Consider the following 227,587-nt stretch of genomic DNA (forward strand, 5'->3'; position numbering starts at 1 on the left):
CGCCCGCGGCAGCACCGCCGACGGGCTCGGCCGTCGAGGCGGGCTCGTCGTCCCCGCCCCCCAGGGTGAGCACTCCCCCCACGACCAGGACCGCTCCGACGAGCAGCGCGGCGACGATGGCCACGACGTTCGGCCGCCTGGCACCGCTCGGTGTGCGCGGCCCGGCCGGCCCGCCATCGGCGAACCCGACGGTCGCGGAGGGCGGCCTCCCCTCGGGCGGCACGGGAATCGGAGAATTGCGCTTCGGGAGATCGCTCGGCGTGGGGAGCATGACCCAGCAGTTCGGGCAGAAGCGGACGGTGGCGTCGGCGACTGCGGCTCCGCAGTTCGTGCACGTACGCATCGCTCACCCCGCCAGTCGGCCGAACGCCTCGCGCATGGCGGCCAGCGCGTCGGAGACGCCGGCGACCTCGGACAGGTTGCCGCTGACCATCGACGCCAGGGTCGTCACCTCGGGCGACCGCGGGTCGTCGTCGAGCGTCTCGAGCAGCCGGCCCAGCTGCGAGCGCGCGGCGAGCGCTCCGGGGTATCGGTCGTACTCCGGGGCCGCCACGAGCCGGGCCAGCTCGCGCGTACGGGCGAGCGCCGCCTCCGTGCCCGGGTCGGCCCCGACGTTGACGCTGGCGCCGTGCCCGACGGCGGCATTGCCCGAGTTGGTGAAGTCGCCGCCGACGTAGACGCCGCTGTTGGCCGCCGGTGCCTGCCGCTCCACCTCAGGCCCGCCGTCCGCTCGCAGCGCCCGCCGGCGCCCCGCCCGCACGAGCGCCGGCGCCCATGCCGAGGTTGCCGCTGTTGTTCACGTTGCCCCCGACCCACACGCCGTTGTTGACCACGTTGCTGACCTGCTGCACCAGCTCGCCGGTGGAGTAGCCGTGGCGCACCAGCGTCTGCTGCACCGCGTCGGTCAGGCGCTCGACGACGACCTGGATGTGGCGGTGGGCGTCCAGCGACTGGAAGAACAGCCGGTCGAGCGAGGCGTTCGCGTAGGACCCGAGCTCGCGAACGCTGCAGGTCGCGCCGTAGTCGTACGCGAGGTGCGAGCCGATGTCGGACGCGGCCCGGGCGGAGGCGAGCTCCCGCCGCAGCGAGCCCACGAGCTCCTCGGTCAGTCGGACCGGCGCCCTGACGATCGTGCGGGCGAGGAGGCGCAGAGCGGTGTAGCCCGCGCGCGCCACTGCCGTGCCGTCGAGGCGGTGGTAGCCGTCGATCGAGCGGTACAGCGGCAGGATCGGCGGGAGGACCGTGGGAACCATCTCGATGTAGAGCGTCTTCCCCTGGATCGCCACGTACGCGAACACGGTCACGGCGACCTGCCCGTCCCAGGAGGTGATGCGGGCGCTCTGGTAGTGCCGGACCGCCCCTCGGACGCCCAGCGACAGCTGTCGGACCTCGGCGGCGTCCCGCTCGGCCTTGGGGCTGTGCGTGCGTCGGTCCAGCGCGGGATGGTCGGGAGGTAGCAGCCCGGCCACGAAGACCCGGTCCTCGACCACGAGGTTGTTCACGCGCTCGTTCGGCGGAAGGCTCGGGTCCCCCAGCGAGAGCAGGGCCGCCTGCATGTCGTCGTAGAGCTGCGCGGCCGTCAGCGGGGCAGGCGCCGGGCGCCCGTTGTTCAGCGACACCTCCGCCGGCACGAGCGGGATCGCGAAGCCCCAGGGTGTGTCGGCGGAGCCCGACCCGACGAACGGGTTGTGCGGCCGCAGCTCCGAGTAGACGGTCACGTTGCCCCACTGGGCGCGGTCGATGTAGTCCAGCCGCGGGGACAGCGCGCCCGGCTCCGGCGGCGCCTGCGTCGGGTCGAACCGCCCGGGGCTCAGCTCCTCGACGATCACCCGGTGCGCGACGACGCGCTCGGCCCAGCAGACGGCCCAGAGCGCCAGCAACAGCAGGGCGAGGCCGCCGAGCGTACCGCGCGAGAGGCTCTCCGACTCGTCGTAGCCGAGGTCCGAGCCGCCGTCGAACAGCTCGAGGCCACCGGAGACGACGCTCACCGTGAGCGGGAGCACGAGGAGGACGGCCGCCAGGGCGACACCCAGCCCGACGAGGGTCTGATGGCCCTGGGCGGCCCGCGTGCCGCGCGCCCAGCTCGTCAGCACCACGGTCGCGACGAGCACGATGAAGAGCGTGATCGTCAGTGTGAAGGCGATGACTGCGCTGACCAGCAGGAGCAGCAGCACGGTCGCGTCCCGGGCCATGAGCCGTTGCCGGGCCGCGAGGCAGTGCCGGAGCACCGGTGTCACGTCGACGCCGTGCGACGGAGCCACCGCGCGGAACGGCTGGTAGACGATCTCGTCGAGGACCCGGCGCGTGAAGCGCTCGTTCAGATGGGCCGCCGCGCAGAGATATCGCGTGGCGGACGTCCTGGCTGCACTCGCATCGACCACGAAGCCCCCCGGAGCAGATCGCTGCGCGAGTGTCGTCACTCGCGTCAGCGGACGTCGACGTCGGGAACGTACCGTCGTCCCAAGATCGAGTCCGGCGAAACCGGCATCTCGGGACGTGAGCGCTGGCCGGGAAAGGCCGCTCACCTCACCCGACGGCGTGCGAGGGCCTGCGAGATACGTGGGCCGAGGGTCAGAAGTACCAGCCGTTCGCGATCCAGGGGCCGGGCGGGCGCTCCATGCCGGAGACGAACAGCGGCCCGGTGGGCGCGACCGACAGCCGCGCGGTGAGCGCGACGCGCACTGCCCAGTCCTGCTGCGCGGTCAAGCAGGAGATGTGGGCCTTGCCCTCTGCCTGCGCGAGCGCACGCCACAGCAGCGCGGTCGCCGTGCGCTCGTCGGTCGCCCCCAGCATCGCGACGCGATCGGAGCGGCTGACGACGTACCCCGAGCCGTCCGGGCTGTCGATCACGTCCAGCCGCGCGCCGGTCGCGAGCATGAACTCCACGTCCTCGCGGCGCGACCCGCGCAGTGAGACGTCGACGCGCTCGACCAGGTCGAGGTCGTCCTCGTCCCCCGCCCGCCCCGGCAGCCCGGCCGGGATCGCGGAGCGGTGGACCACGCCGTCAGCGTTCACCGCCGGATGGATGTCGAGCCCTGCGAGCGAGTACCTGCGCAGGGCGCGCGGGTCCGACGACGTCATGATCATCCGCAGCTCGGCGCCGTCCGCGTACGCCAGCGCCGTCTCCAGCAGCCGGCGCCCCACGCCCTGGCTCTGCGCCGACGGGTGCACGAAGAGCATCGACAGGCCCCAGAACGGCCCGCGGCGGATCGCCTCGGCGATCCCGACGACCTCGCCGTCGCGATCGGCGACCCACGCGCCCGCGGGGTCCCGCTCGATGAAGCGCCGGGTCCCCCGGTCCATGACCCCGCGCTGCTCGTCGCTCGGCGGCCGGTAGTCGTCCCCGGGCCGGCGCTCTGCGGCCCGGTCGGCGGCGTCCACCACGGCGGCCACCGCCTCGACGTCGTGCACGGTCATCGGGCGCAGGTGCACCATCGTCGGCATCTCCGTTCCGCAGGCGAGGTAGTAGTAGAACGCAGGAGTCCGCGCGGACGGCCGGAGGTCAGGTGAAGGCGCTCTACAAGGCTGCGGCCGCGCCGGGGCTAGAGCTCGTCGACCGGCCCGAGCCCGAGCCGGGCGAGCACGAGGCCAAGGTGCGGGTGCTGCGTACCGGCATCTGCGGGACCGACCTGCACATCGAGTCGTGGGACGCCTGGGCCGCCAACGCGGTGGCCGCCCCGCTCGTGCCCGGCCACGAGTTCTGCGGCGAGGTGGTGGCGGTCGGGCCGGGCGTGCAGGACGTGCGCGTCGGCGACCTCGTCTCCGGCGAGGGCCACGTGGTCTGCGGCACCTGCCGCAACTGCCGGGCCGGGCGCCGGCACCTGTGCGTCCGCCCGTCGTGCATCGGGGTCAACCGGGACGGGGCGTTCGCCGAGTACGTCGTGCTGCCGGAGGCCAACACGTGGGCCCACGTGGGCCTGCCTCGCACTGAGCAGGCGCTCGACATCGCCGCCGTCTTCGACCCGTTCGGCAACGCGGTGCACACCGCGCTGTCGTTCCCGCTCGTCGGTGAGGACGTGCTGATCACGGGTGCCGGGCCGATCGGGCTCATGGCTGCGGCGGTCTGCCGCCACGTCGGCGCCCGGTTCGTCGTCATAACCGACGTCAGCGCACCGCGGCTCGAGCTGGCCCGGCGGATGGGCGTGGACCTCGCCGTCGACGTCTCCAGGACGGCCGGGTCGGACGCGATCGCGCGGGCGCAGCGCGAGCTCGGGATGGTGGAGGGCTTCGACGTCGCGCTGGAGATGAGCGGCCATCCCTCGGCGCTGCCGGACATCGTCGCGAACCTCAACCACGGCGGCCGGATCGCGGTGCTCGGGCTGCCGAGCGAACAGGTGAGCGTCGACTGGGCCAAGGTGGTGTCGCACATGCTGACCATCAAGGGCGTCTACGGCAGGGAGATGTTCGAGACCTGGTACGCGATGAGCGCGCTGCTGCGGTCCGGGCTCGACATCTCCGCGGTGGTCACGGACCGCGTGCCGGCGCGCGACTGGGCGGAGGCCTTCGCGACTGCTCGGGGCGGGGCGCACGGCAAGGTCGTGCTGGACTGGACGGAGATCTGATGTACGGGACCGTGCGTGAGCAGCTGCGAGAGACGCTGGACGAGATCCGGGCCGCCGGGCTCTACAAGGATGAACGCCAGCTCGCCTCTCCCCAGTCGTCCCACGTCGTGACAGGCCCCGGGGAGGGCCGCCAGGTATTGAACTTCTGCGCCAACAACTACCTCGGGCTGGCCGACCACCCGTCCGTGATCGCTGCGGCGAAGCAGGCCCTGGACCAGTGGGGCTTCGGGATGGCGAGCGTCCGGTTCATCTGCGGCACGCAGACCCAGCACACGAAGCTGGAGTCACGAATCTCCGAGCTGCTGTCGACCGAGGCCACGATCCTCTACTCCTCCGGCTTCGACGCCAACGGCGGGGTCTTCGAGGTGCTGCTGGACGACCGCGACGCGGTGATCTCCGACGAGCTCAACCACGCGTCGATCATCGACGGGATCCGGCTGTGCAAGGCACGGCGGCTGCGCTACGGCAACCGTGACATGGCCGCCCTGGAGGCCCGGCTCGAGGAGGCAGCCGGAGCCCGCCGGCGGCTCATCGCCACCGACGGCGTCTTCTCGATGGACGGCTACCTCGCGCCGCTGGACGAGATCTGCGACCTGGCGGACCGCTACGACGCGATGGTGCTCGTCGACGACTCGCACGCCGTCGGCTTCGTCGGGGCGACCGGCGGCGGGACGCCGGAGCACTTCGGCGTGCAGGGCCGGGTGGACGTCCTCACCGGCACGCTCGGCAAGGCGCTGGGCGGCGCGTCCGGCGGGTACGTCAGCGGTCGAGCCGAGATCGTCGAGCTGCTCCGCCAACGCTCCCGGCCGTACCTCTTCTCCAACGCGGTCGCCCCGGCGGTCGTCGCCGGATCGCTCGCGGCGATCCAACTGGTCAGCGGGACCACCGAGCAGCGGGAGGCGCTGCGGGACAACACGTCGCTCTTCCGCGCGCTCATGGCCGAGGCCGGCTTCGACGTCCTGCCGGGCGAGCACCCGATCTGCCCGGTGATGTTCGGCGACGCGGTCCTGGCGGGCCGGATCGCGGAGGCCATGCTCGCGGAGGGGGTCTACGTGATCGCGTTCTCGTACCCGGTCGTGCCGCAAGGGCGCGCCCGGATCCGCGTGCAGCTGTCGGCCGCGCACTCCGAGCAGGACGTGCGCGCCTGCGTGGCTGCGTTCATCGCCGCACGGGCAGCGGTGCAGGGGTAGAAAGGCGACGGCGGCGGCCACCGCAGAGGGTGGACGCCGCCGTCGTGTGCGGGCTTCGGGGTCAGCCGTTGATGAGGTGCGTGTCGTCCCGGACGTCGGCGCCCTGAGCCGCCAGCGCGGGGGCGTGGCTGCGGCCGTGGTGGCCGCAGAACAGCAGCTCCGAGCCCGAGGGCATGCGCACGCGGATGTACGCCTGGGCGCCGCACTGGTCGCACCGGTCGGCGACCTTGAGCGGGGCGAGCCCGCTGACAGCCTCGTCCACCGCCGGGACGGTGGCGGTCGTGGTCGCGCTCGTCATGCCGATTCCTCCACGTTGTGCGGGCCGTGCCCGCGTTCGGTGACTCGAGGTGTGCGCCTCGCTGGGGGTGCGACGCGCTCCTCCCCGCTGTCACAGGACACAACGCCCCGGCCGTCGACCGGCTTCCGTGCGATGCATCACGCCGCGAGGAGGTGTGGAGCGCCGTCGGGCGTCATCGGCACGCCACAGCGGGAGCGGCGCCGCCGGGCTACCGCACGCGGAGCACCGGGCTCTGCAGGTCGGTGATCTTGTGCCAGCCGCTGCCACGCTTGATCCAGATCACCGAGCAGTTCCACGAGCAGCCCGAGGGGGCGTACGCCCGCTCCTCCACGGTCCGGTTGGAAGGCACGTAGTAGCCGTCGACGTCGGCACAGCCCTTGCTCCGGCCGCTCTGCCCGGGCGCGACGACGAGGCTCGCGCCCCACTGGTCGTTCCAGTTGCAGGTGAGGGTGAGCGAGTAGTAGCTGCTGCCCGAGTTCGTGACGTTGCCGCAGATGCGGCCGACCGAGCAGAGCGGGCCGGCCGCAGCCGGCTGCGCGGTCAGCGCGACCAGCGCGCCGGAGGCCAGCACCCCCGCGGCCGAGGCGACAGCCGTCGTCCTGCCGAGCTTCTTCCCGAGCGTCGTCCTCATGGCGTTCCCCTCTTCCGGGCGCCGCGTCGTTGCGGCGCCCGGACAACGTCGCACAGGAACGGGGACTGATCCAGAGGCAGATTCCCGCTCACAGGACGCGAGCAGGGGGCGAGCACCGGCCACGGCGCCCGAGAAAGGTCTCGGGCTCCAGCCGATGACTGCGCAGCTTTCCGTCACTAGCGTCGCGAAGCGACGCAGCCGTCCGACTGCCGTCACCCATAGCTCCTGGAGGCCTTCATGCTGGCAATGCTTCCCGGCCGTCGCGCTCTCTCGCTCGGGCTCGGCGCGGTGGCCCTGCTCGCCGCCGCGGGAGTCGGCGCCGACAGCTCGACCGCCGCGGCGCCCGCCGCGAGCCCCACGGCGCTCGGTGGCGGCAAGCACAAGGTGCCGGAGGCGGTCCGGGTGCCCGCCGGCAACCGCGCCGTCGCCACCATGGACGCCAAGGGCGTGCAGGTCTACCAGTGCACGGCCGGGACGTGGACGTTCCTCGAGCCCGCCGCGGTCCTCGGCCACGGCTCCAGGACCGCGATCCACTTCCGCGGCCCGAGCTGGGAGTCGACGCAGGACGGCTCGCTCGTCGAGGGGTCGGCCGTCGCCTCCTCCCCCGTCCCCGGCGCCATCGCGCAGCTGCTGCTGAAGGCGACCCGGACGCGCGGCAGCGGCGTCTTCGGCGCCGTCACTTACATCCAGCGGCTCGAGACGAAGGGCGGGCTCGCGCCCACCGGAGCGTGCCAGGACGGGGAGACCCGCGGCGTGCCGTACGCGGCGGAGTACGTGTTCTTCGCCCGGGCCTGAAGCTACCGGGACGACGAGCGGCGGCCACCAGGCGCTGGTGGCCGCCGTCCGCGTACGCACGACGATGCCCGCCGCACCAAAGCAGGTGCGGCGGGCATCGTGGCGGTCTGTCTGTGGAGGTGGCGGGAATCGAACCCGCGTCCTTCGTCGTGGAACCAGGGCTTCTCCGGGTGCATCTCGTGAGGCGATTTTCTCGGCCCCGACCGGTCCACGAGCAGACCTGTCGACGGGCTCAGTCACTGTTTGATGTCCCGCCGCACCCCGTGACCGGGTGCGACGGTGAAGCCCCCTAGCTGATGCAAGCGACCGGAGCGGGAGCACCCCCGGGCTTGCAGTCGCTCTACGCTACGTCAGGCAGCGAGAGCAACGGTGCGCTGAGAATTGGCACCTATTGGTTCCTGGGCATGGTTAACGAGATCATCCCAGGATCCTCGACCCGCTTCCCCTGGCTCGACATCCGAAGTCGAGACCAATCACCCCCTGTGCAGTTGTCAAGACACCGACCGGAGCCGGAGCCCGGACACGTGGTGCAACGCACAGTCTAGCCCGGCCATTCCCCGCCCGGCCAGCGATCTCCCGTGCTCAGGCGGTCCGCGAGAGCGCGGGGACGGCGACCCGCAGCGTGCGGGTGGCCTTGCCCGCCCCGGAGACGGCCGTGACGACGCAGCGCAGGGTCGCGCCGGCGTCCTGCGGCACCACCTGGTGGACCGGGGCGTCCTCGAGCCGCACCTGGCCGCGGAACCACGCCTGCGTCACCCGGGTCGCGTTCGCGGTCCAGGCCCCGGGGTCGCAGGTGACCGCGCCGCCGACCACCGCGTCGCCTCGAAGGGCGGGCGCGCGCGTCGCGACCGGCAGTGCCCGGTTGGCGGTCGTGGCAAGGCGGCGCAGCGAGCTCGCCGCCGTGGAGAGCCAGTGGGTGTAGTCGCCGACGCTAGTGAAGACCGTCGGCAGGTCCTGGTCGCATCCCTCGGCGCCGAACGACGTCACGCCCACGAGGTAGCGAGTGCTCCCGCGGCCGACCACGAGCGGGCCGCCGCTGTCGCCGTTGCAGCCGCCGGCGTAGCCGCCCGAGGCGAGTGGGCGGCCGGCGGCGATCATCGAGCGCTCGGCAAAGGCGCGGCCGAAGACGTCGACGACAGCGTCGGGAGCGGTGCGCAGCGTCGCCGAGCGGAGCCGGCCGATGCGGTCGCGCTCGTCCAGCCCCCAGCCGTAGAGGCCCAGTGACAGCTGCCGGCCGGCCTTCACGCTGCGCGCGAGCGCGGCGCTGCCCGCGGTGGCGTACGACGGCAGGTCGAGCGGCAGGAGCGGGCGCAGCACCGCGATGTCGTCGCGGAAGCGGCCGGACCGGTAGCCCGGGTGGTCGGTGATGGCCTCGACCGGCACGCGCTCGCCCTGGCCGAGCCGCTTCGCATCGGTCTCGACGTAGAAGAAGCCCTTCTGCTGCACGCAGTGCGCCGCCGTCACGACGACCTGCGGGGCGATGGCGGTCGCCGTGCAGAGGAAGCGGACGGCGCCGGTCGCCTTCGCGCCACGCCAGAGGCTGAGCGCCCACGGTGCGCTCGTCCCGGGCGAGCCCACGACGGTCCCGTAGGTCACGGCCGACGCAGGCGCGGCCGGCCCGAGGACGGGGAGCAGCGCGAGCGCGGTCAGCGGCGCGAGCAGCAGCGCCAGCCCGCGCCGACGAACGGACCGGACGGACGAAGCACGCACGGACACCAAGGCCTCCCATCAGCCCCCACACCGGGACTGAACGCCCAGCCTAGGTGAGGAGTGCCACCCGTCTCGGGCACCTGCGGGCCTTCAGTCCGCCCTTGCTAGCCCGGGCGGGTGATTGCCCGGACGCACGTTCACCGGGACGGCGGATACGCGCCGGTCGAGCCACCCCCGATGCCCAGATCACGACGGTCCGAAACCGCTCGTCGTCGACCTGCTGCCGCATCCGGAAGGCCCATCCTCGTGACTGCCTCGCGCCGCGCCGCCTCCGCCGCCCTCACGGCGGCCGCCGGGATCCTGGCTCTCGCGACCGGTGTCACGGGCCTGTCCGCCGGCCTCGGCTCCCCCGCCGCCGCCGACTCCTCGTACGCCGCGATGAAGGCGCGCTCGGAGGCGGCCGTGAGCGTCAACGCCCACGGCAGGAACAGCGAGGGCTACGAGGGCGACGCCGCGCCCGAGGGCATCGACGTCCACGACGAGGTGCCGACCGAGACGCTCGTCGAGCGCGCGGCCGCCGTCGCCAGCGGCGCGGACAGCGTGAGCTCCGGCCGCGCGGGCATCGGCTGCTCCGACGACGGGCAGTCCGGCAACCGCGTGCAGGTCGTCTACGTCGTCGCGAGCGACCGTCCGGACCGCTTTTCCGCCGTCTCGGGCCTGCTGCGGTCGTACTCCTCCGGCGTCGACTCGGTCATGCTCGCCAGCGCCATGGAGAACGGCGGACGCCGCCAGGTGCGCTGGGTGCACGACTCCTCGTGCGAGCTCGTGCTCGAGCACGTCGTGGTCGGCGCGAAGGACGACGACAGCTTCCCGGCGCTGACCAGCGCGCTCAAGGCGATGGGCTACAACCGCCCGGACCGCAAGTACCTGCTCTACACCGACGCGGCCGTCCTCTGCGGCGTGGCCAACGTCTACGCCGACAACACCCCGCTGTCGAGCAACGCCAACAACGGCCGGTTCCCGCAGTACGCCCGGGTCGACGCCCCCTGCTGGGCGGCGAGCGACCACAGCGTCGAGGCGCACGAGCTGACCCACACGCTCGGGGCGGTGCTGTCCTTTGCGCCGCACAAGTCGGCGGCAGGCCACTGCACGGACGAGTCCGACGTCATGTGCTACGTCGACGGTGCCGGCGTCAAGCTCACGCAGTCCTGCCCCACGACGCACGAGAAGCTGCTCGACTGCAACGGCGACGACTACTTCAACGTGAACCCGAAGCCGGGTTCGGCTCTCGCGCAGAACTGGAACGCCGCCAACAGCTCGTTCCTCTACGACCCGCCCGCCCCGGTGCTCAGTGGCGGCGCGTACGACGGCACGACCGTGAGCGTGAAGCCGCAGGTCCGCTCCGGACAGGGCTGGACGATCTCGTGGGCGGGCGCCGGCTGCACGGTCTCCGCCGCGCGCACGGCCTCCACCTCCCCGAAGGCCGCGACCGTCGGCGCCGCGTGCAAGCCCGGCGGCACGGTGAAGGCCACGCTCAAGCAGGAGGACGGCCGTACGGCCCAGGTGGTCGTCACCGCCGGCGGGGCCGCGGCTCCGGCCGCCCCCTCGACCGGCACCGGGACCGGCACCGGGACCGGCACTGGGCCGGCACCCGCCACGACGGCGACCCTGTCCGCGACCGCGCGGGCCGCGAGCATCGTCGTCGGCAAGCAGGCGGTCGTGCAGGGCACCCTGGCGTCGGGCCAGGCCGGCGTCCCCGGCCTGCGGGTCGACCTGCAGCGCCGCGCCGGGTCGGCGTGGGGCCGGGTGGCGACCGCGTACACGAACAGCCTCGGGAGCGTGTCCTTCTCCCAGCTGCCCAGGGCGACGACGACCTACCGTCTGGTCTTCGCGGGCGGCAGCGGCCTGGACGCGCTGTCCAGCTCCGCGGTCACGGTCAAGGTCGCGCCGAAGGTGACGGCCCAGGCCAAGGGGCTGCGCGTCACCGGCACGGTGAAGCCCGCGAAGCGCGGCACCGTGGTCTCGCTGGTGAAGGCCAGCAAGAAGGTCGCGACGAGCCGCACGGACGCCCTCGGCCGCTTCGTGCTCAAGGCCCCGAAGGGCGGCAAGGGCTACACGGTCGTCGTCCCGGGCAGCAAGGTCGTCCTGCGCAGCGCCCTCTCCGCCCGCTGAGGGCGGACGGAGAGGGCGGGCCAGGCGGCGTCAGCCGCGTGGCAAAGGCACAGAGCGGCGTCAGCCGCCCGGCTGCAGGACCCCGTTGACGCGCAGCTCGTACGGCGCCAGCTGCGTGACCTGCTCGGTCGGCTCGTCGTAGGTCACGATCGCGGCGACCGTGTCGACCGACGGGCCGAAGAGCGAGCGGATCTTCCCGCCGCGCAGCTGCCCGTCGAGCTCGTCGTCGAGCTTCATCTCGACCAGGTCGACCTTGCTCCCGTCCGAGGCGTAGCCGATCACCTGAACCGTGAATCCTGAAACAGGCACCGGGACGAGCTCGGTCTGCGAGGACCACCCCGCGGTCGTCGAGCCGTCGCTGACGAGCGTGCCGCCCACCGTGACGTCGTCGACCCACCAGCCCTCGCCGTTGGTGTTGACGTCGGAGATGTAGCGGAACGACAGCATCACGGTCTGCCCCGCGTACGCCGAGAGGTCGAACGTCTCGGTCTTCCAACCGCCCTCGCCGTTGAAGCCGGGCAGGTTCTCGACCAGCTTGAGGTCGGCAGCGGGATCGAGCTCGGTCACCGTGTCGGCGTTGCCGAGGCTCGTCCAGGTGCGCGCCCCGTCGGTCGAGACCTGCACGAAGCCGGAGTCGTAGCCGGGCTCGGTGCTCCACTTGGTGGCGAAGCTGAGCGTCGGGCTCGAGGCCGGCACGGTCACCTGGCGGATGATCGCGGCGTCGAGGTTGTTGTCGTTGCCGCTCCAGAGCGCCGGGTTGCCCGGGCGGTCCGGCGGGTCGGCGTCCACGGTCCACTGCACCGGCAGCGAGTCGAGGCTGGTGCCGCCGTCGAAGTCGATCGACTGGACGTCCGAGGCCCGCAGGTAGGCGCCGGAGGCGTTGCGCAGCCGGACGTAGTCCGAGCCGTTCGGCGGCGCGCCGGGGGTGTCGTACGCGTCGTTCTCGTCCCAGTTGACGGTCGAGTCGAGCGATGGCGTGGAGTAGCGGCGCTTCAGGGAGCCGTACGCCGTCGGAGAGCGGTCCAGGACGCCGTCGAGCGCGTTGAGGGCCGCCCACTCGTGCACGAGGTCTGCGGGTGTCGCGGACCGCCCTTCGGCCTCGAGCATGTTGGCGACGCTGTCGAAGCCGTTGTCCTCGTCGTTGTGCAGCCGCGAGATCGCGTCGACCCCGTAGCGGTCGTGGACCATCTGGAAGAACGTGAACGCGGCTCCGTAGTCGGCGAGCGTCTCGTCCTCGCCCTGGTCGCCCCAGAGCGTCAGGCTGTTCTCCGGGCCGCACTCGGCCCTCGGGTTCGGGTTGGCCGGGGTGGACGTCCCGAGCCAGCCGAGGAAGCACTGGGTGTGGTTCTCGAAGGCGATGTCGGTGACCGGGACCGCCGGGCGGAAGTAGCCGGTCAGCCAGCCGGCGACGTCGGACAGGCCCTCGTTGACCCAGCTGGACTCGTCGGGGTCGGTATAGCCCATCAGCAGGTGCTGGTACTCATGGGCGAAGACGCCTTCGTACAAGTTCGGCCGGGCCGGAGCGCTCGTGCAGTTGTTGCCGGGCACGGGCTCGTTCGGCGGGTTGGCACCGGTGCGGTGCGCCCAGTCGAACGCGTCGATCGTCATCACGTTGCGGTCGGTCAGTGAGTTGATCGCCGGGGAGAAGAAGCCGGCGATCTGGGTGAGCGCCCGGCTGTTGTCGTAGTCGTAGAAGTGCTCGTCGCGGACGTTGTCGATGAGCGTGACGATGTTGTCCCCGGCACCGCTGGTGTCGCCGATGGCGCTGTCCGCGCCGGCCCGCTCCTCCGGGACGCTGAAGACCTCGGTCTCGAGGGGGTAGATGTTGTTGTCGAACTGGTCGATCAGGTAGTCGACCTGCTCCTGGCCGATCGTGGTCCGGTTGTTGCGGCAGTCGCCCGGCAGGAACTGCGTGTCCGTCGACGGGTCCTCCGCCGGCTGCGAGCCGACCGCGACCCACACCTCGATGTGGTCGCCGACCCCCCGCAGCTGGAACCGCTTGAGGTAGTACCTGCCCTTGTAGTCGTCGAGCGCGACCCAGCTGCGGATCGTCCCGACAGGCGTGTCGTCCGCGGCCGCCGCGGAGGACCGCCCCTGGGCCCGCAGCGCGCCGCGGGCGGCGAGGCCCGCCGCGCTGTCGGCGATCTTGCGGCCGGACTCGTCGTAGACCGGCAGCTTCGAGCTCGGCGACGCCTCGCGGACGGCGACCTGCGCGGCACCACCCGGCGCAGCGGGCGCGGCCGCCGACGTCGACGACGGCAGCCCCAGCACGGCGACCGCCCCCGCGACGGCGAGGGAGACGGTGGCCCGGGATGCCCGGACCGAAGACAAGCGCATACGACCCCCCGAAAGGGACCCGTGCACCGTGGAGGGGCCGGCGGCCCGGCGGGCACGATAGGCGTTTCCTACCGTGTCCGCGCGAGCCGGACAACCCGGGGCAACCAGCTCGTTCGGGTCACACGGTGACGAGGATCTTCCCGTGCACGTGCCCCTCCGCGCTGCGCCGGTGCGCGTCGGCCGCCCGCTCGAGCGGGAACGTCTCGTCGACGACCACGCGCAACGTCCCCGCCTCGAGGTAGCCGACCAGCTCGGCCAGGTCGCCGCTGGACGGGCGGACGAAGACGTACCGGCCGCCTTTGTCCTTGACCGCCGGGTCGATCACGCTCACCACGCGGCCCGGGTCCGACACCAGCTCGGGCGACACCTCGAGCGCCTCCCCGCCGACGAAGTCGAGCGCCACGTCGACCGGCCCGCCGGCGAGCTCCCGGACCCGGTCGGCGAGGCCGTCGCCGTACGCCACCGGCTCGCCGCCGAGGTCGCGGACGAGCTGCGCGCTGGACTCGCCCGCGGTGCCGATGACCCGCGCGCCGAGGATCCGGGCCAGCTGGACGGCGAAGGTCCCGACCCCGCCGGCGGCGGCGTGGACGAGGACCGTGTCGCCCTTCCCGACGCCGGCCGCACGCAGCGACTGCAGCGCGGTGAGCCCGGCGAGCGGCAGCCCCGCTGCCTCGACCAGTCCGGTGCCGGCCGTCGGCGCCTTGGCCAGCGTGCGCACGGGCGCCGGCACCAGCTCGGCGAACGTCCCCCACTGGACGTCGTCGCGCCGGACGTAGCCGACGACCTCGTCCCCCTCGGCGAACTCGGTGACCGCGGCCCCGACGCGCTCGACGACGCCGGACACGTCCCATCCCGGGACGATCGGGAAGTTGTGCGGGAACAGCGCCTGCAGATAGCCCTCCCGCACCTTCCAGTCCACCGGGTTCACGCTGGACGCTCGGGTGCGGACCAGGACGCTGTCGGGGCCGACGGGCGGCTCGGGCAGGTCGACGAGCTGCAGGACCTCGGGGCCGCCGAAGCGGTCGTACGCGATAGCTCTCACGCCGGGTGCCAATCCCCGGGCGGGCTGCGCCTATTCCTGGCCGTCAGCCGACGCGGTTGCGCCGCCGGGCCGCCGACACCGCGCGGTCGGCCTCCCGCTTGGCCTGCTTCTCCATGAGCGTCTGGCGCTTGTCGTACTCCCGCTTGCCGCGGGCGAGGGCGAGCTCGACCTTGGCCCGCCCGTCCTTGAAGTAGAGCGAGAGCGGCACCATCGTGAAGCCGGTCTCCTTGCTCTTGCCGATCAGCTTGAGGATCTCCAGCTTGTGCAGCAGGAGCTTGCGCGGTCGGCGCGGGGTGTGGTTGTTCCACGTGCCCTCGGTGTATTCCGGGATGTGCACGTTGAGCAGCCAGACCTCGCCGTCGCGCACCTCGGCGAAGCCGTCGACCAGCGAGGCCCGTCCCTGGCGCAGCGACTTCACCTCGGTGCCGGTCAGCACCATGCCGGCCTCGTAGGTGTCCACGATCTCGTAGTCGTGGCGCGCTTTGCGGTTCTGGGCGATGTTCTTGCGCCCCTGTTCCTTGACCATCAGGGGGTCGAGGCTAGCGCGCGGCGCGGCTGGACGTCGGCACGGGCGCGGGGGTACGCGCTGCCCGTAGGCCGCGCAGCACCTCGACGGCGCGCCGCTCGGCCACGTCCGGCGCCTGCCGTGGCGACACGGCGATGTCGGGCGTGACGCCGGTCCCGTCGATGTCGCGGCCGCTGGGCGTCCGGTAGTGCCCGACCGTCAGCTCCAGCGCCGAGCCGTCCGGCAGCTCGGCCCCCTCCTGCACCGACCCCTTGCCGAACGTCCGGGCCCCCACGACGACCGCGCGCCCGCGGTCCTGCAGGGCGGCCGCCACGACCTCGGCCGCGCTGGCCGTCCCGGCGTCGACGAGCACCACGAGCGGGGTGGTCGTGTCGCCGTCGCCCACGGCGTCCAGCCAGCGCGGCTGCTCGCCGCGGCGCTCGTAGCTCACGACCGGGCCGCCGTCCAGGAACGCCGAGGCCACCTCGACCGCCTCGTCCAACAGGCCGCCGGGGTTGCCCCGCAGGTCGAGCACGAGCGCGTCGTGGTCCTGCCGGGCCTGCCCCAGCTGGTCGCGGACCTGCCGGCCCACCCCCCGGGTGAACGCGCCGACGCTGACGACCCGGGTCTGCGCGTCGAGGGCCCGCCCGGCCACGTCGCGGGTCTCGAACGTCGTCCGGACCAGCGTGAGCGTCCGCCGGCCGGTGCGCTCGCCGGCCAGCTCGAGGCGTACGGACGAGCCGTCGCGGCCGCGCAGCAGCGACGCGGCGCGCGAGACCGACCCCGGCCCCTCCCCGTCGATCCCGAGCAGCACGTCCCCGACCCTGACCCGCGCGTCGTCCGCCGGCGAGCCCGGGGTGACGCTGCCGACCACCACGCGGCCGGCGCCCTCGTCGGCGTCGCGCAGCCAGAGGCCGACCCCGGTGTAGCGGCCCTCGAGCGCGTCGGCGAACGACGCGTACTCGCTCGGCGGGTAGTAGCTGGCCCAGCGGTCGCCGAGCGCGTCGAGCATCCCCTGGATCGCCGCCTGCTCGAGCGTGGAGCGGTCGACGTCGCGCGCAGCCCCCGTCGCGATCCGGTCGGCGGCGGCGGCCACGGGGTCGGCGCTGCGCGAGGCCGTGGGCGTTCCGGACGAGCCGCCGCCGTCGGTCAGGGCGCCGGTGAGCAGGCCCGCCGCGTACGCGAGCAGCAGCCCGGCGACGATGCCGCCGACCCCTGCCGCTCGGCGCAGAGACCGCATGTGACCGAAGTCTACGGAGCCCGGCCGGGCTCCGTGGCGTTCACCGTGCGTTCTGCGTGCCTTCTCCCGGGCTAGAGCCAGCCCATCGGGTTCGTGACGGCGCCGTTGACGTAGACCATGAAGTGCAGGTGGCAGCCGGTCGAGTAGCCGGTCGAGCCGACGTAGCCGATGACCTGGCCGCGGCTGACGTGCTGGCCGGCCGAGACGGCGAACCGCTCCTGGTGGCTGTAGGACGTCGAGAGCGCGACGCCGTTGACCGTGCCGTGGTCGATGGCGAGCTGGTTGCCGTAGCCGGTCAGGCTCTGCGCCCAGATCACGGTGCCGTCGGCGGCCGCGTGGATCGGGGTGCCGCACCCGACGCCGAAGTCGGTGCCGTCGTGCAGCTTGTAGACCCCGGTGACCGGGTGCACGCGCATGCCGTAGGGCGAGGTGATGGGGCCGCTCACCGGGTGCGACAGGGCGCCGCCGCCGCTGGACCAGCTCCCGCCACTGCTGCCACTGCTGCCGCTGCTGCCGCTGCTCCCGCTCGAGGACGAGCCGCCGCTGCTGGAGCTGCGCTCGCGCTCGCGCTCGCGGGCCGCCGCGGCGGCGGCCGCCCGGCGCGCCTGCTCCGCCCGCTTCTTGATGAGCGCGCCGAGCTGGGCGGACTCGGCCTGCATCTGGGCGAGGCGCCGCTCCTCGTCGGCCTTCTGCGACTCGACCGCGGCCTTCGCCGACGCCGCCGACGCGACGAGCTGCTCGACCTCGCGCTGGGCCGACTCGGCCTCGGCCTCGGCGGCGGCCTTCGCCTTGACGTTCAGCTCGGACTGGGCCTTGAGGTCCGCGATCAGCTCGCGCTTCTGCTGGACCGTCACCTGCCGGGACCGGATGTCCGCCCGGGTCGCCGACAGCTGCTGCAGCGCCTGGCCCTGGCTGCGCAGCGCGTCCTGCATCAGCACGAGCTTCTCGGTGAAGTCGCCCGGCGACTCGGAGCCCATGACGACCGAGAGCGTGCCGATGCGCCCGCTCTTGTACGCCTGCCGCGCGATGCTGTTGACGGTGGTACGCCCCTCGGCCAGCTCGGCCTGGACGTCCTCGAGGTCCTGCTCGGCCTTCGCCTCCTCGTCCTGGGCCAGCGCGAGCTTGGCCGCGATGGCCTCGTCGCGTCGCTCGGCCTGGTCCAGCGCGGTCTGGGCGGCCTCGACGCGCTTGCGCGCGGTGCCGAGCTTGGCCTCGGCGGTGCGCAGCGCCTCGACCGCGGCGCTCAGCTCGCGGGCGGTGTCGGCGAGGTCGTCGTGCAGCGCGTCGATCGACGCGTCGACCTCGCGCTTGCGGTCCTTGTCGTCGGCGCTGGCGATGGGCAGGGAGCCGACCGACACCGCCGCCAGGAGCACAGCGAGCAGGGCGGGACGCAAGCGCACGCGAGGGACTCCGGGTCTGTCCGGGGGCAGAGGCGGAACCCTTGATAGCAACGCCGCGCCGCATGCGCGTGGAGGCGCGCCGTAGTCACAGCGGTCTCACAAGTCACAGCAGTTGCGGCAGCGGGTGCGACGCGGCGGCAGGGGACCGACTGCGCGCCGCCCCGCGCCGGGGTCAGACCCGCAGGTAGCGACGGAGCGTGAAGAGCGAGGCCAGCGACGCGAGCACCAGGCCCAGGCCGAGCACCCAGGGGACGACCGCCCAGACGTCGCTCCACCCGATGAACGGGATCGCCGGCAGCTGCGGGACCGCCTGGTCGACGATGATGAACTGCTGGAACGCGACGATGCTGCCGACGGTCAGCCCCGCGCCGACCAGGCCGGCGAGCGCGCCCTCGATCAGGAACGGCAGCTGGATGTAGAACCGCGACGCCCCGACGAGCCGCATGATGCCGGTCTCGCGGCGGCGGCTGAACGCCATCACCCGGATCGTGTTGGAGATCAGCAGCATCGCGGCGAGCAGGGTGACGCCCGCGACGATGTAGGCGCCGATCTGCAGCCGGCTGACGATCGCGAAGAACTTGTCGAGCAGCTCACGGCTGTCCTCGACCGAGTCGACGCCGGGCTCGCCCTGGAAGCGCGAGGCGATCACGTCGTACTGGGTGGGGTCGACGAGCTTGACGCGGAAGGAGTCCGGGATCGCGTCGGTGCTGACGTTCTCCGCGATCGGCTGGCCCTCGAACATGTCCTTGAAGTTGGAGTACGCCTGGGCCTTGGACTCGTAGTAGACCCGCTCCACCTCGGGCATCCGCTCGAGCTGGGCGCGCAGGTCCTCGCGCTGGGCCTCGGTGGTCTCACCGCCCGCGCAGCCCGTCGAGGCCGACGGCTCGGCGGTGCAGAGGTAGATCGAGACCTCGATCTTGTCGTACCACTCGCCCTTCATCGTGTCGACCTGGTGGCTGAAGAGCAGGCCGGCGGCGAAGAACCCGAGCGCGACCCACGTCGTGATGACCACCGCGAGGGTCATGGTCATGTTGCGTCGCAGGCCGATCCCCACGTCGGCTGCGATGACGCGTGCGCGCACGGATCAGGCCCTTTCTGCGAGACAGGTGGTTCGGGAGAGCTGCGGGTCAGCGGGTGTAGCCGTAGACGCCGCGGGACTGGTCGCGTACGACCCGCCCGCCGTCCAGCTCCACGACGCGCTTGCGCATCTGGTCGACGACGTCGTCGTCGTGGGTGGCCATCACGATCGTGGTGCCGGTGCGGTTGATCCGGTCGAGCAGCCGCATGATGCCGACGCTCGTGGTCGGGTCGAGGTTCCCGGTCGGCTCGTCGGCGAGCAGGATCGCGGGGCGGTTGACGAAGGCGCGGGCGATGGCGACCCGCTGCTGCTCACCGCCGGACAGCTCGTCGGGCATGCGGTTCTCCTTGCCCGACAGGCCGACGAGCTCGAGCACCTCGGGCACGACCTTCTTGACGGTGCTGCGCGGCTTGCCGATGACCTCGAGGGCGAAGGCGACGTTCTGCAGGACGGTCTTGTTGGGCAGCAGCCGGAAGTCCTGGAAGACGACGCCGATCTGCCGGCGCAGCGCCGGGACCTTCCACGAGGAGAGGCGGCCGACGTCGCGCCCGGCCACGAAGACCGAGCCCTTGGACGGAGTCTCCTCCTTGAACACCAGGCGGAGGAAGGTCGACTTGCCGGACCCCGACGGGCCGACGAGGAACACGAACTCGCCCTTGGCGATCTCCACGTCCACGTCCACCAGCGCCGGACGGGCGGTCTTGGAGTAGGCGTGCGTGACGGAGTCGAAACGGATCACGTAGCAGCCAGTCGGTCGAGGGGCGGTTGTGTAACGACTCCACCAGTCTAGGTGCGGGGGCCGCCCATCCCGGGCACGCTGGGCTTCAGCCGCGCGTTGTGCCGGCCGAGCAATACTGGACGGGACGACTTCGCGGAGAGGGGCCTTGTGGTCACCGCCTACGACCGGCGCAGCCCGCGCCCCGTGTGTGCCGCGTGCAACTCGCCGGTGGACGAGGGCAACTGCCCCACGTGCCGGCGCTGGCGCCCGGAGCCGCCCGGCGGGCCGTCGCCCGCGCTGCTCGCGGGCATCGCGGCCGCGCTGTTCGTCGTGTGGATGCTGCTGCTCGCGCTGACCTGAGCCCGGCCTGAGCCCGCTCGACCGCGCTTGGGCGCGCCGGCTCCCGCGATCAGGCGTTGGCGCCGGACTTGCGCCAGCGGATGCCGGCCTCGATGAAGTCGTCGATCTCGCCGTCGAGCACGGCCTGCGGGTTGCCGACCTCGTGCTCGGTGCGCAGGTCCTTGACCATCTGGTACGGGTGCAGCACGTAGGACCGCATCTGGTTGCCCCAGCTGCCGGAGCTGTCGCCCTTGAGGGCGTCCATCTGGGCCTTCTCCTCCTGCCGGCGCCGCTCGAGCAGCTTGGACGCGAGGACCGCCATCGCGCTGGCGCGGTTCTGGATCTGCGAGCGCTCGTTCTGGCAGGAGACGACGATGTTGGTCGGCAGGTGGGTGATGCGGACCGCGGAGTCGGTCGTGTTGACGCCCTGGCCGCCGGGGCCCGAGGAGCGGAAGACGTCGACCCGGATCTCGTCCTCGGGGATGTCGACGTGGTCGTCGGACTCCACGACCGGGAGCACCTCGACGCCGGCGAACGAGGTCTGCCGGCGGCCCTGGTTGTCGAACGGGGAGATGCGCACGAGCCGGTGCGTCCCCTGCTCCACGCTGAGGGTGCCGTACGCGTACGGCGCGTCGACCTTGAAGGTGGCCGACTTGATGCCGGCCTCCTCGGCGTAGGAGGTGTCGTAGACCTCGGTCTTGTAGCCGTGGCGCTCGGCCCAGCGCAGGTACATCCGCATGAGCATCTCGGCGAAGTCGGCCGCGTCGACGCCGCCGGCCTCGGCGCGGACGGTGACGAGAGCCTCGCGGGGGTCGTACTCGCCGTTGAGCAGGGTCGTGACCTCGAGGGCCTCGACGTCCTTGCCCAGCCGCTCGAGCTCGGCCTCGGCCTCCTCGCGGGTGCCGGCGTCGTCCTCGGCCTCGGCCAGCTCCCACAGCACGGAGAGGTCGTCCACGCGGCGCCGGATGTCGTCGATCTTGCGCAGGTTGCCCTGCAGGTGGGCGAGCTTGCTCGTCACCTTCTGGGCGGCCTCCGGGTCGTTCCAGAGGTCGGGCGCAGCCGACTGCTCCTCGAGCTCTGCGGCCTGCTGGCGCAGTGCCGGAAGGTCGAGCACCTTCTCGACGCTGACCAGGGTCGCGTCGAGGGACTTGAGCTGTTCGGAGAAGTCGGGGCCTGCCACGAGGGACAAGGGTACGGCCGGGGCGCGCTTTGTCGATCCGCCTACGCTGGGTGACGTGGTGGGGTGGCCCGAGGAGGACGTGGACCCGGACGAGGGCGGCCGCTGCGCGCACGAGTTCACCCGCTTCCGCCCGTGGCCGGTCACGCTGCGCTGGCGCTGCCGCCGCTGCGGGCTCGTGACCCGCTACTACGACGGGATGGACGTCGGCATGGGCCGGCCGATGACCCGGCACATGGACGTCGCCCTGCGCGGGGTCAACACGGTCAAGGACGAGGACGGCCTGGTGGAGCGGCTGCGCTCCCGGGTCGAGGCGGCCCGCGGGGTGCGCCGGCTGCGCGAGTAGCCGGCGCACCCCGTCCCCCTGGGCCTCAGCAGTCGAGGTACGTGCACCCGCCCGCCGCGTTGCCGGCGGCCCGGTTGCCGCCGAGGTCGACGGTGCCCTCCGGGGCGGAGAAGCCGAGCGCGGAGTTCCCCGTGGCGCGGTTGCGCACGAGCCGGTTGCCCGGCTCGTCGATGCGGAACCCGTGCTCGCCGTTGCCGACCGCCTCGTTGCGGTCGAGCAGGGCGCCTTCCGTCCAGAAGTCCAGGGCGAACCCGTCGTACCGGTTGTCGGCGGCGAGGTTGCGCTCGGCGACCGCGTCCTCGGCCTGGTAGAGCAGCAGCCCGTAGAACACATTGCGGTTGAGCTCGTTCCGCTCATAGGTGTTGCCGGTCGAGTAGCGGTCGATGACGCCGCCGTGGCCGTTGTCGTTGACCGTGGACCGCCGCACGGTCGTGTCCTCGCTCGACATCACCTCGATGCCGGCGAACTCGTTGCCGCTGGCGTCGACGCGCTCCAGGACGACGCCCTCGCCGTGTCCGATGGCGATGCCGATCGCGTTGTCGGTGGTCGTGACCCTGTCGATCCGGCCGCCGGCAGCCCGCTCGAAGTAGACGCCATGCGTGAAGCCGCGGACGGTGCCGCGGCGTACGACCACGCCGTCGTGCTCGCCGTAGTTGTCGATCCCGACCCCGCGGCCCGGCCCGGAGACGGTGTGGCCGGCCAGGTCGATCGTGATGCCGGGGGCGCCGACGAACAGGCCGGTGCCGCTGCACTCGAGGTCAGTCGTGAGCCGCACGCTGGTGGTCAGGACTGCACCGCACTCCACGGCGGGGGCGACCCGGGCAGGCGTGGCCGCCGCGGCCGGGGCGGCGGCGGGTGGCGGCGGCGGCGAGCGCGGTGGGGAGGGCGAGACGGCGGGACAGCATGGGAGGCCTCCGGGAGGGTGGGCCGAGCGCGGGTGGCTCCGGCTCGGGGCGCCGGCCCGGTCGGCCGGACGCCTGCCGAGCGTCGCCCGGCGGCCTGTCATCCGGCTGTCAGTGGGCTGTCGCAGACTCGGGCGGCGCGGCCCGGGCTCGCCGGGCGGGATGACGGGGCGAAGTCGGGCTGTTGGACACGCGGGTGGCCGAGCGCAAAGAGCGCGCGGTCAGGCCACGGGCCGGTGACAATGTGGGGCGGCGTCGACGCCGTGGACCAGGACGACAGGAGCTCCTTGAACGGCGTACAGGCGGACCCGGTGCCGGCACCCCGGCTGGACGATGAGCTCGACGAGGTGCAGGCCGAGGAGCAGGACGAGGCGCACCCCGCGGCGGAGCTGGTCGCCCGCGAGACGGCAGCCGAGCAGGCGCACCTGGACGAGGTCTACGCGCACCTCGACCGGCGCCGCGCCGAGGTGTCCGCACAGCTGGCCAAGGCCGAGCGCGCCCCCACGGCGGGGACCCCGGCGGCCCGGGTCGAGCGCGACGCCCTCGTCCGGATGTACTCCGAGCGCGCCGCCACGCTGCGCGGCGTCGAGGAGCGGCTGCTGTTCGGCCGGCTCGACATGGTCGACGGCGCGAGCCACTACGTCGGCCGGGTGGGGCTGTCGACCGACGACCGCGTCCAGCTCCTGCTCGACTGGCGCGCGCCGGCCGCCGCCGCGTTCTACCAGGCCACCGCTGCGACCCCGCTCGGCGTCGCGCGCCGCCGCCACCTGTCCACCGAGCAGCGCCGGGTCACGGGCATCGAGGACGAGCTGCTCGACACGAGTGCCGGCGGCCATCCCGCGGTCGCCGGGCAGGGCGCGCTGCTCGCCGCGCTCAACGCGCGCCGCAGCGGCCGCATGCGCGACATCGTGACGACCATCCAGGCCGAGCAGGACCGCATCATCCGCGCGCCGCTGCCCGGCGTGCTCGTCGTCCAGGGCGGGCCCGGCACGGGCAAGACGGCCGTGGCGCTGCACCGGGCGGCGTACCTCCTCTTCACCCACCGCGAGCGCATCGCCTCCTCCGGCGTGCTGGTGGTCGGGCCGAACCGCGCGTTCCTGCGCTACATCGAGCAGGTCCTGCCGAGCCTCGGCGAGACCGGCGCCGTGCTCTCGACGCCGGGCCAGCTCTTCCCCGGCGTGGACGCCACCGCCCTCGAGTCGGCGGACGCCGCGGCGGTCAAGGGCGGTCTGCGCATGGCGGACGTCGTCGCGCAGGCGGTGCGCAACCGGCAGCGGGTCCCGGGCAAGCCGCTGCGCCTCTCGGTCGACGGCGCCCAGGTGACGCTGCGCCCCGCCGACGTCGTCTTCGCCCGCGACCGGGCGCGGGCGAGCCGCAAGCCGCACAACGCGGCGCGCGTCGTCTTCGTCAAGGCGGTGCTGGAGCGGCTGGCCCGCCAGCTCGCGGCGGCCCAGCGCGTGGAGCTGAACGAGGACACCCGGCCCGGCCTGCTCGCCGAGCTGCGCGAGTCGCGCGACGTGCGGCGCGAGGTCAACCTCTGCTGGATGCCGCTGACCCCGCAGAAGCTGCTGACCGAGCTGTACGCCGACCCGGCCAAGCTCGCGGCCGCCGCGGACGGGCGGCTGAGCCGCGCCGAGCGCCGGCTGCTGCGCCGGGACCCGGGGTCGGCGTGGACGCCGGCGGACGTGCCGCTGCTGGACGAGGCGGCCGAGCTGCTGGGCAGCGACGACACCGCGGCCCAGCTGGACGCCGCGCGCGCCGCCGCCGAGCGCAAGGCCGAGCGGGACTACGCCCAGCAGGCGCTGGCCATGTCGGGCGCGGCCGGGATGCTGACCGCCGACGACCTGCTCGACCGCTACGCCAGCGACGCGGCCAGCCTGTCGGTCGCGGAGCGGGCGTCCGAGGACCGCGAGTGGGCGTTCGGGCACGTGATCGTCGACGAGGCGCAGGAGCTCTCGCCGATGCAGTGGCGGCTGCTCATGCGGCGCTGCCCCACCCGGTCCATGACGGTCGTCGGCGACATCGCGCAGACCGGCGCGCTGGCGGGGGCGTCGTCGTGGGGCGAGATGCTCGACCCCTACGTCGAGGGCCGGTGGCACCAGGAGCAGCTGACGGTGAACTACCGAACTCCGCGTCGGGTGATGGAGGTCGCGAACGACGTGCTCGAGGCGGCGGGGATCCCTGCTGCCGCGGCGAAGTCGGTGCGCGACGTGCACTGGGACCCGACGTCGCACTCGGTCGCGCCACGCGACGCGGCTGCGTTGCTCGATGTCGTACGCGACGAGCTCGGCCACCTCGACGGCGGCCGGCTCGCGGTGCTGACGTCGCGGGCGGACCAGGAGTGGGCGGTGGGGGTGCTGCGCGACGCGCTGCCCGCGGGCAGCGTGGGCGACGGCCCGACCACCCTCGACTCCGCGGTGTCCGTGATGACGGCGACCGAGGCGAAGGGGCTCGAGTTCGACGCGGTCGTGCTCGTCGAGCCCGCGGCCCTGCTGGCGGAGTCGGCGCGCGGGGTCAACGACCTGTTCGTCGCCATGACGCGGCCGACGCAGCGGCTGCGGGTGCTGCACTCCTCCGCGCTGCCGGCGGGGCTCGGGGGGCTGCGGGCGGCGTGACCCGCGGTCGGCCGGGCAGCTGGGTTGCCCGATGCGGCAAGTCGCTGACGATGTCCGCCCCTGACGCGTCCCCGTCCCCGACCCGGCGGCGCCCGGGCCGCCGCTACCCGAGCGGCGAGCGTGCGCTGGCAGCCGCGGTGAGGCGCACGCTGCCGCGCCCGAAGCCGAGGATGCCGGTGAACGGCAGCCGCGCGGTGGCGGCCAGCTGCACGGTGACGGTGGTCCGGCTTTCGTCGAGCGCGACCCGCGCGACGCGCGCGTCGGGAAACTTCGCCCGCAGCTGCGTACGCGTGAGCTGGCGGTCGGCCCGGGCGCGCGCCGCCGAGGCGCTGAGCGGCAGGCTCGTGAGCGAGCCGTCGTAGAGCCGGTCGCGGTCCACTCCCCCGGCGGCCGCGAGGGCGGTCGAGTCCGCGGCGCCGGCCAGGGTGCGACGGGCGAGGTAGGCCGACGAGACGTCGGTGACCACGGCGATCAGGGCCATGACGACGACGGCGAAGCCGAGGATCAGTGGCGTGATGGTGCCCGTGTCACCGCGGGGACGTCGACTAGTCATCGGTACTGGCCGGGACATCGCTACTGCCTCGACATCGCAGGTGGCCCGGGGCCTCGGCACAGGTCCCAAGGGCGGCACTGGTCCGGACGTCCGTACCGGCGCGGTCATCGGTACTGGTCCACGAGCTCGACGTGCCGACCATGGACCCGCACGGACGAGCCGCCGAGCCACTGCGGCACGAAGGGGAGCGGCACGCTGGCAGTGAGCTCGACCGTGACGGCCGACCCCGGGCGCAGGCTGCCGGTGATGTCGAGCTCGCGCCGGTCCAGCTCGGCGCCGAAGTCGCGGAGGGCGACCGACGCGGCGGCAACAGCCCGCGCCTCCGCCCGCGCCTGCGCCGCCGTGCCGCTGCCCGAGGTGCTGACGTACGCACGGCCGGCCTCGCGCGTCGCGGCCGTGACCGCGTACGCCGTGCCCTGCGCGCGGAAGACGGCGAGCAGCACCCAGGTCAACGGGATCAGGAGCAGCACGCCGAGCCAGCAGAACTCGACCAGCGCGCTGCCCTCCTCACAGGCCGCGTCCCGGTGCAGGCGGCGGGCAGCGCAACGCGCGCGTCTCACGGCGTGATCGCCTCCTCGTCGAGGGCGTGAGCGGTGACGGTGAGACCGTCCGGGACGCCGGCCAGCCAGCCGACGAGCGGCAGGTCGGCCGTCACGCGTACCTCGACGACCGGGAGGCCGCGCTGCATGACGCGGCGCGCCGTGACTGTCGGGCCGAGCCGGTCGCCGAACGTCTGCCGCACGAGCTGCCGGGTGTGGGCCGCGCCGTCCTGCGGCCGGCGGTCCGCGTTCGCGGCGTAGCGCGCGCCCTCGGCCGCGTCGGCCGTGAGCGTGTTGCGCACGTGCAGGACGACACCGAGCTGGAGCAGCGCGACGAAGATCGGCACGATCATTGCGGTGACGAGGACGAACTCGACCAGCGCCGCACCCGAGTCGTCGCGCACCCCGAGCCGAGCCTCGGCAGCCGACCTGGCTCCCACGCCCAGTCCTGCCCCGGCGACCGGCCGAGCGCCGGGGACCGGCCCAGGCCTCACGAACCCGCGCCCGGTCCCGTCACCGAGTCCATCGCCGAGTTGAACATCTGCTGGAGCTGCTCGCTCGCGACGCCCCAGATGATGACGACGAGGCCGGCGGTCATGACGGTGATGAGGACCCAGGCCGGGACGTCCCCGCGGTCACGGCGGCCGAGCCGGCCGGTCATCGCGTCGGAGGCGCGCATGAACGCTGCGGTGGCAAGAATGGCGAGCTGCATTTCGGGAGTGTCTTTCTCGTGGAGGAAAGGAAGGAGCGGTCAGCCCGCGACGTCGAGGGTGACCAGTCCGGGAAAGAGCGCGAAGGCGACGGTGATGGGCATGACGAGGAAGACGACCGGCACCATCATTGCGACCTCTTTGCGCCCGCCGGCCTCGAGCAGGGCGCGCTTGCCGAGCTCGCGGACGTCGGCGGCCTGGGCGCGTAGCACATCGGCGAGGGGTGTGCCGCGTTCGACGGCCACCGCGACGCCGTCGACGAAGCGGGACAACGGGGCGAGGCTGGTGCGGGCGGCCACGCCTTGCAGGGCGGTGACCAGGCTCGCCCCGGAGCGCGCCTCGGCGAGCGCGCGGCCGAGCTCTCGCGTCAGCTCACCACTGCTGATCGACGTGACCCGCTCGAGCGCTCCGACTGCCCCTTCGCCCGCACTGACCGAGAGTGCGAGCAGCTCGGCGATGGTCGGGAACTCCTGCAGCATCCGGCGCTCGCGGCGGGTGACCTCCTGGCCGAGCTGGTAGTCACGGGCGAGGACGCCGCCGGCGGCCGCGAGCAGGCAGAAGACGAGAAGCACCACCGGTTGCGTGGACCGCCCGCTGGCGAGCAGCAGCAGGCTGACGAGCAGCGCGAGCGCGAGCGCGACGGCACCCCAGAGCACCTGCTCGACGCGGAACTGGTCGAGCGTCTTCTCCGAGCCCGACTGCTCGAGCTTGCGCCGGATCGACGCGCTGCCGCCGAGGACCCGCTCCAGGAGCCGCCCGGCGTCGGCGACGGACGGCCCGACGATGCGCTCGAGCGTGGGGAAGGGCGTGACGGCGCGCGAGGTGCGCAGCAGTCGTGACTGACGCGGCGTGTCCCGCAGGTAGGGCGCGAGCCGGTCGTCCAGCGTGGGACGGCGGAACACGGGTAGCCGCCAGAGCGCCGTGACGAGGCCGAAGCCGGCCACCAGCCCGAGCAGTGCGCCGGGGAGCAGGCCGTTCACCGCAGTACCCGCTCTTCCTCGGGCAGCCGGGCGATGCGCAGCATCAGCCGGTACGCCACGAGGCAGAGCCCGCCCCCGCCCGCGAGCAGGAGCGCACCGGCCGCGCTGTTGTAGGCGTCGACGCCGTCGGGGTTCAGCGAGAGCATCGCGAGCACGAGCCACGGCGACGCCACCGCGAGCCGGGCGCCGTTGACCGTCCAGGACTGGCGGGCCTGCAGCTCGGCGCGGGCACGCGCCTCCTCGCGGAGGAAGCCGGAGAGCGTCCGCAGCAGCCGGCCGAGGTCGGACCCGCCGACCTCGCGGGCCATCCGCAGCGACTCGACGATCCGGTCCCCCACCGGGTCGGCGAGCGAGGCCTTCAGCCGATCGAGGCTCTGCGTGAAGCGGCCGGTGGCGCGGTAGTCCTCGCCGAAGCGGACGAAGTGCGCACGCACCTGCTCGGGGCCGCGTACGCCCACCTGGGCCAGCGCCTCGGGCAGCGAGAGCCCAGCGCGTACGCCCGACGCGAGGTTGTCCACGACCTCGGGCCAGACCTCACGCAGGTCGGACTGGCGCTTGCGCTGCCGGTAGCGCACGAGCACCAGCGGCGCGTACGCCGCCATCAGCGCGAACGCGAGCGCCACGACCGGGGAGCGCGACACGACCAGCATCGCCAGCAGGACGACGAGCCCGGTCCCGAGGCAGGAGCCGATCAGTGCCAGCGGTGTCACCGACTCGATGCCGGCCTGCGCGAGCATGTCCGCGAGCCGCTCGCGCAGCGCGGGCTTCGTGCGGACGCGCGGGGGACGGGGCGGACCGAACGCGGACCAGACGAGGAAGAGGCCGATCCCGAGGGTCAGGCCGAGGAACGCGCCCACGTCACGCCGCGCTCTCGCCGGACAGCAGCGCCGGCAGGCTGTAGCCCGCGCGCTCGAACCGGTCCTGGTGCGGAGGCCAGCCGTCCGCGCGGACGAGCTCGCCCCGCCGGGTGGTGAAGATGTCCGCCGTCTCGATCACGTCGCCCTCGACCCGGCCCGGCACCGCGACGATCTCGCGCACGCGTCGCCGGCCGTCTGCCTCGGTCGCGGCGTGCACGACGAGGTCGATGCAGGACGCGACGGTCGGGACGACGAAAGAGTGGCTGACGTTCTCCCCGGCCAGCAAGGGAAGAGTGCAGAGCTTCGTGACCGCCTCGCGGGCGCTGTTGGCGTGGATCGTGCACATGCCCGGCAGGCCTGAGTTCAGCGCGATGAGCAGGTCGAGGCTCTCCTCCTGCCGGACCTCGCCCACCACGATGCGCGAAGGACGCATCCGCAATGCTTCCTTCACCAGACGCCGGAGCTTGATCTCGCCGGTGCCCTCCAGGCTCGGCTGCCGGCACTGCATCGCGACGACGTCGGGCAGCGGCACCTTGAGCTCGAAGACCTCTTCGCACGTGATGACCCGCTCGCGAGCGGGCACCGCCGCTGTCAGGCAGTTGAGCAGCGTCGTCTTGCCCGCCTGCGTGCCGCCGGCGACGAGGACGTTCAGCCCCGCCGCCACCGCCGCGTCCAGGAACCGCGCGGCCGCAGCGGTCAACGACCCGAGCGCGACCAGGTCCTCCAGATGCGTCGCCTTCACCACGAACTTGCGGATATTGACCGACCAGTGCGCCCGCGTCACGTCCGGGATCGCCACGTGCACGCGCGACCCGTCCGGCAGCGACGCGTCCACGAACGGCGTCGACAGGTCCACCCGTCGCCCGGACGCCTTCAGCATCCGCTCGACCAGGTCGCGCACGTCGTCCGCGGTCAGCACCGTCGTCGTCAGCTCCGACACCCCCTGCCGGGCGACGAACACCTTCGACGGCTCGTTGATCCAGATCTCCTCGACGGCAGGGTCGTCGAGGTAGCGCTGCAACGGCCCCAGCCCGGCGACCGCGTCGAACACGTCCCGCGCCGCCTCGCGCGGGTCCGCCAGCGCGGGCAGACGCCCGTCCAGCGACCGCTCGTCGTACTCCGCGATCACCTCGTCGACGAGCCGGCGCACCACGGCCGGGTCCGCGACCGGGTCGATCCCCCGCCGCCGGACGAGCTCACGGACCTCGTCCTCGACCACACCCACAGCACGCACTTCGACCGCTCCCCGTCGCGCCAACCCGACAACGGGAATAGTGCACAGACACCGGAGCGCGTGGTTCCGTCGTCCACAGGCGATTCGCTCGAACGTGCGGAGGCCAAAGTCCCGATCGGTGGAAGCGTCGACGGAGGAAGATCGCCGCATCCGGGCAAAGCGCGCGCGCATCACCGAGCGCCGTCGGGTTCGCCCCATCTCGGTCGAGATCAGTGCCGACCGGACGTTCTCGTCGAGGCCGTCCAGCCTTCAGCGATGTCAACAGAGAGCGAGGGCGTGAGCGCCGTCCTGGCTCAGCCGAGAGCGCGCGCAACGGGCGAACCAGAGTTCGCCAGATGCGGCGTGCGGCCGTTTCCACGATCATGCGCGTCGCTCAAAGCGCTCTCCGAGGACACCGTGATGGCCTGCTCCGGGCTGAGGGCCTGCTGGCAGCGCCGGACCGTGTCGCCGCCCAGATCCCGCGCCCCCTCGACGTCACCCACCGCAGCTCGCGCCCGGATGAGCGCCGCCGCCACGAGCAGGGCGATCGGGTGATCGGGGCCCAGCCGCCGCGTACACCGTTGAAGTGCCTCCTCGCCCACGTCGTGCGCGGCCTCGAAGTCCCCCTCGCCATTGAGGGCATGGGCCACCGCTCCCGCGGCGAGCAGGGTCCGCGGATGGTCCGGCCCGAGGACGCGGCGGCAGCGCGCGAGGGTGTCCTCCCCGAGTGCGCGCGCCGACGCCGTGTCGCGCAGTTCGACCCGCGCGAGCGTCAGGGCAGCCGCTGTCCAGAGCGTCGTCGCGTGGTCGGGGCCGAACACCCGACGGCAGCGGTGCAGCGTGTCCTCGCCGAGCACGCGCGACGCGCCGGCCTCGCCGACCTGGACCCGGGCCGTCGTGAGCGCCGCCGCGGCCCACAGGGTGGTCGCATGGTCCGCCCCCAGCACCCGGCGGCAGCGGCCGAGCGTGTCCTCCCCCAGGGCGCGCGCCTGCTCGGCGTCTCCCGTCGCGGCCAGCGCCCCGGTGAGGGCCGCCGCGGACAGCAGGGTGACCGCCGCGTCCGCGCCGAGCACGCGGCTGCATCGGCGCCACGTGTCCTCCGCGAGGGCGCGCGCGGCGACGACGTCGCCGGAGAGCCCCAACGCCTGGATGAGCGCCGCCGCCGTCCACAGGGTCGTGGGGTGGTCGGATCCGAGCACCCGCCGGGCTCGGTCCAACGTGTCCTCGCCGACGCCGCGCGCCTGCGCGACCTCGCCCAGCTGGACCAGCACGCGCGTGAGGCTGCTCGCCGCCGTCAGGGTGTCGGGGTGGTCCGGGCCGAGAGCCGTCCGCCGGCGCTCGACCAGGGGCTCGCAGACCGCCCGGCTCGCCACGCTGTCGCCCCGGGCCTGCAGGTAGCGGTCGATGTCCAGCACGAGGCGCCGGCCGGCCGGTGAAGCCTCCGCGTCGGCGGCGGCCGCGAGCACGTGCGGCGCGAGCTCGGCGTACGCGTCCCACCGGGCCGGGTCCTCGGGAGTCCCCGGCAGTGCGGCGGCCAGCAGCGCTACGGCCTGCTCCGCGGCTGCCTGCCGTCGCCCGGGCTCGAGCCGCTCGCGGACCGCGGCCTGCACCAGCCGGTGGACCTGGAACCCGCTGCGGTGGCGCCGGGCGAGCGAGTAGCTGACCAGTGAGCCGACGGTGTCGCCCAGCGCGTCCTCGTCAGCCGCAGCCGTGCGCAGCGGCTCGTCGAGCGGGTCGGGCCGGCGGGCGAGCAGGGACAGCGGCACAGGCTCCGGCGCGAGGAACGCGGCCAGCTCCAGGAGCTGCACCGCGGCCGGGTCCTGGTCGCGCAGCCGCTCCACGGACAGCGCCCAGGCGGTGTCGACCCGCCCGGCGTACCCGGGCACCTCACCGCGGGCCAGCAGCGTGGCGCGGCGCGTGCGGTAGCGGCGCAGGTAGTCGCCCGGCGGGAGGTCGGTCTGCTCGAGATATGCGGCAGCCTGAGCGGCCGCCAGCGGCAGGTCCCCCAGCTCCGCGGCCAGGTCGTCCCCCTGCGACTGGCTCAGCGCGGGGATCCGCGCCCGCAGCAGGGCGATCGTCTCGGCCCGCGGCAGCACGTCCACCTCCAGCCGGCCGCCCAGCGCGCCCCAGCCCGGGAACCGGGACGTGACGACCACGTGCCCACCGCCGCCGGGCAGCTCATCGACGATGTCGGACGGGCGGACGGCATTGTCGAAGACGAGCAGCCAGCGGTCCCGCCCGCGCAGCTCGACGAGCAGCCGGTCGATGGTCTCCGCGTGGGTACGCCCGGGCGGCAGGCCGAGGCGGGCGGCCAGCGCCGTGAGCTGCTCGCCGATGAGGACCGGTCGCTCGGCGTCTATCCACCACACGACGTCGTAGTCCGCGGCGAACCGGTGTGCGTACTCGATCGCCAGCTGGGTCTTGCCGACGCCGCCCATCCCGTGCAGCGTCTGCACCGCTGCCGAGCAGTCCCCCGACGCCAGCCGCGAATGCAGCTGCTCGATCAGGCCGCCGCGACCGGTGAAGTGCGCGTTGCGCGACGGCAGCTTCTGCACCCGGGCCACCGGAGGATCGACACGCACCGGGGGCGTCCAGTCCAGGCGCGGGTCCTGGGCGAGGACGGCGGCCTCCAGGTCGCGCAGACGGCGGCCGGCATCGATGCCGAGCTCGTCGGCGAGCCCGGCGCGGACCCGTCGGTAGGCGCTCAAGGCGTCGGCCTGCCGGCCGCAGCGGTAGAGGCTGAGGATCAGCTGGCGGTGCAGCTCCTCGACCAGGGGATGCGCCCGCACCAGTGCCTCGAACTCGCCGACGAGCTGCGCGTGCCGCCCGAGCCCGAGATCGGCCTCCACCCGCGCCGTCAGGCAGGCCAGCCGCTGCTCCTGCAGCCACGGCCTCTCCGCCTGCGCGAAGGGCTCGTCGACGAACTCCGCGAGCGGCTCCCCCCGCCAGAGCTGCAGGGCCTCGGCCAGCCGGTCCGCGGCCGTCTCCGGGCCAGTTGTCGCCGCCTCGGCCCCCTCGCGGGCCAGCCGCTCGAACCGATGCAGGTCGAGTGCCTCCGGGCCCAGCTCCAGCACGTAGCCGGGCCCGTGCCGACGGAGCGTGCAACCGGGCCCGTCCGCCAGCACCTTCCGCAGCCGGGAGACGTAGACCTGCACGATGTTGACTGCGCTGGCCGGGGGCTCGGTCGCCCACAGCCCCTCGACCAGCTGCTCGACCGGAGCCACCCGGTTGGCCCGCAGGGCGAGCATCGCCAGCACGGCGCGCTGCTTCACGCCCCCGAGCGGGAGCGGGCGCCCCTGGTCCCACGCCTCGAGCGGCCCGAGCATCCGTATGTCCACGGGTGGGCCTCCGATCCCGGCCGGCCCAGGGCGAGGAATCGCCCTGTGAACGGCCGCTCGTCCGACGGTCCCCCCGCTGACAGAGGAAGGAGCTCGGGCGAGGCGCAGGAGATACCCGAACGCCGCTTCGGGACTGTGACGGCGGCGTTCAGCCGCCGTTCAGCCCCGCTACAGCCACGTCCCCCAACGTCATGGCGGTAGGCACCCCGCCTGCAGCACCGGCCCGGAGAGCCCGGCGCCGGAGACGAGAAGGAGATCGACATGCCCAACGTCAAGGTCAAGTTCGACCGCATCCAGGTCGACCGCAAGGGTGAGCCGCTCCAGAAGGGCAAGCTCTACTGGAAGCTCAGCGTCAACGGCGCCGTCGTCGAGGAGCGGAACAAGGCCAACCCCCAGCTCGTGCAGAACGGCAGCAACGTCGACCTGGCCAGCTCCCGGTCGGTCGAGCTCAAGCCCGACGAGGACCTCCGGGTCAGCGGCTTCATCGCCGAGTCCGACAGCCTGACCTCGGGCAAGGACGAGATGCTCGTCATCGACCGCACCTTCGACCGCTCCGAGAACTGGGGCTCGGGCCACCAGCGCGTCAACCGGGTGGACCGGGGCCTGGACTGCACGCTGCACTACGACGTCACCGTCGAGTAGCACGGCTCGATGCCCTGTCGAGGGTGGTGGGGCGGGTGGCGGAGCTGGCATACGGCACCGCCACCCGGTCCTCGCGCCCACAGCAACGCAGAGGCTCGCCGCGCCGCACCGGCCGTGCGTCGATACACGCCACCGCCCCGCTGGCGCCGCATCGCCAGCGGCCGCGCTAGGTCGAGCACCGACAGGACGCCCCCATTCCCGCCGACACATCGGTGGGCATCGTCCACCACGGAGCCGACAGGGCGTACAGCACACACCGTGCAGCCGGCTCAGCGCAGGCCGACCGCAGGGCCTGCAGGGCGGCGAGGTGGCGGCCACGCGCCTCGACGGCCTCGGCGTCGTCCCGCGGCTGCTCCCGGGGGCGGTCGGCGGCGCCCGGCCCGCGGTCGCGACGCCGGAACATCTCGTCACCCCCTCGCTCCTGGCAGCTTCAGGAGCCGAGCCCCCCGGATGTATGGGCGAGCTCAAGCCGGCGCGCAGCCGCTCGCGTTGCCAGACTGCCGCACCTTCTCCTTCAACCACCCGGGGAGCGACTCCTCGTCGCGCGGGAACATCTCCAGGTCCTCGACGTACGTCTCCGGCACGACGTCGAACCGCCACTGAGGCTCGTGGTCGTAGTCCAGGTCGATAGACAGTCGCCCGTCCGGCGTGACTCCGACGCGTGCGGTGTACCAGGCGCCCTTCCCCTGCTGGTACAGCTGCTCTCGAAGAGCCCTCAACGCCTTGCCGAAGTCCCAGGAGACGTTGTCGAGGTCCACCTCCCTGCCGTCCTGCATCCGCGCAACGGCCCGCCACTCCGCTGTCTTGCCCGCGCGGGCATAGGTTCCTTCCAGCTCGCCCCATCCGGCCGGCGCCGCATCCACGAGTGCGCGCGCGATGCGGGCGTACAGCTCACCGACGGGATCAGATGCGTTCATCGCTCACATTCCCTTCGCATCGACGGCTCCCCCTTGGAGGACCCGGCCTGCAGGGTTCATCAGGACCGCAACGGGTCGAGCAGAAGCGCCACAACGCCGCCCTTATCGCCTCGCGCGCCGCGGGGCCGGACGTCTTGTTCGCCATGGTCCGCACGCGCACCACCTACCAACCACGGGCGCCCACGCCCGCCCCGGAGAAATCCCTCGCGGCTTGACGCCACAGGACCACCCGAATCGGGGAGGGTACGTGCGCTCGGGACGCCGTCAGGCGGCATAGTTCGTGCGGTCAGGGAAGGCTGAACCGGAGTTCAAGATATTCGAGAGGCGCTTGCGCGCATTGGAGAAGTCGACGCCCGGCGGGTCGCTGTCCGGCGACTCCAGCTGCGTCACCTCGCCCGACTCCTTGTCCAGCTCGAGCAGGCCGAGGTTGTCCTCCGTGGGACCGAACCTGTATCGCACCCGCGCCTCGTCCTCCTCCACCTTGCAGAGCATCGTGAACGGCGCCATCTCAACGGTTCCTTTCGTGAACGTCAGCTCCGGGATGCCACTTCGGTGCTGCCGAAGTGCACCCCTGATCAGTCTCGCGCCAGCTCCTGTGTCGTACCGCCGACGTCCGTCAGCTCCGCCCGGGGCGCGGTCACCTCGAACACACCCGGCTCGACCTCCTCGCCGGCCAGCGCCGCGATGAGCCCCGGGTCGTCCTCGAGCAGCAGGAGCCGTGCCTGCCCCGCACTGTGCAGCACGATCCGGGCCCTCGCCCCGTGCCATCGGCATGCCAGCACCAGCTCGAAGACCTCGTCCACGTCAGCCAGGGGCGCCACCGCACGCCAGACCTGCGGGCGGACCGGCTCGAAGCCAGGCAGCGGCGCCGCCTCACCCACGGACACCAGCTCCAGCGTCGAGGAGCCCGGCACCAGCGCCGCCGGCAGGTCCAACCCCCGCCACGTGGCCCTCGGCCCCACCAGGTGCAACGGCGGGAAGTAGCCCGCCGCCCCGCGCCACCCAACCGCCAGACCGTGAAACACCGCGAGCAGCTGGTCGGACCCGTCCGCACCCAGCCGACGCAGCTCCGTCCCGATCGGCACCCGCGTCCGCTCGAGCATCCACACCGGCACGGCCGAAGGCCCGTACAGGAAACCGCTCTCGTACGTCGGCCACGGCCGCACCCCCGCGTCACCGGACGCTCCAGCCGCATCAACGGGTCGACCTCGAACCGCACCACGAACACCTCGTCCGGCACGCCGCCGAACGGCCCCGTCGGCCCACCCGGGCGTACGCCGTCACGAGCTCGTGCGGCCCCATCCCGGCCACGTCGACCGCGCGCACCACCGGGCCACCAACCGAGAGTAGCCCTGCTCCAGCACGCCCCGGCCAAGCCACGGCACCAACAGCTTCTGCAGCAGCTCTGGCGACAGCCGCGCCCCGCCCGACGTCACCCGTCCCTCCGCACCGGCAAGTCCTTCTCCTCCACCCGGACGTGGGTCAGCTCCGCCAGGGGGGTGCTGCCCCGCCATCCGTCGTGCTGGCTTCCCTTCGCGCCGTTGGCGGCAGCCCATGCAGGCCCCGCGTTCGTGTAGTACCAGACGTGCTCGGCGTCGGCGAGCCCCTCGAGATAGACCTCGGCACCCCGCCAAGTCGCGGAGACTTCCCTCGCCAGCAATCGCTCGAGTGCCGACTCCTTGATCTTGACCCGGTCGTCGCGAGCCCCTGCGGTCTGGCCGAGGAGATCCTCGTCGGCGAACGCACCGCGACCTACCCCGCTCAGATCGAGGAGGACGTAGCCACGGCCGGAGGCACGCACCGCGTACTCCGCGCCGTGGTAGACGGCGTAGGTGCCGGACGCCGTCACCGCAGGACCGCCGTTCACCCGGCCCTGACCCACCTCTCATCGAGCTTGTCCCGAGACGTGTCCGCCGCCCGCCCGGTCCACCCGTCCGTCGTGACCTTGGCCAGCGCCTCCCCGACCTGCCGGAACGACGCCCCCTTCTGCCGCGCCACGCCGGCCTTGGGATCACCCGAGGGGCATACGGCGCCAGCCTCTCAACGCACCCGTGCCGCCGGGACCTGATCCGCCAACTGTCGGAGGACGCCTTCATCGAGGGTGATGAGGTCGACGGTAGGCAGGCCAGGAGTAGCGCCCAGATACTCCGCAATGCGCTGCGCCGACGAAGAGGTCACGCTTGCACCACCCAGCGCGACGGTGAGTAGCGGCCGACCGTGTGCCGCCCGCTCGAAGACCCACAGCTCGGCTCCGGGTGGCAACGGGCACGCCAATAGCGCGTCGAGAAGACGAGGGGGAACGTCATCTGCGGCGCGTGCCCGCAACGGCTCCGACGTTCTGGTCACACCGTCCGGTCCGGTTGCCAGCCCGTCGAGCGCGAGCGACAACTCCTGCAACCCGACCTCCACGGGGTTCGGCCCGGCCGGGTCGAAGAGCACGCCGACGACGCCCTGTGCCGCCGCCAAGTCGACCAGGTCCTTGCCTGGCACCGAGCCCGCCCGATCGGCGGCTCCCCACGCTTGCAGCGCGTCCGGGCCGGAGAACGCCGGCAGCAGTCGGCGACCGCCCGCATCGGTGGCGACCAGCGGAGCTATGAGCCCTTGCTTTGCGGTCGTGGGCACGAGCACCTGGCCGCGGTGCAGCGCCGCAGCAACCCCTCCTGCGTCGACCACTGCCAGCGCAGCACGAAGCGGCTCGTTCACCTGCACCCTCACCGTTTCCCTGCCGCTCATGCCCCAGCCTTTCGCTGGCGGAATCTTCCCGTCGCCACGTCCTGCGCGTCCGCTGCCGTCCTCGTCACACTGCACCACGCTGTGGGCCGGGAGGTCGGCGGGTGAGCACGACCGTTCGCCCACACTGACGACGGATCGCTCACCTCCCACAACAGGACATGCACAGCCTCACCCAGCTTCGGCTCGTGCCACGGCCCACCGTCACGTCGCGTCACGAGCAGCACCATCGGGCCGTCAGGCTCGGTGTCGGGCACGTCGAGCCGAACGTAATCCGACGAAAGCTCCGGGCCCGGCACGGGCTCGTGCACCTGGACCCGGCGGGGAATGTTCCAGAAGTATTGATCCCCGCTCGTGAGCCAGGCCTCCCGATGGGTGTTGGCCGCGGTCACCGTGGCAGCCAGTCGCCAGGGCGGCGTGTCCACGGCTCGTTGACACCCTCGATGCGGACCGTATCGACGGCGTCGCCCGCGCCCTCAATGTGGTACTCCGGCCACCCACCGGGATTCCCGTCCAGCGGCAGCGCAGGGCGCACCTCGGTGACGGCACCCGGATCGACGAGACGGCCCTCGATCAGGAAACGGCCCGGGTTCTCGTCGGGAAGGCCTGCGTCAACACGGAAGCCCGAGCTGAGCGAGGGATCCTTCGGCGTCCATGACATCCCACTCGGCAGCGAGCCTCGCTGCAGTCCGCCGATTCCGTCCTGTGCCTCGCCGTAGACCCGCCACACCGTCATTCCCTCCTGGGGAACGGCGATCGGGTCCTCGAAGCCGTCGAGCAACGTCCCATCGGATGTCCCGCCTGCATGGGCCGGCACCTCGGACAGGCTGTGGTCGGAGACCTCACCCGGCCTTCGGGGCTCATCAGGACGGCAACGGGTCGAGAAGAAGCGCCACAACACCGCCCTTTTCGCCTCGCGCGCCGCCGCGCCGGACGTCCCCGTTCGCCTTGGTTCGCCATCGACGGCCCGAGTCCCGGTCGCGGCGACGGCACGGGCTCGGCGGAGCGCCTCATGCGCTCAAGACACATTCAGGCGGCATAACTCGTGCGGTCGGGAAAGGCTGAACCAGAGTTCAGGATCTTCGCGAGGCGCTTGCGTGCGTTGGAGAAGTCGACGCCCGGCGGGTCGCTGTCCGGCGACTGCAGCTGCGTCACCTCGCCCGACTCCTTGTCCAGCTCGAGGAGTCCGAGGTTGTCCTCGGTGGGACCGAACCTGTATCGCACCCGCGCCTCGTCCTCCTCCACCTTGAGAAGCATCGTGAAAAGCGCCATCTCAACGGTTCCTTTCGTGAACGTCAGCTCCGGGATGCCACTCCGGTTGCTGCCAAGTGAACCCCTGAGCCTTGACGGCCTCGTGGGCCTCCGGGTAGGGCACGCCGTGCTGGCGCATGTAGTTCGACTCAGCGAGCTCGTGGCGGAGCAGGTCGAGGTCGTTCGGCAACGGCTTCCCGGCCGAGAGGCGGCGCCAGGCATCGGCGATGTCGGGGTCGGAGTCGAAGACATCAATGCGACCGTCGCCGAGGTCGTGCTGTTCGTGGAACAGATGCCTCTCGATCTGCTCGATCTGCCTGCGGGCCATCCCCGAGGACCGGGCGATCTCGTCAAGCGACCCTTCCCCGCCCGACCGCACCGCCTCGTAGTAGTCCTGCGAATAGCGGTCACGGAGGCGATAGGCGCTCAGCGAGTCCGGGTCCGAGATCCGCGACAGTACGTCGTCCCACTCCTGAGGGCTCCTGATCCCCGAGCTCCGCACGAGGTCGCTCAGGCCGTCGAGGCCGTCTGCGGCGTGGCGGGCGTCGTTCAGGCCGTCGAGCCCGTCCGCGCCCCGCCCCAGCGCGGCGAGGTCGGCCAGCGCGTCCGCGCCCTTCAGCCCGCGGGTGACCGCAGCGGCCGTGCCACCGGTGAACACCGCCGCCACCAGGTCCGGCACCAGATGCCCCAGGGCGCGGGAGGGGTCGTCGGCCCACGTGTCCCAGTCCAACAGCCCCTTGCCCAGCTGCTTGCCGAACTCGACCGGGTCGTCCTTGAGCGCCTGCAGCAACGCCCCGGCCTGCTCGAGCGTGAGCCGGTTGCGCATGGCCAGCTCCTCGAGGGTCAGGTCGCCCGAGAGCACGGCCTGCAGGTCCGCGATCGGCCGCCACAATGGCGTCGTGACCAGCTTGCCCAGGTCCCAGAGCGCCTCCCCCGCGCCTACGAACACCCCGCCCACCGCCGCCGCGGCCGACTCCAGCCAGTTGCGCTTGTCCGGCGCGTCCGCGCACCCGGCCCGCACCTCGCCCGCGCACTCGTGCGCCGCCGCGTCCAGCGCTGCCCGCGCCGAGGCCAGCTCCGCCAGCGCTCCGTCGCGCACCCCTTGCCCGGGGTCGGAGAACGGGATGATGGTGAGCGTCAACGTCGTGCCCTGCGCCGCCGCGTCCGCGACCTCACGCCGCGCCCGCGCCACGTCCGCGTCATAGGCGGCCCGCGCGTCCCGCGTCACCTGCTCCCCGCGCGCGTACTCCCCCTCGGCCCACTCGGCCCGCGCCTGCGCGTCCGCGAGCGCGTCGGCCCACCCCTCCAGCGCCGCGGCCGCCCGCTCGAACCCGGCCCCCGCCTTGTGCCAGCGCTCGGGCTCGGCGTCGAACTTGTCCCGGAACGTGTCCGCCGCCCGCCCGGTCCACCCGTCCGTGGTGACCTTGGCCAGCGACTCCCCGACCTGCCGGAACGACGCGCCCTTCTGCCGCGCCACGCCGGCCTTGGCCCGGACCGCCCCGGGATCACCCTTGATCGAGAAGTCCGGCACCGCTCAGCGCCCCATCACGCGCACCGCGCGGACGTCACCGGCCACCGCCGTCATCCGCTCGTTGCCCTGCGCGTCGAACTCGGCGTAGTTCGTCGCGACCTGCCCGAGGCGGCCGCCCATCTCCTCCACGTCCCCGACCAGGTTGTTCATCCCGCGCTCCCAGCGGTCCTTGAACTCCTCGACCGCGGACCACACCACGTCCGAGCCCAACGCCGCCTCGCCCGGCACCAGGTCCTCGACGTCCTTGTCCTTGAACAGCTGCACCGTCTCCGCGACCCCCTGCGCCGCAGCAGCCAGCGACTGCAGGTCCACCTCGAAGTCGTACGACGGCACCCCACACCCCCAGAACCACGGACAACCGGCGGCAGGCTACCTACCGCGAGCACACCCGGGCAGAACATCCCCGCCGGCCGCCCGGGCCGCGCGCCGCCCGACACCACCCGATCGGGCGGCGCTCTCCGAGTGCCCCCGTGGGCCCGATGGGACAGTAGATCGACGGACGGAGGAGGACGATGGCCGACACCCAGCTCGAGCTCGGCGCCCAGGCGCGCGCGGCGCAGACCGTGCAGCAGGCGCTCGACCCTATCCAGACCACGCTGAGCAGCCTCGCCGACGCGCTGCAGAGCTCCGGCTCGGGCTTCGCCGGCGGGGCCGCGGCCGGGTTCGCCGAGGCGGCGACAGCGTGGTTCGAGGCGGCGCAGGACCTGCTCCCCGCGCTGCAGGAGTACGCCGGCAACCTCGTCGCGACCGACGTGACCGCCGCGACCACCGACGCCGAGCAGCAGGCCGCGTACGCCGCCCGGCTCGCCGGCCGTCTCGGAGGCCCGCAGTGAGCGGGCGCGGCCTGGTCGTGCACGTCGCCGACCTCGAGGCCATGGAGCACGCGATGACGCTCGCCCACGAGCAGATCCTCGAGCAGGTCAAAGCCGTGCTCGACGACGTCAACACCCATATCACCGGATGGTCGGCGGCCACCGCCTCCCGCGCCGCGGAGATGGACCACCAGCGCCGGCTGCGCGACGGGGTCGAGAGCCTGTGCAGCGCGCTCGAGCGCGTACGCGCCGCCCTCGCCGAGGTCCGCGCCGACGCCCACGACACCGAGGTCCGCAACGTCGCCCTGCTGAGCTGACCCGTCCCGGTTGAGCGCCCTCTCCCGGGGCACAGTCCGGCCGTCTGACGGGGCAGGGCGAGGGTGAAGGGCGACAGCCATGCGCGCGATGGTCTACCGCGGGCCCTACCGGGTCCGCGTCGAGGAGAAGGACATCCCGCCGATCGAGCATCCGAATGATGCGATCGTGCGGGTCACGATGGCCGCCATCTGCGGCTCCGACCTGCACCTCTACCACGGGATGATGCCCGACACCCGGGTCGGCATGACGTTCGGACACGAGTTCATCGGCGTGGTCGAGCAGGTCGGGTCGTCCGTCCAGAACCTCAAGGTCGGCGACCGGGTGATGGTCCCGTTCAACATCTACTGCGGGTCCTGCTTCTTCTGCGCGCGCGGCCTCTACTCCAACTGCCACAACGTCAACCCGAACGCGACCGCGGTGGGCGGCATCTACGGCTACTCGCACACCTGCGGTGGCTACGACGGCGGCCAGTCCGAGTACGTCCGGGTCCCCTTCGCCGACGTCGGCCCGAGCCTCATCCCCGACTGGATGGACGACGAGGACGCGCTGCTCTGCACGGACGCGCTGTCGACGGGCTACTTCGGCGCCCAGCTCGCGGACATCGTCGAGGGCGACGTCGTGGTCGTCCTCGGCGCCGGCCCGGTGGGGCTCTACGCGGCGAAGTCGGCATGGTTCATGGGCGCCGGCCGCGTGATCGTGATCGACCACCTCGACTACCGGCTGGAGAAGGCGCGCACGTTCGCGCACGCCGAGACCTACAACTTCACCGAGTACGACGACATCGTCGTGCACCTGAAGAAGATCACCGACTACATCGGCGCGGACCGGGTCATCGACGCGGTCGGCGCCGAGGCCGACGGCAACTTCCTCCAGCACGTCACCTCGACGAAGCTCAAGCTGCAGGGCGGCTCGCCGATCGCGCTCAACTGGGCCATCGACGGTGTGCGCAAGGGCGGCACGATCAGCGTCATGGGCGCGTACGGGCCGCTCTTCAGCGCGGTGAAGTTCGGCGACGCGATGAACAAGGGGCTGACGCTCCGGATGAACCAGGCGCCGGTGAAGCGCCAGTGGCCACGGCTCTTCGAGCACATCCGCAACGGCTACCTGAAGCCGAACGACATCGTGACCCACCGCATCCCGCTCGAGCACATCGCCGAGGGATACCACATCTTCTCGGCGAAGCTGGACGGCTGCATCAAGCCGATCATCCTCCCGAACGCCTCCTGACGAAGGGCAGCAGACGATGGCCTACACGCCGGAGAAGCCGCCGCTTCCCGAGACGACGGAGCAGTTGCGCGCCCGCATCCCCGGGTGGGGGGTCGACCTCGACCCCGAGGACCGGCCGGCGGTGCCGCGCGAGCGCTTCGACCCCGCGGCGAGCGGGGCGCGGTGGGAGTTCCCCGAGCGCCAGCCGGAGAAGTGGCCGCGCGAGCGCTCGATCGAGCACAAGTTCCTGACACCCGTCTTCGGCACGTCCACCCCTCCGAAGGGCCTGTCGGGGGTCATCCGCCGCCACGCCTACGCGAAGTACAGCGAGGGGCGCGCCGCCCACTGGCTGCTGCTCGTTGCCGCCGACCGGGTCGACCGGACCGAGCACGTGCTCGCGTCCTTCCTGACTCCGCGGCCGGACAACCCGGTCACCGAGACCGGCGTGCTCAGCGAGCCGAAGAGCCACCCGGTGTCCAGCCGGTTCGGCCAGAAGCGCGCCGACGTCAACCACCAGTGGCTGGACCCGATCCTCGTCGGCGGGCCGTGGGTGCTCAGCGGCATCGTCGCCTACCGGACCGTGCGCGGGGCCGTGCGCCGCATCCGCCGCTGAGGGCGGCCGCAGCCGGCACCAACGAGCCGCGGACGCGATCGCCCGTCGCCGTCACCGTGCGGGCTCGGCCAGCTTCCAGCCGTCCCCCGCGGCCTCGACCTCCGGGCCGCCGATGTTTGCCTGCGGTCGGCCGTTCCCGTCCGCTGCCTGCACCCGCACCCGCCCCGTCGCGCCCTGCTGCACGGTGATGGTGAAGGGCAGCACACCGCTTCCGGAAGCAGAGTTCTGCTGACTCTGCGGTGTCACGGTCACGCCCGCAGGGGGCTCGAAGGTGATGGACCCGCCGAGCCGGGGGTCGACGCAGAACCACAGGGTCGTCGAGGCCCCGTAGGCGTGCGTCTCCCCTGTCCAGTGGAACCCCACCGCCGCCGCCGCGTCCTTGCCCTGCAGCGACACGTGGTTGCAGTCGGCGGGCCGGGCGGGCGCCCCGGACGTGCCTGCGTCGGAGCCGCACGCCGCGAGCACGAGCACGGCGGCGAGCGGGAGGGCGGCAGTGGCGGGTCGCACGGCCTCATTGTCGGTCCCGGCCCCGCCCCTTCGCAGGGACGGGGCCGGAAGGCTTCACGGCACGACGCGGTAGCTCAGCTGGGCACTGAACCCGACCGGGCCGTCGACGCGGCCGTGGAACGGGTGCCACTTGCCGTCCTGGTTGCGCGTCGGGGCCGTCGCCCAGGCGGTCGCCCAGTCGGCCTCGCTGTCACTGCCCTGGCCCCAACTGGGCCCGAGGCCGTGCACGCACAGCTCGAAGAAGTCGCAGTCGTCGTCGTACATCTCGACCGCGGCCGTGATGGTGGGCGCGGTGTTGGGCACGGTCAGCACGAGCCCGTGCAGCGACGTGCCGACGCCGTTCAGTCCGTCCCCGTCGATCTGCCGGCTCTCGTCGATCGTCACCTGCGCGTCGCCCGCCCGGCCGTACACGCTCATGTCGCCCGCCGACCAGAAGTCGCTGTCGTCCCAGACGTCGGCGGTGTCGAAGCGCACCTGCACCCGGCCGCGCTGCGTGCTGACCGTGCTCTGCCGGGCGACGGCGGCCCCGGAGGCGTCGATCACGGTCGCCCACCACGTGTAGTCGTTGGCGGGGCTCAGCCCGTCGACGCTGAGGACGTGCGTGGTCGACGGGACGCTGACCACCTTGGCGCCCGCCACGCCTCCGGTGGAGTCGAAGAGGTAGTAGTAGGCGGTCGTCGGCACGTTGGTCTGCAGCGTCGTCGTCACGTTGCTCAGGCCGGCGCCCGTCTGCGCCGCGGTGATGCACACTCCGTCCTTGCACGTGTCGGCGTGCGCTACGCCGGTCGAGGCGAGCGAGGCCGACAGCGTCGCGAGCACGAGGGCGATCGCGGAGAGGATGCTGGTGAGAGGCCGCTTGGCGGCGGGTCGGTTCGTCATGCCCACAGGACACTCCGCTCCGCCCCCTTCCCGGCAGAGCATCGATTGCTCAGCTCAGGCAGTGGCACGGGCGACGTGAGCAAGAAATGCTCAGGCCCGGCCCGCGCGCCCGTGGTGCAATCGCTGTGACGGCGGGAGACCCCGCGCAGAGCGAGGAGGCGGACCGCATGGCGACGACGGAGGCGCGAGAGCAGGACGGCCCCGAGCCGGCGGACGACCCGCTGCACGCGGAGGCCATGGCGACGGGGAGCCTCTACGACCAGCTGGGCGGTGGCGCTGGGCTGCGGACGGCGGTGGCCGTGTTCTACGCCCGCGTGGTGCAGGACCCGCTGCTCGCGCCGTGGTTCGCCGGAATCGACCTCAAGCGGCTCAAGAGCCACCAGCACGCCTTCCTCAGCACGGCGGTCGGCGGCCCGGACGTGTTCACCGGCCGGACGATGGCCGCGGCCCACGCCGGGCTCGCCGTCACCGACCCCGCGTTCGACGCGATCGTCGAGCACCTCGCGGCCACGCTGCGCGACCTCGACCTCGAGCCCGGTGCGGTCGCCGAGGTCGTCGAGCGGGTCGAGGCGCTGCGCGCCGACGTCGTCGAGCACGACTGACAAAGCCCTTCGGCGCGCAGAATTCGGCTGCACGGCACGGACAACTACGGCAAAGTGTGCCCGTGTCGTCGGAGAGCGCGGCTGCGGGGGCGGGCGTCCGCTGCCACCCCAGAGCCGACGCGTACGCCACCGGCTCCCCCGGCGACGGCGGCACCAGGCCCGCGGCCTCCCCGGGCACCCAGCACCGGTGGCCCCTCGTCGGCCGTGAGAGCCTGCTCGAGCAGGTCGAGGCCGCGCTGCACCGCCCAGGGCTCCGCGCCGTGCTGCTGCACGGCCCGGCCGGCGTGGGCAAGACCCGCCTGGCCCAGGAGTGCGCCGCGCGGCTGGAGCGGACGTACCCCGTCTTCCGGATCAACGCGACCCGCACGCTCGCCGCCGTGCCGCTCGGGCCGCTTGCCGGGCTGCTCACCCTCGGCGAGGTGGACCTCGACCCGCTGACGACCGACGCCGTGCGCCTCTTCGCGCACGCCCGGCGGGTGGTCGCGGACCTCGCCGGAGGGTCGCGGCTGCTCCTGCTCGTCGACGACCTGCCGTCGCTGGACCCGCTGTCGACGGGCGTCCTTGCCCAGCTGCTCGAGGAGGACCTCGCCGTCCTGCTCGCGACCGCGCGGGCCGGCGAGGCGCTGCCCGACGCGGTGCTCGCGATGTGGAGCGCGGACCGAGCGCTGCGGCTGGACGTCCCGCTCCTGACCACCCGGGAGTGCGGCGACCTGCTCGCCGCGACGCTCGGCGGGCCGGTCGCCCCGCAAGTGGTGGAGGCGTTCGCCCGCGAGAGCGGAGGCAACGCCCTCCACCTGCGCGAGCTCCTGTCCGAGACGTCGCGGCGCGGCGGCTTCACCTCCGTCTCCGGGGTCTGGCAGCTGACCGGCCCGGTGACCGGCAGCCCCGCGCTGCTCGAGCTGCTCCGGCTGCGGCTGGACGGCATCGACGCCGCCGGGCGCGCGGTCCTCGAGCGCCTCGCGCTGTGCCAGGTGCTCGGCGTCGACGAGCTCGTCGAGCCGTCGGCGCGCGACGCGCTGGCGGCCCTCGAGGAGGCCGGCTTGGTCACGGTCGAGCCCGGGCCGAACGACGCATCCGGGCAGCTGCTCGCGCGGCTGGCGCACCCGCAGTACGAGGCGGTGGTCCGGGCCGGCATCTCGCGGCTGCGGGCCGCGGACCTGCTGCTCCAGCAGGTCGCCGTCATCGAGGCCCGCCCGCAGCGGCGCGGCGACCCGCTGCGGGTCGCGCTGTGGAGGCTGGAGGCCACCGGCACCGCCGACCCGGACCTGCTGCTGCGCGCCGCCCGGCTGGCGCGCCTCGCCCACGACTTCGTGGCCGTGGAGCGGCTGGCGCGCGCCGCCGCCCGGTCCTGGCCGGAGCATGGCCCGGGGCTCGCCGAGTCGCTCCTGCACCTCGGCGAGGCCGAGTGCGAGCTCGGCCGGCCCGACGACGCCGCGCAGACGCTGCGCGACGCCGGCCGCATGTCGGCGACCGAGGAGGTACGGGCCCGGGTCGCCGCCCTGCGGGCCGGCCTGCTCGCCGACGACGGGCCGGCGGGGGTCGACGCGGCGATCGCCCTGCTCGACAAGGCTCAGGCGGCCCTGCCGGGACAGGCGACGCCCCTCGCGGCCGCGCGCGCGGAGATCCTGCGGGCCGCCTACCGCATGCACGAGGCGCTGGCGGCGGTCACCGCGGTGCCCGCGCCCACCCGGCCCGGCGACCGGCTCGAGTGGTCCGTGGCGGCCTCGGTCGCCCTTGCCTGGACCGGCCGCGCCCGTGAGGGCGTCGAGCTCGCGGAGGAGAGCACGAGCGCGATGTCACGGCTGCGCGGGGCCGCGCTGCTGCACAGCTCGGCGCCCGAGCTCGCGCGCACCGCCGCGCTCATCCAGGACGGGCGCGTCGAGGACGCGACGAAGGCCGCGCACCGAGCGCTGGCCTACGCCGTGCAGGACGGGCTCGACCGCGCGGTCACCGTGGCCGAGTGGACGCTGACGATGGCGCTGCTGCACGCGGGCCGGCCCCGCAGCGCCTCCCGCTGGGCCCGGGACGTCGTCAGTGGGGGCCAGGCGCACGGGCCCCGGCGACACGTCTGCCTGGGCCTCGCCGGGCTCGCGCTCGCGCACGCGTGGCTCGGGGAGCCCGGCCCGGCCCGCGAGGCGCTGGCGCGCATCCCGGGCACGGGCGACCCCGACGAGCCGTGGCGGGTGCTGGCCGGCTGCTGGGTGCGTGCCCTCGAGGGCGACCTGGACGGCGCCACCTCGGGCCTGCGCGACCGCGCGGACCGGGCGCTGGCGGCCGGGCACCCGACGCTCGGCGCGGCGCTGCTGCACGGGGTCGTACGCCTCGGCCGGCCGCAGCTCGTCGTCGATCAGCTGGAGCGCCTCGAGGCCTCGACCGAGGGCGTCCTCACGGCCGCCTTCGCCCGGCACGCCACGGCGGCCGCACGCCGTGACGTCGGCGGCCTCACCGAGTCGGCGGACGAGTTCGAGCGCATCGGGTCGCGGATGAGCGCCGCCGAGGCGGCCGCCCAGGCCGTGCAGGCAGCCACCGGGAAGCGCTCGCAGCGCGAGATCGCGGCGCTCACGGCGCGCGCCCGGCAGCTCGCCGGACGCTGCGAGGGCGGCGTGCTGCACGCCCTGCTCGTGGAGTCCGTGTCCCCGCTCACCGAGCGGGAGCAGGAGATCTCCCGGCTGGCCGCACGGGGCCTGTCGAGCAAGGAGATCGCCGAACGGCTCTTCCTGTCCGTGCGCACGGTCAACAATCACCTGCAGGCGGCGTACACCAAGCTCGGGATCGGCAGCCGCCGCGAGCTCGCGGCGGCGCTCTCGGCGTGACGCGCCGGGCGCGGGGAGCACGGCGCGGGCCGCGAGCATCTCGCTCGCGGCCCGCGACAGGCATCCCTCGGTCAGAGCACGTGGTCCGCGTGGAGGACGGTGTCCAGGCTCGAGCCGAGGCCGCGGTCGTTCCACGCCTTGCGGAAGGTCATGATCGTGGGGTTGCCGACGCCGGCGGCTGCGTCGAGCTCCTTGTCGAAGATCTGGAAGATCGAGCGGTCCCGGGCCGCGAAGCGGTCCCAGGGCTCGACGTTCGTGTCGTCGTCGGTCAGGTCCCAGAGGCTGGCGGCGAGGAAGAGCTCGACCTCGTCCCCGGTGACGGACGCCGGGAGCGGGCCGCAGTTGCCCTTCTCGAGCCGAGCCTCGTCGAACGTCCCCTCGCCCGCCGCGTTCACGTTGCCCTCCAGGTGCTCGCCCCGGAACGCACGCGACACCGCGTGCGGGAACCAGTCGGCGAAGGCCTCCATCCAGGAGTGGTCGGCAGTGTTCACCGGGTTGTGGAAGACGTCCTCGGTGATGCAGCCGTCGTGGGCCGCCGGCAGCCACGGGAACGACCCGATCTTGTCCTGCAGGAAGTGCGTGTACTCGTGCAGGATCGCGAAGTCCGTGAACGCGTTGCCGCTGTTGATGACGACCGTGCTGTTCACCGGGTTGTAGTAGCTACCGGTGACGGACGTCGGCTGCACGTCCGCACGCGGCAGGGGGTCGCTGTCCCCGCGGTTGGCGGCCGCGTAGTCGCGCCCGAGCCTGATGGTCTCGGCGATGTTGAAGTGCTGCGGCGTCCAGTCGTCCGCGAAGTGCCAGTTGAACGTGAGCTGGGTGTTCGGCCGGGTCGAGGTGAGGTGGACCGGCTGGCTGCCGTGCCCCGGCTCGGCCCAGAACGGCTGCGCGTGCAGGAAGTCGTTGGGCCACACCTGCGCTGCGCTGTTCGTCGCGAAGACCCGCAGCGCGAAGATCGCGTCCTTCACGAAGGGGAAGCTCGTGTTGATGCGCCCCTTGTCGTCGGTGAAGACGGTGCGTTCGTTCGCCCATGTCCATATCCCGAACGTGCGGGGGGCGAAGCGCCACACCTCGACCTTGCTGAACTTGATCGGGCCGGTCTTGTTGGAGTCCTCGTAGGACAGGTTGGAGGTGATGGTGGTGACGTCCTGCGCGGAAGCCGGGGCGGCGCCGGCCGCGGGCACGACGAGAGCGGCGGCGGCGAGGACGAGCGCGGACGCGGCGCGCCACGGGCGGCGCGAGAAGCTGATGTGCACGGGAGGCACCTTCCTCTGACGGTCGGCCGGCGGGGTGCCGGCACGACGTCGACTCTTCCGCCGCAGCGGTCGCTGCACCTGAGCAGGCGTTGCTCAACCGCGCCCGCTCCCGCTGCTCACCCGGCGGGGGCACGAGCAGGCCGGCGAGTGAGCAATCGTTGCTCTGTCTGCGCCCGAAGGGCCGGGCGAGGCTGCGTGCATGACACACCGCCTCCGCCGCAGCGCGGCCTTGCTGGCCGCCCTCGCCGCTGCACCGCTGTCCGCCACGACGACCGCGTCCGCGGCTCCCGCCGAGGAAGCCCGGGTCCTCACCGGGGCCCTCGCCGACGGTGCCGCCTACCGCCTGGAGGTGCCGCCGGCATGGAACGGCACCGTCGTCCTCTACAGCCACGGCCTGCGCTTCCCCGGCGAGGACAACCCGCCCGAGACCGCGGCCAGCGACGCGTCACGGCAGTGGATGCTGGACAACGGGTACGCCCTGGCTGGCTCCTCGTACGCCGGCACTGGGTGGGCGGTCGAGGAGGCCGTCGACGACCAGCTCGGGACGCTCGACGCGTTCACGGCCCGGGTGGGGGCGCCCACCCGCACAATCGCGCTCGGCGAGTCGCTCGGCGGGCTCGTCACCACCGCCCTGGTCGAGCGGCACCCCGAGCGCTTCGACGGCGGGCTCTCTCTGTGCGGGCTGCACGCAGGCGGCCCTGCGCTGTGGGACAGCTACCTGGACGGCGCGTACGTCCTGCGAACGTTGCTTCCGGAGTCAGGCGCGGTGCGCATCACGGGGGTCGACGACCCGCTCGGCAACCTCGACGCCGCGCAGAGGATCCTGTCCGACGCGGCTGCCACTGCCGCAGGACGCGCCCGCATCGCGCTCGCCGCGGCCGTCATGCAGGTGCCGGGGGCGGTCGACCCGCTGGCGCCGTTCCCCGCGGACGCCGCCGGGCGCGCGGCGGCCCGCCTGGCCTGGATGACCGAGTCCTTCCCCGTCTTCGCCTTCGCCGAGCGCGGGGAGCTCGAGGCGCGCGCGGGTGGCAACCCCTCGACCAACGTCGGGGTGGACTACGAGCGGATGCTGCGCGACTCCGAGCAGCGCTCGGACGTGCGAGCTCTCTACCGGGCGGCGGGGCTGGACCTGGACGACGACCTCGCGACGCTCGCCGCAGCCCCCCGAGTGGCGGCCGACCCAGTGGCCAGGACGTACCTCTCCGCCCACGGCGGGCTGACGAACGCTCCCGCCAAGCCGCTGCTCACGCTGCACGGGACCGCGGACGGGCTCGTGCCCAGCTCGCACGAGCGGGCGTACGCCGAACGAGCCGGGCGGCCCGAGCTGCTCCGGCAGGCCTTCGTGGACCGCCCCGGGCACTGCACGTTCACCTCTGCCGAGATCGTGTCGGCGTTCGGGGCACTGCAGGAGCGGCTGGACAGCGGGGTGTGGCACGTGAAGCCGGCATTCCTGAATCAGCGTGCAGCAGAGCTGGGCCCGGAGCTGAACACGGGCGCGGGCATACCCGTCGCGCCGGCTTTTGTCCGGCACCACCCGCTGGCATTTCCGCGAGCCTGAGACGTCCCGCCTCACGCGACAGGTTCCGCGAACGCGTCCTCCAGCCGCGCCTGCGCGGCGCCTCCCACCTCCTCGACACGACGGCCGGGCAGCCTGACCACCAGCTGCCCGGCCGGGTCGGCCTCGACGTCGTAGACGAGCAGCGCGCCGGCCCCGCTCCGGGCGCAGCCGTCCGCCAGCTCGTACGCGTAGCCGTGGAGCGGGCAGACCACGACCTCGGCGTCGACGAGCCCGTCGGCGAGCGGGCCGCCGCGGTGCGGGCACTGCGCCTGCACGGCACGCAGCGCCCCGCCGCGCAGCCGGAACACCGCGACCTGCTCGCCCCCGACGACGAAGGCACGCCCCTCCCCCTCCGGGATGGCCTCGGCCGGGCCGAGCACGTGCGTGCTCACGGGGCCGGCCGGACTGGGACCTGCGGCAGCTCGACGAGCGGCAACGAGGTGCGGAACTGCCCCGGGGTCGCCGGCTGCCCGGCCTCGAGCCAGGGGTCCTTGTAGGCGTCCACGGACTCCTGCATGCGCCGGTCGAGGTCGGCTGCTATGCCTTCACTGTCGTCGACGATCACGGCCCGCAGGTGCTCGATGCCGACCCGGGGGACGAACGAGTAGGTGCGCTCGAGCCAGTCGGCGTTCTCCCGGTAGTACTGCATGAACCGCCCGGTGAGCGTCACGACCTCCTCCGGGGTGTCGACGGTCGCGAGCAGGTCGCCCTTGCGCACGTGAGCGCCTGCAGCGCCCCCGACGTAGACCTCCCACCGCCCACCCTCCACGGCGACGGCCCCGACGTCCTTGACGAGCGCCTCCGAGCAGTTGCGCGGGCACCCGGCCACGGCGAGCTTCATCTTCGCCGGGCTGTCGAGCCCCTTGTAGCGGTCCTCGATGGCGATGCCCAGCGCAGTGGAGTCCCCCACGCCGAAGCGGCAGAAGTCCGAGCCCACACAGGTCTTCACCGTGCGGAAGCTCTTGCCGTACGCGTAGCCCGAGGGCATGCCGAGGTCGGCCCAGACCTTGGGCAGGTCCTCCTTGCGCACACCGAGCAGGTCGATGCGCTGCCCACCAGTCACCTTGACCAGCGGGACGGCGTACTTGTCGGCGACGTCGGCGATCGTGCGCAGCTGCTCGGGCGTGGTGACCCCGCCCTTCATCTGCGGCACCACCGAGAACGTCCCGTCGCGCTGGATGTTGGCGTGGACGCGGTCGTTGACGAAGCGCGCGTCGCGCTCGTCGACGTACTCGTCGTTCCACATGGTGCGCAGCAGCGAGGCGAGGGCCATCTTGCTGCCCGCGTCCTCCTTGCCCTCGGGGGCGAGCGCGGCGAAGACGGCAGAGACGCTCTTCAGCTCCCGCTCGCGGATCGCCGCCATCAGCTCGGCCTTCTCCAGCGGCACCCCGGGGACGTACCACCGCTCCGACGGGTCCTGCTCGACCGCGCCGCCCGCGGCCCACTCGCAGACGTCCTTGACCAGGCTCTTGCACGAGCCGCAGCCCTTGCCCGCCCGCGTGGCGTTCATGACCCCGGACACCGTGTGCTCGCCGCCGCGGACGCACGCGACGAGCTGCCCCTTCGTCACCCCGTTGCAGTTGCAGACCTGGGCGTCGTCCGCGAGCTCGGCGGCTCCGACCTCCGGCGAGGGGCCGCCGATGTCGAAGAGCAGCTTGATGCGCTCCTCGGGCAACGGCAGGCCACGGTCGAACGCCTGGGTCAGGAACGCGACCTTGCTGACGTCCCCGAGCAGGGTGGCGCCCACGAGCTTGCCGCCACGCACGATGACCGTCTTGTACACCCCGCGGCGCGGCTCGGAGAACTGGACGAACTCGTCGTCCTCGTGCTCGGGCTCCTTGAGCCCCATCGCGGCGACGTCCACGCCGGCGACCTTGAGCTTGGTGGCGACCCGCGAGCCGTGGTAGGACGCGCGCGGGTTCACGCCGGTCAGATGGTCGGCGAGCACGCCCGCCTGCTCCCAGAGCGGCGCGACCAGGCCGTAGACCTGCCCGCGGTGCTGCGCGCACTCGCCCACCACGTAGACGTCGTCGTCGTCGACCGAGCGCAGCTGGTCGTCGACGACGATGGCGCGCTCCACCGTGAGCCCCGCGCGGCGGGCCAGCTCGACGTTGGGACGGATCCCGGCGGTCATGACGACCATGTCGCAGTCGAGCGCCGACCCGTCGCCGAACCGCACCCCGGTCACCTTCTCCTCGCCCAGGACCGCGGTGGTGCGGACGTTGCAGTGCACGGTGATGCCGAGCTTCTCGACCGAGCGTTGCAGGATGCGGCCGGCCTGCGCGTCGAGCTGCTGGTTCATGAGGGTCGGTGCGGCGTGCACGACGTGCGTCGTCATGCCGTAGTTCTGCAGGCCGCGGGCGGCCTCGAGCCCGAGCAGCCCGCCGCCGATGACTACCGCGACGTCATGGTCGGGCGCGTGGCGCATCATCTCGGCCGTGTCGTCGAGACCGCGGAAGCCGAACACCCCCGGCGTGAGGGTCTTGAGGTCCTGCCACATCCCCTCGAGCGGCGGGAAGAACGAGCGGCTACCCGTGGCGATGACGAGCTTGTCGTAGCGGACGATCGAGCCGTCGTTGCCGTAGACCAGCTTTGCGAAGCGGTCGACCCGCACCACGCGCACCCCGCAGTGGAAGGTGACGCCGTGCTCGGCGTACCACTCCACCGGGTTGAGGTAGATCTCCTCGGTCGCCGCGTTGCCGGCCAGCACCTCCGAGAGCAGGATGCGGTTGTAGTTCCCGTACGGCTCTTCACCGAAGACCTCTACAGCGAAGAGGTCGCCGCCACCGCGGGCGAGGACCTCCTCGACAGCGCGGGCGCCGGCCATGCCGTTGCCGATGACGACGAGCCGGGAGCGCGTGTCGGGCCGAGTGGGCTCCGGAGCGGTCAGGGTCATGGTCATGTGCGTGCCTCCGGTCAGACCTCGACGAGGCCGAGGTCGACGACGACGGTGCCAGCCACGCCCTCCGGCGCGGCGACGTGCAGCTCCAGCCGGGTGTCGCTCAGCAGGTCCTCGACCACTCGCAGCGCGACGTGCGTGGCGCCCTTCGCGCCGATCGGGAACCAGCGCATCGGGCTGCCGTCGCGCAGCAGGACGATGCTCACCATCTCGTCGGTGCCGTTGCCGCCGCGGAAGTAGACCGGCTGCGCCGTGACACCTGCGGGGACCACGTAGGCCGGCGCGGCGGGGATGGCGACCGGCTTGTCCAGGCCGGCTCCCTCGAAGGCGTACGCGCCCTGCAGGAAGCGTGGAGTGCTCGCGTTCATGGGGTCTCCAGAGGGTCGAGCCGGGTGAGGGCCACCGCGCACGCCTTGAACTCGGGCATGCGGGAGTAGGGGTCCAGGGCCGGGTTGGTCAGCGCGTTCGCCGCTGCCCGCCCGCCCCAGTGGAAGGGCACGAAGACGGTGTCGGGACGGATCGAGTCCGTGACGCGCGCCCGCAGCACGGCCTCGCCCCGCCGCGAGCGCAGCCGCACGACGTCCCCCTCGTCCACACCCGCTTCCGCCGCGACGTACGGGTGCACCTCGACGAAGGCCTCCGGCTCTGCGGCGGCGAGGGCGGCGACGCGCCGGGTCTGCGTGCCGGACTGGTACTGCCGCAGCACGCGCCCGGTCGTCAGGACGAGCGGGAACTCTGCGTCCGGCCTCTCGGCTGGCTCCTGCGCGTGGACCGCGTGGAACCGCGCACGCCCGTCGGGCGTCGGGAACCGCTCGGCGAAGAGCCGCGGGCTGCCGGGGTGCGCGTCGTCCGGGCACGGCCAGAAGACGCCCTGCTCGGAAGCGACCCGCTGCCGGCTGATGCCCGCGTAGTCCGCCGTTCCCCCCGCACTGGCCCGGCGCAGCTCGTCGAAGACGTCCGCGGGGTCGGAGGAGAAGTACTTGCCCCGGCCGAGCCGCTCCGCCAGCTCCGTCAGGACCTCGAGGTCGGAGCGCACTCCCGGCGGAGGCTCGACCGCCTTCCGGCGCAGCAGCACGCGGCCTTCGAGGTTCGTGAGCGTGCCCTCCTCCTCGGCCCACTGCGTGATGGGCAGGACGACGTCCGCCCGCTCGGCGGTCTCGGACAGGAACATGTCGCAGACCGCGAGGAAGTCCAGCGCCCCCAGCCGGTCGACCATGCGGTCGCGGTTCGGGGCCGAGACCGCGATGTTCGACGCCAGCACCAGCAAGGTGCGCACGCCGCCGGGCGTCCCGAGCCGGTCGAGCATCTCGTACGCCGACAGCCCGGGCCCGGGTAGCTCGTCCGCCTCGACCCCCCACACCGCGGCGACGTGGGCTCGCGCGGCGGGGTCGTCGATGCGCCGCGCACCAGGCAGCTGGTCGGCCTTCTGCCCGTGCTCGCGGCCGCCCTGCCCGTTGCCCTGCCCGGTGATGGTCCCCCAGCCGGAGAAGGCCCGGCCGGGCAGTCCGAGGGCCAGCGCGAGATTCAGGAATCCCAGTGCGGTGTCCGTGCCGTGCGCGTGCTGCTCGGCCCCGCGCGCGGTGAGGATCATCGCCGAGTGGGCCTCACCCAGCATGCGGACGGCGGCCACCATGTCCTGCACCGCGACGCCCGTCATCCGCTCTACCCGGTCCGGCCAGTACGCCCGGACCGCCCGTCGCACCACGTCGAAGCCGTTCGTGCGCTCGCCGATGTAGTCCTCGTCGATGTAGCCCTCGCGGATCGCGAGGTGCAGCAGGCCGTTGGCCAGGGCGAGGTCGCTGCCGGGGACGGGCTGTAGGTGCAGGTGGGCGGCGCGGGCGGTCGCGGTGGCGCGGGGGTCGATGACGATGTGCCGCGCGCCTCGCTCGCGCCCGGCCTCGAACCACCGCATGGCCGGAGGCAGCGTGTCTGCGGGGTTGCTGCCCACGAGCATGACGACGTCCGCCCCGGCGACGTCGGACAGCGGGAACGGCAGCCCCCGGTCGATGCCGAAGGCCTTCGTACCGGCGGCGGCGGCCGAGGACATGCAGAAGCGGCCGTTGTAGTCGACCGCCGAGGAGCCGAGCGCCACGCGGACGAACTTGCCGACCTGGTAGGCCTTCTCGTTGGTGAGTCCGCCGCCGCTGAAGCATCCGACGCTGTCGGGGCCGTACGCCGCCCGGCTGCGCTCCATGGCACCGGCCACGCGCTCCAGCGCCTCGTCCCACGTCGCGGGCCGCAACGGCTCGTCCCGGCTGTCGCGCACGAGCGGGGTGGTGAGCCGCTCGGGCGACGTCAACAGCTCCGCGGCGGTCCAGCCCTTCTGGCAGAGACCGCCCCGGTTCGTGGGCCAGTCCTGCTGGGCGGCGAGCTCCACCCGCCCGTCCTGGACCGCAAGCGTGATCCCGCATTGCAGCGCGCAGTATGGGCAGTGGGTCGCGGTGGGAGAGGTCCCGCGCATGGGTCCAGAGGCTGCACGGGTGCCGTTGCCCCACGATGGACGCCGCGTTACGGCCACGTTCCGAGGCGCTGGCCCGCCATCGCCCGGCATCGTGATTCGGCCCCTCGCGTGCGTCGGGCCGTTGTGAGGCGGATGTAGCACCGACGACAAGCCGGCCGAACTCTTCGGAAATTCCGCACTCCTACGTTCGCCCTCGACGGACCGCTGCACGCCTCGGAGGGCTCCATGTCGATCACCGCAACACCGGTTGCCACTCATGACGAAGGCCCTGGCCGCACGCAGAGCCGCTGGATCAAAGACTGGCGGCCGGAGGACCCGCAGTTCTGGGCGAGCACCGGCGAGCGGGTGGCCCGTCGCAACCTCGTCTTCTCGATCCTGTCCGAGCACATCGGCTTCTCCGTGTGGAGCATGTGGTCGGTCCTCGTGCTCTTCCTCGGCCCGGGCTACGGCTTCGACGCCGCCGACAAGTTCCTGCTGACCTGCGTCCCCACGCTGGTGGGAGCCGTTCTCCGGCTGCCCTACACGTTCGCCGTCGCGAAGTTCGGCGGGCGCAACTGGACGGTCTTCAGCGCGGCCCTCCTGCTCGTGCCGGTCGCGCTCGGCGCGGTCGTGCTGGAGCCCGGTGTCTCGCTCGGGACGCTGCTCGTCGTCGCCGCGGTCGCCGGTGTCGGAGGCGGCAACTTCGCCTCCTCCATGGCCAACATCAACGCCTTCTATCCCGAGCGCCGCAAGGGCTGGGCGCTGGGGCTCAACGCGGGCGGCGGCAACCTGGGCGTCGCCGCGGTGCAGCTCGTGGGGCTGCTCGTGCTCGCCACCGCGGGCAGGGAGCACCCGAGGGTGGTGCTCGCGATCTACGTGCCGCTGATCGTCCTCGCCGCGCTCGGTGCCTGGTGGAAGATGGACAACCTGGCCCACGCGAAGAACGACAAGCGGGCGATGCGCGCGGTCTGCCGCGACCCGCACACGTGGATCATGTCGCTGCTCTACATCGGCACGTTCGGCTCGTTCATCGGGTTCGGCTTCGCGTTCGGCCAGGTGCTCCAGGTGCAGTTCAAGGCCGACTTCGACACTCCCATCAAGGCGGCGTACCTGACCTTCCTCGGGCCGCTGCTGGGATCGCTGATCCGACCGGTCGGCGGACTGCTCGCCGACCGGATCGGAGGAGCCAAGGTCACGTTCCTCAATTTCGTGGCGATGGCCGCGAGTGCGGGAGTGGTGCTCCTCGCGTCCACCCAGAAGTCCCTCCCGCTCTTCCTCGCCGGCTTCATCGCGCTCTTCGTCTTCTCCGGCGTGGGCAACGGGTCGACCTACAAGATGATCCCGGCGATCTTCCGGGCGAAGGCCGCGGCCAAGGTGATGCACGGCGACGACCTCGAGCGGGCGGGCAACGAGGCGCGCAAGCTGTCCTCGGCGCTGATCGGCGTCGCGGGCGCGATCGGGGCCTTCGGCGGGGTGCTGGTCAACCTCGCGTTCCGCCAGTCGTTCCTCGACACCGGCACCGGAAACCGGGCCTACGTCGCGTTCATCGCGTTCTACGCCGTGTGCTTCGCGGTGACGTGGGCCGTCTATCTGCGGCCGTCGGCGCGCAAGCTGTCGGCGGTCTAAGCGGCCTCGTCGCGAAGCGCCCGTGGGCTGCGGCCTCACGGGCGTCTTCGCGTGGGCGGCGCCCTCGGCGTGCATGAGGGAGTCCGCGGGTCGCCGCCCGCACGCAGTAGCCGACCTTGTGTGCACCAGGAGGCGTCATCACGCACCCAGACGTACACAAGGTCCGCCGCAGGCAGAAACAGGCGCGGGGCCGTGCACCCGCTCCGAGCGGCGCGGTCAGCGCTCCTCTTCGTCCTCGCACGCGTCGCGCAGGTGCGGCGGGTCGTAGGCCAGCCGGTAGCCGCGCTTCACGACGGTCTGGATGCAGCGCGGGTCACCGAGGGCCGACCGCAGCCGGGTCACCGCCGACTCGACCGCGTGCTCGTCGATGCCGACGGCGGGGCCGCCGGTGCTGCGGGCGATGGCGCGCAGCAGGTCGGCGCGCGACAGGACCCGTCCCGGGTAGCGGGCGAGGGCGCGCAGCAGCGCCATGGGGACCGGCGGCAGCGGCACGACGCGGCCGTCCACGACGACGGCGTGGCCGCGTACGTCAAGCTCGTGGCCGGCGGCCTCGAGGCGCGCGCCACGGGCGGGGAGCTCGTCGACGACGGTACGCGCCAGCGCGCCGAGCCGGGCCCGCGCCGGCTGCGCCGTGGGCACGTCGCGGCGCTCCAGCGGCCCGGCGGTCACCGGCCCGACGCAGGCGACGAGCACGTCCTTGCGCAGGACGTCGAGCAGCTTGTCCTCGTCGCCCCGGCTCTCGGCGAGACGGAGCAGGCTGACGGCCGCGGGCGCGCTGGTGAACGTGATCGCGTCGACCTGCCGGGCGAGCACCTGGTCCAGCAGCCGCTCCATCGGCGCGGTGTCCTCCGGGCTGACCCAGCGGTAGACCGGGACCTGCACCACGTCGGCCCCCGCGCCCTCGAGCGCGTCGATGAAGTCCGGCAGCGGCTCGCCATGCAGCTGGACGACGACGCGCTTGCCCTCGAGGTCGTCCTCCAGCAGGTGCTCGAGGACCTCGGAGGACGACTCCGACGCCGGGGACCAGGCGTCCACGAGGCCCGCCGCGCGGACGGCGCCGCGGGCCTTGGGGCCACGGGCCAGCACCCGGGCGTGCGACAGCTGCTCGCGCAGCTCGTCCCCGAGCCCCCAGCCCTCGGCGGCCTCGATCCACCCGCGGAAGCCGATGCCCGTGGTGGCGACCGCGAGGTCCACCGGCGCGGCCAGGCAGGCCTTCGTGGCGGCCAGCAGCTCGGTGTCGTCCGGCAGCGGCACGATGCGGATCGCAGGGCCGTGCACGACACGGCCGCCCCGACGCTCGAGCAGCGCGATGAGCTCGTCCGCCCTGCGGGCCGCGGTCACGGCCACGGTCCAGCCGGCCAACGGCGCGACGGCAGGCTCGGTCGGCTGCACCGCGGGCTCGGGCCCGGGCGCTGCCTCCGAAGGCGGCTCGACCTGCAGGACCGTCTCTCCTGGCATGGCGGAAGGGTTGCCGGGGAGCGTTGCGGTCACGGGTCCCCGGTGTTTCGGCACGGCTACGTGTCGTGGGCAGCCTACGACCGGCGGCTGTGAGTACGCCGTCGTGGCCGCCCGCGGGGCCTAGCCGGCCGCCGCGCACCGGAGCACTGGGAGAATCCGCCCGTGCCCCTGCCGACCCGTCCCGCCTCCCTGCCCGCCGACGCGGTCCCCCGCGCTGCGGCCGGCGGCGCGCTGCTCCTCGCCGCCGTCGTGCTGACCGCAGTCAACCTGCGCACCGCGGTCACGAGCGTCGGCCCTGTCCTGGAGGAGCTGCGCGCGGGCGTCGGCATGTCGGGCGCGGTCGCCGGGCTGCTGACGAGCATCCCCGTGCTGTGCTTCGCGGCCGTCGGGTCGCTGGCGCCGGCTGCGGCCCGCCGGCTCGGGCCGCACGCGGCGCTCGCCGTCGCGCTCGCGCTCATGGCCGCCGGCGTCGTGCTCCGCGCGCTGTCGACGGCCCCGCTCGCCGTCCTCGCCTGCACGATGCTCGCCCTGGTCGGCGGCGGGGTCGGCAACGTGCTGCTCCCGATGCTGGTCAAGCTGCACTTCCCCGGCCGGGTCGGGCTGCTCACCGCGGTCTACACCACGGCGCTCGCGGTGGGCGCGACGACAGCCGCCGCCTGCACGGTGCCGATCGCGGAGCTCGCCGGGGACGGGGATGCGTCGGAGGGCTGGCGCGTGGGCCTCGGCGTCTGGGCCGTGCCCGCGGTGGCCGCGGCGGCCGTGTGGGCGGGAGTCGTCCTTCGCCGCCGCTCGACCGAGGCGACGGCCCCGGCCCCTGCGGGCGGTAGCCGGCCGCTGCACCCCTCGCGCACGACCGCCGGCCGGGCGCTCGCGGTCTACTTCGGCTCCCAGGCCCTGCTGGCGTACGTCACGATGGGCTGGCTGGCCCAGTTCTTCCGCGACGCCGGGGCCTCCGCGCCCACGGCCGGCTACCTGCTCGCGTTCACGTCCGCGCTGTCGGTCCCGGTGTCGATGGTGGTGCCGTCGCTCGCGGCGCGGATGCCGTCCCAGCGCGGCCTGGTCGTCGCGCTCGCGCTGGCCTACCTGCTCGGCTACGTCGGGCTGATCGTCGCGCCGCTGGGCGGGGCCTGGCTCTGGGCGCTGCTCATCGGGCTCGGCGCGGGGTCGTTCCCGCTGGCGCTGACCTTCATCGGGCTGCGCTCCGCGAGCCCGGCCGAGACGGCGTCGCTGTCCGCCTTCGCGCAGAGCACGGGCTATCTGCTCGCGGCGCCCGGCCCGCTGCTGATCGGCTGGCTGCACGGCACCGGCGGGTGGACCGGGCCCTTCGTCGTGCTCTTCGTCGCGCTCGCCGTGCAGGTCGTCGCCGGTGTCTACGTCGCCCGGCCCGTACGTGCGTCGAGCCACTCCAGCAGCGCCGGGCCCAGCTCGCCGAGCCCCTTGTAGTCGCGCATCCCGGCCGGCATCCCGCGCAGCCAGGCCGCCAGCCCGGCGCACGCCGCCGAGTCGTCGGCGATCGAGGTGAGCGGGTCGACGTAGGTCCGGATCGTGAAGACGACCGCTCCCGTCGCGGGCAGCCGGCGCAGCGTCTGCCGCTCGACACGCAGGAAGACCGATTCCGGAACTGCAGCCGGGGCGACGCGCGGGACGGCGACCGGCTGGAAGAGCGCCGGGTCGTCCAGCACGCTGCCGTTGAGGCGCCACAGCCCGCGCTCCGGCGTCAGCTTGCGCAGGACCAGGTCGACCGGTGTCCCGATCTGGGCCGCGTAGCCGGGCACGGGTGCGTGGATCGCGTCGACCGGCTGCCCCAGCTTGTCGGCCAGCAGCCACCGGGACGGGAACGCGACGCTCGCGGCGACGAGCCGGAGGACGCCGTCGGCGTCGTGCAGGTGCAGGCAGAGGTCCTCGGGCACGAGCCGGCCGGCGAGGTCGACCGGGTGCAGCCGGGCGCGCAGGGCGGGGTCGACGTTCGCCTCTCCGGTGCGCGGGTCGACCAGGCCGTCGGCGCCGCGCGCGTAGCGCTCGGGGAACCGCTCGAGCAGGTGGGCCTGCAGCACCGCGAGCAGCTCGGCGGACGCCTCGCGCACCGCCGCCGCGCCGGGGCCGGGCGGCCCGTCCAGCACGCCCACGACGCTGGCGGCGTAGCCGGAGAGGACCCGGCGCTTCTCCGCGAGCTGGGCGTCGGCGTCGTCCCCCAGCTCGATCCAGCCGGCGGGGTCCAGCGTGCGCGTGCCCACCCGGTGACGGTCGCTCCCGGCGTCGAAGGGCAGGTAGCGGGGCGCCGGCACTCCCGAACGCTAACCGGGGTCCCGACGCGGCGACGCCGGACGTCACCGGTGGCGGCGACTGAGCCGCCCGCCGGACCTCGGGCTCTGGACGGGAGGGCCCTTCCGGCCCTATACCCCTGTCATGGGACGACGAGGTCCCGGGCCTGCGGACGGGAGGTACGCGGTGCTGCATCCAGGTGTGGGCGCCTGCGACCCGCTGCGCGGAGCGCGCGCATGAGCGGGCTCACGGTGGCGGTGGCCGAGGAGCCGCCCGGGGAACGACGGGTGGCCCTGGTCCCGGAGAGCGTCCGCCGGCTCACCGGATCAGGGCTTCAGGTGATCGTCCCGCCGGGCGCGGGGGCCGGGGCCTGGATATCCGACGCGGCCTTCAGCGAAGCCGGAGCCAGGATCCTGGCTGCGCCCGAGGCGTACGCCGCGGCCGACGTCGTGCTCGCCGTCGCGCCCCCGGCGCCGTCCCTCGTGGCAGCGCTCCGCGCGGGGCAGGCGCTCGTCGGGATGCTGCAGCCGCTGACCTCTCCGGACCTCGTGCGCCAGCTCGCGCAGCGTGGGATCACGGCAGTGAGCCTGGACGGCCTGCCGCGCACGCTCAGCCGCGCGCAGGCCATGGACGCCCTCACCTCGCAGGCGAGCGTGGCCGGCTACCGCGCGGTCATCGAGGCCGCTCACGCCTACGGCAGGTACTTCCCGCTGCTCATCACGGCGGCAGGGACCGCGAAGCCGGCCGAGACGCTGGTGCTCGGCGCGGGCGTCGCGGGGCTGCAGGCGATGGCGACCGCTCGCCGGCTGGGCGCGGTCGTCCGTGGCTACGACATCCGGCCGGAGACTCGGCAGGAGGTCGCCTCGCTCGGGGCCGAGTTCCTGGAGCTGCAGTCGGTGCGCTCCGGCAGCGGCGAGGGTGGGTACGCCCGGATGCTCGACGAGAGCGAGCTCGCCGCGCAGCAGGCCGAGCTCGACGGACACATCGCCCGCCACGACGTCGTCATCACCACCGCCCAGGTCCCCGGCCGCCGTCCGCCGCTGCTGGTCCGCAGGACGGCCGTGGAGCGCATGCGCGCCGGGTCCGTGATCGTCGACATGGCGGCCAGCGCGCACGGCGGGAACGTCGAGGGCTCGGTCGCCGGGCAGACCGTGGTCACCGGCAACGGGGTCACGGTCATCGGAGCGGACGACCTGGCCTCGCGCACGGCGGGGTCGGCCTCGGCGGCGTACTCGCGCAACGTGACCGCGCTCCTGCTCCACCTGCTGCGCGACGGCGCGCTGGCCGTCGACCTCACGGACGAGGTGCAGGCTGGCGTCGTGGTCACCCACGGCGGCGAGGTCGTCCATCCCGCGGCCGCCGCCCGGCTGGCCGGGCAGAGCACCGAGGGAGCCGCACGATGAGCGAGCAGCTGCTGTCCGACGTCACGGTCTTCGTGCTCGCCGTGCTCGTCGGCTTCGAGGTCATCGGCAAGGTGCCGTCGACGCTGCACACCCCGCTGATGTCGGGGACGAACGCGATCCACGGCGTCGTGCTCGTCGGCGCGGTCCTCATCGCCTCCACCGCCGACGACGCGCTGTCCTATGTCCTCGCCTTCGTCGCCGTCGCCTTCGCCGCGATGAACGTGACCGGCGGCTACGTCGTGACCGACCGGATGCTCGGGATGTTCCGCCGGCGGCGCGATCCCGTCCCCGTCAAGGAGCAGCGGCCGTGAGCGACTTCGACGCGGGCGTCCGGCTCGTCTACCTCGCCGCCGCGGTCTGCTTCGTCGTGGGCCTGCACCTCATGGGCTCGCCCACCTCGGCCCGGCGGGGCAACCTGCTCTCGGCCGCGGGCATGGCCGCCGCCGTGCTCGCGACCTTCGCCGTCGTGGCCCACGAGGGCACGATCACGAACACTGGAACCATCGTTCTGGTGCTCGCGCTCCTCGTGGGCGGCGCGGCGGGGTTGGTGACCGCCCGCCGCGTGCAGATGACGGCCATGCCGCAGCTCGTCAGCCTCTTCAACGCGGTCGGCGGCGGCGCCGCAGCGCTCGTCGCGCTGGACGACTTCCTCCGGCTCTCCGACGGCCCCGGCGTCCCGACGCGCACGGGGGTCGCGACCGCGCTGGACGTCGGCATCGGCGCGCTGACCTTCGCCGGCTCCCTCGTCGCGACGGGCAAGCTGCAGGGCGTCGTCACCGGCCGCCCGGTGGTCTTCCCCGGCGCCCGGGCGCTCAACGCGGCGCTGCTGCTCGTCGCCGTCGCCGCCGGCGTGGTCGTCGTCGCCGACGACAACGTCCCGCTGCTCCTGCTGCTGCTCGCCGTCGGCCTCGTGCTCGGCGTGACGCTCGTGCTGCCGATCGGCGGCGCCGACATGCCGGTCGTCATCTCGCTGCTGAACGCCTGCACCGGCACCGTCGTCGCCATGGCCGGCTTCGTGCTCGAGAACCCCGTCCTCATCATCGCGGGGGCGCTGGTCGGCGCATCGGGCGCGATCCTCACCGTCCTCATGGCGCAGGCGATGAACCGCCCCATCCGCAACATCGTGCTGGGCGGCTTCGGCGGGGGCGGCAGCGTCGAGGTGGTCGCGAGCTCGAGCGGGCTGCCGGTGCGCGAGGTGACGGCCGACGACGTCGCGATGCAGCTGGCGTACGCGGAGAAGGTGCTGATCGTGCCGGGCTACGGGCTGGCCGCCGCCCAGGCCCAGCACGAGGTGAGCGAGCTGGCCGAGCTGCTCGAGGCGCGCGGGACCGACGTCGCGTACGCCATCCACCCCGTCGCCGGCCGCATGCCCGGCCACATGAACGTGCTGCTGGCCGAGGCCGACGTGCCCTATCCGCAGCTCAAGGAGATGGACGAGGTCAACCCGGAGTTCGCCCGGACCGACGTCGCGCTGGTCGTCGGGGCGAACGACGTCACGAACCCGGCCGCCCGCCGGGCCGGCACCGCGATCTCCGGCATGCCGATCCTCGACGTCGACCAGGCCCGCAGCGTGATCGTGATCAAGCGGTCGATGGGGCACGGCTACGCCGACATCGAGAACGAGCTCTACACCGACCCGCGCACCGGGATGTTCTTCACCGACGCCAAGGCGGGCCTCGCCACGCTCGTGCAGTCGGTCAAGACGCTCGTGGGGTGAGCAGGCGGCGCCGCGTCCCGGCGGCGCGGCTCGCGCCCCCGTCCCGAGGTCGCCATACGGCGCCCGGCGCCGTCCCGACGGCGCCTGGCGCCGCCTGGCGACGCGCCTCCGGTCAGACCGCCATGGCCCCCTCGGCGGGCACGTCCTCGCGCTTGGCGTTGACGAACAGCGCGGCCGCGACGAGCCCGGCCAGCAGCAGCATGCCGCCCCAGAAGAACGCGACGTGGTAGCCGCGGACCAGCGCGTCGGCCTGCACTCGGGCCGCGTCCTGCGGGTTGGTCAGGTTGTCGGTGATGTAGGCGGTCACCGCCGAGGCGTAGAGCGTGTTGAGCAGCGCCGTGCCCAAGGACCCGCCGATCTGCTGGGACGTGTTGAGCACCGCCGACGCGATGCCCGCGTCGTGGCCGCCCACGCCGACCAGCGCGACGCTCGAGGCCGGGATGAAGACCAGCGCCATGCCGACGCTCATCACGATCTCCGAGGGCAGGACGTGCGTCCAGTACGACGTGTCCTGCGTGATCTGGGTCAGCCACAGCATGCCGGCGATCGCCAGGACGAGCCCGACCAGCAGCAGCGGGCGCGGGCCGACCCGGGGCAGCAGCTGGGCCGCCACGCCGGCCGTGGCGATGATGCCGAGGCTGAACGGCAGGAACGCGAAGCCGGACTTCAGCGGGCTGTAGCCGAGCGTCTGCTGCAGGTAGAACGTCAGGAAGAGGAACATCGCGAACAGGCCCGCGCCGACGAACAAGAAGATCAGGTATGCACCACCGCGGTTGCGGTCCAGCACGATGCGCAGCGGCAGCAGCGGGTTCTTCGCGCGCGCCTCGTAGGCCACGAACGCGGCGAGCAGCACGACGGCGACCACGAGGAACGTGATGGTCGAGCCCGCGGTCCAGCCGACGTCCTCCTTGGCCGCCTCGGTGAAGCCGTAGACCAGCGTGACCAGGCCCAGCGTGGCGAGGACGGTGCCGGGGATGTCGTAGCTCCGGTCGCCGGGGGCACGGCTCTCGTGCACGACCGGGATCGCGGCGAGCGCGGTCAGCACGGCGATCGGCACGTTCACGCCGAGGCACCAGCGCCAGGAGGCGTACTCGGTGAGCACGCCGCCGAGGATCAGGCCGATCGCCGCACCACCGCCGGAGATCGCGCCGAACACGCCGAACGCCTTCGCCCGCTCCTTCGGCTCGGTGAAGGTCACGGTGATGATCGACAGCGCGGCAGGAGCGAGCAGCGCGCCGAACGCGCCCTGCAGCGCACGGGCCGCGAAGAGCAGCTCCTGGTTGGGCGCGATGCCGCCGAGGCCGGACGCGAACGCGAAGCCCAGCAGGCCGACGAGGAAGGTGCGCTTGCGGCCCGTGAAGTCCGCGATGCGCCCGCCCAGCAGCAGCAGGCCGCCGAAGGCGAGCGTGTAGGCCGTGACGATCCACTGGACGTTGGCGTTGCTGATGCCCAGGTCGTCACGGGCGGACGGGATCGCGATGTTCACGATCGACGCGTCCAGCACCACCATCAGCTGAGCCACCGCGATGACCGCGAGCGCCCTCCACCGGGTGGGGTCCGGGGCACCGCCCGACCCCTCGTGCTCGTGGCGCGCGACGCCTTCGGCTGCCGACATCGTTCCGTCTCCTCCGCTCGCGGCCGAAGGCGGCCGGGATGGCGTCTGCTGTGCCCTCCCGGCCGCTCGCGTCGTCGCGGTGCAGCTCGAGGAGTCGGAAGTACGTTAGGACTACCGCGCGGTCAGCCACCACTCGGCGGCGGGATGACCTCGGACACAGCAGCCGCACTCAACCGCATCCCGGCCCCGCGACGAAAGCTCATTTCACGGTGAGCCGAATGCGCGCGCTGGACTCCGGGCCACCCGTGGCGGAGATACCGAGGCCCTCCAGCGCCTTCCACTCCTCGAGCTCGGCCGCGTCCCCGCCCTGCGCCTCGGCCACCGAGAACGCCTTGGCGAGATCGACGAAGAGGACGAAGCCCTGCCCCTCGGCGTCCGGGACGGCCCGCCGGAAGGCGTCGGAGTCGCGGACCTGGCCACTGGCGCCGGCCTTGCCGAGCGTGAGCCGCAGCCCGTCCCCCTCGCGCTGCACCTCGACGTCCGCACCGGCCTGGGCGGCGTCGAGCAGCCGGCGCAGCACCTGCTCCCCGCGGGCCGGGTCCTCGGACCGCGTCCGGACCGTGAGCCCGAGCCCCTCGACCGGGCTCGCCGGGTCGTCCCCGAGCGCGACCGCCGTGTCCGTGCCGAGCAGGGCGCGCAGGTCGTCGCCGTCCTCGATGCCGATCTGGGCGGCCTGCTCGCGGACCTCCTCCGGGTACGCCTCGAAGAGGGTCGCCGCGTAGTCGCCGAGGCCGGTGAGGGCGAGCGCGGCGATCGAGCCGCTGGTCGCCTCGTCGAGCAGCCCGGTCGGCGTGGAGGCGTAGGCACCTCCGGACGCGTCGGCGCTCAGCTCACGCCCCTTGGCCTGGACCTCGAGATAGTCCTCGTCCACGTGCAGGCCCATCGCCACGCGGCCCGACGCGTCCGCCCCGAGGCCGCCCAGGCCGAACGGGGTGAAGCTGCCGACCGCTGCGCCGTCCATGCCCTCCACGCCCGCGAACATGGACCTGAACGTCTCGTTCAGCCCGCCGAGGTCGGCCCACGCGACGGCCACCTGGTCACCCTCCAGGGCGTCGAGGTCACCCGACAGCGCGTCGTCCTCGGACAGCGGGGAGTCCTCCCCCTCCGCGATCAGGTCGTCCACGGTCTGCTGGCTGTCGGAGAGGATCGCGAAGCCGTCGTGCAGGGTGTAGGCGAACGACCCGTCACCCGAGTCCAGCTCGGCCCGGTCCAGCGCGGCGCGCGCCGCGTCCTCGTCGGTGTAGGCGAGGGCCACCGCGAAGCGGAACGGCATCCCCGGGATGCCGGACGCCTCCTCCGCGGCTCCTGGTGGGATCTCGCCGTCCGGGACGGGGGTGTACGGCCCGCCGGTCGCCAGCGGCTCGGGCGCCGCCCCGGCCCCGCCCCCGTCCCCGGCGTACAACGCGACCGCCGCCCGGTCCCCGAGCCACGGGCGGACGTCCTCGTCGTAGGACCAGCCGTCGCCGGCCTCCTCGAGCAGCGGGCGCACGAGCGTGTCCTTGAGGCTTCCCGACTCCGCCCCTTCGGACAGCCCCGGAAGCTTGCGCGAGAGCCGCAGCGCCGCGACCTTCTGGCCCGCCGGCGGGTCGAGGTCCACCTTGGCGAACGCCAGCGCGGACCCCGGGAGCACGTCCTCCGGCTGCGCCCCGCCGCCGGACAACGCGCCGTAGGCGACGGCCGCGCCCGACGCCGCGAGGACCGCGGCGACGGTGCCACCGATCAAGGCGGCCCGCTTGCCCCGGCCGGCGGGCCGGCCGCCGTCGCTTCCGTCCGCCCCCTCGGCACCGGCGGCCGCCCACGTCGTGTGCTCCAGGTAGTCCGGACGCCCGTGCGGCTGGTCCGGCCACACCGGGCTGCCCGCACCGTCACCCTGCGTGGCAGCTTCGCGTGTCGGGCCGTCCTGCGTCGGGCCGTCCTGCGTCCGACGGTCATGCGCGTCGCCGGAATTCCCAATAGGCTCTTTGTCGGACATGGAGTCCCCCTCCGTAGACCGGCTTCCCGGCACAGTCGTCGCTGTGGTGCCGGGCCCCCGCGTGCAGGCCCTCGTCACAGGCGATTCCCCTGGCTCCTTCGACGCAATCGTGAAGATCAATTGGCGAAGCCGCATTCACCGAAGAGCAAGGGCCCAAGCTTGCGGTGCCCGACGGGCCGGCTCGACGGCCCGCCCGCGACCGTGCCACGCAGTGCCGCCGGGTGACGCCGTGACGACGCGTTCGGGGCTCCGGCTTCCCCTGCGCGCCGCCGTGAGCGACGATGGCACGCCGCGGCGGGCAGTGGAGCCCGCCACCGTCCCCCGGAGCCGTGCATGTCCTCCCCCGCCCTCGAGCGCGTCGTCCTCCTCGACTCGTCGGGTCGTCCGGCCGGCGAGGCCCTCAAGAGCGAGGTCCACACCGGTGAGACGCCGCTGCACCTGGCGTTCTCCTGCTACGCGTTCGACGCCGACGGCCGCGTCCTCTTCACCCGGCGCGCCCTCGGCAAGCGGACCTGGCCCGGGGTGTGGACCGGCAGCGTCTGCGGGCACCCGGCGCCCGGTGAGGACTCCCAGGAGGCCGTCGTGCGCCGGCTCGACCAGGAGCTCGGCCTGACCGCGAACGCGATCACCATGGCGCTGCCCGAGTTCGCCTACCGGGCCGTCGACGCGTCCGGCGTGGTCGAGAACGAGGTGTGCCCCGTCTACCTCGCCCGCGTGGACCGGGACCCGACGCCGGACCCGGACGAGGTCGCCGAGTGGCAGTGGGCGCAGTGGGACGACCTGGTCCGGGTCGCCGCCACCACGCCGTGGCTGATCAGCCCGTGGGCCGTGCTGCAGATCGCCGAGCTGGCGCCGGTCCTGCCCGACCTGCTGCCGGAGTTCGTCACGATCTGCCCCTGACCGCTCCGCCCGCGGGAACCCCGGCGGCGGCGTTGCGCGTCGGGCAGCGCGTACGCCGCGCAGCTCCCCCGGCACGCCTGCCTGGGAGACTGCCGGGCAGGAGCCGCCGCGCGCGCTGCGCGGCCAGGAAGGGGACGACACCGTGACGCTCGACGTGACTCTGGTGGGCACGACGACGAAGATCGCCGTGCTCAACCTGCGCCCCGGGCAGGTGGTCTACAGCGAGGCCGGCAAGTTCCTGTTCGCCTCCGACGACGTCGTCATGGAGACCAAGCTCTCGGCTCCCAGCGCCCCTGCCGGCCAGCCCCAGCCGGCCCCGGCGGGCCAGCCGGGGCCGCAGGGCGGGGGCATGGGCGGCGGGACGGGCGGTGGCCTGGGCGGGCTGCTCGGCGGGCGCGGTGGGGCCGCCGGGGGCGGTGGCGGAGGGCTCGGCGGGATGCTCGGCGGACTGGGCGGCGCAGCGCCCGGGGGCGCAGGCGCCGGAGGGACCGGAGGGGCCGCGGGCGGGCTCGGCGGCATGCTGCGCACCGCGGCCCAGGCGGGCAAGCGGATGCTGGCGGGCGAGTCGTTCGCCTTCACCCACTTCCACACCCAGGGCGGCGACGGCCTTCTCGGGCTGGCCGGCGTCATCCCGGGCGAGATGCGCGCGATCGAGCTCGACGGGCGCACGACGTGGTTCGCGGAGAAGGACGCCTTCGTCGCGGCGGAGGCGGGGGTCGACTTCGACATCGCCTTCTCCGGGCTGCGGCAGGGCATGTCCGGGGGCGAGGGCTTCATCCTCGAGAAGTTCACCGGGGTCGGCACCCTCCTGATCGCCGGCGCCGGGGACTTCATCGACATCAACCCCGCCGACTACGGCGGCCGTATTCGCGTGGACACCGGCTGCATCGTCGCCTGGGACTCCAACATCCGCTATGGCGTGCAGCGCCTCGGGGCGCTCAACAAGCAGGGGATGATGAACGCGATGTTCGGCGGGGAGGGCATGTCGCTCGCCACGGTCGAGGGCAACGGCCAGGTCATCCTGCAGTCGGTGACGATGGACGGGCTGTCGAAGGCGCTGGCGAAGAACGCGGGCGCCGGCGACCGCTGATCCGGGAGGCCCCTTCTCGGCGGGCAGCCGCTGCGGGATCATGAGGGCCACGCCCGACCGTGGCGTACGGATGGAGGGGACGTGGCGCTCATCTCGCGCGGGTTCTCCGGGCGGCCGCGCTCGGACGAGCCCGACCTGCCCCCGGGGCAGTACCTCACCTCCGACTTCCCGGTGCTGTCGGCCGGGCCCACCCCGCGGGTGCCGTTGGACACATGGGCCTTCACGATCGTCACGGAGGCCGGGGAGCGGCACAGCTGGGACTGGAAGGCCTTCCGCCAGCTCCCCGCCGAGGACCTGACCGTCGACCTGCACTGCGTGACCCGGTGGTCCAAGCTCGGCACGAGCTGGCGCGGGGTCTCGCTCGACACCCTTCTCGAGGACGTCGAGACCGCGGCGGAGTACGCCCACGTCCGGTCCTACGGCGGCTACACGACCAACCTCCCGCTGGAGGACCTGCTCGACGGGCAGGCGTGGATCGCGTTCGAGTACGACGGCGAGGACCTCGCGCCGGAGCACGGCGGCCCCGCGCGGCTGCTCGTCCCGCACCTCTACCTCTGGAAGAGCGCGAAGTGGGTGCAGGGCCTGATCCTCACGCCTGAGGACGAGCCGGGCTTCTGGGAGACGGCCGGCTACCACATCTACGGGGACCCGTGGCGCGAGCAGCGCTACGCAGGCGACTGACGCCGGTGCGGTGGCAGCCGGCCGAGGTGTCCGCCGTTCACGCGGAGACGCAGTCGGCCCGCACGCTGACGCTCCGCGTCGAGGGCTGGGCGGGCCACTTGCCGGGCCAGCACGTCGACGTCCGGCTCACCGCCGCCGACGGCTACACCGCGACGAGGTCCTACTCGATCTCCTCCGCGCCGGCCGAGGGCGAGCTCGAGATCACGGTCGATGAGGTACGCGGCGGCGAGGTCTCGCCCTACCTCGTGCGGGACGCCGCGCCCGGGGACGCCGTCGAGGTGCGCGGGCCGCTCGGAGGATGGTTCGTGTGGTCCCCCGACAGCATTCGGCCGCTGCAGCTGGTCGCGGGCGGGTCGGGCATCGCGCCGCTGATGTCGATGCTGCGCGCCCGGGCCGCCGCGGGGAGCACCGCCCCGGCCCGCCTGCTCTACTCGGTACGCCGTCCCGGGGCGGCGATCTTCGCCGCCGAGCTGGAGCGGCTGGCCGCCCCCGGCAGCGGGCTCGAGGTGACGTACGCCTACACCCGCGCGGTGCCGCCCGGCTGGCCGCGCCCCGCCGGCCGCGTCGACGCGCGCCTGCTCGCAGAGGCGGCATGGCCGGCCGACCGGTCCCCGGACGTCTACGTGTGCGGGCCCACGGGCTTCGTCGAGACCGCCGCAGACCTGCTCGTGGCCGCCGGCCACAGCGCCACCGACGTCCGGACCGAGCGGTTCGGACCGACCGGGAGCACGTCATGACCGATTCCTTCTCCACGAGCCTGCCCGCACCCGACGGCAGCGCGCCCGACGGCACCGCCACCGTGCCCGAGCCGGCCTTCCTCGACGGGAACGCGGCCGCCGGCCCGCTGCGCGAGCTCTTCACCGTCGACCTCACCGCCGCGGTCGGCACGTGCGCCTCCTGCGGCGACGCCGGCCCGCTCGGCGGCGTCCGCCTCTTCACCCAGGCGCCCGGGCTCGTCGGTCGATGCCCGGGCTGCGAGGACGTGCTGTTCACGCTCGTGCGCAGCGAGCGCGACACCTACCTGAGCATGAAGGGCTTCACGACGCTGAGGTTCCCGACCGCCGGCTGACCCGCCCGCTCAGCGCGCCTGGTAGGCCGCGACGAGCGCAGTGGGCGCGCACGCGGCCCATCCGTCCTCGAGCGCGGCCTGCAGCGCCTCCCGCGACACCCGGTCGAGCTGGACGAGCACGGCCGCGTACCCGTCGAAGTGCGGGATGGTGAAGAACGCGTCATCGCCCGCCGCGAGCACGGCCTCCTTCTCGCCGAGGTCGGCGACGGCGACCGCGAGGATGGGCCCGGTCGGCGGGACTTCGTCGCCGTAGCGCTTGAGGTCGGCCTTGCTGAACGGGCGCTCCCAGGCGAAGGCCTTCTTCCCGACGACCCACGTGCGGTGGCCGTAGCGCGTCCCCTCGGCCACCTCGGGCAGGGCGGAGGCGAGGGCCGCGGCGTCGTCGAGGGAGGCCATGGGCGAACGCTAGTGCGCGGGCCGCTCCCGGTCACGCTCTCGGCGTACCGGCCGGGGGTCGCTGGACAGCGCGCCGCCGCGCTGATGGACTACCCCCGCCCTGATCAAGGGGCGGCAAGGCGAGGAAGGCGGGACCCATGACGCTGACGGCTCCTGAGACCGGACGCGAGTCTCACGAGCGGCCGGTGCTCCTCAGCGTCGAGGACGACCCCGGGGTGGCGCGAGCGATCGCCCGCGACCTGCGCCGGCGCTACGGCGACACCCACCGGGTGGTGCGGGCCGAGTCCGGGCCGGAGGGCCTGGACGCGCTGCGCGAGCTGACCGTGCGCGGCGACCGCGTCGCGCTGCTGCTCGCCGACCACCGCATGCCCGCGATGACCGGCATCGAGTTCCTCGAGCAGGCCATGGACCTGGTGCCCGACGCCAAGCGCGTGCTGCTGACGGCCTACGCGGACACCGACGCCGCGATCCGGGCCATCAACGAGGTCGACCTGGACCGCTACCTGCTCAAACCGTGGGACCCGCCGGAGGAGCGGCTCTACCCCCCGCTCGACGAGCTGCTCAAGGAATGGGCGGCGACGTCGAAGGCGCCGACCGAGGGGCTCACCCTCGTCGGGCACCAGTGGAGCGCGCAGACCCAGCTGGCCAAGGAGTTCCTCGCCCGCAACGGCATTCCCTACCGCCACCTCGACGTTCGCGGCGAGGAGGCCCGTCGGCTGCTCGCGGTCGCCCGGCTGGACGACACGCCGGACGAGCTGCCCGTCGCCTTCATGCCCGACGGGACCGTGCTGGCGCGGTGCACGCCGCGCGACCTCGCCGAGCGGGTCGGGCTGTCGACGGCAGCCGGCAGCCCGTTCTACGACGTGGTCGTCGTCGGCGGCGGCCCGGCGGGGCTCGGGTCCGCGGTCTACGCGGCCAGCGAGGGGCTGCGCACCCTGCTCGTGGAGCGCGCCGCGACCGGCGGCCAGGCGGGCCAGAGCAGCCGCATCGAGAACTACCTCGGCTTCCCCCGCGGCGTCTCCGGGGCCGACCTCGCCCAGCGGGCGCGCGACCAGGCGCTCCGCTTCGGCGTGGAGATCGTGACGACGGTGGAGGTGACGTCGCTGGAGTCCTCCGGCGAGGGGCGCAAGGCGCACTTCGCCGACGGCTCGGAGGTCGCGTGCCATGCGGTCGTGCTCGCGACGGGCGTCTCCTACACGACGCTCCCGGCGCCCGGCGTCGCCGAGTTCACCGGGCGCGGCGTCTATCAGGGAGCGGCCGCCCACGAGGCGCACAACTGCGAGGGGCAGGACGTCTACATCGTCGGAGCCGCCAACTCCGCCGGGCAGGCCGCACTGTTCTTCGCAAAATACGCTTCACGTGTCGTGATCGTGGCGCGCGGTGCGGACCTGCGCCGCAGCATGAGCGAATACCTCGTGGCCCGCATCGAGGCGTCCGACAACATCGTGGTCCGCACGTGCACGGAGATCGAGGCGGCCGAGGGCGGCGAGCACCTCGAGCGGCTGCGGCTGCGCGACAACCGCAACGACACCGTGGAGACCGTCGACGCCGAGTGGCTCTTCATCTTCATCGGCGCGAAGCCGCGCACGTCCTGGCTCGGCGAGGGGGTCGTACGCGACGAGAAGGGCTTCCTGGTCACCGGCCCGGACCTGCTCGACGCCCAGCGGCGGCCGCCCGCGGGCTGGCCGCTCGACCGCGACCCCTACCTGCTGGAGACGAGCGTCCCGGGGGTCTTCGCCGCCGGCGACGTCCGCGCGACCTCGATCAAGCGCGTGGCCTCCGCCGTCGGCGAGGGCGCCCTCGCCGTCAGCCTCGTGCACCGCTACCTGGAGGGGCTGTGACCGACCTGAGCACCAGCACCGCCCGCGTCAGCCCGGACGAGCTGCGCAAGCTCTTCCTGTTCGAGGCGCTGCCCGAGTCCAAGCTGGAGTGGCTCTCCGAGCGCGGGGAGCGCCGGACATACGAAGCGGGCTCCGTGGTCTACCGCGAGGGCGAGCCGGCGAGCTGCTTCTACTCCATGCTCGAGGGGCGCATCCGCCTGCTGCGCACGGTCAACGGCGAGGACGTCCTCATCAACGAGACGGACCACGTCGGGACCTACGCGGGAGCGATGAAGTCGTTCATCCCCGGGGCGGAGGAGGCCTACTTCAACTCCCTCGTGACGGTGGAGGCGAGCAGCTTCTATCAGCTGGACGCCTCGCTGTTCTCCGAGTTCATGCACGTGCACATGCCGATGGCCGTGCACCTGCTCGAGGGGCTCTACGTCGGCGTCCGCAACAGCGAGTCGGTCGTACGCCAGCGCGAGCACCTGGCCAAGCTCGGCACGCTGTCGGCGAGCCTTGCGCACGAGCTCAACAACCCCGCGGCCGCCGCCGGCCGGGCCACCGCGCAGCTGCGCGAGCGCGTCGACGGCCTGCGCCGGGGGCTGGCGATCCTCGCCGGGCCGCAGGTCGACCCCGGCGCCCTGCAGCGAGTGTTCGCCGCCCAGGAGTCGGCGGTGCGCCTGGCAAAGGAGGCGCCCCCGCTGAGCCCGCTGCAGCGCGCCGACCTCGAGGACGAGCTCGGCGAGCGCATCGAGGACGCCGGTGTCGACGGGGCCTACGACCTGGCCGCCGTCTTCGTCGGCGCCGGCCTGGGCACCGAGTGGCTCGAGGACGCGCTGGACGGCATGACCGGCAAGCTCGCGCAGAAGTGCCTGCGCTGGGTGGCGGACGCCCTCGAGACCGAGGCGCTCATGGACGAGATCGGCCGCTCGACCAGCGCGATCTCCGAGCTCGTCGCAGCAGTGAAGCAGTATTCGTACATGGACAGCTCGGCCGTCCAGGACGTCGACGTGCACGCCGGCCTGGAGAGCACGGTCATCATGCTCGGCCACAAGCTGCGCGCCGTGGAGGTGCTGCGCGACTACGCCGATGGCCTGCCGCACATCCCGGCCTACGGCGCCGAGCTCAACCAGGTGTGGACGAACCTCATCGACAACGCGGCGCAGGCGATGAACGGCCACGGGACCCTGACGTTGCACACCGAGCTCGACGGGGACGTCGTGCACGTCGACGTCGCCGACACGGGGCCGGGGATCCCGGAGCAGGTGCAGCCGCGGGTCTTCGATGCCTTCTTCACCACCAAGCCGCAGGGGCAGGGCAGCGGGCTCGGCCTGGACAACGCGCGGCGCATCGTGGAGCGCCGGCACAACGGCTCCATCGGCTTCACGACCGGGGACAGCGGCACGACGTTCCGGGTCACGCTCCCCGTGGCCCAGCGGCTTTCCTGAATCCCTCGACCCGCCCGCCCCTCCCGGCCCCGCTCCGCGGCCGAGAGCCCCGTCCGACAAGGAGAGCACCATGGCCGACCCGTCGAACTGCAGCCACCTCGACACCATCGACGCGTCCGTCGCGCCCAGTGCCGACGGGTGCGAGGACTGCCTGAAGCAGGACGGCTGGTGGGTCCACCTGCGGCTCTGCCGGTCGTGCGGGCACGTCGGGTGCTGCGACTCCTCCCCCTCCAAGCACGCCACCGCGCACAGCCGCAGCAGCTCGCACCCGGTGGTGCAGTCGTTCGAGCCGGGCGAGGACTGGCTCTGGTGCTACTCCGACGAAGTCGGCTTCACCCTTCCGGAGCTCACCCCGAGCCCGTCGCACAGCTGACCACCGGACAACCTAGGGCGGGGCGGCCGGCAGCGGCTCAGATGCGGCGCACCTCGCGCCCCGGCTCGCCCAGCTCGTGGAACTCGACCTCGAGGACGTCGGCCACCCTGTCCGCCGTCACCTCGGGCGGGATGACGACGTCGGGGTCCGGGCGGCGCACCCCGTCACCGAGCCGGTAGACCCGCCACTGCCCGCCGTCGCGGACGACCTCCAGCCGCAGCCGCCCGTAGACGTCGAACCGCAGGCGCTGCATGGGTTCATTGTGGGAGCGCGCGGACCGCAGTCAAGGGCCGGGCGGCCGATCTGCCCGATGGCGACGGGACCCGTGTGTGCGCGGTCGCAGGCCGTGACCCCCCGGTCGTGACGATGGGCCGGTCGTGACGATGGGCCGGTCGTGACGATGGCCCGGTCGTGACGATGGCCCGGGTGGCGAGTGACCCGGTCCCCGCGAGGGACCCGGGCCGCAGCGGGTGGCCGCGCCCGTCAGTCGGCGCTCCCGATGCGGGTGCGCGAGCTGTAGACGAGGTCGGCGTACTCCTGATGCTTGGCGATGTAGCTCTTGACGAACGGGCACAGCGGAAGCACCCTTCGCCCGTCGCGGCGCACGTCGTCGAGCGCGTCGTGGACCAGGCGCGAGGCCACACCCTGCCCCTCGTATCCGTGGAAGACCTCGGTGTGGGTGAAGACGACGAGGCCGTCGGTGAGGAGGTACTCGGCGACGGCCGCGAGCGGGCCGGACGCGTCCTCGACGCGGCCCTCGTAGCGCTTGTGCTCGGGCGAGTTCGAGACGGCGAGACGCATGACATCCCTTCGGACGGAGCGGGTTCCTCGACCGCAAAGCTCTCATGCCATACGGTCCGGACGACAGGCCCGCAGCCGGAGAGGAAGATCTCGTGGACGAGCAGTCGATCCTGCAGCAGGTGCACCAGCTCGTGGAGCAGGAGCACACGCTGCGCGCCCAGGTCGAGGACGGCACGATCAGCGCGGACGACGAGCGCGCGCGGCTCCAGCGGCTGGAGGAGGCGCTGGACCAGTGCTGGGACCTGCTGCGCCAGCGCCGGGCGCGCCGGGACGCCGGCCAGGACGCGGACGGCGCGGCGGTCCGGCCCGTCGGCGAGGTCGAGGGCTACCTGCAGTAGGCCCGTCCACTCGGACCGCGACGAGAACGGCCGATAGGGGCCGCAGGACGGCGTACCGGCGGGACGAGCCGCGCCACGACAGGAGGAGGAGCGGTCCTGCTCGGCCGATCTACCCGCGTCGCGCTGCTCGCCCTCGCGCTGACGGGCTGCTCCCTGCCCGACTACACGGCACCCGCTCCGGCGGCGCCCGCGCCGGCCGCGCCCACGTCCGGCGGGAGCGGGCCCGGCGGGAACGCGCTCGCGGCGCTCGACGCCCTGGTCGTGAAGGGCCGAGCTCCCCGGGCCGGCTACGACCGCGAGGAGTTCGGCCCGGCCTGGGCCGACGTCGACCGCAACGGCTGCGACACCCGCAACGACGTGCTCCGCCGCGACCTCGCCGAGGTGGCGACGAAGCCGGGCACCCGGGGCTGCGTCGTCGCCACGGGCACGCTCGTCGACCCCTACTCCGGCGCCACCATCGAGTTCGTCCGTGGCATGGGCACCAGCCAGGCCGTCCAGATCGACCACGTGGTCGCGCTCTCGGACGCCTGGCAGAAGGGCGCCCAGCAGTGGGACGAGGCGCTCCGCGAGGAGTTCGCGAACGACCCCCTGGAGCTGCTCGCCGTGGACGGCCGGCTCAACTCGGCCAAGCGCGACGGGGACGCCGCGACCTGGCTGCCGCCGGCCCGGCCGGCCCGGTGCGCGTACGTCGCCCGCCAGGTGGCCGTGAAGGCGAAGTACCGGCTGTGGGTCACCGCCGCCGAGAAGGCCGCGATCGGGCGCGTGCTCGCCGGGTGCCCGGACGAGCCGCTGCCCCCGTCGACAGTGGCCGCCCGCAGGTAGGCCCGAGCGTTGAACCGACCCCGCCCGGTGCCCTACGTTGCGCCGGGACGGGGAGGATCGGGTGAAGGACACCGGGCCGGACGAGGAGCCTGCGGGCTTCTGGAGCTACGCGCACGCCGACGACGACGGCGAGGACGGGCGCCTGACCCGGCTCGCCGGGCGCGTCCGGGCCGAGTTCGCGGCGACCACCGGCAGCGACCTCGTCCTCTTCCTCGACCGGGACGCGCTGTCCTGGGGCTCCCAGTGGCGCGCCCGCATCGACGCCGCCCTGCGCGCCACGACGTTCTTCGTCCCGCTCGTCACCCCGAGGTACTTCCGGAGCCCGGAGTGCCGGCGGGAGCTGCTCGGCTTCGCGGGCCACGCCGAGAGCCTGGGGCTGCGCGAACTACTACTTCCGGTGTACTACATCGATGTCCCGGGCCTGTCCGAGGACTCCGCGGACGAGGCCGTCGCGCTGGTCGCCGGGGTGCAGTGGGAGGACTGGCGCGGGCTCCGTCTCGAGGACGAGCACTCGTCGGCATATCGCAAAGGGGTGGCGCGCATCGCCGCGCGGCTGGCGGCCCTCGCCGCTGCGCGGGCGCAGGAGCCGCGCGGACACGTACGCCGGCTCCCCCGGCCGGCCGACGACCGGCGGCACGAGCGGCTGGCCCGCTGGCACGCCACGGCGAGCGGCTGGGCCTCGGCCCTCGCCGAGCTTGCCGCCGCGGCAGCCCAGGTCGCGTCGGTCGTCGATCGGTCCGCACCACGCCTGACCACGGCCACGACGGCCACGGAGCGCGAGGCCGAGGCCCGACGCCTGGCCCGCGAGCTGGTGCAGCCGGCGGAGCGGGTCTTCGCGTTGGGCAGCGGCCTCGCCGCTCGATCGGTCGAGCTCGCACCCGGCGTGCTGTCGACGGTGCGCGCGGCCGCCGACCAGCGCGACGACGAGGGGACCGGCTTCTTCTCGACGGTGCTCGGCCTCGCGGACGCGCTCGCGGAGCTCGCCGGAGAGGCCGCGTCCACCCGGCTCGTGCTGGGAAGGGCCCGGACGCTGAGCGATGAGCTGCACGGGCCGGTCGACCGCATCGCTGCGGGCATCCGCGGCATGGAGGACGCCCACACGGTGGTCGGGGAGTGGGCCCGGCTGGTCCGGCGGCTCCCGCGCTGACCCCGATCCCTGCGACGGGGGCTGCGTCAGGAAGCGAACGCGGCCAGCGTCACGCGCGGAACGGTGCCCGTCATCCGGTTCGCGCAGAGTTCTCGGTGTCAGGCCGCGGACAGGCCGCAGCCGACCACCCGGAAGCGAGCAGAGCCCATGAACCGCACGATCGCCCTCGTCGCCGCCGTCGCCGCCTCCACCGTCACCGTCCTCGGTGGCGGAGCCACCGCCGCCTTCGCGGCCCCCACCGCCGCCGTCAACCCGTTCCCCGGCCTGGGCAAGGTGCCCGCCGGTGCCGACAAGGCCCTCTTCGGCGAGCAGCTCGCCGACCGCCTCGGCGAACGCTCGGCCGGGTCGTACGTCGACGAGAAGGGCGCACTCGTCGTGACGGTCCTCGACTCCGCGGCGGGCGCCCAGGTGGAGGCAACGGGAGCTGAAGCGAAGCTCGTGAAGCTGAGTTCGGGTGACCTGGAGGAGGTGACAGAGTCGCTCAACGAGAGCGGCCAGGCGGTGGGCACCGCGTGGAGCACCGACGTCGCGACGAACCAGGTCGTCGTCACGGTCACGCCGGACGCGAAGGGCCCGGCCCTCGACGCCCTGCTCGAGGAGGCCCGTGAGCAGGGCGAGGCCGTCCGCGTCGAGCACGCCGCCGAGGCGTACGACACCTTCGTCGGCGGCGGGGACGCCATCTATTCGAACACCAGCCGCTGCTCGCTCGGGTTCAACGTGCGGCAGAGCAACGGCACGGACGCCTTCCTCACGGCCGGGCACTGCGGCCCGGTCGGCACGCCCTGGTACGCCTCCTCCTCGCGGACGCCATTGCTCGGCACGACAGCCACGTCGGTGTTCCCCGGCCCCGGCGACTACGCCGTCGTCCCGTACGCCGCGGGGGCGCCTGCCCGTCCCAGCGCGGCCGGCCCGCAGACCATCACCCGGGTGCTGGACGCCGCCGTGGGCCAGTCCGCCTGCCGGCGTGGCAGCACGACCGGGACGCACTGCGGCTCGGTCACCGGCCTCAACGCCACGGTGAACTACCCCCAGGGCACGGTCACCGGGCTCGTGCGCACCAACATCTGCGCCGAGCCGGGCGACAGCGGCGGCGCGCTCTACGCGGGGACGGCCGCGCTCGGCCTGACCTCCGGCGGCAACGGCAACTGCACCACCGGTGGCACGACCTTCTTCCAGCCCGTCAAGCCGCTGATGGCGCAGTTCGGGCTGAGCATCCCGGTGGCGAACCTCGTGCTCAACGGCAGCTTCGAGAACCCCGACGTCCCGACCGGCCTCGCCTACGGCTACTACTCGATCCCGGGCTGGAGCACCCCGTCCGGCCGCCCGATGGAGATCCAGGACCACGCCCCCGGCGGCGGTGACGCGGCCGACGGCCGGCAGCTGCTCGAGCTGGACGCCAACATCTCCACGACCGTCACACAGCTCGTCCCGACCACTGCGGGCCGGACGTACGAGCTGACCCTGTCCTACTCCCCCCGCCCGGGCGTCAGCCCGGTGGACAACACCATGCGGGTCTCCTGGAACGGCGGCAGCGTCAAGGACGTCTCGGCCGACGGGGCCGGCCTGACCGCTCCGAGCTGGCGGACGCTCACGACCACGTTCACCGCCACGAGCGCGCTGAGCACGCTGTCCATCGCCGACCTCGGCCCGGGCAACGGCCTCGGGATGTACGTCGACAAGGTCGTCCTCGCGGCGGTCTGAGCCCGCCCGTCCAGCACCATCGAGCACCAGCGACAGCTGGCGGGTGCCGCAGCCTCCGGGCTGCGGCACCCGTTCGGCGTGACCGGCGGATGTATCACCCGGCCCCCGCCCGCCTCCTCGACGTTGCTGTCCTGCTGGGGCAGACTGCGAGACCGCGCCCGCGAGGGCAGCGGCGGAGGAGGGAAACGAGTGGCGCAGTTCCGGATGAACGGTGCACGCGTGCTCGAGGCCCATCTGGCCGGGGACGCGGTCCGCGCGCTCACCGGCTCGATGGTGGCCTACGAGGGCAACGTGCAGTTCAAGAACGCCGGCATGGGCGGGGGCGGCGGCTTCAAGGCCGCGCTGAAGCGCAAGATGACCGGCGAGTCTCTCGAGCTGATGGAGATGGCCGGGCACGGCGTCGTCTACCTCGCGAGCGAAGGCATGGAGGTCGAGCTCGTCCAGCTCACCGGGGACACGCTCTCGGTCGAGTCGAGCGCGCTGCTCGCCATCGGCCCCAACCTGCGCACCGACGTGGCCTTCGCCGGGCTGCGCGGCGCAGCGTCCGGGCAAGGGCTCTTCACGACGACGGTGTCCGGCCACGGCGAGCTCGCCGTGCTGTCCGACGGGCCGATGATCGCGCTCGAGGTCTCTCCCGCGTACCCCCTCGTCGTGGACCCCGACGCCTTCATCGCGCACCGCGGGCAGCTCAACCAGACCTTCGTCACCGACGTGTCGTGGAAGTCCCTGATCGGCGAGGGCGGCGGCGAGGCCTACAGCCTGCGCTTCGACGGCTCCGGCGTCGTCTACATCCAGCCCGCGGAGCGTTGACGTGTCCAGGTTCGAGAAGGTCAACAGCAAGGTCGTCAAGGTCCAGCTCGGCGCGCCCGTCGTGGCGCGTCGCGGCTCGATGCTCGCCTACTCCGGGCAGATCGGCTTCACGCCGCACGGCGTGCCCGGCGGTATGGGCGGCGGCATGGGCGGCTTCGGCGGGCTCGCCGGCGGCCTGATGCAGCGCGCCGCGGGCGAGCACGTGTCGATGATGGAGGCGCACGGGCAGGGCGAGGTGCACTACGGCTTCCGTGGAGCGCACATCACGCTGCTCGACGTGGCCCCCGGCCAGCAGCTGCAGGTCGAGGCCGAGCGCCTCCTCGCGCACGACTCCTCGCTGCAGACGTCGACGGTCTTCCTCGGCTCCGGCGGCATCCGGCAGGCCATCAGCGGCGCGGTGACGGGCCAGGGCCTGTTCACCACGCAGCTGTCGGGCTCGGGGTCGGTGGCGATCCTCAGCCACGGTGGCACGATCGCGCTGCCCGTGACGCCACAGAGCCAGGTCGCGGTCGACCCGCAGGCCTACGTCGCCGCGCTCGGCCAGCTCAGCGTGGAGGTCGCGGCGAAGGTCGGCTGGCGCGACGCCGTCGGCAAGGGGTCCGGCGAGGCCATCCAGCTCAAGGTGACCGGGCAGGGCACGGTCTACGTCCAGGCGAGCGAGCGCAAGCTCTGATGTCGAACGCGCGGAAGCTCTAGGAGACCGACGATGGCACCCACGATCCTGAACCCGTCCACGCTGCCGAGCGACGACAACGTCAACCCCTACGCGTTCTGCATCGAGCTGCGCCAGCCGTGGTTCCTGCGCAAGGGCGCGATGATCGCCTACTACGGCCAGGCCAGCTTCGAGGGCCTGGCGCAGACCTCCCTCTCGGCGATGGTCGCCGCCCGCTTCTCCAGCCCGCTCTACGCCCAGCAGTGGGTCGTCGCCCAGGGCGTGGGCAAGGTGGTCATCGGCGACCGCGGCTACGACATCAACTCCTACGACCTCGACGCCGGCAACCTCACCATCCGGGCGGCGAACCTGCTCGGGTTCGAGACCGGCCTCGAGCTCAAGCAGTCGATCGTGCCGGGCTTCCTCACCCTCGTCGGCACCGGCAAGTTCCTCGCCTCCTCCAACGGCCCGGTGATCTTCGCCGAGCCGCCCATGCGGGTGGACCCGGAGGCACTGCTCGGCTGGGCCGACTGCCCGTCCCCGTCGCACCACTACGACACCGGCTGGATGCAGGGCTTCCTCGGCTCCATGGCCCACGCCGTGCTCGGCGTGCAGTCCGGCGAGGAGCGCCAGTTCGACTTCACGGGCGCGGGGACGATCCTGTTCCAGTCGACCGAGGTGCCGCGGCCCGACCCGGCCTACCTCGCCCAGCTCGAGAGCCAGGTCACGGGCCTCGGGGTGCCCGGGCTGCAACGGCTGCAGACCGTGATCGGACAGCGCCTCGCGGCCGAGCAGCAGCACTGAGGCGAGCGCGGGACGGGCGCGACCACGCCGTCACCGGCGGTCCAGCCCGTCCCGCGAGTCCGCTCCGAACAGCGGCGTGAGCACAGCGAGCAGGACGAGGAATCCCAGCACTACCAGCATTTCTACGGCCCTCCCGGCCTCTTCGACACCGTCCCGGCCGGGCGGCGTCCGCGTGCTTCCACGCTCCTCGCAGTGGCCTCGAACGACAAGCAATGAGTTCTGCACGACCTTTCAGCTGTGCTGCACGATCGAAGTGCTGCACCATGGGGACGTGCTGGACGTCCGCCGCCTCCGGGTGCTCAAGACCGTCGTCGAGTGCGGGTCGGTCACCGCTGCCGCGCACGCACTGAGCTACACGCCCTCCGCCGTCAGCCAGCAGCTCTCGGCCTTGGAGCGGGAGGCCGGGACCCCGCTGTTCGAGAAGGCCGGGCGGGGGCTGCGGCCGACCGCCGCCGGGACGCTGCTCGCCGAGCACGCCGGCGGGGTGCTCGCCCGCCTCGAGGAGGCCGAGCAGGCGCTGGTGTCGCTGCGCGCCGGGCAGGCCGGCCAGCTCAGCATGGTCGTGCTGCCCTCGGCGCTGTCCGGCCTGCTGCCCGCAGCGGTGGGCGAGTTCCGTCGCCGCTGCCCGCAGGTCAGCCTCGACCTGCGTCCGGGAGAGGCGGACGACGCCTTCGCCGCGCTGCGCTCGGGAGTTGCGGACCTCATCGTCGCGGTGCAGCCCGGCTCGGCCCGCGAGGTGCCCGACGACGGCCTGACCTACGTCCACGTCGTCGACGACTGCTACAAGGTCGTCCTGCCCAAGGCGCACCGGCTCGCGAACCGTCGGCTGATCGACGTGGCCGACCTGGCCGAGGAGGACTGGGTGACGACCTCCTCCTGCCCGGGCTACTGCCAGCTGCCGGTCTACGAGACGTGGGAGGCCGCGGGCTTCACGCCGCGCACCGGCATGGACGCCGACGACTTCCCGGCGGCGCAGGGCTACGTCGCCGCCGGCCTCGGCGTCGCGCTCATCCCGCGCATCGCGCTCACGAGCGTGCGCGACGACGTCGTCGTGCGCCGGCTGCGCGGCGACGAGCCGTTCCGCCGGATCTTCGCCGTCACGCGGCCGGCCTTGGCCGGCGACACCCGGGTCCGGCACATGGTCGAGTCGCTGCAGTCCGTCGTGGCGCCGCGGCTGGCGACGGCCTAGCGCGATGGCGGTCGACTTCCCCCGATGGCTGGCGGTCCCCGTGGCGTCGGCTGCCTTCCTCGGCGCTGCCCTCGTCAGCGCGCCGGGCGCGGCGGCGGACGTGGTCCAGTGGCCGGACGAGGCGGGCGACGGCGGCGTCGCCCAGGCGGACGTCACGGCGTACTCGCTCGGCGTCTTCGCCGACTTCACCGGCGGCAGCGTGCGGCTGGCGGCGTACGACGCCACCGCGGTGACCCGCCTCGTCATCAGCGTCTCGCTGGACGTGGACGCGGACGGCTCGGCCGACTACGTGATCTGGAAGTACGCCCGCCCCGGCCCGGTCGAGGTCATCCGCGAGTCCGACGCCGAGACCGTCTGCACCAACGGCTTCGCCGCCTACGACCCCGCAGCCTCGACGGTCTCGGTGTACGCCCCGAGCAGCTGTGTGGGCAGCCCCGCCTCGGCGCGCGCCCAGGTCTACGTCGGCGGCTACGCCCTGGCCACCGGGGCCGCGGACTTCGCCCCCGACGCCGACAGCTTCTCCCCCGCCGTGCGCGTGAGCCCGGCCTCGCCGCTGCAGCCGCCCGCGGCGACGCCCGCGCCCACGCCGGCTCCGCCCGCGCCCCCTGCGCCCACACCGACCCCGACCCCGACCCCGACAACGTCCCCCGTGCCGCCCGTCGCCCCGGAGCCCGGGACGGCCGCGCGGACGGCGCCGCGGGCCCGGGCGAGCGTGTCCTACAGCCGTGGCGTCGCGACGGTGTGCGTGGTGGCGCGCTCGGGCTCGGCCCCGCTGCGCGCGGAGCGGGTGCAACTGCTGACGAAGCCGCCCCGGGCCGCCGCCTGGCGCGCGGGGCCGGCGTACACGCTCAACCGCGTGGGGCGGGCGTGCGTCACGCAGCCGGCGGTGCGGGTCTGGCAGTACCGCTGGCGGGTGCTCGGCAGCCCGGCCGTCACCCCGGTGACGACCGGCACGGTGCGAGTGGAGCCGCGGCCCGTCCGGGAGCGCTGACGCGCCGCGACCGCGACGACCACGCCGGGGCGTACGAGCTGGCGTCCCTCGTGTGCCGCTCGTAGGCCAATGATCGACGGCTGGCCCGGCCGGCCCTTATGCACGCGACGCATGAGGACGTCGAGTGGGAGGATCAGGGCATGGAGGTCCTGCAATCTGCCAAGCTCGCCGATGTCCTCTACGACGTCCGCGGCCCCGCACTGACCCGGGCGAAGGAGCTGGAGAGCGCAGGGCACCGGGTCCTCAAGCTCAACATCGGCAACCCCGCGCCGTTCGGCTTCGAGGCGCCGCACGAGCTGCTCGAGGACATGATCGCGAACCTGCCGATCGCGCAGGGCTACAGCGACAGCAAGGGCATCCTCTCGGCCCGCCGCGCGGTGATGCAGTACGCGCAGAACAAGGGCTTCCCCAGCGTGGACGTCGAGGACATCTACCTCGGCAACGGCGTCAGCGAGCTGATCGTCATGGCGCTTCAGGGCCTGTTGGACAACGGGGACGAGGTGCTCGTCCCGGCGCCGGACTACCCGCTGTGGACCGCGTCGACAAGCCTGGCCGGCGGGCGCGCGGTGCACTACCGGTGCGACGAGTCCAACGGCTGGCAGCCCGACATCGAGGACCTCGAGTCCAAGGTCACCGACCGCACCAAGGCGATCGTCGTGATCAACCCGAACAACCCCACCGGCGCGGTCTACGACCGGCCGGTCCTCGAGGCCATCACCGAGGTCGCGCGGCGGCACGGGCTGCTGATCATGGCCGACGAGATCTACGACAAGATCCTCTACGACGACACGGTGCACACGTCGATCGCGTCGATCGCCCCCGACCTGCTCTGCCTGACCTTCAACGGGCTGTCGAAGGCGTACCGCGTCGCCGGCTTCCGGTCCGGCTGGATGATCGTCTCCGGCCCGAAGAAGCACGCGGCCAGCTACATCGAGGGGCTGGACCTGCTGGCCAACATGCGGCTGTGCCCGAACGTCCCGGCGCAGCACGTGATCCAGGCCGCGCTCGGCGGCTACCAGAGCATTCACGACCTCCTGCTGCCCGGCGGCCGGCTCCTCGAGCAGCGCGACCTCACGTGGAAGCTGCTCAACGAGATCCCCGGCGTCAGCTGCGTCAAGCCCCGCGGCGCGCTCTATTGCTTCCCGCGTCTCGACCCCGAGGTCTACCCCGTGCAGGACGACCGCCGGCTCATCCTCGACCTGCTCGAGGAGCAGCACGTGCTCGTGGTGCAGGGGACGGGCTTCAACTGGTTCGCCCCCGACCACTTCCGCATCGTGACCCTCCCCCGGGTCGAGCAGCTCGAGGACGCGCTCGGGCGCATCCGCAGCTTCCTCGAGGACCGCGACTGGAGCGCGCGCCGCTGACCGCAGCGTCCGGGTCCTGGGGTCGTTCCCACGACCCCAGGACCCGGATGCCGGGCGGTCAGTGGACGGGGCCCTCCACCCGTCGCCGACGTTGCCCGGGAAGTGCAGCTAGCTCCGCAGCCAGGGAGCAAGGGCGTCCAGCAGCGCGCCCCGCGCGGCCGCACTGATCTTGGCCGGTCGAGCGGCCGCGACCACGTCGCGCAGCCGCCTCAGGATGTCGATCGCCTCGTTCTCGTCGCCGTCGGCCTGTGCCGCACCGGCCGCGTCCAGCAGCGCGCGCAGGTCCCGCGCGAAGCTGCTCTGCACGCCTCCCGACGCCACGTGGGTGTCGAGGATGGCGTAGACGGGGTCCAGGCTGAGCCCGTGGGTGAGGTCCATCATCCCCTTCGACGCGGTCAGCGTGTAGTTCTCGCCGAACACGTTGAGCTGCAGGATGCCCACCTTGACGTTCTCGGTCGTGCCGAGGATGCGCACCCGGATCGCGTGCGTGAAGACACGGTCGAACGGCAGGTAGTCGACCGCGAGGGCGGTGGTGTTCTGGCTCTTGTCGACCAGCGGTGCCCACGCGTTGGCGTTGATGTCGAAGAACTCGACGGTGTACTTCACCGCGTTCCTCGCCGTGAAGGTCTGCCCGAGCTCCTTCCAGTTGATCTGGATCGCCGAGACGTGGAACGCGTTGCTCAACCCGACGACGAACGTCGGGGACGGGTCACCGTCGCGCGGCTCCCACCACGTGCTGAACGTCCGGTCCGTCGCGTAGTACGGCGTGCGGCCGGGCGCGTAGCTGCTGGCCCAGTACGCGTACGAGTTCGTGGCGAGGTTGTAGAGGCCGGCGTCACGGCTGGTGTTGCCGGCCGGCGGCGTCGCGGCGGGAGAGAGCTGCGGCGTGTTCGTGATGCGGCAGGAGATGTTGCCCCGGTCGTCCACCTCGCAGATGTCGATCCCCATCCGCCGCTCGAAGATCTCCTCGTACGCGATGACGTACGTGTAGAAGAAGACGAGGTTGCCGTCGGCGTCCTGGACGAAGCTGCCGTGGCCGGCGTCGGGATAGAGCGAGCTCGGGAAGTTGCCGCCGATGTCGTGGCCGATCGGGTTGTTCGCCTGCGGGACGAAGGGCCCGAGCGGGCCGCCCGTGGACTTGTAGACGCCGGTCGAGTACGTGGTGTGCTCGGTGCCGCCGGAGGCGACCTGGATGTAGTACTGCTGGCCGATCTTGAAGAGCTGCGAGCCCTCGACGTAGCCCAGGTTGTACATCTGCTTGCTGTCGCCGAGGTGCATCCACTCCTCGTGCGGGTCGAAGTCGACGACCACGACCGGCTCGGTCAGGAGGCGCGTCGGGTTGTTCGGGTCGAGCTCGACGCCCATGATCGGGGCGCCGATGTTGTAGGAGAGGTAGAGCCGGTTGGTGTCCTCGTCGAGGAAGAACTGCACGTCGCCGGGGCTGATCGTCTGGCCGCCGGGACGGGTGAAGCGGCCCAGCTGCGTCCAAGGGCCCGTGGGGCTGTCGGCGACGTAGACGGGCGAGTTGTTGCCCGCGAGGTAGTACTTGCCGTTCACCCGGACCGCCGTGGGGGCGGTCGGCCCGATGTTCATCTCATGCATCTGCCAGTTGATGTAGTCGGTGGTGGAGAACACCCACCGGTTGCTGTTCTGCATGCTGCCGGAGAGGTAGAGCCAGATCGTGCCGTCCCAGTTGACGGCCGAGAAGTCGGCCACGGTCCGGAACGCGTTCTCGCTGAGCACCCGGAACCCGGTCCTGGCCCGGCCCACGAGGTTGCGGCCGTCCGCCTCGACCCACTGCTCCTTCGCGAGGATCGGCAGCATCTGCGTGGAGTTGATGCCCGCGTCCGTGGCAGGCAGCGTGCTCGGGGTTCGGCGCACCTCCATCCACGGCAGGTTGATGGGGTTCACGTACGTCTTGCTCATGTCGACGGGAGCCGTCGCGTACTTGGGCTGCAGACGCGTGCCGACGGTCGTGTGCAGCGGTGCGGCGTGCGCGGTCTCGGCTACGAGCGGGACCGTGGCCGCGGCCGCCCCGAGGGCGGAGGCGCGCAGGAACGCGCGCCGCCCCATGCCTTCGCGGGTGTGGTCTTCCATGATCGTCCTCCAACGTCGTCGTTGTCGTGGGGGGTCGGAACGCCGGCCCCGCGCCCGGCCGGGTGGGCGCATGGTGTGCCACCGGAGCCAGCAGCCGCGGGGCGGTGATGCGACGGGGCCGGCGCAACGGCCAGGTGGGCGTAGCCGTCCTGGTTATCGAGTTAGCGTTCACATAGGAACGTCGGTCGCTCTCGCCGTTGCGATGTCGGCGACAGCCAATGCGCCGCGGCACGAATCACCGCGGAGTCTGCAGCATTGCGGTGTGGTAGGACCGCGGTGCCTTCTGGCCGTTTTGTCGTGCCGCCGAACATACTGAGGGGGCCCGGCAGCGTCAAGAGGCGCGTTCCGGCGCAGCCGGCCGCACCGCGGCCGGGCCCCGCTTCCACGTGCCCCGCCGATGGCTCCCGTGCCCGGCGGCCGTCCGTCCTCCTGACACCGACCTCCGGGAGGGCCGATGGCTCGCAAGCTGCTCGTCAACACGTTCGTCTCGCTCGACGGCGTCATGCAGGCGCCGGGTGGCCCGCAGGAGGACCCGACGGGCGGCTTCGACGTGGGCGGCTGGAGCGCACCGCACTGGGACGAGGTGATGGGCAGCGCCATGGCGGAGGCGTTCGGTCGGCCGCTGGACCTGGTCCTCGGGCGGCGGACGTACGAGATCTTCGCCGCGCACTGGCCCTTCGTGCACGACGAGACCGCCGACTGGCTGAACGCGATGACCAAGCACGTCGCGTCTCGGACGCTCTCGGCGGTGAGCTGGCAGGGGGCCCGGCTGCTCCCGGGCGACGCCGGCGACGCGATCACCGAGCTCAAGCGGCAGGACGGCCCTGACCTGATGGTGCAGGGCAGCGCCGACCTGCTGCAGACGCTCCTGCGGCGCGAGCTCGTCGACGAGCTGTCGGTCTGGACGTTCCCGGTGCTGCTCGGGCACGGCAAGCGCCTCTTCGGGGAAGGCACGCAGCCCGGCGCGCTCCGGCTGCTGCGCTGCGTTCCGTCGACGACCGGCGTGGTCATCAGCACGTACGCCGCGGACGGCGCCGTCCGGCGGGGCGACTTCCAGCTTTCTCAGCCCGGTGAAGCGGAGCTCGCGCGCCGGGAGGCGTTGCGCGCGGAGTCGGCGGCCTGACGCCCGCCTATGCAGCGCGCATCGGTGAAGCGCCGTTTGCCGATGTGCTCTGCATGGGTCGTCAATCGGCCTCGAGCTGTGCCAGTGCCTGCGCCGCGGCGGCCTCCCACCGCGCAGACCCGGCGCGCCGGGCGACCTCGACAGCCTGTCGGAAGTGCGCGGCGGCGTCATCCCGACGCCCGAGGGCCGCCGCCGACCGGCCGAGGAACTCCGCCACCGGGCCGAGGGTGACCAGCCCGCTCCCCGCCCCGGCCAGCTCGTCGGCGGCCGGCAGCAGCGCGGCGTACGACCGCTCCACCGCCGCGAGCTCGCCGAGCTTGACGGCGGCGAGCAGGTGCAGGCAGCTGCGGGCCTCGAAGAGCAGGTCCCGCGGCGACGTGGGTACCTCGTCCAGCGCCGCGCGCGCCGCCTGCCGGTCCCCGCGCGCGAGCAGGGCCACCGGGCGCACCCACTCCGCATAGGGGCCGCACTCCTCCGGCTCCCCGTCGCCGCCGTGCAGCGTCGCGAGCGCCAGGCCGAGGATGCCGTGCTCGACCCCGGCCATCCCGGCGCCGGTGAGCCTCGCCGCGGCGCGTCGGTAGGCAGCCTCCGCGGGCGCGCGCTCCCCGGTCACCGCGAGGCGGAGCGCGGCGTACCAGGCCGTGAACGTCCCTGCCGCGGGAAGGTCGTAGCGTTCAGCGATCCGGTCGACCGCGGCGGCATGCTCGTCGGCGGCGTCGAGATCGCCGAGCGCGCAGGCCGACTGCAGCAGGACCAGGTGCCCGAGCACCGCGAAGGGCGCGAGGCCGTCGTCCTCGCCGGCGACCTGCAGCAGCTGAGCGCCGATCGCCGCGCGCTCGGGCGCGAGGCCCGCCCGGGCGTACGCCTGCAGGAACCGCGCGTTGAGCGCGAGCGCCAGCAGCAGCGGGTCGTCGAGCCGTCGGGCCAGCTGCTCCGCCTCGTCGGCCGCGGCGCGGCCCCGCGGGGTCTCGTCGGCCCGCCGCTCCATCGCGACCGTGACGAGCAGCCGCACGCGCTCGGCGTCGGAGCCGGCGGGAAGCCGGACGAGGGCACGCTCGGCGACGTCGACGATCCGCGCGGACAGCTCGTCGTCGTCGTTGACCGGCCAGACCGCGGGCACGTCGAACGACCCGAGCACCGCGGCCACGAGGACCGGGTCGTCCAGCGACTCGACGGCGTCGAGAGCGGCGGCCCGGTGCCGGCGGGCCTCGGCGAGCCGCCCGGTGACCGCGAGCGCGCGCACCCGCCCCATCAGCGCCTCGAGCTGCCGGCGCGGCCCGCCCGACCCCCAGCGGTCGAGCGCAGCCAGCGCCTCGCCCCAGAGCCGGGCTGCCTCGTGCACAGCCGTGCGTCGCTCGGCGGAACGGGCGGCGGCCGCCGCGTAGTGCGCGACGTCCTCCGGCGCCGCCCGGCTACCCGCCCGCACCAGGTGGAACGCGACGGCCTCGACCTCGTCCGGCCGCTCACGCACGAGGTAGGCCCCCGCCGCCGCGTGCCACTGCGCGCGCCGGGCCTGCGGCAGCTCGTCGTAGAGGGTCTCCTGCACGAGCGCGTGCGCGAAGCGCAGCCGCTCGGCGTCCGACTCGACGAGGAACCCGGCGAGCAGCGCGGCCTCCACGGACTCCAGCACCAGCTCCTCGTCGCCGGCCAGTGCGGCCAGGACGTCGAGGTCGGGATCAACGCCGAGGACGGCGGCCTGGCGCAGATGCGTGCGGGCCGCCGCCGGCAGCCCGGCGAGGCGGTGACGCAGGACGTCGCGCACGCCGGGAGGCACCGACTGCAACGCTCCTTCGCCCTCCGCGTCCCACACGGCGAGCAGCTCGCGGACGAAGAACGGGTTCCCACCACTACGGACGTGCATCTGCCGTAGTGCTTCCGGCGAGAGTGGGCGCGCCCCGACCGCCGTCGCGAGCTGCGCGACCTGCTCGAGGCCGAGGCCCCCCAGGTAGACCCGCGTCGGCTCGTGGCGGGCCAGCCGGCCCAGCGCTTCGGTCAGCGTGGGCGAGAGCTCGGTCGACCGGTACGTCCCCAGCACGAGCAGGCGACCGGCGGCGGGCGCGGCGGACAGGGCCACGAGCAGCGCGAGCGCGTCGTCGTCGGCCCATTGCAGGTCGTCGAGGACGACGAGCAGCGGCCGGTCCGCCGTCGCGCGCGCGACCAGGCCCACCGCGGCCCGGGCGCGCGCGAACCGGGTGGGCAGTGGGACCGCGTCCTCCGGCCAGTCGACGCCCGCCTCGCGCAGCGCCTGCGCCCACGGCCACGCGGCCGGCGCTCCGGCCAGCTCCGGGCACTCTCCCCAGGCCACCGCCCAGCCCGCTGCCGCGAGCCGCCCTGCAGCCGCCCGCGCCAACGCGGTCTTGCCGGCTCCCGCGACGCCGGAGACCAGCGCCACGTGCGGACGCCCGTAGGCGAGCACCGCGGCGGCGGCGCGCTCCAGCTGCGCCAACTCGTCCGCCCGTCCCACGAAGACGGCGTTGTCGGGGCCGTTCAGGCCGCCCGGTGCGGCCGGCGCTGGGGCTTGGAGCAGCTCGACTGCCGGCGGCCGGGCGGCACCCGGCGGCGGCGCCACGAGGGCGAGCCGCGGTGACTGGGCCAGGATGTCGGCCTGCAGCTGCTGCAGCGCCGGGCCGAGGTCGGCCCCGACCTCGGCGCGCAGGACGTCGTGTGCCCGCCGCACGGCCGCCAGGGCGTCGGCCTGCCGGCCGCTGCGGTAGAGCGCGAGCGCCAGCAGGCGCCAGGCCTCCTCCCGCAGCGGATGGGCGGCGGCGTGCGCCTCCAGCCCCGGCACCGCCGCCGCCTCCCGCCCGAGCGCCAGGGCCGCCGCCGCGCGGCGCTCGACCGCCAGCAGCCGCAACTCGTCCAGCCGAGCGGCCTCGGCGCGCGCCCACGGCAGGTCCGCGAACTCCGCGTACGCCCCGCCGCTCCAGCTGCCCAGCGCCGCGTCGAGCACCGCGTGCGCCTCGGCCGCCTGCCCTCCGTCGAGCAGCGCGCCGGACCGCGCGACCTCGTCCTCGAACCGCCACGCGTCCACCGCGTCGGCGGCCGGCCGCAGCGCATAGCCGGGCGCCGCCGTGACGAGCAGGTGCGAGGGCGTACGCGGCGGCCGGGTCGGCTCGAGGGCCTTGCGCAACGCTCCGACGAAGGTCTGCACCGCGCCGAGCGCAGCCTCCGGCGGGTCCTCCCACAGATCGTCGATCAGCCGCCGGACGGGGACGACGCGGCGGCGCGCGACGAGCAGCCGGGCGAGCACGGCCCGGTGGCGCGGTCCCTTGAGGTCGAGCGGCCGGCCACCGTCGTACGCCTCGAGCGGCCCCAGCACGCGAAACGTCACCATCTCGGCCCGACCGTACTGCACCGGCAGCCGCTGCCCGCCGGCTCGGTTGACGCTGACCGCTGCCTCAGCGGACGCTGACCGGCTGCTGATCGGGCTGACGGATCGTGGTCCCACGGACGGCGAGCGCCGACGGCGAGCGGACAGGAGAAGGCAGATGGCACGGACGATCCCCGGGTTCCAGCAGCAGCGCGTCGAGGTCGCGGAGGGGGTCGCGCTCTCGGTCGCTGTGGCCGGGGCCGGCAGCCCGGTCGTGCTGCTGCACGGCTTCCCGCAGACCCACCTGATGTGGCGGCACGTCGCCGCCGACCTCGCGGCCGACCACACGGTGATCTGCCCGGACCTGCGCGGCTACGGCGCGAGCGACAAGCCGGCCGACACGGACGGGCAGGCGTACTCGAAGCGGACGATGGCCGCCGACGTCGTCGCGGTCGCGCGGGCGCTCGGCCACGACCGGTTCGCGCTCGTCGGCCACGACCGTGGCGGCCTCGTGGCGATCCGCGCGGGCCTCGACTTCCCCGACGTCGTCACGCACCTGGGCGCTCTCGACATCCTTCCGATGCTGGACTCGTGGGAGGTCCTGCACGGGACGTCGGCGGCCGTGGCGTTCCACCTCTACCTGATGGCACAGCCGCCCGGCCTGCCCGAAGCCATGATCTCCGCTTCAGCAGATGCGTTCTTCGGGTACTTCCTCGACATCTGGGCCAACGACCCTGACGCCATCCCCGCCGACGTGCGGGCGGAGTACCTCGACGCCTGCCGCGCCGCCGTGCCCTCGATCGTCGCCGACTACCGCGCCTCCGCCACTGTCGACCTCGAGCACGACGCCGCCGACCGGGACGCCGGCAGGAAGCTGGGCATGCCGGTGGCCGTGCTGCAGCAGGACTGGGGCCCCGGCTTCAGCGAGGCGGCCGTGGCGCGCTGGAGCGCGTGGGCGTCGGACCTCGACCACACCTTCGTCTCCGCCGGCCACTTCATGGCCGAGGAGGCGCCGGCGGAGGTGCTCAAGGCGGTCCGGGGGCTGCTGGCCCGCTGACGCAGCTCAGGACCACGTCCGGCGGGCGTGCACGAGCGCCCGCTCGGACGCGCCGTCACCGGCGAACGCGCCGCCGACCTCTCCGGTGGACGCGTTGACGACGAGGCTCGCGAGGGACGGCTCGCCCCGCCGGCGGCAGTCCTCGGACAGCAGGTCGAGAAAACGCCCCATGCCCTGCACCAGGTAGGGAAGGCCGAGCTCCTCGCGCAGCTCGCCGTACGTGAGGGTCTCGCCGGCGAGGGCGACCTCGACGAGGTGGGCGCGGGCCCGCGGGAGCCAGGCGAGGGCCGTCGGCGTGACGGTGGCGACCCGGCCGCCCACCACGACCTTCTCGCCGAGTCGCAACGGGACGTGCACGCGCACCATCCTGGCAGCGGGCGAGCGCGACCGCGCACCCGCTCTACCGGGCTTGCCCGAGCGGGTCGCCGCGTGCCTCAGGCTCCGGTGCCCTCGAGCGTCAGCGCACCAGGTCCAGCAGCCAGCCGGCGATCTCCTCGCCGGCCATCACGCCGGAGCTCTGGGTGACGCCGACGTGCGGGGCGTTCCAGCCCTGGTCGTGCAGCTCGCCGTGCGCCGGGCGGACGCCGGCGTCCGCCAGCTCGAGCAGCTCGGCGTCGAGCAGCGAGTCACCGGCGGCGAGCACCCGGCCCGCACCCACCCGCTGCACGACCTCCACGATGGCGGCGGACTTCGTCAGCGGCCGCGGGACGAGGTAGAGCTTGCGGCCCTGCAGCGAGACGGTCCATCCCTGCGTCTCGGCCCACATCGACAGCTCGGCGACGAGGCCCACCGGCATCTCGTCGCGCTGCACAACCGCATAGCAGAAGAGGTCTTCAGCGATGCGCAGCTTGCGCGTCCAGCGCGGGTCGCACACCTTGCGCAGGTGCTCGGTGATGACCGGCAGCGGGGCGCACGCCGCCGCGAGCGCCGCGTCGACCTGCCGCCGCCAGTCCTCGTCCGGCTGGCCGTCGACGAGCAGGTGCCCGCCGTTGGCGCAGACGGCGTAGCGGGGCGGCGGCCCGGGCAGGTGCACCCGGGCGTACTGGTCGCGGGTGCGCGTGGTGGTCGGCACGAGCACCGCCGCAGCCGCGAGCTCCTGGAGCAGGCGGCCGGCCTCCGCGGTCAGGAAGGAGAGCGGCTCGCCGTGGTAGACCTCCGCGACGAGCATCTGCGGCGCCTGCGCGTCGGGGACGCGGAGCCCGAGGGCGCGCGCGGAGAAGATCAGGGTCCGGTCCAGGTCGCACGCCGCGACCGCGGGCGTGGGCCCGGGCACCGTCCGCTGCGTGTCCCCCGGGCTCGTCGTCTCGCTCGTCATGCTGTTGCTCCTTGCTCTGCGCCTGCCGCCACGCGGCCGTCCGCTCCCGTCGCCCCGCGCGTGTAGCGGGGGTGGATCAGCCCCACGCAGCTGTAGGGCAGGCCGTCCACGACCTCGACGGGCACACCTCGCTGCTCCGCGAGCAGCAGCACGTGGGCGAGCCCGGCCTCGGCGTCCCGGCGCACGAGGACCCGCCAGGGGACGCGGCGCAGCAGGACCCGTGTCGTCTCGCCGACGCCGGGCTTCACCAGGTTGACGTCGTGGATGCCGTAGTCCGCGCTGACCCGCTCCACCGCCGCCCAGCCCTCCCAGGTCGGGGCCCGGTCCGCGGCCGCGAGGCGTGGCCAGTCGCGCTCGACCTGCGCCCGGACCTCGTCGAACCGGGCGGACACCGCGTCGACGAAGCGCGCGCTGACGTCGGCGCCGGCCAGCTCCGCGTAGAACTTGGCGCCGTGGAAGTCGTCCGGGCCGATCAGCGCCGTGTTGAGCACCGTGCGGCTGACCAGCCCGGAGACCGTCGAGTTGAGGCAGGCCGACGGGATGAGGAAGTCGTCTCGGGTGCCGAAGACCTCGACGCAGCGCCCGGGGTCCGCCAGCACCGCCAGGCCCGGGTCGAAGCGGACGCCAGTGCGCTCGGCATGGCCGTCGAGCGCCGCCTGCAGCTCGCGGGCGATGGCGCCCTTGCCCGTCCAGCCGTCGACGAACACGACGTCCTCCGGGCGGTGGGACGCGGCCAGCCAGCGCAGGGCCACCTCGTCGATGCCGCGCCCGCGCACGATGCTGGCCGAGTAGTGCGGCAGGTCCACGCCGCGGGCGAGCGCCCAGCGTCGCATGAGCACGCCGACGGGGGTGCCGGCCCGGGCCAGGCTCACGAGCACCGCGCCGCGCCCACGCTCGGCGAGCACGGTCTCGGTGACCACGCCGACGGCGTGGGCGAGCCGGCCGGCGGACGCGTCGAGCGCCGCGGCGAAGAGCTGCTGATAGGCGGCGGTCGGCTGGTACTCGACCGGCAGGGACTCGGCGTAGTGCGCCCCGCCGGACTGGATCGCCTCCTCGCGCTCCTCGACGGGCGCCTCGAGCGGGACGCCGGACAGGTCGGTCAGCAGCCAGCCGACCTCGTCGGCGGCGTAGGAGCCGAACTGCGGGCCGCGCAGCGGCGACGGGAGCCGCCGTGACCGCGCACGGGGCAGGCCCGGCTGCCCGCCGGAGGAGCCGGCCTGCGGCTGTGTGCGAGCCCGGCCCGGGGTGCTCGTGGGCAGCACGAGGAGCACGGCCTGCGCGGCGACGGGCGCGACAGCGGCGAGCAGCCCGTCCGGGGCGTGCAGCGCAGGGGTGTCCGCCGCCTCGTCGACGACGAGCACGACCGCGTCCACGTCCGGCTGCCCGGCGCCCGGGACGACGTTGTAGGCGTAGCGCGGGCCGGGGCCGTCGGCGGGGTCGTCGGACGACGGGAAGGTGAGCGCCGTACGGATGGCGTAGCCCGGGTCGTCGACCGCCAGGACGGGCGACCGCGTCGTCGAGGAGAAGCGCACCTGCGCTGCGGGTATGCGCTCGGCGAGCGCCGCGGCGATGCGCAGCGGCGCGTAGAGCAGCTCCTCGCTGCCGAGGACCAGCACCCGGCCGCCGTCCGTCAGCACGGGCCCGAGGGCGTCCTGCAGCGCCTTCGCCGTCTGCGCGACCGCCGCGTCGAAGGCCGGCCGGTCCCCGGGGCCGAACCCGTGCCGGCCGCCCTCGGGCAGCCCGGCAGGCCAGGGCGCGTGCAGCCGGTGCGGCTTCGGGGCGGGCGCCGCCTCCGCCGAGGGCGCACGGGCCCCGGAGCGCGCCTCACCCAGCTGCGCGAGGAGCTCGGCCGCCCGGCCGTGGAGGCCGGCCGGAAGCTCCGCCTCACCGACCGCGAGCGCGACGACCTCGACACTCGCGCCGAGCTCGGCCGCGAACCGTTGCAGCCGCTCCCGGTCCTCGTCGGTGCGCAGGTCGACGAGCGCGGCGACGACGTAGCGGTCGCGCGGGTGCTCGCGGTGCAGGGCCGCGAGCGTGTTGAGCGCCGTCTGGCCGGTGCTGAGCTCGTCGTCGACCAGCACCAGCGGCCCGGGCCCGGCGAGCAGGCCGGGGTCGGCCGGCAGCAGCGCATGGCTGGTCGCGTGGCTGTGCTCCTCCTCGAAGCCGGCGGCGGGCGCGAGCCCCGGCACGGACCGGCGGGTGGAGTGGAGGTACGCGGCGCCCAGCGCGTCGGCGACGCAGTGCCCGAGTGCGGTGGCCGTCTCGGCGAACCCCAGCACGACGGGCGCGGCCGCGCCGAATGAGGGGGCTTCTGCCGCGCCGGCCTCGGGCGGGGCGTCGCTGCGCAGCCGTCGCCAGAGCTCGGCCGTCTGCTCCTGCCCGCCGGAGAGCGCCGCGGCGAGCAGGGGGCGCACCCGAGGGGCCGGGGACACGTCGCTGTCGGCGGGCGCAGCGTCGGCGGATGGAGCATCGCTGGCCGGAGCTTCAGTGGCCGCAACGCCCGTGGCTCCCGCGCCGTGGGCACTGGGCGGGACGGCGAGCGTCCGGGCGACGAGCCGGCCGAGCAGCAGGCCGCAGGCGTCGACGAGCCGGGGGTCCGTCGGCACGTGCTTGCCCAGCACCCGGGAGACGAGCAGGTGCGCCCGACGCGGGTTGCGCCGCAGGGCGAGCCCGAGCAGGTCCTCCAGCCGCAGCCCGAGCGCCGAGCCGGTGGTGCGCAGCCCGATGCCGAGCTCCCGGCTCGCCCACTCCCCCGTCCACGGCACGGAGCCGCCGAGGCTGTCGCTCACCCGCCCACGCTCGCGGCCAGCAGGTCCACGTGCGTGACGTCCTGGGCGGCGACCCCGAAGACCTCGGCCCGGCGCATGGTGCGCTGCGCCCAGGAGGTGTGCGGCTTGCTCTCGTTCATCTTGTTGCCGTAGCCCGAACGGCTGACCCCGCCTCGGCTGGCGCTCTCCAGCACGTCCCGCGCGTCGCTCCACTCCTCGTGGCTCACGACGGACATCGCGTGCACCACGCCGACGTGGTTGGGGTGGATCACCGTCTTGCCGGTCAGGCCGCTGGCCCGGTCGAGCTGGACCTCGCGCAGCAGGCCGTCCATGCCGCGGTCCACCAGGTCGTGGCGCAGGTTGCGCGCGTCGTTCTCCTCGAACGGCGTCGTGCGCAGCAGCGGCCGGAAGACGCGCTCCTGGGTGGAGAAGTACTCCCACACCGGGCCGGTCACCACGAAGCCGGACTCGTCGCTGCGGCCGAGCACGTTGACGATGTCGCCGATCGCGCTGGCCACCGGGTGGACGTCGTAGATCGTGAGCTCCCTGTCGCGACGGATGCCGTAGGCGCTGCACAGGTCGGTGGCGCCGATGCGCACGGCCAGGACCATGTCGCGGTGCTTGCCGAGCAGGCGCGCGACGCCGACGAGGACGTCCGTACGCGTCTCACGGTAGACGATCTCCGGCGACTCCAGCACCGGCATGAGGAACAGCCGCAGCCCCGTGGCCGCCCGCAGCTCGGCCAGCTCGTCGAGGTAGGCCACCCCCGACAGGTCCGTGAACTTGGGCACGACGAACCCGCTGAGGATCGAGGCGGAGGCCCCCAGCGCGTGCACGATCTGGCTCATCTGCTCGGGCCGACGCACCCGGACGAAGAGCAGCGGGGCGTCGTCGGGCGCTCCGGCGGCGAGGGCGCGCAACTGCTCCACCGCGTGGGACTGGGCCGCGTCGACCTCCTCGTCCGGGACGGCGTCCTCCAGGCACACGACCAGGCTCCGCACGCCGGCCCGCGCCTGGCGGGCGATGTCGTCCGCGAGGCGCGGCCGGTTGGCCGGCGAGTACAGCGTCGCGCCGAGCGCCACCGCGAGCGTCGCCGGGTCGCTGGACCGGTCGAACCAGGAGGGCTGCACGTGGAAGAGGTGCTCGCGCACCTGCGCAGGCACGTGGTCGAAGTGGCGCATTGCCTCTCCCTCCCTCTGCTTGCTCAAAGGGCCGGCTGGTCGTCCCGGCTAGCTCGCGCCGGTCCCCAGGCTCCGGCCGGCGCGCGTCGCCGTCCAGCGAACGGTAGCCGGACCCGGCCCGCGCGCGGAGCCGGACGACGTGAGGCTGTGGACACACGACCCGTCGGTGCGGCGACGATCGGCGAGCCCTGTGCGTTCCCCAGACGACGCATGATCCGACGTGAGGCAGGATTCGACGATGACGACTCTCGCCAAGGGGGCAAACGTCCCGCTCCCGGCCACCCGTGTCACGGCCGTCCTGGGCTGGCAGGCCGGCCCCGGCGTCCCGGACGTGGACGCGTCGGCACTCCTGCTGACCGCGGACGGACGCGTGCGCTCCGACACCGACTTCGTCTTCTACAACCAGCCCCAGCACCCTTCCGGCGCCGTACGCCACACGGGCAAGCAGGCCGGCTCGGGCCCCGCGTCCGACGGCATCTCGGTGGACACGGGCGTGGTCGAGCCGGTCATCGAGCGGGTCGTGATCGGCGCGTCCTCGGACGGCGGCCCCTTCGGCAGCGTCCCCGGCCTGCACCTGCGGGTGCTCGACGCCGACAGCGGGGCCGAGCTCGTGCGGTTCGACATCGGCGACGCGAGCACCGAGACCGCCTTCGTGTTCGGCGAGCTCTACCGGCGCGGCGGGCAGTGGAAGTTCCGCGCGGTCGGGCAGGGGTACGCCTCGGGCCTGGCCGGGCTGGCCACCGACTTCGGCATCAGCGTCGACGACGAGCCGGCCGCCGCGGCGCCCGCACCGGCCCCCGCCGCCGCTGCCGCCCCTGCCATCTCGCTGAAGAAGCAGCAGCTGGTCAACCTGGAGAAGAAGCTGGAGCAGCGCGGCGACCGCAAGCTGCTCGACCTGACCAAGCGGGCGGCGGTGTCCCTGGAGAAGAAGGGCCTCGGCGAGCACACGGCGCGCGTGGCCATCTGCCTGGACATCTCCGGCTCGATGCACCGGCTCTACTCCAGCGGCAAGATCCAGGCCCTGGCCGAGCGCGTGCTGGCGCTCGGCATGCGCTTCGACGACGACGCCAGCATCGACTGCTTCGTGTTCGGCGAGAAGGCCTACACGGCCGGCTCGATGAGCCCGGACAACTACAGCGCCTACGTCCGCGAGATCCTCAGCTCCCACAAGCTGGAGGCGGGGACCTACTACGGCAAGGCCATGGGCATCGTCCGCAAGCACTACTTCGGCTCGGACGCGCCCCGTTCGTCACCGCTGTCCGACGTCCCGGTCTACGTCATGTTCATCACCGACGGCGCGACCTTCGACGAGGACGTCACGCGCGGTCACGTGATGTCGAGTTCGTACGAACCGCTCTTCTGGCAGTTCATGGCCATCGGACGGAGCAGCAAGTCCGTCGACGCCCGGCCCTCGCGATTCAGCCTCGGGGGCGGCCGCAGCGAGTTCGCGTTCCTCGAGGGCCTGGACGACATGTCGGGCCGCTACCTCGACAACGCCGACTTCTTCGCGGTCGAGGACCCGGCGAACATCTCCGACGACGCGCTGTTCGACCTGCTCATGACCGAGTACCCGGAGTGGCTCAAGCAGGCCCGCCAGCGCGGGCTGGTGCGCTGAGCCTGCTCGGACCTCCCTCCGGACGACGACGCGCCTGCGGCCGAGCGGCCGCAGGCGCGTCGTCGTTCGCGCTCGGGGGTCAGACCCGCGGGATCGCGGTCTCGTGCTCCTCGATGTGCCCGTCGAGCGTCACGACCTCGCCGTGGCCGACCTTCTTGTTGTGCTGCAGAGAGCTCAGCAGCGCGGCCCCGATGAAGGCGACGCCGATGAGGCCGGTGACGACCTCGGGCACCTCGTGGCCGATCGAGACAAGCATGATGACCGCGAGCGCGCCGATGGCCCAGTGGGCACCGTGCTCGAGGTAGATGTACTGCGAGAGCGTGCCCTTGCGGACCAGGTAGACGGTCAGCGAACGGATGTACATCGCGCCGATGCCGAGGCCTGCGGCGATGATGTAGATGTTGTTCGAGATCGCGAACGCGCCGATGACGCCGTCGAACGAGAACGAAGCGTCGAGGACCTCGAGGTAGAGGAAGAGGAAGAAGCCGGCCTTGCCGGTCGCCTTCGCCACCTGCGACGGGCCGCTGCGTCGGGCCGGAGCGGCGTCCTCCTCGTCGTCCCCGAGGGCGCCCTGGCTCTCGAAGAGGCTGCCGAGGCCATTGACCAGCAGGTAGGTCATCACGCCGAGGACACCGGAGAGCAGCACCTCCCCGGGCTCCTCCGCGAGCGTCTCGGCCGCGACCGCGAGCGCACCGAGGCCCAGCACGACGGCGAGCGCGTCGAGCTGGCCGAGGCGGGCGAGCGGGCGCTCCAGGAAGCCGAGCCAGTGGTGCTCGCGCTCCTCGTCGAAGAGCCAGTCCAGGAAGAGCATCAGCAGGAAGAGCCCGCCGAACGCGGCGATGTCCGGGTGCGCCTCGTGCAGGAGGTAGGCGTAGCTCCCCTCCTCCTCGGCGCTGCCGCCCTCGTTCGCGAGCCGGATCGCCTCGATCGGCGACAGCTGCGCCGTGATGCCGACGATCAGCAGCGGGAAGACGAGCCGCATGCCGAACACCGCGATCGCGATGCCGATGGTGAGGAAGATCTTCTGCCAGAAGTCCGACATCCGGACGAGGATCTTGGCGTTGACGACAGCGTTGTCGAACGACAGCGAGATCTCGAGGATCGACAGGATGGCGACCAGGACCAGGGCTTCGGGGCCGCCGAGCAGCAGGGCGGCCACCAGGCCGACGGCAGTGATGCCGAACGACCATCCGAAGGTGCGCAGGATCACGACTCTCCTCGAGTGCGACTGTCGCTCCGGAGCGGAGCAGCGGACATTCCGGCGAAGCGTATCCGCGCCGGCGGGCTGATCGGGCGCATGCAGCGGCCCGGCGCCCCTACGGGAACGCCGGGCCGTGCGATCGGCGGCTGCGCCGCCGAGGGAGAGCGGGAGGTCAGACCCCGACGCCGAAGTCGGAGGCGATGCCGCGCAGGCCGGAGGCGTAGCCCTGGCCGACGGCGCGGAACTTCCACTCGGCGCCGCTGCGGTAGACCTCGCCGAAGACCATGGCCGTCTCGGTGGAGGCGTCCTCGGAGAGGTCGTAGCGGGCCAGCTCCTCGTTGTTGTCGCCGTTCACGACGCGGATGAACGCGTTGCGCACCTGGCCGAAGTTCTGCGACCGGGTCTCGGCGTCGTAGATGGAGACGGCGAAGACGACCTTGTCGGCCTCGGCCGGCATCGCGGGCAGCGTGAGCTTGATCTGCTCGTCGTCGCCCTCGCCCTCACCGGTCAGGTTGTCGCCGGTGTGCTCGACCGCGCCCTCCGGGCTCTTCAGGTTGTTGAAGAAGATGAAGTGCTGGTCGGAGAGCACCTTGCCGTCGGCCTTGACGAGGATGGCCGAGGCGTCGAGGTCGAAGTCCGTGCCCGTCGTCGTGCGGACGTCCCAGCCCAGGCCGACGACGGCGTTGCTGAGGCCGGACGGCCCTGCCTGCTTGGTGAGCGAGACATTCCCGCCCTTGGAAAGGCTGACTCCCACGAGGGACCTCCGATGGTGATCGTGGGCGAACGTACGCCCAACAGCTTCGAGGCGTAGAACGCCGTGGATGTGGCGGCTGGTTCCGCGAGCCTACTGCGATCACGCGTGACGCAGCTCGCACGCCCGCGGCGCCCCTCGCAGCTCAGCGGGCGCGTGCGGACCGGATCTCGCCCACGACGGAGGCCGCGCCGGCGGCCACCGCGTCCAGCTCGCGCAGGTAGGCCCACCAGTCCGGGTGCGGGCGTTCATGGACGGACTCGGCCGCCCGGTCCAGGCGCAGCGCGAGCGAGTCCAGCGCGGCGACCCAGCGCGGCGTCGGGGGCTCCGCGCCGGCCAGCGCGAGCCGCTGCGCGTCCCGCACGGCGAAGCGCGCCGCCTTGAGGGCCGCGGACGGGTCGGCGGCGACGGCCTCCAGCCGCTCGCGCCGGCGGCCCACCTCCGACACCGCGTCGTCAGCGTCGTCGAGCGCCGAAGCGGCCGCCTGCACCGCCCGCTCCGCCCCGGCGCGGTCACCGCGGCGGGCCAGCCCGTCCGCCTCGCCCAGGAGCTCGCGTGCCCGTGCGACCTGCTCGCGCGCCCCGGGCAGCGCCGCCTCGACGTCCTGCCAGGACGCCTGCACGAATCCCCGGCGCAGGGCCGACAGCGCCGGCCCGAGCCCGTCGAGCCGGTGCGCGAGCGCGTCGGCCCGGGTCCGCAGCGACGCCAGCCGGCGGCGTACGGCCTCCCACTGTCGCGGGAGGTCCTCCGCCTGGGCCCGCGCGCGCTCGGCCTGCTCGGTGACGCGGGCGGCGAGCTGCAGCGCGCCGGCGATGCCGAGCCGCGCCGCCCCCGCCTCCAGCTGGGCCGCGTCCTGCTCGGCAGCAGCCAGCAGCCGCCCCGCCTCCGCCGGCTCCAGCCCGGCCCGCTCCAGCCCGGACACGGCCCCGCGGGCCGCGGCGAGAGCCGTACGCGCCGACTGCACCCGGGGCGGGAGCTCGGCGAGGGCGGCGTCCACGGCTGCGAGCGCGCCCGCCGAGCGGGCCGCGAACGCGTCGAGCTCGGCCGAGCAGCGCCGCATCCGCTCGAGCACGGCGTCGAAGGCGGCCGCCGCCGCGCCGGGCGACTGCGGGGCGCCCTCGTCGTCGAGCGGATGGGCGTCGATCGCCGCGATGTAGGCCGCGCCCAGCATGTCCGCGGCCTTGTCCAGGGGCGCGAACTGCGCGGTCAGGCGGCCGCCCGGCCCGTGCGGGTCGAGGGTGGCAGCCGCCGATACCCGCGCCCGCAGGTCGCGCTGCCCCCGGTCGACGGAGTAGAACGCCTCGATCAGCGCGTCGCGCGCGGCCAGCGCGCGCGCCACCTGCTCGCTCTGGCCGCGACGGCCTCGCACCCGACTGACTCCCCTTGCCCCGTCCCGCCCGCGACTCCGGCCCCGATGCAGCTCCGGCCCCGGCCTTCCCTCGTCACGGCGCGCCGCGACGTTCCCGCTCCGTCACGCTACCGCCGGGGCCGTACCGTGGCTCCGAACGTTTCCACACCGCTAACCCGGCGGCCACCTGCTCGGAGGGGAAGTGGCGGACGAGCGGGAGACCATCGAGGCCATGCGCACCCTCGCCGCAGCCACCACCGTTGCAGCGCCTCAGGTCGTCGCCCACCGCGGAGCCTCGGCCGACGTCGCCGAGCACACGCTGGCGGCCTACGAGAAGGCCATCGCGGACGGCGCGGACGCCCTCGAGTGCGACGTCCGGCTCACCCGCGACGGGCACCTGGTCTGTGTGCACGACCGCCGGGTGGACCGCACGTCCGACGGCCGCGGCGTGGTGTCGACGCTCGAGCTGGCCGACCTGGCCCAGCTGGACTTCGAGTCCTGGGCGGGCGCGGGCCGGTGGCAGGCCGAGGGCGTCGACCGCGACGAGCGCGGCGTCCTGACCCTGGACCGCCTGCTGGACCTGGTGCGCAGCGCGGACCGCCCGGTGCAGCTCGCGATCGAGACCAAGCACCCGACGCGCTGGGCGGGGCGTGTCGAGCGCAGCCTCATCGAGCTGCTCGACCGTCACGGGCTGGCCCGGCCGCGCCCGGGCGAGGCGAGCACGGTCCGGGTCATGAGCTTCAGCAGCACGGCCCTGCGCCGGGTCGGCGAGATCGCGCCCGGCCTGCCGCTGGTGTGGCTGACCAGCCGGCACCGGCTCGGGATGAGCGCCGGGCGCGCGACGGGCGTGCGGATGCCGGCGATGGGCGGCCTGGTGGCCGGGCTGCCCGCCGGCATCGGCGGCTTCGGGCCCAGCATCGGGCTGCTGCGCGAGCGCCCGGACCTGGTGGAGGCGGCGCACCGGCGCGGCCGAGCCGTCCACGTGTGGACCGTCGACGAGCCCGCCGACCTCCGGCTCTGCCTGGACCTCGGCGTGGACGTCGTCATCACCAACCGCCCGGCGGCGCTCCGCTCCCAGCTGCTGCGCCTCGGCGCCTGAGCTGCCCTCAGGCCGCGGCGGCGACGCGGCGGACGAGCTCGGTCCGCAGCTCGTGCGCGCCGTCGGCGCGAGTGGCCTCGTAGTAGGCCCGCCACCCCTCGGCGACGGGCACGACGGTGACGTAGCGCAGGCCGCCGGGGGCGTGCGGCGACACGAGGACGGGCTCCTCGCCCAGCGCGGTGAACGTCCCGGCCGGCAGCGAGCCCACCGCGACCCCGGTCTGCTCCTCCCAGTTCTGCCCGGGCGTCGCACGACCGTCGTAGTAGGCCAGCAGCCGGTCGCCGTCGACGAGCACCGCGCTGAGCCGCACGCCCCGTGCGTCCCACAGCCCGGGACGGCCGGCGAGGGCGGTGCCCTGCCACTGCCAGTCGACGCCGTCGAGGCTCGTCGCGTGCTCGGTCGTCATGCGGTCCGTGGCAGAGGGGTCGTCGAGGGGGTGCACCGACGCCCACAGGTGCCAGCGCCCGTCGTGGTGCACGATCACCGGGTCCTTGGGCGCCGCCTGCCCGGTGCACGGGAGCACGGTCCGCGGGGCCGCGGTGGCGAGGCCCTCCGGCGTCGCCGCCTCGAGCAGGTCCACCCGCCAGCCGCGGGTGCCCGGGATGGCCGCGCTGACGTACATCCGCCACCGGCCCTCGGGTGTGACCACGACGGCGGGGCGCTCCAGCGACTCGGCGCCGAAGGCGTCCTTCTCGACCACCGCGACCGTCTCGAAGCGCACGCCGTCCGCCGAGCGGGCCAGGACGTTCGCGTAGCCGCGCCCCTCCCCCACGGGCCGGCGCATCCGGTAGGCCAGGTAGTGGACGCCGTCCACGACCAACGCGCTCGGGCCGCCCGCCCACGCGCCCGGCCGGCCCTCGGGCGGCTCCACCACGACCGTGCCCGCGTCCCAGTCCAGCAGAGGCAGCCCCTCGGGCAGGTCCGTCACGATGCTGTTCCTCCAGACCGGGGCCGTCATGGTCGCCAAAGGATCGTCCACCGCTCGCACGGTCGGCAAACGCGCGCGGCGACGGTGCCCGAGGGGCGGACGACCGGCGTACGCGAAGCTGGGGCCCATGAGCGCGGTGCCGAGCAGCGAGGTCTCCGTCCGGGTGGACGACGCGACCGCCGACGACGTCGAGCTGGCCCTGTCCGGTGCGTACGCCCCCGGCCCCCGGCTTTTGACGGCCCCGGAGCGGGCGGCGGTCGCCGCTGACGGCACGCTGCCCGACGGAACCGGGTGGGAGCTCCCGCTCGCCCTGGCCCTGCCCGCCGGGACGGAGCAGGTCACCTCGGGCGACCGCGTCGTGCTCGTGGACTCCGAGGCGGTGCCGTTCGCGGCGCTGACGGTCGCCGAGGCGGCCGAGGAGGACGGGCACACGCTGCTGGCCGGCCCGCTGGAGCGGCTGCGCCCGCGCAGCCCCGGCATCTTCGCTTCGCTGCGCCTGGCCCCGCAGGAGGTACGCGGCGAGCAGGGCGGCCCGGTGCTCGCCGTCCCGTGCGCCCGGCCGCTGCACCGGCACGACGTCGACGCGATCCTGGCCGCCGCCGCCCGCGACGGCGCGCAGGTGCTGCTGCTCGGCCTCGTCGGCGCCGGGCGCGAGGTGCCCGCCGAGCAGCTGGTGCGCGCGCTGCGCCCGCTGGGCCTGCGAACCCGGCTCGTGCCGCTCCCCGCCCACCCCGGCCTGCAGCCCGTGGCCGCGGCCCGGCTCGCGGTGCGCGTGGCGGCCGCGTACGGCGCGGACCGGGTGCTGCTGCCCCACGCGGACGGGCTGTCGCAGGGCGTCGGGGACGGCCTGCCCGTGCCGGTCGAGGTCGGGCCGGAGGGGCCGCTGCCGGCGCCGGCCCTCGCACAGCTGCTGGACCGCGGGGAGCCGCTGCCCGAGGGCTTCACCTTCCCCGAGGCCGAGCGCGCCCTGCGCCACGCCCACCCGGCCACCACCGAGCGCGGGCTCGTCATGCTCTTCACCGGCCTGTCGGGGTCGGGCAAGTCGACCGTCGCCCGCGCGGTGGTCGAGGCCGTGGTCGAGCGCAGCGACCGCACCGTCACGCTGCTGGACGGCGACGTCGTGCGCACGATGCTCTCCTCGGGGCTCGGGTTCTCCCGGCCCGACCGGGAGCTCAACGTCCGCCGCATCGGCTGGGTCGCCGCCGAGATCGCGCGGCACGGGGGCACCGCCGTGTGCGCGCCGATCGCGCCCTACGCCTCCGTCCGCGCCGACGTCCGCGCGATGGCCGAGCGGGCCGGGGCGTACGTCCTCGTCCACGTCTCCACGCCCTTGCAGGTGTGCGAGGCGCGCGACCGCAAGGGCCTCTACGCGAAGGCGCGGGCCGGCCTCATCCCCGAGTTCACCGGCATCTCGGACCCCTACGAGGCGCCGGACGACGCCGACCTGGTGCTCGACACGTCCGTCGTCACGCTCGAGGAGTGCGTCGAGCGGGTGTGGCGGCTGCTCGTCGACCGGCGCCTGGTGGGGTGAGCCCGTCGCCAAAGCCGCACGTCGGGCCGCTGCGCGTCGCTACTGTGCGATCAGACGGTGCCGGTAGTCGGGTGGGGCGGGGCGGGATGAGCGACGAGCACGGCACGCCGGCGCGCCGGCGTACCTCCATGGCCGAGATCGCCGCCGTCCCCTCGGACCGGCCGAGCGTCGCCTCGCTCGTGGGCGGCGCCCGCGGCTTCCTCGAGGCCGTGGTGCCCGGCGCCCTGCTCGTCGCGCTCTACCCCGCGACGCACCGGCTCGGGCTGTCCCTCGGCATCGCCGTCACGGCGAGCGCGGCGGTCGCCGTCATCCGGGTCTCCCGGCGCGAACGGCTCGGCCCCGCCGTCGGCAGCGTCCTCGTGACCGGGGCGGGCGCGCTGCTCGCGCTGCGCTCGGGCAAGGCGGAGGACGCCTACCTGCCCGGCCTGGTCGGGACGCTCTTCCTCGTCGTGGTGTGCCTGGGCTCCGCCGCGGTGCGCTGGCCGCTGGTCGGCCTGCTGCTGACGCTGTTCGGCGGCCAGCCGGTGGCGTCGTGGCGCGAGAGCCCGCGGCGGCTGCGCAACTACCGCGTCGTCACCACGGTCTTCGGGCTCGGCTACCTCGTGCGCGCCTGCATCCAGTGGCCGCTCTACCTCGCCGGCTCGTTCACCGGCATGGGGATCGCCAAGCTGGTCCTCGGCATGCCGCTGTACGCCGTGTGCGGGCTGCTCTCGTGGGCCTGGCTGCGCCGGCTCGACCGGACCGGGGCTGGAGCGGTCGTCCCGCGGCAGACACGCCGCACGCAGGCTGCGGACGCCACCGGCGCCGCACGAGCCGCTGACCCGGACGTCCGCGCCGCCACCTAGGCCCGGACCGAGGGCCGCAGGAGCTCTCCGGCCCGTGGACCGTGACCGGTCCCGGAGCAGCAGTGATACGGGCGCAGCACCCGACGAGCCGTCACCGCCGGACGCCTGCCCGTTGAGGCTCGATGCCCGCGCTGGGCATTGACGCGGGCCGCGCCGACCAAGACTCTCGAGTCCGACCGGCACGCCCGGTCGGGCGCGGTCGGGGCACCGGTCGACAGGCACGGGAGGGGGACCCGGGCAGCGGCCGCCGGCCCGCATGACGCGCTCGCCCTGCGCGATCTCCCCTACGGCACAAGCCGTCCACGCGCTTCCTCACGTTCACGCGGCTCCGGCTGCTCTGACGTCAACGGAAGGGAAGAACATGCATTCTCGTGCGCGCATTCGTTGCGCCGCCACCCTCACGGCCGTCCTCGTGGCGGCCCCGCTCGTCGGCGTCGCGTCGGCACCAGCGGGGGCGGCAGCTCCACCGCCGACGGCAACGGCGCCGATCAGCGCCCTCGCCGTCGACCCACGGATCCTCTCGTCATTCGACGCGATCGAGCAGGCGATGGCCGGCTACCGCACGGCCGGACGGCTCGCCGGCCATGTCGCCGACAGCCTGGCCGACCGGCTCACCCGCGCGCGGGCCCTCGCCGAGCAGGGCGCAGAGACGCGCACGATCGCCTACGTCGAGCAGTTCGCAGCCCGTGCCCGCAACCAGGTCAAGGGCGACGCCGACGACCTGGCGGTCCGGGCGGACCTGGTGTCCCGCGCCGAGCAGCTGATCGTGCTGCTGCGCGAGGCGGAGGAGGCCGAGAACGCCGGAGGCACCACCATCGGGACCGTGCCGGCCGCCGGCGGGACCGTCGCCCTGGCCGGCATCGCGTCCGTGGCCTTCCCCGCCGACGCGTTCGAGCAGGACACGAGCGTGCGCATCACGGCGGCCAGCGACGCCGCGGTCGTCGCCGCGTACGCCGAGACGGGCTTCCTCTTCGACGCCGGCCCGAGCGCCCCGCTGCAGGTCGTGCTGCGGACGGGCGCCGCCCAGCCACGCGGCGGCGCGCAGGTCACGCTCGACGTGCCCGCGCAGCTGCGGTCCGCGCTGCCGGCCGAGGCGGAGATCCGGGTCTTCGCCCGCAACGTCTACGCGGACGAGGACGAGCGGCACGAGACCTACGAGCCGCTCGACGAGCGCTTCGCCCGGGACTCGACGAGCGTGACGGTCGCCGTCCCGGCGCACTTCTTCGGCCCGGACACGAGCGGGGCCGGGCGCTCCCTGACGCTGGTGCTCGGCAGCACACCGACGGCGGACCCGCAGGCGCCGGCGGCAGCTCGCGGGGCGGCAGCTCGCTCGGCGGGCGGCGTCGCGACGGCGGCGGCCGACTGCCAGGGCTCGTCGCTCGAGCCGCCGCTCGCGACGATGAACGTCAGCAGCCCGTTCGGCCCGCGCTCGAACCCGTTCAACGGCACGCAGGACTACCACTACGGCGTGGACTTCGACGTTCCCACCGGGACGAACGTCATGGCCGTGGCCGATGGCGTGGCCGAGCGCGTCACCACCCAGACCGCCAACGGCCAGGTGACCGGGTGGGGCAACTACGTCGTCGTCCGGCACGCCGACGGCTCCAAGTCGCTCTACGCGCACCTGCTGCCCGACGGCAGGGTCGCCCAGGGCGCGACCGTGACCGCGGGCCAGGTCATCGCGCAGTCGGACAACTCCGGGTCGTCGACGGGGCCGCACCTGCACCTGGAGTACGCCCCCAACGGGCAGATCTACGACAAGGCCGCGAAGGTCGACCCCCAGCCCTGCATCGGGCAGAACGTCGAGGGGAGCATCACCGTGCGCGACAACGGCACCCTGGCCGACGACGCGTTCACGGTGCGGGTGGAGGGGCTCGTCGTCTGCCGCACCACGATCGGCGCCTCCAACACCTGCGCGGTGGGCAGCCTGCGGCCGGGCCAGCGGACGCTCAGCCTCACCGCGGACATCGCCCCGGACGACGTCGGCACCTACGAGATCACGCTCGGGCGCGGGCTGACGTTCAGCACCGGCGGCACCAGTGCGAGCGGCGTCGTGGGGCAGGGGGACACCGCGACGTACACGATCGTCGTCCCCTCCGGCTGACACGGGCCCCGGCCGGGCCTGACCGGTCGCGGTCGAAGCGAGGAGGGCGCTCCGCGCGGGCGCCCTCCTCGGCATGCCCGCCCGCTGATCCGTCCCGGCACCCGCGCCTCGCCCGACGGCCACCTTCCGGTCACAGGCCCAAAGCCCGGGCGCAACCCGGCAGCTCTACCTTTCGCCCCATGCCGACCCTGTCCTTGCGCGCCGTCTCGCGCCGCGCGGCCGCACCCGCCGCGCTCACCGTCTCGCTGCTCGGGCTGGCGGCCCTGCCCGGGCCGCTCCCCGCGGGCATGGCCGAGGCCGCGCCGCCCCAGCTGCCCCTGGAGCTCCCGCTCGGGCCCGCCGGCCTGGCCGAGACGCACTCCACCCAGACGCTGCAGCCGGGCGTGTCACTCACGTCGATCACGCGCGGCACCGCCGACCCCGCCACCGTGTGGACCGTCGAGGTGCAGGTGCCCGCCGGTGGCAGGCCGACCGGCGCGCGCACCGCGATCGGCACCGAGGCCGACGCGCAGGCGCTCGCCGCCCGGCTGGCCGCGGCCGGGTTCGGCCCCCGCGTCGAGCCCGTGGACACCCCCGCCACGGCCGACTTCGCCGGCGGTGTCATCGGCTACCGGGTCCGCATCGGCCAGTTTCCCGCGCAAGCCCAGGCCACGGCCGAGCAGGCGCGGGTCGGCGCGGCCGGCTTCCCCGGCGCGTCCACCGTCTTCAGCGGCTGGGACGGCGCCGCCTCCGACCGCGGCCCGTGGAAGCTGCAGGTGCTGACGATCGACCCGCGCGCCTTCACCGGCTCGCTCGTCGCGTCGTACGGCCCCAGCCTGCGCGACCGCGAGACCACCAGCGCGCTCGGGCGGGCCGCCGGCGCCACGGCGGCGGTCAACGCCGGGTACTTCGTGCTCGACAGCGCGTCCGGCGCCCCTGGCGACCCCGCCGGGGCCGGGATGTACGACGGCGAGCTCCTCAGCGAGCCGGTGGGCGACCGTCCCGTCCTGCTGCTCGACGACGACGCTCGCGGCACCCGCGTCGAGCGCGTCACGTGGACCGGCTCGGTGCTGGCGCCGAAGGGCGCCCGGCTCCCACTCGACGGGGTCAACCGCGTCCCCGGCCTCATCCGCAACTGCGGCGGTACCCCGGACGACGCCGCCTTCGGCAGCGCGCCCCGCCACGACACGACCTGCACAGACCCGGACGAGCTGGTCGCCTTCACGACCGCCTACGGCCCCACGACGCCGTCGGGCGCGGGTGTCGAGGCCGTCCTCGACGCGCACGAGCGTGTCGTCGCCGTCCGCTCGCCGCGCGGTGGCGCGCTGCCGGCGGGCGGGCGCTCGGTCCAGGCGACCGGTACGCAGGCCGCGCGGCTCTCCGCGGTGGCCGCCGTGGGCAAGCGGCTGCGCCTGCAGGCCACACTGGTCGACGAGGGCGGGCGTGTCGTGCGGCACTCGGCCGGCACCTCGCTCGTCAACGGCGGCCCCGAGCTCGTGCGCGACGGGGTCGAGCACGTGACCGTCGCCCGCGACGGCATGGTCCGCCCCGGCGACCCGTCGTTCTACTACGGCTGGGCCGCCAAGCGGAACCCGCGCACGATCGCCGGGGTGGACGCGTACGGCCGGACCGTCCTCGTCACCGCCGACGGTCGCAGCACGGCGAGCCTCGGCCTCTCGATCCCGGAGGCGGCCCGGGTCGCCAAGTCGCTCGGGCTGCGCGACGCGCTCAACCTCGACGGCGGCGGCTCGACGACGATGGTCGCGCGCGGCGCGGTCGTGAACACTCCGTCCGACGCCGGCGGCGCCGAGCGCCCGGTCGGCGACGCGCTGCTGGTGCTCCCGTCTGCGTCCTCGCAGCGCCGCCTGCCCTGACCCGTTCGCCAGAATGCGTCATCGTGCCAGTACGCGATTGGCACGATGACGCATTCTGGCGATAGAGCCGCGACAATGCGGCATTCTGCCAAGCCGGGGTGGGCGTGGCGTGGGTGCGCCGGGTGGCCCTGCCGTCAGTCCTGGCCGGTGGTGTTGAGCATGCCCGCGCCGACCGTGCGGTTGGTGGCCTCGTCGACGAGGATGAAGCCGCCGGTCGCGCGGTTGCGGCCGTACGGGTCGGCGAACAGCGGCACGGTGGTGCGCAGCCGGACCCGGCCGATGTCGTTGAGGCCGAGCTGCTCGACGCCCTCCTCGCGGTGCAGGGTGTTGACGTCGAGGCGGTACTGCAGCTCCTTGACCATCGCCCGCGCCGAGCGTGTCGTGTGCTTGACGGCGAGCTTCTGGCGAGGGCGGAGCGGCTCGTCGGTCATCCAGCACACCATCGCGTCGACGTCCTGGGTGACGTGCGGGGTGTTGTGCGGCCGGCAGATCATGTCGCCGCGGGAGATGTCGATCTCGTCCTCGAGGCGGATGGTCACCGACATCGGGGAGAACGCCTCGGCCACCGGGCCGCTCGGGCCGTCGATGCCGGCGATGCGGGAGGTGAAGCCACTGGGCAGCACCATGACCTCGTCACCGGGCTTGAAGACACCGCCGGCGACGGTGCCTGCGTAGCCGCGGTAGTCGGGGAACTCGCGCGACTGCGGACGGATGACGTATTGAACAGGGAAGCGCGCATCCACGAAGTTGCGGTCGCTCGCGATGTGCACGTGCTCGAGGTGGTGCAGCAGCGACGGGCCTTCGTACCACGGCATGTTCTTCGACCGGTGGACGATGTTGTCGCCCTCGAGCGCGGAGATCGGGATGATCTGCACGTCGGGGAAGTCGAGCTTGGACGCGAACCCGGTGAACTCGGAGGCGATCTGCTCGAAGACCTCCTGTGAGTAGTCGACGAGGTCCATCTTGTTGACCGCGACGACGAGGTGCGGGACGCGCAGCAGCGAGACCAGGAACGAGTGCCGGCGGCTCTGCTCCAGGATCCCCTTGCGGGCGTCGACGAGCACGATCGCCAGGTCGGCCGTGGAGGCGCCGGTGACCATGTTGCGGGTGTACTGGATGTGCCCGGGGGTGTCCGCGATGATGAACTTGCGCCGCGGGGTGGCGAAGTAGCGGTAGGCCACGTCGATCGTGATGCCCTGCTCGCGCTCGGCGCGCAGGCCGTCCGTGAGCAGCGCGAGGTTGACGTAGTCGTTGCCCGCGCTGGCGCGCTCGACGGCTTCGTACTGGTCCTCGAAGATCGACTTGCTGTCGTAGAGCAGCCGGCCGATGAGCGTGCTCTTGCCGTCGTCTACCGAGCCGGCGGTCGCGAACCGCAGGATGTCCATGTCAGAAGTAGCCTTCCCGCTTACGGTCCTCCATGGCGGCCTCGCTCACCTTGTCGTCGCCGCGGGTGGCCCCGCGCTCGGTGAGCCGGGTCGCCGCGACCTCGGCAACGATCTTCTCGAGCGTGTCCGCCTCCGAGCGGACGGCCGCGGTCAGGTTGGCGTCGCCGACCGTGCGGTAGCGCACCGTCTCCACCGTCGACGTCTCACCCTCGCGCAGCGCGATGAACTCGTTGACCGCGTAGAGCATCCCCTGCCGGTCCACCACCTCGCGCTGGTGCGCGAGGTAGAGCGACGGGATCTCGATGCTCTCCTCGAGGATGTAGTTCCAGATGTCGAGCTCGGTCCAGTTCGACAGCGGGAAGACGCGGATGGACTCGCCCATGTGGATGCGCCCGTTGTAGAGGCTCCAGAGCTCGGGGCGCTGGTTCTTCGGGTCCCACTGGCCGAACTCGTCCCGGAAGGAGAAGACCCGCTCCTTGGCCCGCGCCTTCTCCTCGTCGCGCCGGGCGCCGCCGAAGGCCGCGGTGAAGCCGTGCTTCTCGATGGCCTCGAGCAGGACCGGCGTCTGGATGCGGTTGCGCGAGCCGTTGGGCTCCTCGCGCACGAGGCCGCGCTCGATCGCGTCGGGCACCGAGGCGACCAGCAGCTGGACCCCCAGCTCGGCCGCCCGCTTGTCGCGGAAGGCGAGCACCTCGGGGAAGTTGAGCCCCGTGTCCACGTGCAGGACCGGGAACGGGATGCGCGCCGGCCAGAACGCCTTCTCGGCGAGCCGGAGCATCACGATCGAGTCCTTGCCGCCGGAGAACAGCAGCACCGGCCGCTCGAGCTCGGCCACGACCTCGCGGAAGATGTGGATCGACTCGGCCTCGAGCGTCTTCAGCTGGGTGAGGCGGTAGTCGGGGTTGCCCTTGGGGGTGGTCATCGCGCGCCCTCGTCCTTCCGGCCCGTTGCCGTCCCAGCACTGCCTGCCGCGCCGTCGGCGGAGCCCGCACCGCCCGAGAGCGACGCGATCGCCGCGAGCACGGCGTCCGCGAGCTCGGGGCGGCACACGACCAGGTCCGGCAGCGACGGGTCGGGCCGATTGTAGGCAAGCGGCGAGCCGTCGACCCGGCTCGTGTGCAGGCCGGCCGCGCGGGCGACGGCGACGGGGGCGGCGGAGTCCCACTCGTACTGCCCGCCGGTGTGGACGTAGGCGTCGGCCTCGCCGCGCAGCACGGACATGGCCTTGTAGCCGGCCGAGCCCATCGGCACCAGCTCGGCGCCGATCTCCCGCGCGACGCCCTTCACCAGCTCGGTCGCCCGGCTCCGGCTGACCGCGAGCCGGGGCGCGGCGCCCGCGGGGCGCGCGGGCGGGGCGGCCGCGTCGTCGGTCGCGAGGACGATGCCGCTCGCGCCGACCGCCGGCAGGGCGACGGCCCCGTCGGTCAGCTCGCCGTCCTGCCAGAGCGCCACGTGCACGGCCCAGTCGTGGCGGCCGGCCTCGCCGTACTCCCGCGTGCCGTCCAGCGGGTCCACGATCCACACCCGGCGGGCGGTGAGCCGGACGGGGTCGTCCAGCGCCTCCTCGGACAGGACCGCGTCGTCCGGGCGCAGCCGCGCGAGCAGGTCGGCGATGACGGCCTGGGCGGCGGCGTCGGCGCGGGCCCGCAGGTCCGGGGCGCCGGCCGCGGTGGCGCGCAGCGCGAGGAGGGTGTCACCGGCCTCGGCGGCGACGGTGCGGGCGACGGAGACGTCGGAGAGAGCGGACACGCGGGCCTTCCGTCGACTACTGGTGGGTCTGGCGGCGCAGGATGCGGGCCGCGGTGCCCGCCGCCGAGGGTCGTGCGTCGCTCGCCACGGCCCAGCCGGTCGACGTGCGAGTGTACTGAGCGCGCGGCCCCGCCTGGGTGAGCGCGCGCAAGCCCCCGACCAGGGCGTCGACGTCGGCCTCGGTCGTGGCCACGCCGATGCTCGCCCGCAGCGCGGTCCCGGACGCGGCGTCCCCGCACCCGTCCACCGGCCGCTCGCAGTCGAGCAACGCGTCGACGAGCGGGTGGGCGCAGAACCGCCCGTGCCGCACGCCCACGCCGTGCTCGGCCGAGAGCGCGGTGGCCAGCAGGGCCGGGTCCCACCCCTCGACGGTGAACGTCGCGACGCCGATGCGCTCCACGGCCTCGCCCCACAGCCGGTGCACCCGCAGGCCGGGGACCGACGCGAGCCCGGCCTCGAGCCGGGCGAGCAGCGCGTGCTCGCGCCGCTCCAGCGCCGCCCGGCCGGCGGCCTCCAGCTGCGCGCACGCCACCGCGATCGCGACGGCGCCGAGCACGTTCGGCGTCCCGCCCTCGTGGCGCGCCGGGCCGGCCGCCCAGGCCTGCCCCGCGGTCGTCACCGCGGTCGTCGCCCCGCCCCCGGGCAGGTAGGGCCCGGCCGCGTCCAGCCAGTCGGCACGGCCGGCGAGCACGCCGGCACCGTAGGGCGCGTAGAGCTTGTGCCCGGACAGCGCCACCCAGTCAGCGCCGAGCGCCCGCAGGTCGACGACGCGGTGCGGGGCGAGCTGCGCGGCGTCGACCGCCACCCGGGCGCCGTAGCGGCGCGCGAGGGCGACGACCTGCTCGACCGGCCAGACCTCCCCCGTCACGTTGCTCGCCCCGGTGACGGCCACGAGCACGGGCCCGTGAAGCCCACGCAGCGCGCCCTCCAGCGCATCGAGCGCCGCCTGCGGCGAGGCCGGCACCGCCAGCAGCACGTGCCGGCCGCCGCGCTCCGCGTGCCCGCGCCACGGCAGGAGGTTCGCGTGGTGCTCGGAGGCGTACGACACGACCGTGGTGCCGGCTGGCAGGCAGTGCGCCAGCAGCGCGAACGCGTCGGTGGTGTTGCGGGTGAAGACGACCTGGTCGCCGGGGCGGCACCCGAGGAAGCCGGCGACGCCCGCACGGGCCTGCTCGAGGAGCTCGGTGCTGACCTGCGAGGCGTAGCCCGCGCCGCGGTGGACGCTCGCGTACCACGGCAGGGCCTCGGCGACCGCGTCGGCGACGGCCTGCAGGCACGGCGCCGAGGCGGCCACGTCGAGGTCGGCGTACGCCGTGGTGCCGCCGGTCGCGAGCGGGGCCCGGCGCCCGGCGCCGACCACGGGCAGGGGGCGCCCGGGCACGGGCAGGAAGGCGGTGGCGACCGGGCGCTCGTCCAGCAGCGTCATGAGTGCTCCTCGAGGTCAGGGACCTGCGAGGCTGCTCTCACGGGTCCGCGCTTGCCGGGCGCACGGCGCGCTCGGCCAGGTCGTCACCCGGAGCACCCCACCGCGGAGGAGGGTTGCCGGCCAGCAAGCCGGGGCTGAACGCTGGCACTCGTGACCTGCGCACAGCATGGCACACCCGTCCCCTGCGGGGCCATGCGCCGTCCGGGTGGCGAGACAGGGCGGTCACGACCGGACGCCGGGGCTCTGCTCACGCAATGAGCGCGAATGCCGTAAGCGAAAGGTAAGGAATTCCCGCGGCTTCGTGACTGGCGTCGGCGGCAATATCTCGGGCGAACGTACCGGACTCGCGGCCGACCGGGCTGCGGGTCATGGCCATTGCCGGGGGAAGGCGCCCGTCAGCCGTCCCGCAGGTCCAAGCCACGGCAGCGCGGGCCTGCTCGGCCCGCTCGGCCCAGTCGGGCTCGGCCGGCCGGGACCGGGCCACCGACGGGGGCCGGACGTCGAGCGGGCAGCTCTTCCACTTTGGAGACTTCGGATTCATCAACAGCGCTTCGCCGATGAGCAGGGCGCCCGACGAGGGGGACCTTCCTGATGCCACGACGTACGCCTTGGCCGCGCAGAGCGTGGCTGACCGTGGGGCTCGCGCTGACGGCGCTGCTGCCCGTGCAGGCCACGCCGGCCGGGGCGGCCACTGCCGAGGACGTCCGCACGTCCACGGCGGCGGTGGAGCCGGCCGGGTCGACGTACTCGCCGCTCGACACGGTGCGGGTGCTCGACACGCGCGAGGGCACGGGCGCCCGGCCGGGCCTGGTGGGCGCCGGCGAGGCCGTCACCCTCAAGGTGACCGGGCCGGCCGAGAGCGGCATGGCCCCGGCGGGGGCCACCGCCGTCGTGCTCAACGTCATTGCCGTCGGCCCGACACAGGCCACGTACGTCTCGGTGTTCCCCACGGGCCAGGCCGACGGGCCGCGGACGTCGAGCCTGAACGTCTCCACGGGCCAGACGCGGGCCAACCTCGTCACGGTGAAGGTCGCGGCCGACGGGACCGTCCAGCTGTACAACGACCGGGGCGCGGTGCACCTCGTCGCGGACCTGCAGGGCTACTACAGCACCAGCTCGACCGGCGCCTTCCTGCCCACCGACCCCAAGCGCGTGGTCGACACCCGCGCTGGCATCGGGCTCGACGTCCCGGTGGCGAAGATCGGTCCCGGCGGCACGCTCCGCGTCCGGCTCGGCGCTCCGCAGGCAATCGTGCTCAACGTGACCGTGACCAACGTGACCGAGCAGACGTACGTCTCGGTGTACTCCTCGATGTCACCGGGCCGAGCCCAGGACGGCCGGGCGCCGGAGTTCTCCAACATCAACGTCGGCCCGGGCGGGACGGTCGCCAACCAGGTCATCGCGAAGGTCGACGCCGACGGCTACCTCACGTTCTACAACGCGGCCGGCACCGTCGACATCGTCGCCGACATGGTCGGCTCCTACACGCAGTTCGAGGACGGCGTGTACGTCCCCGGCGCCCCACGGCGGGTCCTCGACACCCGGGACGGCACGGGGTCGTCCGCAGCCCGGGTCGGCCCCGGCGGGACGCTCCGGCTGCAGGTGACCGGCCCGGCCGGCAGCGGCCTCGCCCCCGTCGGCACGAAGGCCGTCGTGCTCAACCTGACGGCCACCAACGTGAGCGCCCTCACGTACGTCTCGGCCTATCCCAGCGGCTCCGCGAACGGGCCGGGCACGTCGAGCCTCAACGTGGACGCCGGGGAGACCGCGCCGAACCATGTCACGGTCAAGGTGGCCGCCGACGGCAGCATCACGCTCTACAACTCCGCCGGCAGCGTCGACCTCGTGGCCGACCTCCAGGGCGCGTACGTCCCGGCCGACACCTCCGCGAGCCCGCCCGGCCTGACCATCGCGTCGAGCTACTTCGAGAAGGACACCATCACGGCCGGCGACCTCGTCCACCAGGTCGTGACCCTCACCGGCCCGGCGCCCAAGGGCGGCTTCTTCATCTTCACGAGCGGCGTCAGCGACCGCGGCTACCGCTACACCGGCGGGTCCAACTACCGCGTACCCGCAGGGCAGACCACATTGCGCTTCCCGGTCCACTTCGGCCCGGTCCTCACCCGCGTCACCTGGTCGATCGAGCAGGTCTGCAACGGCTGCACGACAGCCGTGTCGCCCTCGATCACGGTGCTGCCGCTGGACCCCGCGGAGATCGCGATCAAGCGCGTGACCCCATCGAAGCCGGTCGCCGCGCGACGCGAGCGACTGTCGTTGACGATCGAGCTGACCGCGCCGGCACGTCCCGGGGGCACGACGGTCGACCTGGACTTCGGCGACGTCTGCTGCACGTCGGTCACCCTGGACATCCCTCTCGTGGCGACGGTGCCCGGCGGGCGCACCTCGGTGACCATCCCGTTCCAGGTCATCGACGCCCCCGCGGAGCCGAGCCTCCAACTGCTCGGCGCGACGACACGGCTGTCCCGCTTCCGCACCCTGCTGCTGGTCGCCTCGCCCGGCTTCCTCCTCCACGGCAACCTCGTGGACCCCGCCACCAGCCGCGCGACGTCATGGGTCGGGCTGGGCTCGCCCCGGTCCGTCGACACGGTGGTCGCGTTGTCGTCCGAGGCGCCGTGGATCACGGTCCCCCCGTCGGTGACCGTCCCCGCGGGCGCCGAGGGAGCGTTCTTCCCCTCCACCGTCGACGTCGGCGCCAGCGGCGGGGCGCCTTCCGGCCGGATCTTCGCGACTCTCGACGGGACGACCGTGTCCTCGCGGGTCTTCCTGCGCTGACGCGTGGCGGTCGTTCCGACGACCGTAATCACACGGTAAGCCCTCAAGGGAAGCGGAACTCCTGAACATTCCGCGAGCATCGGGCGGCACGACGGCGCGGAGGAGCCGCGCCGTCGTAGCCGTCCGATCACTGGAGGGTGCCGTGGGCACGTACGCCACACCATCGACGGGTGACGGTCAAGGGCCAGCTGCTCGTCAATGGCGCCCTGACAGCGCTGCGCACGAGGGCGGCGGCTACCCCTTCCGGTAGCCGCCGTCCTCCAGCCCCGCCTCGACCTCGAACCGGTTCGTGGACGCCTCCGAGCCCGCGCGCAGGTAGAGCCAGGCGAACCGGAGGCCGTAGCGCCGCCACTGGTCGGCGTGGACGCGCTCGTGCCGGATGCGCGCCGGGCTGCGCGCCCACTCCTGGCTGCCCGTGAGGTAGGTGTCGCCCCACGTCACGCCGCCGCGCGGATAGGCCCGCTTCGGCAAGCCCCAGCAGACGTGCAGCCCGTCGTGCCGCTCGTGGCGGGCGCCGAGCATCCGGGCGTACGCGCGCGCGAGCCGCCCGACGAGCTCGGCCTGGCGCCGGGTGCGCGCGTTCTCCACGCCGGGACGCTAGCGCGGCCGGGCCGTTGCGACAATCGCTGCATGAGCACCGATGCCGTACGCCCCGCCCGCCCCGAGGACGTCGCCGCGATCCTCGGCCTGATCCGCGAGCTCGCGGAGTACGAGCGCGCCCTGCACGAAGTGCTCGCCACCGAAGAGCAGATCACCGAAGCGCTCTTTGGCGAAGCGCCTCGCGTGCATGCACACGTCGCCGAGCACGAAGGCGCCGTGGCCGGCTTCGCCCTGTGGTTCCTCAACTTCTCCACGTGGCAGGGCCGGCACGGGATCTACCTCGAGGACCTGTACGTCCGGCCCGAGGTGCGCGGGCACGGCTACGGCAAGGCGCTGCTCAGCACGCTCGCCGCGCTGTGCATCGAGCGCGGCTACGCGCGGCTCGAGTGGTCGTGCCTGGACTGGAACGAGCCGGCGCGGGGGTTCTACCGGTCCATGGGGGCCGAGCCGATGGAGGAGTGGACCGTGCACCGGCTGACCGGCGAGGCGCTGGCCCTCGCGGGGAAGGCCTAGTAGAAGGCCGAGCTGGTCAGAAGGCCGAGCCCAGCGCCCAGCCGGCGCCGACGGCGGCGAGGCCCGCTCCCGCGCTCGCCACGACGTACAGCAGAGCGGGCAGCGGGCGGCCGTCCTCGGTGAGCCGGAGCGCCTCGAGGGTGAAGGTGCTGTAGGTGCTCAGCGCGCCGCAGAACCCGGGGCCGACCACCGCGACGACGCGCGAGCCCGCGTGCCCGTCCGCCGCCAGCGCGGTCAGCGTCCCGAGGACGAGGCAGGCGGCCACGTTGACGAGCAGCGTCCCCCAGGGGAACGCCGCCCCGAGCCGGCGCTGCACCGCCCTGTCCGTGAGGAAGCGGAGCGGGGCACCGACGGCCGCGCCCAGCGCGATCAGCAGCGGGGTCACCGCAGGGCCCGCCGGGTGAGCGCCGTCCCGGCCCAGACCGCGGCCAGCGCCGCGGCGAGGGCGCCGACGGCGTACGTCAGCGCGACCGCGAGCCGGCCGGCGGCCGCGAGCTGGTGGGCCTCGAGGGCGTAGGTGGAGAAGGTCGTGTAGCCGCCGAGCACTCCGACGCCGAGGAACGGGCGGGCCACGCGCGGAGGCCTCGCGCGCCGCGACAGCACCGCGAGCACGGCCATCAGCACGCCGATCAGGAAGCAGCCCGAGACGTTGACGACCACGGTCGACCAGGGGACCTCGCCAGCCGCATGGGGCAGCAGCTCCCCGACCGCGTAGCGCGCCTCGGCGCCGACGACGCCGCCCGCCGAGACCGCGGCCACATCCGTCCAGCCGCCCGCGCGCACCGGCGAATGCTAGGGCTTGCGACACCGCCGCGCCCGCCAGCGACCTACGGTTCGTACCGTGCGCGGGCCGCGGGGTAGCGTGGGCCTCTTGGGGCGGACGCCCCATTCCGCACGCGAGGGAGTCCGGTTGAGCGAGAGCGCCCTGTCCACGGTGAACAGGCCCGAGAGCCCCGCCGGGGACATCGTCGAGGTCACGCTGCCGGCTTCGAGCGCGTACCTCTCCGTCCTGCGTACCGCCACCGCCGGCCTGGCCGCGCGGCTCGACTTCACCCTCGACGAGATCGAGGACCTGCGCATCGCGGTCGACGAGGCCTGCGCGATGCTCCTGCCCCAGGCTGCCCCGGACGCCGAGCTCGTCTGCCGCTTCGCCCTCGAGGACGACGCGATCGAGGTCACGGTCCGGGCGCCCACGACACGCGGCGTCCAGCCCGAGCGCGAGACGTTCTCCTGGACCGTCCTCACTGCGCTGGCGGGCGAGGTGGACGCCGGGATCGACGAAGGCCTCACCGTATGGATCTCCTTGCACAAGCGCCGCGGCCTGCCCACGGGCGCGGCGTCGTGACCACGTCCGGCCCGATGACCGACCCCCAGGCCTCCTCTGCGGACGAGGCCCCTGCCCCCGCTGCCGAGCCGACCGTCCCCGCGCCGGCGACCTCCGGGTCGAGCGGCATGGGCGTCGACCGTGAGCGCACGCGCGCGCTGTTCGCCCAGCTCACCACGCTCGAGGAGGGCAGCCCGCAGCGCAAGCGCGTCCGCGACGCGCTCGTCGAGCAGCACCTTCCGCTGGTCGAGCACCTCGCCCGCCGCTTCCGCAACCGCGGCGAGCCGTACGACGACCTGGTCCAGGTCGCCACGATCGGCCTCATCAAGTCCGTCGACCGCTTCGACCCGGGCCGCGGGGTCGAGTTCTCGACCTACGCCACCCCGACGATCGTCGGCGAGATCAAGCGCCACTTCCGCGACAAGGGCTGGGCGGTCCGCGTGCCGCGGCGCCTGCAGGAGCTGCGCCTCACCCTCACCCAGGCGACCAGCGAGCTCTCCCAGCGCAACGGCCGCGCTCCGACCGTCGCGGAGCTCGCGACCCAGCTCGGCATCAGCGAGGAAGAGGTCCTCGAGGGGCTGGAGTCGGCGAACGCCTACAGCACCCTCTCGCTCGACGCCAGCGACCAGGGCGACGAGGACTCGGTCGCCGTCGTCGACACCCTCGGCGTGGACGACGAGGCGCTCGAGGGCGTGGAGTACCGCGAGTCGCTCAAGCCGATGCTGGAGAAGCTGCCGCCGCGCGAGCAGAAGATCCTGCTGCTGCGCTTCTTCCGCGGCATGACCCAGTCCGAGATCGCCGCCGAGGTCGGCATCTCGCAGATGCACGTCTCCCGACTGCTGGCGCGCACGCTCGCGCAGCTGCGCGAGGGGCTGCTGACCGAGGACTAGCACGCCGGTCGGTCCGGCACGGGGCGGGTTGCGTACGCGCAGCCCGCCCCGTCGCGCGTCCGGCCCGGAGCTCAGCTGGGGGGCGTCCCGCCCGGGTCGGCTTGTGGCACGCCGCGCTCACCCGTGAGCAGCCCGCCGACACCGGGGGCGAGTGCCAGCACCAGGCCGAGCACGCCGAGGACGAGGACGGGCACGCCCAGCCACGCCTCGTCCTGGCCCATCGCGTCCCAGCCGACGGGCAGGGCGAGCAGCGACGAGAGCACGGCCGGCGCCCGCGCCCAGCGGCGGCGGCGCAGCACGGCGCGGGCTGCGGCGAGCAGCACCCCGCCGTACAGCAGGAACAGGGCGATGAGGAAGGCCCAGAAGAGCGGGTTGCCCGCGCCGTCGGCGATGGCGTCGACGAGCACGACGGCGCCCACGCCCACGAGGGCGAGGCCCTCCAGGGCGACGCACGCGGCGAGCGCGAGCAGCCCCCGGGTGGGCCGGGGCAGGCCCGTCGACGACGAACCCGTTCCCGCCGGGCGGGACGAGCCGCCAGGGGACGGCGGGGGCACGACCGCGTCGCCTGACGGCACGGTCTTCGACGCCTTGGACCGGGGCTTCACGGCTCCCGACGATAACGGTCCTATCCTGATCAGGATGCGCGCCCTGCTCGTCGCCAACCCGGCCGCCACCACGACCACGCTGCGAGCGCGGGAGGTCATCGCGCGGGCGCTGGCCAGCGACCTCAAGATCGAGACGGCCGCCACCGAGGGGCGGGGCCACGCGGTCGAGCTCGCGCGGCAGGCGCGAGCCGACGGCGTCGACGTGGTGATCGTCCTCGGCGGCGACGGCACCGTCAACGAAGCCGTCAACGGGCTGCTGGCCGACGGCCCGATCGGAACCGGCCCGGCGCTGGCCATCGTCCCCGGCGGGAGCACCAACGTCTTCGCGCGCGCGCTCGGGCTGCCGGCCGAGCCGGTCGAGGCGACCGGCCAGCTGCTCGAGGCCCTGCGCGAGGGCCGCCGCCGTCGGGTGGCGCTGGGGCGGGTCGACGGGCGCTGGTTCACGTTCACGGCGGGCATCGGGCTGGACGCGGCCGTCGTGGAGCGTGTCGAGGCCGCGCGCGCGGCCGGCAAGCTCTCCACGCCCGCGCTCTACCTGCGGCTGGCCGCGCGCCAGCTGTCCGGGCGCGAAAGGACGCCGATCACGCTCGAGCAGCCCGGCCAGGAGCCGGTCGACGGGCTGCGGCTGGCGGTCGTCGCCAACACCCGGCCATGGACCTACCTCGGGCGGCGCCCCATCGACCCCTATCCCCCGGCAGCGCTCGATGCCGGGCTCGCGGTCTTCGGGCTGCGCAGCCTGCGCCCGCTCCCCGTGGCGCGCACCTCCGCGCAGCTGCTCCACGGGCGTCGGCCGCCGCAGGGTAGGCATGTCGTAACAGTGGGTAATGTCCGCTCTGTGACATTCACCGCAGCACGCGAGGTGCCCCTTCAGGTGGACGGCGACTTCGTCGGGCGCTCCAAACGCTTCGTCGTCGAATCCGTCCTGGCCGCTTTGCCGGTGTTGACCTGAGGAATCAGTTACGGGACGGTTAGACCCTCGGCGAAGGGGATAGACCGTCACGGCAAGGGCCTCAGCGATGGGGTTCCGTGATCTGGCTGTGATGTAGTCGACAGCGCACGCAGTGCGGTAACAGGCCGGAAACCCTTGTGAACCCCACGAGGCGGTGGAAGGCTGACTGCAGGCGCCCGCGATCCGGGCGCCGACCTGTGCGCGCCGACCGCTTGGCTAGGCAACGTCCTGCTGTGCGAACGACGACCACGGGGCGGCCCGAGAATCCATCGGGCCGCTGCTCGACGACGAGGGGGCTTCTCGCCCCCCCGCATGACCTGCGAGGAGTGGAAACGCATGGACTGGCGCCACGAGGCTGCCTGCCGTGACGAGGACCCCGAGCTGTTCTTCCCGATCGGCAACACAGGCCCTGCGCTGCTGCAGATCGAGGAAGCCAAGGCGGTCTGCCGTCAGTGCCCTGTCACCGAGTCGTGCCTCACGTGGGCGCTCGAGTCGGGTCAGGACGCCGGTGTCTGGGGCGGGCTGAGCGAGGACGAGCGCCGCGCGCTCAAGCGCCGTGCTGCCCGCAGCCGGGTCCGGACGGCCTAGTTCTCCGCTACGGCGGCAGCTGCACCCCCTTCCCCCGAACGAGCCCGCAACGACCGGTGCCAGCCTGACTGGCTTCGCACGTCGCGGACGGTTGCGTCCCGAGAGCCTCGGCGGTAGCCCGCCGGGGCTCTCGCCGTGCTCGACATAGTGGCACTCGTCGGCCTCGGCCGCTGCACCGGGGGGTCACTCGATAGGACGACGTCTCCTCCACGTCACCCATCCGGACTCCGCTCCTGTCGTCCTCGCGCTCGCCGCGCTCGCCGCGCTCGCCCGCGCTCGCCTGCGCGCGCCCTGCCCGCACGGTGCCCCCGGGGCGCGCCGCACCCGAGGGGTGCGCGCGCCCGTCACGGGGTAGAGCCGTCGACCCCCGCCGGTGATACGGGCACGGACACATCGACCGTGGCGACGGTGCCCCCGCCCTCCCCCGGCGCCATCGTGAGCGTCCCGCCGAGCTCGGTCCTGACCAGCCCGGTCACGATCCGCAGCCCGAGGTTGGCCGAGGCGTCGAGCGAGAACCCCTCCGGCAGCCCGGGCCCGTTGTCCTGGACGGTAACCCGCAGGGACGCCCCGCGCCGGCGGGCGGCCATCTCCACGTCGCCGCCGCCTCGCGGCCCGCAGCCGTGCTCGACCGCGTTCGCGAGCAGCTCGGTCAGCACCAGCGCCAGCGGCGTCGCGACCTCGGCGGGCAGCACGCCGAACTCCCCGGTGCGGCGCAGTCGCACGGGTGCGCCCGCCGTCGCGACCTCCACGACCCCGGACGCGAGCCGTCCGGCGACCTCGTCGAAGGCCACCTGCCCGTCGGCCGAGCGCGACAGCGTCTCGTGCACGACCGCGATCGACCCGACCCGGGAGACCGCCTCGTTCAGCGCAGCACGGGCCTCCTCGGCCTGCACCCGGCGCGCCTGCAGCCGCAGCAGCGCCGCGACGGTCTGCAGGTTGTTCTTCACCCGGTGGTGGATCTCGCGGATGGTCGCGTCCTTGGAGAGCAGCTCCTGCTCGCGGCGGCGCAGCTCGGACACCTCCCGGACGAGGACGAGCGCGCCCACCCGGGTGCCGCGCGCCAGCAGCGGGATCGCCCGCAGCAGCACGACCGTCCCGTTGACCGCCACCTCGCCCCACCGGTGCGACCGTCCGCCGACCACGCTCTCCAGCGCCTCGTCGACCGGCTCCTGGTGCGGGGCCAGCGCGGCGGTGGCCCGGCCGAGGTGGGCACCGACCAGGTCCGCGGTGACGCCGAGCCTGCGGTAGGCCGACAGCGCGTTGGGGCTCGCGTAGGTCACGTAGCCGTCGGGGTCGAGCCGGAGCAGCCCGTCGCCGACCCGCGGCGAGGACGCGCCGTCGCCCTCCCCGCCGAGCGGGAAGCACCCCTCCGCGATCATCCGCGCGAGGTCGTTCGCGCAGCGCAGGTAGGTCAGCTCCAGCCGGCTCGGCGTCCTGGCCGTGGCCAGGTTGGTGTGCCGGGTGATCACGCCGATCACACGGCCGCCGCGCATCACCGGCACGGTCTCCTCGCGCACCGGCACGTCGGCCCGCCATTCGGGGTCGCGCTCGCGGCAGATCCGCCCCTCGTCGTACGCGGTGTCCACCTGGGTGCGGCAGCCGCGCGGCAGCACGTCCCCGACCACGTCGTCGACGAGCAGCGTCGGCCCCGTCGTCGGGCGCATCTGGGCGACCGCGACGTACGCACTGGCGTCGGAGTAGGGCACCCACAGCACCAGGTCGGCGAACGAGAGGTCGGCGAGCAGCTGCCAGTCCGCGATGAGCGCCTGCAGGTGGTCGAGGTCGGCCTCGTCGAGCGCCGTCCGCTCGCGGGCCAGGTCCGTCAACGTCGGCACGGGAAGGAGATTACGTGCTCGACGCGCGCCCGCCGCCGCCCAGCGGTGTGGCTGTGGACGGCGCCAGGGCTGTGGACGAGCGCGCTGCCCGGGGCCGCCGTCGGCGGCGTGACCGCGGCGGGTCAGGCGGCCGGCGGTGCGAAGACGCAGAACTCGTTGCCCTCGGGGTCCGCGAGCACCACCCAGTCCTCCTCCGGGACCGCGCCCTCCTCGCGCAGCACGGTGGCGCCGTGGGCGACGATCTCGCGCCAGTCGCCCTCGACGTCCAGGTGGACCCTGTCCTTCACGGTCTTCGGCTCCGGGACCTGGTTGAACCACAACCCCGGTCCCGCGGCGCCCGTCGGCGGCACCAGCGGCACCGCCTTCCACCCCGGGCGCGCGTCCTCGCGGACGTGGTAGCCCAGCAACGGAGCCCACCACTGCGCCAGGGCATACGCGTCCCCGGCGTCGATGCAGACGTCCAGCAGTCTCCCTCGCACCGTGTCCCCCCTCGTCGCTCTCGGCCTACGTGCCCAGCAGGCCGCCGATCAGCCCCTCGACCTCCTGGGTGGCATACCAGAGCAGCTCGTGGCCCTCCACCTGCTCGACCGTGAAGGCGGCGTCCCCGTCACCGGCCCGCGCGGCCGGCAGGGCCTGCAGGGCCGCCCGCACGTCCGGCTCGGCCTCCGCGTCGTCCACGTGGACGCTGGCGATCCTGGCCAGCGGGACCGCCGCGCCCAGCCGCACCCCGCCGCGGCCGAGCGCCGCGTCCGGCTGCACGCTCGCGTCCGGCACGTCCGCGGCGACGACCACGCGGCGCGCGGCCGAGGCGGCGCCGGCGGACGTCTCGGCCTGCAGCCGCTCGAGCGAGGCCGCCGCCGCGAGGTCCGAGGCCGCGTACTCCAGCTCCTCCTCGTCGCCCTCGGCGTACCACTCGCGCAGCGCCGGTGTCACCGCGAAGGCCACGAGCGGCGGCGGGCCGACCTCGCGCTGCTCGAGGAGCGCGGCGAGGCCACGCGGGGTCGAGGGCAGGTAGACCCGCACCTACGCCACCTCCTGGGTCGCCGGCAGGCACTGGCGGCGCAGCGCGGCCGCGGTCGTGCGGAGACTGGTCTCGAGCACCCGGACGCGCCGGGCCGGGTCCATGAGGTTCGCGCCCATGGCCTGCAGGTCCTGCGGGCCGGGCGTGACCAGGACGACCCGGGTGCCCCCGGCGGCCACGGCCCGCGCCTCGGCGAGCACGCGGCGCGTCACCCGGCGGCGCCAGAGCCGCTCGGCCTTCTCCAGCCGGCCCGTCGGCCGGTCCGGCTGGGTCGAGGCGAGCGGCGCCACGACGTACAGCTCGTCGAGGCCGAGGCCGGCGAACAGGTCCACGCTCACCGCCGAGCGCAGCCCGCCGTCGACGTAGTCGCGCCCGTCGATCCGCACCGGCGCGAACCACAGCGGCGCCGTGCACGACGCCTCGACCGCGCGCCCGAGCGACACCTGTGGAGCGCCCTCGCGGCCGAACACGACCCGCTCCCCGGTGGCGAAGTCCACCGCGGGGATCCAGACCGGCCTCGGCGCCCACGCACCCTTCCCGACCATGGCGTCGACGGCGCCCCGCAGCGCGGCGAGGCTCCCGCGCCCGCGCGGCGCCGCCGCCCACAGCGCCGTCACCCAGGGCACCTCGCCGCGGTGGCGTACGGCCCGCGCGAGCAGGGCGGGGGATGCGGGCATGCGCCCGGGGCGGGCCGGGCGGGCGCCCCCGGTGCCGGTCTCGTGGTCCCAGACGACCGTCAGCCCCTCCGGCAGCGGGAGGCCGAGGTGGAAGTCGCGCAACTGCTCCGCGCTCACCCCGGCGGCCAGCGTCGCCGCGACGACCGAGCCCGCGGAGGTCCCGACGAGCACCTCCGCCTCGCGCGCGTCCACGCCCAGCACCTCGGACAGGGCGCAGAGCGCGCCGACCTCCCACGCAGCGCCGAGCACGCCTCCGGCGCCCAGCGCGATGCCCCGGCGCACGCCCAACTCCGCCTCCTGCGTCCCCACGGTCCCGACCTCCGCCCCCGACCCGACGGCCGCTGCGGGCACGGACTCGCTGCGCTGCTCGTCGAGCACTCGTCGAGCACCTTCCGGGGCGGCTGCGTCATGCTGCCACGCCAGGTGCGCCCAGGCCGCATAGCCTTGGCCCCGCCGAGCCGATCGAAGGAGAACGTCCCGTGCGAGTGCGAGCACGCCTGTCCGCCGTCCTGGTCGCCCCCGCGTGCGCGCTCGCGCTAGCGGCCTGCGGCGGCGGGTCCGACGGCGAGCAGCCGCTCGCCGACACGGCGCCCTCCCCGACCGCGCCGACGGCCTCCGCCCCGACGCTCAGCCCCTCGCCCGTCCCCTCGCCCTCGGCGCCCGCGGCCGGCACCTCCGCCCCCGCGGCGACCTCCGGCTCGACGACCCCGCGCAGCACCCCCACGTACGCCACCCCCTCGGCGCCGGTCACCGTCTCGCCGACGCCCTCGGGCGACGCCGCCGCCGCGGACGACCTGGTGCGCGAGGTCAAGGTCACGGTCGCCGGCGGCAAGGTCACGCCGCCGCCGAGCCACGTCGACGTCACCAAGGGCACCGTCGTCCGCATCATCGTGACGAGCGACGTGGCCGACGAGATGCACGTCCACGGCTACGACCTCGAGGGCGAGCTGCCCGCCGGCCAGCCCGGGAGCGTGGAGTTCACCGCGAACCGGACCGGCAGCTTCGAGGTCGAGACCCACGAGTCGGGCCTGCTGCTGTTCCAGCTGCTCGTCAAGTGACGGGGCCGGCTGCGGGCACCGCGCTGCTGCCTCCGGGTGCGGACGCCGTGCTGGCGCACGGCATCGGCGGCCGGCAGGACCTGCCCATCCCGTTCTCGTACGCCCTCACCGGCGCCGCGCTCGCGCTCGTCCTGTCCTTCGTGCTGCTCGGCGTCCTCTGGCGCAACCCCAAGCTGACCGGTGAGCGCGCCGGCCGGCCGCTGCCCGACGGCCTCGCCCGCGTGCTCGACTCGCCGGCTTTCGCCTGGACGCTGCGCATCGTCGGGCTCGTGGTCAGCGGGTGGTTCGCAACGTCGCTGCTGTTCGGCAAGGACATCGCGACCAACCCGGCGCCCTACGCGATCTTCATCCTGCTCTGGGTCGGCATCGTCCCGCTGTCGGTGCTGTTCGGCCCGGTCTGGCGCTACCTCAACCCATTGCGCACGCTGCACGCGCTGCTCGCCGCGGCCATGCGGACCAGGCCCGAGGACGGGCTCTACCCGCTCTCCCCGCGCGTCGCGTACTGGCCGGCGGCCGTCGGGCTGTTCGCGTTCGTCTGGCTCGAGCTGGTCGCGCCCGACCGCGCCACGCTCCCCGTGCTGCGCGCTTGGGTGGCGGCGTACGCCGGCGTGCACCTGATCTGCGCGGCGGTCTTCGGCTCGCGGTGGTTCGACCGCGGCGACGCGTTCGAGGTCTACTCCGCGTTCTTCGGCAAGCTCAGCCCGCTCGGGCGGCGCGACGACGGCCGGCTGGTGCTGCGCAACCCGCTCGACGGCATGGCATCGCTGCGCCCGGCTCCCGGTCTGGTCGCCGTCGTCGCCGTGATGCTCGGCTCGACCGCGTGGGACTCCTACTCCGGATCCACCCGCTGGGTGTCCTACGCCCAGCAGGCCGAGCACCGAACGCTCGTCGGCACGCTCGGACTGCTCGCCGCCGTCGTCCTCGTCGGGCTCGTGCTCGTCGCCGCGGCGCTGCTCGCCGGCAGGCTCGGCCACGTGGCCGGCTCCGGCCGCGAGCGCGTGCCGCTGTGGCAGATGCCCGGCGAGTTCGCGCACACGATCGTGCCGATCGCGCTGGGCTACGTCGTCGCGCACTACTACTCGCTCTTCGTCCTCGAGGGCCAGCGCGCCGTCATCCTGGCCACCGACCCGCTGCAGACCGGGGCGGACTACCTCGGCCTGCGCGACGCCAGCATCCAGGCCTCGTTCATCACCCCGACGAGCGTCTCGGTGCTGCAGGTCGTCGCGGTCGTCACCGGCCACATCCTCGGCGTCGTGCTGGCCCACGACCGCGGCGTACGCCTCTTCCCGCACGCGCGCGCGGTCGCCGGTCAGCTGCCGCTGCTCGTCGTCATGGTCGGCTACACCTGCGCCGGCCTGGCGCTGCTGCTCGAGTAGTCGCCCCGCGGCCCCGGGTCAGGCCGGCCGGCGCCTGCGCAGCCGCCGTCGCTCCGGCTCGGCCTTCCCGACCAGCTGCGCCGCCAGCCGCTTCAGCGGGGCGCGCGCGGGCGAGCCCGGCGCCATGTCGGCGAGGACGCGGCCGGTGAGCAGCGCGCTGTCGAACGCCGACCGGTCCTCGGGGACGAAGACGCAGTCGCGAAGCCCGGCGTAGCGCTCGAGCGCCTCGGCCAGCTGGCGCTCGGGGTCCGGGCCGACCGGGGCACGGCGCACGCGGTTGACGACGACGCGAAGCTCGGCGCCGGGCACGAGGTCGCGCAGGTCCGCCAGAGCGCGGACGAACCGCTGCACGCCGATCGCGTCCGCCGAGCAGACGGCGACGACGACGTCGGCGAGCTCGAGCGTCGTGAGGGTGGCGCCGTTGCGGCGGGGCGCCGCGGTGTCGAAGGAGAGCTCCTCGTCCTGCTCGAGGCAGAACCCGCAGTCGACCACCACCAGCCCGGCCAGCTGGCGCGCGAGCGCGTAGACCTGCTCGAGCCCGGCCGGGCGCAGCTCCGGCCAGCGGTGCGCGCGCGGGATGCCGGTGAGCACCCGGAGCCGTGGGTCCACCAGCGGGGCGACGCGGGCCAGGCCCTCGGCGTCCAGGCTGCCCGCCCCGGCCATGCGCGCTGCGGCCGCGAGGCCGGGCGACTCGTCGAGCAGGCCGAGGCACTGCGCGACCACCCCGCCGTAGACGTCGGCGTCCGCGAGCAGCGTCGTCGTGCCCGACCGGGCGGCCTCGCTCGCGAGCGTCACCGCCACGCTCGTCCGCCCGGGCGCTCCGGCCGGTCCCCACACTGCGACCAGCCGCCCGGGCCCCTCCGCCGGCTCCTCCGGAGCGTCGGTGCCCTCGTCGTCGCCGTCGGCGGGTGTCGCCGGCAGCGACCGCAGCGGCTCGGAGTACGCGAGGGCCGGGCGCGCCACGGCTCCCTCCCCCGCCGCGAGCTGCTGCACCGCGCGGGCGACAGCGGCCGTGACGGCAGCGGGGCCGGCGTCCACCGCGACCAGCACGTCGACGCCGAGGGCGCGCAGCCGCCGCTCCGCCTCCGCGTCTCCCGCGGGGACGACGCCGACAGCCGCGACCCCGGCGACCGCGAGCCGCGCCACCGCGTCGCGATCGAGCCGGCGCAGCTGGGCCGAGAGCAGCACGGCGGCACCCACGCCCGACGCGGCCGTGGCCAACAGGTCGGCGAGGTCCACGCAGCGCCGCACGACCGTGACGCCGGGCGCGTCGTCCAGCTGCGCCACGAGGCCGGCCTCCCAGGCCGCGCCGGGCAGCGCGGTCAGGACCTCGATCACGACCCGGCCCCGTCCTCGGCCGGCCCGGGCACCCGGACCAGCTGCACCGGCCCGGCCGCCGCCGCGCGCAGCAGCCGTCCCACGTCGGCCGCGGGGACCTGCAGCTGGACCGTCGCGCTGCCGCCGCCGCCGAACGTGCTCCCGTCACCGCCGAGGCCCAGCACGGGGACGCCCTGCAGCACCGGAGCGAGGGGCACCGGACGGGCAGCAGCGCGGGCAGCCGGCACGTCCCGCGCCTGCGCCGAGCCCTCGTCCGGGACCTCTGCGGCCTGCGCCGCGGCGCCGTCGGCGTCCTCCTCCGACACGACGTAGACGTCGACCAGCGAGTGCTCGTCCAGCCCGACCACCGAGGCGGGCGTGACCGCCACCGGCACGGCCCGGTAGTCGCGCGCAGTGCCGCGCACGACGGCGGCGACGGGGAGCAGCTCGCCCTCGGCGACCGGCCGCGTCGCGAGCAGGCCCTCGGGGTCCACGCTCGCCGGGACGTACCGGTCGAGGCGGCCCTCGATGCGCACGCGTCGCGGCTCGAGGTCCGCCGCTGCGAGCGCGGCGTTCGCGGCGACGTCGTGCCGGACCGCCCACACGGCCACCGTGTCGTCGGCCGCTGCGACGACGCGGGCGCCGGCCACCACCGAGCCGAGGACGAGCAGGACGCCGACCACGAAGCGGGCGTCGAGCCACCGGGCGCGCGGCAGTCGGGCTGCGGAGGGAGCGGGCAGGTCCGCCACGGAGGGGCTCCTCGGGTACGTGGTTGGTCGGGCTGTCGAGCACGGCTCACAGGGAGCGGCTCGGGAGGCGCTTCGTCCGCAAGGAGGCACCCGTCGAGGCCTCCTCGGCATGGTGCAGCAGCACCAGCCGGTGGCGTGCGCGCTGTCCACTGCCGGGTGACGCCCGGGAGGGTGACCGGGGACGCGGAACCACCCGCGAGGGAACGCCAGGGTGTGGACAGCGCGGATCCCGGCCCGATCGCTGCCACACTGGACCGGCCATGGCCGTGCAACGTCGCTTCCTGCAGCTCGCCGACGTCGCGGAGATCCTCAACATCTCCGCGTCGCAGGCCTACGCCCTCGTCCGCAACGGGGAGCTGCCCGCGATCAAGATCGGCGGCCGCGGGCAGTGGCGCGTGGAGGCGACCGTCCTCGAGTCCTACATCCAGCGGCTCTACGACGAGACCCGCGCGTTCGTCGACGCGCACCCGTTCGGCAACGGCGTCGAGGACGCGGTCGACGGGGCCGACGTCCGGGACTGAACCCTCGCCGGGCCGTAGGGCCGCTCAGCGCGCGCGGATGACGGCGAGCGCGGCGAACGGCACCGAGCGCACCCCGCGTGCCCGGGCGTCCCGCCCCTCGTCGACCGGGCCCTCGCTGCTGTCGACGAAGTCCGCCCCGACGCGGTCCAGCGTCCCCGTCCAGTCGGCGCCGTCCACGGTCGTCACCCGCACCGTCGCCCGGTCGCGCACCAGCCCGCGCAGCGCCGTGCCCAGCGTCAAGCGCGCGGCCACGGACGCCGGCCGCGGCGGCCCCGCTGCTCGCCCACCGAGGCCCAGAACCGTGGTCACGGCCGACACCGGCACCAGGGCGTCCCGCCCGTCCTCCTGAAGCAGCAGCCAGTCCGGCCCCACGTCGACGAGCCGGCCGCGGACGCGCCCGGCCGCGCCGACGACGACCGTGAGGGACGACCCCACCGCAGCGCGCAGGCGGTCGACGAGGCGAACGCGGGCGAGCTCACGCCGTGTCCGGTCGGCCACCTCGGCCTGGTGCTCGGCGCGCTCGGCCTCCTCGAGCTGGGCCTCCAGGTCCGCGAAGAGCTCCTCCCATCGCACGCGCGCGTTCCTACCCGCACTTCCCGATCCCAAGCAAGCCTTCGTTCGAGCGATTGAACTGCAGCAGCAGGAGGACTACACAAGCAAACGCAAGCAAACGAAGGGAGTACCTGTGTATCGCGCCGTCCGGCCGCTCACCGCCGCCTTCGCCACTCTGATCGGCGCCGGCGCCGTGGTGGTGTCCGTCGACCTGCTCCTGCGCGCCACGTCCGCGACGACGCGCGAGCTCCAGCAGCCGTCCGTCGCTGCGTTCGACACGCTGGTCACGCTGGCCGCCCTCGCCGGGGTCTGGCTGTGCCTCGGCTGGCTCCTGCTCGCCGTCGTGCTCAGCGCCGCGGCGGCGCTGCCGGCGCTCGCAGGCAGCGCGGCCGACCGCGCGGCCTGCCTCGTCGCGCCCGTCGTGCTGCGTCGCGTCGTCGCCGGGGTCGTCGGGGCGTTCGTCGTCGTCGGCGTCGCGGTGCCGGCCGGCGCCGCTGAGCTCACGGGCGCCACGACGGTCGCGCGCACGGTGGCGGACACCGGGACCGCGGAGCTCGCGGGTGCGGCGAAGGCCGCCGGCGGCGCGTCGCTCCCGGCAGGCCCGGCCTCCGGCGCCGTCGTCACCGGCCTCGTCACCGGCCTCGTCACCGGCCTCGTCGCCGAGCGTCCCGCCGCGGGGTCCGTCCGCGCGACCGTGTCGTCGGCCGTCCCGTCAGCCGACCGCCCGGCAGCAACAAGCGACGGCAACGAGCGTGCCGCCGTCGTCGTGCGTGGCGGCGACACGCTCTGGTCGATCGTGGAGCGTGCGCTCGGCCCGACGGCGGGCGCCGCAGACGTAGCGGCGGCCTGGCCGGCGTGGTGGGACGCGAACCGCGACGTGATCGGGCCCGACCCCGGCCTGCTCCGCCCCGGCCAAGTGCTCCATCCGCCGGCGCCCTGACCCCTCCCCTCAGCCCGCCCCGGCTTCCCCCGTTCCCGCTTCCCCCGTTCCCGCTTCCCCCGTTCCCGCTTCCCCGGAGACCGCCATGCCCCGCACCACACCCGCGCTTCGCGCCACCCCGCCGCGACGACTGCCCGCGCCGCGCTGGGAGCCGCCGTACGACGACGAGGTGGCCCCGCTCCCGCCCACCGCACGCTCCGGCCAGGCACAGCTCGCCCTGTCGTTCCCGCTGCCCACGGGCCTGCCCGCGACCCCCGACCTCCCCCGGCTACGGCTAGTGGGCGAGGAGGACGACGGCTTCGGACGACGGCCGACGGGCCGGGACGAGCTCCCCGAGCCGCGCGCCTGGGCCGCCCGGCTCGTGCAGGCCGTCGTCGAGGTGCTCAGCGGGGAGCGGCCGCCCGCCCAGCTGCTGCGCTGGACGAGTGAGGAGGTGTACGCCCGGGTGCGCACGACCGCCGCGCCGCCGCGCAGGGCCATGACGACGCGAGCGCGGGCGCACGTCCGCTCGGTGCACGTGTGCGAGCCCGACGACGGCGTCGCCGAGGTCGCCGCGGTGATCGTCCGCAACGGCCGCGCGCAGGCGTTGGCGCTGCGTATGGAAGGGCTCGACGGGCGGTGGCAGTGCACGACGCTCGACGTCCTGCTGCCGACCGCGGCCGCCCGCGGCACGGACGAGCCGGTTCCGGCGGGGGCGGCGCCGAGCGCAGCGTCGGCGTCCGTGGCGCGGGCCGCGGGGTGAGGCACCGCTCGTTCGGCACCTGCTCGCGCACGTGAGCCATAAGAGACCGGCGAAGACGGCGCCCGACGTCGGCGCCCGACGTCGGCGCACGAACTCGACGCACAAACTCGACGCACGACCTCGGCGCTCGACCAGGAGGCGCACCGGCCGTCGGCGCACGAAGGCCGACGGCCCGGCACCGGAAAGCCGGTGCCGGGCCGTCAGGCCGCGATGTGCGAGGTCAGAGCGTCTCGCGGACCTTGGGGTCGCCGTGGCAGCGCTTGTACTTCTTGCCCGAGCCGCAGGGGCACGGGGCGTTGCGCGAGGTCTCGGAGTACTCCCCGTCGACAGCGCCGGCGCCACCGTCGGTCGAGCGCGTCGGCTCGCCGCGTCCGGCCTCGCCGTCGACACCGGGAGCGGTGTACTCCAGCCGCGCCGGGCGCTGCGGGGCCTCCAGGCCCTTGGCCTTGAGGTGCACGTGCTCGTGCTGGGCGGGGACGGCCGGCGGCTCGTCCGCGGCCTTCTCCAGCGAGGGGGCCACCGGGGCGGCCTCCTGGTCGGCCGCCTCGGCCTGCGCGGCGGCATCCGTGGAGTTGGCAGAGTTGGTGAAGAGCATCCCCGCCGGCTGCGCCTCGGGGGCGGGCTGCTCGACCTGGACCTCGAGGTTGAAGAGGAAGCCGACCGACTCCTCCTTGATGCCGTCCATCATGGCGGTGAACAGCTGGAAGCCCTCGCGCTGGTACTCGACGAGCGGGTCGCGCTGGGCCATCGCCCGCAGGCCGATGCCCTCCTGCAGGTAGTCCATCTCGTAGAGGTGCTCGCGCCACTTGCGGTCGAGCACGGAGAGGACGACGCGCCGCTCCAGCTCGCGCGTGACCTCCTCGCCGAGGGTGGCCTCGCGGGCGTCGTAGGCGTCCTGGGCGTCCTGCTTGAGCCGCTCGACGAGGAACTCCTGGCTGAGCCCGGAGCGGTCGCCGCCGGCCTCCTCCTCGAGCTCCTCGATGCTCATGCTGACCGGGTAGAGCGTCTTCAGCGCGGTCCAGAGCTGGTCGAGGTCCCACTCCTCGGCGAAGCCGTCGCTGGTCGCGCCGACGATGTAGGCCTCGATGGTGTCGTCGATCATGTGCCGGACCTGCTCGTGCAGGTCCTCGCCCTCGAGGACGCGGCGGCGCTCGGCGTAGATCACCTCGCGCTGGCGGGAGAGCACGTCGTCGTACTTCAGGACGTTCTTGCGGATCTCAAAGTTCTGCGCCTCGCGCTGGCTCTGGGCCGAGCGGATCGCGTTCGTCACCATCTTCGACTCGATGGGCACGTCCTCGGGGATGTTGAACCGCGTGAGGAACGACTCGACGATCGCGGAGTTGAACAGCCGCATCAGGTCGTCCTCGAGCGAGAGGTAGAACCGCGACTCGCCCGGGTCGCCCTGTCGGCCGGAACGGCCGCGCAGCTGGTTGTCGATGCGGCGGGACTCGTGGCGCTCGGTGCCGAGGACGTAGAGGCCGCCGAGCTCGATGACCTCCTCGTGCTCGGCCTTCGTCGCCTCCTTGGCCCGCTCGACCGCGTCCGCCCACGCCGCCTCGTAGTCCTCGGGTGTGTCGACCGGGTCCAGCCCCTGCCGGCGCAGGTCGAGGTCGGCCTGGAACTCGGCGTTCCCGCCGAGCACGATGTCGGTGCCGCGGCCGGCCATGTTGGTCGCGACGGTGACGGCGCCCTTGCGTCCGGCCTGGGCCACGATCGCGGCCTCACGCTCGTGGTTCTTGGCGTTGAGGACCTCGTGCGGGACGCCCCGCTTCTTGAGCAGGTTGGAGAGGTACTCGGACTTCTCCACGCTCGTCGTGCCGACCAGGACCGGCTGGCCCTTGTCGTGGCGCTGGACCAGGTCGTCGGCCACGGCCTCGAACTTGGCTTCCTCGGTCTTGTAGATCAGGTCCGACTGGTCGGCGCGCTGAGCGGGCCGGTTGGTCGGGATCGGGACCACGCCGAGCTTGTAGATCTGGGAGAACTCGGCCGCCTCGGTCATGGCCGTGCCGGTCATGCCGCTGAGCTTGTTGTAGAGGCGGAAGAAGTTCTGCAGCGTGATCGTGGCGAGCGTCTGGTTCTCGTCCTTGATCGGCACGCCCTCCTTGGCCTCGATGGCCTGGTGCATGCCCTCGTTGTAGCGCCGGCCGGCCAGGATGCGGCCCGTGTGCTCGTCGACGATGAGGACCTCGTTGTCGATGACGACGTAGTCCTTGTCGCGCTTGTAGAGCTCCTTGGCCTTGATCGCGTTGTTGAGGTAGCCCACGAGCGGCGTGTTGGCCGACTCGTAGAGGTTGTCCATGCCGAGCCAGTCCTCGACCTTCTCCACCCCGGACTCGAGGACGCCGACCGTGCGCTTCTTCTCGTCGACCTCGTAGTCGCCGGAGATGCCCTTCTCGGTGTCGCCCCGCTTGAGCCGGCGCACGAGGGTCGCGAACTCGGCGTACCACTTGGTCGCCTGGTCCGCCGGGCCGCTGATGATGAGCGGCGTGCGGGCCTCGTCGATGAGGATCGAGTCGACCTCGTCGACCACGGCGAAGTTGTGGCCGCGCTGGACGAGCTCGTCGCGCGACCAAGCCATGTTGTCGCGCAGGTAGTCGAAGCCGAACTCGTTGTTCGTGCCGTAGGTGATGTCGCAGTTGTACGCGGCCCGCCGCTCGACCGGCGTCATCGACGAGAGGATGGTGCCGACCGTCAGGCCGAGGAAGCGGTGGACGCGGCCCATCCACTCGGAGTCACGCTCGGCAAGGTAGTCGTTCACCGTGACGACGTGGACGCCCTTGCCCTCGAGCGCGTTGAGGTAGGCGGGCAGCGTCGACACCAGGGTCTTGCCCTCACCGGTGCGCATCTCGGCGATGTTGCCCAGGTGGAGCGCCGCGCCGCCCATCAGCTGGACGTCGTAGTGGCGCTGGCCCAGGGTCCGGCGGGCGGCCTCGCGCACCGTCGCGAACGCCTCGGGCAGCAGGTCGTCCAGCGTCTCGCCCTCGGCCAGCCGCTTTCGGAACTCGTCGGTCTGCGCGCGGAGCTCCTCGTCGGACATGGCGACGAACTCGTCCTCGATGGCATTGACCTGCTTGACGATCCCCTGCAGCTTGCGCAGCGTCTTGCCCTCGCCAGCGCGGAGGATCTTGTCGAGGATCGCGGGCACGCGGTCGGCTCCTAGCACTCGGTGCCGCCCGGCTCGCCCGCCGCTCCCAGGAGCTGGGCTCGGCGACGTGCGCGACGACGGCCGGCGCCGCGGTGGCGCCTCACGTCGTCATGCTATGCCGCAAGCGGGGTACATGGTCGACGTGCCGGCATACCCGCCCAGCTACGCTTCGCGATGACGGCGGCAGCAAGCGGCGCCGCCGGCACGCACGTGCGCTCCACCTCGACGGAAGGACCTCGATGGCTCAGGCGAGCAGCCGCGGACGCCCCATCTCCTGGGTGTGGGTGTTCATCATGCTGGCCTTCTTCACCGTCGGCGGCATCGGTCTGGCGGCCGGCTCCTGGGTCGTCTTCTGGATCGGCAGCGCGGGCTTCCTGATCGCGGGCCTGCTGTCGCTCTTCACGGGGATCCTGCGCGACGTCCACTGACGATCGCCGCCGGCGATCGAGCACCGTCCGGACTGACCGACGCCACGGGCTGGCAGCCTGCGCCGGCTGTCAGCCCGTGCCGGCGGTGCCTCCGGCGGCGACCCCCGGCTAGCCGGTCGCGCCCGGTCAGCCCGGCGTGGCGCGGGCCAGCGCGGTCGCGAGGGAGGCGGCAAGGTCCCCTCGGGGAGCGGCGACGACGTCGTCCAGCCCGAGCCATCCGGCCAGCGTGCCGAGCTCGGCGGCCAACTGCTCGGCGGTGTCGTCCGGCGCGCTCGGCTCCGCGTACGCGGCCTGCACCCGCAGCACGCCAACCTGCCGGTCGGCCTTGAGGTCGACGCGCGCGACCAGCCGGTCGCCCAGCAGGAACGGCAGCACGTAGTAGCCGTGGACGCGCTTGTCCGCCGGGACGTAGATCTCTATGCGGTAGCGGAAGCCGAAGAGCTCCTCGGTCCGCGAGCGCTCCCAGACCAGCGGGTCGAACGGCGCCAGCAGCGCCCGGGCGGAGACGGCCCGCGGCACGCGGGCGTCACGGTGCAGCCACGCCTGCCGTGCCCACCCCGCGACCTCGACGGGCAGCAGCTCGCCGCTCTCCACCAGCAGCTCGATGCCCGTCCTGGCGTCGGGCGGGGCGAGCCGGAAGTAGTCGCGCAGGTGCCGCTCGGTGGCCACGCCCGTGGCCCGCGCCGCGATCGACACCAGCGTGGCGAAGGCCTCCGGCTCCTGCGGCGTCGGCGCCTCGACGACGGCCCGCGGCAGCGCGCGGGCGGGGGTGGCGTAGCGGCGCTCGAACTGCGCCGTGCGGCCGGCCGAGGTGATCTGCCCGGAGAAGAACAGGTGCTCCAGCGCCTGCTTCGTCCAGCTCCAGTTCCAGCCCCAGTTCTCCTTCGCCCGGGGGGCGTCCGTCTCCAGGGCCCGCTCGACCTGCGCGGCCGTGAGCGGCCCGCGGCGGCGTACCTCGTCCAGGACGGCCGCCACGAGCTCGGGATGCTCGACCGCGACCCGGCGCATGCCGCCCCAGGCCTCGGTCGCCCAACGGTCCATGCGCCAGCGCAGGGACGGCAGCGTCGTGGCCGGGACGAGGCTCGCCTCGTGCGCCCAGTACTCCGTCAGCCGCCGCGGCGCCACCGAGCTCGCGCGGTCGAGCAGCGCCCGGTCGTAGGGCCCGAGCCTGCTGAACAGCGGCATGTAGTGGGCGCGCACCAGGACGTTGACGCTGTCGATCTGCAGCAGCCCGATGCGCTCGACCATCGCCAGCAGCTGCCGCGTGCCCGGGGCGCCGGACGGGCGGCTCCCGCCGAACCCCTGCGCCGCGAGGGCGACGCGGCGCGCCTGCGCGAGGGACAGGCGCTCGATCCGGCGGGGCACGTCGGCGATCGTGCCATCCGGCACCGACGGCCGCAGGACCGATCAGGTGATCTCGAGCAGCTTCTCGCGCACCGCGTAGACGACGGCTTCCATGCGCGAGTGCAGCTGCAGCTTCTCCAGGATGTTGCGCACGTGGTTCTTGACGGTGTTCTCGCTGATGTAGAGCTCTTTGGCGATGTCACGGTTGTTGAGGCCGCGCGCCACGAGCTTGAGCACCTGCAGCTCGCGCTCGGTCAGGCGCGGCGCCGGCACCTGCTCGCGCTCGTCGCTGCGCTTGATCATGCTGGCGAACTCGGTGAGCAGCTTGGACGCCATCGCGGGGCTGATGAGCGACTGGCCGCTGTGCACCTTGCGGATCGAGGAGGCGACCTCCTCGATCGAGACGTCCTTGAGCAGGTAGCCCTTGGCGCCGGCCTTGATCGCCTCGTAGAGGTCGGCCTCCTCGTCGGAGATCGTCAACATGATGATCTCCGCGCTCGGCACCACGTCGCGGATCGCGGTGCAGGCGTCGATCCCGCCACGCCGCGGCATCCGCACGTCCATCAGCACGATGTCGGGCGCGAGCTCCGCAGCCAGCTTGACCGCCTCGCCGCCGTCACCCGCCTCGCCGACGACCTCGATGTCGTCCTCCTGGGCGAGGACCATCTCCAGACCGCGCCGGAACAACGCGTGATCATCGACTACGAGGACCCTGATCGCGTCGCCGCTGAGCGGCGAGCCGTCAGCCGCCCCGTCGTCGGCAGTGCCCGTCGTCCCAGCGTGTGCCACATGCAGCCTTTCGATCGCCTCGCGTCATGATGACACGCGGTCGGGAGACCGACCGCGTAGTCCGGCAAACGCTCCCACGCCACCACCCGTCCGGGCACCGCGGACGAGCCGAGCCTGCCGGCGGGGGCCGCCGCGGTCGCACCGGACGGCCCCAGCCGGATGGGCTACGCCTGCTGCTCCAGGTCGAGGCCGATGACCCCGTAGTCCCAGCCCTTGCGCCGGTAGACCACGCTCGGGCGCCCGGTCTTGGCCTCCACGAAGAGGAAGAAGTCGTGCCCGACCAGCTCCATCTCGTAGAGCGCCTGCTCCAACGTCATCGGTGAGGCGTTGTGCACCTTCTCCCTGATGACGACGGGGCTCTCGCCCAGCTCGCCGGGCACTCCGGCCGCGACGCCGTCCGGCGACGCGGGCTCGTCGACGTCGGGGAGGGCCTCCTCGGTCGCCACGAGCAGGGAGCCCGCGTCGGCTGCGTCCCACGAGGCCGACGCGGCGGCGACGGACACCGGGGTCTTGCCTCCGTGGTGGACGCGTCGCCGGTCCGCGGCGCGGCGCAGGCGCCCCTCGAGCTTGGCCAGCGCCAGGTCCAGGGCCGTGGCCCGGTCGTCGGCGCACGCCTCGGCACGCACGACCGGCCCTCGGGACCGGACCGTGATCTCGACTCGCTCGCACTCGTTGGACAACCGCGGGTTGTGCTCCTGGGACACTTCGACGTCGATGCGCATCACCTTCGCGTCGAAGCGCTCCACCTTGGAGAGTTTCTCCACGGCGTGCCGCCGGAAGCGGTCAGAGACCTCTGTGTGCCGGCCCTTGACGACGACGTCCACGGAACCTCCTGGACTAGACGACGGAGTCTGGTGCTGCTACCCGGCGAAGGTGCGGCTCCACCCCCTTCCACCCAGGAAAAAGCCGGGGACCAGCCGTTCAGGGACAAGACGGGGCGGCACCCACCCGGCCGACCTGGTCTTCGACCCCACATCCGCCTGCTGAGGGGCTCGCAGCCTCATGGCCACTACTGCCCTTCTCCCGGGACGGGAGCCATCTGGACTCCCGGCGAGGCAGGACTTACTTCTAAGCCGCACCGTGATCAGTCGACGAGAAGTCGCCTTACGTGGACCGTTTTGCCTGCGGCTGGCATCGGCTAGCCGGAGGCGGGACCGGACGGGCGGATGCCCGTACGCGGCCACTGCCCCGGCGCAACCACGGGCCCGGGTGGGTGCCATGGACGAACGCTAGTCGTTTCTGCGCCGGCGTGCGTCGCGCCCCGTGAGCGGAGGCGAGCGCATGGTGGCTCCCAGCGCGTCGGGGGCCACCGGAGCGCGCCGCTGGCTGGCGGCGACGGCCGCGACGGCCAGCACGTCGGCGCCCGCGGCGCGCAGGGCACGGCTGGCCTCCGCGAGCGTGGCTCCGGTCGTGAGCACGTCGTCGACGACCACGACACGGGCCGCGACGACCAGCCCCGCGAGCCGGGCGGGGACCTCGTGAGCGCCGTCAAGGTTGCGGGCGCGAGCGCCGGCGTCCAGGCCCGCGGAGTCGGCCACCCGGCGCCGCAGCCGCAGCACCGGCGCGAGGCGTACGGGGTGGCCGGCGCGGCGCGCCTCCTGCGTCGCGCGGCGGGCCAGGACGCGTACCGGGTCCCGGCCGCGCCGCCGCACCGCCGCCGGGGCCGAGGGCACGGGCACCAGCAGGACGGGCGCAGCCGGTTGCACCGCAGGGTGAGCGCCGAGGGCCTGGACGACCGACCGCCCGAGAGCGGCGCCGAGCGGACGAGCCAGTGCGGCCCTGCCGTCCTCCTTGTACGCCGCGAGCACCGATCGGGCGGCCCCTGCGTAGGCCGCCGTCGCCCAGGACGGAGGCAGCCCCGGCGGGGGCGGGCAGGGAACGGCCGGGCGTGCCGGGGCGGCCAGGGCCCGGGCGCAGCCGTCGCAGAGCAGCGGGATGTCGGGCAGGCCGCAGCCTGCGCACCCGTCGTCGAGGACGAGCCCGACGAGCGCGCGGGCCGCCCGCCGGAGCAGGTGCGGGCCGGTCGGAGTCGTCATGGCCCCACCGTGCGCTGCGCAGCCGCCTGCTCGGGGGCGGCGTCCCGCATCTGTGGACGGGCGCGGCGCTTGTGGACGGCGTGGTCTGCCGGCTGGCCGCCGGGGCCCGCGGTCAGCCGGCGTAGGCGGGGTCGCGAAGCCCTCGCTGCAGCGCGTTGGACAGCCCGTCGGACTCGTCGAGGGCGAACACCGCCGGGCGCCCGCTCGAGGAGGCGACGAGCAGCGTCCCGCCCGTGCGGGTGGGCGGGGCGGTGATCTCGTCCACCCCGCTCGTCACGGTCGGCCCCGTCGCCACACCGACGGTGCCCGGCGTGAGGAAGAGCGCCCGCGAGTTGTCCCCGTCCACGACCAGCATCGCCAGCGAGGTCGGCGACCTCCAGTCCAGGTCGTGGACCTGCTGCCACGATCCCTGCAGGGGCAGGACCGCGCCGCCCAGCCGGTAGCCGGTGCCGCCCGCGGGCGGCAGCACTGCGGCGACGACCACCCGGTCATCGGCCGGCTGCCGCGTCGAGCGCAGCACCAGGACGACACGGGCGCCGTCGTGGGCCGGCTCGACCTGCCAGGGCCGGTAGCCCTCGAGGAGGGCCGTGGGGACCTGCACCGGGGCGGCTGCGTCCTCCCCCGAGGCGGTCACGAGCACGTCGCCGGTGGCCCGGTCGACGGTCCACACGTTGCCGTGCGCGTCGAACGCGGGCGGGGCGAGCGGCCCGGTCCGTGCAAGGTGCACGCGGTGCAGCGTGCCGTCCGGCTCCTGCACCTGCAGGCCGCGCTCGCCGTCGCTGAGCGCGGCGATGCGCTGGGGCGTGGCCGGCAGGGACCGGGCCGGGTGACGGAGCGGGCGCGCGAAGGCCCCGAGCGCGCCGGGCATCACCCCCAGCTGGGCGTCGCCGGGGTTGAACGTCTGCAGCTTGCCGTTGCGGTCGATGACGAGGACGTTGGGGCCGGGGACCAGCGTCTCCTGCAACGGGTCGAACGCGTTGTCCGCCCCTGTCGCGTCAAAGGTCTCCGTGCCGAGCGTGACCTGCACCGGGCCGTCGACGCCAGGGACGGCGGCCAGGCTCCGCCCGAGCTGGGCGAGAGCGAGCTGGCGCCGCTCGGCGGGGAGCCGCGTCACCGGCCCGGCCAGCTCGACGAACGCCTCGCCGCTCACGACGCGCGCGTCGACCAGCCGCGTGCCGGACGGGATCGCGGTTTCGACCGCGCCCTGCAGCCCCGGCCCCGGCCCGGCGAGGAGCCGGCGGGTGAGGGCCGCCGGCACCTCGTCGTCACCCTTGGGCAGGTAGACCTGGTCGGGCACGAGGGCGCGCCCGGACGGGTCGGCGAACCACACCGGCAGCGCGAGCATGGCGCGCTCGACGGCAGCCCGGGACAGCAGCAGCCCCTGCCCGAGGCTGGTGTAGCCCCCGGCGGTGCCGGAGGCGTCGACGGCGTCGAGCTGCCACTGGGCGTCCTGCCCGTCCGCGCTGTCGTCCCCCGCACCGTCGTCGGCCGCGCCGTCGTCGGCCGCACCATCGTCCGACGACCCCGGCGTGGGCGCGGCGGCGTCGACGAGCTGGAAGGTCACCTGGATCTCGGTGCGTGGGATCGGCCGGTAGCGGCCGTCGGCGTCGATGCGTCCGACGACGGAGGTCGTCATCGTCTGGGTCGAGCTGGTGGGCTGCGCGGGAAAGGTCGCCCTGCCCTCGTAGACGAGGATGCCCGCCGTCGGCTGCCAGCGCTGGCGCGCGTTCTGGGTGAGGAACCGCCGAGCGGTCGCGAAGTCCTCGTCGAACCCCGACGACGCGGCGAGGAAGCGGGCGACGACGTCGAGCGGGGTGAGCCCGGGCTCGGGGCCGGGCGCCTGCTGGTGGACGAACGGCTGCTCCTGGCCGGCGCCGCGCTCCTCCCCGGAGCTGCGGACACGGGTGTCGGTGGGGATGCCCGAGCAGGCCGTGGCGAGGACGAGCACCGCCAGGAGCGCCACGGCCCGGGCGAGCGCACGCGGCGCGCGATCAGCCACGGGCCACCTCCGTCCGCTGGTAGGGCGCGCCGACGGCGAGGAAGCGCGGGCGGTCCGGCCCCAGCGGGATCGGCGAGCCGCCCAGCTCCTGCCCGGCCCGGCGCGGCAGCGTGAGGCGGAACTGGGCGCCCCGGCCCGGCTCGCCGTACGCCTCGAGCTCCCCGCCGTGCAGGTGGGCGTCCTCGAGCGCGATGGACAGCCCCAGCCCGGTCCCACCGGTCTGCCGTGCCCGGGACGGGTCCGCCCGCCAGAACCGGTCGAAGACGCGTCCGGCCTCCTCCGGGCTCAGCCCGACCCCCGAGTCCTGCACGGACAGGGCGACGGCCTCGTCGTCGGCGGCGACCGTGACGACGACCGGCTTGCCCTCGCCGTGCTCGATCGCGTTGACGACGAGGTTGCGCACGATGCGCTCGATCCGGCGCCCGTCGACGTCCGCGGTGCACGCCTGCTCCGGGGCGACCAGCTCCAGCGTGCTGCCGCGGCGCTCGGCCAGCGGCTCGGTGGCGTCGAGGACCCGCCGGGCGATGGCGCGCAGGTCGCACGGCTCGGGGTCGAGGACGGCGGCCCCCGCGTCGAAGCGGCTGATCTCGAGCAGGTCGGCCAAGAGGTCCTCGAACCGGTCCAGCTGGGCCTGGAGCAGCTCGCTGGAGCGGGCCACGTCCGGCGGGAAGCTCGAGACGTAGCTGTGCAGGACGTCCGCGGCCATGCGGACGGTCGTCAGCGGCGTACGCAGCTCGTGGGAGACGTCGGAGACGAAGCGCCGCTGCAGCCGGGACAGGTCCTCGAGCCGGCGGATCTGGCTCTGCAGGCTGCGGGCCATGCGGTTGAACGACGCCGCCAGCCGGGCCAGGTCGTCCTCGCCGCGGATGTGCATGCGCTCCTCGAGCCGCCCCGCGGCCAGCCGCTCGGCGATGCGGGCGGCCATACGGACCGGGGTCACGACCGTCCGGGCGACGACGTAGGCGATGAGGCCGACCAGCACGACGAGCGCGAGCCCGGCGACGGCCAGGGTGCGGCGTACGAGCCCGAGGGTCTGGGCCTCCTGGTCCAGCGGGAAGACGTAGTAGAGCTCGTAGGGCTTGGCCCCCACCTCGAGCGCGGCGCCCACGATGAGCGCCGGGACGCGGGTGCCGTCCCGGTCGTCGGCCATCGCGTACGCCCAGTAGGTCCGCCCCTGCCCCTCCTGCTGGCCCTGCACCTCCCTGCGCAGGGTCGGCGGGATCGACTGGGGCGTGTTCACGCCAGAGGCGTAGCTGGAGTAGACGTCTCCCGGCGGGTCGCTGTCCTCGTGCGGCCCGGGCAGCAGCAGCACCTCGCGGCGGCCCGCCTCCCCACCGCCGCTCGCCAGCCGGCCGACGATCGTGCTGGCCCGGCTGTTGACGAGCCCGGGAGTCCACTCCTGGGTCTGCTCCACCGTCGCCTGCGCGAACTGGTAGCCCGACCGCGTCTCGGCGAGCGCGCTGTCGACCTTCGCGCCCAGCACGCCGTCCCGCACCTGGGCGAACAGGAACGTCCCGAGCAGGGCGACGACGAGCAGGGAGAGCACGACCGTCGTGGTCACGACCCGCATGCGCAGGCCGCGACGCCAGGCGGCGACGACGCGGCGCCAGGGCCGCGCAGGAAGGACGCGGTTCAAGAAGCGCGGGAGACGCAGGCGCACGTGGCCGCCGGCTACGCCGGCCCCGCCTTGTAGCCCACGCCGCGGACGGTCACGACGACCTCCGGGTGCTCGGGGTCGCGCTCGACCTTCGCGCGCAGGCGCTGCACGTGGACGTTGACCAGCCGGGTGTCGGCCGCGTGGCGGTAGCCCCACACCTGCTCGAGCAGGACCTCGCGGCTGAACACCTGCCAGGGCTTGCGGGCCAGCGCCGCGAGCAGGTCGAACTCCAACGGCGTGAGGTTGATCGTCTGCCCGTCCCGGCGCACGCTGTGCCCGGCGAGGTCGATCGTCAGGTCACCGATCTGCAGGCCCTCGGACTGCGGCTCGTCGGTCCGGCGCAGCCGGGCACGGAGCCGCGCGACCAGCTCCTTGGGCTTGAAGGGCTTCACGACGTAGTCGTCGGCACCCGCCTCCAGTCCGACGACGACGTCCACCGTGTCGCCGCGCGCGGTGAGCATCACGACCGGCACGCCGGACTCCGCGCGGATCTGGCGGCAGACGTCGATGCCGTCGCGTCCCGGGAGCATCAGGTCGAGCAGGACGAGGTCCGGCCGCGACGCGCGGAACGTCGCGAGCGCCTCGTCCCCGTCAGCGCAGAACACCGGCTCAAGACCCTCGGCTCGCAGCACGATGCCGAGCATCTCCGCGAGCGCGGGGTCGTCGTCGACAACCAGCACACGTCCCTTCACCCCTCCATCGTGCACGCCCGCGCGCCGGATCGCCGCTGATCCACACCGCCGCGCGTCCGCCCAGGGGGAAATCCGCCGCCTGTGGACAGCGCAGATGGCCGTGCACAGCCTGGTCGCGGCCGGGCTGCAGCCGTGCCCCCGCATGCGAGGATCGGTCCGGTCAGCAGGCATCGGCCGGGCGCGCCCGGCCTCGACGCAGAGTCAGGACGGTGGCCCGGCGCATGGCCGAAGGCAGGGACACGAGCCCCGGCGGGCAGGACGAGGCGCCCGGCGGGAGCACGCCGCCCGAGGGCTGGGCCCCGCCGGCTGACGGTGCGACCGCCCCACTGCCCGACGCGCCGCCCGGCTACGGCCCGCCGCCCGGCTACGGCCCGCCTCCCGGCTACCCCCCGCCTCCCGGCTACGGCCCCCCGCCCGGCTATGGCGCCCCGTCGGGGTACGGGGGCGCACCGCCCGGGCAGCCCGGGCAGCCCGGGCCGCCCGGGCCGCCTTCAGGAGGCGGCTGGGGAGCCTCCCCGTACGGCCCCCAGGGCTACGGGGCCTATCCGGTACGTGAGGCTCCGCGCCCGGGGGTCGTGCCACTCCGCCCGCTCGGCGTCATCGAGATGCTCGACGGCGCCATCCAGACCGTGCGCCGCCACCCGCTGCCCACCCTCGGGCTCGCCGCCGCAGTGTCGGCGGTCGTCACCCTGCTCAACGTCCTCGTCACGGTGTGGCTCCTGCCCGACGAGTCGACGCTGTCCGACGAGCCGACCACCGATGAGGTCGTGGACTTTCTCGGCGGGGCCGCGTCCACCCTCGGCGTGACCCTGGTGTTCTCGCTGATCGCGCAGGTCGTGCTCACCGGCATGCTGACCGTCGTCGTCGGTCGTGCCGTGCTCGGCCGCAGCGTCGACATCGGCACGGCCTGGCGCGAGGCCCGCGGCCGGCTGCCCGCGCTGCTCGGGATCGCGCTCGCGGTCCCGGTGGCGTCCTTCCTGCTCTTCGTGCTGGCCGTCGGGGTGGGGCTGCTCGTCGGCTGGGCCACGGTGGGCGCGCTCGGCGTCCTGCTCGGGGTGCTGCTGGGTATCGGCGCGGTCGTCGCGGTCTTCTGGCTGCTCGCCGTGACCGCGGTGGCCGGCCCGGCCGCGGTGCTCGAGCGCGACGGCATCGTCACCGCGTTCCGCCGCTCCTACCGTCTCGTCAGCGGCACCTTCTGGCGCGTCCTCGGCATCTGGCTGCTCATCCAACTGCTCGCCTCGATCGTCGCCGGCGTCTTCGCGGTGCCCGGCGTGGTCACCGGCGAGGTCGTCTCGTCGGCGCTCGACGACGACGGGACGGGGCTCGTGCCCCAGCTGATCGTGGGCGTGTGGGACGTGCTCGGCAGCACGGTGGCCTACCCGGTCGTCGCCGCCGCCACCGCGCTGCTCTACATGGACCTGCGCATGCGCAAGGAAGGGCTCGATATCGAGCTCACCCGCGCCGCAGGTCTCGGCCCGACGGGCACATCGGCCACGCCAGGAACCCCGGGAATGCCGGGTACGCCAGGGGCCCCCGCCGGACCGGGCTCTGCAGGAGGCCCCGGCCCCGGCGGGCCTGCCGGGACGTCCGCAGGGCCTGGCGCGCCGCCGCAGTGGTGACCTTCCGCTGCGGCCTGGCCGCCTGATGGCCCCGCTGGTCTCCGGGCTCGAGGTCCCGGTCGTGCCCGATCGCGACACCGCCCGCGAGCTGGCCCGCGACGAGCTCGCGCGCCGCGAGTACTCCGAGAACGAGCCGGGGCTGGTCAGCCGTGTGCTCGGATGGGTCTTCGACCGGATCGGCGAGCTGCTGGACCGGGCGTCGAGCCCGGGCGGCGGCACCGTGCTCGCGATCCTGCTGCTGGTGCTGCCGGCGTCCGCCGTGCTGGTGGCCATCCGCTGGCGGCTCGGGCCGGTGGCCCGCACGGTCCGCGCCGAGCCGCTGCTCGCGGGCCACGACCGCAGCGCGGCCGACCACCGAGCCGAGGCCGACCGGCACGCCGCCGCCGGCGAGTGGCAGCTCGCCGTCCGCGCGCGGCTGCGCGCCGTGATCCGCGGGCTCGAGGAGCGCGGCCTGCTCGACCCCCGGCCCGGGCGCACCGCGCACGAGGCCGCGTACGAGGCGGGGCTCGTGCTGCCGGGGCAGGCCGACGCCCTGCGCCGGGGCGCCGAGGTGTTCGACGGCATCGCCTACGGCGGGCGGCGGGCGGACCAGCAGGCGCACGACCTGCTGCGCCGGGTCGACGACGACGTCCGCGCCGCACGCCCGGCTGCCGCGGCCGGCGCCCGGTCGCCCGGCAGCTGGGCGCTGCCAGGGGCGGGCCAATGACGGCCGGCACCCCCGCGACCGACAGCGCGTCCCTTGCGGCGGGCGCGCATCCCGCAGACGTACCGGCAGACGCGCCCGCAGCCGTGACCGCTGCACCGCCAGGCTCGGGGTCCGCGAACCACCTCCCCCGCCCGCCCCACGGCACGCTGCTGCAGCGGGCCCGGCGGTTCCGGGCGCCCGCCGCCCTCGCCGTGCTCGTCCTCGTCGCCGGGCTGGCGCTCGCGCTGGCGGCGAACGGCAGGACGGGCAGCCTCGACCCGCGGGCGGCCAGCCCGGAGGGGAGCAAGGCCGTCGCGACGCTGCTCGGGCGCGAAGGGGTCGATGTCCGGCTCGTCCGCACCCTCGACGAGGCCGTCGCGTCCGCCGCGGCCGGAGACACGCTGCTGGTCGCACAACCCGACCTGCTCGTCGAGGAGCAGGCCCGCCGGATGGCCGAGGTCCCCGCGAGCCTCGTCCTCGTCGAGCCCGGCCAGGGCTTCCTCGACGTGGTGGCCCCGTCCGTCCTCGAGGCCGGGCAGTCCTTCGACTCGGCGCGCGACCCGGCCTGCCCGTTTCCGACGGCCGAGCGCGCCGGGCGCGCGGAGCTGCCCGGCCGGGTCTACTCGGTACGCCCGGACTCCGCCACGGCTGCGACGGGCTGCTACCCCGACGCGTCCGCAGCGGGGGACGCCGTCGCCCTGGTCCGGCTGGAGCCGGCGTCGGGAGCCCGGTCCACCACCGTCCTCGGCTCGAGCCGACCGCTGACCAACGCCGGCCTCGACGAGGAGGGGAACGCCGCGCTCGCGCTGGGCCTGCTCGGGGAGCACGAGCGGCTGGTCTGGTACCTCCCCTCCCCGGACGACGTACCCCCGGGCGCCCGCCGGGCCCTGCGCGACCTGCTGCCCGACGGGGTCGAGTTCGGCGCCGTCCAGATCGCGCTCGCCGTCGTGCTGGCCGCCCTGTGGCGAGGGCGTCGGCTCGGCCCGGTCGTCCCCGAACCGCTCCCGGTCGTCGTGCCCGCGGCCGAGACCGTCGAAGGCCGGGCCCGGCTCTACCGCCGCGCGCACGCGGCCGACCGCGCCGCGGACGCGCTGCGCACGGCCGCGGCCGGAAGGCTGGCGAGCGGCCTCGGTTTGCCCCGTCGGGCGGCGCCGCCCGACGTGGTCGAGGCGGTGGCCCGCGCGACGGGCCGGAGCCCGGCCGAGGTGGGCGCGCTCCTGTACGGTCCCCCTCCTGGGGACGACGCGGCGCTCGTACGCCTGGCGAGCGACCTGGACCGGCTCGAGACGGAGGCCCGCCGCACGTGACCACCCCTGAGGACAGCACCCCCCGTCCCCCGCAGACGCCCGGCCCCGACGAGCGCGCCGGCGCGCACGCCACTAGCGGCCGCGCCATGGACGAGTCCGAAGCCGCCCGCATCGCCCTGGCCGCCGTGCGCGGCGAGGTCGGCAAGGCGGTGGTGGGCCAGGACGGTGCGGTGACCGGGCTCATCCTGGCGCTGCTCTGCCAAGGGCACGTCCTGCTCGAAGGCGTGCCCGGGGTGGCCAAGACGTTGCTCGTCCGCTCGCTCGCCGCGGCGCTCTCCCTCACGTCCAAGCGGGTGCAGTTCACCCCGGACCTCATGCCGGGCGACATCACCGGCTCCCTCGTCTACGACGCGCGGACCGCGGAGTTCTCCTTCCGCGAGGGCCCGGTGTTCACGAACCTGCTGCTCGCCGACGAGGTCAACCGGACACCGGCCAAGACCCAGGCCGCGCTGCTGGAGGCGATGGAGGAGCGCCAGGTGAGCGTCGACGGGACGCCGCGCCCGCTGCCCGCTCCGTTCGTCGTGGTGGCCACGCAGAACCCGGTCGAGTACGAGGGCACCTACCCGCTGCCCGAGGCCCAGCTCGACCGCTTCCTGCTCAAGCTGACGCTCCCGCTGCCCTCCCGCGAGGACGAGGTCTCCGTGCTGGCCCGGCACGCGGCCGGGTTCGACCCGCGCGACCTGCGCGGGGCGGGCATCCGGCCGGTCGCGGGCGTCGAGGCATTGGCGGCCGGGCGCCGGGCCGTCCGCCAGGTCCAGGTGGCGCCCGAGGTGCTCGGCTACGTCGTCGACCTGTGCCGCGCGACGCGCACCTCGCCCTCGCTCCGGCTGGGCGTCTCGCCGCGCGGGGCGACGGCCCTGCTCGCCTCGGCCCGCGCGTGGGCCTGGCTCTCGGGTCGCGGCTACGTCACCCCGGACGACGTCAAGGCGCTCGCCCGCCCCGCGCTGCGGCACCGGGTCGGCCTGCGGCCGGAGGCCGAGCTCGAGGGCGTCACCGCCGACGCCGTCCTCGACACGGTCCTCGGCTCCGTGCCCGTCCCGCGCTGAGCGGCCGGCGATGGCCCTGACCGGTCGTACGCCGCTGCTCGCGCTGCTCGGGGCGCTGGTCGTCGGCCTGGCGGCGCCGTCGTGGGCGGGCGTGCTGCTCGTGACGCTCGCCGTCCTCGTCCTCGCCGCGGTCGACGCCGCGCTCGCCGGCGCCGTACGCCCGCTCGAGCTGCACCGGGCCGGCGACACGTCCGTCCGGCTCGGGGAGCAGGCCCGCGTCGACGTGCTCGTCACCAACCCGGGCCGACGCCGGGTCCACGGCCTGCTTCGCGACGCCTGGCCGCCGTCGGCGGGCGCGGCCTCGCAGCGCCACCGGCTGCAGGTGGCGGCCGGCGACCGGGCCAGGGTGTCGACGCTGCTGCGGCCGACGCGGCGCGGGGACCGGCACGCGTACCGGGTGACAGTCCGCAGCGTCGGCCCGCTCGGGCTCGCGGCCCGCCAGCGCTCGCGTCAGCTGCCGTGGACACTGCGCGCGCTGCCGCCGTTCGCCTCGCGCCGCCACCTGCCGGCCAAGCTCGCCCAGCTGCGCGAGATCGAGGGCCGGGCGGCCGTCATGGTGCGCGGGCAGGGGACGGAGTTCGACTCGCTGCGGGAGTACGTCCCCGGCGACGACGTGCGCTCCATCGACTGGCGCGCGACCGCCCGGCGGTCCGAGGTCACGGTCCGCACCTGGCGGCCGGAGCGCGACCGCCGGGTGCTGCTCGTGCTCGACACCGGGCGCACCTCGGCCGGCCGGGTGGGCGACGCGCCACGGCTCGACGCGTGCATGGACGCGGCCCTCCTGCTCGCGGCGCTCGCGGCGCGCGGCGGCGACCGCGTCGACCTGCTCGCGTACGACCGCCGCGTCCGCGCCCGGGTCGAGGGCGCTCCCGCACCGGCCCTGCTCGCCTCCCTCGTCGACGCGATGGCGCCGCTCGAAGCCGAGCTGGTCGAGACCGACCTGGCCGGGATGGCGGCGACCGTGCTGGCCCGCGGCGGGCGGCGCAGCCTCGTCGTGCTCCTGACCGGGCTCGAGGCCACGCCGGTGGAGGAGGGGCTGCTCCCGGTGCTCGGCCGGCTGCTGCACCGCCACACCGTGCTCGTCGCGGCGGTGTCGGACCCGCGCGTCGCGGAGCTCGCCGACGCCAGGGGCGACGCGGCCACGGTCTACGCGGCGGCCTCCGCCGAGCGGGCCCGGGCCGAACGCGCGCGGCTGGTCGAGCTGCTCCGCCGGCGGGGCGTCGAGGTCGTCGACGCGCTGCCCGACGAGCTCGCCCCGGCGCTGGCGGACCGGTACCTGGCGTTGAAGGCGGCCGGGCGGTTGTAGGCGGCCGGGCGGTCGTCAGTGGGTGATTCGGGCCTTCGCACCGCCAGGCGCAGCGCCCGGCGGGAGAGGCTCAAGCCCCGGGCGAGTAGGGGCAGCCGACGGCCTGCTCGCCCGCGCCGCCCCGCCCGCCTGCCGAGCCCGGCGCCTCCTGCTCAGCCCGCGCAGCCTCGGCCTCCAGCTCCGCCAGCTGCGCCTCCAGCGCCTCCTTGCGCATCCGGTAGTACGTCGTGGAGTCCTTGGTCACCGTCGGGTCGTCGCGGTAGACCGGCTGCTTGCCCTCGCCGGCGAACTTGCGCTCCTGATAGTCGACGAAGAACTTGAAGACCTTCTCCCCCTCCGGCGTCGACCGGTCGAGCGTGCGCTCCTGCAGGGACCAGCGCTCGTCGTACGCCTCGCGGCGCACCGGCAGCAGCTGCGCAAGCGGCGGCCAGCTTTCACGGCGCAGCTGGACAGGCACGTCCTTCTCGTGGAAGACGACGTTGAGCCAGATGTCGGTGTGCAGCCAGTCGGTCTCGAGGACGGCCTCCATCACGGAGTACGGCTGGCGGTCCGTGTTGACCGGGCTGCGCACCTGCAGGCCCCACCCCGGCGGCGTCGAGAAGATGCAGCCGGTCCATATCTGCACGACGCCGGCCTCGACCATGCCCCAGGAGAACTTCGAGCGCGGCAGCCAGCGCCCCGGGTGGACGTCCTGCTCGCCGAGCATGAGGAAGCGCAGCAGCTGGTTCTCGGTGTCGGGGTAGTCCCCGTGCAGCGTCCACTCGAAGTCGCTGCCGCCACGCCACGTAATGTCGAGGTCGACGGGGGACGACACCCACCAGCCGGACTTGTTGGCGTTGGTGAAGGGGCCGCAGAACTTCATGCCGCCGCGGTGGGCCGTGCCCGCGAGCGAGCGCTCGGCCGGGCGCACGGCGCTTCCCCCCGAGTGCAGGCGCCACACGGTCAGGCCCAGTTCGTCCTGCTCCATCTGTCCTCCCCTCCCCGCGGTCGAGGGTAGCCGCGGCGCAGGACGCCGGAAGCCGGAAGCGGCAAGCGCCCCCGCCTACCGGTCCGCGCCGCCGGCGCCGGACGCGACAAGCTCGTCGGCCCGCTCGCGCGCGTCCAGCACGTCGCCCGTGTGCACGGCGGCCCAGCGCCGGACGGCGTCGATCGGCTCGAGCAGCGTGCGCCCGAGGTCGGTGAGCCGGTACTCCACCCGCGGCGGGACCTCGGCGTACGCCTGCCGGGACACCAGCCCGTCGCGCACGAGCGCCTGCAGGGTCTGGCTGAGCACCTTGGGCGCCGGGCTGCCGATCTTGGTGCGCAGCTCGGAGAAGCGCAGCACCTCGTGGCGCAGCGCCAGGATCACCAGCACGGTCCACCGGTCGCCGATGCGGCTGAGGATCAACCGGCTCGGGCAGTTCGGCTGGAACGGGTCGTAGCACTCCTCGGTTTCCACGGCTCACCTTAGTAACGTTGAAGTACTCGGTATCCGATCGTTACTGTCCTCGTCATCCGGCAATTCCGCAACCGGCATCGACCAGGAAGAGGCTCCTCATGCACGTGCTCCTCACCGGTGGCACCGGCTACATCGGCTCGGCCGTCCTGCGCGCGCTCCTCGCGGGCGGGTCCGAGGTCACCGCGCTCGTCCGCAGCGACGCGTCCGCCCAGTCCGTGGCCGCCGCCGGCGCGAAGCCGCTGGTCGGCGACATCACGGACGGCGCCTGGGTCGCGGAGGCCCTGCGCGGGGTCGACGCGGCGGTCCACGCCGCGAGCCCGGGCAACGCCGACAGTGCGGCCGTGGACCGGGCGATCGTCGCCGCCGTCACCAGCGCGTTCGCCGGCACGGACAAGCCCTACCTGCACACCGGCGGCGTCTGGGTCTACGGCTCGAACCCCGAGATCAGCGAGGACAGCCCGCTCGACCCGCCCGCCCTCACCGCCTGGCGCGTCGAGGTCGAGCGCTCGCTGCTGGCTGCCGAGGGCGTGCGCGCCGGCGTGATCGCGCCGGGCATCGTGTACGGCCACGGCGCGGGCATCGCTGCCCTGCTCGCCAACGCCCCGCGCAGCGAGTCCGGCGTGCTCACCGCGATCGGCAGCGGGGCCCAGCACTGGACGACGGTGCACGTCGAGGACCTCGCCGACCTGTACGTCCGGGCGCTCGCCGCGCTCCGGCCCGGCGCGTACTACCTCGGCGTCAGCGGGCAGAGCCCGACCGTCAACGAGATGCTCGCCGCCGTCGCGCGGGGCGCGGGGCTCCCCGGGACGGTCGCGCCGGAGGACGTCGAGGCGACCCGTGCCCGCCTCGGTGCGGCCTTCGCCGACGCGCTGCTGCTGGACCAGCAGGCCTCCGGCGCGAAGGCCCGCGCGGAGCTGGGCTGGTCCCCGCAGCGTCCGTCGCTGCTGGAGGAGCTGGAGACCGGGAGCTACCGCCCGCAGGCGTGACCCTGCCGGAGCTCAGGCCGCCGTCGGGACACGGGCGGCGGCCAGCTCCGGGGCGAGGTCGCCGACCTCCCCGGCCTGCACGCCGCGACGGCCGAGGACGGCGACGTAGCCGAGGAAGCCGACCAGTGCGAGCGCCCCGATGGCCAGCCGGACCGGGGCCGGCAGCGGCGACGGCGTGACGAAGCCCTCGATGCAGCCGGCGACGGCGAAGACGGCCACGAGGCCGAGGGCGATGGCGCCCATCGCCCGCCCCTCCTCGCCGAGCGCGCGGGCCCGGGTCCGCGGCCCGGGGTCGATCAGTGCCCAGCCGAGCCGCATCCCGGCGCCGGCGGCCACGAAGATCGCCGTGAGCTCGAGCAGGCCGTGCGGGAGGATGTAGACGAAGAAGGTGTCGAGCTCGCCCTCGGCGCCCAGCACGCCGCCCGCGGCACCCACGTTGAGCGCGTTGGTGAAGAGCAGGTACGCCGGGAACAGCAGCGACGGCCCGGTCAGCAGGCACTGGGCGGCCACCCAGGCGTTGTTGGTCCACACCTGCAAGGCGAAGGACCCCTGCGGGTTCTCCGAGTAGTAGTCCACGAACTGCTCGCGGTAGGCCGCGACCTCGTCCGGTGGCATCACGAGCGCTCGGACCGCGGCGTCGTCGGAGACCCACCAGCCCGCGGCGAGCGCGACGAGGACCGACAGCAGGGCAGCGCCGCCGATCCACCGGCGGGCCCGGTAGACCGCCGTCGGGAACACGACCTGGAAGAAGCGCGCCACCTCGCGCCACGCGGGGGTGTGCGCGCCGGTGACGGCAGAACGGGCCTGAGCGACCAGCTGCGACAGCCGCCCGACGAGAGCGGGGTCCGGCGAGGCGGAGCGGACGACGGACAGGTGCGTGGCCGCGCGGGAGTACAGCGTGACGAGCTCGTCGACCTCGGGGCCGCGCAGCCGGCGGCGCCGCCGGGTCAGCTCCTCGAGCCGCGCCCACTCCCCGCTGTGGGCCACGACGTACGCGTCGACGTCCATCGCGGCAGACTAGCCGCGCACCCGGCTCCGCCCGGCCGCCATCGGGGCGGGCTGTGGACGGGAGTCGGGGTGTGGACGACCGAGGATCGAGGAGAGGAGAGCGCGTGCCGGACGACCTCGTCACCGGCGAGGCCGTCGTGCTCGAGCTGCGGCCGGCCACGTTCGCCTCGCGCGCGCTGGCGCTGCTGATCGACTTCGCGGTGCAGTTCGCCCTGCTGTCGGTGACCTTCTTCGCGCTGGGCCTCGCCCTCGCCGTGCTGGACCCGGCGCTCGGCGTCACCCTGGTCCTGCTGACGGTGGTCGCCCTGCTGGTGGGCTATCCGGTGGCGTTCGAGACGCTCACCCGCGGGCGCAGCCTGGGCAAGATGGCGCTCGGCCTGCGCGTGGTCCGCGACGACGGCGGCCCGGAGCAGTTCCGGCAGGCGCTCGTGCGCGGCCTGGTCGGGTTCGGCGAGTTCTTCCTCACCTCCGGGGCGGCCGCGCTCATCAGCTCGCTCGCCTCGGCGAACGGCAAGCGGATCGGCGACCACCTCGCCGGCACCCTGGTCATCCGGGAGCGGGTGCCGCAGTCCGGCGCTCCGGTGGCCGCGCTGCCGCCGGCCCTGGCGGGCTGGGCCGCCGGCCTGGAGCTCTCGGCCCTGCCCGACGCGCTCGCGCTGGAGGCGCGCGCCTTCCTCGGCCGGGCGCGCCAACTGCACCCGGCCGCCCGCCGCACGCTCGGCGTACGCCTCGCCGACGAGGTGCGCGCCCGCATCACGCCGGGGCCGCCGCCCGGCATCGACCCCGAGTCCTACCTCTCGGCCGTGCTCGCCGAGCGCCGGCGCCGCGAGCTCGCCCGCATGCAGCTCCCCGGGCACGCCCGCCCCGGCGCGTACGCCCACCCGACGCCGTACGCCCAGCCCGGCGCGTACGCGCAGCCGCAGCCCCAGCCCGGCCCGTACGGCCAGCCCCTCCCGTCCCCACCCGCACCCACCGCCCCGCCGGCCCGGCCGACGCCCCCACCGGACGCCCCTTTCGCCCCGCCCGGCTGACGGCCCCGGAGCCACCGGCCCCACAGCTCTCAGCGGCAGCCCGTCCGGCCCGGTGTGCAGCGACTGGGTTTTGGTGGACGTTCTGCGCGACGACGCCGTAGCCGGAGTCGAGTGGCATTCCGCCTGATGCACCCGGGGCGTACGACGAGCCGCTCCGCGCGCCGTACGCTCGATCCGGCGGCACCCGAGCGGAGACAGTCATCGTGAGGACCATGGAGATCGAGGAGACCCGGCTTCCGGGCGTCGGGCTCAAGCACGACCTGACGACGCGGAGCGGCCAGCGGGTCGGCGTGGTGTCCCAGCGCAGCGGCGAGCGCGAGATCGTGCTGTACGACCGCGACGACCCCGACGCCTGCCGCGCGGTGCTGCACCTGACGTCGCAGGAGAGCGAGGCGCTGGCCGAGCTGCTCGGCGCGCCGCGGGTGATCGAGCGGCTCGCCCGGCTCCGCGAGCAGGTCGAGGGCATCGCCACCGAGGGCATCGTCCTGGCGGAGGGGACGCCGTACGTCGGCCGGACGCTCGCGGACGCCCAGGTCCGCACCCGCACCGGCGCCTCGGTGGTCGCCGTCGTCCGCCAGGGCGAGGTCACGCCGCAGCCGGCCCCGACGTTCCGCTTCGCGGCGGGCGACAAGGTCATCGTGGTGGGGACTGACGAAGGAGTACGCGCCGTAGCCGCGCTGCTCATGCTGGGCTGACGCCCGGGTGCACACCGCACAACTGCTGCTGGAGCTCGGCGCCGTCATCTTCGGCCTCGGCGTGGTGGGCCGGCTCGCGGGGCGGATCGGCCTGTCCCCCATCCCGCTCTACCTGCTGGCCGGGCTCGCGTTCGGCGCGGGCGGGCTGCTGCCGCTGGACGCGCCGGAGGGCTTCTTCCAGGCCGGCTCCGAGATCGGCGTCGTGCTGCTCCTGCTGCTGCTCGGGCTGGAGTACTCCGCGTCCGAGCTCGTCGGCCAGCTGCGCCAGCAGGCGCCGGTCGGCGTCCTGGACCTGCTGCTCAACGGTGCCCCGGGTGCGTTGCTCGCGCTGCTGCTCGGGTGGGGCCCGCTCGCGGCGCTGGCGATGTTCGGCATCACGGCCGTGAGCTCGTCCGGGATCATCGCGAAGGTCCTCACCGACCTGGAGCGGCTGGCGAACCGCGAGACGCCGAGCGTGCTGTCGATCCTCGTGCTCGAGGACCTCGCGATGGCCGTCTACCTGCCGGTCCTGACCGCGCTGCTGGCGGCGTCCGGGACGGCGAGCGCGCTGCGCTCGGTCGCCATCGCGCTGGCCGTGCTCGCGGTCGTGCTGGTCATCGCGCTGCGCTACGGGCGCCAGGTCACCCGCGTCGTCGCGGCCGACAGCAGCGAGATCCTGCTGCTGCGCGTGTTCGGCCTCGCCCTGCTCGTGGCGGGCGCCGCCGAGCAGGTCCACGTGTCGGCGGCCGTCGGGGCGTTCCTGCTGGGTATCGCGCTGTCGGGCGAGGTGGCCGAGCTGGCCCGCCCGTTGCTCGAGCCCCTGCGCGACCTGTTCGCCGCCGTGTTCTTCGTGTTCTTCGGGCTGACGACCGACCCGTCGCAGCTGCCCGCGGCCGTGGTCCCCGCGCTGGTCCTCGTCGTCGCGGGCATCGCGACCAAGGCCGTCACGGGCTGGGTCGCCGCCCGCCGGGCGGGGGTCGGCCCGGGTGGCCGGATCCGCGCCGGCGCCGCGTTGATCCCGCGCGGCGAGTTCTCGATCGTCATCGCCGGCCTCGCCGGCAGCACGGTGGACCCGCGGCTGGCGCCGACGGCCGCGGCGTACGTCCTCATCCTGGCCGTGCTCGGGCCGGTCGCGCCCCGGCTGGCGGACCCGCTTGCCCGGCGCGCGACGGCACGGGCGCGCGCCCGGACCGCCGTGGCATGAACGTCCCGGGAGGAAGATCGCGCGGAGCGGGTATTGCCACCCCCATGAGCGCCCCCGGCGACAGCCTGACCCGCCCCGAGCGGCTCGACCGGCTTCCCTTCACCAGCCAGCACCGCAAGCTCCTCACCGGCTCGGGCGTCGGCTGGGCGCTGGACGCGATGGACGTCGGGCTGATCTCGTTCATCATGGCCGCGCTGGCCGTCCAGTGGGACCTGTCCTCGCACACCCTGTCGTGGGTCGCGTCGATCGGCTTCCTCGGGATGGCCGTGGGCGCGACGCTCGGCGGGCTGCTCGCGGACCGCGTGGGGCGCCGCCAGGTGTTCGCCATGACCTTGCTCGTCTACGGCATCGCGACAGGGCTCTCCGCGCTCGTCTGGTCGGTCGGCGCGCTGATCGTGCTGCGCTTCGTCATCGGGCTGGGCCTCGGGGCCGAGCTGCCCGTCGCGTCGACGCTGGTCAGCGAGTACGCCCCGGCCCGCATTCGCGGCCGCGTGGTCGTGGCGCTCGAGGCGTTCTGGGCGGTGGGGTGGCTGGCCGCCGCCGTCATCGGCTACTACGTCGTGGGGCGCAGCGACGACGGCTGGCGCTGGGCCTTCCTGGTGGGGGTCGTGCCGGCCCTGTACTCCGTCGTCGTACGCCGCGGGCTGCCCGAGTCCGTCCGCTTCCTCGAGCGGGCGGGCCGGACGGAGGAGGCCGAGGCGGCCGTACGCCGCTACGAGGAGGCGGCGGGCGTGGCCCCGGTGCCGTCCCCGCCCGCGCCCCCGGAGCCGAGGCCCTCCCCCGCGCAGCTGTGGCACCCCCGGATGCGGCGCCGCACCGCGGTGCTGTGGGTGGTGTGGTTCGGGATCAACTTCTCCTACTACGGAGCCTTCACCTGGATCCCGACGCTGCTGGTCGCGGACGGCTTCCCGCTGGTGAAGTCGTTCGGCTACACCCTCGTCATCACCCTGGCCCAGCTGCCCGGGTACGCCGCCGCGGCGTACCTCGTCGAGCGCTGGGGGCGGCGCAGGACACTGGTCACCTTCCTCGCCGGCTCGGGCGTCGCGGCGGCGCTGTTCGGCGCGGCCGGCGGCGCGGACCAGATCGTGGCCGCGGGCATGCTGCTGTCCTTCTTCAACCTCGGCGCGTGGGGCGCCCTCTACGCCGTGACGCCGGAGGCCTACCCCACCGGCCTGCGCGCGACAGGGGCCGGGGCGGCCGCCGGGTTCGGGCGCATCGCCTCGATCCTGGCCCCGCTGTCCGTGCCACCGCTGCGCGAGGCCGGCGGCAACGGCCTGGTGTTCGCGGTGTTCGCCGTGTTCTTCGTCGTCGCGGCAGTGGCCTCGGGCCTGCTGCCTGAGCGGCGCGGCGAGCGGCTGGAGGGCTTCGACGGCTCTTTCGCGCCACTGGCCGCGGTTCGGCGCTGACCCGGCGCCCCGGGGCAGTTAGCCGGATGCGGCGGCAGCGGCCCCGGCCGCGGTGGCCGCTGCGGCCACGGCGACCTGGACGTCCTGGATCACGGCCTTGACCACGGGGGCGACCGGCGTCTGCGCGGTGGCCGCGTCGATGCGCGTCCGGGCGTGCTTGCGGGTCGACCGGTCCGGGGCGACGACCTCGAGCAGCCGGCACGGCCCGGACAGCGCCAGGAGCACCGCCGTCCGCGGGTCGAGCTCGCGGTCGGACGCGGCAGCGGCGCGCACGCGGTCGAGCACCTCCGCGCGGGCCGCCAGGTCGCGCACGGGGTAGCGCTCGCTGCGCAAGAGCGAGCGCGGCTCACGCCGGACGACGCCGCCGTCGGCCAGCCGGGCGACCACGCGGTCCCAGACCCCGCCCGCGGCCTTGTCCAGCCGCCGCACCTGGTCCTTGGAGCGGCGGCCCTTGGGCTGCGCGAGCGCGGCGAGCACGTCGCGCAGCAACGGGTCGTCGGGCTGCCCCCCTATGGGCACGAACCGCCGGTCGCGCAGCTCGACCTGGCCGGCCAGCGCCAGCTCGGCGACGAGCGCGCCGGACAGGCCCACCTTGACGTACTGGCGGGCAGAGTTGACGACCGTCCCCTTGGCGGGGTCCAGCCCGAGCAGGAGCAGCTCTTCAGCCAGAAGCATGGTTCCAGAGTAGGAATTCTGTCGCGGGGACGGAACCGGCCCCGCGGAGGCTGCGTCAGAGGAGGGTGAACAATCGAGTAGCCCGCTTGTCGATGCTGACCGCCCTGCTGGTGCCGCTGCTGGCCGCCTGCGGACAGGCCGGAGAGGAGGCCGCCGTGACGGACGACGCCTCGACGCCGGACGTCGTCGACTCCTCGCTCGTGCTCCGTGTCGACCACACCGGCGGCTTCGTCACGCCGCAGATGCTCGCGACCAGGCTGCCGCTGGTGTCCGTCTACGCCGACGGCCGGGTGATCACCACCGGGCCGCAGACGGCGATCTATCCCGGCCCCGCCCTGCCCAACCTCCAGCAGCGGGCGATCGCCCGCGAGGACGTCGACAAGCTGGTCGAGCTGGCGCTGTCCAAGGGCGTGGCGAGGACGACGGACCTGGGGCGCCCTGCGGTGTCGGACATGGCGAACACCCGCTTCATGGTGGTGTCCGGCGGCCAGCAGCACGTCCTGGAGGCGTACGCGCTGGTGCAGGACGACATGGCAAGCGAGCAGCTGACCGCGGCGCAGAAGCAGGCCCGCGGGGAGCTGCTCGAGCTGGTCGACGCGCTGACCGACCTGTCGGCGACGCTTGGCGCGGAGGCGGTGGCCCCCGAGCAGGCGTACGCGCCGGCCGCCGTGGCCGCCGTGGCGGGGCCGTGGACGGGCCCGGGTGACGGGCTGCCAGCCCAGCAGGCCAAGGAGTGGCCCGGGCCGGCCCTGCCCGGCGAGCCGCTCATGGCCGGCGACGTGCTCGGCTGCGTGACGGCCACGGGCGACCAGGCCGCCGCCGTGCTCGCCACCGCCCGGGACGCGAACGCGGCGACCCCGTGGTCGTCCGGCGAGCAGAAGTGGAGCGTGACGCTGCGCCCGCTGCTGCCGGACGAGGACGACTGCTCGGCCCTCAAGTCGAAGTCCTGATCTGCCGTTCCCCGAAGACAAGTGCCGGGCTGATTCGGGCAGCCCGGCACTCGTCGTCGGTGGCTACGGCAGGAGGCGCGGCGGGCAGAGGATGATCTGGCGGGGCGGGTAGACGGTCGTCGTCGCCAGCGGGCAGAGGATGACCGGCGGCTTGGGGCACTTCGGCGGCAGCGGGATGAGGCCGTCGACCGGCGCAACGGCCGCGCTGACCGGGGTCGGGTCGATCGGGGTGACGTACATCGGGCACACGATCGGCGTGATCCGGATGGGCGAGGTGGCGGCCTCGGCCGCAGACGCGTTCTGCGTCGGGAAGGCCAGGGCGGCCACCGCGGCAGCGGCTCCGACTGCGGCGGCACTACGGCGTACACGCGAGATGTTCATGACTTCTCCTTCTGGTTTTGAGGTGTGGTCGGAGCGGTCGGTCCGCATCCGTTCCCTGAAGCGCGCTTCGCGGGAATAGCATTTCGCCACTCCCGCACGAGGTCCAGGCTTTCGGCCTGGCAGCAAGTGACGTGGCAACGACTAGCCAGGCAGCGGCACAATCGGAGCCATGTCCCGGCGTGCTCCCGTCCAGCTCCCCCACGACGCCCCCTGCCCCTGCGGGCTCGGCCTCCGCTACGCCGAGTGCTGCGGCCGCCTGCACCGCGGGGAAGCGCAGGCGGCGACCGCCGAGCTGCTGATGCGCTCGCGCTACTCCGCGTTCGCGGTGCGGGACGAGGCGTACCTCCTGGCCAGCTGGCACCCGAGCACGCGCCCGCGCAGCGTCGACCTGCCGCCGGGGCTGGAGTGGACGGGGCTGGAGGTGCTCGAGCGGGAGGCGGGCGGGCCGTTCGACACCGAGGGGGTCGTGTCCTTCGAGGCGTCGTACCGGGAGGACGGGCACCCCGGGCGGCTCGCCGAGCGGAGCCGCTTCCGCCGCGAGAACGGGGCCTGGTTGTATCTTGCCGCGCTTCCTTCCTTGGATCGGGGCTCTTCGCGCCGATGACGAGGGGGTGCCGCTCCTAGCCCCGCACCGGCCCCAGGGGTCCCTCCTGGCCGGAGCACCGCTGCGACTCGCCGCCGCCATGGCCGCGAGCGGAGCGGCGTACGCGGGAAGCGCCCTGACGGCCGGCCGCACCGGCTCGGCGGGCCTGGACGTGCTCGCGGGCGCGCTCGCCCTCGTCACGGTCGTCACCGCGTGCACCGTCCTCTGGTGGCGCGCCTCCCGGGTCCGCGAGGAACGGGACGTGTGGCACCGCCTCGCGCTCGCGTTCACCGCAGCCGGTGCCGGCGTCGTCGTCGCCCGCCTGCTCGGGGCGCTGGGGCTGGGTGACGGGACGCTGGTCGAGCCCATGACCGCTGGCTCGGTCGTCGCGTGCGTGCTGATCTACCAGGGGCTCATCCGCTGGAACCGGCACCGGACCGCGATCGCCGACCCCGGCGACTGGCTGAACGGCGTGAGCGCGGCCTTCGCCCTGATCGCCATCGGGAACCTCGTCCTCGCGCGCCTGGACGGCCCGTTCGACGGGTGGACGGGCTGGGAGACGCAGCCCTGGCTGGTGCGCGGCGCCGTCGGCTTCGTGGCCGTCGGGACCGCCGCGTCGCTGAGCGCGCTCGGCGGCCTGCTGCGTGACCGGCGGCTCTGGCTCGTGACGGCCGGGCTGGCGGCCGCGTTCGCCGGCGACCTCTCGGCCGGCCTGCTGGCCGCGTCGGAGGCGGGGCCGCGCAGCGCCGGCTCGGAAGCTGGATGGGTGCTGGCCGCCGTGCTCGTCGCAGCCTGCGCTCTCCGCCGCCCGATCATGGTCGACGCGCGGCCGACCACGCCGGGCGAGCCGACGGTGGGCGCGCTCGTGGTGCTGCTGGCCGGCACGCTGACGCTCGGGGTCATGGCCGACCAGCCTCTGACCGACCCTGCCGTCTGGTTCGCGATGCTGGCCGTCCTCGGCGTCAGCGTGCGTGTCCTGGGCGACGTGCGCTCGCTCACCGAGCTGGCCCAGACGCGGATGGAGGCGCGTACCGATGACGTCACCGGCACGGCCAACCGGCGCGCGCTCGTGCGCCGGCTGGACGGCCTGACCGCCGCCGGCGAGAAGGTGAGCCTCGTCCTGCTCGACCTCGACCGGTTCAAGGAGGTCAACGAGGCGCTGGGGCACGACACCGGGGACGACCTGCTCAAGGCCGCCGCCTCGCGGATGGCGGACGCGCTCCCCGAGGGGTGCATCCTCGGCCGGCTGAGCAGCGACGAGTTCCTGATCGTGGTCCCCGGGGCGCACGACCGGGCCCAGCAGCTGGCCCAGCAGGTCCAGGCCGCGGCCAGCGGGACGTACGAGCTGCACGGGACGCTCGTCGACGTCCACGTCACCGGCGGGCTCGCCAGCTTCCCGCTGCACGCCAGCACCTCGTCGGGCCTGCTGCGCTGCGCGGACTCCGCGGTGCGCGAGGCGAAGCAGCGCGGATGGGGCCTCGCGGTGTTCGACGAGGACCACGACCGGGACGTCAACGAGCGCGCCCGCACGCTCGAGCAGCTGCGCGCGCTGCTTCCCGTCGACGGGTCGCGGCCGGCGCAGCCGCGCTACTGCGGAGAGCTGGTCCTGCACTACCAGCCGCAGCTCGACGTCACCGACTCCACCATCGTCGGGGTCGAGGCCCTGGCCCGGTGGCAGCACCCCGAGCGTGGCCTCGTCGCGCCTCTGGACTTCCTCGGCCTGGTGGAGAGGTACGGCCTCGTCCGACCCCTGACCCTGCGTGTGCTGGACATGGCGCTCGCCCAGGCCCGGGCCTGGCGCGAGGGCGGGCGCCCGCTGCGCGTGGCGGTCAACCTGTCCGCGACGAGCCTGCTCGACAGCGCCCTGCCGGACGAGGTCGGCCGGCTGCTGGCCGAGCACGGGGTGCCCGCGTCCGACCTGCAGCTCGAGATCACCGAGACCGCGGTCATGTCGGACTCGGTACGCGCCCGCGCCGTCGTGGCCGCCCTCGCCGGGATGGGGGTCTCGCTGAGCATCGACGACTACGGGACGGGCTACTCCTCGCTCGCGTACCTGCGCGACCTCGATGTCGATGAGCTGAAGCTCGACCGCAGCTTCGTGTCCGACATCGTGTCCGACCCGCGCTCGCTCGCGATCGTGTCCAGCACGGTCGCGCTCGCGCACAGCCTCGGCCTCCGCCTCGTCGCCGAGGGCGTCGAGGACGCAGCGACGCTCGACATGCTCGCCGGCCTGGGCTGCGACGTCAGCCAGGGCTTCTTCCACAGCCGGCCGATCCCCGCGTGCGAGCTCGAGTCGTGGCTCGGTCGGCACGCGCGGGAGGCCGCACGCGCCGAGGAGCCAGTGCCGAGCTGAGGGCGGGCGCCGAGCTGAGGGCGGGTGCGTGCACGACTGAAGCGCGCTCGCGACGGGCAGAGTCGCCGCGTGCCCGAGACCTGGCCGGCGAGCCCCTTCCGCGTGGGCATCTCTGGCTGGACCTACAAGCCCTGGCGGGGCGTGTTCTACCCGCCGAAGCTCGCCCAGCGACGGGAGCTGGAGCACGCCTCGCGGCAGCTCAACTCCATCGAGATCAACGGCTCGTTCTACTCCTTGCAGCGGCCCGAGTCCTACGCCAAGTGGCACGCGGAGTCGCCCCCCGGCTTCGTGTTCTCCGTCAAGGGGCCGCGCTTCATCACGCACATGAAGAAGCTGGCGGGCGTCGAGACGCCGCTAGCGAACTTCTTCGCCTCCGGGGTGCTGGCCCTGCGCGAGAAGCTCGGCCCGGTGCTCTGGCAGCTGCCACCGACCCTCGGCTACGACCCCGACCGGCTCGCGGCGTTCTTCGCCCAGCTGCCGAGGTCGACGTACGCCGCGGCCGAGGTCGCCGCCCGGCACGACGAGGAGCGGATGAAGGACCGTGCCCTGACCGTCGCCGACGCCGACCGGCCGCTGCGGCACGCACTCGAGGTGCGGCACTCCTCGTTCGAGGTGCCCGGCTTCGTCGAGCTGCTACGCGAGCACGACGTCGCGCTCGTCTGCGCCGACACCGCCGGCAAGTGGCCCATGCTCGACGACGTCTCCAGCGACTTCGTCTACGTGCGGCTGCACGGTGCCGAGGAGCTCTACGTCAGCGGGTACGACGACCCCGCGCTCGAGGCGTGGGCGCGCAAGATCCGCACCTGGCAGGCGGGCGGCACGCCGACCGACGGCCGGGTCCTCTCCCCTCCCGCTGCGTCGCGCGAGCGGGACGTCTTCGTCTACTTCGACAACGACGTCAAGGTACGCGCGCCGTTCGACGCGATGGCGCTCGCCGGCAAGCTGCGCGGCGAGGACCTGCCCGCTGGGCCCGGGCCCGGTGTGGACGCGGCGGGCGAGCCGGCAGTCGCCAGCCGGTAGTCGCCAGCCGATGGTCGCGAGCCGGTAGTCGTACGACCTCTGTCCACTGTCGGCGTCGACGCCGCGCGGGGACAGTGGAGCCATGAAGCCTTCGACGACGCGACGACTCACCCTCCTGCTCGTGACGACCGCCGCCGCGGCCCTGCCGCTCGGCGCGCCCACGGCCGCGCAGGCCTCCGGCAAGGGAGACGACGAGATCCGGAAGTCCGGTTCCTGTTCGTCCGGCGGACGGTGGGAGCTCAAGGCCAAGACCGACGACGGCGGCCTCGAGGTCGAGTTCGAGGTGGACACCAACCGGGCCGGGCAGACATGGTCCGTGCGGGTCACCGACAACGGCGCGCAGGTCTTCCGCGGCTCGCGGACCACCCGCCCGCCGAGCGGGTCGTTCTCCGTGGAGCGGCACATCACCGACCGGTCGGGCACCGACACCATCGTGGCCACCGCGACCCGGTCGGGCACGAGCCAGCGGTGCACGGGGCGGTTGAGCATCTGACGCTGGGCCGGGGTGGCGGGGCTGGTGCCGGGCAGGGCGGTACCCGGCGCCAGCCCACGCGTCAGGGCCCCTAGTCGAGCAGGTAGGCGATCGCCGCCCGGCTCAGCGGGGAGACGTAGAGCGCGGCACCGGCGAGAGCCACGGCCACGGCCGCGGCGTACAGCACCCGCGCCACGACGTCGCTCGCTCGGCCCATCGAGGCGATGCCGAGCGCGGCACGCACAGCCACGACGAGGCACACCAGGGGCAGCGCGAAGACCGAGGCGAAGACGGCCATCGTGAGCAGCACGTCGATGAAAGGGATCCCCGGGGCTTCCCAGACGGTCTCGTCGCGGTACGGCTGGACGACACCCACGACGAACACGAGGTCGGCCGCGGCGGCTGCGGCGAGCGCCCGGCCAGCGCTCCACCTGCGCGCGGCGGTCTCGTGCGGCCGGACACGTCCAGCGGCTGCTGCCGCCCCGACCGGGGGCGTCCCGTAGCCACGCGTCGTCATGGAGCCCCCTGTCATCGACACGGTAGGCACGGTCGCATTCCCCGAGCCTGAGAAGCAACCGCTTCCCCCCGGTCAGCGGCATCGGTACGCACCAGTGACCCGCACACGAGCACGACAGCGCACCGCCGGCGCGTCGCGACTCGGCCCGCGAACGGCGACGCACGCCCGCCCACTTCCCGAGCCGGCCGCACGCGCACGACCGACCGCACGACCGGCCGCCGAGCCAGCCCCGCGCACGCTCGCCAGCTGACCGTCGCCCCGGGTCCAGGCACCGGCTGAACATCGTCCGAGCCAGGATTCACCAGCTGAACATCATCCGGGGTCCAGGCTCTCCGGCGGCACCGAGTAGCGCCGTCCGAGCGGCGTCCTCCAGTGGGTCGTCCCGTCGGGAGCCCGGGTCGCTTCCCATCCGCCGTGCGTCTTGGCGTTGTGCCATCGTCGCCGGAGCGGCTGCAGGTTGTCCCGTTTGGTGTTCGCGCCGTCGTACGGCTCGATGTGGTCCAGGTCCGACTGGTCGGCGGGCTGGCCGCTGCCCGGGCCTCGACAGGTGCGGTCGCGCGCCGTCACGAACGCGGCGAGGCGTGCACTCGGCCGGTACGTCGTCGCTCCGACGTCGAGCAGCTCCCCCGTCTGCGGCTCGACCAGCCAGCGCTTCCACGCCCCGTCCGACGCCAGCTCCCGGACGACCGGCGCGGGGATCGGGCCGTACCCCGCCAGCTCGCCGGGCCGCTCGGAGAGCCCGAGCAGGGTGTCGAGCGGAGCGGTGACCCGGACGGCGGGCACCGGGACGGCCGCGCGCGCGAGGCCAGGCAGCACCGTCGGGTCGCCCAGGAGGGCGCCGCAGAGGGCGACCAGGCCGTCGACCCGGCGTGCGGACAGGGGGACGTGCTCACCCGTCTCCGGATCGTTCTTGGGCAGCGTGGCCGCGACCGCGTCGAGCGCAGCGAAGATCGTCGCGACCCCGGCCGCGTCGGTGCGCACCTCGAGGGCGGCCATCCCGTCCGGCTCGGCATAGCGCTGCACGCCGCGCCCGGCACGCGCCCGCTCGTGGCGCTCGGCCGCGGACGCGGGGTCGACCGCGAGGACGGCGCGGCGCAGGGAGCGCCGGGTCTGCGCCACCGTCTGCTCCGGCGCCCGCGGCAGGAGCCGCTCCTGCACCTGCGCGACGGCGTCGGCGTCCTGGAGCTGGGCGACGGCGTCGACGACGGCGCTCGCCTGCCGGGGCTCGATCCGCCCGCGCTCCAGCTCCACCAGTGTGGGGGCGCACCGCCCCGTGAGGGCGGCCGCTTGCCGCAGCCGGGTCGTCACGGTCGGCAGCGACCACCGCAGCGCGGCGCCGATCTCGGCCTCGGCCGCGTCCTGGCCCGACCAGTGCTCGGCCGCCGCGCTCTCCGGCGCGGGGGCCAGCTCGGACGCGATCGCGTCGCGTGCCGCTGCGAGCGCTCGGGCCTGCTGCGCAGCCAGCCACGACGCCATCCGCTCCCAGCCGCGCACGACCTCGAGCCGGTCGTCCGCGGACAGCTCGCGGGTCGCGGCCTGCTGCAGCACCGCCCCGAGCGCCGGGCCGGGGCGCATGCTCGCGAGGAACTCGGCCACGGGCTCGCCCGGACCGGGCAGCACGGCCAGGACAGCTTCCGGGGAGACGATCCCGCGGCGTACGACATCGCCCCGGATCACTCCGCCCAGCGCGGCTTCCAGGCCGGTGCGGGCCTCGCGCTCGCTGCGGGCGAGGAGCAGTCCGGGAGGGGCAGCCGCGTGCCGGCTCCCGAGCTCGCACACCGGATGGCCAACCTCGCCAAGGGCCGAGAGCACCAGGCGGCGGCTGGTGACGCGGCTGCGCGCTACCCCGCCCTCGGAGGCGCGCTCCCACCCCGGCTTCGGATCCATGCCGGCGAAGCTAGCTGCCACCACTGACAGAGCCCCCGAGCAGCGCGGCGCCGCGTCCCGCGGCACGTCGACGGAGGCAGCGGGACCTGGCATGCGGGCCAGAGGCACCAGGCAGCCCAGGCGGATCGCTCAGGCGACGGCTTCAGGCGGACGACCTGGGCGCACGACCAGGCAGACGGCTCAGCCGGAAGGCCGAGCGCGCGACACGCTACGGCCCCGGACGCAGCCCGCCGTCAGGTCGGGCACCGTTGTGCTCGGAACCCTCTCCGCGCGACGCCCGCCGCTACGACCCCGCCCGCCACGAGCGCAGGTACGCCTCCTGCGCCGGCGTGAGCACGTCCAGCGCCAGCCCCAGGGACTCCAGGGCCAGCCCCGCGACGGTGCGGTCGATCCCGGCCGGCACCGGGTGCACCCCGCGCGGCAGCCCGGCGTCGAGCAGCCACTCGGCGGTGAGGGCCTGGAGCGCGAACGCGACGTCCATGACGGCGGGCGGGCTGCCCTCGGCGGCGGCGAGCCCGGCGACGCGCCCCTCGGCGACGAGCAGGACGCGGCGGCCGTGGGGCAGGACGTACTCGTCGACGCCGGGCCGCACCGCCACGTTGCGCTCGACGGCGAGCGAGACCAGCCCGCGCACGTCGATCTCCACGTCGAAGTGGCCGGCGTTGGCGAGCACCGCGCCATCGGGCAGCAGGCCGAGGTGGGCGGCAGTGACGACGTCGCGCGCGCCGGTGGCGGTCACGACGACGGAGGCGAGCGGCGCCGCGTCGGCCATGGGCAGGACGCGGTAGCCGTCAAGCGCGGCGTCCAGCGCGGCGGTGGGGTCGACCTCGGTGACGATGACCGAGGCCCCGAGCCCGCGCAGCCGCGAGGCGACGCCCCGGCCCACGTCGCCGTAGCCCGCCACGACGGCGGTGCGCCCGGCCAGCAGCATCCCGGTCGCGCGCAGCAGCGCGTCGACGGTCGACTGCCCACTGCCCCACCGGTTGTCGACGACGCGCTTGGTGGGCGTGTCGTTGACGGCGACGACGGGCAGCGCGAGCGCCTTGTCCCGCGCCATCTGCTGCAGCCGCAGCACGCCGGTCGCGGTCTGCTCGCACGCCCCGGCGACGACGCCGGACCTCAGCAGCGCCGGCCGCTCGGTGTGCAGGGCGCTGAGCAGGTCGCACCCGTCGTCGAGCAGCAGCGCGCGGCGTGCGCCGGTGAGCGTGTCGAGCGCCTGGCGCACGTCGGCGTAGTAGCCGGCCCGGTCCACCCCACGGCGCGCGGCGACGGTCATGCCGTCGGCCCGCAGGGCTGCGGCGACGTCGTCCTGCGTCGACAGCGGGTTCGACGAGCACAGCGCGACCTCGGCGCCTCCGGACGCGAGCAGCCGGGCCAGCACCGCGGTCTCCGCCGTGAGCGGCAGGCAGGCGACGACCCGTACGTCGGAGAGCGGCCGCGCGGCCGCGAACCGCTCACGCAGCCGGGCGAGCACGGGCATCGCCCGCTCGGAGTGCGAGATGCGGCGAGCCCCCGCCGGGACGGGCACCGGGCGTACGGCGCCGTTCGACGGGGGCTCGACCATTCAGACGTCCTTCAGCAGGCGACCGAGCTGCAGCGAAGCCCACTGCAGCGAACTGGGCTGCAGCGAAGCACGCTGCAGGGAATCAGTAGCGGTAGTGATCCGGCTTGTACGGGCCCTCGACGTGGACTCCGATGTAGTCCGCCTGGTCCTTCGACAGCTCGGTGAGCCGCACGCCGAGCGCGTCGAGGTGCAGGCGCGCGACCTTCTCGTCGAGGTGCTTCGGCAGGACGTAGACCTGCTTCTCGTACTCGTCGGTCTTCGTGAACAGCTCGATCTGCGCGATCGTCTGGTTCGAGAACGAGTTCGACATGACGAAGCTCGGGTGGCCCGTCGCGTTGCCGAGGTTCAGCAGCCGGCCCTCGGACAGCACGATGATCGTGTGGCCGTCGGGGAAGATCCACTCGTCGACCTGCGGCTTGATCGTGTTGCGCTTGATGCCGTCGACCTTCGCCAGGCCGGCCATGTCGATCTCGTTGTCGAAGTGGCCGATGTTGCCGACGATCGCCTGGTGCTTCATCTTGGCCATGTCGGCGGCCATGATGATGTCCTTGTTGCCGGTGGCGGTGATGAAGATGTCGGCGGTCTCGACGACGTCCTCGAGGCGGGCCACCTGGTAGCCGTCCATCGCCGCCTGCAGCGCGCAGATCGGGTCGACCTCGGTGACGATCACGCGGGCGCCCTGGCCGCGCAGCGACTCGGCGCAGCCCTTGCCGACGTCGCCGTAGCCGAAGATGACGGCGACCTTGCCGGCGATGAGCACGTCGACGGCGCGGTTGATGCCGTCGACGAGCGAGTGGCGGCAGCCGTACTTGTTGTCGAACTTGCTCTTGGTGACCGAGTCGTTGACGTTGATCGCCGGGAAGAGCAGGTCGCCGGTCTTGGCCAGCTCGTAGAGCCGGTGGACGCCGGTCGTGGTCTCCTCGGTGACGCCCTTGATGCCCTCGCCCATGCGGGTGTACTTCGTCGAGTCCTTCGCGAGGGACGCGCGGAGCAGGTCGAGGATGACGCCGTACTCCTCCGAGTCGTTGGGGTCCGTGCTGGGCACGGCGCCGGCCTTCTCGAACTCGGTGCCCTTGTGGATGAGCAGCGTGGCGTCGCCACCGTCGTCGAGCAGCATGTTCGGGCCCGAGCCGTCCGGCCAGGTCAGCATCTGCTCGGTGCACCACCAGTACTCCGGCAGCGTCTCGCCCTTCCAGGCGAAGACCGGCACGCCGGTGGGGGCGTCGACGGTGCCGTTCGGGCCGACGACGACCGCGGCCGCGGCATGGTCCTGGGTGGAGAAGATGTTGCAGGACACCCAGCGGACGTCGGCGCCGAGCGCGGTGAGGGTCTCGATGAGGACGGCCGTCTGCACCGTCATGTGCAGCGAGCCGGCGATCTTGGCGCCGCGCAGCGGCTGGGAGTCGGCGTACTCGGCGCGCAGCGCCATCAGGCCGGGCATCTCGTGCTCGGCGAGACGCAGCTCGTTGCGGCCGAACTCCGCGAGCGTGAGGTCGGCGACCTTGAAGTCGAGCCCGTTGCGGCTGTCTGCCGTGAGCTCGGTGGTCGTGGCGGTCATGCTGGCTCCTTGACAGTGCCGTGTGAGGGTGAGGTGGACGACGGGGACGCACCGCCCGAAGGCAGCGGCTCGACCGGGGGCAGCAGGCGCAGCTGCTTCTCCTGCTCCCAGCGCAGCGCCTCGACGGCGCTCGCGGTCGGAGCCTCGTCGAGCCAGGTGTGGACGGCCTCGCGCAGCGTCGGCTCGTTGCGGAGCCGGAGCGCGACCGCGACGTCGCCGATCTCCAGGCCCGTCTCGTCGAGCAGCGTGCGCAGACTGCGCAGCCGCTCCAGCTCGGCGCCGCCGTAGAGGCGGTAGCCGGCCGCCGACCGCTGCGGCACCACGAGGCCGCGCTGCTCGACATACCGGAGCATGCGCGGCGACCACCCGGTGGCCTCCGCCGCTTCCTGCACCGTGAGCAGCTGCACAAGCGCTACGTTAGCAGGACCGTGTCAAGGTCCGCCAGCTCAGACTGCGAGGTGACCCGCCGTGACGTACGCCGACGACGAGTTCGTGCAGCGGCTCCCCAAGGTGGAGCTCCACGTCCACCTCGAGGGCTCGATGCAGCCCTCGACCCTGCTCCAGCTGCTCGCCAAGCACCGCGGCCTCTCCGCGCTGGAGGCGATCCCGAACTCCCCGGACGCCCTGCGCGAGTGGTACGCCTTCCGCGACTTCGCCCACTTCATCGAGGTCTACCTCGCCTCCGTCGAGGTCCTGCGCGACCCCGAGGACTTCGAGCTGCTCTCCCGCACCACGGCCCTCGGGCTGGCCGCCCAGCAGGTCCGGTACGCCGAGGTGACGTGGTCGCCACAGCTGCACCTCGGCCGGGGCCTCCCCCTCGCCGAGGTCTTCGCCGGGCTCGAGCAGGGGCGTCGGGCCGCCGAGGCGGAGTCCGGCGTGGTCCTGCGCTGGGTCACCGACGTGAGCGGCCACCTGGGGCCGGACGAGGCCGAGCGCGCGCTCGACGCGGTCCTGGAGCTGGAGGCCCCGTCGGTCATCGGCTTCGGCCTCGGCGGTCCGGAGGTCGACCGCGCGGACTACGCGCACGTGTTCGCCCGGGCGCGTGCTGCCGGCCTGCGCAGCCTGCCCCACGCCGGCGAGGTCACCGGGCCGGAGTCGGTCTGGTCCGCGCTCGACGACCTCGGGGCCGAGCGCATCGGGCACGGGATCGCGGCCGCCCGCGACCCCCGCCTGCTCGCGCGGCTCGCCGCCGAGCAGGTGGCGCTCGAGGTCTGCCCGACGAGCAACGTCCGCACCCGGGTGGTCCCGTCGCTGGCCGAGCACCCGCTGCGCCGGCTGCTCGACGCCGGGGTGCCGGTCACGATCGCGAGCGACGACCCGCCGATGTTCGGCACGACGCTTCACCAGGAGCACCTGGCCTGCCTGCAGCAGCTCGGCCTCCGCCGGGCCGAGCTGATGGAGACGGTCGCGGTGGGCGTACGCGCCTCCTCCGCCCCCGAGCCCCTGCGCCAGCGGGTGCTGGAAGAGCTGGCGGCCGTGCCGCTGGACTAGCGGCCAGGCGGCTCACACCAGCCCGGGCAGCCCGTCGAGGCTCTCGGCGTTGGCCTCCGCGCGATAGGCGACGAGCCCGGCGGGGCCGCTCTTCTCCGCGCCGAGCCGGATCAGGTCCCGCTCCCCCGCGAAGTCCATGATGGGCACGCCCCAGCCGCAGGAGTCGCTGACGCGCTCGACGTCCACGACGACGACCGCGCGCGTGCTGGGGTGCGGCGGGTGCTGCGCGACGACCTCGTCGAAGGCCGGGCTGCCCGGCAGCTCGACTCGCCCGCGGCCGTGCAGCCGCACGATGCGCGGGCGCTTGTCGAAGGAGCAGAACATCAGGCAGATGCGGCCGTTCTCGCGCAGGTGCGCGATGGTCTCGACCCCGCTGCCGGTGTAGTCGACCCAGCCGACGCGGTGCGGCCCGAGGACGGAGAAGGTGTCGTGCCCGCGCGGGGAGACGTTGACGTGGCCGTCCCCCGACAGCGGCGCGGTCGCCACGAAGAACATGCGCTGTGCGTCGATCCAGCGCTGCAGCGACTCGTCGATCCCGTCGAACACCTTGCCCATGGCACCCGAGTCTAGGAAGCCGCGGCGGCGGGTCCCGCGGAGATTGCCCTGGCGGCACCCGGAGGAGTCCGGGATGCTGCGGCCATGGAAGACGCCCGGCGCCCCGTGACCGTCGTGACCGGCGCGAGCCGGGGCATCGGCGCGGCGATCGCGCTGCGCCTCGCGGCCGCGGGCCACGACGTCGCCGTGAACTACCGCTCGGACCGTGACGCCGCCGGGGACGTCGTCGCGGCGGTGACGGCCACCGGGGCACGTGCCGTCGCCGTGCGCGGCGACGTCACCGACGAGGCCGCGGTCGAGGAGCTGTTCGCGACCGCGCAGGACCGCCTCGGCCCCGTCACCGGCCTGGTCAACAACGCCGGCGCCACCCTGCACGTGGGCGACCTGGCCGACACCCCGGCCTCTGTCGTGCGCGAGGTGGTCGAGCTCAACCTGGTCGCCGTCCTGCTCTGCGCGCGTCGGGCGGCCCAGCTGATGTCCGTACGCAGGGGTGGCCCGGGCGGCGTCATCGTGAGCCTCTCCTCGGCCGCCGCGACCCTCGGCTCACCGCACGAGTACGTCCACTACGCCGCGGCCAAGGCCGGGGTCGACGCCATGACGGTGGGGCTGGCCAAGGAGCTCGCCGAGGACGGCATCCGCGTCAACGCGGTGGCCGCGGGCACGGTGCGCACGCGCATCCACGCCGACGCCGGCGACCCCGGCCGCCCGGACCGCGTCGCGCCCCGGATCCCGCTGCGAAGGCCCGGGACCGCCGACGAGATCGCGGCGGCGGTCGCATGGCTCATGGGGGCGGAGGCGACGTACGCGACCGGGGCCGTGCTGCGGGTGGCCGGCGGGCTGTGACGCCGCCGGGCACCGCGCGCACCGTCGTCCTCGTCGAGGGGGTCAGTGACGCGCAGGCCGTGGAGGCGGCCGCCGAGGGCCGCGGGCTCGACCTGTCCGCGTGCCGGACCGCGGTCGTCCCGGTCGGCGGGGCCACGAACCTGCCGCGCGCCGTGGAGGCGTACGGGCCGCACGGGCGCAAGCTGCGGCTCGCGGGGCTGTGCGACGAGCGGGAGGAGCCGTGGGCCGTGCAGGCGCTGGAGCGCGGCGGGCTCGGGCGGGAGCTGGACCGAGCGGGCCTGGAGCGGCTCGGCTTCTTCGTCTGCGTCGACGACCTCGAGGACGAGCTCGTGCGTGCTCTCGGGCCGGACGCCGTCCAGCGCGTGATCGCGGCGCAGGGTGAGCTGGGCTCCTTCCGCACGCTGCAGAAGCAGGCAGCGCAGCGGGACCGGCCGGTCGAGCGGCAGCTGTGCCGCTTCTTCGGCAGCGGCTCGGGCCGCAAGACTCGCTACGCCCGCCTGCTCGTGGAGGCCCTGCCCCCCGACGCGCTGCCCCGGCCGCTCGCCCGGCTGGTCGACGTCCTCGACGGCACGGCAGAGCGCCCCGCCTGACGGCCGCAGCCCTCAACAACGCGCCCGCCCATCTCGTCTAATGAGCGAGGACGGGAGACCCGACGTGGACTTCGACGAGTACGTGGCGGCGCGCGGGCAGGCGCTGGAGCGGTTCGCGTACGTCCTCACCGGCGACGCGCACCGCGCGCAGGACCTGACGCAGACGGCGCTGCTCAAGGCGTACCGGCACTGGCGGCGCGTCACCGCCGCCGAGCACCCCGACGCGTACGTGCGACGGATCGTGACGAGGTCCTACGTCGACTGGCGGCGCCGCGGCAGCAGCCGGGAGGAGCCGGTCGACGTGGTGCCGGACCTGCCGGAGGAGGGCGCGTCGGCCGACCCGGCGGAGCGCGTCGCGGCGCGTGACGAGCTGCGGCGGGCGCTGGTCACGCTGAGCCCGAAGCAGCGCGCGGTGCTCGTGCTGCGCGACTACGAGGGCTACGACGACGCGGCCATCGCCGCCACGCTGGACTGCGCGGAGGCGTCGGTGCGCTCGCATGCCAGCCGCGGCCTCGCCCGGCTGCGCGCCGTCCTGTCCGAGCCGACCGTCCCCGAGGAGCTGCGGTGAACGACGTCGAGGACCTCCTGCCCGAGACGCTGACGGCGGTCGGCCACGACGCGCCGCACATCCCAGGGCTGGCCGAGGTGGTGCGGCGACGGGCCCGCCGGCAGCGCGCAACCGGCGTGGCCGGGCTCGCCGCAGCGGTCGCCACGGCTGCGGTGACCGCGAGCTGGGCCCGCGCCGGGACGGGGGACGACGACCTGCCGGCTGCCGCCCGCGGCTGCACGTCGGCGGTGGAGAACGCCGTCCTGCCCGCGTGGGCCCGCTTCGGCTTCTCCGAGCCGGAGCCACGCGCAAGCTTCGTGCGCGGCTCGCTGGGCCGCATCCTCGCGATCCTCGGCACTGCGCTGAACAGCCCGCCCGCCCCGGACCAGCACAACAAGGTGGTCTGGGTGGCCAGCCCCGACGCGCCCTCAGACCGCAGCCCGCTGCGCATCACCGCGACGCTCGCCGGCACCGGACAGGTCGTGCGGCGCGAGGTGCCGAACGGCCCCGGCCCGTCGATCGTGGACCTGCCCGCGCCCGGGTGCTGGCACCTCGACCTCGCCTGGGGACCGCACACCGACTCCCTCGACCTCGTCTACGTCCCGCCGAGGTGACGCGGCCGACCGGACCTGGTCCGGGAGCCGCAGCGGACACCGGGCACGCTGAGCGCCATGAGCCGATGGGACGACATGACCGGGCGCCGCACGGGCGCCGACTACGCCGCCCGCTTCGACGCCCTGGCCGCGTCCGGCGCCGACGTGCACGGCGAGGCGTCGTTCTGCACGGCCCTCGCGCCGCCGCCGGCGCGCATCCTCGACGCGGGCTGCGGCACCGGCCGGGTCGCGATCCGGCTCGCCGAGCTCGGCCACGACGTCGTCGGCGTCGACCTGGACCCGTCGATGCTGGCGGTCGCGCGCGAGCGCGCGCCGCAGGTCCCATGGCTGGAGGCGGACCTGGCCCGACTGGACCTCGCGGCCGCCGGGCTTTCCGCGGCGTTCGACCTCGTCGTCGCGGCCGGCAACGTGGTCCCGCTCGTCGCCCCCGGGACCGAGCCGCAGGTCGTCTCCGCGCTCGCCCGCCACCTGCGCCCCGACGGCCTGCTGGTCACCGGCTTCGGGCTCGACGCCGCGCACCTCCCGCTCGACGAGCCGACGGTCACCCTGGCTGACTTCGACGCCTGGTGCGGTGACGCGGGCCTGCAACTGCACGCCCGCTTCGCCACCTGGGACGGCACGCCGTACGCGGGGGGCGGCTACGCCGTCAGCGTCCACCGCCGAACCCGCTGAAAAAAACTCTGGAGCGGGTGGAACCTCCCGCGCAGCCAGTGTCTTCGAGCAGGTGGGGACGGCCGACCGGCCGCCCCGACCGACGACTCCCGGAGACATCGATGCAGAACTCCACCCTCCCCCGCCGCTCCCTGCGCACCACGCGCGGTCTCACCACGACCGTGCTCGCCGTGGCCGCGCTCCTCCCCGCGACCGCTGCGCAGGCGGCCGAGCCCGCGCTCCCCACGGCGAAGCAGATCGTCACGCACTTCGCCAAGGACGACAGACTCCGGCCCTACGTCCAGCACGCCCGCGACGAGGGGCCGCGGACGGTCGTGCGCGGCGGCGTCTGCTCGCAGCGGTTCGCGAGCCTCGGCTGCCGCCAGATGGTCTCGAGCAAGGACGCCTCGGTGATGGTGTTCGGCACCGCCCAGCAGGCGAAGGACTGGACGGGGCACGCCGACGACGTCGCGACCGCCGTCGGCCGTGTCGTCCTGTCCTACGGCAGCCCGGCCCGGGTCGCGCCGGCGCGGCGCCCCGCCTACGAGAAGGCGTTGCGGGCGTACCTGCGCGAGCACCCCGCGGCCGCCCCGGAGGCGGTTCGCATCGCCATGCACCTCGCGTCGCAGGGGCTGCTGATGCGCGACGCACGGGACGAGGGCCGCGGCGCCGAGCGGCTCGGCCTCGCCGCCGAGATCGAGGGCGCGACGCAGATGGTCGCGACCGACGGCGCTGCGGTGCTCGAGTTCGCGGACGCGGCCGCAGCCACGGCGTACGCGTCCAACGCTGACGACACGACCTCGCGCGTCGACAACGTGGTCGTGTCCTACGGCAGCCCGGCCCGCGTCCCCGCCGCGGTCCGCCCGGCCTTCGAGAAGGCGTTGCGCAGCTACCTGCGCTGACGCGATGCTGGCGGCGCCGCCTCCGCGGCGCCGCCGGCCCAGCCGTCTCGAGCACGAAGCGTGCTACAGGAAGAGTGAATCCATGAAGGAGCCGGAGGGCTTCCGCGGCTTCGTCGAGTCGCGCTACGCCGCGCTGGTCCGCTTCGGCACCCTGCTCTGCGGCGACCCGGGGCGCGGCGAGGACGCCGTCCAGGACGCGCTGCTGAAGACGCTGCGCGCGTGGGACCGGCTGGACGTGCACGGCGAGGGCGAGACGGGCGCCGAGGCGTACACCCGGACCGTGATGACGCACGCGGCGTGGCGGTCTGCGCGGCGCCGCTGGTGGGGCGAGCGGCCGACGGCAGAGCTGCCCGAGCACGCCGGCGCGGACGAGTACGCGGCCGCCGACACCGCCGACGCGGTCCGCCGTGCGCTCGCCGCCCTTCCGGCGCAGCAGCGCGTCGTGCTCGTGCTGCGCTACTGGGGCGGGTTGAGCGAAGCAGAGATCGCTGAACAGCTGAGCTGCTCGCTCGGCACCGTCAAGAGCCGGGCGAGCCGCGCCATCGCGGCCCTGCGGGCCGGCGGCCTGCTGGACGAGACCTTCGAGGGAGGCGCGCGATGAGCCGTACCGACGACGACGCGCGGATGCTAGAGCTGCTCGAGCGGGCGGTCTCCGACGTCACCCCGCGGTCCGTCCACCCCACCGACGACGTGCTCGCGCGGGCCGCACGCTCGCCACTGGCCCGGCTGAGCGGAAGGCTGCGCGCGCTGCTCGGCGCCGTCGTCGCCTTCGCGGCGATCGGAGGGGGCGCGTACGCGTTCAGCACGGCCGGCGACCCCGACGAGCCCGCACCGTCCCCGCCCGTGACGCTCGATGCGACGCTCCCGGCGGGCTGGACGTACGACGACAGCGGCATCACGGTGCGGTGCGGCACCGTGCTCGCGCCGCGCACGGTCTACCGCGGCGCGACCGTCGAGGACGTCACGCAGTGCGGGCAGGACGAGCTCCCCGGCGTCACCGGCCCGGTGCTGGTGGTCGGGACGGTGTCCGCCGACGCCCGCGAGGCGCTCGCCGTCCTCGGCACGCCGGCGCTCGTCAACGGCCGGGCGGCGCGCGTGCTCACCATCGGCGACAGCCCGGTCGACGTGGCGGTGTACGCCCTGGCCGGCGACGCCTCCGCGGGCTACCTCGTGGCCGCGCCCGCCGGGGCGGACGTCGAGCCGGTCGGCCCGTCGCTGCAGGACGGCGCCGACCTCACGGTCGCGGCCGAGGCCCTCGCGCTGACCGGGCAGGTCCGCGCGTCCGGCGGCGCCGAGCCCGAGCTCGTCCTGCCCGCGCAGGTGTCGAGCGTCTACCTCGCCCCGGGCGTGACCGGCGAGGGCGACGACGCGCCGGCGTACGTCCGCGACCCGGCGGCGGTCGAGCGCGTGCTCGCGGCGCTGCGGCCGCCGGACGCGTTCCGCGAGGGCTGCCCCACCCCGGAGACCGGGCGCAGCCTGTGGCTGCAGGACGCCTCGAGCGGGCGCTGGTCGCGGGTCGTCGTGACGACGGCGCAGGGGCTCTGTCGCACGGCCTGGTCCGAGCTCGGCGGCCGCGGGCCGGTCGGCGACCCGTTGCGGGTGGTGCGCGAGCTCGACGAGGGCGTTGCCGTGCCCGCGGTGGGGCCGGCAGCCGAGACCGTCGCAGCGGCCGGCCTCTCGGCCGTGGTCCCCGCCGGCTGGGACGTCGCGCGCGGCCCCGAGTTCGATCCCTGCACGGCGCTCCGGCCGACCGTCGTGCTCGGCGCCCGCGTCCTGCCCAGCTGCGACGTGCGGCACGGCGCCCGGCCGCACCAGCCGTACCTCTGGCTGGCGCCGGAGCCGCTGGAGCGCGGCCGGATGCGCACCGACAGCGGCATGGTCCTCGCCGGCGACCCGACGGCCCGGCCGGCGCGCGAGGGCGGGACGGTCTCGTGGAGCGACGAGGAGCTGCTCGACGTCGGCGGCGTGACGCTGGACGGCCGGCTCGGCGTCCCGGAGCGGGGTGACGGGCGGTTCCTGCTCGTCGGGCTGCCGGACGAGCGGGCCGTCGCGGCGGTGGAGCGGCTGGTAGGCGTCAGCCCTTGAGCGGGTCGTGCCCCCAGTTGCGCAGGCTGGCCCGCCAGCGCGAGTGCTCGACGTCCTCCTTCGTCGGGCGCTGCGCGAGATGGCGGTGCACGTAGCCCGTCACCTTGCGCATGTGGGCGAGGTCGTCGTCGGTGAGGTCGGCCTTCGACGTCCGCAGCAGCTCGACGATGCGCCGGCCCGACTCGTGCCCGACGGACTCGCCGCCGTCCGGGGAGTCCTTGCGCTCGCCCCCGGACCACCCCACCGACTGCGACTCCTCGGTCTCGAGCCACTCCTCGAGCTGCTTCGGCGTCATGTTCACGGCGTCCTCGAACGCCTTCACGGTCTCTGCCTTGTCGTCGGCCACCCCGGGGGACTACCCCGCCGGGGATCGGCCCACCCGCGACGCGGAGCGCTCGCACGGGCGTACGAGCATGTGCCAGCGTGTGCCCGGCGAAGGCAGGGCCGGTGGAAGGAGAGCGGTGCTCGGACTCGAAGTGGTGGTCGCACTCGGGCTGACGGTGCTCGTCGGGTCCGTCGTCGGCGGCCGGCTGCGCGTCGCCCCTCCCCTGGTGCTCCTCGCGCTGGGCGGGCTGCTGGGCCTGGTGCCCCGCTTCGACGGGGTCCTCGTGCCTCCCGACGTCGTGCTGCTGGTCTTCCTGCCGGCGCTGCTCTACTGGGAGAGCCTCAGCACCTCGCTGCGCGAGATCCGCGCGAACCTGCGCGTCATCGTCCTGGCCAGCGTGGTCCTCGTGCTCGCGACGGCCGCCGCCGTCGCCACCGCCCTGCACGCGCTCGGTATGGCGTGGGGCCCGGCGTGGGTGCTCGGCGCGGTGCTCGCCCCGACCGACGCGACCGCGGTCGCGGCGGTCGCGCGCGGCATGCCGCGGCGCACGCTGACGACGCTGCGCGCCGAGAGCCTGATCAACGACGGTACGGCGCTGGTGCTCTACGCCGTCGCCGTGCACGCCGTCGTGCAGGCGGAGAGCGTCACCGCGGCCGAGGTCGGCGAGCGCTTCGCCGTCTCGTACGCCGGCGGCGCCCTCGCGGGCATCGTGACCTGGCGGCTGGCGGTTTGGGCGCGGACGCACCTGCACGACCCGCTGCAGGAGAACGTCGTCAGCCTGCTCACGCCGTTCGCCGCCTTCCTCGCGGCCGAGCAGCTCGAGGCGTCCGGCGTGCTCGCCGTCGTCGTGGCCGGCCTGCTGATGAGCCAGAGCGGGCCGCGCATCATCGCGGCCCGAACCCGACTTCAGGCGAACGCGTTCTGGTCGCTGTCGACCTTCCTGCTGAACGGCGCGCTCTTCGTGCTCGTGGGCATGCAGCTGCACTCGGCGGTCGAGGGACTGGACTCGACGTCCGTCGGCGAGGCGCTGCAGTTCACGGCGCTGGGCTTCGTCGCCGTCGTCGGTACCCGCTTGCTCTGGTCCAACACGATGCCCTACGTCATCCGCGCGATCGATCGGCGGCCGCAGCAGCGGCTCCGCCGCGTGAGTGCCCGCCACCGCCTGCCCAACGCGTGGGCCGGCTTCCGCGGGGGGGGTGTCGCTCGCCGCCGTGCTCGCCATCCCCACCACCGTCGAGGACGGGTCGCCGTTCCCCGACCGCGACCTGCTCGTCTTCGTCACCTGCGGAGTCATCGTCGGCACCCTGCTGCTGCAGGGGCTCACGCTCCCCGCGGTGGTCCGGTGGGCACGGCTGCCGGCGGACGAGGCGCGCGCGGTCGAGCGGCGCAAGGCCGAGAAGGCCGCGACGCATGCGGGCCTCGCTGCGATGGACGAGGAGGCCCGGCGGCTGGGGACCGACCCCGAGCTGGTGCGCCGGCTGCGCGCGGAGTACGAGGAGCACGCCGCCGCGCTCGCGTCGCTGGACGGCACCGCGGCGTCGAGCGAGGCGGCCTACGACGCGCTGCGGCTCGCCCTGCTGGCGCACAAGCGGGCCGCCGTCGTGCAGCTGCGCGACGAGCGCCACATCGACGACATCGTGCTGCGCGAGGTCCAGGCCCAGCTCGACGCCGAGGAGGTACGCCTCCTGCGGCCCGCCGCTGAGGAATGACCGAAGCGCGGGTCAGGCGTGGAACTCCGCCAGCCGCTCGGCCTCGGCCTGCACCTCGGCGCGGTCCCGCTCGGGCAGCGGCTCGAGCTCGTGCAGCTCGATCCGGCCGCCCACCGGCTTCCACGTCCCGGCGACCGCGCCGTCGACGAGGAAGGTGCCGACCGACTGCGGCGTCCTGGTCGAGAACACGAGCGGCCGGTACGCCTCCGGCAGCACCTGCGTCCGGCGCGCGTGGGCGAGCAGCACGGCGTCCCACGTCGGCAGGAAGCGGACCGGCGCGGGCACGTCGGGGTCGGGCAGGGGCAGCCCGGGCAGGTCGACCAGCTCGACGCCGTCCTCGGCCACGAACCGCCGCAGCCGCAGGCGTTCGAGCACCTCGTCCAGCGCACGCACCGGGAGGCCCGCCCAGTCCGCGACCGCCGCCCGCGGCGCCGGGCCGAAGCCGGTCAGGTAGCGGCGGACGAGCAGCTCCACCCCGCGGGCGGCCGCGTCGGCAGGCGGAGGGCCGAGCCAGGACTCGGCGGTGGCGAACGTGTCGGCGCGGCGGCGCTCCCAGGTGCCGGAAGGCGGCACCCGGACCATGTCGAGCCAGAGCCCGGCACCCGTCGCCTTTACCGGCCGGGTGGCCTCCTCGAGCTGCGCGCGTTTGAGGGGGCCGGCGACGAGGGCCGCGCTCGCGCGCTCGGCCGCCGCGGCGTACTCCTCCTCGGGGGTCTCGCGGACGGCGCGCAGCTGCCAGCGTCTGCGCTCGTCCCGGACGGCCAGGGCCATCGGCCAGTAGTCCGCAGCGGAGACGAGGTGGATGGTGGCGCGAAGCAGTGTTCCCTGAACTACTTCGCGTGCTTCGAGCGCCCGGGTGAGGTCGGCCCGTGCGAAGCCGCGCATCCGCGACCAGAGCCCGACGTACATCGACGGGGCGTACTGCGCCTGGATGCCGCCGACCCGCTCCAGCACCTGCGGCAGCGGACCCGCGTGCCGGTCGAGCAGGCCCTGCCGGGCGAGCAGCGCACGGTTCAGCTGACGTGCCGTGAGGGCGCGCCCCACGTCGCGCCTCAGCCGGTGAAGCGGTCGACCGGGATCCCGCACTCGCCCGCCGCCCGGCGCGCGGCGGCCACCGCCTGCTCGCGCGCCTTCTGCAGCGCGGACGTGTCGCCCTGCGCGGCGGCGTCGGCGGCCCGCTGCAGCGACGCGCGCAGGGACTCCGCCGCCGACTTCAGGTCGGTGTCCTGGATCTGGTCGATGCGGTCGGCCAGCCGCTGCGCGGCCTGCTCGACCTCCTGCTGGTCGACCTGCTGCGCGTCGGCGATCCGGCTCTGCAGCGTGTCGCTGGCCAGCTGGGCGCAGTCGCGCGCCTTCACCGCCCCGGTCGTGGCGTCGTTGACGGCGTCCTGGGCGTCGCTGCAGCCGGCGAGCACGAAGAGCAGGGCGAGGGCGGCGGCGGGGCCGAGACGTACGCGCATGTGCCCATTGTCCCGCATCCTGCGGCCTGCCCCTGGGCTCGGCGCGGCGCGCACCCGGATTCGTCTGCGCGGCAAGCCCCCGCCGGTGCAGGATGCGGAGGCATGACGCTCCTGGGGGACCTGGTCACGGCTCTGCGCTCGGGCGCCGTCGAGGTGCTCGACCTCACCGCGCCACTGGTCGACACCACGCCGATCCTGCTGCTGCCCGAGCCCTTCGGCAACACGCTGCCGTTCCGCCTGCAGGAGATCAGCCGCTACGACGACCGCGGCCCCGGGTGGTACTGGAACAACATCTCCACCGGCGAGCACACCGGCACCCACTTCGACGCCCCGATCCACTGGGTCACCGGGCGCGACAAGGCCGACGTCTCCCAGGTCCCCGCCCGCGAGCTGCTCGCCCCCGCGGCGGTGCTCGACTTCACCGCCCAGTCCGCGGCCGATCCCGACTTCCTGCTCGAGGTCGACCACGTGAAGACGTGGGAGGCCGAGCACGGCCCGCTGCCGGAGCAGGGCTGGCTGCTCTACCGGACCGGGTGGGACGCCCGCTCCCACGACCAGGAGGCCTTCCTCAACGCCGACGAGAAGGGCCCGCACACGCCCGGCATCTCCGTCGAGTGCGCGCGCTGGCTCGCCGAGGAGGCGCCGGTCATCGGGGTCGGCGTCGAGACGGCCGGCACCGACGCCGGCGGCGCGCACTCGTTCGACCCGCCGTTCCCGTGCCACTCGTTCCTGCTCGGCGCGGGCAAGTACGGCCTCACCCAGCTGCAGAACCTCGCGCTGCTGCCCCCGACCGGCGCGGTCGTGCTCGCCGCCCCGCTGCCGATCACCGGCGGCTCGGGCAGCCCGGCCCGCGTCCTGGCCCTCGTCGAGCGCTGACGGGCGCTCCGGTGCTCGTCGCGGAGGCGGTCGGACGGACCCTGGCCCTGCTCGGCTGCGACACGGTCTTCGGCGTCGTCGGCAGCGGCAACTTCCACGCCACCAACGCGATGGTGGCCGAGGGGGCGCGCTTCGTCGCCGCCCGGCACGAGGGCGGGGCCGCGACGATGGCCGACGCGTACGCCCGCACCAGCGGCAAGGTCGGCGTCCTCAGCGTGCACCAGGGGTGCGGCCTCACCAACGCGATGACGGGCATCACGGAGGCCGCCAAGAGCCGCACGCCGCTCGTCGTGCTCGCCGCCGAGTCGACGGCGGCCCGGTCGAACTTCGCGGTGGACCAGGAGGCGCTCGCGCGCGCCGTCGGGGCGGTGGCCGAGCGGGTGACGTCGGGCGCGACGGCCGTGCAGGACGCGACGCGGGCCGTGCGCCGGGCCCGCGACGAGCGGCGGACCGTGGTGCTGAACCTCCCGCTCGACGTCCAGGCCCAGCTGTCCGGGCGGCTGCCCGAGGCGGCCCTCGCGGACCTGCCGCCTCCCCCGCCGCCGGTGCAGCCGCGCCCCCAGGACGTCGCCCGCCTCACCGACGCGCTCGTCGCCTCCCGGCGGCCGGTGCTCGTGGCCGGCCGCGGTGCCCGCTCGCCGCAGGCGCGGGACCGGCTGCTCGAGCTGGCCGAGGCGACGGGCGCCCTGCTCGCCACGTCGGCCGTCGCCAAGGGGCTCTTCGGCGCCAGCCCCTGGTCGCTCGACGTCTCCGGCGGCTTCGCGTCGCCGCTCGCGGCCGAGCTGATCACAGCTTCCGACCTGGTCGTCGGCTGGGGGTGCGCGCTCAACATGTGGACGATGCGCCACGGCCGGCTGATAGGCCCCGGCGCGACCGTCGCGCAGGTCGACGTCGACCCGGCGGCGCTCGGCGCGGCCCTCCCCGTGCGGGTCGGCGTGGTCGGCGACGTCGCGGCGACGGCGGCCGCCGTCACCGCCGCGTTGCGCGGGCGGTTCCGGCCCGAGCCGGGCTGGCGCAGCCCACAGCTGAAGGACCGCATCGCCCGCGAGGCCCGCTGGCGGGACGTGGCGTACGACGACGCCGGCGGGGACGGGCGCATCGACCCGCGCACCTTCTCCATCGCGCTCGACGACCTGCTGCCGACCGAGCGCGTCGTCGGCGTCGACTCGGGCAACTTCATGGGCTACCCGAGCATGTTCCTGTCGGTGCCGGACGAGCAGGGCTTCTGCTTCACGCAAGCTTTCCAGTCGGTCGGCCTCGGCCTCGCCACCGCCATCGGCGCCGCCCTCGCCCGGCCCGACCGGCTCCCGGTCGCCGCGCTGGGCGACGGCGGCGCGCTCATGGGCGTCTCGGAGCTGGAGACCGCCGTCCGCCTCGCGCTGCCCCTCGTCGTGGTCGTCTACAACGACGACGCCTACGGCGCGGAGGTGCACCACTTCGGCCCGGACGGCCACCCGCTCGACACCGTGCTCTTCCCGGAGACCGACATCGCCGCCATCGGGCGCGGGTTCGGCTGCGACGCGGTGACCGTGCGCACCCAGGACGACCTCGACGGCGTACGCACATGGCTGGCCGGGCCGCGCGACCGCCCGCTGCTCGTCGACGCGAAGGTGACCCGCGGCATGCCGTCGTGGTGGCTGGAAGAGGCGTTCCGGGGGCACTGACCTCTTGACCGGCTGCACCCGCCCGACCGGCCTGTACCGTCGAAGGACAGGCCCAGTCACGGGCAGCGCGACACACGAGGACGACAGGAGCCGCGGGGATGAGGACGGGCATCGACACCGACCACCTGGTGCCATCGGTCCGGCCGCAGGACGACCTCTTCCGCCACGTCAACGGCAAGTGGCTGGACGAGGCGGAGATCCCTGCCGACCGCGCCTTCGACGGCGTGTTCTACCACCTGCGCGACGCCGCCGAGGAGAGCCTGCGGGCCATCCTCGAGGCCGCCGCCGCGTCCGACGCGCCTGCGGGCAGCGAAGAGCGCAAGATCGGCGACCTCTACGCCAGCTTCCTCGACGAGGCGCGCGCCGAGTCCCTGGGCGCGGAGCCGATCGCGGCCGACCTCGGCCGGGTGCTCGCGCTGCCCGACAGAGCTGCCTTCGTCCGCACCCTCGGCGAGCTCGCACGCGGCGGCGTGATGGGCCCGTTCGTCATGTGGGTCAACACCGACGCCCGCCAGTCCGACCGCTACGTGCTCTACGTCGGCCAGGCCGGGCTGGGCCTGCCGGACGAGTCGTACTACCGCGAGGACAAGTTCGCCGAGATCCGCGAGGCCTACGTCCTGCACGTGACCCGCATGCTGGAGCTCGCCGGGGTGCCGGACCCGAAGGCCGCGGCCCAGCGCGTCGTCGAGCTGGAGACACGGCTGGCCGGGGCGCACTGGGACCGGGTCAGCAACCGCGACGCCGAGAAGACCTACAACAAGGTCGACCGCGCCGCACTGGCCGCGCTGACGCCGGGCTTCGACTGGGAGGCCTGGGCCGACGCGCTCGGCGCCCCCGCGTCGCTGCTCGACGAGGTCATCGTCCGCCAGCCGGACTACCTCACCGCGCTCGCTGCCGCCCTCGACGAGGTGCCGCTCGACGTCTGGCGCGAGTGGCTCGCCTGGCGCGTCGTCCGGGCTGCCGCGCCCTACCTCAGCAGTGCGTTCAGCGAAGAGAGCTTCGCGTTCTACGGCACCACGCTCACCGGCGCCCCCGAGGAGCGCGCGCGATGGAAGCGCGCAGTCTCCTTCGTCGAGGGCGCGATGGGCGAGGCGGTCGGCAAGCTCTACGTCGCCGAGCACTTCCCGCCCGCGGCCAAGACCGTGATGCAGGGGCTCGTCGCGAACCTCGTCGAGGCGTACCGCCAGGACATCGTCACCCTCGACTGGATGAGCCCCGAGACCAAGGCGCGGGCGCTGGAGAAGCTCGAGCGCTTCACGCCCAAGATCGGCTACCCCGACAAGTGGCGCGACTACTCCACCCTCGAGGTGGACCGCGGCGACCTCGTCGGCAACCTGCGCCGGGCCGAAGCCTACGAGCTCGAGCGCGACCTGGCGAAGGTCGGGTCGCCCATCGACCGCACCGAGTGGTTCATGACGCCGCAGACGGTCAACGCCTACTACAACCCGGGGATGAACGAGATCGTCTTCCCCGCGGCGATCCTGCAGCCGCCGTTCTTCGACCTCGAGGCCGACGACGCCGTCAACTACGGAGCCATCGGCGCCGTCATCGGCCACGAGATCGGCCACGGCTTCGACGACCAGGGCTCGAAGTACGACGGGGACGGCAACCTCAACGACTGGTGGACCGACGCCGACCGCGCGGCTTTCGAGGAGCGCACGGCCAAGCTCGTCGCGCAGTACGACGAGTTCGAGCCGGCCCAGACCCCCGGCCACAAGGTCAACGGCAGCCTCACCGTCGGCGAGAACATCGGCGACCTCGGCGGCGTCACCATCGCCTACAAGGCCTACCTGCTCTCCCTCGGCGGCCAGGAGCCTCCCGTGCTCGAGGGTATGACGGGGCACCAGCGCTTCTTCTGCAGCTGGGCGCAGGCCTGGCGGAGCAAGGGGCGCGACGCCGAGGTGCTGCGCCGGCTCGCGATCGACCCGCACTCGCCCGGAGAGTTCCGGTGCAACGGCGTCGTCCGCAACCTCGAGGAGTTCCACACCGCCTTCGACGTCGCCCCCGGCGACGGGCTCTGGCTCGAGCCGGAGGACCGCGTACGCATCTGGTGACCGTCGCGTCGCCGCTGTCGCGTGCCGCAGGGCCGCTCGCCGTCGCAGTTCGTGACGGCGGGCGGCCCTTCGCCATTCGTGGGTGAGGCGTCCCGCTCCACGCTCGTCGGGCGCGCGGCCCAGTCACTGCGGGCACTTGCGTACCCCGTATGGGCGCCACCGACTCGCCATGCGCCCCGCCTCGCGCCCATACGACCTCCTGAGTCGGGCGACGTCGGGTGCCGCGCGCTCCCGCGACGTACCCGCACCGAGCGTTCACCCCCCGGAACCCTCGCGCCTGCGCCCCGCGACCACGGCCGACCTGGAACTCCTCCGGCCGCGCTGCAGCCCCGCCTCCGTGCGCACGACGCCGCCCAAGTGCCCGGGGCGGGCCTCAAGCCCCCGCACCGAGGCAACACGACACCGTCGCCAGGTTTAGGACCACCGCCGCCCGAATGGTCGCCCCCCGAAGAGCACTTCCTGAGATTTCTGCGATCCGGACCCAACCGCGCCCCGAGGCCGCTCCGAAGGAAGGGTGAGCGGCGGGAACGATCACCGCCCCGGACGACCGGAAGGAGGAGCAGACAGCACGCCCCACGGCACCCCAGACCGGCGGTTCATCCGATCCGGCATGGCGACCGGGCCGTGGCTTCACGCAGCAACTTCCGGGGAGAACTCCCCACGCTTCTCCACAGCACTGCACTTCGCCGAAGTGCACTACCGCTGTTGATGACCTGCAGAAGCGTCGCACCATCACTCCCAGTGCAGAATGGGGTTTCGCATGTTCGGAAAGTCCCTCGTCGTCGACATGGTCAACAGGAGCGCCGAGAACGCGACCGACCGTCGCGCCTTCCTGCGCAGCGCCGGGTTCGCCGGCCTCGGGGTGGCCGGCGCCGGCGCGCTCGCCGCGATGGGCGCGACCGAGGCGCACGCGGACGAGGCCAGTGACGGGGCCGTCCTCAACTTCGCGCTGAACCTGGAGTACCTCGAGGCGGAGTTCTACTCGCACGCCGCCTACGGGAAGGGCCTGGACGAGGCGCTCACCACGGGCACGGGCACCCGGGGCGGGGTCGTCGGCGGCCGCCGCGTGCCGTTCAAGACCAAGTCGATCGCCCAGTTCGCGACCGAGATCGCGGCGGACGAGATCCACCACGTGAAGTTCCTGCGCAAGGCGCTCGGCTCGGCGGCCGTGTCCCGTCCCGCGATCGACCTGAAGACCAGCTTCACCGCCGCGGCCCGTGCGGCCAAGCTGATCGGCCCGAAGCAGACGTTCGACCCGTTCGCGAACGAGAACAACTTCATGCTCGCCGCGTTCATCTTCGAGGACGTCGGCGTCACGGCCTACAAGGGCGCCGCCCCGCTCATCACCAACAAGGCCTACCTCGAGGCCGCCGCCGGGATCCTGGCCGTGGAGGCCTACCACGCCGCGACGATCCGCACGTCGCTGTGGAACCGCGGCCTCGTCAAGGAGACCGTCGCGATCTCCGACGCACGTGACTCGCTGCACGGCGGCGCCGACTCCGACCAGGGCATCGGCTACCCGCGCGGCGACAAGGACTGGTTCGCCAACATCGTGCCGGCCGACAACAACGGCATCGCGTTCAGCCGTACGCCGGGCGAGGTGCTCAACGTCGTCTACCTCTCCCCCGGCAAGGTCACCAAGGGCGGGTTCTTCCCGGCCGGTGTCAACGGCGCGGTCAACGCCAGCGGCAGCTGACGTAGCAATCAGCAAAGCCAGCTTCACCCCTTTGTAGTTCAGGTGAGGGAGGCCGGGCGGCAGCCCGGCCTCCCTGGGCATCGAAGGAGCCGCCCCGTGTTCGAGCCGACAGCGTTCGTACGACCCACCGTCGCCCTGTACGCCGTGGCGGCCGCCACCGCCACCGCCACCGCGCAGTGGGCTCCCGCCGTGGTGATCGTGGCCGGCGCCGGCGCCCAGGCCGTGCACCGCCGCACCACGCGGGACGGCAGCGCCCGGCCGGCAGCCACCGCCGGCTGATGTTCGACCCCGCGCTCTACGACCGCCAGGTCCTCCTGCGCGGCCGCCGCCGGATCCCCCTCGTGGACCGGCGGCTGCGGCTGCGCACGCTGATGGGCACGGCCGGCCCCTGCCTCGTGGTCGCCGTCGCGTACGTCGACCCCGGCAACTTCGCGACCAACGTGCAGGCCGGGGCCCTCCTCGGCAACCGGCTGCTCTGGGTGGTCCTGGCCGCGAGCGCGGCGGCGATGCTCGTGCAGTACCTCGCAGCGAAGGCGGGCGCGGTGACCGGCCGCAGCCTGCCCGAGCTCTGCCGCGACACCTACTCGCGGCCCGTCACGCTCGGGCTGTGGGGAAGCGCGGAGGTCGTCGCCATGGCGACCGACTTCGTCGAGATCGTGGGCGGGGCGATCGCGCTGCACCTGCTCCTCGGCGTGCCGCTGCCCGTCGGGGGCGCCGTCGTGGGCCTCGCCGGGACGCTGCTGCTCCTGCTGCGCAGCCGGCGCGCCCGCTTCCAGGGCGCGGTCGCCGCCCTGCTGGCCGTCGTGGTCGGCTGCTTCCTCTTCGCCGTCTGGCGCCTCGGCGTCGGCGGCCCCGCCGAGCTGTCGCGCGGGCTCGTGCCGAGCTTCGGTGGCAGCGAGGGCCTGCTGCTCGCCACCGGGATCGTGGGCGCGACGATCATGCCGCACGCGGTCTACGTCCACTCCGCCCTGACCGCGGAGCAGCGCTCGGCGCGGCTGCGCCGCTGCAGCACCAACACCCTGCGGGCGCACCGCATCGACATCATGGCCGCCCTCGGGGTCGCCACCGTCACCAACGCGGCGATCCTGCTCGTGGCCGCCTCCGCCCTCCACGTCCCGGGCGCGACGGCCGTCGTCGACACGCTCGAGGGCGCGTATGCCGGGCTGAAGGCCGCGAGCCCCGCGGTCGGCCTCGCCTTCGTCGTGGCGCTGCTCGTCTCCGGCCTCGCCGCATCCTGCGTGGGCACCTACGCCGGCGACGTCGTGATGCAGGGCTTCCTGCGCCGGCGCATCCCGGTGCTCGTCCGCCGGACCGTCACGCTGGCCCCCGCGCTCGCCCTGCTCTGCACCGGCGTGGAGCCGACCACGCTGCTCCTGCTCAGCCAGGTCGTGCTCTCGCTCGGGCTGCCCGCGGCCCTGCTGCCGCTGCTGCACCTGACGGCGAAGCGCTCGGTGATGGGCGAGCACGTCAACAAGCGCGCCACGACCGTCGCCGCGGGGCTCGCTTGCGGGGCCGTGGTCACGCTCAACGGCGTCGTGCTTGCCACCGCGCTGGGCTGACCAGGGCCGCGAGAGCTGTGCACGCTGCCGGGTAGGGTCGGCCCACATGTCCACGACCGGAGCCGCGCCCGGACGGCACCGCAGCCCGGACCAGCCGCGCCCGCGCGGTGGCGGGAACGGCGACGGCAGCGCGGGTGACGCCGTACGCCTGCGCGACCTGCTGCGGATGAAGCGCCGGGCGACGGGCCTGCTCGCGGCGACCGCCGGGGTCTTCCTGCTGACGTTCGCGCTGCCCGACACGACGGCGGTGGGCTTCCTGCGCTCGGCCGCCGAGGCCGGGATGGTCGGCGGGCTCGCGGACTGGTTCGCGGTCACGGCGCTCTTCCGAAGGCCGCTCGGGCTGCCGATCCCCCACACGGCGCTCGTCCCGACCCGCAAGGACGCGCTGGCCGAGAACCTCGGCCAGTTCGTGACGGGGCACTTCCTCACGCGCGAGACACTGCACGCGCGGCTCACCGAGGCCCGGCTCCCCGCCCGGCTGGGCACGGCCTTGGCGACCCCCGCGGTGGCCGAGCGGCTGGGCAGGGAGGCGATGACGGCCGCGGTCGCCGCGCTGTCGTCCGTACGCCCGGAGGACCTCACCGACGCCGCGCTGGAGCTGGCGCGCCGCGACGTGGCCGCCCGGTCGTACTCCTCGCTGCTCGGCCGGTTCCTCGCCGACCGGGTCGAGGGCGGCGCCCACCGGCCCGTCGTCGACCTCGTGCTGCCCTACCTGCGCACGTCCCTGACCGAGAACCGAGCGACGCTGCGCGTGCACCTGAAGGACCTCGGCGAGGGCATGGGCGTGCTCGCGTCGATGTTCGTCACCGCCAAGCGCGTCGACCGCCTGCTCGACGGCGTCGTCGACCTGCTGCGGGCGATGGAGCGCGACCCGGAGCACCAGCTGCGCGGCGTGCTGGAGCGCTTCCTGCGCAGCCTGGCGACGGACCTGCAGCAGGACGCCGACCTCGCCGAGCGGGTCGACGGGATGCTGCGCGACGTCCTCGACGACCCGCAGACCAGGAACTGGGTTTCCGGAATCCTCAACGGTGCGTTGGAGACCGCGCGGTCGGCGCTGGCCGACCCCGACGGCGCGATGCGCCAGCGGCTGACCCGCGCGCTGATCGACCTGGGCAACCGGGCCGTCGAGGACGCGGAGTTCCAGGCGCGGCTGCAGCGCTGGTCCGAGCAGGCGGTGATGTACCTCGTGGACAACTACGCCGAGGAGTTCACGCGGCTGATCCGCGACACGGTCGCGAGCTGGGACGGCCCCGCGACCGCACACCGCATCGAGCTCGCCGCCGGCCGCGACCTGCAGTTCATCCGCGTCAACGGCACGGTCGTCGGCGCGCTCGCCGGCCTCGTCATCCACGCCGTCGCGGTCCTGCTGGGCTGAGAGTCCTCCAGGAAGCCCGCCCGACGGGCCGGGGTCAGGAGAACGGCGTGACCGGACGCTCCTGCAGCTCGCCGTCGAGGAAGACGTCGACCTTCTCGTCGTAGAACGCGATGAGCCCCGCGATCTTCTGGCTCTCCGGCAGTGGGGACCGGTAGCACCAGGCAAGGTCCTCGTGCTCGCGCGGCACCCCGCCGTCCGCAGCGGGGAGGACGACCGACCACCAGTCCGCGACGCCTTTGTAGGGGCAGCGCGAGACGCTGTCCGTGCGGCGCAGCAGCTCGAGGCGTACGTCGCCCATCGGCAGGTAGTAGCGCGGCGGCAGCCCGGTCTCGAACAGGACCCGCGGCTGCGTCGACTCGGCCAGCACCACGCCGTCGAGCTCGATCCGGACGTGCCGGGAGCTGGCCAGGACGTCGACCCGGCTGTAGGGGTCGCGCGGGTGGACGTAGACCGGCTCGTCCTCCTCGAGCCACTCGTCCATCGACTCCCAGTCCAGCCGCACCAGCTCGCGCAGCTCGGGCATCGGCGAGTCGGGGTAGGCGAGGGCGGCGTCCGGGACCGTGCGGCCGGCGACGGTGACGTCGAGGACGTGCCCGTCCCCCCGGCTCGGCGAGCGCTCGACCCGGCCCGTGTCGGCCAGCTCGGCGCGCACGTCCGCGCGCGGCACGTAGTAGGTCGGGTAGTAGGGCTTCTCCCACACCAGGAGCGCGGACCGGGTGTCGGCCACGGCGACGCCGTCGACCAGCGCGCGCACCCGCTTCGGCGAGGGCTCGACCCTCACGCGCCCGCGGGCCCGGCCGCCGGCCCGGCGGGCGGGCGGTGCCGCGGCTGGCTGCCGATTCTCGGTACCGATCGTCGCCTCGTCCATGATGGGATTCCCTTCCGCCTGCCGGCCCCGGCCGCCGGCCCCCGTGCCGTCCTCGTGCGATTCTCGCCGAGCCGCGGCCCGGTGGCGGCACGGGTTTCGACAGTTCGCCGGGGCGTGCACGGACGGAGACGGAGCGTTGCGAGGCACGGGGTTGGCCGGGGCCGGGCTGGTCCTGCTCTCGGCGGCGGGGTTCGGCGCCATGGCGGTGTTCGCGAAGCTGGCGTACGACGCCGGCGCCGACGTGCACGGCGTGCTGCTGAGCCGCTTCGTGCTCGCTGCGGTGCTGCTGCGCGCGCTCATGGCGGTCACCGGGGCGACGTGGCCGCGGGGGCGCGACCTGCGCCTGCTGCTGGCGATGGGCGGGGTCGGCTACGTGATCCAGTCGATGACGTATTTCGCGGCCCTCACCCGGCTGCCCGCCGGGACGGTCGCGGTCGTCTTCTACAGCTACCCGGTGCTGGTGACGGCCGCGGTCGCCGTGACCGCCCGGCGCGCGCCCCGCCTCGCCGCGGCCCTGGGCTGCGTCCTGGCCACGGTCGGGGTGGGGGTCGTCGCCGGCCCGTCGCTGTCCGGGGACGCGCTCGGTTTGCTGCTCGCCGCGACGGCCGCCGTGACCTACACCGGCTACATCCTGGCCGGCAGCCGCATCTCCTCCGACGTCAGCCCGATCTCCTCCACGGCGGTCGTCTGCGCCGCGGCCGCGGTCGTGTACGCCGTGGGCTGGCTCGTGGAGACCCCCTCGTTCCCCACCACCGCCGGCGGGTGGGGCGCGACCGCGGCGACGGCCGCCGTCTCGACGGTGCTGGCGATCCCGACCTTCTTCGCCGGCATCAAGCTGCTCGGCCCGGCCGCCGCGGCCGCCATCAGCAGCGCCGAGCCGATCTTCACGGCGCTGTCGGCGTTCCTCGTCTTCGACGAGCGGCTCTCGCCCTGGCAGGCCGCGGGCGCCGGGCTGGTGTGCGTCTCGGTGGCTCTCGTCAGCCTCACGAGCGCGCCGACGGAGCGGGCCGAGACCTCGCCGGTGGCGGTGGAGCGGTGAGCGCCGGCCTCGACATCGAGGTGCGCCGCGCCGTCCCGGACGAGTGGCAGGCGGTCAGAGCGGCCAGGCTGCGCGCGCTGGCGGACGCGCCGGAGGCGTTCGGCGCGTCCCTGGCCGACGAGGAGCGCCTCGACGAGCCCGGCTGGCGGCGCCGGGTCACCGAAACCCCGTGGGTCCTCGCGCGGGCCGCGGGCGTACCGGTCGGTGTCGTCGCCGCCGTGCCCGAGGACCTGCACCCGGGGCAGCAACGGCTCATCGCGATGTGGGTCGACCCCGGCCACCGCGGCGGCCCGGTCGCGGGGCTGCTCGTGGAGGTGCTGTGCGACTGGGCGCGCACGGCATCGGCCACCGGAGTCAGCCTCTGGGTCACGCAGGACAACGCGCGGGCGCGTGGGCTCTACGAGCGGCTGGGCTTCGTCGCCACGGGCGAGCGCGAGCCGATGGTCGGGGCGCCCGACGTCACCGTAGAGCGGATGCAGCGGCCGCTCTGAGGCGACGTCGGGCGCCCCCCGGGCGCGACGTCAGGCGATGGGGCCCGCCGTCGCGTACATCGCCGAGCTGATGAACTCCAGCGACAGCTTCAGCCGGTCACGGCTCACGTTGAGCGCGACCGTGTCCTCGGGCGTGTGGTACGGCGGCTCGAGCAGCGCGGGGCTGCCCTGGGCGCGCCAGGTGAAGTTGCCGCTCGCGATGCCGACGTCCTGGAACGACTGGTGGTCGCTGGACCCGCGCAGCGTCACCGGCGAGAGCATCGAGGAGTAGCCGAGCCGGTTCGCGGCGGCGATCACCGCAGCCGTCGCCGCGTTGGGCTGGCCGTTGGCCGACAGCACCCAGTACATCGTCGCCTGGTCCCAGCTGGTCGCGACCATGTCGTTGTTGAAGACGGCGAGATAGCGCGCCCGCTCGGCCGGCGAGAGCGACGCGACGTAGTAGCGCGACCCGATGAGCCCCTGCTCCTCCGAGCCCCACAGGCCGAACTGGATCGTCGCCTCGGTCGGCAGCTTGCGCAGCGTCTGCGCGAGCTCCAGCGTGAGGGCGGTGCCGGACCCGTCGTCGTTGGCGCCCTTGGCGCCGATCACGGAGTCGTAGTGGGCGCAGACCATGACGACGGGGGCTGCCGGGTCGCCCGCGCGCTCGGCGAGCACGTTGCGCGACGTCAGCCCCCGGTGGGCCGCGGTCCGGACCCGCAGGTCCAGCGGCCCGGCCGCGACGAGCGCGCGCAGCCGCTCCTTCTGCACCTGGGCGGCGCCGAGCACTGGGATGGCGACCGGGCCGCTGATGGCGGGGGTGAAGGCGCCGGCCCGGCGGGGGAACACCTGGTCGGCCGCGAGGAAGACGATCGCGGCGGCGCCGCGCGCGACCGCGGTCGCGACGGCCGCGTTCCGGGCCGCGGCCGTGCCCGGGTAGTCGACGAGGACGACCTTGCCCGTCACGTCCGCGGGGTAGCCCGCGGCGCCGCCCGCCCCGACGTCGACCGCTTCACCGCGCACCACTGTGTCGAGCGCCCCCTGGGACGAGGCGCCGACCTGCCAGCAGATGTCCTGCGGCAGCGGCGTGCCGCCCCGGCGCTCGAGCTCGCCCAGGAACTTGTCGGCCACGGGGAACGGCTGCAGCCGCGTCGCGAACCCCCACCGGTCGAGCCGCTCGGCGAGGTACTCCGCGGCCTCCGCCTCGGACTCGGTGCCGCCGATGCGCGGGCCGATGCTCTCGCTGAGCTTCTCGATGTGCTGGAGCGCGCGGTCGGCGTTCAGCAGCTTGAACAGGCGCTGCTCGTCGGCGGGCAGCGCCGCGGCCGCCTGCAGGGCCCGGGCCGGCGCGGCCCACGCGGTGCCGGGCAGCAGGGTGGCCGCCGCAGCACCGGCGAGCAGCCCGATGGCCCGCCGTCGGTCCAGCCCACGCCCGCTGGGCGCCTCGCAGTCGCAGCTGGAGGGGTCGCTCGACATTCTGATCACTCCCCGAGAGCGGTGAGCGCACGGACATGGCGCCGGCGCGAACCGGACGCTAGAGCCAACAAAGCCCATTAATCAAGACTCCCGGCGCAACTATCACGACGGTCGATCAACCGGCTCATGTCGGTTGCAGCGGTCGGCACGCGGACGAAACCTGCCCGCAACGGAAGCCGAACTGGAATTCAGGAACGCAGCGGGCGGGAAGCGAGCCCGGCCCGCCCCGGTCAGGACGCGAACGTCTTGCGGTACGCCGCCGGCGACGTCTGCAGCACGCGTCGGAAGTGCTGCCGGAAGGTCACCACGCTCTCGAAGCCCGTCGCGCCCGCGACCGCCTCCACGCTCATCGTGCCGGCCTCGAGCAGCGGCAGGCTCGCCTGCACCCGCTGCGCGACGAGCCACCGCATCGGCGAGGTGCCCAGCTGCCGGAGGAAATGGCGGGAGTAGCTCCGGGGGGACATCGCGGCGCGGGCGGCGAGGTCGGCAAGCGAGATCGGCGAAGCGAGGTTCTGCAGTGCCCATTCGACGCTGCGCGCGACGGCGCCGTCCTCGGGGCTCGCGGTCACGGGGGCCTCGATGAACTGCGCCTGCCCGCCCTCCCGGTGGGCCGGGACGACGAGCCGGCGGGCCACGGCGTTCGCGACCGTCGCGCCGTGGTCGAGGCGGATGAGGTGCAGGCAGAGATCGATGCCGGCCGCACTCCCAGCGCTGGTGAAGACGTTCGCGTCCTCGGTGTAGAGCACGTCGGCGTCCACCAGCACGCGCGGGAAGCGCTCGCGCAGCAGGCCGGCGTAGCGCCAGTGCGTCGTCGCCCGCCGGCCGTCGAGCAGGCCGGCCTGCGCCAAGGCGAAGGCGCCCGAGCAGATCGACACCACCCGTGCGCCGCGCGCATGGGCCGCCCGCAGGACGGCCGACAGCTCGTCCGGTACGTCGTCATGCACGTCCGCCACGCCCGGGACGATCACGGTGCCGGCCCGCGCGACGGCCTCGAGGCCGTACGGCGCCTCGACCCGGAGCCCACCTACGGTCCGGACGGCTTCGCCCCGAGGCACACAGACGCTCAGCGAGTACCAGGGGACGTCGAGCTCGGGCCGCGGCAGCCCGAACGCCTCGATCACGATGGCGCTCTCGAAGGGCGACATGCCGTCGAAGAGGACCAGCGCGACCTCGTGCGGCGGTGGCAGGACCCGGAGGGGCATGGCTCGAGCGTAGTGGCGAGAACCCATCGGTACGTGGCGTTCGCGCCACTCGCCGGCGTGGCCGCCGTGCCGCAGCCTGAAGTGGACACAGAACCGAGCATCGGAGGGCCGATGAACGCGACCGAGCAGGCGATCGAGCACTTCACCCGGCGGCTGCAGCACGAGACCGACGTCTCCGACGTCGCGGAGCGCCTGGCTTCCGGTGATCCAGGCCTGGTCCTCGTCGACGTCCGTGACGACGCCTCGTGGGCGCAGGGCCGGATCGCCGGCGCGCTCCACCTGCCGCGGCGCGAGATCGCGGCCCGCGCCCGGGCGCTCGTCCCCGGGGGCGCGGAGGTCGTGACGTACTGCTGGGGGCCCGGCTGCAACGGTGCAACGAAAGGCGCACTGGCGTTCGCCGAACTCGGCTACCGGGTCAAGGAGATGCTCGGCGGCTACGAGTACTGGGTGCGCGAAGGGCTCGAGACCGAGTCGGCCGCAGGGCCTCGCCGGCTCGAGCCCGACGCGCTGACGGTCGCTATCGGGTCGCCGGCGTGCGCCTGCTGACCCCGGGCGCGCCAGCGGTGAGCGCCGGCTCGGGCCGCACGAGCACGACGGTGCACTCCGCCTCCCGGCTCAGCGTCGCCGTCGCACTGCCCTCCGCGAGCACGCCGAGGCCAGAGTGCGACGGGGCGCCGACCGCCACCGCACGGGCCGCCCGCCGGTTGGCGTGCTCGGCGATGGTGTGCCCGACGGCGGCGTGGCCGCCGACGCTACGCAGCACGAACCCCCGGGCCGGGACGCGCTCCTCGCCCAGCCGGGCGAGCAGGGCGCTCACCGTCGTGCGGGCCTGCTCCAGCGTCTCGCGCTCGGTCGCCACGTCCTCGACCACGGCGGTCTCGTGCACGTGCAGCACCTCGAGCGGGCGGTCCACGGCCTTGGCGATGCGCACCGCCGCGTCGAGGACGGCGCCCGCGTCGGGACGGTCGTCGAGCGCGACCACCACCGGCCCGGCGGCGTCGGCCCACCCGGCGCCCTGACCCACCCCCTGGCCGACCTGGACCAGGCTGGGCGCGACGTCCGGCCGCGGCTGCGCCACCGGCGCCTCTGCGCCGCGCTCGGCCTCCTCGAGCAGCCGGTGCCCGGTGGCCAGCGCTCCGATCGCGACGAGGAAGGCGCCGGCCCCGACGTAGAACGGCACGTGCAGCGACCAGTGGTCCGCGAGCTTGCCCGCGGCGTACGGGGCGAGGCCGCCGCCGATGAAGCGCAGGAAGCCGTACGACGAGGAGGCGATCGGGCGCTCGACGGGCGAGACCTCCATGACCGCCTGGGTCATGAGGGTGTTGTTGATGCCGATGAACGCGCCGGACACGACGGTCGCGATGATGACCGTGCGCGGGGACTCGACGTCGGCGGCGATGACGGCCAGCACGACCGCGAGGGCGGTGAAGACGGCGTACATGCTGCGGGCGGTGCCGAAACGGGCCTGCATCCGCGGCGCGACGACGACGCTGAAGAGCGCGACGAGCAGGCCCCAGCCGAAGAACACCAGGCCGAGCTTGTGGGCGTCGAGCTCCATCGGGTAGGGCGCATAGCCCAGCAGCGTGAAGAAGCCCCAGTTGTAGCAGAGCGCGGCGAGTCCCATCGTGAGCAGGCCGCGGTGGCGCAGCGCCTTGACCGGCGCGAGGACCGACGTCGGCCGGGCCGGGCGCGGTGTGGTCGGGACCAGCACGGCGGTCGCGACCAGCGCGAGCAGCATCAGCACCGAGACGCCGAAGAACGGGCCGCGCCAGGAGACGTCGCCGAGCAGGCCGCCGAGGAGCGGTCCGACCGCGATGCCCAGCCCGAGCGCGGCCTCGTACAGGATGATCGCGCCGGCGAAGCCGCCGCTCGCGGACGCCACGATCACCGCGAGGGACGTCGCGATGAAGAGCGCGTTGCCGAGGCCCCAACCGGCCCGGAAGCCCACGATCCCGTCGACGCTGCCGGACGCGCCGGCGAGGGCCGCGAAGACGACGATGACGGCCAGCCCGGCGATCAGCGTCTTCTTGGCGCCGATGCGGCTGGACACCGCGCCGACGAACAGCATCGCGACGGCGGTCACCACGAGGTAGCTCGTGAAGAGCAGCGACACCTGGCTCGGCGTCGCGTCCAGCTCCTCGCTGATGGCCGGCAGGATCGGGTCGACCAGGCCGATGCCCATGAACGAGATGACGCAGGCGAAGGCCACGGCCCACACGGCGCGCGGCTGCCTGAAGGTGTTCGCAGAGACTGCGCTCACGAGAACTCCACTACTCCTGATTCAATCTTCACCTATTGGGAGACGGCCAGCAGCCGGCGCAGCGCAGGCAGCGCGGCGGCGACGGCGCGGCGGTCGTCGTCGTCGAGCCGGTCCAAGAGCGCGGACAGGGCGCGTACGCGCTCCTCGCGCCGGGCGGCGAGCACCTCGGCGCCGGCCGGGGTCAGCGCGGTCAGGACGGACCGCCCGTCCTCCGGGCTCGGGTGGCGGTCGACGAAGCCGTCGCGCTCGAGCCGGCCGACCAGCTGGCTCATGGCCGGCTGGGTCACGCCTTCGGCGGCGGCCAGGTCGGACACCCGGCTCGGGCCCTCGCGGGACAGCCGGGCGAGGGTCGCCGCGGCGGTCAGGCTCAGCCCGGACTGCGGGACGAGCCGGCGGGCCACCGCGAGCAGCCGCTCCAGCACGTCCCCCGCTTGCATATCAACCGTTGCCTCAAGCACCTGTCTAGGTTACATCATGTCCTTATGCAACTCAGGAGCGTCTCGGGATGCGAAAAAGGCGCCGCACCTCCCATCAGGAGGTGCGGCGCCCGGTCGTGCGGTCAGGCGGGCGCGGCCGTGCTCAACGCGCCGCGTCGCCGATGCGGGCCTTCAGCTCGACGATCGCCGGGATGGGCGAGGGGTCGACGCCAGTCGCCAGGGCGAGGTAGGTGCTCGCGAAGTCACCCAGGCCCACCAGGGAGGCGAGCCGCTCGACGACCGTGGCCCCTTCGGCCCGCAGGACCGTCGTCGCGACGCCCCGCCCCTGCGCGATCGCCTCGACGGCGTCGGCGCGGGCGGCGGTGCGCGGGTGCTCCTCGGAGTCGCGCAGGAGGACCGCCCGCAGCCGCAGCGACGGCGGCTCCTCGAACGGGTCGCGGAACAGGTCGTCGGCGCCGTCGGCCGAGGAGGAGGCGAGCGGCCCGTCGAGGGCGACCACCTGGTTGTGGCCGGCCTCGGGCAGCGCGCCGGAGACCGCCGGGAGCTTGGCGTTCTCGGCGAGCTGGGAGGCCATGCGGTACGCCGCGGCCCCTGCGACCCCGCTGCTGCCCCAGATCATGGGCAGGGTCCCGGCGAGCGACAGCGCGAGGTCCTTGGCCGGGTTCTCCCCCACCGGCTGCCGCGGGCCGCAGCGCTCGGCGAGGCTGTCCAGCAGAGCCGCGGTGGCCTCCAGCGACTCCTCGGGGACCGCGGCCAGCCCGAGCACGTCGGCGAGGACGAGCAGCGGGACAGACAGCGACCAGAAGCTCGCCCGCGGCAGGCGCCCGCCCGCGTCGACGGGCAGGTGCACCCCGCGGGCGCGCTCGCCGGCCGCCGCGAGCCGGCTGCCCGCCGCCCCGACGGTGACGACGCGCGACCCGCGCCGCGCCGCCTCCTCGACCACGAGGAGCGTCTCCTCCGTCGACCCGCTGCACGACACGCCGACCACGAGGTCGAGCGGCCCCACCCAGCCGGGCAGCACCAGGTCGTGGACCGGCAGCACCTGCACCGGGCAGCTCGGGCCGCTGACGGCCGCGAGGACGTCGGCGGCGATGCCGGAGCCGCCGACCCCCACGGCGACCACCGAGCGCGGGCGGCCGTCCTCGGCAACGGCCGCGACCCCGGCCTCGCGGGCGGCGCGGGCCGCGGCGCGTACCTGGGCGCCGGAGCTGGCGCAGGCCTGCAGCATCCCGCCCGAGTCCGCGCCGGCCAGCCCTTCGGGGTCGCTCAGCAGGGCGTCGTCGGCGACCAGCGCTCCCGTCACTTGGGGGCTCCCCTCAGGCAGGGTCCGGGCCCGGGGCCGGGCCGTCCGTCCCGATTGTGTCGGTCGCGCCGCCCGGGCCGCCCGCGGGCCGCGCTTCGTCGAGCAGCAGCACCGGGATGCCGTCGCGCACCGGGAACGCGAGGCCGCAGGAGGCCCCGGTGCAGACCAGCTCCGACCGCTCGGCGTCCACGCGCAGCGGCGAGCGGTCCTGCGGGCAGGCGAGGACCTCGAGGAGCCAGCCGTCGAGCCCGAGCGCCTCGGCGCCGGCCGCGTCCGGGCCGGCGGTCACGACTGCGCCCGCACGATGGCGAGGACCTCGTCGCGCAGCGCCTCCATGGCCGGCCGGTCCGCCGCCTCGACATTGAGCCGGAGCAGCGGCTCGGTGTTGGACTTGCGCAGGTTGAACCACCAGTCCGCGTGCGTGAACGTCAGCCCGTCGAGCCGGTCGACCTCGACGCCCTCGCGCGAGCCGAACTCCTTCTCGACGGCCGCGCTGCGCTCGTCGGCGTCGGCGACCGTGCTGTTGACCTCGCCGGAGGCGCTGTAGCGGGTGTAGGCCGCCAGCAGCTGCGACAGCGTCGAGCCGGCGGGTGTCTCGCCGAGCGCGGCAAGCGTGTGCAGGGCCGCGAGCATGCCGGAGTCGGCGCGCCAGAACTCGCGGAAGTAGAAGTGGCCCGAGTGCTCCCCGCCGAAGACGGCGCCGGTCTCGGCCATGTCCGCCTTGATGAACGAGTGGCCGACGCGCGACCGGAACGGCGTGCCGCCGTTCTCGCGGACGATCTCCGGGACCGAGCGCGAGGTGATCAGGTTGTGGATGACCGTCGCGCCCGGCTCCTTGGCCAGCTCGCGGACCGCCACCAGCGAGGTGATCGTCGACGGCGAGACGAGCTCGCCGCGCTCGTCGACGACGAAGCAGCGGTCGGCGTCGCCGTCGAACGCGAGGCCGATGTCCGCCCCGTGCTCGCGGACCGCGGCCTGCAGGTCGACGAGGTTCTCCGGCTCGATCGGGTTGGCCTCGTGGTTCGGGAAGTTGCCGTCGAGCTCGAAGTACATCGGCACGACCTCGAACGGCAGCCCCTCGAACACCACCGGCGCGGTGTGGCCGGCCATGCCGTTGCCGGCGTCGACCACGACCTTGAGCGGGCGGGCGCCCGACAGGTCGACGAGCTTCTTGAGGTGGTCGGCGTAGTCCTGCAGCACGTCGCGCTTCTCGACGGTGCCGCGCGTCGCGACGGGCTCCGGCAGCCCGTTGTCGAGGTAGTCGCTCACGAGCTCGGCGATGTCGCGCAGGCCCGACTCCTGGCCCACCGGCGTCGCGCCCGCACGGCACATCTTGATGCCGTTGTACTTGGCCGGGTTGTGCGAGGCGGTGAACATCGCTCCCGCCCGGTCCAACGAGCCCGAGGCGAAGTAGAGCTGGTCGGTCGACGCGAGGCCGATGTCGATGACCGACGCGCCCTGGCTCGTCATTCCGTCGGCGAACGCTGCCGCCAGCCCCGGCGACGACGGCCGCATGTCCCGCCCGATCACGGCCCGGTCCACGCCGAGCACCTTGACGAACGCCACCCCCACCGCGCGGGCCAGCTCCTCGGTGACGTCGGTGCCCACCAGCCCGCGGACGTCGTATGCCTTGATGATCTTCGACAGGTCTGCCACAGGCGGGAGCCTATCTGCGCGCGGGACGGCGCCGACCGAGCGCGGGCGCTCCTGCACGCGGCAGGGTCAGCTGTCCGGGCTGCGCAGCACGCGCAGGTGGCCGCGGCGCCCCTGCGTCGGCGGGGCGGCGAACGTCCCCGTGCGCTGGTCCTGGTCGTGGGGCAGCGGGCGGGCGGCCTCGCGCACGGCGTCCGCGAGCGCCTCGATGTCGTCGCTCGTTGGCTCCGGGTCGGCCGCGCCGACGGCGAGCCGGACGACCTCCCAGCCGCGCGGAGCGGTCAGCCGCTCGGCGTGCTCGGCGCAGAGGTCGTAGCAGTGCGGCTCGGCGTAGGTCGCCAAGGGGCCGAGGACCGCGGTGGAGTCGGCGTAGACGTAGGTCAACGTCGCCACGGCAGGACGCCCGCAGGCAGTGCGGGTGCAACGGCGGGCGGGTCTCACAGCCGCTCACCTTAAAGCCCGGCACCGACGAACCCGCCGATCCGCGCCGCCTGCGACGTCGTGTCGCGCCCGGACGGCGCAACGCTGCAGGAACCCGGCGCCCCGCTCGCGCGTTCTGGCCCGTCCTGCGCGCCCTGCCCACGCCGGTCGGGGATACTGCCGGGCATGCTGAGCTCGCGCCGCCGTGACCGCCACGGGCGCGGGATCCGCGGCCCGCTCGGGCCGCCCTCCGTACCTCTCAGCCGGTCCCGCGCCGAGGTCTTTGACGGCCTCGTCCTCGACGCCGTCGAGCACCTCGAGCGGCGCTGGGAGGACCGGATGCGCGACATCGAGATCGGGGTGGAGAACGTCCCGCCGGTCGAGGCCCCGCCGGACAGCCCCGACCCCGTCCCGCTCGGGCGCGCGTTCCCGCGCGTGGGCGACCTGCCGCCGCGGATCGTGGTCTACCGCCGCCCGCTCGAGACGCGGGCGCTGGACCGGCGCGACCTGGCCGACCTCGTGCAGGACGTCGTCACCGAGCAGGTGGCCGAGCTGCTCGGCGTCGACCCCGCGACCCTCGACCCGGGCTACGGCGGCCCGGCCGAGGACGACTGACCCACCCCCACCCCCTCGCGCTGATCATGCGAAGTTGGCGAGTTGTCCCCAGGCACGCCGGCTGTGGACAACTCGCCACATGTGCATGATCAGCAAGTTGTGGGGTGGTGGGCCGCAGGCGGGTCGGCGCGGGCTAGTCGCGGCCGAGCGTCGGGTCGGCGTGCACCGCCGGGACCGGCACGGCGACCGGGGCCGGGCGCAGCGGCAGGGCGGTGAGCATCGGCCCGCGCTCCTCCGCCTCGCGCAAGGTGGCCCCGGCGGAGACCGCCCCCGAGCCGCCCTCCACCACGAGCAGCACGGAGTACGCCGCGGCGACGTCGGTGTCCAGCGGCACCAGGACCGAGCTGCCCGCCCCGACGAGGACCGTCCGCGCGGGCGGGGCCTCCTGGCCGGGCTGCGCGAGCGGCACGACGCGCACGGTCGCCCCGCCCTCCGCGGCGGTGAGCAGCAGCTCCGCGAGCCGGCCCTCCCCCACCGCGACGTAGGGCAGGGTCGCCGACTCGCCGCTGCGCAGGGGCTCGACGGCCGCGGTGTAGGCGAGCTCGCCGGGGGTCGTGCCCTCGCCCTGCGCGGTGCCCTGGCGCATGAGGACGCCGGCGGTGACCGGGACGTCGGACGACAGCTCCAGCGCGACCGCCTGCCGCCCCAGCAGGTCGCCCAGGTCGACCTCGGCCACCGAGCCGGCCGGCACGCTCACGGCGGCCAGCGAGTCCGGCTCGACCTCGCCGTCCACGCCGAGCGCGCGCACCGAGACGACGGCCCCGGCCGTGCCGGGCGCCAGGATCTGGAGCAGCCGGCTGCCGCTGCCCTGCAGGACGGCCGGGACCACGACGCGAGATGCCGGCGCGGCGGCAGCAGGCACCCAGTCGGTGCCGAGCGGCTGCAGGCCGTCGTACTGGTCGTCGCGCAGCGCGGCCGACACCCGCCCCTCGCGCGCCACCACGTGCACGCCGTAGCGGTCGGCGGGCGCCGCGGCGTCGAGCCGGAGGACCTGCTGGGAGCGCGGGCCGACCCCTACCGAGCGCAGCGTCGGCGCGTCGAGCGGGCCGTCCGGCCCCCACAGCTCCACGTCGACGACCGCCGCGGCCTCGTCGGGGTTGGTCAGGAACAGCGTCGCGCTGCGCCCCACCTCGGCCCCGCCGCCGACGAGCCAGGTCTCGGTGCCGGCTCGGTCGCACCCGCCGAGGGCGATACCGCGCCCGAGCCCGGTTCCCGTGCGCGAGAACTGCGCCGCGGCGAGGCCGGGGGCGACCGCTCCCGTGCCGCGGGTGAGGACCGGCCCGGTCTGCGGGACCACGGGGGCGACGACGGCCCGCCCCCGCGTACGCGACAGCTCGGCGCCGCCCGCCTGCTCCAGCCGCCCGCGGCCGGCGAGCCGGTCGACGGTGAGCTGGCCGCGGACGTCCTCGGCCCGCTCGGCCGGGGCGGCCGCCGCGATGACCGACGAGGTCACGCCGGTCGCCGAAGGGGCAGGGCAGGCGAGCGCGGCGGCGGCGACGGGCACCGAGCGCGCGCCCGCCGGTGACGAGGAGACGGGCTCGGGCTTGATCGCGCGGGCCGTGCCGACGCCCGCGGCGAGCACGAGCAGGACGGCGGCGAGCGCGAGCCCCGGCCCGGGCCGGCGTGAGGTGCGGGTCATGCGCGGACAGCCTCCGGGACGGCTTCCGCGGCGCCGGTCCGGCGGCGGGCGGACGGCAGCGTGAGCAGCAGCGCGACGGCGGCCAGCCCGATCCGGCCGGCGTCGCCGCGGCTGCGGGCGTCGTCCTCGTGGGTCACCGACAGCGCGCCGCCACCCGCGGGCAGCGCGAAGGCCTGCGCCCACGTGGCGCCGGCCGGGCCGGGAGCGGCCTGCAGCGCCTGCCCGTCGAGCGTGGCCCGCCAGCCGGCGTCCCGCGGCTCGGTCAGCACGAGCACCCGGCCCGGCTCGCCGGCGGGCAGCGTGGCCGTCGCACCGGCCCCGCGCGGGGTCGAAGGCAGCGGCTCGGCGCCGCGGCGGCCGACGAGGCGCAGCGGCGTGGCGGGCGCGGTGGCGACCTCGACCTCCCACAGGGCGTTGGGCTGCTGCTCGCCGGTCCGCCGCAGCCCCGGCACCGTGTCCAGCGCCCGCGCCAGCGCGGGGTCGACCGGCGCCTGCAGCAGGACGTAGCGGGCCCCGAAGGCGGGAAGCGCGGCGGCGGCCGTCCCGCCGCGGCCGGACGCGACGTCGGCGACCGCGGCCGACAGGGCGGCCTGCGCCTGCGCCGAGGCCGGTGTCTCGGCGTCCCCGAGCCGGGCGCCCGTGCCCCGGTCGAGCAGGTAGCTCACGGACGACAGGCCCCCGGAGAGCACCAGGGTGCGCGCCCGCTCCGGCCCGGCGGCCTCGGCTGCGACGAAGGCGGGCACCACGGAGGCCGTGCGCTCCACCGGCTTCGGCACGCCCACGGAGACCCAGCGCGCGGCGACGACGAGCGGGGCGAGCGCGGCGACGGCGGCGAGCACGACGGCCGTCGGCTGCCGCCAGCCGAAGCTGCGCTCGCGCAGCCGGATCGACGCCCCCTCCGCCCCCGCGGCCGCGGCCAGCACGAGCCCGGCGCCGGCGACGAGCGTGGCCGGGCCCGGCCAGCCCGCCACCGTCCCCGCCGGGCCGGAGCCCGTCGGCAGGGGCGTACGCGCGACCAGGACGCCGGCGGCCATGCCGGCCAGGGCGACGGCCCAGCCCGCGGCGACCAGGCCGGGGCGCGGGCTCCAGCGGGCCACGAGGACGGCTCCGAGGGCCGCCAGCAGGAGCGGCAGGGTGAACGCGAGCGGGTAGGACCCCGGGCCGCCCGGGTGCAGCAGCACCACCGCGAGCGGGTCGAGGCCCGGCACGCTCAGCCCGGGCGCGGTCAGCCCCGTCTCGGCCGCCAGCCGGCGCGGCTCGTCCACGAGCCGGGCGGCCTCCGGCGCGAGCAGCGCGGCGGGCAGCCCGAGCAGCACCAGGGCCCGGGCCGCGGTCGCCAGGGCGGGGCGTACGCCGTGGCGGGCGGCCGCCCCGACCCCGCCGACGGCGAGGACCGCGGCGAGCGGCCAGAGCACGGGGACGAACGCGCTGGCGACGGCGAGCAGGAGGCCGGCCGCCCAGCAGGCGCGCCAGGCGGTGCGCCCGCGGCCGAGGGCGGCCGCACCCGCCCGGGCGAGCAGCGGCAACAGGACGAGCGTGGCGGCGGTGCCGACCCGGCCCGTAGCGACGGCGCCGGGTGCCGCGGGCAGCAGCGCGTACGCCGCGACGGCCCAGCAGCGCACCGCGCGCGAGCTGACGACGGGGCGCAGCGCGACGTACGCCGTCAGGGCCGCGAGCGGCACGGCGCCGAGCAGCAGCACGTCGACGGCGAGCGGGGCGCGCCCGCCGAGCAGGCCGGCGAGCAGGCCGAGCGGGACGAGGTACGCCGGCGCCTGCGCGCCGCTGCCGACGCCCACCGCGTGCCACCCGGCTCCGGCGGCCGACAGCAGGTCGCTCGCGCCCTCCGGCGCGGGCAGCAGCGCCCCGCCGGCCAGGCTGCCGGAGCCCACCAGCCGGCGGGTGGCGAGCAGGGTCAGCAGGCCGAGGGCCAGCACGAGCAGCGTCGAGGGGCGCACCAGCAGCCGGTGCAGCAGCGACGGCCGGCCGACGGGCAGCTCCTCGACCGCCTCGGCCACGGGGCCGGTCTCGAGCGAGTCCGTGGGGTCGGGGGCGCCGGGGCTCGCCGGGCCCAGGGCCGCGGCGGCGGCGTCGCGCAGGTGTCGCAGGGCCGATCCGGGGCGGGCGAGGAAGGGGCGTACGGAACGGCTGCCCACGCGCCGGGTGCGGCGCCGCCGGGACCGCCCGCGCAGCAGCGCGCCGGGCGCGGCCAGGGCGGCCGGCAGCGCGAGCGCCTCCGCGGCGGCCCCGCGCGGGTCGCGCCCGAGCAGCAGCGTGCAGACCCGGAGCAGGGTGCCGGCCCCGAGGCGGAGCAGCAGCAGGGGCAGCGCCCAGCCCGCGCCGTTGAGCAGCAGCACCCGCAGCGCCGCCCGCCGGTCCGCCCGCGGCGCGGAGCCGCGTACGGCAGCGGGACGGCGCCACCCGCGTCGGGCGGCGGCGGCGTGGACGAGCACGGAGTCGGTGGCGCAGACCACGCGGTGGCCGGCGGCGCGGGCGCGCCAGCCGAAGTCGACGTCGTCGCGGAAGAGCGGCAGGGAGGGCTCGAGGCCGCCGAGCTCCTGCCACACGTCGGCGCGGACGAGCATTCCGGCGGTGTTGACCGCGAGCACGTCGCGCAAGCCGTCGCGCTGGCCCTGGTCGACCTCGGCGCGGTCCAGCCCGGTCTCGAGCCGGCCGCTGCCGGCGATCGTCACGCCCACCTCGAGCAGCCGGCGCGGGCTCCGCCAGTCCAGCAGCTTCGGGCCGAGAACGGGTGCGTCGGGGGCGGCCGCGGCGGCGGCCAGCAGCGCGCGCAGCGCGTCCGGGCGCGGGGCGGCGTCGTCGTGCAGGAGCCACACCCATCCGGGCGCGTCGTCCCCCGACACCGCCGGGCCGAGGGCCGCGAGCCCGGCGGCGACGGACGCACCGAAGCCGGAGGTACGCGGCGCGTCGACCACGCGGTCCAGCTCGCCGCGCGCCACGGCCGCGTCGAGCAGGGCACGGGTGCCGTCCGCGCTGCCGGCGTCGACGACGACGAGGCGGTCGGGCCGGAGCCGCAGGCGGCGCAGCGCGGCCAGCGTGGTCGGCAGCCAGGACTCGCCGTCGTGGCAGACCAGGACCGCTGTCACGGCGCCGGGCGCGAGCGGGGCGAGCGCGGGGTCGGCCGCGGGCTCGTCGTCGTCGGGAAGGAACGGCGTCAGCGTGACGGCCCCGGCCTGCCCCGCCGCGGGCGTGTCGAGGGCGGCGCGGCTTCCGGGACGGCCAGCGCCGGTCGGCTCGGCCTTCCCCGCCGGCCGCAGCCGGGCGACGGTCGCAGACGCGGAACGCACTCGCAGAGCCTGCCCCAGCGGGTGCGCCGTTCTGCGGAGGCTCGCCGGGCACGGCCGGGTGACCCGAGCCACGCCGCGGCGAGTGGTCCCCACCTGCGGCCGGGCCGCTAGGGCCGGCGCGCCCCGGGGGCCCAGCCGGCGTACCGCGCCACATCGTCGCGCTCGGGCATCGCCGGCTGGGCTCCGCGCCGCGTGGTCGCCAGGCCGGCGACCGCCACCGCCCAGTCGACCGCGGAGCGCAGCGCCTCCCCGCGCGCGAGCGCGTCGGCCAGGCCGGCGCAGAACGCGTCGCCCGCCCCGATCGCGTCATGGGCCTCGACGGGCGCCGCGGCGACGTGCTCGGCCGGGCCGTCCCGCGGCACGAGCAGCGCCCCGTCGGCCCCGAGGGTCACCACGACGTCGACCCCGGCCAGCAGCCGGGCCGCTCCCTCGGCATCGGCGAGCGAGCCCGGCGCGGGGCGCCCGGTCAGCAGGCCGAGCTCGGTGCGGTTCGGGACGAGGACGTCGACCGCCTCCAACAACCCGGCGTCGAGCGGGGCCGCCGGCGCCGGGTTGAGCACGACCCGCGCCCGGCCCGACGCCCGGGCCAGCTCGGCCGCCCGGAGCACGCACTCGAGGGGCACCTCGAGCTGGCAGAGCACGACGTCCGCGGCCGCGAGCACGGACGCGGCCGCGGTGACGTCCGCCGGTGTGAGCCGTGCGTTCGCCCCCGGGCTGACGACGATGAGGTTCTCCCCCTCCTCGTCGACGGCGATGAACGCGGCGCCGCTGGGAGCGCCGGCGGTCGTCCCGACGTGCTCGATGCCGACACCCTCGCTGGCCAGGGTCGCGAGCAGCGACCGCCCGGCCTCGTCGTCGCCCACCCGGGCGACCAGGGACACGTCGCACTCGAGACGGGCCGCGGCGACGGCCTGGTTCGCGCCCTTCCCGCCCGGGAAGCTCATGCGGTCGCCCCCGAGCACGGTCTGCCCGGGCGCGGGAAGCCGTTGCACCGGGACGATGACGTCCTCGTTGCAGCTCCCCACCACGACGACGCTGGGGTCTCTCACCAGGCCACTCCCGTCGACGGCGTCCGGGCGACGGACGGACCTTGGCACACGCCCGCGCCGGTGCGCACGTCCACGCGCGCACCGAAGCGCGAACGGACAGGGAGAACGCTCTTGCCCGCGCCACCTCGATCGGCGATCGTCAGAAGCGGCGATATCTGCCTCAGCAGCTTCAACGACGAAGTCCCTGCGTTGGAGGTCCGCATGTCGGCTCGTTGCGCCGTCTCCCGCCCGCCCACCCGCTCCGGCCGCCGGCTGCTGGCGCTCGCCGCGGCCGTGCCCCTCGTCCTCGTCGTCGACGCGGCGACGCTCCCGCCGCCGGCCGGGGCGGCTGCGTACACCGTCAACAGCCTGGGTGACGGCGGTGACGCGGTCCCGGGCAACGGCGTCTGCGAGACCGGCCCCGGCAACGGCGTCTGCACCCTGCGGGCGGCTCTCGACGAGGCGAACGCCGGCGCCGGCGCGGACGTCGTCACCGTGCCGGCCGGGACGATCGCCGTGGGCGACGTCCTCGAGATCGACGCGAGCGTCGAGGTGGTCGGCGCCGGCGCGACGACGGTCCTCGACGGCGGCGGCAGCGCCGGGGTCCTGCGCATCAGCGCGGGGGCCGTGACCGTCCGCGGCCTCGTCGTGGAGGACGGCGACGACAGCTCGGCGGGCGGCGGCGTGCGGGTCGGCGGCGGCACCGTCGAGCTGCGCGACATCGTGCTGCGGGACAACTCCGGCTTCACCGGTGGTGGCGGCCTCTACGTCGGGCCGGCCGCGACGGTGACCGTGCGCCGGGCCTCCATCGTCGACAACCACGCCACCGGCGCCTTCGGCGGCGGGCTGTGGAACCAGGGCTCGGCCTGGGTCTACGACACGTTGATCGCCGGCAACGACTCGAACCGCGCGGGCGGCGTGCGCAACGACGGCGACCTCAACCTGCGCAACGTGACGGTCAGCGGCAACACGGTCCACTCCCCCGACGCGGGCGTCGGGGGCATCTCGCAGAACGGGTTCGCCTTCCTCAACAACGTGACCGTGACCCTGAACACCGGTTCGGGCAACATCGCGGGCAGCTTCCGCGGCGGTGGCATCCAGACCAGCAGCGGCAGGACGACGGTGATGAAGAACAGCATCGTCTCCGGCAACAACGGCGCAGGCGGGCCCGCCGACTGCGACGGGGCGTTCACCGCGGACAGCCGCTACAACCTGCTCGGCGACACCACGGGGTGCACGCTGCCGGCGTCGACGGCCACGTGGAAGCTCGGCGCCAACCCTCAACTCGGCCCGCTGGCGAACAACGGCGGCCCGACGCGCACACACCTGCCGGCCGCTGCGAGCCCCGTCGTCAACGCGGGCGCGCCGGTGACGCCGGGCGGCCCGGCGGCCGACGCCTGCGAGGCGGCCGACCAGCGCGGGATCCCCCGCCTCATCTGCGACATGGGCGCGGTCGAGCGCGAGGTCGCGGTGCCCGGCACGTTGACCGTCAACACCACGGCCGACGCCGTCGACACCCTGCCCGGCAACGGCACGTGTGCCACGGGCGGCGGCCTCTGCTCACTGCGTGCCGCGGTGCAGGAGTCGAACGGCCTGCCGGGACGGCAGACGATCGAGGTGCCCACGGGGACGTACAACCTCACCATCCCCTCCGCGGGCGAGGGCGGCATCGACCCGGCCGCCGCCGGCGACCTCGACCTCACCGACGACGTCACGATCCTGGGCGCTGACCGGGCCGGGACGATCGTCGACGCCAACGACCACAGCCGGGTGTTCGAGGTCGCCCCGCTGCAGGACGCGGACATCAGCCACCTGACGGTCCGGGACGGCACGGACAGCAGCGGCGGCGGCATCAGCGTCGTGACCGCGGACCTCACTCTCGACGACGTAGCCGTGGCGGACAACGTGTCCACCGGCGCCGGGGGCGGCATCGGCACCAGCGGCATCGACGAGGTGCTCACGATCACGGGCTCGATCGTGCGCGACAACACGGCGAGCTTCGGCGACGGAGGCGGGATCGACGCGTCGGGAACCGTCCAGATCAGCGACAGCCTGGTGCACGACAACACCGCGAGCTTCGCCGGCGGCGGGATGCGGCTGACGGGCTCGTCGGTCGTACGCCGCGTCACGGTCCGCGACAACACGACCCTCGCCGGGCCGCTGTCCAACGGGGGCGGGATCAGCGCGAGCGGGGCCACGATCGAGGACTCGACCGTGTCCGGCAACGACAGCGGCGGCCACGGCGGGGGCGTCTTCGGCAGCGGCACGACGCTGCGCAACTCGACGGTCTCGGGGAACACGGCGGCCACCTCGGGCGGCGGCGTCTCGACGAGCGGCACACTCACCCTCGTCCACGCCACCGTCACGGCGAACACCGCAGTGGACAACGGTGAAGGAGCGTTCGCCTTCGGGTCCTCGGCGTCCATCTCGCTGCGCAACACCATCCTGTACGACCCCGGCGACGACGCCGAGTGCAGCGGGGTCGTCCCGGCTTCCGCGGGCGGCAACATCGCGCGCGACGGCTCCTGCGGGCTCACCGGAGCGGCGGACCAGCCCGCCACCAACCCGCAGCTCAACGCGCTCCTGGACAACGGCGGGCCCACGCGGACCCACCTGCCGTCGGTCGGGAGCCCCGCCGTGGACGCGGCCTCGTCGGCGGGCGTGGCCGCCGACCAGCGCGGGGTCGCGCGGCCGCAGGGCGCGTCGTTCGACATCGGCGCGGTCGAGGGCAGCGGCGCCCCGGCCCTGCCGCTAAGCGTCGCCGGGCAGACGGTCCCGGTCGGCCCGAACCGCCCGTTCGCCGCGGCCGTCGCGGTCGTGTCCGCTCCGGGCGTGCCGGTCTCGGCGCTCTCCGCGCTCATCGCCTGGGGCGACGGGACGACGAGCCCGGGCGCGGTGGCCGGCCCGGCCGGCGCCCCTGCGGTGTTCGGCTCGCACGCGTACGCCGCCCCCGGGTCCTACATGGTGACCGTGACCGTCACCGGGCCGACCGGCAGCGTCATGACGACGTCGACGGTGACGGTGACCTGAGTCCCCCGCGCGCGAAGGGGCGGTGCAGGGCGGGAGGCTCCGCCGCCCGGCCTGCGGACCACGAGCCGGCGGATGAGCCCGGGCCGGTGGTGGATACGTGGGGCGTGCGGATTGAGTACCTGCACCGGAGCACCGAGTAGGAGCGCGGGAACGGACGAGTAGCGCCTACCCATGCGCGCGGGCGTTGCGGCCCCGATGCTCGAAGGGCCGCTCCGACCGGGACGGCGACGTCCCCTGCCACACCTGCAGGGCCGAGCCGAAGGGCACCCCAATGCCGCGCAAGATCGAGCACACCAACGACTCCGTCCGCCGCGTCCTCTCCCTCGTCGGCGCAGGCGCCATGGCGGTGAGCGTCTTCGGCGGAGCCTCCGGCACCGCCGACGCCGCGACCGGGCTGCGGACGCTGGACTTCACCTACGGGAACCTCACGGTGTTCGAGGACGACGAGCCCTACAGCTGGTGGGACACCCGCGAGACCTTCAACTACGCCAACTGGCCGGACCTCCATCTCGCCCAGGGCGGCCCCGCCGCGACGCTCGTCGATCACCGTTGCGTGGGCGGGGAGGTGCGCAGCGAGCTGACGATGTCCGCGAGCCGGCCCACGTCGCTGCCGTCGGGCACGATCCGCGCGACCGTCACGCTGAAACTGTACGAAGGCACCAGCTGCAGCACGCAGGACCTCGAGGACCAGCGGACCGTCGTCGTCGACGTGGCCCCCGGACAGTCCCGCAATGTCTCCATCTCCCTGGAGAACGACGAGTGGGGCGGCGGGGACTGGGCCTACCTGGACCGGCTGACGTTCCAGAACGACGCCGGCTGACCCGCGCTCCCGCGGCCGGCACGACCGGTGCCGGCCGCGGAGGCCCGCTCCAACGACCCGCCACTCGGCATTCGCGGAATCTTGGGAGCTCGTTCACTCGCACGCGGGTTTCCCGTCGGGCGCAGGCTGCAGCGTCGGCACGTCCCAGACCCTGCCCCCGGAGACCTGATGACCAGTTCGGCCGACACCTCGTCCACGACCGGCCTCTCCCGCCGCTCGCTCCTGGGCGCCGCGCTGGCGGCCCCCGCCGTCGCGACGCTCCCCGCGATCGTCGCCCCCGGCACCGCGTCCGCGGACAGCGCGCCGTACGGCCGCATCGATGCCGAGAGCCCGCGCTTCACGCTGGCCGTGCTGCCCGACACGCAGTACCTCTTCGACTCCGACGCCTCCGATCCCACGCCGCTCGCCGAGACGTTCCACTACCTGCTCAAGCAGCGCAAGGACGACAACATCGTCTTCATGACCCACCTCGGTGACGTCACCGAGCACGGGACCCAGGACGAGATCAGCCTCGCCGCGCAGACGTTCGACGCCGGGCTGTCCAACCAGATGCCCTACAGCGTCCTCGGCGGCAACCACGACGTCTCCGGGGACGACCAGCGCGGCAGCACGCCGTACCTGCGGGCCTTCGGCCCCCAGCGCTTCGCGGGCATGCCGACCTTCCGCGGCGCCTCGCCCGACGGCTACAACAGCTACCACGTGGTCCGCGCGGGCAACCGCGACTGGCTGATCCTGGCGCTGGACTGGCGGCTCTCGGCCAAGGGCGTCGCGTGGGCGCAGGGCGTCATCGACGCCAACAAGAGCCTGCCGGTCATCCTCACCACGCACGACCTGGTGGGACCGACGACCGGCGGCCAGGCCGCGCTGTCGTCGAACGGGCAGTACCTCTGGGAGAACCTGATCCGCAAGAACGACCAGGTCTTCCTCACCCTCAACGGCCACTACTGGCCGCCCGCGCGCACGGTCCTCACGAACAACGCCGGGCACCCGGTCCACGCCCACATCACGAACTACCAGGACCGCTACTACGGCGGCGCCGGCATGATCCGGCTCTACCACTTCGACCTCGTGCGCAACGTGGTCGACGTCGAGACGATCGCCCCGTGGTTCCTCAACCGCGACCCGCAGAAGCGCACGCCGCTCGAGGCCGAGACGATCGAGCTCACCGGCGACGACGACCGCTTCAGCATCGAGATCGACTTCGCCGAGCGCTTCAGCGGCTTCGCCCCGGTGGTCGCGCCCGGGCCGCGCCCGGCGAGCGCGGTCATGCCGCGCGGCACCCTGGCGTACTGGCGCTTCGACGCAGCGGGCATGGCGGGCGCGGGCACCGCGGGCGCCACGGTCGCGGCGGGCGTCACTGTCAAGGACCTCACGGGCAACGGCAACGACCTCGTCAGCAAGTACATCGGCCAGGTGGGGACGCCCTTCGGCATCCCGGGCAGCATCGCGTCGCGGGTCGTCGAGATCACCGCGAGCGGTGAGAACCCGCCGAGCGAGACCTCGGTCAACCTCAACGACGTCAACGGCGGCAGCAAGTGGCTGGTCCGCGCGACCACCGGCTGGGTCCGCTACCGCCTCGACGCGGCCGTCCGGGTCGTCGGCTACGCCCTCACGAGCGGCAACGACGCCCCCGGCCGCGACCCGCGCGACTGGAGGCTGGAGGGCTCGAACGACGGCAGCGCCTGGACGACCGTCGACACCCAGTCCGGTCAGACGTTCTCCGGCCGCGGCCTGACGAAGCAGTATCAGGTGGCCACGCCCGGGGCGTACTCGTACTACCGGCTCAGCATCACCGCCAACAACGGCGACCCGCTGATCCAGCTGGCCGAGCTCCAGCTGTCGAACGACCCCAACGGCCCGGTCCCGCCCGGCTCGTCGGTCCTCAGCTGGTCCGACGACCACATGGAGGGCCAGCCCGCGCACGCCAGCCTGCGCTTCAACGGCGGGCAGGGGCCCAACCGGGGCGCGATCCTGGAGTCGGTGCAGAACGCGAAGATCAACAGCGAGAAGTTCCTGTCCGGCTTCACGATCGAGGCGTTCGTCAAGCTGCCCCAGCCGTTCGTGGGAAGCCACGCGTGGATGGGCATCCTGAGCTGGGAGGGCAACAACGGCCGCACCAGCGGCTACACGCCCAACGAGCCGCCGTGCAGCCTCAACCTCTCCGGCGAGCGGTTCCTGCAGTTCGTGCTCTACCCGGAGCTCGACGTGGCCAACAACCCGACGCACTGGAGCCACGCGCTCCCGACCGGCGAGTGGCAGCACGTCGCGATCGTGAACGACGGCAAGCGCTCGACCGTCTACGTCAACGGCTCGAAGATCGCCCGCAACCCCGCGGCGTCCGCCCGCGGCATTCACACCCTCGGCAAGCCGTTCGTCATCGGCGCGACCCAGTCGAACGAGACGTTCGGCCAGGGGTTCTACGGCTGGATCGGCGACGTGCGCGTCTGCACCCGCGCCCTTCAGCTCAAGGAGTTCCTCAAGCCGTACGACCGCTGACGACAGTGCTGGACAGGGCCGCTTCCGCACCGCGGGGCGGCCCTGTCCCCTCTCGCCCGGCTGCTGTGGTTCAGCGCGGCTTGACCCCTTCAGCGCCGAGCGTTCACGTGCGGTTCATCCGCCCGTCCCTTGCTGACCCGGGAACCGCAGCGTCGCGGGAGCACTGTTCAGGGGCAACGACCTCCGGCGGCCATACAAGGAGCAGTCCCCGACATGGGCCACAGCCACGGGCACGACCACCACCACGACCACGACCACGACCACGACCACGGGCACGGGTCCGCGCACCCGACGCCCGAGGCCGTCGACACATCGATCCCGGACTCCGAGCTCAGCCCGCGGGACCTGTCCCGCCGCACGCTGCTCCGCAACGCCGGGCTGCTCGGCGCGGGCGCCGGCGCGATGAGCGTCTTCGGCACGGGCGTCGGCACCGCCGCCGCGGCCTCCGGGGGCAAGGCCAAGGCCGTCGAGGACGACGAGCTGACGTACGTCGCCGGCGACCACCACATCCACACCCAGTTCAGCTCCGACGGCATGTACCGCGTCGAGGACCAGGCCCGTCGCGCCGCCGAGTACGGCCTGGACTGGATGGTGGTCACCGACCACGGCAGCGCCGCCCACGCGAAGATCGGCGTGGAGAAGGTCAACCCGGAGATCGTCGCCTCCCGCGAGGCCAACCCGCGCACGCTCGTCTTCCAGGGCCTGGAGTGGAACATCCCGGCCGCCGAGCACGGCACGGTCTTCGTGGCCCCCGGCCCCAACGAGGTCGCGGTGCTCAAGGAGTTCGAGAACACGTTCGACGGCTCCGTCACCGGGACGTCGAGCGGCGTCCCGGGGGCGCCCACCACGCCCGCCCGCGAGGCGCTCGCCATCACGGGTATCCAGTGGATGGCCCAGCAGAAGCAGGCCGGCCGCGTGCAGGACGCGATCATGTTCGCGAACCACCCCGCCCGCCTCGGCATCGACAGCCCGCACGAGATCCGCGGCTGGCGCGACGCCGCCCCCGGCATCTTCACCGGCTTCGAGGGCGCTCCCGGGCACCAGGCCGCCCAGCTCGAGGGTGGGGCCCGTGGCGCGTACGGCAACTCCCCTGGCGCTGCGAGCTTCCCCGCCTACCCGCTGGCGTCCTACCGCACCCACGGCGGCTTCGACTGGATGACCGCCACCGTCGGCGGTCTGTGGGACTCGCTGCTGGCCGAAGGGCGCCCGTGGTGGATCACGGCCAACTCCGACAGCCACTCGAACTACGGTGACCGGTTGGTGCGGGGCGCGTTCGGCCCCGGCGAGGACTTCAACACGCTGGGCCAGTACAACGACCCGATCGACTCGGGGGTGCCGCAGCTCGACCGCTCGGACTTCTGGCCGGGGCAGTACAGCCGTACCCACGTCGGCGTCAGCAGGTTCGGCTACCTCGACGTCATGTCCGGCCTGCGTGCGGGCCGCATCTGGGTGGACCACGGCCAGCTGATCGACGGCATCGACGTGCGGCTGCGGCTGCGCGGCAGCGAGCAGCGCACCGCCACGCTCGGCGGCGTGCTCACGGTGCCCCGGGGCTCGCGGGTCGACCTCGAGGTCACGATCGACCTGGCCAGCCGGCCGAACCTTGCCGGCGAGATGCCGCGGCTGCGCCGCGTCGACGCGATCGCGGGCGCCGTGACGGGCCTGTCGACGGACAAGGACAGCTTCCGCGCGCCGCAGACGACGGTCGTGGAGTCCTTCGAGGTCAGCCAGGCCTCCGGACGCGTCGAGCTGTCCATGCGCTTCCGCCCGGTCGAGGAGGCCTTCTACGTCCGGCTGCGCGGCACCGACGCCAACCGGACCGGGGTGGGCTTCTACGGCGCGTCCGTCGACCCCGAAGGCCCGGCCATGGACATCCCGGGCCAGGGGAGCCCGTGGGAGGACCTGTGGTTCTACACGAACCCGATCTGGGTGAACGTCACGCCGTGATCGACACCGCCGTTCCCGCCGTCCCGCTGGCCGCCGCGCCAGCGGGACGGCGGGTCGTCGGCGCGACCCGGTTGGACGCCGACGCCCATGACGCCGAGCACCTGCTCGCAGACCTGGTCAGGGTCGTGGCGGCGAACGACCCGAGCGTCGTCGCCTGCACGCACCTGGTCAGCTCGCCCTGGCGGCACGTGGCCGTCTCCGTCTCGTTCGCGGCGGCCGGCCCTGCCGGACCGGAGCTGGTCGCCGGCCTGGCGGCCGCACTGGGCGAGGACGTGGCCCTGGCGGCGATCGGCCCCGGCCCGGTCACCCTGCACCGCGGGCCGGACCAGGGCCGGCGGGGCGCGCGGGAAGCGGCGGTCGAGCACGCCACCCGCAGCGAGGGCAAGGTCGTCGTCTTCCCGGGGCAGCAGGCGCTGGTCGGGGAGCTACCGCTCGCCGAGGTGCTCACCGCGTCCGCGGTGGAGCAGATCGAATGCCTGTCCGGCGCGTACGAGCCCGACAGCACGCTGCGCGTCGTCGGAGGCTTCGTGCGGCCGCGGCTGCGTGCGGGGGCGATGGTGCTGCACTGCAGCTCCCCCGGCCCGCGCGAGCTGGTTCCGTGGGAGATGGAGAACCCGCCGCAGTGCGGGGGTCACTGACTACTCGTCGCGCACGGGCCGCGCGCCGGCCGCGCCGTGCTCCGTCGCGTCTCGGGTCGTCGCGTGGTGGGTCGTCGCGTCGTGCGTCACGGGGAAGGCGCCGGGCGCATCGGGCCGGTCGGCGAACAGGTAGACCAGCGTCCGCGTACGCCCCGGCTGCGGTGCGCGCTCGGCTCGGGTGACGTCGCGGACCGGCACCACCACCTCCATCGACGTGTCCGAGCCGGACACGTGGGCCCGCTCGGGAACCTGGGGGCCGGTGGGGAACTGGCTGGCCGTCATCCGCCCACCTCTCGATCGCTGGTCCGACCTTTGTGACAGCGCGCGCGGCGGGCCCGGCATTCCGCCCGGCCCGCCGGTCGCTGTCCCAAGAGGTCAGCGCAGGACGAGCTCCTCGTCGCGCGGGTCGTCCTTCTCGAGGGCCTCCCGTGCGTCGTGCCGCTCGAGGCTCGCGCCCTCGATGTCGACGTTCGGCAGCAGCCGGTCGAGCCAGCGCGGCAGCCACCAGGCGCGGGTGCCGAGCAGCGCCATGACCGCGGGGACGATCGTCATGCGCACGACGAAGGCGTCCACCGCGACACCGAAGGCCAGCGCGAAGCCGATGCTCTTGATCGTCGCGTCGTGGCCGAAGACGAAGCCGGCGAAGACCGAAGCCATGATCAGTGCTGCCGCTGTCACGACGCGGGCGCCGTGGCGGAAGCCGCCGATCACCGACTCGTCGGGCGACGCGCCGTGCACGTGGTCCTCGCGCATCCGGCTCACGAGGAAGACCTCGTAGTCCATCGCGAGCCCGAACAGCAGGCCGATGAGCAGGATCGGCAGGAAGCTCAGGATCGGGCCCGTCTGCTGCACGCCGATGAGGTCGGCGAGCCAGCCCCACTGGAAGACCGCGACCAGCGCGCCGAACGTCGACGCCAGGCTGAGCAGGAAGCCGAGCGTCGCCTTCAGCGGCACGAGGACCGAGCGGAACGCGATGGCGAGCAGCAGCAGGGCGAGGCCCACGACGACGGCGAGGAAGACGGGCAGCGCCCCCAGCAGCTTGGCGGACACGTCGATGCCGACGGCGGTGTTGCCGGTGACGTACAGCTCGGCGCCCGTCGCCTGCTCGAGCGCCGGGCGCTCGTCGCGGATGGCCTCGACCAGGTCGTTGGTCGACGCCTCCGACGGGCCGCCCTGCGGCACCACCGTGACGATCGCGGTCGTGCCGTCCTCGTTGAAGACCCCGTCGGTGACGGTGACGACGCCGGGCAGGCCCTTCAAGGTCTGCACGGTCTGCGCGGCGGCGCCCTGCGGGTCGTCCGCGGACGTCGCGTCGACGACGACGGTCAGCGGCCCGTTGAAGCCGGGGCCGAAGCCCTCCGAGAGCAGGTCGTAGGCCTTGCGCTGCGTGGTCTCGGCGGCGAGGCCGCCCTCGTCGCCCATTCCGAGCCGCAGGTCGAGCGCGGGCACCGCGACGACGCCGAGGCCGATGACCGAGGCGAGCAACACCGGAAGTGGTCGTCGGGTGATGCCGCGTGCCCAGCGGGTGCCGAAGCCCTCGTTCGCGGTCAGCCGCGCCTGCCGGCCGCGCAGGCCGGGCACCGGCCAGCGGTTGAACCGCGTCCCGGCGGCACCGAGCAGCGCGGGGACGAGCGTCAGCGCGACGAGCACGGCGACGCCGACCATCGCGGCGGCGACGAGGCCCATCGTGGTGAGGAACGGGATCCCGACCACCGCGAGCCCGGCGAGCGCGATCATGACCGTCGCACCCGCGAAGACGACCGCGCTGCCGGCCGTGCCGACGGCGCGCCCCGCGGACTCCTCCGGGGACATCCCGTCGGCCAGCTGCTGCTTGTGCCGGACCGCGATGAAGAGCGCGTAGTCGATGCCCACCGCGAGCCCGATCATCAGGCCCAGCGTGGGCGCGGTGCTCGTGAGGTCGACGACCGCCGACAGGGCGAAGACGCCGGCGCTCCCGACGGCGACGCCGATCAGCGCGGTCAGCAGCGGAAGGCCGGCCGCCAGCATCGAGCCGAAGGTGACCGCCAGCACCACCAGCGCGACGAGCACGCCGATCGCCTCGGTGGCACCCTGCTCCGGCACGGCCTGCGTGGCCTCGCCGCCGAACTCCACCTGCAGGCCCGCGTCCCGGGCCGGCTCGGCAGCCGCCAGCAGCTGCTCGCGCGCCGCGTCAGTGATCGCGTCGGCCTGCACGCCGTACGTCACCGTCGCGTACGCGACGCGGCCGTCCCGCGAAACCGCGGAGGCGGCGTACGGGTCGCTCACCGCCACGATCTGGTCGGCCTGCGCGGCCTTGGCGAGGACCGACTCGACCTGCCCCTTGGCCTCGGGGTCGGTGACCTGCTCTCCCGCGGGCGCCGCGACGACGATGCGCGCGGTCGCCCCGCCGGCGCCGCCCGTGGGGAAGCGCTCCTGCAGCAGCTCGGTCGCGGTGACCGACTCCACTCCGGGGATGGTGAGCTGGGCGTCGGCGCTGCGCGAGAACGCGCCGGCGAGCCCGCCGAGGACGACGAGCAGCAGCAGCCAGGCGCCCACGAAGGACTTCTTTCGCCGGAACGCGAGGCGCCCCAGCCGATACAGATGCCGTGCCATGTACGTCTCTCCCGAGCTCGATGCAGCTCGGCCGCCCGCGCGACGGACGGGCCGAGTCCAACGTCGTCCAGCATGCGGAGAACGGCGGCGCGAGGCGTCGTCCGCGAGCAGGCAATCGCGCGTACTACGCCTGCAGTACGTCGCAGCGCGGGCTACGCCTGAGGTATGGCGTCGCCGGCGCGGACGAGCCCGGACTGGTACGCCATCACGACCAGCTGCGCCCGGTCGCGCGCGCCGAGCTTGGTCATGGCCCGGTTGACGTGCGTCTTCGCCGTGAGCGGCGAGACCGTGAGCCGGGCGGCGATGTCGTCGTTGCTCAGCCCTAGGGCGACGAGCACGACGACCTCGCGCTCGCGCTCGGTGAGCGACGTCAGCTCCGGGGACACGACCTGCGGGGCGGCCTCTTGCGGCTGCGCGAGGAACCGCGCGATGAGGCTCGCGGTCGCGCGCGGCGACAGCAGCGCCTCGCCGGCCGCGACGACGCGCACGGCGTCGAGCAGGTCGACGGGCTCGACGCCCTTGCCGAGGAAGCCGCTCGCCCCCTTGCGCAGGGCCGCGAGGACGTAGTCGTCGGCCTCGAACGTCGTCAGCACGATCACGCGGACGCCGGGAAGCTCCGGGTCGGTCGTGATCTGCTCGCACGCCGTCAGCCCGTCCGTGCCGGGCATGCGGATGTCCATGAGGATCACGTCCGGGCGGAGCCGGCGGGCCTGCTCGACCGCTTCGGCACCGTCTCCGGCCTGGGCGACGACCTGCATGTCCGGGGCGCTGCCGATGAGGGCGGCGAAGCCGGCGCGGATGAGCGCCTGGTCGTCGGCGAGGCCGACGCGGATCGTCACCGCGGCGCCCCTGCCGTCCCCGTCACGGCCCTCGGCGCGAGCGGGAGCTCGGCGCGGACGACGAAGTGGCCGCCCTGCACGCCGGCGTCGAGCGTCCCGCCGACGGCCTCCACGCGCTCGCGCATCCCCACCAGCCCGTGACCGGTCCCGTCGCCGCTCGCACCCCTGCCCCACACCGGGTTGCTCACCATGAGCACGAGCACCTCGGGCAGATAACTGATCTCGAATTCAGCACTTCCGGTGCCGTGCTTGGCGGCGTTCGTGAGCGACTCCTGGGCGAGGCGGTACGCCGTCAGGTCCAGCAGCGCCGGCAGCGCGACCGGCTGGCCGACGACCTCCCAGTGCACGCGCAGCCCGGCCCTCCCCATCGACTCGACGAGCTCGCCGACCCGCTCGAAGCCCGGGGCGGGTGTGACCGGCGCGCCGTCCTCGTTCGTCCGCAGCACGCCGAGCAGGGCGCCCATCTCCTCGAGCACCTGCCGGCTCGCCCCACGTACGTGGCCGACCGCCTCGCGCGCCTGGGCCGGGTCGGTGTCGAGCAGGTGCAGTGCGACACCCGACTGCACGTTGACGACCGAGACGTGGTGCGCGACGACGTCGTGCAGCTCGCGCGCGATGCGCAGCCGCTCCTCCGCGACCCTGCGCTGGGCCTCCTGCTCGCGGGACTGCTCGGCGCGCAGCGCGCGCTCCTCCGCGGCCGCGAGGACCGCGCGGTGGCTCTGCACGGCCAGCCCCACCGCGGTGGCGAGCGCGCTCCACGTGACCGCGCCGTACGTCTCCCCCTGCTCCCAGTTGTCCAGGTCGGCGAGGAGCAGCGCGGCGATGGAGACCGCGGCCGTGACGGACGCGAGCTCGAAGGCGCGTCGGCGCGGCGTGCGGACGACGAGCGAGCCGAGGGCGACGACGGTCGGGAGGTTGGCGGTGGTGGGGCTGCCCGCGTGCCAGACGCCCAGGCCGCCGCAGACGACCGTGGCGGCCCAGACCGGGAACGGGTAGCGGCGGCGCAGCACGAGCGCGGCGCAGCCCAGGATCACGAAGGCCTGGGTGCCGGCGTCCGGCGGCGCGATGTGCCCGGGCTTGTCGTCGGGGACGAGGTAGGCGAGGACCAGGACCTGCAGCGCGAGCAGGGCGTCGGCCGCGAGCGGGTGCACGCGCAGCCACGCCTTGACCGTGGCGAGGAGGCGCATGGGCCTCACGATAGGTCCGGCGCCGCGTCCCACGTCGCGAGACAGCGTTGCCTCGACGATGGGACGATCCGCTGCCCCGCTGCTAGCGTCCGCGATCATGACCCGCCACGTCCTGCCGCTCGCCCCGTTCGACCCGCTGGAGGGCACCCTCGTCCGCGGGCCCGAGCGCGACGAGCCGGGCTACTGGGCGGGGTGCCCCGGTGTGCTGCACGAGGACGGCCGGTTCTGGCTGACCTATCGAGAGCGCCGGCCCCGCGGCGCCGCCCCCGAGCGGGGCTGGCGGTGCGCCGTCGCGGCCAGCTCCGACGGCGTGCGCTTCACCGACGTCTGGTCGGTGCACAAGGACGAGCTGGGCACGTCCTCGATGGAGCGCTTCTGCCTGACCCGCCGCCCGGGCGGCGGCTACGTGCTCTACGTCAGCTACGTCGACCCGGCCGACAACCGCTGGCGCATCGACGCGGTGGAGGCCGACGACCCCGCCGGCTTCGACGTGAGCACCCGGCGCGGCGTCCTGACCGCCGCGACGACCGGCACCGAAGGGGTCAAGGACCCGTACGTCGTGCAGGCGGGGCCGGTGACGTACCTGTTCGCCAGCTACGCGGCCGCCCGCGCCGAGCTTCCCGCCGACGCGCACGGGACCGCCGACATCTACAACGTCGGGGCGACGACCCACCCGACCGGGCTCGCGACGAGCACCGACGGCACCCGCTTTCGCTGGCAGGGCGAGGTGCTCGGCGTGGGGACCGGCTGGGACCGCTACCAGGCTCGACTGGGCACGGTCGTGCCCGTGGACGGCGGGTTCGTCGGGTTCTACGACGGGTCGGCGTCCCACAAGGAGAACTACGAGGAGCGCTGCGGCGTCGCCGTCTCCGGCTGCTTGACCGACTGGCGCCGGCTCGACGAGGCCGGCCCCTGGGTCGTCGCGCCCGGGGGCACGGGCTCGGTGCGCTACCTCGACGCACTGGTCCTCGACGGGCAGTGGTGGCTCTACTACGAGCTGAGCCGCCCGGACGGCGCGCACGAGCTGCGGGTGCGGCAGGTCCCCGCGGCCTGATCTGCGGGCCGCGCGGGCCCCGACGCGAGGACTACCGCAGCGCCTCGGCGGTGATGGACAGGGACCGCAGCCGGCCCTCGGTCGTCGGCGCCTGGTGGACGGTGATGAGCTCGTCGGCATCGGCGTGCTTCACGAACCCGTCGAGGTAGTCCGCGACCTCGAGCCCG

General features: G+C 74.2%; 210 protein-coding genes, 1 other RNA gene, 2 pseudogenes and 1 riboswitch (2 of these 214 cut by a window edge). Of the genes and pseudogenes, 101 read left to right on the plus strand and 112 right to left on the minus strand.

The window, feature by feature from the left end; translation table 11 throughout:
- The 4 genes from G9H71_RS03805 to G9H71_RS03820 all read right to left on the minus strand — a co-directional run.
- Positions 1–124: the 5' end (the start) of a hypothetical protein gene (locus G9H71_RS03805; RefSeq protein ID WP_166278022.1), read on the minus strand. The gene continues 470 nt to the left of window position 1, outside the view; the window shows 124 of its 594 coding nt (coding positions 1–124); its start codon is at positions 122–124; its stop codon lies off the left edge, out of view.
- Positions 125–346: 222 nt separating this feature from the next.
- Positions 347–712, minus strand: coding sequence for a hypothetical protein (locus tag G9H71_RS03810; protein ID WP_166278025.1), 366 nt, complete (start codon positions 710–712; stop codon positions 347–349).
- A gap of 1 nt (position 713) precedes the next feature.
- Positions 714–2,420 (minus strand): hypothetical protein, encoded by a 1,707-nt coding sequence (locus G9H71_RS03815; protein WP_166278028.1) that lies wholly within the window; start codon positions 2,418–2,420, stop codon positions 714–716.
- Positions 2,421–2,571: 151 nt separating this feature from the next.
- Positions 2,572–3,444 carry a GNAT family N-acetyltransferase gene (locus tag G9H71_RS03820; RefSeq protein WP_166278031.1) on the minus strand — a complete coding sequence of 291 codons (873 nt, stop codon included), beginning with the start codon at positions 3,442–3,444 and terminating at the stop codon, positions 2,572–2,574.
- A gap of 62 nt (positions 3,445–3,506) precedes the next feature.
- Here G9H71_RS03820 and tdh point away from each other — a divergent pair, with 62 nt between their 5' ends.
- Positions 3,507–4,562: an L-threonine 3-dehydrogenase gene (gene tdh / locus G9H71_RS03825; protein WP_166278034.1), complete on the plus strand. Its 1,056-nt coding sequence runs from the start codon at positions 3,507–3,509 to the stop codon at positions 4,560–4,562.
- Positions 4,562–5,752 (plus strand): glycine C-acetyltransferase, encoded by a 1,191-nt coding sequence (locus tag G9H71_RS03830; RefSeq protein ID WP_166278037.1) that lies wholly within the window; start codon positions 4,562–4,564, stop codon positions 5,750–5,752. The genes tdh and G9H71_RS03830 overlap by 1 nt, the downstream gene beginning before the upstream one ends.
- A 61-nt stretch (positions 5,753–5,813) precedes the next feature.
- Here G9H71_RS03830 and G9H71_RS03835 read toward each other — a convergent pair whose 3' ends face one another.
- Positions 5,814–6,050, minus strand: coding sequence for a DUF7455 domain-containing protein (locus G9H71_RS03835; RefSeq protein WP_196791534.1), 237 nt, complete (start codon positions 6,048–6,050; stop codon positions 5,814–5,816).
- A gap of 208 nt (positions 6,051–6,258) precedes the next feature.
- The gene (locus tag G9H71_RS03840; protein WP_166278039.1) at positions 6,259–6,681 is read right to left on the minus strand and encodes a hypothetical protein; all 423 of its coding nucleotides are present in this window, start codon (positions 6,679–6,681) and stop codon (positions 6,259–6,261) included.
- A gap of 237 nt (positions 6,682–6,918) precedes the next feature.
- Here G9H71_RS03840 and G9H71_RS03845 point away from each other — a divergent pair, with 237 nt between their 5' ends.
- Complete coding sequence (locus tag G9H71_RS03845) at positions 6,919–7,476, plus strand: DUF3455 domain-containing protein (protein ID WP_231134005.1); 558 nt, start codon at positions 6,919–6,921, stop codon at positions 7,474–7,476.
- A gap of 111 nt (positions 7,477–7,587) precedes the next feature.
- Here the strand turns inward: G9H71_RS03845 and ssrA are convergent.
- Positions 7,588–7,957, minus strand: a transfer-messenger RNA (tmRNA) gene (gene ssrA / locus G9H71_RS03850).
- 101 nt (positions 7,958–8,058) lie between these two features.
- Complete coding sequence (locus G9H71_RS03855) at positions 8,059–9,192, minus strand: S1 family peptidase (protein WP_166278042.1); 1,134 nt, start codon at positions 9,190–9,192, stop codon at positions 8,059–8,061.
- Between the two features lie 240 nt (positions 9,193–9,432).
- Between G9H71_RS03855 and G9H71_RS03860 the strand changes: the two genes are divergently transcribed.
- Positions 9,433–11,298 carry a hypothetical protein gene (locus tag G9H71_RS03860; protein WP_166278046.1) on the plus strand — a complete coding sequence of 622 codons (1,866 nt, stop codon included), beginning with the start codon at positions 9,433–9,435 and terminating at the stop codon, positions 11,296–11,298.
- A 60-nt stretch (positions 11,299–11,358) separates the two neighbouring features.
- Here G9H71_RS03860 and G9H71_RS03865 read toward each other — a convergent pair whose 3' ends face one another.
- From G9H71_RS03865 to ftsE, 7 genes are all read right to left on the minus strand, one after another.
- Positions 11,359–13,635 carry a choice-of-anchor J domain-containing protein gene (locus G9H71_RS03865; RefSeq protein WP_166278050.1) on the minus strand — a complete coding sequence of 759 codons (2,277 nt, stop codon included), beginning with the start codon at positions 13,633–13,635 and terminating at the stop codon, positions 11,359–11,361.
- A 118-nt stretch (positions 13,636–13,753) separates the two neighbouring features.
- On the minus strand, positions 13,754–14,677 hold the full coding sequence (locus G9H71_RS03870) for an NADP-dependent oxidoreductase (protein ID WP_166278053.1): 924 nt from the start codon (positions 14,675–14,677) through the stop codon (positions 13,754–13,756).
- 43 nt (positions 14,678–14,720) lie between these two features.
- The gene (smpB, locus tag G9H71_RS03875; RefSeq protein WP_166278056.1) at positions 14,721–15,203 is read right to left on the minus strand and encodes an SsrA-binding protein SmpB; all 483 of its coding nucleotides are present in this window, start codon (positions 15,201–15,203) and stop codon (positions 14,721–14,723) included.
- Positions 15,204–15,216: 13 nt separating this feature from the next.
- The gene (locus tag G9H71_RS03880) at positions 15,217–16,422 is read right to left on the minus strand and encodes a S41 family peptidase (RefSeq protein ID WP_166278059.1); all 1,206 of its coding nucleotides are present in this window, start codon (positions 16,420–16,422) and stop codon (positions 15,217–15,219) included.
- A 71-nt stretch (positions 16,423–16,493) separates the two neighbouring features.
- Positions 16,494–17,822, minus strand: coding sequence for a peptidoglycan DD-metalloendopeptidase family protein (locus G9H71_RS03885; RefSeq protein ID WP_166278062.1), 1,329 nt, complete (start codon positions 17,820–17,822; stop codon positions 16,494–16,496).
- 172 nt (positions 17,823–17,994) lie between these two features.
- The gene (gene ftsX, locus G9H71_RS03890; RefSeq protein ID WP_166278065.1) at positions 17,995–18,903 is read right to left on the minus strand and encodes a permease-like cell division protein FtsX; all 909 of its coding nucleotides are present in this window, start codon (positions 18,901–18,903) and stop codon (positions 17,995–17,997) included.
- A gap of 46 nt (positions 18,904–18,949) precedes the next feature.
- Complete coding sequence (ftsE, locus tag G9H71_RS03895; RefSeq protein ID WP_166278068.1) at positions 18,950–19,639, minus strand: cell division ATP-binding protein FtsE; 690 nt, start codon at positions 19,637–19,639, stop codon at positions 18,950–18,952.
- A 147-nt stretch (positions 19,640–19,786) separates the two neighbouring features.
- Here ftsE and G9H71_RS03900 point away from each other — a divergent pair, with 147 nt between their 5' ends.
- On the plus strand, positions 19,787–19,978 hold the full coding sequence (locus G9H71_RS03900; protein ID WP_166276088.1) for a hypothetical protein: 192 nt from the start codon (positions 19,787–19,789) through the stop codon (positions 19,976–19,978).
- A 49-nt stretch (positions 19,979–20,027) separates the two neighbouring features.
- Here the strand turns inward: G9H71_RS03900 and prfB are convergent, their stop codons facing one another.
- Complete coding sequence (gene prfB / locus G9H71_RS03905) at positions 20,028–21,137, minus strand: peptide chain release factor 2 (protein ID WP_166278071.1); 1,110 nt, start codon at positions 21,135–21,137, stop codon at positions 20,028–20,030.
- Between the two features lie 55 nt (positions 21,138–21,192).
- Between prfB and G9H71_RS03910 the strand changes: the two genes are divergently transcribed.
- Positions 21,193–21,480, plus strand: coding sequence for a hypothetical protein (locus G9H71_RS03910; RefSeq protein ID WP_166278074.1), 288 nt, complete (start codon positions 21,193–21,195; stop codon positions 21,478–21,480).
- A gap of 25 nt (positions 21,481–21,505) precedes the next feature.
- Here G9H71_RS03910 and G9H71_RS03915 read toward each other — a convergent pair whose 3' ends face one another.
- A complete protein-coding gene (locus tag G9H71_RS03915) occupies positions 21,506–22,255 on the minus strand; it encodes a right-handed parallel beta-helix repeat-containing protein (protein ID WP_166278076.1) in 750 nt (249 codons plus the stop codon).
- Positions 22,256–22,669: 414 nt separating this feature from the next.
- On the opposite strand from G9H71_RS03915, the gene G9H71_RS03920 reads away from it, so the two are divergent.
- On the plus strand, positions 22,670–24,997 hold the full coding sequence (locus G9H71_RS03920; protein ID WP_231134008.1) for a HelD family protein: 2,328 nt from the start codon (positions 22,670–22,672) through the stop codon (positions 24,995–24,997).
- Positions 24,998–25,100: 103 nt separating this feature from the next.
- Here G9H71_RS03920 and G9H71_RS03925 read toward each other — a convergent pair whose 3' ends face one another.
- The 8 genes from G9H71_RS03925 to fxsT all read right to left on the minus strand — a co-directional run bounded on the left by G9H71_RS03925 (position 25,101) and on the right by fxsT (position 33,187).
- Entirely contained in the window at positions 25,101–25,550 is a 450-nt protein-coding gene (locus tag G9H71_RS03925) for a pilus assembly protein TadG-related protein (RefSeq protein WP_166278079.1), read from the minus strand.
- Between the two features lie 104 nt (positions 25,551–25,654).
- Entirely contained in the window at positions 25,655–26,110 is a 456-nt protein-coding gene (locus G9H71_RS03930) for a hypothetical protein (RefSeq protein ID WP_166278082.1), read from the minus strand.
- A complete protein-coding gene (locus tag G9H71_RS03935; protein ID WP_166278086.1) occupies positions 26,107–26,529 on the minus strand; it encodes a TadE family protein in 423 nt (140 codons plus the stop codon). The genes G9H71_RS03930 and G9H71_RS03935 overlap by 4 nt, the downstream gene beginning before the upstream one ends.
- Positions 26,530–26,579: 50 nt before the next feature.
- Positions 26,580–26,768: a hypothetical protein gene (locus G9H71_RS03940; protein WP_166279065.1), complete on the minus strand. Its 189-nt coding sequence runs from the start codon at positions 26,766–26,768 to the stop codon at positions 26,580–26,582.
- A gap of 72 nt (positions 26,769–26,840) precedes the next feature.
- Positions 26,841–27,779: a type II secretion system F family protein gene (locus tag G9H71_RS03945; RefSeq protein ID WP_166278089.1), complete on the minus strand. Its 939-nt coding sequence runs from the start codon at positions 27,777–27,779 to the stop codon at positions 26,841–26,843.
- Positions 27,776–28,636: a type II secretion system F family protein gene (locus G9H71_RS03950; RefSeq protein ID WP_166278092.1), complete on the minus strand. Its 861-nt coding sequence runs from the start codon at positions 28,634–28,636 to the stop codon at positions 27,776–27,778. The genes G9H71_RS03945 and G9H71_RS03950 overlap by 4 nt, the downstream gene beginning before the upstream one ends.
- Before the next feature lies 1 nt (position 28,637).
- Positions 28,638–29,870, minus strand: coding sequence for a CpaF family protein (locus tag G9H71_RS03955; protein WP_331272730.1), 1,233 nt, complete (start codon positions 29,868–29,870; stop codon positions 28,638–28,640).
- A gap of 293 nt (positions 29,871–30,163) precedes the next feature.
- Entirely contained in the window at positions 30,164–33,187 is a 3,024-nt protein-coding gene (fxsT, locus tag G9H71_RS03960; protein ID WP_331272731.1) for an FxSxx-COOH system tetratricopeptide repeat protein, read from the minus strand.
- 261 nt (positions 33,188–33,448) lie between these two features.
- Between fxsT and G9H71_RS03965 the strand changes: the two genes are divergently transcribed.
- Positions 33,449–33,829, plus strand: a complete 381-nt coding sequence (locus G9H71_RS03965) for a hypothetical protein (protein ID WP_166278098.1) — start codon at positions 33,449–33,451, stop codon at positions 33,827–33,829.
- Positions 33,830–34,293: 464 nt separating this feature from the next.
- Here G9H71_RS03965 and G9H71_RS23380 read toward each other — a convergent pair whose 3' ends face one another.
- The 9 genes from G9H71_RS23380 to G9H71_RS04010 all read right to left on the minus strand — a co-directional run bounded on the left by G9H71_RS23380 (position 34,294) and on the right by G9H71_RS04010 (position 40,591).
- A complete protein-coding gene (locus G9H71_RS23380; protein WP_231134010.1) occupies positions 34,294–34,746 on the minus strand; it encodes a hypothetical protein in 453 nt (150 codons plus the stop codon).
- A 264-nt stretch (positions 34,747–35,010) separates the two neighbouring features.
- On the minus strand, positions 35,011–35,253 hold the full coding sequence (locus G9H71_RS03975) for a hypothetical protein (RefSeq protein WP_166278101.1): 243 nt from the start codon (positions 35,251–35,253) through the stop codon (positions 35,011–35,013).
- Between the two features lie 68 nt (positions 35,254–35,321).
- Positions 35,322–35,861, minus strand: a complete 540-nt coding sequence (locus tag G9H71_RS03980; protein WP_166278104.1) for a hypothetical protein — start codon at positions 35,859–35,861, stop codon at positions 35,322–35,324.
- A 317-nt stretch (positions 35,862–36,178) separates the two neighbouring features.
- Positions 36,179–36,595, minus strand: a complete 417-nt coding sequence (locus G9H71_RS03985) for a hypothetical protein (RefSeq protein WP_166278107.1) — start codon at positions 36,593–36,595, stop codon at positions 36,179–36,181.
- 191 nt (positions 36,596–36,786) lie between these two features.
- Positions 36,787–37,479 carry an SseB family protein gene (locus G9H71_RS03990; RefSeq protein WP_166278110.1) on the minus strand — a complete coding sequence of 231 codons (693 nt, stop codon included), beginning with the start codon at positions 37,477–37,479 and terminating at the stop codon, positions 36,787–36,789.
- Between the two features lie 385 nt (positions 37,480–37,864).
- Complete coding sequence (locus G9H71_RS03995; RefSeq protein WP_166278113.1) at positions 37,865–38,257, minus strand: hypothetical protein; 393 nt, start codon at positions 38,255–38,257, stop codon at positions 37,865–37,867.
- A gap of 248 nt (positions 38,258–38,505) precedes the next feature.
- Positions 38,506–38,748 carry a hypothetical protein gene (locus G9H71_RS04000; protein ID WP_166278116.1) on the minus strand — a complete coding sequence of 81 codons (243 nt, stop codon included), beginning with the start codon at positions 38,746–38,748 and terminating at the stop codon, positions 38,506–38,508.
- Between the two features lies 1 nt (position 38,749).
- Positions 38,750–40,258: a putative T7SS-secreted protein gene (locus G9H71_RS04005; protein WP_166278118.1), complete on the minus strand. Its 1,509-nt coding sequence runs from the start codon at positions 40,256–40,258 to the stop codon at positions 38,750–38,752.
- Positions 40,259–40,261: 3 nt separating this feature from the next.
- Positions 40,262–40,591, minus strand: coding sequence for a hypothetical protein (locus tag G9H71_RS04010; RefSeq protein WP_166278121.1), 330 nt, complete (start codon positions 40,589–40,591; stop codon positions 40,262–40,264).
- Positions 40,592–40,770: 179 nt separating this feature from the next.
- Here G9H71_RS04010 and G9H71_RS04015 point away from each other — a divergent pair, with 179 nt between their 5' ends.
- The 4 genes from G9H71_RS04015 (at position 40,771) to G9H71_RS04030 (ending at position 43,207) form a co-directional block, all read left to right on the plus strand.
- Positions 40,771–41,091: a WXG100 family type VII secretion target gene (locus tag G9H71_RS04015; RefSeq protein WP_166278124.1), complete on the plus strand. Its 321-nt coding sequence runs from the start codon at positions 40,771–40,773 to the stop codon at positions 41,089–41,091.
- On the plus strand, positions 41,088–41,387 hold the full coding sequence (locus tag G9H71_RS04020) for a hypothetical protein (RefSeq protein ID WP_166278129.1): 300 nt from the start codon (positions 41,088–41,090) through the stop codon (positions 41,385–41,387). The genes G9H71_RS04015 and G9H71_RS04020 overlap by 4 nt, the downstream gene beginning before the upstream one ends.
- Before the next feature lie 79 nt (positions 41,388–41,466).
- The gene (locus G9H71_RS04025; protein WP_166278132.1) at positions 41,467–42,615 is read left to right on the plus strand and encodes a zinc-dependent alcohol dehydrogenase; all 1,149 of its coding nucleotides are present in this window, start codon (positions 41,467–41,469) and stop codon (positions 42,613–42,615) included.
- Positions 42,616–42,631: 16 nt separating this feature from the next.
- Positions 42,632–43,207, plus strand: coding sequence for a hypothetical protein (locus G9H71_RS04030; RefSeq protein WP_166278135.1), 576 nt, complete (start codon positions 42,632–42,634; stop codon positions 43,205–43,207).
- A gap of 51 nt (positions 43,208–43,258) precedes the next feature.
- Here the strand turns inward: G9H71_RS04030 and G9H71_RS04035 are convergent, their stop codons facing one another.
- Both G9H71_RS04035 and G9H71_RS04040 read right to left on the minus strand, forming a co-directional pair.
- The gene (locus G9H71_RS04035; RefSeq protein WP_166278138.1) at positions 43,259–43,714 is read right to left on the minus strand and encodes a hypothetical protein; all 456 of its coding nucleotides are present in this window, start codon (positions 43,712–43,714) and stop codon (positions 43,259–43,261) included.
- A gap of 54 nt (positions 43,715–43,768) precedes the next feature.
- Positions 43,769–44,593, minus strand: coding sequence for a hypothetical protein (locus G9H71_RS04040; RefSeq protein ID WP_166278141.1), 825 nt, complete (start codon positions 44,591–44,593; stop codon positions 43,769–43,771).
- A gap of 167 nt (positions 44,594–44,760) precedes the next feature.
- Between G9H71_RS04040 and G9H71_RS04045 the strand changes: the two genes are divergently transcribed.
- Complete coding sequence (locus G9H71_RS04045) at positions 44,761–45,195, plus strand: group I truncated hemoglobin (RefSeq protein ID WP_166278144.1); 435 nt, start codon at positions 44,761–44,763, stop codon at positions 45,193–45,195.
- Between the two features lie 62 nt (positions 45,196–45,257).
- Complete coding sequence (locus G9H71_RS04050) at positions 45,258–48,008, plus strand: helix-turn-helix transcriptional regulator (protein ID WP_166278148.1); 2,751 nt, start codon at positions 45,258–45,260, stop codon at positions 48,006–48,008.
- Positions 48,009–48,079: 71 nt separating this feature from the next.
- Here the strand turns inward: G9H71_RS04050 and G9H71_RS04055 are convergent, their stop codons facing one another.
- Positions 48,080–49,264, minus strand: a complete 1,185-nt coding sequence (locus G9H71_RS04055; RefSeq protein ID WP_166278152.1) for a hypothetical protein — start codon at positions 49,262–49,264, stop codon at positions 48,080–48,082.
- Positions 49,265–49,463: 199 nt separating this feature from the next.
- Between G9H71_RS04055 and G9H71_RS04060 the strand changes: the two genes are divergently transcribed.
- The gene (locus G9H71_RS04060) at positions 49,464–50,822 is read left to right on the plus strand and encodes an alpha/beta hydrolase family protein (RefSeq protein WP_166278155.1); all 1,359 of its coding nucleotides are present in this window, start codon (positions 49,464–49,466) and stop codon (positions 50,820–50,822) included.
- Between the two features lie 11 nt (positions 50,823–50,833).
- Here G9H71_RS04060 and G9H71_RS04065 read toward each other — a convergent pair whose 3' ends face one another.
- Genes G9H71_RS04065 through G9H71_RS04080 form a run of 4 tightly spaced genes read right to left on the minus strand, consistent with a single transcriptional unit; the run spans position 50,834 to position 56,182 of the window.
- Positions 50,834–51,214, minus strand: a complete 381-nt coding sequence (locus tag G9H71_RS04065) for a Rieske (2Fe-2S) protein (RefSeq protein WP_166278158.1) — start codon at positions 51,212–51,214, stop codon at positions 50,834–50,836.
- Positions 51,211–53,724, minus strand: coding sequence for a nitrite reductase large subunit NirB (gene nirB, locus G9H71_RS04070; protein WP_231134011.1), 2,514 nt, complete (start codon positions 53,722–53,724; stop codon positions 51,211–51,213). The genes G9H71_RS04065 and nirB overlap by 4 nt, the downstream gene beginning before the upstream one ends.
- Positions 53,725–53,738: 14 nt before the next feature.
- Positions 53,739–54,089 carry a molybdopterin oxidoreductase gene (locus G9H71_RS04075; protein WP_166278161.1) on the minus strand — a complete coding sequence of 117 codons (351 nt, stop codon included), beginning with the start codon at positions 54,087–54,089 and terminating at the stop codon, positions 53,739–53,741.
- Complete coding sequence (locus tag G9H71_RS04080; RefSeq protein WP_166278164.1) at positions 54,086–56,182, minus strand: molybdopterin oxidoreductase family protein; 2,097 nt, start codon at positions 56,180–56,182, stop codon at positions 54,086–54,088. Before G9H71_RS04080 ends, G9H71_RS04075 begins: the two co-directional genes overlap by 4 nt.
- Before the next feature lie 225 nt (positions 56,183–56,407).
- Here G9H71_RS04080 and G9H71_RS04085 point away from each other — a divergent pair, with 225 nt between their 5' ends.
- On the plus strand, positions 56,408–57,787 hold the full coding sequence (locus tag G9H71_RS04085; RefSeq protein ID WP_166278167.1) for an MFS transporter: 1,380 nt from the start codon (positions 56,408–56,410) through the stop codon (positions 57,785–57,787).
- Positions 57,788–58,003: 216 nt separating this feature from the next.
- Here G9H71_RS04085 and G9H71_RS04090 read toward each other — a convergent pair whose 3' ends face one another.
- Complete coding sequence (locus tag G9H71_RS04090; protein ID WP_166278170.1) at positions 58,004–59,245, minus strand: uroporphyrinogen-III synthase; 1,242 nt, start codon at positions 59,243–59,245, stop codon at positions 58,004–58,006.
- 162 nt (positions 59,246–59,407) lie between these two features.
- On the opposite strand from G9H71_RS04090, the gene G9H71_RS04095 reads away from it, so the two are divergent.
- Entirely contained in the window at positions 59,408–60,688 is a 1,281-nt protein-coding gene (locus tag G9H71_RS04095; RefSeq protein WP_166278173.1) for an MFS transporter, read from the plus strand.
- Here the strand turns inward: G9H71_RS04095 and G9H71_RS04100 are convergent.
- Positions 60,616–61,530 (minus strand): heme-dependent oxidative N-demethylase family protein, encoded by a 915-nt coding sequence (locus tag G9H71_RS04100; RefSeq protein ID WP_166278176.1) that lies wholly within the window; start codon positions 61,528–61,530, stop codon positions 60,616–60,618. The two genes, G9H71_RS04095 and G9H71_RS04100, sit on opposite strands and share 73 nt — an antisense overlap.
- A 213-nt stretch (positions 61,531–61,743) precedes the next feature.
- Here G9H71_RS04100 and G9H71_RS04105 point away from each other — a divergent pair, with 213 nt between their 5' ends.
- From G9H71_RS04105 to G9H71_RS04115, 3 genes are read left to right on the plus strand one after another with little or no spacing between them, the layout of a single operon-like run.
- Entirely contained in the window at positions 61,744–62,910 is a 1,167-nt protein-coding gene (locus G9H71_RS04105) for an NAD(P) transhydrogenase subunit alpha (RefSeq protein WP_166278179.1), read from the plus strand.
- Complete coding sequence (locus G9H71_RS04110) at positions 62,907–63,221, plus strand: NAD(P) transhydrogenase subunit alpha (RefSeq protein ID WP_166278182.1); 315 nt, start codon at positions 62,907–62,909, stop codon at positions 63,219–63,221. The genes G9H71_RS04105 and G9H71_RS04110 overlap by 4 nt, the downstream gene beginning before the upstream one ends.
- Complete coding sequence (locus tag G9H71_RS04115; RefSeq protein WP_166278185.1) at positions 63,218–64,627, plus strand: NAD(P)(+) transhydrogenase (Re/Si-specific) subunit beta; 1,410 nt, start codon at positions 63,218–63,220, stop codon at positions 64,625–64,627. Before G9H71_RS04110 ends, G9H71_RS04115 begins: the two co-directional genes overlap by 4 nt.
- Before the next feature lie 112 nt (positions 64,628–64,739).
- Here the strand turns inward: G9H71_RS04115 and G9H71_RS04120 are convergent, their stop codons facing one another.
- Both G9H71_RS04120 and G9H71_RS04125 read right to left on the minus strand, forming a co-directional pair.
- Positions 64,740–66,242, minus strand: a complete 1,503-nt coding sequence (locus tag G9H71_RS04120) for an MFS transporter (RefSeq protein WP_166278188.1) — start codon at positions 66,240–66,242, stop codon at positions 64,740–64,742.
- 199 nt (positions 66,243–66,441) lie between these two features.
- A complete protein-coding gene (locus G9H71_RS04125; RefSeq protein WP_166278191.1) occupies positions 66,442–68,214 on the minus strand; it encodes a hypothetical protein in 1,773 nt (590 codons plus the stop codon).
- A gap of 333 nt (positions 68,215–68,547) precedes the next feature.
- Between G9H71_RS04125 and idi the strand changes: the two genes are divergently transcribed.
- From idi to G9H71_RS04150, 5 genes are all read left to right on the plus strand, one after another.
- Entirely contained in the window at positions 68,548–69,114 is a 567-nt protein-coding gene (idi, locus tag G9H71_RS04130; protein ID WP_166278194.1) for an isopentenyl-diphosphate Delta-isomerase, read from the plus strand.
- Positions 69,115–69,256: 142 nt separating this feature from the next.
- Positions 69,257–70,204: an AIM24 family protein gene (locus tag G9H71_RS24905; protein WP_331272732.1), complete on the plus strand. Its 948-nt coding sequence runs from the start codon at positions 69,257–69,259 to the stop codon at positions 70,202–70,204.
- A gap of 81 nt (positions 70,205–70,285) precedes the next feature.
- Complete coding sequence (locus tag G9H71_RS04140; protein ID WP_166278197.1) at positions 70,286–70,885, plus strand: molybdopterin-dependent oxidoreductase; 600 nt, start codon at positions 70,286–70,288, stop codon at positions 70,883–70,885.
- A complete protein-coding gene (locus G9H71_RS04145; RefSeq protein WP_166278201.1) occupies positions 70,855–71,622 on the plus strand; it encodes a ferredoxin reductase in 768 nt (255 codons plus the stop codon). Before G9H71_RS04140 ends, G9H71_RS04145 begins: the two co-directional genes overlap by 31 nt.
- Positions 71,619–71,954 carry a DUF6510 family protein gene (locus G9H71_RS04150; protein WP_231134012.1) on the plus strand — a complete coding sequence of 112 codons (336 nt, stop codon included), beginning with the start codon at positions 71,619–71,621 and terminating at the stop codon, positions 71,952–71,954. Before G9H71_RS04145 ends, G9H71_RS04150 begins: the two co-directional genes overlap by 4 nt.
- Positions 71,955–71,963: 9 nt before the next feature.
- On the opposite strand, the gene G9H71_RS04155 is transcribed toward G9H71_RS04150, so the two are convergent.
- Entirely contained in the window at positions 71,964–72,350 is a 387-nt protein-coding gene (locus G9H71_RS04155) for an MmcQ/YjbR family DNA-binding protein (RefSeq protein WP_166278205.1), read from the minus strand.
- Positions 72,351–72,487: 137 nt separating this feature from the next.
- On the opposite strand from G9H71_RS04155, the gene G9H71_RS04160 reads away from it, so the two are divergent.
- From G9H71_RS04160 to G9H71_RS04170, 3 genes are all read left to right on the plus strand, one after another.
- Positions 72,488–74,191, plus strand: a complete 1,704-nt coding sequence (locus tag G9H71_RS04160) for an FAD-dependent oxidoreductase (protein ID WP_166278207.1) — start codon at positions 72,488–72,490, stop codon at positions 74,189–74,191.
- Positions 74,188–75,621, plus strand: a complete 1,434-nt coding sequence (locus G9H71_RS04165; RefSeq protein WP_166278210.1) for an ATP-binding protein — start codon at positions 74,188–74,190, stop codon at positions 75,619–75,621. The genes G9H71_RS04160 and G9H71_RS04165 overlap by 4 nt, the downstream gene beginning before the upstream one ends.
- A gap of 70 nt (positions 75,622–75,691) precedes the next feature.
- Positions 75,692–75,994, plus strand: a complete 303-nt coding sequence (locus tag G9H71_RS04170) for a UBP-type zinc finger domain-containing protein (RefSeq protein WP_166278213.1) — start codon at positions 75,692–75,694, stop codon at positions 75,992–75,994.
- A 37-nt stretch (positions 75,995–76,031) separates the two neighbouring features.
- Here the strand turns inward: G9H71_RS04170 and G9H71_RS04175 are convergent, their stop codons facing one another.
- Positions 76,032–76,247 (minus strand): DUF7661 family protein, encoded by a 216-nt coding sequence (locus G9H71_RS04175; protein WP_166278215.1) that lies wholly within the window; start codon positions 76,245–76,247, stop codon positions 76,032–76,034.
- A gap of 230 nt (positions 76,248–76,477) precedes the next feature.
- On the minus strand, positions 76,478–76,795 hold the full coding sequence (locus G9H71_RS04180; RefSeq protein ID WP_166278218.1) for a GNAT family N-acetyltransferase: 318 nt from the start codon (positions 76,793–76,795) through the stop codon (positions 76,478–76,480).
- 92 nt (positions 76,796–76,887) lie between these two features.
- Between G9H71_RS04180 and G9H71_RS04185 the strand changes: the two genes are divergently transcribed.
- The 10 genes from G9H71_RS04185 to G9H71_RS04230 all read left to right on the plus strand — a co-directional run bounded on the left by G9H71_RS04185 (position 76,888) and on the right by G9H71_RS04230 (position 86,613).
- Complete coding sequence (locus G9H71_RS04185) at positions 76,888–77,133, plus strand: DUF2630 family protein (RefSeq protein ID WP_331272734.1); 246 nt, start codon at positions 76,888–76,890, stop codon at positions 77,131–77,133.
- A gap of 261 nt (positions 77,134–77,394) precedes the next feature.
- Positions 77,395–77,955, plus strand: coding sequence for an HNH endonuclease family protein (locus tag G9H71_RS04190; RefSeq protein ID WP_331272735.1), 561 nt, complete (start codon positions 77,395–77,397; stop codon positions 77,953–77,955).
- Between the two features lie 61 nt (positions 77,956–78,016).
- A complete protein-coding gene (locus tag G9H71_RS04195) occupies positions 78,017–79,102 on the plus strand; it encodes a TIR domain-containing protein (RefSeq protein ID WP_166278224.1) in 1,086 nt (361 codons plus the stop codon).
- Positions 79,103–79,249: 147 nt separating this feature from the next.
- Positions 79,250–80,803: an alpha-lytic protease prodomain-containing protein gene (locus G9H71_RS04200; RefSeq protein ID WP_166278227.1), complete on the plus strand. Its 1,554-nt coding sequence runs from the start codon at positions 79,250–79,252 to the stop codon at positions 80,801–80,803.
- 204 nt (positions 80,804–81,007) lie between these two features.
- Entirely contained in the window at positions 81,008–81,613 is a 606-nt protein-coding gene (locus tag G9H71_RS04205; protein WP_166279086.1) for an AIM24 family protein, read from the plus strand.
- A 1-nt stretch (position 81,614) separates the two neighbouring features.
- Positions 81,615–82,286, plus strand: coding sequence for an AIM24 family protein (locus tag G9H71_RS04210; protein WP_166278231.1), 672 nt, complete (start codon positions 81,615–81,617; stop codon positions 82,284–82,286).
- A 33-nt stretch (positions 82,287–82,319) separates the two neighbouring features.
- Positions 82,320–83,069 (plus strand): AIM24 family protein, encoded by a 750-nt coding sequence (locus G9H71_RS04215; protein WP_166278234.1) that lies wholly within the window; start codon positions 82,320–82,322, stop codon positions 83,067–83,069.
- Between the two features lie 271 nt (positions 83,070–83,340).
- A complete protein-coding gene (locus G9H71_RS04220; protein WP_166278237.1) occupies positions 83,341–84,258 on the plus strand; it encodes a LysR family transcriptional regulator in 918 nt (305 codons plus the stop codon).
- Between the two features lie 4 nt (positions 84,259–84,262).
- Positions 84,263–85,249, plus strand: coding sequence for a hypothetical protein (locus G9H71_RS23385; RefSeq protein ID WP_231134259.1), 987 nt, complete (start codon positions 84,263–84,265; stop codon positions 85,247–85,249).
- A 140-nt stretch (positions 85,250–85,389) separates the two neighbouring features.
- Positions 85,390–86,613: a pyridoxal phosphate-dependent aminotransferase gene (locus G9H71_RS04230; protein ID WP_166278240.1), complete on the plus strand. Its 1,224-nt coding sequence runs from the start codon at positions 85,390–85,392 to the stop codon at positions 86,611–86,613.
- A gap of 108 nt (positions 86,614–86,721) precedes the next feature.
- On the opposite strand, the gene G9H71_RS04235 is transcribed toward G9H71_RS04230, so the two are convergent.
- Positions 86,722–88,710, minus strand: a complete 1,989-nt coding sequence (locus G9H71_RS04235; RefSeq protein WP_166278243.1) for a family 43 glycosylhydrolase — start codon at positions 88,708–88,710, stop codon at positions 86,722–86,724.
- Between the two features lie 454 nt (positions 88,711–89,164).
- On the opposite strand from G9H71_RS04235, the gene G9H71_RS04240 reads away from it, so the two are divergent.
- A complete protein-coding gene (locus G9H71_RS04240) occupies positions 89,165–89,833 on the plus strand; it encodes a dihydrofolate reductase family protein (RefSeq protein ID WP_166278246.1) in 669 nt (222 codons plus the stop codon).
- A gap of 61 nt (positions 89,834–89,894) precedes the next feature.
- On the opposite strand, the gene G9H71_RS04245 is transcribed toward G9H71_RS04240, so the two are convergent.
- Positions 89,895–93,167 (minus strand): BTAD domain-containing putative transcriptional regulator, encoded by a 3,273-nt coding sequence (locus G9H71_RS04245; RefSeq protein ID WP_166278249.1) that lies wholly within the window; start codon positions 93,165–93,167, stop codon positions 89,895–89,897.
- Positions 93,168–93,321: 154 nt separating this feature from the next.
- Between G9H71_RS04245 and G9H71_RS04250 the strand changes: the two genes are divergently transcribed.
- Positions 93,322–94,200: an alpha/beta fold hydrolase gene (locus G9H71_RS04250; RefSeq protein ID WP_166278252.1), complete on the plus strand. Its 879-nt coding sequence runs from the start codon at positions 93,322–93,324 to the stop codon at positions 94,198–94,200.
- 6 nt (positions 94,201–94,206) lie between these two features.
- Here the strand turns inward: G9H71_RS04250 and G9H71_RS04255 are convergent, their stop codons facing one another.
- The 4 genes from G9H71_RS04255 to G9H71_RS04270 all read right to left on the minus strand — a co-directional run bounded on the left by G9H71_RS04255 (position 94,207) and on the right by G9H71_RS04270 (position 99,464).
- A complete protein-coding gene (locus G9H71_RS04255) occupies positions 94,207–94,557 on the minus strand; it encodes a hypothetical protein (protein ID WP_166278255.1) in 351 nt (116 codons plus the stop codon).
- A gap of 100 nt (positions 94,558–94,657) precedes the next feature.
- Entirely contained in the window at positions 94,658–95,515 is an 858-nt protein-coding gene (locus G9H71_RS04260) for an HAD family hydrolase (protein WP_166278258.1), read from the minus strand.
- Complete coding sequence (locus tag G9H71_RS04265) at positions 95,512–98,304, minus strand: phosphoribosyltransferase (RefSeq protein ID WP_331272737.1); 2,793 nt, start codon at positions 98,302–98,304, stop codon at positions 95,512–95,514. Before G9H71_RS04265 ends, G9H71_RS04260 begins: the two co-directional genes overlap by 4 nt.
- The gene (locus G9H71_RS04270; RefSeq protein ID WP_166278261.1) at positions 98,301–99,464 is read right to left on the minus strand and encodes an HpcH/HpaI aldolase/citrate lyase family protein; all 1,164 of its coding nucleotides are present in this window, start codon (positions 99,462–99,464) and stop codon (positions 98,301–98,303) included. Before G9H71_RS04270 ends, G9H71_RS04265 begins: the two co-directional genes overlap by 4 nt.
- A 238-nt stretch (positions 99,465–99,702) precedes the next feature.
- Here G9H71_RS04270 and G9H71_RS04275 point away from each other — a divergent pair, with 238 nt between their 5' ends.
- Entirely contained in the window at positions 99,703–101,079 is a 1,377-nt protein-coding gene (locus G9H71_RS04275) for a VWA domain-containing protein (RefSeq protein ID WP_166278264.1), read from the plus strand.
- A 79-nt stretch (positions 101,080–101,158) separates the two neighbouring features.
- Here the strand turns inward: G9H71_RS04275 and G9H71_RS04280 are convergent, their stop codons facing one another.
- From G9H71_RS04280 to G9H71_RS04290, 3 genes are all read right to left on the minus strand, one after another.
- Complete coding sequence (locus tag G9H71_RS04280) at positions 101,159–102,289, minus strand: DUF475 domain-containing protein (protein WP_166278267.1); 1,131 nt, start codon at positions 102,287–102,289, stop codon at positions 101,159–101,161.
- 163 nt (positions 102,290–102,452) lie between these two features.
- Positions 102,453–103,034: a TerD family protein gene (locus G9H71_RS04285; RefSeq protein ID WP_166278271.1), complete on the minus strand. Its 582-nt coding sequence runs from the start codon at positions 103,032–103,034 to the stop codon at positions 102,453–102,455.
- A gap of 142 nt (positions 103,035–103,176) precedes the next feature.
- Complete coding sequence (locus G9H71_RS04290) at positions 103,177–104,400, minus strand: molecular chaperone DnaJ (RefSeq protein ID WP_166278274.1); 1,224 nt, start codon at positions 104,398–104,400, stop codon at positions 103,177–103,179.
- Positions 104,401–104,611: 211 nt separating this feature from the next.
- Here G9H71_RS04290 and G9H71_RS04295 point away from each other — a divergent pair, with 211 nt between their 5' ends.
- Positions 104,612–105,478, plus strand: a complete 867-nt coding sequence (locus G9H71_RS04295; RefSeq protein ID WP_166279092.1) for a glycerophosphodiester phosphodiesterase — start codon at positions 104,612–104,614, stop codon at positions 105,476–105,478.
- Positions 105,479–105,485: 7 nt separating this feature from the next.
- Here G9H71_RS04295 and G9H71_RS04300 read toward each other — a convergent pair whose 3' ends face one another.
- Complete coding sequence (locus tag G9H71_RS04300; RefSeq protein WP_331272739.1) at positions 105,486–106,406, minus strand: hypothetical protein; 921 nt, start codon at positions 106,404–106,406, stop codon at positions 105,486–105,488.
- Positions 106,407–106,533: 127 nt separating this feature from the next.
- Between G9H71_RS04300 and cysC the strand changes: the two genes are divergently transcribed.
- From cysC to G9H71_RS04320, 4 genes are all read left to right on the plus strand, one after another.
- Entirely contained in the window at positions 106,534–107,937 is a 1,404-nt protein-coding gene (cysC, locus tag G9H71_RS04305; RefSeq protein WP_166278277.1) for an adenylyl-sulfate kinase, read from the plus strand.
- An 86-nt stretch (positions 107,938–108,023) separates the two neighbouring features.
- Entirely contained in the window at positions 108,024–108,782 is a 759-nt protein-coding gene (locus tag G9H71_RS04310) for a DUF3159 domain-containing protein (RefSeq protein WP_166278280.1), read from the plus strand.
- Positions 108,783–109,143: 361 nt separating this feature from the next.
- On the plus strand, positions 109,144–110,886 hold the full coding sequence (locus G9H71_RS04315; RefSeq protein ID WP_166278283.1) for a M23 family metallopeptidase: 1,743 nt from the start codon (positions 109,144–109,146) through the stop codon (positions 110,884–110,886).
- Positions 110,887–111,065: 179 nt separating this feature from the next.
- Positions 111,066–112,739, plus strand: coding sequence for a phosphodiester glycosidase family protein (locus G9H71_RS04320; RefSeq protein ID WP_231134014.1), 1,674 nt, complete (start codon positions 111,066–111,068; stop codon positions 112,737–112,739).
- Positions 112,740–112,873: 134 nt separating this feature from the next.
- Here G9H71_RS04320 and G9H71_RS04325 read toward each other — a convergent pair whose 3' ends face one another.
- Genes G9H71_RS04325 through G9H71_RS04340 form a run of 4 tightly spaced genes read right to left on the minus strand, consistent with a single transcriptional unit; the run spans position 112,874 to position 117,299 of the window.
- Positions 112,874–114,124 (minus strand): sulfate adenylyltransferase subunit 1, encoded by a 1,251-nt coding sequence (locus tag G9H71_RS04325; protein ID WP_166278286.1) that lies wholly within the window; start codon positions 114,122–114,124, stop codon positions 112,874–112,876.
- A 1-nt stretch (position 114,125) separates the two neighbouring features.
- Positions 114,126–115,046: a sulfate adenylyltransferase subunit CysD gene (gene cysD, locus G9H71_RS04330; protein ID WP_166278289.1), complete on the minus strand. Its 921-nt coding sequence runs from the start codon at positions 115,044–115,046 to the stop codon at positions 114,126–114,128.
- The gene (locus tag G9H71_RS04335) at positions 115,043–115,873 is read right to left on the minus strand and encodes an inositol monophosphatase family protein (RefSeq protein WP_166278292.1); all 831 of its coding nucleotides are present in this window, start codon (positions 115,871–115,873) and stop codon (positions 115,043–115,045) included. The genes cysD and G9H71_RS04335 overlap by 4 nt, the downstream gene beginning before the upstream one ends.
- Positions 115,874–115,889: 16 nt before the next feature.
- Complete coding sequence (locus G9H71_RS04340; protein ID WP_166278295.1) at positions 115,890–117,299, minus strand: aminotransferase class V-fold PLP-dependent enzyme; 1,410 nt, start codon at positions 117,297–117,299, stop codon at positions 115,890–115,892.
- Positions 117,300–117,341: 42 nt separating this feature from the next.
- Positions 117,342–117,455, minus strand: a riboswitch (SAM riboswitch).
- 477 nt (positions 117,456–117,932) lie between these two features.
- On the opposite strand from G9H71_RS04340, the gene G9H71_RS04345 reads away from it, so the two are divergent.
- Positions 117,933–120,092, plus strand: coding sequence for a hypothetical protein (locus G9H71_RS04345; protein WP_166278298.1), 2,160 nt, complete (start codon positions 117,933–117,935; stop codon positions 120,090–120,092).
- Positions 120,093–120,326: 234 nt separating this feature from the next.
- Here G9H71_RS04345 and G9H71_RS04350 read toward each other — a convergent pair whose 3' ends face one another.
- Positions 120,327–120,680: a hypothetical protein gene (locus G9H71_RS04350; protein ID WP_166278301.1), complete on the minus strand. Its 354-nt coding sequence runs from the start codon at positions 120,678–120,680 to the stop codon at positions 120,327–120,329.
- 42 nt (positions 120,681–120,722) lie between these two features.
- Here G9H71_RS04350 and G9H71_RS04355 point away from each other — a divergent pair, with 42 nt between their 5' ends.
- Positions 120,723–121,205 (plus strand): GNAT family N-acetyltransferase, encoded by a 483-nt coding sequence (locus G9H71_RS04355; RefSeq protein WP_166278305.1) that lies wholly within the window; start codon positions 120,723–120,725, stop codon positions 121,203–121,205.
- A gap of 16 nt (positions 121,206–121,221) precedes the next feature.
- Here the strand turns inward: G9H71_RS04355 and crcB (G9H71_RS04360) are convergent, their stop codons facing one another.
- Positions 121,222–121,590, minus strand: a complete 369-nt coding sequence (gene crcB, locus G9H71_RS04360; protein WP_166278310.1) for a fluoride efflux transporter CrcB — start codon at positions 121,588–121,590, stop codon at positions 121,222–121,224.
- Positions 121,587–121,964 (minus strand): annotated as a pseudogene (gene crcB, locus G9H71_RS04365) (fluoride efflux transporter CrcB); the annotation flags it as partial. The gene crcB (G9H71_RS04360) and the pseudogene crcB (G9H71_RS04365), both read right to left, overlap by 4 nt.
- 166 nt (positions 121,965–122,130) lie before the next feature.
- Between crcB (G9H71_RS04365) and G9H71_RS04370 the strand changes: the two are divergent.
- Together G9H71_RS04370 and G9H71_RS04375 are read left to right on the plus strand one after the other, a co-directional pair.
- Positions 122,131–122,550: an ATP-binding protein gene (locus G9H71_RS04370; RefSeq protein WP_196791706.1), complete on the plus strand. Its 420-nt coding sequence runs from the start codon at positions 122,131–122,133 to the stop codon at positions 122,548–122,550.
- Positions 122,436–123,419: an RNA polymerase sigma factor SigF gene (locus G9H71_RS04375; RefSeq protein WP_407939670.1), complete on the plus strand. Its 984-nt coding sequence runs from the start codon at positions 122,436–122,438 to the stop codon at positions 123,417–123,419. Before G9H71_RS04370 ends, G9H71_RS04375 begins: the two co-directional genes overlap by 115 nt.
- Before the next feature lie 71 nt (positions 123,420–123,490).
- Here the strand turns inward: G9H71_RS04375 and G9H71_RS04380 are convergent, their stop codons facing one another.
- The gene (locus tag G9H71_RS04380) at positions 123,491–124,024 is read right to left on the minus strand and encodes a hypothetical protein (protein ID WP_166278323.1); all 534 of its coding nucleotides are present in this window, start codon (positions 124,022–124,024) and stop codon (positions 123,491–123,493) included.
- Between the two features lie 34 nt (positions 124,025–124,058).
- Between G9H71_RS04380 and G9H71_RS04385 the strand changes: the two genes are divergently transcribed.
- Both G9H71_RS04385 and G9H71_RS04390 read left to right on the plus strand, forming a co-directional pair.
- Positions 124,059–124,973: a diacylglycerol/lipid kinase family protein gene (locus G9H71_RS04385; protein ID WP_166278326.1), complete on the plus strand. Its 915-nt coding sequence runs from the start codon at positions 124,059–124,061 to the stop codon at positions 124,971–124,973.
- 336 nt (positions 124,974–125,309) lie between these two features.
- Positions 125,310–125,561 (plus strand): WhiB family transcriptional regulator, encoded by a 252-nt coding sequence (locus G9H71_RS04390; protein ID WP_166278331.1) that lies wholly within the window; start codon positions 125,310–125,312, stop codon positions 125,559–125,561.
- 344 nt (positions 125,562–125,905) lie between these two features.
- Here G9H71_RS04390 and G9H71_RS04395 read toward each other — a convergent pair whose 3' ends face one another.
- From G9H71_RS04395 to G9H71_RS04410, 4 genes are all read right to left on the minus strand, one after another.
- Complete coding sequence (locus G9H71_RS04395; protein WP_196791707.1) at positions 125,906–127,387, minus strand: sensor histidine kinase; 1,482 nt, start codon at positions 127,385–127,387, stop codon at positions 125,906–125,908.
- Positions 127,388–127,518: 131 nt separating this feature from the next.
- Positions 127,519–127,875 carry a VOC family protein gene (locus tag G9H71_RS04400; protein ID WP_166278356.1) on the minus strand — a complete coding sequence of 119 codons (357 nt, stop codon included), beginning with the start codon at positions 127,873–127,875 and terminating at the stop codon, positions 127,519–127,521.
- A gap of 25 nt (positions 127,876–127,900) precedes the next feature.
- Positions 127,901–128,419 (minus strand): DUF6912 family protein, encoded by a 519-nt coding sequence (locus tag G9H71_RS04405; protein WP_166278359.1) that lies wholly within the window; start codon positions 128,417–128,419, stop codon positions 127,901–127,903.
- Positions 128,420–129,472, minus strand: coding sequence for a patatin-like phospholipase family protein (locus G9H71_RS04410; RefSeq protein WP_166278362.1), 1,053 nt, complete (start codon positions 129,470–129,472; stop codon positions 128,420–128,422).
- A 101-nt stretch (positions 129,473–129,573) separates the two neighbouring features.
- Between G9H71_RS04410 and G9H71_RS04415 the strand changes: the two genes are divergently transcribed.
- Both G9H71_RS04415 and G9H71_RS04420 read left to right on the plus strand, forming a co-directional pair.
- Complete coding sequence (locus G9H71_RS04415) at positions 129,574–130,152, plus strand: cupredoxin domain-containing protein (RefSeq protein ID WP_166278365.1); 579 nt, start codon at positions 129,574–129,576, stop codon at positions 130,150–130,152.
- Positions 130,149–131,528 carry a hypothetical protein gene (locus G9H71_RS04420; protein ID WP_231134016.1) on the plus strand — a complete coding sequence of 460 codons (1,380 nt, stop codon included), beginning with the start codon at positions 130,149–130,151 and terminating at the stop codon, positions 131,526–131,528. Before G9H71_RS04415 ends, G9H71_RS04420 begins: the two co-directional genes overlap by 4 nt.
- Positions 131,529–131,546: 18 nt before the next feature.
- Here the strand turns inward: G9H71_RS04420 and G9H71_RS04425 are convergent, their stop codons facing one another.
- On the minus strand, positions 131,547–132,866 hold the full coding sequence (locus tag G9H71_RS04425) for an AAA family ATPase (RefSeq protein WP_166278368.1): 1,320 nt from the start codon (positions 132,864–132,866) through the stop codon (positions 131,547–131,549).
- Positions 132,863–133,594, minus strand: coding sequence for a hypothetical protein (locus tag G9H71_RS04430; RefSeq protein WP_166278371.1), 732 nt, complete (start codon positions 133,592–133,594; stop codon positions 132,863–132,865). Before G9H71_RS04430 ends, G9H71_RS04425 begins: the two co-directional genes overlap by 4 nt.
- Positions 133,595–133,854: 260 nt before the next feature.
- Here G9H71_RS04430 and G9H71_RS04435 point away from each other — a divergent pair, with 260 nt between their 5' ends.
- The gene (locus G9H71_RS04435; protein ID WP_196791537.1) at positions 133,855–134,115 is read left to right on the plus strand and encodes a helix-turn-helix domain-containing protein; all 261 of its coding nucleotides are present in this window, start codon (positions 133,855–133,857) and stop codon (positions 134,113–134,115) included.
- A 24-nt stretch (positions 134,116–134,139) separates the two neighbouring features.
- On the opposite strand, the gene G9H71_RS04440 is transcribed toward G9H71_RS04435, so the two are convergent.
- Positions 134,140–134,688, minus strand: a complete 549-nt coding sequence (locus G9H71_RS04440; protein ID WP_166278374.1) for a hypothetical protein — start codon at positions 134,686–134,688, stop codon at positions 134,140–134,142.
- Positions 134,689–134,800: 112 nt separating this feature from the next.
- Between G9H71_RS04440 and G9H71_RS04445 the strand changes: the two genes are divergently transcribed.
- Both G9H71_RS04445 and G9H71_RS04450 read left to right on the plus strand, forming a co-directional pair.
- Complete coding sequence (locus G9H71_RS04445) at positions 134,801–135,607, plus strand: LysM peptidoglycan-binding domain-containing protein (RefSeq protein ID WP_166278377.1); 807 nt, start codon at positions 134,801–134,803, stop codon at positions 135,605–135,607.
- Positions 135,608–135,692: 85 nt separating this feature from the next.
- Entirely contained in the window at positions 135,693–136,349 is a 657-nt protein-coding gene (locus G9H71_RS04450; protein ID WP_166278380.1) for an Rv3235 family protein, read from the plus strand.
- Positions 136,350–136,569: 220 nt separating this feature from the next.
- On the opposite strand, the gene secA is transcribed toward G9H71_RS04450, so the two are convergent.
- On the minus strand, positions 136,570–139,494 hold the full coding sequence (secA, locus tag G9H71_RS04455; RefSeq protein ID WP_166278383.1) for a preprotein translocase subunit SecA: 2,925 nt from the start codon (positions 139,492–139,494) through the stop codon (positions 136,570–136,572).
- A gap of 239 nt (positions 139,495–139,733) precedes the next feature.
- Between secA and G9H71_RS04460 the strand changes: the two genes are divergently transcribed.
- Positions 139,734–139,922, plus strand: a complete 189-nt coding sequence (locus G9H71_RS04460) for a hypothetical protein (protein ID WP_166278386.1) — start codon at positions 139,734–139,736, stop codon at positions 139,920–139,922.
- 126 nt (positions 139,923–140,048) lie between these two features.
- Here the strand turns inward: G9H71_RS04460 and G9H71_RS04465 are convergent, their stop codons facing one another.
- From G9H71_RS04465 to mtrA, 7 genes are all read right to left on the minus strand, one after another.
- On the minus strand, positions 140,049–141,287 hold the full coding sequence (locus G9H71_RS04465) for a winged helix-turn-helix domain-containing protein (RefSeq protein WP_331272740.1): 1,239 nt from the start codon (positions 141,285–141,287) through the stop codon (positions 140,049–140,051).
- A 42-nt stretch (positions 141,288–141,329) separates the two neighbouring features.
- The gene (locus G9H71_RS04470; RefSeq protein ID WP_166279113.1) at positions 141,330–142,070 is read right to left on the minus strand and encodes a response regulator; all 741 of its coding nucleotides are present in this window, start codon (positions 142,068–142,070) and stop codon (positions 141,330–141,332) included.
- Between the two features lie 149 nt (positions 142,071–142,219).
- A complete protein-coding gene (gene hpf / locus G9H71_RS24910; protein WP_166278391.1) occupies positions 142,220–142,879 on the minus strand; it encodes a ribosome hibernation-promoting factor, HPF/YfiA family in 660 nt (219 codons plus the stop codon).
- A gap of 405 nt (positions 142,880–143,284) precedes the next feature.
- Positions 143,285–144,091: a ComF family protein gene (locus tag G9H71_RS04480; RefSeq protein WP_166278394.1), complete on the minus strand. Its 807-nt coding sequence runs from the start codon at positions 144,089–144,091 to the stop codon at positions 143,285–143,287.
- Positions 144,092–144,203: 112 nt separating this feature from the next.
- Positions 144,204–146,090 carry an LpqB family beta-propeller domain-containing protein gene (locus G9H71_RS04485; protein ID WP_166278397.1) on the minus strand — a complete coding sequence of 629 codons (1,887 nt, stop codon included), beginning with the start codon at positions 146,088–146,090 and terminating at the stop codon, positions 144,204–144,206.
- On the minus strand, positions 146,083–147,750 hold the full coding sequence (mtrB, locus tag G9H71_RS04490; protein WP_166278400.1) for an MtrAB system histidine kinase MtrB: 1,668 nt from the start codon (positions 147,748–147,750) through the stop codon (positions 146,083–146,085). Before mtrB ends, G9H71_RS04485 begins: the two co-directional genes overlap by 8 nt.
- 11 nt (positions 147,751–147,761) lie before the next feature.
- Positions 147,762–148,439: an MtrAB system response regulator MtrA gene (gene mtrA / locus G9H71_RS04495; protein ID WP_166278403.1), complete on the minus strand. Its 678-nt coding sequence runs from the start codon at positions 148,437–148,439 to the stop codon at positions 147,762–147,764.
- A 575-nt stretch (positions 148,440–149,014) separates the two neighbouring features.
- On the opposite strand from mtrA, the gene G9H71_RS04500 reads away from it, so the two are divergent.
- The 5 genes from G9H71_RS04500 (at position 149,015) to G9H71_RS04520 (ending at position 154,402) form a co-directional block, all read left to right on the plus strand.
- Positions 149,015–150,058, plus strand: coding sequence for a hypothetical protein (locus G9H71_RS04500; protein ID WP_166278406.1), 1,044 nt, complete (start codon positions 149,015–149,017; stop codon positions 150,056–150,058).
- Between the two features lie 25 nt (positions 150,059–150,083).
- Positions 150,084–150,764, plus strand: a complete 681-nt coding sequence (locus G9H71_RS04505) for a DUF4129 domain-containing protein (RefSeq protein WP_166278409.1) — start codon at positions 150,084–150,086, stop codon at positions 150,762–150,764.
- A gap of 83 nt (positions 150,765–150,847) precedes the next feature.
- Positions 150,848–152,050, plus strand: a complete 1,203-nt coding sequence (locus G9H71_RS04510) for a DUF4350 domain-containing protein (protein WP_331272742.1) — start codon at positions 150,848–150,850, stop codon at positions 152,048–152,050.
- Positions 152,051–152,136: 86 nt separating this feature from the next.
- Positions 152,137–153,096, plus strand: coding sequence for an AAA family ATPase (locus G9H71_RS04515; protein WP_166279116.1), 960 nt, complete (start codon positions 152,137–152,139; stop codon positions 153,094–153,096).
- A gap of 10 nt (positions 153,097–153,106) precedes the next feature.
- The gene (locus G9H71_RS04520; RefSeq protein WP_166278415.1) at positions 153,107–154,402 is read left to right on the plus strand and encodes a DUF58 domain-containing protein; all 1,296 of its coding nucleotides are present in this window, start codon (positions 153,107–153,109) and stop codon (positions 154,400–154,402) included.
- 70 nt (positions 154,403–154,472) lie between these two features.
- Here the strand turns inward: G9H71_RS04520 and G9H71_RS04525 are convergent, their stop codons facing one another.
- The gene (locus tag G9H71_RS04525; protein WP_166278418.1) at positions 154,473–155,369 is read right to left on the minus strand and encodes a DUF6065 family protein; all 897 of its coding nucleotides are present in this window, start codon (positions 155,367–155,369) and stop codon (positions 154,473–154,475) included.
- A gap of 75 nt (positions 155,370–155,444) precedes the next feature.
- Positions 155,445–155,840: a winged helix-turn-helix transcriptional regulator gene (locus G9H71_RS04530; protein WP_166278421.1), complete on the minus strand. Its 396-nt coding sequence runs from the start codon at positions 155,838–155,840 to the stop codon at positions 155,445–155,447.
- A 98-nt stretch (positions 155,841–155,938) separates the two neighbouring features.
- Here G9H71_RS04530 and G9H71_RS04535 point away from each other — a divergent pair, with 98 nt between their 5' ends.
- Positions 155,939–156,826, plus strand: a complete 888-nt coding sequence (locus G9H71_RS04535; RefSeq protein WP_166278424.1) for an NAD-dependent epimerase/dehydratase family protein — start codon at positions 155,939–155,941, stop codon at positions 156,824–156,826.
- A 12-nt stretch (positions 156,827–156,838) separates the two neighbouring features.
- Here G9H71_RS04535 and G9H71_RS04540 read toward each other — a convergent pair whose 3' ends face one another.
- Positions 156,839–157,834: a stage II sporulation protein M gene (locus G9H71_RS04540; RefSeq protein ID WP_166278427.1), complete on the minus strand. Its 996-nt coding sequence runs from the start codon at positions 157,832–157,834 to the stop codon at positions 156,839–156,841.
- Between the two features lie 104 nt (positions 157,835–157,938).
- On the opposite strand from G9H71_RS04540, the gene G9H71_RS24370 reads away from it, so the two are divergent.
- From G9H71_RS24370 to G9H71_RS04560, 4 genes are all read left to right on the plus strand, one after another.
- Positions 157,939–158,865, plus strand: a complete 927-nt coding sequence (locus G9H71_RS24370) for an RDD family protein (protein WP_331272744.1) — start codon at positions 157,939–157,941, stop codon at positions 158,863–158,865.
- Between the two features lie 212 nt (positions 158,866–159,077).
- Positions 159,078–159,560, plus strand: a complete 483-nt coding sequence (locus G9H71_RS04550; RefSeq protein ID WP_166278433.1) for a cation:proton antiporter regulatory subunit — start codon at positions 159,078–159,080, stop codon at positions 159,558–159,560.
- A gap of 7 nt (positions 159,561–159,567) precedes the next feature.
- On the plus strand, positions 159,568–160,743 hold the full coding sequence (locus tag G9H71_RS04555; RefSeq protein WP_166278436.1) for a cation:proton antiporter: 1,176 nt from the start codon (positions 159,568–159,570) through the stop codon (positions 160,741–160,743).
- A gap of 44 nt (positions 160,744–160,787) precedes the next feature.
- Positions 160,788–162,149, plus strand: a complete 1,362-nt coding sequence (locus G9H71_RS04560; protein WP_166278439.1) for an MFS transporter — start codon at positions 160,788–160,790, stop codon at positions 162,147–162,149.
- 18 nt (positions 162,150–162,167) lie between these two features.
- On the opposite strand, the gene G9H71_RS04565 is transcribed toward G9H71_RS04560, so the two are convergent.
- Complete coding sequence (locus G9H71_RS04565) at positions 162,168–162,824, minus strand: GOLPH3/VPS74 family protein (protein WP_166278442.1); 657 nt, start codon at positions 162,822–162,824, stop codon at positions 162,168–162,170.
- A gap of 92 nt (positions 162,825–162,916) precedes the next feature.
- On the opposite strand from G9H71_RS04565, the gene G9H71_RS04570 reads away from it, so the two are divergent.
- The gene (locus G9H71_RS04570) at positions 162,917–163,774 is read left to right on the plus strand and encodes a hypothetical protein (protein WP_166279119.1); all 858 of its coding nucleotides are present in this window, start codon (positions 162,917–162,919) and stop codon (positions 163,772–163,774) included.
- A 63-nt stretch (positions 163,775–163,837) separates the two neighbouring features.
- Here the strand turns inward: G9H71_RS04570 and G9H71_RS04575 are convergent, their stop codons facing one another.
- On the minus strand, positions 163,838–164,155 hold the full coding sequence (locus G9H71_RS04575) for a hypothetical protein (protein ID WP_166278445.1): 318 nt from the start codon (positions 164,153–164,155) through the stop codon (positions 163,838–163,840).
- Between the two features lie 169 nt (positions 164,156–164,324).
- Between G9H71_RS04575 and G9H71_RS04580 the strand changes: the two genes are divergently transcribed.
- From G9H71_RS04580 to G9H71_RS04595, 4 genes are all read left to right on the plus strand, one after another.
- Positions 164,325–164,759: a YchJ family protein gene (locus tag G9H71_RS04580; RefSeq protein WP_166278448.1), complete on the plus strand. Its 435-nt coding sequence runs from the start codon at positions 164,325–164,327 to the stop codon at positions 164,757–164,759.
- Positions 164,760–164,838: 79 nt separating this feature from the next.
- On the plus strand, positions 164,839–167,091 hold the full coding sequence (locus G9H71_RS04585; protein ID WP_166278451.1) for a putative bifunctional diguanylate cyclase/phosphodiesterase: 2,253 nt from the start codon (positions 164,839–164,841) through the stop codon (positions 167,089–167,091).
- 69 nt (positions 167,092–167,160) lie between these two features.
- Positions 167,161–168,111, plus strand: a complete 951-nt coding sequence (locus G9H71_RS04590) for a DUF72 domain-containing protein (protein ID WP_331272745.1) — start codon at positions 167,161–167,163, stop codon at positions 168,109–168,111.
- Positions 168,112–168,193: 82 nt separating this feature from the next.
- Positions 168,194–168,604: a hypothetical protein gene (locus G9H71_RS04595; RefSeq protein ID WP_166278455.1), complete on the plus strand. Its 411-nt coding sequence runs from the start codon at positions 168,194–168,196 to the stop codon at positions 168,602–168,604.
- Between the two features lie 70 nt (positions 168,605–168,674).
- On the opposite strand, the gene G9H71_RS04600 is transcribed toward G9H71_RS04595, so the two are convergent.
- The 5 genes from G9H71_RS04600 to G9H71_RS04620 form a co-directional block, all read right to left on the minus strand.
- Positions 168,675–169,100 carry a hypothetical protein gene (locus G9H71_RS04600; RefSeq protein WP_166278458.1) on the minus strand — a complete coding sequence of 142 codons (426 nt, stop codon included), beginning with the start codon at positions 169,098–169,100 and terminating at the stop codon, positions 168,675–168,677.
- A 312-nt stretch (positions 169,101–169,412) separates the two neighbouring features.
- Entirely contained in the window at positions 169,413–170,987 is a 1,575-nt protein-coding gene (locus G9H71_RS04605; protein ID WP_166278461.1) for a DUF222 domain-containing protein, read from the minus strand.
- A gap of 283 nt (positions 170,988–171,270) precedes the next feature.
- Positions 171,271–172,551 (minus strand): adenosylhomocysteinase, encoded by a 1,281-nt coding sequence (locus G9H71_RS04610; RefSeq protein ID WP_166278464.1) that lies wholly within the window; start codon positions 172,549–172,551, stop codon positions 171,271–171,273.
- A gap of 82 nt (positions 172,552–172,633) precedes the next feature.
- Positions 172,634–174,109, minus strand: a complete 1,476-nt coding sequence (gene ahcY, locus G9H71_RS04615) for an adenosylhomocysteinase (RefSeq protein WP_166278467.1) — start codon at positions 174,107–174,109, stop codon at positions 172,634–172,636.
- Entirely contained in the window at positions 174,106–174,516 is a 411-nt protein-coding gene (locus G9H71_RS04620) for a MerR family transcriptional regulator (RefSeq protein WP_166278470.1), read from the minus strand. The genes ahcY and G9H71_RS04620 overlap by 4 nt, the downstream gene beginning before the upstream one ends.
- Before the next feature lie 61 nt (positions 174,517–174,577).
- Between G9H71_RS04620 and add the strand changes: the two genes are divergently transcribed.
- Positions 174,578–175,600, plus strand: a complete 1,023-nt coding sequence (gene add, locus G9H71_RS04625) for an adenosine deaminase (RefSeq protein WP_331272746.1) — start codon at positions 174,578–174,580, stop codon at positions 175,598–175,600.
- A gap of 12 nt (positions 175,601–175,612) precedes the next feature.
- Here add and G9H71_RS04630 read toward each other — a convergent pair whose 3' ends face one another.
- Positions 175,613–176,155 carry a pyridoxamine 5'-phosphate oxidase family protein gene (locus tag G9H71_RS04630; protein WP_166278473.1) on the minus strand — a complete coding sequence of 181 codons (543 nt, stop codon included), beginning with the start codon at positions 176,153–176,155 and terminating at the stop codon, positions 175,613–175,615.
- Between the two features lie 84 nt (positions 176,156–176,239).
- Here G9H71_RS04630 and G9H71_RS04635 point away from each other — a divergent pair, with 84 nt between their 5' ends.
- The 8 genes from G9H71_RS04635 to G9H71_RS04670 all read left to right on the plus strand — a co-directional run bounded on the left by G9H71_RS04635 (position 176,240) and on the right by G9H71_RS04670 (position 182,387).
- A complete protein-coding gene (locus G9H71_RS04635; RefSeq protein ID WP_166278476.1) occupies positions 176,240–176,998 on the plus strand; it encodes an SDR family oxidoreductase in 759 nt (252 codons plus the stop codon).
- Positions 176,995–177,588: a TOPRIM nucleotidyl transferase/hydrolase domain-containing protein gene (locus G9H71_RS04640; protein WP_166278479.1), complete on the plus strand. Its 594-nt coding sequence runs from the start codon at positions 176,995–176,997 to the stop codon at positions 177,586–177,588. The genes G9H71_RS04635 and G9H71_RS04640 overlap by 4 nt, the downstream gene beginning before the upstream one ends.
- A gap of 64 nt (positions 177,589–177,652) precedes the next feature.
- Positions 177,653–178,156, plus strand: coding sequence for a SigE family RNA polymerase sigma factor (locus G9H71_RS04645; RefSeq protein ID WP_166278482.1), 504 nt, complete (start codon positions 177,653–177,655; stop codon positions 178,154–178,156).
- Entirely contained in the window at positions 178,153–178,749 is a 597-nt protein-coding gene (locus G9H71_RS23405) for a hypothetical protein (RefSeq protein ID WP_231134019.1), read from the plus strand. Before G9H71_RS04645 ends, G9H71_RS23405 begins: the two co-directional genes overlap by 4 nt.
- Before the next feature lie 57 nt (positions 178,750–178,806).
- A complete protein-coding gene (locus G9H71_RS04655; RefSeq protein WP_166278485.1) occupies positions 178,807–179,421 on the plus strand; it encodes a class I SAM-dependent methyltransferase in 615 nt (204 codons plus the stop codon).
- 101 nt (positions 179,422–179,522) lie between these two features.
- Positions 179,523–180,302, plus strand: a complete 780-nt coding sequence (locus G9H71_RS04660) for a hypothetical protein (RefSeq protein ID WP_166278488.1) — start codon at positions 179,523–179,525, stop codon at positions 180,300–180,302.
- 82 nt (positions 180,303–180,384) lie between these two features.
- On the plus strand, positions 180,385–180,903 hold the full coding sequence (locus G9H71_RS04665) for a SigE family RNA polymerase sigma factor (protein WP_166278491.1): 519 nt from the start codon (positions 180,385–180,387) through the stop codon (positions 180,901–180,903).
- Entirely contained in the window at positions 180,900–182,387 is a 1,488-nt protein-coding gene (locus G9H71_RS04670; RefSeq protein ID WP_166278494.1) for a hypothetical protein, read from the plus strand. The genes G9H71_RS04665 and G9H71_RS04670 overlap by 4 nt, the downstream gene beginning before the upstream one ends.
- Here the strand turns inward: G9H71_RS04670 and G9H71_RS04675 are convergent.
- Positions 182,377–182,733 (minus strand): DUF3140 domain-containing protein, encoded by a 357-nt coding sequence (locus G9H71_RS04675; protein ID WP_166278497.1) that lies wholly within the window; start codon positions 182,731–182,733, stop codon positions 182,377–182,379. The genes G9H71_RS04670 and G9H71_RS04675 overlap by 11 nt on opposite strands.
- 67 nt (positions 182,734–182,800) lie before the next feature.
- Between G9H71_RS04675 and G9H71_RS25450 the strand changes: the two are divergent.
- Positions 182,801–183,844: pseudogene (locus G9H71_RS25450) on the plus strand (cation:proton antiporter domain-containing protein); the annotation flags it as partial.
- Between the two features lie 64 nt (positions 183,845–183,908).
- Positions 183,909–184,421 carry a cation:proton antiporter family protein gene (locus G9H71_RS23415; protein WP_231134021.1) on the plus strand — a complete coding sequence of 171 codons (513 nt, stop codon included), beginning with the start codon at positions 183,909–183,911 and terminating at the stop codon, positions 184,419–184,421.
- A gap of 12 nt (positions 184,422–184,433) precedes the next feature.
- Here the strand turns inward: G9H71_RS23415 and G9H71_RS04685 are convergent, their stop codons facing one another.
- Positions 184,434–185,465: a winged helix DNA-binding domain-containing protein gene (locus G9H71_RS04685; RefSeq protein WP_166278500.1), complete on the minus strand. Its 1,032-nt coding sequence runs from the start codon at positions 185,463–185,465 to the stop codon at positions 184,434–184,436.
- Positions 185,466–185,473: 8 nt separating this feature from the next.
- Entirely contained in the window at positions 185,474–185,881 is a 408-nt protein-coding gene (locus G9H71_RS04690; protein ID WP_166278503.1) for a hypothetical protein, read from the minus strand.
- Positions 185,882–185,983: 102 nt separating this feature from the next.
- Here G9H71_RS04690 and G9H71_RS04695 point away from each other — a divergent pair, with 102 nt between their 5' ends.
- The 7 genes from G9H71_RS04695 (at position 185,984) to G9H71_RS04725 (ending at position 195,105) form a co-directional block, all read left to right on the plus strand.
- Positions 185,984–186,757 carry a cyclase family protein gene (locus G9H71_RS04695; protein WP_166278506.1) on the plus strand — a complete coding sequence of 258 codons (774 nt, stop codon included), beginning with the start codon at positions 185,984–185,986 and terminating at the stop codon, positions 186,755–186,757.
- Positions 186,758–186,768: 11 nt separating this feature from the next.
- Entirely contained in the window at positions 186,769–188,421 is a 1,653-nt protein-coding gene (locus G9H71_RS04700; protein ID WP_166278509.1) for a thiamine pyrophosphate-binding protein, read from the plus strand.
- A gap of 98 nt (positions 188,422–188,519) precedes the next feature.
- Positions 188,520–190,475, plus strand: coding sequence for a M13 family metallopeptidase (locus G9H71_RS04705; RefSeq protein WP_166278512.1), 1,956 nt, complete (start codon positions 188,520–188,522; stop codon positions 190,473–190,475).
- Between the two features lie 760 nt (positions 190,476–191,235).
- On the plus strand, positions 191,236–192,171 hold the full coding sequence (locus G9H71_RS04710; RefSeq protein WP_166278515.1) for a ferritin-like domain-containing protein: 936 nt from the start codon (positions 191,236–191,238) through the stop codon (positions 192,169–192,171).
- Positions 192,172–192,267: 96 nt separating this feature from the next.
- Positions 192,268–192,450 (plus strand): hypothetical protein, encoded by a 183-nt coding sequence (locus tag G9H71_RS04715; protein ID WP_166278518.1) that lies wholly within the window; start codon positions 192,268–192,270, stop codon positions 192,448–192,450.
- Positions 192,450–193,730 carry an Nramp family divalent metal transporter gene (locus G9H71_RS04720; protein WP_166278521.1) on the plus strand — a complete coding sequence of 427 codons (1,281 nt, stop codon included), beginning with the start codon at positions 192,450–192,452 and terminating at the stop codon, positions 193,728–193,730. The genes G9H71_RS04715 and G9H71_RS04720 overlap by 1 nt, the downstream gene beginning before the upstream one ends.
- Before the next feature lie 46 nt (positions 193,731–193,776).
- On the plus strand, positions 193,777–195,105 hold the full coding sequence (locus tag G9H71_RS04725; RefSeq protein ID WP_166278524.1) for a DUF445 domain-containing protein: 1,329 nt from the start codon (positions 193,777–193,779) through the stop codon (positions 195,103–195,105).
- 34 nt (positions 195,106–195,139) lie between these two features.
- On the opposite strand, the gene G9H71_RS04730 is transcribed toward G9H71_RS04725, so the two are convergent.
- Positions 195,140–195,886, minus strand: coding sequence for a DUF427 domain-containing protein (locus G9H71_RS04730; RefSeq protein ID WP_331272747.1), 747 nt, complete (start codon positions 195,884–195,886; stop codon positions 195,140–195,142).
- Positions 195,887–196,109: 223 nt separating this feature from the next.
- On the opposite strand from G9H71_RS04730, the gene G9H71_RS04735 reads away from it, so the two are divergent.
- A complete protein-coding gene (locus G9H71_RS04735) occupies positions 196,110–197,012 on the plus strand; it encodes a DMT family transporter (RefSeq protein ID WP_166278530.1) in 903 nt (300 codons plus the stop codon).
- Complete coding sequence (locus G9H71_RS04740) at positions 197,009–197,503, plus strand: GNAT family N-acetyltransferase (protein ID WP_166278533.1); 495 nt, start codon at positions 197,009–197,011, stop codon at positions 197,501–197,503. Before G9H71_RS04735 ends, G9H71_RS04740 begins: the two co-directional genes overlap by 4 nt.
- A gap of 30 nt (positions 197,504–197,533) precedes the next feature.
- Here G9H71_RS04740 and G9H71_RS04745 read toward each other — a convergent pair whose 3' ends face one another.
- Positions 197,534–198,955, minus strand: coding sequence for a M28 family peptidase (locus G9H71_RS04745; RefSeq protein ID WP_166278537.1), 1,422 nt, complete (start codon positions 198,953–198,955; stop codon positions 197,534–197,536).
- A 230-nt stretch (positions 198,956–199,185) separates the two neighbouring features.
- Positions 199,186–200,157, minus strand: a complete 972-nt coding sequence (locus tag G9H71_RS04750) for a helix-turn-helix domain-containing protein (RefSeq protein ID WP_166278540.1) — start codon at positions 200,155–200,157, stop codon at positions 199,186–199,188.
- Positions 200,158–200,268: 111 nt separating this feature from the next.
- Here G9H71_RS04750 and G9H71_RS04755 point away from each other — a divergent pair, with 111 nt between their 5' ends.
- A complete protein-coding gene (locus G9H71_RS04755) occupies positions 200,269–200,703 on the plus strand; it encodes a rhodanese-like domain-containing protein (RefSeq protein WP_166278543.1) in 435 nt (144 codons plus the stop codon).
- Here the strand turns inward: G9H71_RS04755 and G9H71_RS24915 are convergent.
- The 6 genes from G9H71_RS24915 to G9H71_RS04785 form a co-directional block, all read right to left on the minus strand.
- A complete protein-coding gene (locus tag G9H71_RS24915) occupies positions 200,675–202,417 on the minus strand; it encodes an MFS transporter (protein WP_331272748.1) in 1,743 nt (580 codons plus the stop codon). The genes G9H71_RS04755 and G9H71_RS24915 overlap by 29 nt on opposite strands.
- 32 nt (positions 202,418–202,449) lie before the next feature.
- Complete coding sequence (locus G9H71_RS04765; RefSeq protein ID WP_166278546.1) at positions 202,450–202,875, minus strand: MarR family transcriptional regulator; 426 nt, start codon at positions 202,873–202,875, stop codon at positions 202,450–202,452.
- Positions 202,876–202,996: 121 nt separating this feature from the next.
- Positions 202,997–204,157: an SIS domain-containing protein gene (locus G9H71_RS24385; protein WP_331272749.1), complete on the minus strand. Its 1,161-nt coding sequence runs from the start codon at positions 204,155–204,157 to the stop codon at positions 202,997–202,999.
- 13 nt (positions 204,158–204,170) lie between these two features.
- Positions 204,171–204,446: a Trm112 family protein gene (locus G9H71_RS04775; RefSeq protein ID WP_166278549.1), complete on the minus strand. Its 276-nt coding sequence runs from the start codon at positions 204,444–204,446 to the stop codon at positions 204,171–204,173.
- Positions 204,443–205,813, minus strand: coding sequence for a phosphomannomutase/phosphoglucomutase (locus tag G9H71_RS04780; RefSeq protein WP_166278552.1), 1,371 nt, complete (start codon positions 205,811–205,813; stop codon positions 204,443–204,445). Before G9H71_RS04780 ends, G9H71_RS04775 begins: the two co-directional genes overlap by 4 nt.
- A 66-nt stretch (positions 205,814–205,879) precedes the next feature.
- Entirely contained in the window at positions 205,880–206,251 is a 372-nt protein-coding gene (locus G9H71_RS04785) for a DUF3499 domain-containing protein (RefSeq protein ID WP_166278555.1), read from the minus strand.
- A 165-nt stretch (positions 206,252–206,416) separates the two neighbouring features.
- On the opposite strand from G9H71_RS04785, the gene G9H71_RS04790 reads away from it, so the two are divergent.
- Positions 206,417–206,845, plus strand: a complete 429-nt coding sequence (locus G9H71_RS04790; protein ID WP_166278558.1) for a metallopeptidase family protein — start codon at positions 206,417–206,419, stop codon at positions 206,843–206,845.
- Between the two features lie 133 nt (positions 206,846–206,978).
- Here the strand turns inward: G9H71_RS04790 and G9H71_RS04795 are convergent, their stop codons facing one another.
- The 3 genes from G9H71_RS04795 to rbsK form a co-directional block, all read right to left on the minus strand.
- Positions 206,979–208,484, minus strand: a complete 1,506-nt coding sequence (locus tag G9H71_RS04795) for a DUF5719 family protein (protein WP_166278561.1) — start codon at positions 208,482–208,484, stop codon at positions 206,979–206,981.
- A complete protein-coding gene (locus tag G9H71_RS04800; protein WP_166278564.1) occupies positions 208,481–211,789 on the minus strand; it encodes a glycosyltransferase in 3,309 nt (1,102 codons plus the stop codon). Before G9H71_RS04800 ends, G9H71_RS04795 begins: the two co-directional genes overlap by 4 nt.
- 107 nt (positions 211,790–211,896) lie before the next feature.
- Positions 211,897–212,838 carry a ribokinase gene (rbsK, locus tag G9H71_RS04805; RefSeq protein ID WP_166278567.1) on the minus strand — a complete coding sequence of 314 codons (942 nt, stop codon included), beginning with the start codon at positions 212,836–212,838 and terminating at the stop codon, positions 211,897–211,899.
- Positions 212,839–213,039: 201 nt separating this feature from the next.
- On the opposite strand from rbsK, the gene G9H71_RS04810 reads away from it, so the two are divergent.
- The 5 genes from G9H71_RS04810 (at position 213,040) to G9H71_RS04830 (ending at position 221,748) form a co-directional block, all read left to right on the plus strand.
- Entirely contained in the window at positions 213,040–215,847 is a 2,808-nt protein-coding gene (locus G9H71_RS04810; protein WP_166278570.1) for a choice-of-anchor Q domain-containing protein, read from the plus strand.
- 271 nt (positions 215,848–216,118) lie between these two features.
- On the plus strand, positions 216,119–216,667 hold the full coding sequence (locus G9H71_RS04815) for a hypothetical protein (RefSeq protein ID WP_166278573.1): 549 nt from the start codon (positions 216,119–216,121) through the stop codon (positions 216,665–216,667).
- A gap of 168 nt (positions 216,668–216,835) precedes the next feature.
- Entirely contained in the window at positions 216,836–219,163 is a 2,328-nt protein-coding gene (locus G9H71_RS04820; protein ID WP_166278576.1) for a LamG-like jellyroll fold domain-containing protein, read from the plus strand.
- A 213-nt stretch (positions 219,164–219,376) separates the two neighbouring features.
- Complete coding sequence (locus G9H71_RS04825) at positions 219,377–221,110, plus strand: PHP domain-containing protein (protein WP_166278579.1); 1,734 nt, start codon at positions 219,377–219,379, stop codon at positions 221,108–221,110.
- Positions 221,107–221,748 (plus strand): hypothetical protein, encoded by a 642-nt coding sequence (locus G9H71_RS04830; RefSeq protein WP_166278582.1) that lies wholly within the window; start codon positions 221,107–221,109, stop codon positions 221,746–221,748. The genes G9H71_RS04825 and G9H71_RS04830 overlap by 4 nt, the downstream gene beginning before the upstream one ends.
- On the opposite strand, the gene G9H71_RS04835 is transcribed toward G9H71_RS04830, so the two are convergent.
- From G9H71_RS04835 to G9H71_RS04850, 4 genes are all read right to left on the minus strand, one after another.
- A complete protein-coding gene (locus tag G9H71_RS04835; protein WP_166278585.1) occupies positions 221,749–222,030 on the minus strand; it encodes a hypothetical protein in 282 nt (93 codons plus the stop codon).
- A 93-nt stretch (positions 222,031–222,123) separates the two neighbouring features.
- The gene (locus tag G9H71_RS04840) at positions 222,124–224,340 is read right to left on the minus strand and encodes an MMPL family transporter (protein WP_166278588.1); all 2,217 of its coding nucleotides are present in this window, start codon (positions 224,338–224,340) and stop codon (positions 222,124–222,126) included.
- A gap of 152 nt (positions 224,341–224,492) precedes the next feature.
- Entirely contained in the window at positions 224,493–225,179 is a 687-nt protein-coding gene (locus tag G9H71_RS24920) for a response regulator (RefSeq protein ID WP_166278591.1), read from the minus strand.
- Entirely contained in the window at positions 225,176–226,366 is a 1,191-nt protein-coding gene (locus tag G9H71_RS04850) for a sensor histidine kinase (protein WP_166278594.1), read from the minus strand. The genes G9H71_RS24920 and G9H71_RS04850 overlap by 4 nt, the downstream gene beginning before the upstream one ends.
- Positions 226,367–226,463: 97 nt before the next feature.
- Between G9H71_RS04850 and G9H71_RS04855 the strand changes: the two genes are divergently transcribed.
- Entirely contained in the window at positions 226,464–227,420 is a 957-nt protein-coding gene (locus G9H71_RS04855; RefSeq protein WP_166278597.1) for a hypothetical protein, read from the plus strand.
- A gap of 31 nt (positions 227,421–227,451) precedes the next feature.
- On the opposite strand, the gene G9H71_RS04860 is transcribed toward G9H71_RS04855, so the two are convergent.
- A protein-coding gene (locus tag G9H71_RS04860) for an LLM class flavin-dependent oxidoreductase (protein WP_166278600.1) crosses the window boundary here: on the minus strand, positions 227,452–227,587 show its end. The gene runs 842 nt beyond the window's last position; the window shows 136 of its 978 coding nt (coding positions 843–978); the start codon falls outside the window, past its right edge; its stop codon occupies positions 227,452–227,454.

Origin of the sequence: Motilibacter deserti (assembly GCF_011250635.1) — a bacterium.
Classification (GTDB): Bacteria; Actinomycetota; Actinomycetes; order Motilibacterales; family Motilibacteraceae; genus Motilibacter_A; species Motilibacter_A deserti.

Bases quoted from the DNA above. Each gene is read 5' to 3' on its own strand.
- G9H71_RS03820 (WP_166278031.1), bottom strand. From the start codon at position 3,444: ATGCCGACGATGGTGCACCTGCGCCCGATGACCGTGCACGACGTCGAG.
- G9H71_RS03830 (WP_166278037.1), top strand. From the start codon at position 4,562: ATGTACGGGACCGTGCGTGAGCAGCTGCGAGAGACGCTGGACGAGATC.
- G9H71_RS03835 (WP_196791534.1), bottom strand. From the start codon at position 6,050: ATGACGAGCGCGACCACGACCGCCACCGTCCCGGCGGTGGACGAGGCT.
- G9H71_RS03840 (WP_166278039.1), bottom strand. From the start codon at position 6,681: ATGAGGACGACGCTCGGGAAGAAGCTCGGCAGGACGACGGCTGTCGCC.
- G9H71_RS03845 (WP_231134005.1), top strand. From the start codon at position 6,919: ATGCTGGCAATGCTTCCCGGCCGTCGCGCTCTCTCGCTCGGGCTCGGC.
- G9H71_RS03865 (WP_166278050.1), bottom strand. From the start codon at position 13,635: ATGCGCTTGTCTTCGGTCCGGGCATCCCGGGCCACCGTCTCCCTCGCC.
- smpB (WP_166278056.1), bottom strand. From the start codon at position 15,203: ATGGTCAAGGAACAGGGGCGCAAGAACATCGCCCAGAACCGCAAAGCG.
- G9H71_RS03880 (WP_166278059.1), bottom strand. From the start codon at position 16,422: ATGCGGTCTCTGCGCCGAGCGGCAGGGGTCGGCGGCATCGTCGCCGGG.
- G9H71_RS03925 (WP_166278079.1), bottom strand. From the start codon at position 25,550: ATGACTAGTCGACGTCCCCGCGGTGACACGGGCACCATCACGCCACTG.
- G9H71_RS03940 (WP_166279065.1), bottom strand. From the start codon at position 26,768: ATGCGCGCCTCCGACGCGATGACCGGCCGGCTCGGCCGCCGTGACCGC.
- G9H71_RS03965 (WP_166278098.1), top strand. From the start codon at position 33,449: ATGCCCAACGTCAAGGTCAAGTTCGACCGCATCCAGGTCGACCGCAAG.
- G9H71_RS23380 (WP_231134010.1), bottom strand. From the start codon at position 34,746: ATGAACGCATCTGATCCCGTCGGTGAGCTGTACGCCCGCATCGCGCGC.
- G9H71_RS03975 (WP_166278101.1), bottom strand. From the start codon at position 35,253: ATGGCGCCGTTCACGATGCTCTGCAAGGTGGAGGAGGACGAGGCGCGG.
- G9H71_RS03990 (WP_166278110.1), bottom strand. From the start codon at position 37,479: ATGAGCGGCAGGGAAACGGTGAGGGTGCAGGTGAACGAGCCGCTTCGT.
- G9H71_RS04000 (WP_166278116.1), bottom strand. From the start codon at position 38,748: ATGGCGCTTTTCACGATGCTTCTCAAGGTGGAGGAGGACGAGGCGCGG.
- G9H71_RS04015 (WP_166278124.1), top strand. From the start codon at position 40,771: ATGGCCGACACCCAGCTCGAGCTCGGCGCCCAGGCGCGCGCGGCGCAG.
- G9H71_RS04025 (WP_166278132.1), top strand. From the start codon at position 41,467: ATGCGCGCGATGGTCTACCGCGGGCCCTACCGGGTCCGCGTCGAGGAG.
- G9H71_RS04030 (WP_166278135.1), top strand. From the start codon at position 42,632: ATGGCCTACACGCCGGAGAAGCCGCCGCTTCCCGAGACGACGGAGCAG.
- G9H71_RS04040 (WP_166278141.1), bottom strand. From the start codon at position 44,593: ATGACGAACCGACCCGCCGCCAAGCGGCCTCTCACCAGCATCCTCTCC.
- G9H71_RS04045 (WP_166278144.1), top strand. From the start codon at position 44,761: ATGGCGACGACGGAGGCGCGAGAGCAGGACGGCCCCGAGCCGGCGGAC.
- G9H71_RS04060 (WP_166278155.1), top strand. From the start codon at position 49,464: ATGACACACCGCCTCCGCCGCAGCGCGGCCTTGCTGGCCGCCCTCGCC.
- nirB (WP_231134011.1), bottom strand. From the start codon at position 53,724: ATGACCATGACCCTGACCGCTCCGGAGCCCACTCGGCCCGACACGCGC.
- G9H71_RS04075 (WP_166278161.1), bottom strand. From the start codon at position 54,089: ATGAACGCGAGCACTCCACGCTTCCTGCAGGGCGCGTACGCCTTCGAG.
- G9H71_RS04080 (WP_166278164.1), bottom strand. From the start codon at position 56,182: ATGCGCGGGACCTCTCCCACCGCGACCCACTGCCCATACTGCGCGCTG.
- G9H71_RS04085 (WP_166278167.1), top strand. From the start codon at position 56,408: ATGTCGATCACCGCAACACCGGTTGCCACTCATGACGAAGGCCCTGGC.
- G9H71_RS04090 (WP_166278170.1), bottom strand. From the start codon at position 59,245: ATGCCAGGAGAGACGGTCCTGCAGGTCGAGCCGCCTTCGGAGGCAGCG.
- G9H71_RS04105 (WP_166278179.1), top strand. From the start codon at position 61,744: ATGAGCGGGCTCACGGTGGCGGTGGCCGAGGAGCCGCCCGGGGAACGA.
- G9H71_RS04110 (WP_166278182.1), top strand. From the start codon at position 62,907: ATGAGCGAGCAGCTGCTGTCCGACGTCACGGTCTTCGTGCTCGCCGTG.
- G9H71_RS04120 (WP_166278188.1), bottom strand. From the start codon at position 66,242: ATGTCGGCAGCCGAAGGCGTCGCGCGCCACGAGCACGAGGGGTCGGGC.
- G9H71_RS04125 (WP_166278191.1), bottom strand. From the start codon at position 68,214: ATGTCCGACAAAGAGCCTATTGGGAATTCCGGCGACGCGCATGACCGT.
- idi (WP_166278194.1), top strand. From the start codon at position 68,548: ATGTCCTCCCCCGCCCTCGAGCGCGTCGTCCTCCTCGACTCGTCGGGT.
- G9H71_RS04150 (WP_231134012.1), top strand. From the start codon at position 71,619: ATGACCGATTCCTTCTCCACGAGCCTGCCCGCACCCGACGGCAGCGCG.
- G9H71_RS04155 (WP_166278205.1), bottom strand. From the start codon at position 72,350: ATGGCCTCCCTCGACGACGCCGCGGCCCTCGCCTCCGCCCTGCCCGAG.
- G9H71_RS04160 (WP_166278207.1), top strand. From the start codon at position 72,488: ATGACGCTGACGGCTCCTGAGACCGGACGCGAGTCTCACGAGCGGCCG.
- G9H71_RS04170 (WP_166278213.1), top strand. From the start codon at position 75,692: ATGGCCGACCCGTCGAACTGCAGCCACCTCGACACCATCGACGCGTCC.
- G9H71_RS04175 (WP_166278215.1), bottom strand. From the start codon at position 76,247: ATGCAGCGCCTGCGGTTCGACGTCTACGGGCGGCTGCGGCTGGAGGTC.
- G9H71_RS04180 (WP_166278218.1), bottom strand. From the start codon at position 76,795: ATGCGTCTCGCCGTCTCGAACTCGCCCGAGCACAAGCGCTACGAGGGC.
- G9H71_RS04200 (WP_166278227.1), top strand. From the start codon at position 79,250: ATGAACCGCACGATCGCCCTCGTCGCCGCCGTCGCCGCCTCCACCGTC.
- G9H71_RS04205 (WP_166279086.1), top strand. From the start codon at position 81,008: ATGAACGGTGCACGCGTGCTCGAGGCCCATCTGGCCGGGGACGCGGTC.
- G9H71_RS04215 (WP_166278234.1), top strand. From the start codon at position 82,320: ATGGCACCCACGATCCTGAACCCGTCCACGCTGCCGAGCGACGACAAC.
- G9H71_RS23385 (WP_231134259.1), top strand. From the start codon at position 84,263: ATGGCGGTCGACTTCCCCCGATGGCTGGCGGTCCCCGTGGCGTCGGCT.
- G9H71_RS04230 (WP_166278240.1), top strand. From the start codon at position 85,390: ATGGAGGTCCTGCAATCTGCCAAGCTCGCCGATGTCCTCTACGACGTC.
- G9H71_RS04235 (WP_166278243.1), bottom strand. From the start codon at position 88,710: ATGGAAGACCACACCCGCGAAGGCATGGGGCGGCGCGCGTTCCTGCGC.
- G9H71_RS04240 (WP_166278246.1), top strand. From the start codon at position 89,165: ATGGCTCGCAAGCTGCTCGTCAACACGTTCGTCTCGCTCGACGGCGTC.
- G9H71_RS04245 (WP_166278249.1), bottom strand. From the start codon at position 93,167: ATGGTGACGTTTCGCGTGCTGGGGCCGCTCGAGGCGTACGACGGTGGC.
- G9H71_RS04250 (WP_166278252.1), top strand. From the start codon at position 93,322: ATGGCACGGACGATCCCCGGGTTCCAGCAGCAGCGCGTCGAGGTCGCG.
- G9H71_RS04260 (WP_166278258.1), bottom strand. From the start codon at position 95,515: ATGACGAGCGAGACGACGAGCCCGGGGGACACGCAGCGGACGGTGCCC.
- G9H71_RS04270 (WP_166278261.1), bottom strand. From the start codon at position 99,464: ATGCGCCACTTCGACCACGTGCCTGCGCAGGTGCGCGAGCACCTCTTC.
- G9H71_RS04275 (WP_166278264.1), top strand. From the start codon at position 99,703: ATGACGACTCTCGCCAAGGGGGCAAACGTCCCGCTCCCGGCCACCCGT.
- G9H71_RS04295 (WP_166279092.1), top strand. From the start codon at position 104,612: ATGCGCACCCTCGCCGCAGCCACCACCGTTGCAGCGCCTCAGGTCGTC.
- cysC (WP_166278277.1), top strand. From the start codon at position 106,534: ATGAGCGCGGTGCCGAGCAGCGAGGTCTCCGTCCGGGTGGACGACGCG.
- G9H71_RS04310 (WP_166278280.1), top strand. From the start codon at position 108,024: ATGAGCGACGAGCACGGCACGCCGGCGCGCCGGCGTACCTCCATGGCC.
- G9H71_RS04315 (WP_166278283.1), top strand. From the start codon at position 109,144: ATGCATTCTCGTGCGCGCATTCGTTGCGCCGCCACCCTCACGGCCGTC.
- G9H71_RS04320 (WP_231134014.1), top strand. From the start codon at position 111,066: ATGCCGACCCTGTCCTTGCGCGCCGTCTCGCGCCGCGCGGCCGCACCC.
- G9H71_RS04325 (WP_166278286.1), bottom strand. From the start codon at position 114,124: ATGGACATCCTGCGGTTCGCGACCGCCGGCTCGGTAGACGACGGCAAG.
- cysD (WP_166278289.1), bottom strand. From the start codon at position 115,046: ATGACCACCCCCAAGGGCAACCCCGACTACCGCCTCACCCAGCTGAAG.
- G9H71_RS04340 (WP_166278295.1), bottom strand. From the start codon at position 117,299: ATGACGCTGCTGGACGAGCGCCCGGTCGCCACCGCCTTCCTGCCCGTG.
- G9H71_RS04355 (WP_166278305.1), top strand. From the start codon at position 120,723: ATGAGCACCGATGCCGTACGCCCCGCCCGCCCCGAGGACGTCGCCGCG.
- G9H71_RS04385 (WP_166278326.1), top strand. From the start codon at position 124,059: ATGCGCGCCCTGCTCGTCGCCAACCCGGCCGCCACCACGACCACGCTG.
- G9H71_RS04390 (WP_166278331.1), top strand. From the start codon at position 125,310: ATGGACTGGCGCCACGAGGCTGCCTGCCGTGACGAGGACCCCGAGCTG.
- G9H71_RS04435 (WP_196791537.1), top strand. From the start codon at position 133,855: ATGGCCGTGCAACGTCGCTTCCTGCAGCTCGCCGACGTCGCGGAGATC.
- G9H71_RS04450 (WP_166278380.1), top strand. From the start codon at position 135,693: ATGCCCCGCACCACACCCGCGCTTCGCGCCACCCCGCCGCGACGACTG.
- G9H71_RS04460 (WP_166278386.1), top strand. From the start codon at position 139,734: ATGGCTCAGGCGAGCAGCCGCGGACGCCCCATCTCCTGGGTGTGGGTG.
- G9H71_RS04480 (WP_166278394.1), bottom strand. From the start codon at position 144,091: ATGACGACTCCGACCGGCCCGCACCTGCTCCGGCGGGCGGCCCGCGCG.
- G9H71_RS04505 (WP_166278409.1), top strand. From the start codon at position 150,084: ATGGCCCCGCTGGTCTCCGGGCTCGAGGTCCCGGTCGTGCCCGATCGC.
- G9H71_RS04515 (WP_166279116.1), top strand. From the start codon at position 152,137: ATGGACGAGTCCGAAGCCGCCCGCATCGCCCTGGCCGCCGTGCGCGGC.
- G9H71_RS04520 (WP_166278415.1), top strand. From the start codon at position 153,107: ATGGCCCTGACCGGTCGTACGCCGCTGCTCGCGCTGCTCGGGGCGCTG.
- G9H71_RS04525 (WP_166278418.1), bottom strand. From the start codon at position 155,369: ATGGAGCAGGACGAACTGGGCCTGACCGTGTGGCGCCTGCACTCGGGG.
- G9H71_RS04535 (WP_166278424.1), top strand. From the start codon at position 155,939: ATGCACGTGCTCCTCACCGGTGGCACCGGCTACATCGGCTCGGCCGTC.
- G9H71_RS04540 (WP_166278427.1), bottom strand. From the start codon at position 157,834: ATGGACGTCGACGCGTACGTCGTGGCCCACAGCGGGGAGTGGGCGCGG.
- G9H71_RS04550 (WP_166278433.1), top strand. From the start codon at position 159,078: ATGGAGATCGAGGAGACCCGGCTTCCGGGCGTCGGGCTCAAGCACGAC.
- G9H71_RS04560 (WP_166278439.1), top strand. From the start codon at position 160,788: ATGAGCGCCCCCGGCGACAGCCTGACCCGCCCCGAGCGGCTCGACCGG.
- G9H71_RS04565 (WP_166278442.1), bottom strand. From the start codon at position 162,824: ATGCTTCTGGCTGAAGAGCTGCTCCTGCTCGGGCTGGACCCCGCCAAG.
- G9H71_RS04570 (WP_166279119.1), top strand. From the start codon at position 162,917: ATGCTGACCGCCCTGCTGGTGCCGCTGCTGGCCGCCTGCGGACAGGCC.
- G9H71_RS04575 (WP_166278445.1), bottom strand. From the start codon at position 164,155: ATGAACATCTCGCGTGTACGCCGTAGTGCCGCCGCAGTCGGAGCCGCT.
- G9H71_RS04580 (WP_166278448.1), top strand. From the start codon at position 164,325: ATGTCCCGGCGTGCTCCCGTCCAGCTCCCCCACGACGCCCCCTGCCCC.
- G9H71_RS04585 (WP_166278451.1), top strand. From the start codon at position 164,839: ATGGCCGCGAGCGGAGCGGCGTACGCGGGAAGCGCCCTGACGGCCGGC.
- G9H71_RS04595 (WP_166278455.1), top strand. From the start codon at position 168,194: ATGAAGCCTTCGACGACGCGACGACTCACCCTCCTGCTCGTGACGACC.
- G9H71_RS04600 (WP_166278458.1), bottom strand. From the start codon at position 169,100: ATGACGACGCGTGGCTACGGGACGCCCCCGGTCGGGGCGGCAGCAGCC.
- G9H71_RS04605 (WP_166278461.1), bottom strand. From the start codon at position 170,987: ATGGATCCGAAGCCGGGGTGGGAGCGCGCCTCCGAGGGCGGGGTAGCG.
- G9H71_RS04610 (WP_166278464.1), bottom strand. From the start codon at position 172,551: ATGGTCGAGCCCCCGTCGAACGGCGCCGTACGCCCGGTGCCCGTCCCG.
- ahcY (WP_166278467.1), bottom strand. From the start codon at position 174,109: ATGACCGCCACGACCACCGAGCTCACGGCAGACAGCCGCAACGGGCTC.
- G9H71_RS04630 (WP_166278473.1), bottom strand. From the start codon at position 176,155: ATGGGCAAGGTGTTCGACGGGATCGACGAGTCGCTGCAGCGCTGGATC.
- G9H71_RS04635 (WP_166278476.1), top strand. From the start codon at position 176,240: ATGGAAGACGCCCGGCGCCCCGTGACCGTCGTGACCGGCGCGAGCCGG.
- G9H71_RS04655 (WP_166278485.1), top strand. From the start codon at position 178,807: ATGAGCCGATGGGACGACATGACCGGGCGCCGCACGGGCGCCGACTAC.
- G9H71_RS04660 (WP_166278488.1), top strand. From the start codon at position 179,523: ATGCAGAACTCCACCCTCCCCCGCCGCTCCCTGCGCACCACGCGCGGT.
- G9H71_RS04665 (WP_166278491.1), top strand. From the start codon at position 180,385: ATGAAGGAGCCGGAGGGCTTCCGCGGCTTCGTCGAGTCGCGCTACGCC.
- G9H71_RS04670 (WP_166278494.1), top strand. From the start codon at position 180,900: ATGAGCCGTACCGACGACGACGCGCGGATGCTAGAGCTGCTCGAGCGG.
- G9H71_RS04690 (WP_166278503.1), bottom strand. From the start codon at position 185,881: ATGCGCGTACGTCTCGGCCCCGCCGCCGCCCTCGCCCTGCTCTTCGTG.
- G9H71_RS04695 (WP_166278506.1), top strand. From the start codon at position 185,984: ATGACGCTCCTGGGGGACCTGGTCACGGCTCTGCGCTCGGGCGCCGTC.
- G9H71_RS04705 (WP_166278512.1), top strand. From the start codon at position 188,520: ATGAGGACGGGCATCGACACCGACCACCTGGTGCCATCGGTCCGGCCG.
- G9H71_RS04710 (WP_166278515.1), top strand. From the start codon at position 191,236: ATGTTCGGAAAGTCCCTCGTCGTCGACATGGTCAACAGGAGCGCCGAG.
- G9H71_RS04720 (WP_166278521.1), top strand. From the start codon at position 192,450: ATGTTCGACCCCGCGCTCTACGACCGCCAGGTCCTCCTGCGCGGCCGC.
- G9H71_RS04725 (WP_166278524.1), top strand. From the start codon at position 193,777: ATGTCCACGACCGGAGCCGCGCCCGGACGGCACCGCAGCCCGGACCAG.
- G9H71_RS04745 (WP_166278537.1), bottom strand. From the start codon at position 198,955: ATGTCGAGCGACCCCTCCAGCTGCGACTGCGAGGCGCCCAGCGGGCGT.
- G9H71_RS04750 (WP_166278540.1), bottom strand. From the start codon at position 200,157: ATGCCCCTCCGGGTCCTGCCACCGCCGCACGAGGTCGCGCTGGTCCTC.
- G9H71_RS04755 (WP_166278543.1), top strand. From the start codon at position 200,269: ATGAACGCGACCGAGCAGGCGATCGAGCACTTCACCCGGCGGCTGCAG.
- G9H71_RS04790 (WP_166278558.1), top strand. From the start codon at position 206,417: ATGCTGAGCTCGCGCCGCCGTGACCGCCACGGGCGCGGGATCCGCGGC.
- G9H71_RS04795 (WP_166278561.1), bottom strand. From the start codon at position 208,484: ATGACCCGCACCTCACGCCGGCCCGGGCCGGGGCTCGCGCTCGCCGCC.
- G9H71_RS04810 (WP_166278570.1), top strand. From the start codon at position 213,040: ATGTCGGCTCGTTGCGCCGTCTCCCGCCCGCCCACCCGCTCCGGCCGC.
- G9H71_RS04815 (WP_166278573.1), top strand. From the start codon at position 216,119: ATGCCGCGCAAGATCGAGCACACCAACGACTCCGTCCGCCGCGTCCTC.
- G9H71_RS04820 (WP_166278576.1), top strand. From the start codon at position 216,836: ATGACCAGTTCGGCCGACACCTCGTCCACGACCGGCCTCTCCCGCCGC.
- G9H71_RS04825 (WP_166278579.1), top strand. From the start codon at position 219,377: ATGGGCCACAGCCACGGGCACGACCACCACCACGACCACGACCACGAC.
- G9H71_RS04835 (WP_166278585.1), bottom strand. From the start codon at position 222,030: ATGACGGCCAGCCAGTTCCCCACCGGCCCCCAGGTTCCCGAGCGGGCC.
- G9H71_RS04840 (WP_166278588.1), bottom strand. From the start codon at position 224,340: ATGGCACGGCATCTGTATCGGCTGGGGCGCCTCGCGTTCCGGCGAAAG.
- G9H71_RS04850 (WP_166278594.1), bottom strand. From the start codon at position 226,366: ATGCGCCTCCTCGCCACGGTCAAGGCGTGGCTGCGCGTGCACCCGCTC.
- G9H71_RS04855 (WP_166278597.1), top strand. From the start codon at position 226,464: ATGACCCGCCACGTCCTGCCGCTCGCCCCGTTCGACCCGCTGGAGGGC.